Source organism: Streptomyces sp. NPDC021356 (genome assembly GCF_040641015.1).
Taxonomy (GTDB): domain Bacteria; phylum Actinomycetota; class Actinomycetes; order Streptomycetales; family Streptomycetaceae; genus Streptomyces.
Map to the genome: position 1 here is coordinate 1 of NZ_JBFACU010000013.1, position 230,686 is coordinate 230,686.

General features: G+C 72.1%; 186 protein-coding genes and 6 pseudogenes (1 of these 192 cut by a window edge). 81 read left to right on the forward strand and 111 right to left on the reverse strand.

Going from position 1 to position 230,686, the window contains the following annotated elements:
- Window positions 1-130: 130 nt before the first annotated feature.
- The gene (locus tag AB0G56_RS18985; RefSeq protein WP_360970539.1) at window positions 131-1,717 is read right to left on the reverse strand and encodes an acyl-CoA mutase large subunit family protein; all 1,587 of its coding nucleotides are present in this window, start codon (window positions 1,715-1,717) and stop codon (window positions 131-133) included.
- A gap of 102 nt (window positions 1,718-1,819) precedes the next feature.
- Between AB0G56_RS18985 and AB0G56_RS18990 the strand changes: the two genes are divergently transcribed.
- Window positions 1,820-2,515 carry a TetR/AcrR family transcriptional regulator gene (locus AB0G56_RS18990; RefSeq protein ID WP_360970540.1) on the forward strand — a complete coding sequence of 232 codons (696 nt, stop codon included), beginning with the start codon at window positions 1,820-1,822 and terminating at the stop codon, window positions 2,513-2,515.
- A 28-nt stretch (window positions 2,516-2,543) separates the two neighbouring features.
- Here the strand turns inward: AB0G56_RS18990 and AB0G56_RS18995 are convergent, their stop codons facing one another.
- Window positions 2,544-3,458, reverse strand: a complete 915-nt coding sequence (locus AB0G56_RS18995) for an AraC family transcriptional regulator (protein WP_360970542.1) — start codon at window positions 3,456-3,458, stop codon at window positions 2,544-2,546.
- Between the two features lie 160 nt (window positions 3,459-3,618).
- On the opposite strand from AB0G56_RS18995, the gene AB0G56_RS19000 reads away from it, so the two are divergent.
- Together AB0G56_RS19000 and AB0G56_RS19005 are read left to right on the forward strand one after the other, a co-directional pair.
- Window positions 3,619-4,224, forward strand: a complete 606-nt coding sequence (locus AB0G56_RS19000) for a non-oxidative hydroxyarylic acid decarboxylases subunit B (RefSeq protein ID WP_360970544.1) — start codon at window positions 3,619-3,621, stop codon at window positions 4,222-4,224.
- 146 nt (window positions 4,225-4,370) lie between these two features.
- Window positions 4,371-5,945 carry a UbiD family decarboxylase gene (locus AB0G56_RS19005; protein WP_360970546.1) on the forward strand — a complete coding sequence of 525 codons (1,575 nt, stop codon included), beginning with the start codon at window positions 4,371-4,373 and terminating at the stop codon, window positions 5,943-5,945.
- Between the two features lie 96 nt (window positions 5,946-6,041).
- Here the strand turns inward: AB0G56_RS19005 and AB0G56_RS19010 are convergent, their stop codons facing one another.
- Entirely contained in the window at window positions 6,042-7,091 is a 1,050-nt protein-coding gene (locus AB0G56_RS19010) for an aldo/keto reductase (RefSeq protein WP_360970548.1), read from the reverse strand.
- 227 nt (window positions 7,092-7,318) lie between these two features.
- On the opposite strand from AB0G56_RS19010, the gene AB0G56_RS19015 reads away from it, so the two are divergent.
- Together AB0G56_RS19015 and AB0G56_RS19020 are read left to right on the forward strand one after the other, a co-directional pair.
- A complete protein-coding gene (locus tag AB0G56_RS19015; protein WP_360970550.1) occupies window positions 7,319-7,909 on the forward strand; it encodes a helix-turn-helix domain-containing protein in 591 nt (196 codons plus the stop codon).
- 245 nt (window positions 7,910-8,154) lie between these two features.
- The gene (locus AB0G56_RS19020; RefSeq protein WP_360970552.1) at window positions 8,155-9,408 is read left to right on the forward strand and encodes a carboxylesterase family protein; all 1,254 of its coding nucleotides are present in this window, start codon (window positions 8,155-8,157) and stop codon (window positions 9,406-9,408) included.
- A gap of 4 nt (window positions 9,409-9,412) precedes the next feature.
- Here the strand turns inward: AB0G56_RS19020 and AB0G56_RS19025 are convergent, their stop codons facing one another.
- The 3 genes from AB0G56_RS19025 to AB0G56_RS19035 form a co-directional block, all read right to left on the reverse strand.
- Window positions 9,413-10,303: a CAP domain-containing protein gene (locus tag AB0G56_RS19025; RefSeq protein ID WP_360970553.1), complete on the reverse strand. Its 891-nt coding sequence runs from the start codon at window positions 10,301-10,303 to the stop codon at window positions 9,413-9,415.
- 395 nt (window positions 10,304-10,698) lie between these two features.
- Window positions 10,699-11,877 carry a cytochrome P450 gene (locus AB0G56_RS19030; protein WP_360970878.1) on the reverse strand — a complete coding sequence of 393 codons (1,179 nt, stop codon included), beginning with the start codon at window positions 11,875-11,877 and terminating at the stop codon, window positions 10,699-10,701.
- Window positions 11,878-12,200: 323 nt separating this feature from the next.
- Window positions 12,201-12,872 carry a helix-turn-helix domain-containing protein gene (locus AB0G56_RS19035; protein ID WP_360970555.1) on the reverse strand — a complete coding sequence of 224 codons (672 nt, stop codon included), beginning with the start codon at window positions 12,870-12,872 and terminating at the stop codon, window positions 12,201-12,203.
- Window positions 12,873-13,072: 200 nt separating this feature from the next.
- Between AB0G56_RS19035 and AB0G56_RS19040 the strand changes: the two genes are divergently transcribed.
- Window positions 13,073-14,035, forward strand: coding sequence for a zinc-binding dehydrogenase (locus tag AB0G56_RS19040; protein ID WP_360970557.1), 963 nt, complete (start codon window positions 13,073-13,075; stop codon window positions 14,033-14,035).
- Window positions 14,036-14,143: 108 nt separating this feature from the next.
- Here AB0G56_RS19040 and AB0G56_RS19045 read toward each other — a convergent pair whose 3' ends face one another.
- A complete protein-coding gene (locus AB0G56_RS19045) occupies window positions 14,144-14,776 on the reverse strand; it encodes a class I SAM-dependent methyltransferase (RefSeq protein ID WP_360970559.1) in 633 nt (210 codons plus the stop codon).
- Between the two features lie 55 nt (window positions 14,777-14,831).
- Between AB0G56_RS19045 and AB0G56_RS19050 the strand changes: the two genes are divergently transcribed.
- A complete protein-coding gene (locus AB0G56_RS19050) occupies window positions 14,832-15,215 on the forward strand; it encodes a VOC family protein (protein WP_360970561.1) in 384 nt (127 codons plus the stop codon).
- On the opposite strand, the gene AB0G56_RS19055 is transcribed toward AB0G56_RS19050, so the two are convergent.
- From AB0G56_RS19055 to AB0G56_RS19075, 5 genes are all read right to left on the reverse strand, one after another.
- Window positions 15,216-17,294 (reverse strand): beta-galactosidase, encoded by a 2,079-nt coding sequence (locus tag AB0G56_RS19055; protein ID WP_360970563.1) that lies wholly within the window; start codon window positions 17,292-17,294, stop codon window positions 15,216-15,218.
- A 58-nt stretch (window positions 17,295-17,352) separates the two neighbouring features.
- On the reverse strand, window positions 17,353-18,690 hold the full coding sequence (locus tag AB0G56_RS19060) for a sugar ABC transporter substrate-binding protein (protein WP_360970565.1): 1,338 nt from the start codon (window positions 18,688-18,690) through the stop codon (window positions 17,353-17,355).
- 100 nt (window positions 18,691-18,790) lie between these two features.
- On the reverse strand, window positions 18,791-19,735 hold the full coding sequence (locus tag AB0G56_RS19065) for a carbohydrate ABC transporter permease (RefSeq protein WP_360970567.1): 945 nt from the start codon (window positions 19,733-19,735) through the stop codon (window positions 18,791-18,793).
- 5 nt (window positions 19,736-19,740) lie between these two features.
- A complete protein-coding gene (locus AB0G56_RS19070) occupies window positions 19,741-20,667 on the reverse strand; it encodes a sugar ABC transporter permease (RefSeq protein ID WP_360970568.1) in 927 nt (308 codons plus the stop codon).
- A 540-nt stretch (window positions 20,668-21,207) separates the two neighbouring features.
- Entirely contained in the window at window positions 21,208-22,695 is a 1,488-nt protein-coding gene (locus tag AB0G56_RS19075) for a SulP family inorganic anion transporter (RefSeq protein ID WP_360970879.1), read from the reverse strand.
- A 346-nt stretch (window positions 22,696-23,041) separates the two neighbouring features.
- Here AB0G56_RS19075 and AB0G56_RS19080 point away from each other — a divergent pair, with 346 nt between their 5' ends.
- The 5 genes from AB0G56_RS19080 to AB0G56_RS19100 all read left to right on the forward strand — a co-directional run bounded on the left by AB0G56_RS19080 (window position 23,042) and on the right by AB0G56_RS19100 (window position 28,160).
- Window positions 23,042-23,500 carry a MerR family transcriptional regulator gene (locus AB0G56_RS19080; protein WP_360970570.1) on the forward strand — a complete coding sequence of 153 codons (459 nt, stop codon included), beginning with the start codon at window positions 23,042-23,044 and terminating at the stop codon, window positions 23,498-23,500.
- Window positions 23,501-23,908: 408 nt separating this feature from the next.
- The gene (locus AB0G56_RS19085) at window positions 23,909-24,664 is read left to right on the forward strand and encodes a (5-formylfuran-3-yl)methyl phosphate synthase (protein ID WP_360970572.1); all 756 of its coding nucleotides are present in this window, start codon (window positions 23,909-23,911) and stop codon (window positions 24,662-24,664) included.
- Between the two features lie 8 nt (window positions 24,665-24,672).
- A complete protein-coding gene (locus AB0G56_RS19090) occupies window positions 24,673-26,082 on the forward strand; it encodes an aldehyde dehydrogenase family protein (RefSeq protein ID WP_360970574.1) in 1,410 nt (469 codons plus the stop codon).
- Window positions 26,079-27,182 carry an NAD(P)-dependent alcohol dehydrogenase gene (locus AB0G56_RS19095; protein ID WP_360970576.1) on the forward strand — a complete coding sequence of 368 codons (1,104 nt, stop codon included), beginning with the start codon at window positions 26,079-26,081 and terminating at the stop codon, window positions 27,180-27,182. Before AB0G56_RS19090 ends, AB0G56_RS19095 begins: the two co-directional genes overlap by 4 nt.
- A 72-nt stretch (window positions 27,183-27,254) precedes the next feature.
- The gene (locus AB0G56_RS19100; RefSeq protein ID WP_360970578.1) at window positions 27,255-28,160 is read left to right on the forward strand and encodes a class I SAM-dependent methyltransferase; all 906 of its coding nucleotides are present in this window, start codon (window positions 27,255-27,257) and stop codon (window positions 28,158-28,160) included.
- A 108-nt stretch (window positions 28,161-28,268) separates the two neighbouring features.
- Here the strand turns inward: AB0G56_RS19100 and AB0G56_RS19105 are convergent, their stop codons facing one another.
- The gene (locus tag AB0G56_RS19105; protein ID WP_360970580.1) at window positions 28,269-30,032 is read right to left on the reverse strand and encodes an Ig-like domain repeat protein; all 1,764 of its coding nucleotides are present in this window, start codon (window positions 30,030-30,032) and stop codon (window positions 28,269-28,271) included.
- Between the two features lie 102 nt (window positions 30,033-30,134).
- Window positions 30,135-30,713 (reverse strand): methyltransferase domain-containing protein, encoded by a 579-nt coding sequence (locus AB0G56_RS19110; protein ID WP_360970582.1) that lies wholly within the window; start codon window positions 30,711-30,713, stop codon window positions 30,135-30,137.
- Between the two features lie 279 nt (window positions 30,714-30,992).
- On the opposite strand from AB0G56_RS19110, the pseudogene AB0G56_RS19115 reads away from it, so the two are divergent.
- Window positions 30,993-31,154 (forward strand): annotated as a pseudogene (locus AB0G56_RS19115) (LuxR C-terminal-related transcriptional regulator); the annotation flags it as partial.
- 110 nt (window positions 31,155-31,264) lie between these two features.
- On the opposite strand, the gene AB0G56_RS19120 reads toward AB0G56_RS19115, so the two are convergent.
- Window positions 31,265-31,891 carry a TetR/AcrR family transcriptional regulator gene (locus AB0G56_RS19120; protein ID WP_360970584.1) on the reverse strand — a complete coding sequence of 209 codons (627 nt, stop codon included), beginning with the start codon at window positions 31,889-31,891 and terminating at the stop codon, window positions 31,265-31,267.
- Between the two features lie 103 nt (window positions 31,892-31,994).
- Here AB0G56_RS19120 and AB0G56_RS19125 point away from each other — a divergent pair, with 103 nt between their 5' ends.
- Window positions 31,995-33,041, forward strand: a complete 1,047-nt coding sequence (locus tag AB0G56_RS19125; RefSeq protein ID WP_360970586.1) for an aldo/keto reductase — start codon at window positions 31,995-31,997, stop codon at window positions 33,039-33,041.
- Here AB0G56_RS19125 and AB0G56_RS19130 read toward each other — a convergent pair.
- Together AB0G56_RS19130 and AB0G56_RS19135 are read right to left on the reverse strand one after the other, a co-directional pair.
- A complete protein-coding gene (locus AB0G56_RS19130; RefSeq protein WP_360970587.1) occupies window positions 32,990-34,126 on the reverse strand; it encodes a winged helix DNA-binding domain-containing protein in 1,137 nt (378 codons plus the stop codon). The genes AB0G56_RS19125 and AB0G56_RS19130 overlap by 52 nt on opposite strands.
- Window positions 34,127-34,295: 169 nt before the next feature.
- The gene (locus AB0G56_RS19135) at window positions 34,296-34,718 is read right to left on the reverse strand and encodes a VOC family protein (protein ID WP_360970589.1); all 423 of its coding nucleotides are present in this window, start codon (window positions 34,716-34,718) and stop codon (window positions 34,296-34,298) included.
- A 141-nt stretch (window positions 34,719-34,859) separates the two neighbouring features.
- On the opposite strand from AB0G56_RS19135, the gene AB0G56_RS19140 reads away from it, so the two are divergent.
- Entirely contained in the window at window positions 34,860-35,870 is a 1,011-nt protein-coding gene (locus tag AB0G56_RS19140) for a WYL domain-containing protein (protein ID WP_360970591.1), read from the forward strand.
- Window positions 35,871-36,190: 320 nt separating this feature from the next.
- Here the strand turns inward: AB0G56_RS19140 and AB0G56_RS19145 are convergent, their stop codons facing one another.
- Window positions 36,191-36,916, reverse strand: coding sequence for an SDR family oxidoreductase (locus AB0G56_RS19145; protein ID WP_360970881.1), 726 nt, complete (start codon window positions 36,914-36,916; stop codon window positions 36,191-36,193).
- 182 nt (window positions 36,917-37,098) lie between these two features.
- Between AB0G56_RS19145 and AB0G56_RS19150 the strand changes: the two genes are divergently transcribed.
- Window positions 37,099-37,947 (forward strand): LysR family transcriptional regulator, encoded by an 849-nt coding sequence (locus AB0G56_RS19150; RefSeq protein ID WP_360970593.1) that lies wholly within the window; start codon window positions 37,099-37,101, stop codon window positions 37,945-37,947.
- Between the two features lie 314 nt (window positions 37,948-38,261).
- Complete coding sequence (locus AB0G56_RS19155; RefSeq protein WP_360970595.1) at window positions 38,262-38,657, forward strand: DUF4440 domain-containing protein; 396 nt, start codon at window positions 38,262-38,264, stop codon at window positions 38,655-38,657.
- Window positions 38,658-39,356: 699 nt separating this feature from the next.
- On the opposite strand, the gene AB0G56_RS19160 is transcribed toward AB0G56_RS19155, so the two are convergent.
- Window positions 39,357-40,259 carry an HD domain-containing protein gene (locus AB0G56_RS19160; RefSeq protein ID WP_360970597.1) on the reverse strand — a complete coding sequence of 301 codons (903 nt, stop codon included), beginning with the start codon at window positions 40,257-40,259 and terminating at the stop codon, window positions 39,357-39,359.
- A gap of 121 nt (window positions 40,260-40,380) precedes the next feature.
- Window positions 40,381-41,100 carry a ScbR family autoregulator-binding transcription factor gene (locus AB0G56_RS19165; RefSeq protein ID WP_360970598.1) on the reverse strand — a complete coding sequence of 240 codons (720 nt, stop codon included), beginning with the start codon at window positions 41,098-41,100 and terminating at the stop codon, window positions 40,381-40,383.
- 30 nt (window positions 41,101-41,130) lie between these two features.
- On the opposite strand from AB0G56_RS19165, the gene AB0G56_RS19170 reads away from it, so the two are divergent.
- Both AB0G56_RS19170 and AB0G56_RS19175 read left to right on the forward strand, forming a co-directional pair.
- Complete coding sequence (locus tag AB0G56_RS19170) at window positions 41,131-42,096, forward strand: ScbA/BarX family gamma-butyrolactone biosynthesis protein (RefSeq protein WP_360970600.1); 966 nt, start codon at window positions 41,131-41,133, stop codon at window positions 42,094-42,096.
- 257 nt (window positions 42,097-42,353) lie between these two features.
- A complete protein-coding gene (locus AB0G56_RS19175) occupies window positions 42,354-43,127 on the forward strand; it encodes an HAD family phosphatase (protein ID WP_360970602.1) in 774 nt (257 codons plus the stop codon).
- 231 nt (window positions 43,128-43,358) lie between these two features.
- On the opposite strand, the gene AB0G56_RS19180 is transcribed toward AB0G56_RS19175, so the two are convergent.
- From AB0G56_RS19180 to AB0G56_RS19190, 3 genes are all read right to left on the reverse strand, one after another.
- Window positions 43,359-43,553: a ferredoxin gene (locus tag AB0G56_RS19180; protein WP_360970604.1), complete on the reverse strand. Its 195-nt coding sequence runs from the start codon at window positions 43,551-43,553 to the stop codon at window positions 43,359-43,361.
- 29 nt (window positions 43,554-43,582) lie between these two features.
- Window positions 43,583-44,812, reverse strand: a complete 1,230-nt coding sequence (locus tag AB0G56_RS19185) for a cytochrome P450 (protein WP_360970606.1) — start codon at window positions 44,810-44,812, stop codon at window positions 43,583-43,585.
- A gap of 111 nt (window positions 44,813-44,923) precedes the next feature.
- Window positions 44,924-45,109: a hypothetical protein gene (locus AB0G56_RS19190; RefSeq protein WP_360970608.1), complete on the reverse strand. Its 186-nt coding sequence runs from the start codon at window positions 45,107-45,109 to the stop codon at window positions 44,924-44,926.
- Between the two features lie 170 nt (window positions 45,110-45,279).
- Between AB0G56_RS19190 and AB0G56_RS19195 the strand changes: the two genes are divergently transcribed.
- Window positions 45,280-46,965, forward strand: coding sequence for a helix-turn-helix domain-containing protein (locus AB0G56_RS19195; protein ID WP_360970609.1), 1,686 nt, complete (start codon window positions 45,280-45,282; stop codon window positions 46,963-46,965).
- A 236-nt stretch (window positions 46,966-47,201) separates the two neighbouring features.
- Window positions 47,202-48,578: a diaminopimelate decarboxylase gene (locus AB0G56_RS19200; protein WP_360970611.1), complete on the forward strand. Its 1,377-nt coding sequence runs from the start codon at window positions 47,202-47,204 to the stop codon at window positions 48,576-48,578.
- Between the two features lie 64 nt (window positions 48,579-48,642).
- On the opposite strand, the gene AB0G56_RS19205 is transcribed toward AB0G56_RS19200, so the two are convergent.
- From AB0G56_RS19205 to AB0G56_RS19215, 3 genes are all read right to left on the reverse strand, one after another.
- Window positions 48,643-49,428 carry a restriction endonuclease gene (locus AB0G56_RS19205; protein ID WP_360970613.1) on the reverse strand — a complete coding sequence of 262 codons (786 nt, stop codon included), beginning with the start codon at window positions 49,426-49,428 and terminating at the stop codon, window positions 48,643-48,645.
- 85 nt (window positions 49,429-49,513) lie between these two features.
- Entirely contained in the window at window positions 49,514-50,296 is a 783-nt protein-coding gene (locus tag AB0G56_RS19210) for a DUF899 domain-containing protein (RefSeq protein WP_360970614.1), read from the reverse strand.
- Between the two features lie 289 nt (window positions 50,297-50,585).
- The gene (locus AB0G56_RS19215; RefSeq protein WP_360970616.1) at window positions 50,586-51,299 is read right to left on the reverse strand and encodes a TetR/AcrR family transcriptional regulator; all 714 of its coding nucleotides are present in this window, start codon (window positions 51,297-51,299) and stop codon (window positions 50,586-50,588) included.
- A gap of 98 nt (window positions 51,300-51,397) precedes the next feature.
- Here AB0G56_RS19215 and AB0G56_RS19220 point away from each other — a divergent pair, with 98 nt between their 5' ends.
- Together AB0G56_RS19220 and AB0G56_RS19225 are read left to right on the forward strand one after the other, a co-directional pair.
- Entirely contained in the window at window positions 51,398-52,837 is a 1,440-nt protein-coding gene (locus tag AB0G56_RS19220; protein WP_360970883.1) for an MFS transporter, read from the forward strand.
- Between the two features lie 304 nt (window positions 52,838-53,141).
- Window positions 53,142-54,365, forward strand: a complete 1,224-nt coding sequence (locus tag AB0G56_RS19225; protein ID WP_360970618.1) for a hypothetical protein — start codon at window positions 53,142-53,144, stop codon at window positions 54,363-54,365.
- A 331-nt stretch (window positions 54,366-54,696) separates the two neighbouring features.
- Here AB0G56_RS19225 and AB0G56_RS19230 read toward each other — a convergent pair.
- From AB0G56_RS19230 to AB0G56_RS19275, 10 genes and pseudogenes are all read right to left on the reverse strand, one after another.
- Window positions 54,697-55,940: pseudogene (locus AB0G56_RS19230) on the reverse strand (IS110 family transposase).
- Between the two features lie 527 nt (window positions 55,941-56,467).
- Complete coding sequence (locus AB0G56_RS19235; protein ID WP_360970619.1) at window positions 56,468-56,743, reverse strand: hypothetical protein; 276 nt, start codon at window positions 56,741-56,743, stop codon at window positions 56,468-56,470.
- A gap of 122 nt (window positions 56,744-56,865) precedes the next feature.
- The gene (locus AB0G56_RS19240) at window positions 56,866-58,842 is read right to left on the reverse strand and encodes a TOMM precursor leader peptide-binding protein (protein WP_360970621.1); all 1,977 of its coding nucleotides are present in this window, start codon (window positions 58,840-58,842) and stop codon (window positions 56,866-56,868) included.
- On the reverse strand, window positions 58,835-60,259 hold the full coding sequence (locus tag AB0G56_RS19245; protein ID WP_360970623.1) for a hypothetical protein: 1,425 nt from the start codon (window positions 60,257-60,259) through the stop codon (window positions 58,835-58,837). The genes AB0G56_RS19240 and AB0G56_RS19245 overlap by 8 nt, the downstream gene beginning before the upstream one ends.
- 49 nt (window positions 60,260-60,308) lie before the next feature.
- The gene (locus AB0G56_RS19250) at window positions 60,309-61,622 is read right to left on the reverse strand and encodes a nitroreductase family protein (protein ID WP_360970624.1); all 1,314 of its coding nucleotides are present in this window, start codon (window positions 61,620-61,622) and stop codon (window positions 60,309-60,311) included.
- Window positions 61,619-62,842, reverse strand: a complete 1,224-nt coding sequence (locus tag AB0G56_RS19255; RefSeq protein ID WP_360970626.1) for a thiopeptide maturation pyridine synthase — start codon at window positions 62,840-62,842, stop codon at window positions 61,619-61,621. Before AB0G56_RS19255 ends, AB0G56_RS19250 begins: the two co-directional genes overlap by 4 nt.
- Before the next feature lie 89 nt (window positions 62,843-62,931).
- The gene (locus AB0G56_RS19260; protein ID WP_360970628.1) at window positions 62,932-63,936 is read right to left on the reverse strand and encodes a lantibiotic dehydratase C-terminal domain-containing protein; all 1,005 of its coding nucleotides are present in this window, start codon (window positions 63,934-63,936) and stop codon (window positions 62,932-62,934) included.
- On the reverse strand, window positions 63,930-66,842 hold the full coding sequence (locus AB0G56_RS19265; RefSeq protein WP_360970630.1) for a lantibiotic dehydratase: 2,913 nt from the start codon (window positions 66,840-66,842) through the stop codon (window positions 63,930-63,932). Before AB0G56_RS19265 ends, AB0G56_RS19260 begins: the two co-directional genes overlap by 7 nt.
- On the reverse strand, window positions 66,842-68,290 hold the full coding sequence (locus AB0G56_RS19270; protein WP_360970632.1) for a hypothetical protein: 1,449 nt from the start codon (window positions 68,288-68,290) through the stop codon (window positions 66,842-66,844). The genes AB0G56_RS19265 and AB0G56_RS19270 overlap by 1 nt, the downstream gene beginning before the upstream one ends.
- 167 nt (window positions 68,291-68,457) lie before the next feature.
- Window positions 68,458-69,510: a hypothetical protein gene (locus AB0G56_RS19275; protein ID WP_360970633.1), complete on the reverse strand. Its 1,053-nt coding sequence runs from the start codon at window positions 69,508-69,510 to the stop codon at window positions 68,458-68,460.
- Between the two features lie 217 nt (window positions 69,511-69,727).
- On the opposite strand from AB0G56_RS19275, the gene AB0G56_RS19280 reads away from it, so the two are divergent.
- Together AB0G56_RS19280 and AB0G56_RS19285 are read left to right on the forward strand one after the other, a co-directional pair.
- Entirely contained in the window at window positions 69,728-69,919 is a 192-nt protein-coding gene (locus AB0G56_RS19280) for a thiomuracin/GE37468 family thiazolyl RiPP peptide (protein ID WP_360970635.1), read from the forward strand.
- Between the two features lie 115 nt (window positions 69,920-70,034).
- Complete coding sequence (locus AB0G56_RS19285; protein WP_360970637.1) at window positions 70,035-70,532, forward strand: nuclear transport factor 2 family protein; 498 nt, start codon at window positions 70,035-70,037, stop codon at window positions 70,530-70,532.
- Between the two features lie 93 nt (window positions 70,533-70,625).
- Here the strand turns inward: AB0G56_RS19285 and AB0G56_RS19290 are convergent, their stop codons facing one another.
- Entirely contained in the window at window positions 70,626-72,167 is a 1,542-nt protein-coding gene (locus AB0G56_RS19290) for an FG-GAP-like repeat-containing protein (RefSeq protein WP_360970639.1), read from the reverse strand.
- 197 nt (window positions 72,168-72,364) lie between these two features.
- Between AB0G56_RS19290 and AB0G56_RS19295 the strand changes: the two genes are divergently transcribed.
- Both AB0G56_RS19295 and AB0G56_RS19300 read left to right on the forward strand, forming a co-directional pair.
- Window positions 72,365-72,853 (forward strand): MarR family transcriptional regulator, encoded by a 489-nt coding sequence (locus tag AB0G56_RS19295; protein WP_360970640.1) that lies wholly within the window; start codon window positions 72,365-72,367, stop codon window positions 72,851-72,853.
- 733 nt (window positions 72,854-73,586) lie between these two features.
- Window positions 73,587-75,812, forward strand: coding sequence for a PQQ-binding-like beta-propeller repeat protein (locus AB0G56_RS19300; protein ID WP_360970642.1), 2,226 nt, complete (start codon window positions 73,587-73,589; stop codon window positions 75,810-75,812).
- A 219-nt stretch (window positions 75,813-76,031) separates the two neighbouring features.
- On the opposite strand, the gene AB0G56_RS19305 is transcribed toward AB0G56_RS19300, so the two are convergent.
- A complete protein-coding gene (locus tag AB0G56_RS19305) occupies window positions 76,032-76,442 on the reverse strand; it encodes a DUF4345 domain-containing protein (protein ID WP_360970644.1) in 411 nt (136 codons plus the stop codon).
- Window positions 76,443-76,532: 90 nt separating this feature from the next.
- Here AB0G56_RS19305 and AB0G56_RS19310 point away from each other — a divergent pair, with 90 nt between their 5' ends.
- Window positions 76,533-77,168: a helix-turn-helix domain-containing protein gene (locus tag AB0G56_RS19310; protein ID WP_360970646.1), complete on the forward strand. Its 636-nt coding sequence runs from the start codon at window positions 76,533-76,535 to the stop codon at window positions 77,166-77,168.
- 56 nt (window positions 77,169-77,224) lie between these two features.
- Here AB0G56_RS19310 and AB0G56_RS19315 read toward each other — a convergent pair whose 3' ends face one another.
- The 7 genes from AB0G56_RS19315 to AB0G56_RS19345 all read right to left on the reverse strand — a co-directional run bounded on the left by AB0G56_RS19315 (window position 77,225) and on the right by AB0G56_RS19345 (window position 84,885).
- Complete coding sequence (locus tag AB0G56_RS19315) at window positions 77,225-78,358, reverse strand: NAD(P)/FAD-dependent oxidoreductase (protein WP_360970648.1); 1,134 nt, start codon at window positions 78,356-78,358, stop codon at window positions 77,225-77,227.
- Between the two features lie 241 nt (window positions 78,359-78,599).
- Entirely contained in the window at window positions 78,600-78,866 is a 267-nt protein-coding gene (locus tag AB0G56_RS19320) for a hypothetical protein (protein ID WP_360970649.1), read from the reverse strand.
- Window positions 78,842-79,024: a hypothetical protein gene (locus tag AB0G56_RS19325; protein WP_360970651.1), complete on the reverse strand. Its 183-nt coding sequence runs from the start codon at window positions 79,022-79,024 to the stop codon at window positions 78,842-78,844. The genes AB0G56_RS19320 and AB0G56_RS19325 overlap by 25 nt, the downstream gene beginning before the upstream one ends.
- Window positions 79,025-79,063: 39 nt before the next feature.
- Window positions 79,064-80,386 carry an MFS transporter gene (locus AB0G56_RS19330; protein ID WP_360970653.1) on the reverse strand — a complete coding sequence of 441 codons (1,323 nt, stop codon included), beginning with the start codon at window positions 80,384-80,386 and terminating at the stop codon, window positions 79,064-79,066.
- A gap of 387 nt (window positions 80,387-80,773) precedes the next feature.
- Window positions 80,774-81,646: a copper homeostasis protein CutC gene (locus AB0G56_RS19335; protein WP_360970655.1), complete on the reverse strand. Its 873-nt coding sequence runs from the start codon at window positions 81,644-81,646 to the stop codon at window positions 80,774-80,776.
- Window positions 81,643-83,166 carry a M81 family metallopeptidase gene (locus AB0G56_RS19340; protein ID WP_360970657.1) on the reverse strand — a complete coding sequence of 508 codons (1,524 nt, stop codon included), beginning with the start codon at window positions 83,164-83,166 and terminating at the stop codon, window positions 81,643-81,645. Before AB0G56_RS19340 ends, AB0G56_RS19335 begins: the two co-directional genes overlap by 4 nt.
- 441 nt (window positions 83,167-83,607) lie before the next feature.
- Complete coding sequence (locus tag AB0G56_RS19345; protein WP_360970659.1) at window positions 83,608-84,885, reverse strand: ROK family protein; 1,278 nt, start codon at window positions 84,883-84,885, stop codon at window positions 83,608-83,610.
- A 320-nt stretch (window positions 84,886-85,205) separates the two neighbouring features.
- Here AB0G56_RS19345 and AB0G56_RS19350 point away from each other — a divergent pair, with 320 nt between their 5' ends.
- The 5 genes from AB0G56_RS19350 (at window position 85,206) to AB0G56_RS19370 (ending at window position 91,940) form a co-directional block, all read left to right on the forward strand.
- On the forward strand, window positions 85,206-87,020 hold the full coding sequence (locus AB0G56_RS19350) for a peptide ABC transporter substrate-binding protein (RefSeq protein WP_360970661.1): 1,815 nt from the start codon (window positions 85,206-85,208) through the stop codon (window positions 87,018-87,020).
- A gap of 237 nt (window positions 87,021-87,257) precedes the next feature.
- On the forward strand, window positions 87,258-88,217 hold the full coding sequence (locus AB0G56_RS19355; RefSeq protein ID WP_360970663.1) for an ABC transporter permease: 960 nt from the start codon (window positions 87,258-87,260) through the stop codon (window positions 88,215-88,217).
- On the forward strand, window positions 88,214-89,113 hold the full coding sequence (locus tag AB0G56_RS19360; RefSeq protein ID WP_360970665.1) for an ABC transporter permease: 900 nt from the start codon (window positions 88,214-88,216) through the stop codon (window positions 89,111-89,113). Before AB0G56_RS19355 ends, AB0G56_RS19360 begins: the two co-directional genes overlap by 4 nt.
- The gene (locus AB0G56_RS19365; RefSeq protein WP_360970667.1) at window positions 89,110-90,951 is read left to right on the forward strand and encodes an ABC transporter ATP-binding protein; all 1,842 of its coding nucleotides are present in this window, start codon (window positions 89,110-89,112) and stop codon (window positions 90,949-90,951) included. The genes AB0G56_RS19360 and AB0G56_RS19365 overlap by 4 nt, the downstream gene beginning before the upstream one ends.
- A 41-nt stretch (window positions 90,952-90,992) precedes the next feature.
- Window positions 90,993-91,940: an ROK family protein gene (locus tag AB0G56_RS19370; protein ID WP_360970885.1), complete on the forward strand. Its 948-nt coding sequence runs from the start codon at window positions 90,993-90,995 to the stop codon at window positions 91,938-91,940.
- A gap of 96 nt (window positions 91,941-92,036) precedes the next feature.
- Here the strand turns inward: AB0G56_RS19370 and AB0G56_RS19375 are convergent, their stop codons facing one another.
- From AB0G56_RS19375 to AB0G56_RS19410, 8 genes are all read right to left on the reverse strand, one after another.
- Window positions 92,037-92,240, reverse strand: a complete 204-nt coding sequence (locus AB0G56_RS19375; RefSeq protein ID WP_360970669.1) for a cold-shock protein — start codon at window positions 92,238-92,240, stop codon at window positions 92,037-92,039.
- Between the two features lie 355 nt (window positions 92,241-92,595).
- Entirely contained in the window at window positions 92,596-93,558 is a 963-nt protein-coding gene (locus AB0G56_RS19380) for an amidohydrolase family protein (protein ID WP_360970671.1), read from the reverse strand.
- Entirely contained in the window at window positions 93,555-95,567 is a 2,013-nt protein-coding gene (locus tag AB0G56_RS19385; RefSeq protein ID WP_360970673.1) for an acetoacetate--CoA ligase, read from the reverse strand. Before AB0G56_RS19385 ends, AB0G56_RS19380 begins: the two co-directional genes overlap by 4 nt.
- Window positions 95,564-96,406: an SMP-30/gluconolactonase/LRE family protein gene (locus AB0G56_RS19390; RefSeq protein ID WP_360970675.1), complete on the reverse strand. Its 843-nt coding sequence runs from the start codon at window positions 96,404-96,406 to the stop codon at window positions 95,564-95,566. Before AB0G56_RS19390 ends, AB0G56_RS19385 begins: the two co-directional genes overlap by 4 nt.
- Entirely contained in the window at window positions 96,403-97,911 is a 1,509-nt protein-coding gene (locus tag AB0G56_RS19395; RefSeq protein WP_360970677.1) for a bifunctional 3-(3-hydroxy-phenyl)propionate/3-hydroxycinnamic acid hydroxylase, read from the reverse strand. The genes AB0G56_RS19390 and AB0G56_RS19395 overlap by 4 nt, the downstream gene beginning before the upstream one ends.
- Window positions 97,912-97,922: 11 nt before the next feature.
- Window positions 97,923-99,272, reverse strand: a complete 1,350-nt coding sequence (locus tag AB0G56_RS19400) for an MFS transporter (protein ID WP_360970678.1) — start codon at window positions 99,270-99,272, stop codon at window positions 97,923-97,925.
- Window positions 99,273-99,510: 238 nt separating this feature from the next.
- Window positions 99,511-100,437: a VOC family protein gene (locus AB0G56_RS19405; RefSeq protein WP_360970680.1), complete on the reverse strand. Its 927-nt coding sequence runs from the start codon at window positions 100,435-100,437 to the stop codon at window positions 99,511-99,513.
- 23 nt (window positions 100,438-100,460) lie between these two features.
- The gene (locus AB0G56_RS19410; protein WP_360970682.1) at window positions 100,461-101,297 is read right to left on the reverse strand and encodes a fumarylacetoacetate hydrolase family protein; all 837 of its coding nucleotides are present in this window, start codon (window positions 101,295-101,297) and stop codon (window positions 100,461-100,463) included.
- A gap of 125 nt (window positions 101,298-101,422) precedes the next feature.
- Between AB0G56_RS19410 and AB0G56_RS19415 the strand changes: the two genes are divergently transcribed.
- Window positions 101,423-102,127 carry a GntR family transcriptional regulator gene (locus AB0G56_RS19415; RefSeq protein ID WP_360970684.1) on the forward strand — a complete coding sequence of 235 codons (705 nt, stop codon included), beginning with the start codon at window positions 101,423-101,425 and terminating at the stop codon, window positions 102,125-102,127.
- Window positions 102,128-102,158: 31 nt separating this feature from the next.
- On the opposite strand, the gene AB0G56_RS19420 is transcribed toward AB0G56_RS19415, so the two are convergent.
- Window positions 102,159-102,776 carry an NAD(P)H-binding protein gene (locus AB0G56_RS19420; protein WP_360970686.1) on the reverse strand — a complete coding sequence of 206 codons (618 nt, stop codon included), beginning with the start codon at window positions 102,774-102,776 and terminating at the stop codon, window positions 102,159-102,161.
- A gap of 133 nt (window positions 102,777-102,909) precedes the next feature.
- Here AB0G56_RS19420 and AB0G56_RS19425 point away from each other — a divergent pair, with 133 nt between their 5' ends.
- Together AB0G56_RS19425 and AB0G56_RS19430 are read left to right on the forward strand one after the other, a co-directional pair.
- Window positions 102,910-103,578 (forward strand): TetR/AcrR family transcriptional regulator, encoded by a 669-nt coding sequence (locus tag AB0G56_RS19425; protein ID WP_360970688.1) that lies wholly within the window; start codon window positions 102,910-102,912, stop codon window positions 103,576-103,578.
- A 234-nt stretch (window positions 103,579-103,812) separates the two neighbouring features.
- Window positions 103,813-104,535 carry a phosphatase PAP2 family protein gene (locus AB0G56_RS19430; RefSeq protein ID WP_360970690.1) on the forward strand — a complete coding sequence of 241 codons (723 nt, stop codon included), beginning with the start codon at window positions 103,813-103,815 and terminating at the stop codon, window positions 104,533-104,535.
- A gap of 183 nt (window positions 104,536-104,718) precedes the next feature.
- Here the strand turns inward: AB0G56_RS19430 and AB0G56_RS19435 are convergent, their stop codons facing one another.
- The 21 genes from AB0G56_RS19435 to AB0G56_RS19535 form a co-directional block, all read right to left on the reverse strand.
- Window positions 104,719-106,062, reverse strand: coding sequence for a glutamate-1-semialdehyde 2,1-aminomutase (locus tag AB0G56_RS19435; protein WP_360970692.1), 1,344 nt, complete (start codon window positions 106,060-106,062; stop codon window positions 104,719-104,721).
- A gap of 7 nt (window positions 106,063-106,069) precedes the next feature.
- Complete coding sequence (gene rfbC, locus AB0G56_RS19440) at window positions 106,070-106,621, reverse strand: dTDP-4-dehydrorhamnose 3,5-epimerase (protein WP_360970694.1); 552 nt, start codon at window positions 106,619-106,621, stop codon at window positions 106,070-106,072.
- Window positions 106,618-107,868: a polysaccharide pyruvyl transferase family protein gene (locus tag AB0G56_RS19445; protein WP_360970696.1), complete on the reverse strand. Its 1,251-nt coding sequence runs from the start codon at window positions 107,866-107,868 to the stop codon at window positions 106,618-106,620. The genes rfbC and AB0G56_RS19445 overlap by 4 nt, the downstream gene beginning before the upstream one ends.
- On the reverse strand, window positions 107,865-108,812 hold the full coding sequence (locus AB0G56_RS19450; RefSeq protein WP_360970698.1) for a glycosyltransferase: 948 nt from the start codon (window positions 108,810-108,812) through the stop codon (window positions 107,865-107,867). The genes AB0G56_RS19445 and AB0G56_RS19450 overlap by 4 nt, the downstream gene beginning before the upstream one ends.
- Entirely contained in the window at window positions 108,809-110,098 is a 1,290-nt protein-coding gene (locus AB0G56_RS19455; protein ID WP_360970700.1) for a hypothetical protein, read from the reverse strand. Before AB0G56_RS19455 ends, AB0G56_RS19450 begins: the two co-directional genes overlap by 4 nt.
- A gap of 5 nt (window positions 110,099-110,103) precedes the next feature.
- Window positions 110,104-111,387: a DUF4910 domain-containing protein gene (locus AB0G56_RS19460; RefSeq protein WP_360970702.1), complete on the reverse strand. Its 1,284-nt coding sequence runs from the start codon at window positions 111,385-111,387 to the stop codon at window positions 110,104-110,106.
- Window positions 111,375-112,400, reverse strand: a complete 1,026-nt coding sequence (locus AB0G56_RS19465) for an SDR family oxidoreductase (RefSeq protein WP_360970704.1) — start codon at window positions 112,398-112,400, stop codon at window positions 111,375-111,377. The genes AB0G56_RS19460 and AB0G56_RS19465 overlap by 13 nt, the downstream gene beginning before the upstream one ends.
- Before the next feature lie 3 nt (window positions 112,401-112,403).
- The gene (locus tag AB0G56_RS19470) at window positions 112,404-113,051 is read right to left on the reverse strand and encodes a PIG-L deacetylase family protein (protein ID WP_360970706.1); all 648 of its coding nucleotides are present in this window, start codon (window positions 113,049-113,051) and stop codon (window positions 112,404-112,406) included.
- Window positions 113,048-113,857 (reverse strand): glucose-1-phosphate cytidylyltransferase, encoded by an 810-nt coding sequence (locus tag AB0G56_RS19475; RefSeq protein WP_360970708.1) that lies wholly within the window; start codon window positions 113,855-113,857, stop codon window positions 113,048-113,050. The genes AB0G56_RS19470 and AB0G56_RS19475 overlap by 4 nt, the downstream gene beginning before the upstream one ends.
- On the reverse strand, window positions 113,854-115,089 hold the full coding sequence (locus AB0G56_RS19480) for a class I SAM-dependent methyltransferase (RefSeq protein ID WP_360970710.1): 1,236 nt from the start codon (window positions 115,087-115,089) through the stop codon (window positions 113,854-113,856). The genes AB0G56_RS19475 and AB0G56_RS19480 overlap by 4 nt, the downstream gene beginning before the upstream one ends.
- A complete protein-coding gene (locus tag AB0G56_RS19485) occupies window positions 115,086-116,360 on the reverse strand; it encodes a glycosyltransferase (RefSeq protein ID WP_360970712.1) in 1,275 nt (424 codons plus the stop codon). Before AB0G56_RS19485 ends, AB0G56_RS19480 begins: the two co-directional genes overlap by 4 nt.
- 2 nt (window positions 116,361-116,362) lie before the next feature.
- Window positions 116,363-117,598: an O-antigen ligase domain-containing protein gene (locus AB0G56_RS19490; protein WP_360970714.1), complete on the reverse strand. Its 1,236-nt coding sequence runs from the start codon at window positions 117,596-117,598 to the stop codon at window positions 116,363-116,365.
- Window position 117,599: 1 nt separating this feature from the next.
- Window positions 117,600-119,120, reverse strand: coding sequence for a right-handed parallel beta-helix repeat-containing protein (locus AB0G56_RS19495; protein WP_360970716.1), 1,521 nt, complete (start codon window positions 119,118-119,120; stop codon window positions 117,600-117,602).
- A gap of 8 nt (window positions 119,121-119,128) precedes the next feature.
- Window positions 119,129-121,087, reverse strand: coding sequence for an alginate lyase family protein (locus AB0G56_RS19500; RefSeq protein ID WP_360970718.1), 1,959 nt, complete (start codon window positions 121,085-121,087; stop codon window positions 119,129-119,131).
- Window positions 121,084-123,276, reverse strand: coding sequence for a bi-domain-containing oxidoreductase (locus AB0G56_RS19505; protein WP_360970720.1), 2,193 nt, complete (start codon window positions 123,274-123,276; stop codon window positions 121,084-121,086). The genes AB0G56_RS19500 and AB0G56_RS19505 overlap by 4 nt, the downstream gene beginning before the upstream one ends.
- A 16-nt stretch (window positions 123,277-123,292) precedes the next feature.
- A complete protein-coding gene (asnB, locus tag AB0G56_RS19510) occupies window positions 123,293-125,227 on the reverse strand; it encodes an asparagine synthase (glutamine-hydrolyzing) (protein WP_360970722.1) in 1,935 nt (644 codons plus the stop codon).
- A 3-nt stretch (window positions 125,228-125,230) separates the two neighbouring features.
- Entirely contained in the window at window positions 125,231-126,784 is a 1,554-nt protein-coding gene (locus AB0G56_RS19515) for a Wzz/FepE/Etk N-terminal domain-containing protein (RefSeq protein ID WP_360970723.1), read from the reverse strand.
- Entirely contained in the window at window positions 126,781-128,175 is a 1,395-nt protein-coding gene (locus tag AB0G56_RS19520; protein WP_360970725.1) for a Wzz/FepE/Etk N-terminal domain-containing protein, read from the reverse strand. The genes AB0G56_RS19515 and AB0G56_RS19520 overlap by 4 nt, the downstream gene beginning before the upstream one ends.
- Window positions 128,172-129,437, reverse strand: coding sequence for a glycosyltransferase family 4 protein (locus tag AB0G56_RS19525; protein WP_360970727.1), 1,266 nt, complete (start codon window positions 129,435-129,437; stop codon window positions 128,172-128,174). The genes AB0G56_RS19520 and AB0G56_RS19525 overlap by 4 nt, the downstream gene beginning before the upstream one ends.
- Window positions 129,427-130,752, reverse strand: coding sequence for a nucleotide sugar dehydrogenase (locus AB0G56_RS19530; RefSeq protein ID WP_360970729.1), 1,326 nt, complete (start codon window positions 130,750-130,752; stop codon window positions 129,427-129,429). The genes AB0G56_RS19525 and AB0G56_RS19530 overlap by 11 nt, the downstream gene beginning before the upstream one ends.
- Window positions 130,753-130,822: 70 nt before the next feature.
- A complete protein-coding gene (locus AB0G56_RS19535) occupies window positions 130,823-132,301 on the reverse strand; it encodes a sugar transferase (protein WP_360970731.1) in 1,479 nt (492 codons plus the stop codon).
- Between the two features lie 1,101 nt (window positions 132,302-133,402).
- On the opposite strand from AB0G56_RS19535, the gene AB0G56_RS19540 reads away from it, so the two are divergent.
- Window positions 133,403-133,762 carry a hypothetical protein gene (locus tag AB0G56_RS19540; RefSeq protein ID WP_360970733.1) on the forward strand — a complete coding sequence of 120 codons (360 nt, stop codon included), beginning with the start codon at window positions 133,403-133,405 and terminating at the stop codon, window positions 133,760-133,762.
- A 321-nt stretch (window positions 133,763-134,083) separates the two neighbouring features.
- Here the strand turns inward: AB0G56_RS19540 and AB0G56_RS19545 are convergent, their stop codons facing one another.
- The gene (locus tag AB0G56_RS19545) at window positions 134,084-134,917 is read right to left on the reverse strand and encodes an alpha/beta fold hydrolase (protein WP_360970735.1); all 834 of its coding nucleotides are present in this window, start codon (window positions 134,915-134,917) and stop codon (window positions 134,084-134,086) included.
- 60 nt (window positions 134,918-134,977) lie between these two features.
- On the opposite strand from AB0G56_RS19545, the gene AB0G56_RS19550 reads away from it, so the two are divergent.
- The 4 genes from AB0G56_RS19550 (at window position 134,978) to AB0G56_RS19565 (ending at window position 138,262) form a co-directional block, all read left to right on the forward strand.
- Entirely contained in the window at window positions 134,978-135,433 is a 456-nt protein-coding gene (locus AB0G56_RS19550) for a MarR family transcriptional regulator (protein WP_360970737.1), read from the forward strand.
- Between the two features lie 506 nt (window positions 135,434-135,939).
- Entirely contained in the window at window positions 135,940-136,866 is a 927-nt protein-coding gene (locus AB0G56_RS19555) for a sugar kinase (RefSeq protein WP_360970739.1), read from the forward strand.
- Window positions 136,863-137,606: an IclR family transcriptional regulator gene (locus tag AB0G56_RS19560; protein WP_360970741.1), complete on the forward strand. Its 744-nt coding sequence runs from the start codon at window positions 136,863-136,865 to the stop codon at window positions 137,604-137,606. Before AB0G56_RS19555 ends, AB0G56_RS19560 begins: the two co-directional genes overlap by 4 nt.
- Window positions 137,603-138,262, forward strand: coding sequence for a bifunctional 4-hydroxy-2-oxoglutarate aldolase/2-dehydro-3-deoxy-phosphogluconate aldolase (locus AB0G56_RS19565; RefSeq protein ID WP_360970743.1), 660 nt, complete (start codon window positions 137,603-137,605; stop codon window positions 138,260-138,262). The genes AB0G56_RS19560 and AB0G56_RS19565 overlap by 4 nt, the downstream gene beginning before the upstream one ends.
- Before the next feature lie 15 nt (window positions 138,263-138,277).
- On the opposite strand, the gene AB0G56_RS19570 is transcribed toward AB0G56_RS19565, so the two are convergent.
- The 3 genes and pseudogenes from AB0G56_RS19570 to AB0G56_RS19580 all read right to left on the reverse strand — a co-directional run.
- Window positions 138,278-138,871, reverse strand: a complete 594-nt coding sequence (locus tag AB0G56_RS19570) for a VOC family protein (RefSeq protein ID WP_360970744.1) — start codon at window positions 138,869-138,871, stop codon at window positions 138,278-138,280.
- A gap of 241 nt (window positions 138,872-139,112) precedes the next feature.
- Window positions 139,113-139,532, reverse strand: coding sequence for an ATP-binding protein (locus AB0G56_RS19575; RefSeq protein ID WP_360970746.1), 420 nt, complete (start codon window positions 139,530-139,532; stop codon window positions 139,113-139,115).
- A gap of 58 nt (window positions 139,533-139,590) precedes the next feature.
- Window positions 139,591-139,774: pseudogene (locus tag AB0G56_RS19580) on the reverse strand (transcriptional regulator); the annotation flags it as partial.
- Between the two features lie 174 nt (window positions 139,775-139,948).
- On the opposite strand from AB0G56_RS19580, the gene AB0G56_RS19585 reads away from it, so the two are divergent.
- A complete protein-coding gene (locus AB0G56_RS19585) occupies window positions 139,949-140,707 on the forward strand; it encodes a glucose 1-dehydrogenase (RefSeq protein WP_360970748.1) in 759 nt (252 codons plus the stop codon).
- A 67-nt stretch (window positions 140,708-140,774) separates the two neighbouring features.
- The gene (locus tag AB0G56_RS19590; RefSeq protein ID WP_360970750.1) at window positions 140,775-141,593 is read left to right on the forward strand and encodes an SDR family oxidoreductase; all 819 of its coding nucleotides are present in this window, start codon (window positions 140,775-140,777) and stop codon (window positions 141,591-141,593) included.
- 271 nt (window positions 141,594-141,864) lie between these two features.
- Here the strand turns inward: AB0G56_RS19590 and AB0G56_RS19595 are convergent, their stop codons facing one another.
- The 5 genes from AB0G56_RS19595 to AB0G56_RS19615 all read right to left on the reverse strand — a co-directional run bounded on the left by AB0G56_RS19595 (window position 141,865) and on the right by AB0G56_RS19615 (window position 146,315).
- Window positions 141,865-142,533, reverse strand: coding sequence for a response regulator transcription factor (locus AB0G56_RS19595; RefSeq protein WP_360970752.1), 669 nt, complete (start codon window positions 142,531-142,533; stop codon window positions 141,865-141,867).
- A complete protein-coding gene (locus AB0G56_RS19600) occupies window positions 142,530-143,837 on the reverse strand; it encodes a histidine kinase (protein WP_360970886.1) in 1,308 nt (435 codons plus the stop codon). The genes AB0G56_RS19595 and AB0G56_RS19600 overlap by 4 nt, the downstream gene beginning before the upstream one ends.
- A gap of 35 nt (window positions 143,838-143,872) precedes the next feature.
- Window positions 143,873-144,724 carry an ABC transporter permease gene (locus AB0G56_RS19605; RefSeq protein WP_360970754.1) on the reverse strand — a complete coding sequence of 284 codons (852 nt, stop codon included), beginning with the start codon at window positions 144,722-144,724 and terminating at the stop codon, window positions 143,873-143,875.
- Window positions 144,721-145,659: an ATP-binding cassette domain-containing protein gene (locus AB0G56_RS19610; RefSeq protein ID WP_360970756.1), complete on the reverse strand. Its 939-nt coding sequence runs from the start codon at window positions 145,657-145,659 to the stop codon at window positions 144,721-144,723. Before AB0G56_RS19610 ends, AB0G56_RS19605 begins: the two co-directional genes overlap by 4 nt.
- Window positions 145,660-145,868: 209 nt before the next feature.
- Window positions 145,869-146,315, reverse strand: coding sequence for a pyridoxine 5'-phosphate oxidase C-terminal domain-containing protein (locus tag AB0G56_RS19615; protein WP_360970888.1), 447 nt, complete (start codon window positions 146,313-146,315; stop codon window positions 145,869-145,871).
- A gap of 602 nt (window positions 146,316-146,917) precedes the next feature.
- On the opposite strand from AB0G56_RS19615, the gene AB0G56_RS19620 reads away from it, so the two are divergent.
- Window positions 146,918-148,060: an SPFH domain-containing protein gene (locus tag AB0G56_RS19620; protein ID WP_360970758.1), complete on the forward strand. Its 1,143-nt coding sequence runs from the start codon at window positions 146,918-146,920 to the stop codon at window positions 148,058-148,060.
- 48 nt (window positions 148,061-148,108) lie between these two features.
- Entirely contained in the window at window positions 148,109-149,191 is a 1,083-nt protein-coding gene (locus AB0G56_RS19625) for a hypothetical protein (protein WP_360970759.1), read from the forward strand.
- Window positions 149,192-149,247: 56 nt separating this feature from the next.
- Here the strand turns inward: AB0G56_RS19625 and AB0G56_RS19630 are convergent, their stop codons facing one another.
- From AB0G56_RS19630 to AB0G56_RS19660, 7 genes are all read right to left on the reverse strand, one after another.
- Window positions 149,248-150,564: an FAD-dependent oxidoreductase gene (locus AB0G56_RS19630; protein WP_360970761.1), complete on the reverse strand. Its 1,317-nt coding sequence runs from the start codon at window positions 150,562-150,564 to the stop codon at window positions 149,248-149,250.
- Window positions 150,449-152,044 (reverse strand): FAD-dependent oxidoreductase, encoded by a 1,596-nt coding sequence (locus tag AB0G56_RS19635; protein ID WP_360970763.1) that lies wholly within the window; start codon window positions 152,042-152,044, stop codon window positions 150,449-150,451. The genes AB0G56_RS19630 and AB0G56_RS19635 overlap by 116 nt, the downstream gene beginning before the upstream one ends.
- Window positions 152,041-154,206 carry a molybdopterin-dependent oxidoreductase gene (locus AB0G56_RS19640; protein WP_360970765.1) on the reverse strand — a complete coding sequence of 722 codons (2,166 nt, stop codon included), beginning with the start codon at window positions 154,204-154,206 and terminating at the stop codon, window positions 152,041-152,043. The genes AB0G56_RS19635 and AB0G56_RS19640 overlap by 4 nt, the downstream gene beginning before the upstream one ends.
- Window positions 154,199-155,593 carry an MFS transporter gene (locus AB0G56_RS19645; RefSeq protein ID WP_360970767.1) on the reverse strand — a complete coding sequence of 465 codons (1,395 nt, stop codon included), beginning with the start codon at window positions 155,591-155,593 and terminating at the stop codon, window positions 154,199-154,201. The genes AB0G56_RS19640 and AB0G56_RS19645 overlap by 8 nt, the downstream gene beginning before the upstream one ends.
- A 558-nt stretch (window positions 155,594-156,151) precedes the next feature.
- On the reverse strand, window positions 156,152-157,651 hold the full coding sequence (locus tag AB0G56_RS19650) for an endonuclease/exonuclease/phosphatase family protein (RefSeq protein ID WP_360970769.1): 1,500 nt from the start codon (window positions 157,649-157,651) through the stop codon (window positions 156,152-156,154).
- 914 nt (window positions 157,652-158,565) lie between these two features.
- Complete coding sequence (locus AB0G56_RS19655) at window positions 158,566-159,057, reverse strand: MaoC family dehydratase (RefSeq protein ID WP_360970771.1); 492 nt, start codon at window positions 159,055-159,057, stop codon at window positions 158,566-158,568.
- Window positions 159,058-159,288: 231 nt separating this feature from the next.
- A complete protein-coding gene (locus tag AB0G56_RS19660) occupies window positions 159,289-159,900 on the reverse strand; it encodes a TetR/AcrR family transcriptional regulator (RefSeq protein WP_360970772.1) in 612 nt (203 codons plus the stop codon).
- Window positions 159,901-160,316: 416 nt separating this feature from the next.
- Between AB0G56_RS19660 and AB0G56_RS19665 the strand changes: the two genes are divergently transcribed.
- On the forward strand, window positions 160,317-161,732 hold the full coding sequence (locus AB0G56_RS19665; RefSeq protein ID WP_360970774.1) for an MFS transporter: 1,416 nt from the start codon (window positions 160,317-160,319) through the stop codon (window positions 161,730-161,732).
- Between the two features lie 150 nt (window positions 161,733-161,882).
- Here AB0G56_RS19665 and AB0G56_RS19670 read toward each other — a convergent pair.
- Window positions 161,883-162,346 (reverse strand): annotated as a pseudogene (locus AB0G56_RS19670) (TIGR03618 family F420-dependent PPOX class oxidoreductase).
- Between the two features lie 349 nt (window positions 162,347-162,695).
- Between AB0G56_RS19670 and AB0G56_RS19675 the strand changes: the two are divergent.
- A complete protein-coding gene (locus tag AB0G56_RS19675; RefSeq protein ID WP_360970776.1) occupies window positions 162,696-163,886 on the forward strand; it encodes a YbdK family carboxylate-amine ligase in 1,191 nt (396 codons plus the stop codon).
- Here AB0G56_RS19675 and AB0G56_RS19680 read toward each other — a convergent pair.
- Together AB0G56_RS19680 and AB0G56_RS19685 are read right to left on the reverse strand one after the other, a co-directional pair.
- Window positions 163,864-164,484 carry a 2OG-Fe dioxygenase family protein gene (locus AB0G56_RS19680; protein WP_360970778.1) on the reverse strand — a complete coding sequence of 207 codons (621 nt, stop codon included), beginning with the start codon at window positions 164,482-164,484 and terminating at the stop codon, window positions 163,864-163,866. The two genes, AB0G56_RS19675 and AB0G56_RS19680, sit on opposite strands and share 23 nt — an antisense overlap.
- Before the next feature lie 446 nt (window positions 164,485-164,930).
- Window positions 164,931-165,923 (reverse strand): CPBP family intramembrane glutamic endopeptidase, encoded by a 993-nt coding sequence (locus tag AB0G56_RS19685; protein ID WP_360970780.1) that lies wholly within the window; start codon window positions 165,921-165,923, stop codon window positions 164,931-164,933.
- 280 nt (window positions 165,924-166,203) lie between these two features.
- Between AB0G56_RS19685 and AB0G56_RS19690 the strand changes: the two genes are divergently transcribed.
- From AB0G56_RS19690 to AB0G56_RS19700, 3 genes are all read left to right on the forward strand, one after another.
- Window positions 166,204-168,570 carry an ATP-binding protein gene (locus AB0G56_RS19690; RefSeq protein WP_360970782.1) on the forward strand — a complete coding sequence of 789 codons (2,367 nt, stop codon included), beginning with the start codon at window positions 166,204-166,206 and terminating at the stop codon, window positions 168,568-168,570.
- Window positions 168,570-169,226: a response regulator transcription factor gene (locus AB0G56_RS19695; RefSeq protein ID WP_360970784.1), complete on the forward strand. Its 657-nt coding sequence runs from the start codon at window positions 168,570-168,572 to the stop codon at window positions 169,224-169,226. Before AB0G56_RS19690 ends, AB0G56_RS19695 begins: the two co-directional genes overlap by 1 nt.
- Window positions 169,227-169,507: 281 nt before the next feature.
- Window positions 169,508-170,458, forward strand: a complete 951-nt coding sequence (locus tag AB0G56_RS19700) for an EamA family transporter (protein ID WP_360970786.1) — start codon at window positions 169,508-169,510, stop codon at window positions 170,456-170,458.
- Between the two features lie 199 nt (window positions 170,459-170,657).
- On the opposite strand, the gene AB0G56_RS19705 is transcribed toward AB0G56_RS19700, so the two are convergent.
- Window positions 170,658-172,040 carry an STM4012 family radical SAM protein gene (locus AB0G56_RS19705; protein WP_360970788.1) on the reverse strand — a complete coding sequence of 461 codons (1,383 nt, stop codon included), beginning with the start codon at window positions 172,038-172,040 and terminating at the stop codon, window positions 170,658-170,660.
- Between the two features lie 244 nt (window positions 172,041-172,284).
- On the opposite strand from AB0G56_RS19705, the gene AB0G56_RS19710 reads away from it, so the two are divergent.
- A complete protein-coding gene (locus AB0G56_RS19710) occupies window positions 172,285-173,409 on the forward strand; it encodes a DUF1152 domain-containing protein (RefSeq protein ID WP_360970789.1) in 1,125 nt (374 codons plus the stop codon).
- Between the two features lie 177 nt (window positions 173,410-173,586).
- Here AB0G56_RS19710 and AB0G56_RS19715 read toward each other — a convergent pair whose 3' ends face one another.
- Window positions 173,587-176,388, reverse strand: coding sequence for an AAA family ATPase (locus AB0G56_RS19715; protein WP_360970791.1), 2,802 nt, complete (start codon window positions 176,386-176,388; stop codon window positions 173,587-173,589).
- Between the two features lie 181 nt (window positions 176,389-176,569).
- On the opposite strand from AB0G56_RS19715, the gene AB0G56_RS19720 reads away from it, so the two are divergent.
- Genes AB0G56_RS19720 through AB0G56_RS19730 form a run of 3 tightly spaced genes read left to right on the forward strand, consistent with a single transcriptional unit; the run spans window position 176,570 to window position 179,428 of the window.
- Window positions 176,570-177,484, forward strand: coding sequence for an MBL fold metallo-hydrolase (locus tag AB0G56_RS19720; RefSeq protein ID WP_360970792.1), 915 nt, complete (start codon window positions 176,570-176,572; stop codon window positions 177,482-177,484).
- 22 nt (window positions 177,485-177,506) lie between these two features.
- Window positions 177,507-179,000: a carboxylesterase family protein gene (locus tag AB0G56_RS19725; RefSeq protein WP_360970794.1), complete on the forward strand. Its 1,494-nt coding sequence runs from the start codon at window positions 177,507-177,509 to the stop codon at window positions 178,998-179,000.
- A gap of 44 nt (window positions 179,001-179,044) precedes the next feature.
- Window positions 179,045-179,428 carry a Rid family detoxifying hydrolase gene (locus AB0G56_RS19730; protein WP_360970796.1) on the forward strand — a complete coding sequence of 128 codons (384 nt, stop codon included), beginning with the start codon at window positions 179,045-179,047 and terminating at the stop codon, window positions 179,426-179,428.
- A gap of 221 nt (window positions 179,429-179,649) precedes the next feature.
- Here AB0G56_RS19730 and AB0G56_RS19735 read toward each other — a convergent pair whose 3' ends face one another.
- Window positions 179,650-182,838, reverse strand: a complete 3,189-nt coding sequence (locus AB0G56_RS19735) for a DNRLRE domain-containing protein (protein ID WP_360970797.1) — start codon at window positions 182,836-182,838, stop codon at window positions 179,650-179,652.
- A 539-nt stretch (window positions 182,839-183,377) separates the two neighbouring features.
- Between AB0G56_RS19735 and AB0G56_RS19740 the strand changes: the two genes are divergently transcribed.
- Together AB0G56_RS19740 and AB0G56_RS19745 are read left to right on the forward strand one after the other, a co-directional pair.
- Entirely contained in the window at window positions 183,378-191,135 is a 7,758-nt protein-coding gene (locus AB0G56_RS19740; protein ID WP_360970890.1) for a ricin-type beta-trefoil lectin domain protein, read from the forward strand.
- Window positions 191,136-191,753 carry a hypothetical protein gene (locus AB0G56_RS19745; protein WP_360970799.1) on the forward strand — a complete coding sequence of 206 codons (618 nt, stop codon included), beginning with the start codon at window positions 191,136-191,138 and terminating at the stop codon, window positions 191,751-191,753. It begins immediately after the preceding gene.
- 189 nt (window positions 191,754-191,942) lie between these two features.
- Here AB0G56_RS19745 and AB0G56_RS19750 read toward each other — a convergent pair whose 3' ends face one another.
- Window positions 191,943-192,743 (reverse strand): hypothetical protein, encoded by an 801-nt coding sequence (locus tag AB0G56_RS19750; protein ID WP_360970800.1) that lies wholly within the window; start codon window positions 192,741-192,743, stop codon window positions 191,943-191,945.
- Between the two features lie 694 nt (window positions 192,744-193,437).
- On the opposite strand from AB0G56_RS19750, the gene AB0G56_RS19755 reads away from it, so the two are divergent.
- A complete protein-coding gene (locus AB0G56_RS19755; RefSeq protein WP_360970802.1) occupies window positions 193,438-194,271 on the forward strand; it encodes a PIG-L family deacetylase in 834 nt (277 codons plus the stop codon).
- A 69-nt stretch (window positions 194,272-194,340) separates the two neighbouring features.
- Here AB0G56_RS19755 and AB0G56_RS19760 read toward each other — a convergent pair.
- Window positions 194,341-194,479 (reverse strand): annotated as a pseudogene (locus AB0G56_RS19760) (IS5/IS1182 family transposase); the annotation flags it as partial.
- A gap of 184 nt (window positions 194,480-194,663) precedes the next feature.
- On the opposite strand from AB0G56_RS19760, the gene AB0G56_RS19765 reads away from it, so the two are divergent.
- The 3 genes from AB0G56_RS19765 to AB0G56_RS19775 are packed head-to-tail and all read left to right on the forward strand — an operon-like array spanning window position 194,664 to window position 196,832.
- Window positions 194,664-195,131, forward strand: a complete 468-nt coding sequence (locus tag AB0G56_RS19765; RefSeq protein WP_360970803.1) for a GNAT family N-acetyltransferase — start codon at window positions 194,664-194,666, stop codon at window positions 195,129-195,131.
- Window positions 195,103-195,513, forward strand: coding sequence for a hypothetical protein (locus AB0G56_RS19770; protein ID WP_360970805.1), 411 nt, complete (start codon window positions 195,103-195,105; stop codon window positions 195,511-195,513). The genes AB0G56_RS19765 and AB0G56_RS19770 overlap by 29 nt, the downstream gene beginning before the upstream one ends.
- On the forward strand, window positions 195,510-196,832 hold the full coding sequence (locus AB0G56_RS19775; protein ID WP_360970807.1) for a caspase family protein: 1,323 nt from the start codon (window positions 195,510-195,512) through the stop codon (window positions 196,830-196,832). Before AB0G56_RS19770 ends, AB0G56_RS19775 begins: the two co-directional genes overlap by 4 nt.
- A gap of 164 nt (window positions 196,833-196,996) precedes the next feature.
- Here the strand turns inward: AB0G56_RS19775 and AB0G56_RS19780 are convergent, their stop codons facing one another.
- Entirely contained in the window at window positions 196,997-197,137 is a 141-nt protein-coding gene (locus tag AB0G56_RS19780; RefSeq protein ID WP_360970892.1) for a zinc-binding dehydrogenase, read from the reverse strand.
- 44 nt (window positions 197,138-197,181) lie between these two features.
- On the opposite strand from AB0G56_RS19780, the pseudogene AB0G56_RS19785 reads away from it, so the two are divergent.
- Window positions 197,182-197,445 (forward strand): annotated as a pseudogene (locus tag AB0G56_RS19785) (LysR family transcriptional regulator); the annotation flags it as partial.
- Window positions 197,446-197,519: 74 nt separating this feature from the next.
- Here the strand turns inward: AB0G56_RS19785 and AB0G56_RS19790 are convergent.
- Window positions 197,520-198,695 carry a PP2C family protein-serine/threonine phosphatase gene (locus tag AB0G56_RS19790; RefSeq protein ID WP_360970808.1) on the reverse strand — a complete coding sequence of 392 codons (1,176 nt, stop codon included), beginning with the start codon at window positions 198,693-198,695 and terminating at the stop codon, window positions 197,520-197,522.
- Between the two features lie 617 nt (window positions 198,696-199,312).
- Between AB0G56_RS19790 and AB0G56_RS19795 the strand changes: the two genes are divergently transcribed.
- The 4 genes from AB0G56_RS19795 (at window position 199,313) to AB0G56_RS19810 (ending at window position 204,985) form a co-directional block, all read left to right on the forward strand.
- Window positions 199,313-199,507, forward strand: coding sequence for a hypothetical protein (locus AB0G56_RS19795; RefSeq protein WP_360970810.1), 195 nt, complete (start codon window positions 199,313-199,315; stop codon window positions 199,505-199,507).
- The gene (locus AB0G56_RS19800) at window positions 199,504-200,697 is read left to right on the forward strand and encodes an MFS transporter (protein WP_360970812.1); all 1,194 of its coding nucleotides are present in this window, start codon (window positions 199,504-199,506) and stop codon (window positions 200,695-200,697) included. The genes AB0G56_RS19795 and AB0G56_RS19800 overlap by 4 nt, the downstream gene beginning before the upstream one ends.
- A 774-nt stretch (window positions 200,698-201,471) precedes the next feature.
- A complete protein-coding gene (locus AB0G56_RS19805; RefSeq protein WP_360970814.1) occupies window positions 201,472-203,994 on the forward strand; it encodes an SdrD B-like domain-containing protein in 2,523 nt (840 codons plus the stop codon).
- Window positions 203,995-204,295: 301 nt separating this feature from the next.
- A complete protein-coding gene (locus AB0G56_RS19810; RefSeq protein WP_360970816.1) occupies window positions 204,296-204,985 on the forward strand; it encodes a hypothetical protein in 690 nt (229 codons plus the stop codon).
- A gap of 7 nt (window positions 204,986-204,992) precedes the next feature.
- Here AB0G56_RS19810 and AB0G56_RS19815 read toward each other — a convergent pair whose 3' ends face one another.
- Window positions 204,993-206,333, reverse strand: a complete 1,341-nt coding sequence (locus tag AB0G56_RS19815) for a right-handed parallel beta-helix repeat-containing protein (protein ID WP_360970818.1) — start codon at window positions 206,331-206,333, stop codon at window positions 204,993-204,995.
- An 86-nt stretch (window positions 206,334-206,419) separates the two neighbouring features.
- Here AB0G56_RS19815 and AB0G56_RS19820 point away from each other — a divergent pair, with 86 nt between their 5' ends.
- Window positions 206,420-207,577 (forward strand): Dyp-type peroxidase, encoded by a 1,158-nt coding sequence (locus tag AB0G56_RS19820; protein ID WP_360970820.1) that lies wholly within the window; start codon window positions 206,420-206,422, stop codon window positions 207,575-207,577.
- Between the two features lie 110 nt (window positions 207,578-207,687).
- Here the strand turns inward: AB0G56_RS19820 and AB0G56_RS19825 are convergent, their stop codons facing one another.
- Window positions 207,688-208,581 carry a helix-turn-helix transcriptional regulator gene (locus AB0G56_RS19825; protein WP_360970822.1) on the reverse strand — a complete coding sequence of 298 codons (894 nt, stop codon included), beginning with the start codon at window positions 208,579-208,581 and terminating at the stop codon, window positions 207,688-207,690.
- Between the two features lie 96 nt (window positions 208,582-208,677).
- Between AB0G56_RS19825 and AB0G56_RS19830 the strand changes: the two genes are divergently transcribed.
- The 3 genes from AB0G56_RS19830 (at window position 208,678) to AB0G56_RS19840 (ending at window position 211,095) form a co-directional block, all read left to right on the forward strand.
- Window positions 208,678-209,268 (forward strand): non-oxidative hydroxyarylic acid decarboxylases subunit B, encoded by a 591-nt coding sequence (locus AB0G56_RS19830; protein WP_360970824.1) that lies wholly within the window; start codon window positions 208,678-208,680, stop codon window positions 209,266-209,268.
- A 56-nt stretch (window positions 209,269-209,324) separates the two neighbouring features.
- Window positions 209,325-210,752, forward strand: a complete 1,428-nt coding sequence (locus AB0G56_RS19835) for a non-oxidative hydroxyarylic acid decarboxylases subunit C (protein ID WP_360970825.1) — start codon at window positions 209,325-209,327, stop codon at window positions 210,750-210,752.
- 109 nt (window positions 210,753-210,861) lie between these two features.
- Window positions 210,862-211,095: a non-oxidative hydroxyarylic acid decarboxylases subunit D gene (locus AB0G56_RS19840; protein ID WP_360970827.1), complete on the forward strand. Its 234-nt coding sequence runs from the start codon at window positions 210,862-210,864 to the stop codon at window positions 211,093-211,095.
- Between the two features lie 388 nt (window positions 211,096-211,483).
- On the opposite strand, the gene AB0G56_RS19845 is transcribed toward AB0G56_RS19840, so the two are convergent.
- From AB0G56_RS19845 to AB0G56_RS19855, 3 genes are all read right to left on the reverse strand, one after another.
- Window positions 211,484-211,888 (reverse strand): tautomerase family protein, encoded by a 405-nt coding sequence (locus AB0G56_RS19845; protein WP_360970829.1) that lies wholly within the window; start codon window positions 211,886-211,888, stop codon window positions 211,484-211,486.
- Window positions 211,889-211,960: 72 nt separating this feature from the next.
- Window positions 211,961-212,776 carry an MBL fold metallo-hydrolase gene (locus AB0G56_RS19850; RefSeq protein WP_360970830.1) on the reverse strand — a complete coding sequence of 272 codons (816 nt, stop codon included), beginning with the start codon at window positions 212,774-212,776 and terminating at the stop codon, window positions 211,961-211,963.
- Between the two features lie 209 nt (window positions 212,777-212,985).
- Window positions 212,986-213,720: a CDP-diacylglycerol diphosphatase gene (locus AB0G56_RS19855; protein WP_360970832.1), complete on the reverse strand. Its 735-nt coding sequence runs from the start codon at window positions 213,718-213,720 to the stop codon at window positions 212,986-212,988.
- Window positions 213,721-214,579: 859 nt separating this feature from the next.
- Here AB0G56_RS19855 and AB0G56_RS19860 point away from each other — a divergent pair.
- Window positions 214,580-216,397 carry a glycoside hydrolase family 15 protein gene (locus AB0G56_RS19860; protein WP_360970834.1) on the forward strand — a complete coding sequence of 606 codons (1,818 nt, stop codon included), beginning with the start codon at window positions 214,580-214,582 and terminating at the stop codon, window positions 216,395-216,397.
- A 40-nt stretch (window positions 216,398-216,437) separates the two neighbouring features.
- Here the strand turns inward: AB0G56_RS19860 and AB0G56_RS19865 are convergent, their stop codons facing one another.
- Window positions 216,438-217,277: an SDR family oxidoreductase gene (locus AB0G56_RS19865; RefSeq protein WP_360970836.1), complete on the reverse strand. Its 840-nt coding sequence runs from the start codon at window positions 217,275-217,277 to the stop codon at window positions 216,438-216,440.
- Between the two features lie 492 nt (window positions 217,278-217,769).
- Between AB0G56_RS19865 and AB0G56_RS19870 the strand changes: the two genes are divergently transcribed.
- The 4 genes from AB0G56_RS19870 to AB0G56_RS19885 all read left to right on the forward strand — a co-directional run bounded on the left by AB0G56_RS19870 (window position 217,770) and on the right by AB0G56_RS19885 (window position 221,377).
- Complete coding sequence (locus AB0G56_RS19870; RefSeq protein ID WP_360970894.1) at window positions 217,770-218,000, forward strand: ferredoxin; 231 nt, start codon at window positions 217,770-217,772, stop codon at window positions 217,998-218,000.
- On the forward strand, window positions 217,997-219,388 hold the full coding sequence (locus tag AB0G56_RS19875; protein WP_360970838.1) for an FAD/NAD(P)-binding oxidoreductase: 1,392 nt from the start codon (window positions 217,997-217,999) through the stop codon (window positions 219,386-219,388). Before AB0G56_RS19870 ends, AB0G56_RS19875 begins: the two co-directional genes overlap by 4 nt.
- 13 nt (window positions 219,389-219,401) lie before the next feature.
- A complete protein-coding gene (locus AB0G56_RS19880) occupies window positions 219,402-220,637 on the forward strand; it encodes a cytochrome P450 (RefSeq protein WP_360970840.1) in 1,236 nt (411 codons plus the stop codon).
- A gap of 62 nt (window positions 220,638-220,699) precedes the next feature.
- Window positions 220,700-221,377 (forward strand): GAP family protein, encoded by a 678-nt coding sequence (locus tag AB0G56_RS19885; RefSeq protein WP_360970842.1) that lies wholly within the window; start codon window positions 220,700-220,702, stop codon window positions 221,375-221,377.
- Between the two features lie 57 nt (window positions 221,378-221,434).
- On the opposite strand, the gene AB0G56_RS19890 is transcribed toward AB0G56_RS19885, so the two are convergent.
- Together AB0G56_RS19890 and AB0G56_RS19895 are read right to left on the reverse strand one after the other, a co-directional pair.
- Window positions 221,435-221,827, reverse strand: coding sequence for a VOC family protein (locus tag AB0G56_RS19890; protein ID WP_360970844.1), 393 nt, complete (start codon window positions 221,825-221,827; stop codon window positions 221,435-221,437).
- Window positions 221,828-222,069: 242 nt separating this feature from the next.
- Complete coding sequence (locus AB0G56_RS19895) at window positions 222,070-222,363, reverse strand: hypothetical protein (RefSeq protein WP_360970846.1); 294 nt, start codon at window positions 222,361-222,363, stop codon at window positions 222,070-222,072.
- Between the two features lie 207 nt (window positions 222,364-222,570).
- Here AB0G56_RS19895 and AB0G56_RS19900 point away from each other — a divergent pair, with 207 nt between their 5' ends.
- Both AB0G56_RS19900 and AB0G56_RS19905 read left to right on the forward strand, forming a co-directional pair.
- Complete coding sequence (locus AB0G56_RS19900) at window positions 222,571-223,080, forward strand: SigE family RNA polymerase sigma factor (protein WP_360970848.1); 510 nt, start codon at window positions 222,571-222,573, stop codon at window positions 223,078-223,080.
- Window positions 223,081-223,088: 8 nt separating this feature from the next.
- Window positions 223,089-223,514 carry a hypothetical protein gene (locus AB0G56_RS19905; protein WP_360970850.1) on the forward strand — a complete coding sequence of 142 codons (426 nt, stop codon included), beginning with the start codon at window positions 223,089-223,091 and terminating at the stop codon, window positions 223,512-223,514.
- Window positions 223,515-223,886: 372 nt separating this feature from the next.
- Here AB0G56_RS19905 and AB0G56_RS19910 read toward each other — a convergent pair whose 3' ends face one another.
- On the reverse strand, window positions 223,887-224,387 hold the full coding sequence (locus tag AB0G56_RS19910) for an NAD(P)-dependent oxidoreductase (RefSeq protein ID WP_360970851.1): 501 nt from the start codon (window positions 224,385-224,387) through the stop codon (window positions 223,887-223,889).
- 147 nt (window positions 224,388-224,534) lie between these two features.
- On the opposite strand from AB0G56_RS19910, the gene AB0G56_RS19915 reads away from it, so the two are divergent.
- Window positions 224,535-225,209, forward strand: a complete 675-nt coding sequence (locus AB0G56_RS19915) for a TetR/AcrR family transcriptional regulator (RefSeq protein ID WP_360970896.1) — start codon at window positions 224,535-224,537, stop codon at window positions 225,207-225,209.
- 774 nt (window positions 225,210-225,983) lie between these two features.
- A complete protein-coding gene (locus tag AB0G56_RS19920) occupies window positions 225,984-226,418 on the forward strand; it encodes a VOC family protein (RefSeq protein ID WP_360970853.1) in 435 nt (144 codons plus the stop codon).
- Window positions 226,419-226,544: 126 nt separating this feature from the next.
- On the opposite strand, the gene AB0G56_RS19925 is transcribed toward AB0G56_RS19920, so the two are convergent.
- Window positions 226,545-227,357, reverse strand: a complete 813-nt coding sequence (locus AB0G56_RS19925) for a class I SAM-dependent methyltransferase (protein WP_360970898.1) — start codon at window positions 227,355-227,357, stop codon at window positions 226,545-226,547.
- Window positions 227,358-227,842: 485 nt separating this feature from the next.
- On the opposite strand from AB0G56_RS19925, the gene AB0G56_RS19930 reads away from it, so the two are divergent.
- The 3 genes from AB0G56_RS19930 to AB0G56_RS19940 all read left to right on the forward strand — a co-directional run.
- A complete protein-coding gene (locus AB0G56_RS19930; RefSeq protein ID WP_360970855.1) occupies window positions 227,843-227,983 on the forward strand; it encodes a hypothetical protein in 141 nt (46 codons plus the stop codon).
- A gap of 1,092 nt (window positions 227,984-229,075) precedes the next feature.
- On the forward strand, window positions 229,076-230,188 hold the full coding sequence (locus AB0G56_RS19935) for a hypothetical protein (protein WP_360970856.1): 1,113 nt from the start codon (window positions 229,076-229,078) through the stop codon (window positions 230,186-230,188).
- Window positions 230,189-230,628: 440 nt separating this feature from the next.
- Window positions 230,629-230,686, forward strand: the 5' portion of a protein-coding gene (locus AB0G56_RS19940; protein ID WP_360970857.1) for a M4 family metallopeptidase. It continues 2,543 nt past the right edge of the window; 58 of the gene's 2,601 nt are visible here — the first part of the coding sequence; its start codon is at window positions 230,629-230,631; its stop codon lies off the right edge, out of view.

Here is a 230,686-nt window from a genome sequence, read left to right on the forward strand (position 1 = left end):
TGCTTGGCGACCGCGCGGTCCGAGCCGGCGTGCGTGGCTTCCTCGATACGCCGTCGCAGATCCGCGAGCTTGCCCGCGGTCGTGTGGATGTCGATGTCGGTCACTGCTTGCTCCACCCGGTGTCTCGTCGTCAGAAGGTGTCATGGGGGACGTACACGCCCCATACGTCGCGCAGGGCGTGGGAGACCTCGCCGACCGTGGCGCGCAGGCGCAGGGCCTCGCGCATCGGGTGCAGGACGTTGTCGGTGCCCTGCGCGGCGGCGCGCAGGGCGTCCAGGGCGCGCCCGACGGCTCGGGCGTCCCGTTCCGCGCGCAGGACGGCCAGCCGTTCGCGCTGGTCGGTCTCGATCTGCGGGTCGACCCGCAGCGGCTCGTAGGGTTCCTCCTCGTCGAGCACGTACTTGTTGACCCCGACGACGGTCCGCTCCCGGTGGTCGATCTCCAGCGCGGTGCGGTAGGCGGACTTCTCGATCTCGCCCTTCTGGAAGCCCTGCTCGATCGCCGCCACCGCGCCGCCGCGGTCCTCGACGGCCCGGATCAGTTCCAGGACGGCCGCTTCCAGCTCGTCGGTCATGGACTCCATGACGTAGGACCCGGCGAACGGGTCGACGGTCTTGGTCACGTCGGTCTCGTAGGCGATGACCTGCTGGGTGCGCAGGGCGAGCCGGGCCGCCTTCTGCGTGGGCAGGGCGATCGCCTCGTCGTAGGAGTTGGTGTGCAGGGACTGCGTGCCGCCGAGGACCGCGCCCAGGCCCTGGAGGGCGACCCGGACGAGGTTGACCTCGGGCTGCTGCGCGGTGAGCTGGACACCCGCGGTCTGGGTGTGGAAGCGCAGCATCTGCGACTTGGGGTTCTCGGCCTTGAACTCGTCGCGCATGATGCGCGCCCAGATGCGGCGGGCGGCGCGGAACTTGGCGATCTCCTCCAGCAGCGTGGTGCGGGCGACGAAGAAGAACGACAGGCGCGGTGCGAAGTCGTCGACGTCCAGGCCCGCGGCGAGCGCCGTGCGGACGTACTCCTTGGCGTTGGCGAGCGTGAACGCGATCTCCTGCGCGGGCGTCGCACCGGCCTCGGCCATGTGGTACCCGGAGATGGAGATGGTGTTCCAGCGCGGCAGCTCCCGCCGGCAGTAGGCGAAGATGTCGCTGATCAGGCGCAGGGACTGCTGCGGCGGGAAGATGTAGGTGCCGCGGGCGATGTACTCCTTGAGCACGTCGTTCTGGATCGTGCCGGTCAACCGGTCGCCCGCCACGCCCTGTTCGGCCGCGACCAGCTGGTAGAGAAGGAGCAGCGTCGAGGCGGGGGCGTTGATCGTCATCGACGTCGACACCTTGTCCAGCGGCAGCCCCTGGAACAGCGTCCGCATGTCCTCGATCGAGTCGATCGCCACGCCGACCTTGCCCACCTCGCCGCGGGCGATGGCCTCGTCGGAGTCGTAGCCCATCTGCGTCGGCAGGTCGAAGGCGACACTCAGGCCGCCCGTCCCGGCGCGGACCAGCTCGTGGTAGCGCTCGTTGGACTCCTTGGCGGTGCCGAACCCGGCGTACTGCCGCATCGTCCACGGCCGACCGGTGTACATCGACGGGTACACGCCCCGCGTGAACGGGAACCGCCCCGGTGCGCCCAGTGCGGCGTCCGGGCCGGAGTCCGCCGGTGCCCAGCCGTCGTAGACCGGCTGGATCGGCAGTCCGGACTCGCTCCGTGCAACGGATTCCACGCCTGACCTCTCTCTGGTACTCGATCTCAGTACAACGGTACTCAGTACCGTTGTACGGGGCAAGTGGTCTCCGGGTGCCGGAACAGGGAAGGATGGGCGGTCATGAGCAAGACACCCACGCGGATCCGGCTGGCCGACGCCGCCTTCGCCCTCTTCGACGAGCGCGGATACGAGCAGACGACCGTCGACGACATCGCGGAACGGGCCGGAGTGGGACGCACGACGTTCTTCCGCCACTACCGGTCGAAGGAAGCGGTGATCTTCCCCGACCACGACCGGCTGCTGGAGCTCATCAGGGACCGGCTGGCGACCTCCAGCAACAGCACCGCCCTGGTCGCCGTGTCGGACGCGGTGCGCCTGGTCCTGCTCCACTACATCGAGGAGGGGGACCTCGCGCGGCGGCGCTACGCGCTCACCAGCAAGGTCGCGGTCCTGCGCGACCGGGAGATCGCCAGTGTGGCCCGCTACCAGCGGCTGTTTCGCGAATTCATCGCGGACTGGATGGGTGACCCGACGGCGACGGCGTCACTGCGGGCAGAACTGATGGCCGCGGCCGTCGTCGCGGCACACAACCACGTGCTGCGGCGGTGGCTGCGTGGCGAGTCCCGCGACGCCGTCGAAGAAGTCGACGAGGCGATGCGCGAGGTGCTCGCCCTCTTCCCGGCGCCCGCGGGGTCCTCGGGCCGCGCGGCGGGCCAGGACGGCGGCACCACCGTCGTCGCCTTCCGCACCGGGCAGGACCTGGACGCGCTGCTCCCGTCGCTGCGGCGGTTCATCGAAGGCACCCCGGGCGGCTGAGTACCGCGCCCGGAACGGTCCCCGCCCGTCAGGGCGCTCCGTGGGACGTGTCCGTGCGCGCCCGGCGGCGGAAACCGAGGGGTGTCTCCGTGGTGCGGTGGCGGAAGAAGCGGGTGAAGACCGTCGTGCTGGAGAAACCGAGCCGGTCCGCGATCGCGGACGCCGGCAGGTGTGTGTGCAGCAGCAGCCGCTTGGCCTCCAGGACCAGCCGGTCGTCGATGAACGCCTTGGCCCCGCGCCCGACCGCCGCGTTCGTGGCCCGGGTCAGCGAGCGCACGCTGTAGCCGAGCCGGGCCGCGTACGCCTCGACCTGGTGGTCACGGGTGAAGTCCTGCTCGACCGCGTCGCGGAAGCGGCGGAAGGACGCGTCGCCCGCATGCCTGCGCTGCCCGCCCGGCAGGTTCGCCAGGCGCAGCACGAGGACGGCCAGGAGATGCCGGACGAGTGCGACATGCACCTCCAGCGGCAGGTCGCGCAACTGGTGGTACTCGCTCTCCAACTGCTCCAGCGTCCGCTCCAGGGGCCGTGCGGCCTCGGGCGCGGGGGACATCGGCAGCCGCCAGGCCCTGCGGTCCAGATGCGCCCCGGCGACGGTGGCCGCATCGAGGAAGCTCGCCTGGAACAGGACCACCGAGGTGTCCGCGTCGGCCGCCCCGCCGCCGCTCTGGCCGGGGAACCGGACGAACTGGCCGGGCCGGACCCACAGCCAACTCCCGGCCGGCACCGCGCAGTCGGTGGTGTCCACCACGCAACGCAGCAGCCCCGAGCGCACGGCCAGCAGCAGGTGGAACTCCAGCCGTACGGGCGCGTCGGCCGCCACCCCCAGACGCCCGATCCGAGTGAGCAGCCCGGGCAGGCCGGTCACCTCCACGCCGGGCGGACCGCCAGGAGTGGTGGGGAAGGGGAAGGCGACGGGGCCGCGATCCTGTCCGTTTCTGCTCATCGCGTGCCCGAGTCTATCGCCGACGCCCGCCAAGGCATCCCTAGCGTGAACTGTGCAAGGGCCGGGGAACGGGCACGGTGGTGACCGCTTGCCCCAGCCCGGGTGACTGATTCTGCGCACGTGCAACCGGGCCGTGCGCCGAGCGGAGGAGGAACGGCGGATGCGGCTGATCGTGGGAATGACCGGGGCGACCGGGGCCGTGCTCGGAGTGCGGCTGCTGGAGCGGCTCGCCGCCGACCCGCAGATCGAGACCCACCTGGTGATCAGCCGCTGGGCGCGCGCGACGATCGAGCTGGAGACGGACCGCACCGTCGGCGAGGTGAGCGCGCTGGCCGACGTCGTCCACCGTCCGGGGGACCAGGGAGCGCCCTTGTCCTCCGGGTCCTTCCGCACCGACGGCATGGTGATCGTGCCGTGCAGCATGAAGACGCTGGCGGGGATCCGCGCGGGCCACGCCGACGGGCTCGTGGGGCGCGCGGCGGACGTCGTGCTCAAGGAGGGCCGGCCTCTCGTCCTGGTCCCGCGCGAGACACCGCTCAACGAGATCCACCTGGAGAACATGCTCGCCCTCGCCCGGACGGGCGTACGCATCGTTCCTCCGATGCCCGCCTTCTACAACCGTCCGCGCACCATCGACGACCTCGTCGACCACCTGGTGGTACGCGTCCTCGACCAGCTCGGCGTCGAGACAGCGCATCAGGGGCGATGGACCGGGATGCGGCCCGCGCGGGCCGAGCGGACCGCCGGCCCCACGCGCACCGCCTGACCGGCCAAGACGCACCGAACGGCAGACGCGAGCCGGAGCCGGCCGGCAGACACGAGCCGGCCGGCAAAGACGCACCGACCGAACAAGACGCACCGACCGAACAAGACGCACCGACCGGACAAGACGAACAGGAGCACGACCGAACCATGACCCCGTCCACCCCCGACCGGCATCCGGTCACCCGCCTCCCCGCCCCCCACGGCAGCCATGACCTCGGACCGACCGCCCTGGACACCGACCCCGCCCCCGCCCCCGCGCTCGACTTCCGGGCCTTCGTCGAGCGGCTGCTGGCCGACGGCGATGCGGTGGAGGTCGTACGGAGCGTCGATCCGCACCTCGAAGTGGGTGCCGTGACCCGCCGTGCGTACGAGACGGGCGCCCCCGCCCCCTTGTTCACCTCGCTCACCGGCACCGCCCCCGGCCACCGCGTCCTGGGTGCTCCGGCCGGACTCGGTGACCCGCGTTCGGGCGCCGCCCACGCACGGCTCGCCGCACATGTCGGGCTGCCCCGTACCGCCGGGCCGCGCCGGATCGTGGAGCACCTCGTCGCCGCCAAGCAGGCGGACCCCGTCCCGCCCGTCGAGGTCACCACCGGCCCGTGCAAGCAGAACGTCCGCACCGGCGACGCCGTCGACCTGGAGGCCTTCCCCGTTCCCCTGCTCCACCAGGAGGACGGCGGGCGGTACTTCGGCACGTACGGCTTCCACGTGGTCCGTACCCCGGACGGGTCGTGGACGAGCTGGTCGGTGGCCCGCACCATGCTGCACGACCGCAGGACCCTGGTCGGTCCCGCCATGCCGCAGCAACACGTCGGAATGATCCGGGAGACGTGGCGCGAGAGGGGGCAGCACACACCCTGGGCGATGGTCCTCGGTGCGCCGCCCGCGGCGCTCGCCGCCGCGGGGATGCCGCTGCCGGCACACGTCGACGAGGACGGCTATGTCGGCGCGCTCACCGGGCGGCCCGTCGAGGTGGTCCGCGCCGAGACGAACGGGCTGCACGTGCCCGCGAACGCCGAGATCGTCCTGGAGGGCTACCTCAGCAGCGACGAGACCGCCGACGAGGGGCCGATGGGGGAGTACCACGGGTACTCCTTCCCGGACGGCAGGAAGCAGCCCGTCTTCCACGTCGAGGCCGTCACCTACCGCGACGATCCGATCCTGCCGGTCTGCGCGGCCGGGGTGCCGCCGGAGGAGAACCACACGATCTGGGGCACCATGATCGCGGCAGCCGCCCTCGACGCGCTGCGCGCCGCGGGGCTGCCGGTCACCCTGGCCTGGTGCCCGTACGAGGCCGCCACCTGCTGGCTCGCTGTGTCCCTCGACCGCGCCCGGCGCGTCCGACTTGGCTTGGAACGCGCGGAGTTGATCCGGGCGATCGCCGACGTGCTGTTCGCCTCGCACGCCGGCTGGCTCGTGCCCAAGGTGATCGTCGTCGACGACGACATCGACGTCACCGACATCCGGCAGGTCGTCTGGGCCCTGGCGACGCGCGGCCACCCCGACACCGGCCACCACACCTTCCCCGAGGCCCCGGGCATTCCGATGGTCCCCTACCTCACCCCCGAGGAGGCCGGCGCCGCCCGGGGCGGCAAGTCGGTGACGGACTGCCTGCTGCCGGACACCTTCCGGGGCACCACCGCCTCCTTCCGCACGTCCTACCCCCGCGACCTGCGGGAGCACGTCCTGGCGAACTGGACCGGCTACGGCTACAGCGCCTGACGGGCCGGACCGGGCCGGGCGAGGACGGGACGAGGCAGGGGGGACAGGGGGGAGGGGCGGGGCGCAGGCGGGGCGGAGCAGGCAGCCCCGCCCGGCTCACCCGACGGCGGCGCGGCGGCGGCGTCCCGGGTCGGCCAGTACGTCCGCGTGGTAGCCCGTGTCCTCGGGGTTGAGGTCGGTGCCCGGCGCCACGATGCGGTCGATGCGGTCCAGCACGGCGGGCTCCAGGACGATGTCCGCGGCGCTCAGATGGTCGCGCAGGTGCGCGGCCGTACGGGGGCCGATGATCGCCGCGGTGACGGCGGGGTGCGTGGTGACGAACGCCAGCGCCAGCTGGATCAGCGTCAGGCCCGCCTCGTCGGCCGTGCGGGCGAGTTCGGTGGCGGCGTCGAGCTTGGCCTGGTTGCCCGGAACGTCGAGGTCGTAGTGGGAGAGCGTGGTACGGAAGGGCATCGTCCGGGTGCGGTGGCTGGACGGGCCGGCCGCGTCGCGGCGCCAGCGGCCGGAGAGCCACCCCCCGGCCAGCGGGCTCCAGGCCAGCACGCCCATCCGGTACGTCTCACAGGTGGGCAGCACATCACCCTCCACGCCCCGGGCCAGGAGCGAGTACGGCGGCTGTTCGCACACGAAGCGCTCGCTGCTGCGCCGTTCGGCGGTCCACTGTGCCCGCACGATCGCCGAGGGCGCGAACGTCGAGGACCCCGCGTAGCGGATCTTGCCCGCGCGGACGAGGTCGGAGAGCGCGCCCAGGGTCTCGTCGAGGTCGGTGGCGGGGTCGGGCCGGTGCACCTGGTACAGGTCGATGTGATCGGTGCCCAGGCGGCGCAGGCTCTCCTCGCAGGCCCGCACGATCCAGCGCCGCGAGGCACCGCGCTGGTTGGGGCCGGGGCCCATCGGGCTCGACACCTTGGTCGCCAGGACGACCTCGTCGCGCCGTCCGGCGATCGCCTTCCCGACGATGGTCTCGGACTCGCCGTCCGCGTACACGTCGGCCGTGTCGATGATGTTGACGCCGGCGTCGAGCGCCGTGCGGATGATGCCGACCGAGTCGTCGTGATCGGGGTTTCCCCACTTCCCGAACATCATCGCGCCCAGACAGAGCGTGCTGACCTGGACTCCTGTACTACCCAGCGTGCGGTACCGCATGGCGTGGGCGCCCCTTCCGTGGTCGCGGCGGTGCGACGGACGGACGGCGGCGAGCTGCTACCGTCCGGGTCAAGCGGAGCCGGGTCCGCTTGGCCGCCACCGTAAGCGGAGTCGGCTCCGCATAGCAAGCCGACCGCATAGCAAGCCGACCGCACAGCAAGCCGACCGCTCAGCGAAACCGATCGCACAGCAAACCGGCCGCACAGCAAGCCGAGAGGAAGAACCGCATGCCTGATCCGTCCGGCCGCCCCGTCCGGGCCGACGCGCGGGCCAACGAGGACAAGCTGCTCGCCGCCGCCGCCCTGGTGTTCGCGCGGGACGGCGCCGCCGCGACCCTGAAGCAGATCGCCAAGGACGCGGGCGTCGGCATCGCCACCTTGTACCGGCGCTTCCCCACCCGCGAGCAACTAGTCGACGCCACCTACCGCTACGAGACGGCCCGGCTCGGCGCCCGGACCTCCCCCCTCCTGCGCGAACTGCCCGCCGACCGGGCCCTTCGGGTGTGGATGTCCGAGGTGCTGGACTACCTGGCCGCCAAGCACGGCATGGCGGACACGCTCAAGACACTCCTGCGGGACGACGAGCGGCTGGGATCGCAGACGCGCGAGCAACTGACCGGCGCGGTCGAGGAGTTCCGCCTCGCCGCCGTCGCCCAGGGGGTCATCCGAGCGGACGTGTCCGCGCCCGACATCCTCATGTCCCTGGCGGGTGTCACCCTCGTGGCCGGGGCCGTCCCCCAGCGAGCCCAGGCCGAGCGACTGCTTGACCTGCTCATGGACGGCATCACCCGCCCGGACAGATGGGGTGGGAGGGACTGATCCCTGACGCTTCGGCAGCACCCTCCCGCCGCCTCCGCGGCGACCTCGGCCTGACCCGTCCTCGCCCGGCACCTCCTCACGTTCCAGGGCGTCGACCGCTGCCGACGGGTCGACGGTGCCCGCGCCCGAGAACGGGCGACCAGCCGTCACCATGGGGTAGGCCGTCGTGACCAGCCGCGCCCGCACCTGCGCGGGCGCCGGCGGTCGGCCGGGCGCCCCCGCACCCCCGAACTCGAAGGAGAAACATGAACGACGCGACCGTCTTCCGCACCGGCCCCCTCCGCTTCGCCACCGCCGAACGCTTCGCCCCGCCCCGACCCGTGCCCGGCGGCGGGGCGGCCGTGCCGGACGGCGCCATCTGCCCGCAGCCGCCGTCCCGGCTCGACGCCGTGATGGGCCCGCCCCACGACCGCCGCCCGCAGGGCGAGGACTGCCTCCACCTGACGGTCACCTCCCCGGCCGCCCCCGCGTCGGAGACCGGGAACGCCGGTGCGGCCGGGAACGCCCGCGAGGCCGGTCGCCCGGTGCTGCTGTGGTTCCACGGCGGCGGCTTCAGCAGCGGGGCCGGCATCCTCGACTGGTACGACGGCGGTTCGCTCGCCGCGGAGCAGGACGTGGTCGTCGTCAGCGCCGGCTACCGGCTCGGTGCGCTCGGGTACCTCGTCCTCGACGGCGTCAGCGAGGGCAACCTCGGCCTGCGCGACCAACTGGAGGCGCTGCGCTGGACGCGTGACAACATCGCACGGTACGGCGGCGACCCCCGCAACATCACGCTCGTCGGCCAGTCGGCCGGCGCCGTGTCCATCCTGCTGCTCATGCGGATGCCCGAGGCGCGCGGCCTGTTCCGCCGGGCGGTGCTGCAGAGCGCGCCGCTGTCCCTCGCGACCCGTCCGCGCGCCGAGGCACGTGAGATCGGCCGGATCTTCGCCGCCCGCCTCGGCGGTGATCCCCGCACCGCCCCGCCCGCCGACCTGCTGGCCGCCCAGGCCCGTACCGCCGCCGAGCAGCAGCGTCGTACCGGCAGCTTCCTGGTGCCGCCGTTCGGCCCGGTCGAAGGCACCGACCCGCTCCCCGGCGAGGGCACACCACTCACCTTCGACGACGGCGCCCCGGACGTGCTGTACGGCTGGAACGCCGACGACATGTCAGCGTTCCCCGAAGGCCCCCGGGACACGGGAGGCACCGCGGAACGCACCCGGCGCACCTACGAGGAACCGCTGAGCGCCCTGCGCGCGGAACTGGAACGGGCCGGCGCCCGCGTCCACGGTTACCGCCTCGACTGGCGCCCGCCGGGCTCCCCCTACGGCGCCACCCACTGCGTGGAGATCCCCCTGCTGCTCGGGGCGGCGGACGCCTGGCGGGACGCGCCGATGCTGGGCCGGCTCGACTGGACGGAGGTGGACGCCCTGGGCCGGGGCGTGCGCGAGGCCTGGGCCTCCTTCGCCCGCACGGGCGACCCGGGCCCCCTGCCGGCGCCCCTCACGGCGCTCGCTCGCTGACGCCTCAGCGGCTGGTGGCGAAGTCCTGCGTCCAGTAGGCGCCGGGCTGGGCCAGCCCGACACCGATCTCCTTGAAGGAGCAGTTGAGGATGTTGGCCTTGTGGCCGGGGCTCGCCATCCAGGCCGCCATGACCTGCTCCGGGGTGGAGTAACCGTAGGCGACGTTCTCGCCGTAGGTGCTCCAGACGTAGCCCGCACGGGTGATGCGGTCGCCCGGGGCGGACCCGTCGGAGCCGGTGTGCGACATGTTCTGGTGGGCCGCCATGTCCTCGCTGTGCGCCTGGGCCGCCTCGGCCAGCGTCGGGTTGGCGGTCAGGGCTGAGCAACCGGCCTGCGCGCGCTGGGCGTTGACCAGTTCCAGAACGCGGGCGACGACAGCCGTGGACGCGGTCGCACCCGTCTGCGGGCTGCTGGAGGCCACCGGGGCAGGGGCGGTGGAGGCGGCGGTGGCCGGGGTGGTGTGCGGGCGCACGGGGGCACTCGCGGCGGCGGTCGAGGGGGTCGCGGGGGCGGTGGCCTTCCGCACGGCGCTGGAGGAGAGCGGCTTGACGGCGTGCCGGGCCGGGGTGCTCCGCGGGCGCGGCGGAGCAGTGGTCCTCGCACTCCTGGTGCCGGGCGCGGTCACGGTGGGCCGGGGAGTACTCGTGCGGGCGGACGCGGTCGGTGACGCGGCCGGGGTCGGCTCGCCGCTTCCGGCGCGGGCGCCGGAGTCGTCCCACGCCGCGGGGTTCCACTGGACCGGGGTCGTCCGCCTGGCCACGCCGTGCGACGGGTGTGACCCGCTGCCCGGCCAGCCACCGCAGGCCAGAGCGGCGGACGGGATGCCGACGGCGCCGACGGCTACGGCGGCTATGGCTATCCGCCGGTGATGCTGATGCTTGCGGTGCTTGCCCATGCGTGACCTCACTCGGTAGTCGCCGAGCGCCCTTCAACCGGGCGGCTCTTCGGGAGTCCGTCCTGTGAACTGCGGCGATGCCTGCGGTTCGTCATCTTGGGACGGCGGCGAGCGGGACCGCAAAGGGCCTCACTACTACCGAGCCTCGTAGGCCGGAGCGGTCTTGCGGCGCCGAGGGGAACGTGCTTGATCACGTGTGTCCGGCCTGCGCGATGGGCTGGCCGTGCGTCAGAAGCTCGGCGGCGGCGGGCGAGAGGGCGCGAGGGTGCCCGGCTGCGGAGCGTCACCCCGCCTGCCGCCCGGCGTGCCCTCACCAAGCCGGACAAGTCCCCCATGTCGGCAGAGCGGCACCTACTATCGGCGGGGCCTAATACCGTAATGCGCTGTGACTGATGTCACGGCGTGGCGGTCGGCCGCAGACGTACGGGGATCGTCTGGTGCCCGTTGCTGATGAGTGAGGGAAGCGGTGGCAACTGGTCGACCGGAGCGGCGAGTCGGATGTCGGGGAACCGGTCGAAGAGCAGCCGCAGCGCGGTGGTGACCTCCAGCCGCGCCAGCGGGGCACCGAGGCAGAAGTGCACGCCGTATCCGAAGGCCATGTGGTCCTTGGCCGGCCGGGTGACGTCGAAGCGGTCGGCGCTGGCGCCGTGCCAGCCGGGGTGGCGGTTGGCGGCGGCGTAGGAGGTGAGGATGGCGTCGCCCCGCGGGATGACCTGTCCGTCGGGCAGGGGAATGTCCCGCACGGCGTAGCGCAGCGGGAGGTGCTTGACGGCGGGTTCGTGCCGCAGCGTCTCCTCGACGACGTCGGACCAGTCCGCGTGGCCGGCCCGGACCAGGGCGAGTTGGGCGGGGTCGGAGAGCAGGGCGGTGACCGCCTGGTCGATGACATTGACGGTGGTCTCGTACCCGGCGGAGATCATCAGCAGCAGGGTGTCGCGCAGTTCGGTGCCGGACAGGCCGTCGCCGTCGCCCTCCTCGTCGCGGGCGGCGACCAGGAGAGAGGTCATGTCGTCGCCGGGCTCGGCCCGCTTGACGGCGATCAGCCGGTCCAGAGCCTGGAAGACGGCGGCCGTGTTCGCGAGGGCCTGCTCGGTGGTGAGGGTGGTGTCGAAGATGCCGTCGACCATGGTGCGAAACCCGTCGCGCTGGCCCTCGGGCACGCCCATGAGGCGGCTGATCACGGTGATCGGCAGCGGGTGGGCGAGGCGTGCGCGCAGGTCGACGCCGTCCGCGGCGGGCAGAGCGGAGAGCGCGTCGAGGAGGGCGCTGACCGTCGCCTCGACGGTGGGGCGCAGGGCTTCGACGCGGCGGGCACTGAAGGCGGGCGCGATCATACGGCGCAGCCGGCGGTGTTCGTCGCCGTAGGCGGTGAACATGTTGTCCGCCGTGATCCAGAGGGCGAGCGGCCAGGTGGAGACGGTCGCCGCGTAGGCGGGCCAGTGCTTGACGGCGTCCTTGGAGACGTCGGGGCTGGTCAACAGGCGTTTGAGGACGGCGGGGTCGGTCACGGCCCACGCGGTCACCCCGAGGATGTCCACGCGCGCGGCGGCCCCGCGGGCGCGTAACGCCCGCATCTCGGCGTGGTGGTCGGCGCCGGTGGGGTCGAGGACGATCAGGGGCTGCTGCTCGTTCACGGAGTGTCTCCTTCTGCGGGTGGGGGCGGCTCGCTTCCACAGACGGGTGTGCGAGGGTGCAGCGGACTTCGTTCTCCGGGCCGCCTTGTAGGTTAGGGCGATCGGCCCGTCAGTGACAGGGTGCCGCCGGTGCCGCGCGGGGCGGCGGGGCTCCCGAGAGCGGGAGGGGCTCGGCACGATGCCGCGCCCCCGCTGTACGAACCGGGCCCGCCTCAGGGGCTCAGGAGCTCGGTGGCTCGGGGACCGAGGGGGGGCTCGGGTGTTCAAGAGGTGGTGCCGGCGTGCCCGCCTCTCCGCCCGCATCCCGCGTGCGCGAACCGCAGGGGGGCGGCCGGTGGGAGCGGGCTCGGCGTTCCCGCCCCCGGTACGGCGCTGAACGCCTCGATCACGTAGGCGGCGAAGCGGCGGGAGGCCGTGAGCCGGGTGGCGAGCGGCGCGTCCTGGACGCCCCGGTGGGCCATGAGCATCAGGACCAGGTCGTCGACGACGAAGCCGGGACGCAGCCGGCCGGCCTCCTGGGCGCGGCGGGCCAGGACGGTGACCGCGCGCAGGGACCGCTCCTGGTCGGCGGTGAAGTCCAGGATCTCGGGGAAGGCCGTCATGAAGGCGTCCGCGAACCCCCGGCTGTGCGCGTGCAGTTCGCAGATCCGCTCGACCATGCCCCGGAAGCCGTGCCACGGGTCCGTGTCCGCGAGGGCGTCGTCGACGGCGGCACGACAGGCCTGCCGCTGCTCGGCGAAGGTCTGCACGAGCAGGGCCTGCTTGGTCGGGAAGTGCCGGTACAGCGTGGCGGGGCCGACGCCTGCCCGGCGGGCGACCTCGCGCACGGGCGCGCCCAGCCCGTCCTCGCCGAACACCGCGCGGGCGGCGTCGAGGATGCGGGCCCGGTTGTCGCGGACGTCGGAGCGCACGGACTGAGGCAAACGGCTGGTCATCGCTCTCACTTTAGCCAAACGAGCCGGGGCGTCCCATACGGTCCGATGGCGGCGGTCGGTGACGGCCGGGCGGTGGCGCCGCCCCGTCCCGGCAGCCTTCCGGTGATGCCCCGGACCGCGTGTCCCGGCTCGCCGCACCCGGCCGCGCCGAACGTGTGCCGCGGCTGTGATCCGTCCGTTCACCGAAGTGAGGAGCAGCGATGAAAGCCGTCGTGATCAGGGAGTTCGGAGATCCTGATGGTCTGGAGGTCGTCGACGTGCCCGCGCCCGGCGCCGGCCCGGGGCAGGTGCTGATCGCCACGGAGGCGATGGGGGTGGGCGGCGTGGACGCCGTGATCCGCCGGGGCGTGCTCGCCGCGTACGGCTTCCGGGAGGGCCATCTCCTCGGCAGCGAGGTGGCGGGACGCGTCGTCGCGGTGGGGGAGGGCGTGGACGCCTCGTGGACCGGGCGGCGAGTGTGGGCTTTCACCGGCCTGTCCGGGGGGTACGCCGAGCAGGCCGTCGCCGCGGTCGAGGACGTCCTTCCGCTGCCCGAAGGACTGACCTGCGCCGACGCGGTGACGCTCGGCGGTTCCGGCGTGGTCGCCCACTTCGCCCTCGACCGAGCGCGTCTCGCGCCCGGCGAGACGGTGCTCGTGCGCGGCGCGGCGGGCAGCATCGGAGTCGCGGCGGTCCAGCTCGCGGCCGGGAGTGGTGCGGGCGCGGTGGCGGTCACCACCTCATCGGTGGAGCGTGGTGCCCGCCTGCGGGACCTGGGCGCGACCCACGTCCTCGACCGCTCGGGGGAGGGCGGTCCGCAGACACCCTCGGGCTTCGACGTGGTCATCGACGTCGTGGGGGGTCCCCAGCTCCCCCGGTTCCTGACGAGGCTCAACTCCAACGGGCGGTACGTGGCCCTCGGCGTGGTCGGCGGTCCGCCGCCGGCGGACTTCGGCATCCGCTTGATGGACGCCTTCCGCAAGTCCCTGTCGTTCGCCGCCTTCAGCCTCGACACCGTGCCCGGCCCCGACCGGCAGGCCGTGCGGTCCTCCCAGTTCGCCGCTGCCGCGCGCGGGGACCTGCGCACGGCCGTGCACGAGGTGCTGCCGTTGGACCAGGCGGCGTCGGCCCACCGGGCGATGGACGCGGGCGAGGTGTTCGGCAGGATCGTGCTGGTCCCCTGAACGCGGCAGCGTTTCCGGTAGGTGAGCCCGGAGCAGCCGCAGGGGTGACCGGCGCCGTGCGCCGCGTGCCGCGCCCCGCCGGACCGCCTACGGGTCCGGAGCGCCGGGTCAGGGCCGCCCGGCCGGTCTCACGGCCGAGGTGACGACCACACGGCGGCCACCGAGGACGTGGACGCGGGAGACGGCGTCGGTGAAACCGTTCGCGGCGGCCCAGGCACAGGCCTCCTCGGCGCTGCGTGGCAGCGGGACGTCCGCCGCCAGCAGCGCGCGGAAGCGTGCCGACGGCCGGAAGTGCGTGGCCGACGGCAGGGTGAACCCCACCCGGCCCCCCGGGCGCAGTGCGCGCCGCCAGTCGGCCACCGCCCGGCCGCCCAGGAAGTGCAGCGAGGAGGCGCACAGGACGACGTCGAGACAGTGGTCGGCGACCGGCAGCGGCACGGCGTCCGCGAGACGCCAGTCGATCGCCGACCTCCGCACCCCCGACGACGCGGCACGTGCCCGGCCCGTCTCGATCATGCGGGGCGACACGTCGACGGCGAGGACGGGTGGTGCGTCCGCAGGGCGGTGACGCGCGAGGAGCAGGGACACGGCGCCCGCGCCGCAGGCCACGTCGGCCACGGCGGCCGTCGGGCCCGGACCGGTCAGGGCCAGCAGGGCCCGCGCGACCTCCTCGTGGTGCTCGTGGTCGTAAGCGGGGGCGAGTTCGTCGAAGACCCCGGCCAGGGCGGCGCTCTGCGTCACCGGGCGATCCTACGCACCCGCCGCGCGCCCAGGGCGTCGACGTACACTCACCGGCATGGCATGCCGCATCAGTGAGCTGGTCATCGACTGCGCCGACCCAGAACGGCTCGCCGCCTTCTGGAGCGACGTCCTCGGTTATGTCGAACTCGGCCGGGAGGACGACGGCAGCATCGAGATCGGGCCGCCGGGCACCGGTTTCGGGGGCCCGCTGCCCGTCCTGGTCCTGAGCCCCAGCAGCGACCCGCGGCCCGAGAAGCTTCGGCTGCACCTGGACGTCAACGCCACCGACCGCGACCAGGAGGCCGAGCTGGAGCGGCTGCTCGCTCTCGGCGCCAGACCCGCCGACGTCGGCCAGACCGGCACCGAGAACTGGCACGTCCTGTGCGACCCGGAAGGCAACGAGTTCTGCCTTCTGCACACCCGGCTCAAGCCCCTCTGATCACATGTGTGCCGGCACCGGGCCGCCCGGCCGCGCCGCCTGGCGCAGCACCGCCACCCCGTACGGGGGCAGGGCGAGCACGCCGCCGTCGGTGCGACCGGTGAGTACTTCGCCGCTCACGCCGGGCAGCGCGACGGCCTCGTCACCGCGGTTGACCAGGAACACGTAGCGGTTGTCCGCGTCACGGCGTACGGCCTGCTCGACCACGCCCCGCGCGTGCTCGGGCAGTTCGCTGCTCACCCCGGCCGGGGCGAGGAGCGCGGGCAGCAGCCCGGCGAGGCCCTGGGCGCCGAGTCGCGTCGACACGTAGGCGGCCGAGCCGTGGCCCGCCGTGCGGCGGGTGACCGCGGGACGGGTGGCGTAGGCGCCGGTGCGATAGCGCGCCAGCACCTCCGTGTCGCCGTCGGTGAGGGAGATCCGGTCGGTCCACAACGTGCCGGCCGGGGCGCCGTCGAGATCGAGTTCGACGCTGTCACCCTCGGGCAGCGGGCCGAACTCCTCGATGCGGATCCCCAGCAACTCCCGCAGCACGCCGGGGTAGCCGCCCAGCCAGACGTGGTCGTTCTCGTCGACCACGCCCGAGAAGTACGTGGTGACGAGGTGGCCACCGCCCTCGACGTACCGGGTGAGTTCCTTGGCGAGGGTCTGCGGCACCATGTGCAGGACGGGCGCGATCACGACGTCGTAGGCGGAGAAGTCGCTCTGCGGGACGGGGACGACGTCGGCCCGGACACCGAGGCGCAGCAGTGCCGAGTACCAGTCGAGGGCCTCACGGTGGTAGTCGAGCAGGGCGGTCGGGTGGGAGTCCTGCTCGGCCGCCCACCGCGAGTCCCAGTCGAACAGGATCGCCACGCGCGCCTTCTCCCGCTCGGTGCCGCCGACCGCGGCCAGGGACCGCAGGGTGCCGCCCAGGCCGACGACGTCGCGGAAGACGTCGCTGTCGGCGCCGGCGTGCGGCACCATCGCGGAGTGGTACTTCTCCGCGCCGGCCGCGGACTGACGCCACTGGAAGAAGCAGACCGCGTCCGCGCCGTGGGCGACGTGCAGCAGCGAGTCGCGGGCCAGCTCCCCGGGCCGCTTGGGCACGTTGACGGGTTGCCAGTTGACGGCGCCGGTGGAGTGTTCCATCAGGAACCAGGGCCGGTGGCCCGCGATGCCGCTGGTGAGGTTGGCGCAGAAGGACAGCTCGTCGCGGTCCTGCGGCCCGGGGACGACGTAGTGGTCGTTGGAGACGAAGTCCACCGCCTGCGCCCAGTCGGCGTAGTTCATGCCCTTGATGCCGCTCATCACCATGAAGTTGGTGGTGACGGGCGTGTGCGGGGTGAGTTCGCGCAGGACCTCGCGCTCGGCGAGCAGGTGGTCCTTCAACGCGTCGGAGGAGAAGCGCTTGAAGTCCAGCTGCTGGGTGGGGTTGGGGTGGGAGGCGGCCAGGCGTGGGGGCAGGATCTGGTCCCAGGCGCTGTAGTGCTGCGACCAGAACGCCGTTCCCCAGGCTTGGTTGAGGGCGTCGAGCGAGGTGTAGCGGCGGCGCAGCCAGTCGCGGAAGGCGCGGGCCGCGTCGTCGGAGTGGTCGTAGACGTTGTGGCAGCCCAGCTCGTTGTTGATGTGCCAGGCGACCAGCGCCGGGTGGTCCGCGTAGCGCGTCGCCAGTGCGCGCACCAGCCGCAGCGCGTGGGTGCGGAAGACGGGCGAAGTGGGCCGCCAGTGCTGCCGCGCGCCCGGCCACAGCGTCTCGCCGGTGGCGGTCACCGGAAGGATCTCCGGGTGCGCGGTGGTGAGCCACGGCGGCGGGGACGCGGTGGCGGTGGCCAGGTCGACGCCGACACCGGCGGCGTGCAGCAGGTCCATCACCTCGTCGAGCCAGGTGAAGTCCCAGCTGTCGGCGGTGGGTTGCAGACGGGCCCAGGAGAAGATCGCCAGCGAGACGACGTTGACGCCGGCTTCGCGCATCAGCCGGACGTCCTCCTCCCACACCTCCCGCGGCCACTGCTCGGGGTTGTAGTCCGCGCCGTAGACGAGCCGCCGGGAGCCGTCGGGGCCCACCGGGTAGGGGAAACGAGGGGGGCGGGGGGAGGTCATACAGGTCCTTTCCAGGGCCGGTGTCGCAGGGGAGGAGAAGAGTTCGGTACGCGAGGTGTCACTGCTCGACGGTGAACCCCTGCTCCTTGCCGTACGCGAGGGACTTGTCCTGCCAGGACTTCAGGCCCTCGGAGAGCTTCGTGCCGGAGACGTACGCCTTGCCGACGGTGTCGTTGAAGATCGAGTTGGCGTACACCTGGTAGGGCAGGTACTTCCAGCCGGCCGGTACGGACTTCGCGGAGTCGGCGAAGATCTTGTTGGCCTGCTGCCCGCCGAAGTACGGGAAGGGAGTGTTCTGGAACTCCTGGGAGTTCAGGTCCTTCACGGTGGCCGGGAACGCGCCGTTCTTGATGCGGGTCGCCACGCCGTCCCCGGAGTCGGCGTACTCGACGAAGGCGTAGGCGAGTTCCTTGTTCCTGCCGAGTTCGGGAAGGGCGAGCGAGCTGCCGCCGTTCTCGGCGGAGGTGTGCGCGCCCGCCGTCCACTGCGGCAGCGGCGCCACGCGCCAGTCACCGGCGGCGTTCTTCACGCCCGAGGCGAAGTTGGCGGGCATCCACGCACCGATCGGCAGGGTGGCGATGGTGCCGTCGCCCAGGCCCTTGTACCAGTCGTCGCTCCAGCCCGCGATGGGCGAGACGAGCTTTTCGTCGAGGAGCTTCTGCCAGGTGGCGGTGTACTTCTTCGCCCCGGCGTCGGTGAAGTCGATGCCGACCTTCGTGCCGTCGACCTTGTACGGGTGGGAGCCGGCCTGCCACAGCAGGCTGGTGGTCAGTCCGGCGTCGCCGATGTCACTGGTGATGTAGGCCTTCGGGTCCGCCTTGTGCAGCTTGCGGGCCGCTTCCACGTACTCGTCCCATGTCGCCGGCACGGCGATCTTGTACTTGTCGAAGACCTTCTTGTTGTAGAACAGAGCCATCGGCCCGGAGTCCATCGGCAGACCGTAGATGCCGTCACCGGACTTCACCGCGTTCCACGGGCCCGGCGAGTAGGACCCCTCCAGCTTGCCGGCGCCGTAGGGCCCGAGGTCGGCGACCGACTTCGTCAGCGCGTACTGGCCGAGCGCGTAGTACTCGATCTGCGCGACGTCCGGGACGCCCTTCTTCGCCGAGATGGCGTTCTGCAGGGCCTTGTACTCGTCGTTGTTGGTACCGGCGTTGACGAGCTTGACGTGGACCTTCGGGTACTTCTTCTCGAAGTCGGCGGCCACCTGCTTCAAGGTGGGCTCCCAGGCCCAGACGGTGACGGTGCCGCCCTTCTTCAGGGCGGCCTGGATGTCGGCGGCGCCCACCTGCTTCTGGCCGGAGTCCTCGCCGCCGGAACCGCAGGCGGTCGTCCCGAGGGCGAGAACGGTGACGAGACCGAGGCCGCGCAGCAGGCGGCGGGAGTGCTTGGGCATGACGGTACTTCCACTTCGACGTGGTTCGACAGGACGGGCGGGGGAGAGGCCGACGAGGGCGGGCGGCGACGGGGGCGGGGAGGACGCTCGCGCCCGGCTGCTACTCCTTGACGCTTCCGGCGGCGAGACCGGACTGCCAGTACTTCTGGAGCAGCAGGAAGGCGGCGATCAGCGGCACGATGGTGAGCAGCGAGCCGGTGACGACCAGGTTGAACACCGCCTCGCCGCCGGCCGTGGCCGCCTGCTTGTTCCAGGCGTCGAGGCCGAGGGTGAGCGGGTACCAGTCGGGGTCCTTCAGCATGATCAGCGGCAGGAAGTAGTTGTTCCAGGTGGCGACCGTGGTGAACAGCAGCACCGTCACCGTGCCGGGGGCGAGCAGCGGCAGGGCGACCCGGAAGAAGGTGCGCAGCTCGCCCGCGCCGTCGATGCGGGCGGCCTCCATCAGCTCCGTGGGGATCGCCTCGGCCGCGAACACCCACATCAGGTAGAGGCCGAACGGCGAGATCAGTGAGGGGAGGACGACGGCCCACGGGGTGTCGGTCAGGCCCATCTTGCTGAACATCAGGAAGGTCGGGACGGCGAGGGCCGTGGTGGGCACGGCGACCGCGCCGATGACGACGGCGAACACACCGCGCCTGCCGGGGAAGTCGAACTTGGCGAGGGCGTAGCCGCCGAGGACGGCGAGGAACGTGGCGCCCCCCGCGCCCAGCACCACGTACAGCAGGGTGTTCAGCAGCCAGCGGCCGAAGACGCCGTCCTGGTACGTGAACGTCTCGCGGACGTTGTCCCACAGGGCGAAGTCGTGGTCGAACCAGAGCCCGAAGGAACGGGCCAGCCCTGCCTGGGACTTCGTGGCGCTGATCACCAGCCACAGCAGCGGCAGCAGGCTGTAGACCAGGACGACGCCGGTGAGCAGGGTCAGCGGGACGCTGCGCTTCGGGCGGCCCGGGGTGTGCGGGCGCCGGGCCGGTGTCCGCAGGCGCGGTGCGGTCGCGGGCCGGGGCGCGGCGGCGGTGCGCGGGGCGCCGGTGGTGCTGCTCGTCATCGGGCTCACGCTCCCTTGCGCATGCCGCGCAGCTGGACGACGTAGGCGACGATCATGGTGAGCACGCCCATGACGATGGCGACCGTCGCCGAGTAGTTGTGCTGCTGGCCCGAGAAGGACAGCGAGTACGTGTAGTAGTTGGGGGTGTAGTCGGTGGTGATCGCGTTGGGTGCGAGCTTCTGGAGGATGGCGGGCTCGTTGAAGAGCTGGAAGCTGCCGATGATCGAGAAGATCGTGGCGATGACCAGGGCGCCGCGGATCGCCGGGAGCTTGATCGCCGTGATGACCCGCCACTGACCGGCGCCGTCGATCTGAGCTGCTTCGTACAGCGAGTGCGGGATCACGCGCAGCGCGGAGTAGAAGATGAGCATGTTGTAGCCCACGAACTCCCAGGTGACGATGTTGCCGATCGACGCCAGGACCAGGCCGGAGGAGAGCGGGTCGGGCAGGTGCGTGCCGAGCGCGTCGCCGATGTCACCGACCAGGCCGAAACGCGGCCCGTACATGAAGCCCCACATCAGGGTCGCGACGACGGCGGGCACCGCGTACGGCAGGAACACCGATATCCGGAAGAAGTCCTTGCCGTAGAGGCGGCCGCTGTCGATGGCGAGCGCGACGAACAGGGCGATACCCAGCATGATCGGCACCTGGACGAGCAGGAACAGGCCGACGCGGGCGACGCCCTCCCAGAACTGGCCGTCCTGGAGGGCCTGCTGGTAGTTGTCGAGCCCCACGAACCGGGTGCCGCCGATGAGTTGGGTCCGGAAGAGGCTCAGGTAGAGGGAGTAACCCAGGGGCGCCAGGAAGACCAGTGCGAAGACCAGCACGAAGGGGCCGATGAACCCCCATCCCGTCCAGGCGCGGCGCGCCCGCCGTAGGGGTGGTCCGGCCGGGCGGACCCCTGCGGTCGCCGGCGCCTGCAGCGTGGTCATCTCGCGTCCCTCGCTCGTGCTTCGCCCAAGTGGAGCCAGAGTTCACGCACGCGTCCCGGGCCGGGGGAGTGGTCGACCATGCCGCCGGACAGGCGACATGTTTACGTAAACATCCGGTGGCGGCATGTTTACACCGCCGCCGGACGGACGGTCAAGGGTCGTCGGCGAAAGGAGGGCGGCGGACGGCGGAGCGGGAAGACGGAGCAGGTGGGGGGCCGGGAGGGCGGAGAGCACCCGGGGGCCGAGGCGGGTGCGGAGGCGAGGAGCCGGGGGGCGCACACCGGGCCGATCTCGACGCGCGCGAGGGCGGGACGCGGCACCGTCCGAACCCGCACCCGGGCCCACTCCGGGCTGTCCCGTGCCTGCACGCCACTGCGGCCGCACTCCGCGCACGCCGGGCTGTCCCGTGCCCGCACGCCACTGCGGCCGCTTCCCGCCCACTCCGGGCTGCCCCGAGTTCCGCACGGCGCCACGGCGGGTACCGGCCGCGCCGCCCGCGCCCGCCCGGCACCGAGCGACGCCGTGCCGCCGCCCCGCCCGTCAATGCTTGCCGGCGAGTTCCCCGCTGAGCCTGCCGTGCAGGTGTGCGCTGGAGTCGTTCAGGCCGATGATCTCGACGCTCTTGCCGCGCTGGGCGTACTTCGTCTCGATGGCGTCGAGGGCGGCGACGGAGGAGGCGTCCCAGACGTGGGTGCCGGTGAGGTCGATGACGACCTTCCCGGGGTCACCGGTGTAGTCGAACTGTGTGACCAGGTCGTTGGAGGAGGCGAAGAAGAGCTGGCCGGTCACCGTGTGGACGACCTGGGTGCCGTCCGGGTCGGTGACCGAGGTGACCTGGGTGAAGCGGGCGACCCGCCGGGCGAAGACGACCATGGCGGTGAGGGAGCCGACGACGACGCCGATGGACAGGTTGCCGGTGGCGACGACGACGATGACGGTGACGACCATGACGGCGGTCTCGCCGACCGGCATCCGCCTGAGGGTGGCCGGCTTGATCGAGTGCCAGTCGAAGGTTCCGACGGAGACCAGGACCATCACGGCGACGAGGGCGGCCATGGGGATCGTGGAGACGATCGGGCCGAGGGCGATGCACAGGACGAGCAGGAAGAACCCGGCGAGGAAGGTGGAGAGCCGGGTGCGGGCGCCGCTCTTGACGTTGATCATGGTCTGGCCGATCATGCCGCAGCCGCCCATGCCGCCGAAGATGCCGGTGACGATGTTGGCGATGCCCTGACCGACCGCTTCGCGGGTCTTGCCGGAGGGGGTGTCCGTGAGGTCGTCGACCAGCTTCGCGGTCATCATCGACTCCATGAGCCCCACCAGCGCCATGGCGAAGGCGTACGGGGCGATCACGGCCAGCGTGTGCAGGGTGAACGGGACGTCCGGGAGACCGGGGACCGGCAGTGCGGAGGGGAGGGTGCCCTGGTCGCCGACGGTCGGCACGGCGATCCCGGCGGCGACGGTGATCGCGGTGAGGATCGCGATGGCCACCAGCGGCGCCGGAACCGCCTTGGTCAGCCTCGGGAACAGCACCATCAGGGCGAGCCCGGCGGCGACCAGCGGATAGACCGCCCAGGGCACGTCCCTCAGATTGGGGATCTGGGCGGTGAACAGCAGGATGCCCAGCGCGTTCACGAAGCCCACCATCACGCTGCGCGGCACGAACCGCATCAGCTTGGCCACGCCCAGCGCGCCGAGGATCGCCTGGAAGACTCCGGCGAGGATGACGGTGGCGATCAGATACCCGAGTCCGTGCGCCCGGACGACGGGGGCGACGACGAGGGCGACCGCGCCGGTCGCGGCGGAGATCATGGCGGGCCTGCCGCCGGCGAAGGCGATCACCATGGCCATGGTGCAGGCCGCGTAGAGGCCGACCTTCGGGTCGACGCCGGCGATGACCGAGAAGGAGATCGCCTCCGGGATCAGGGCGAGACCGACGACCAGCCCCGCCAGCGCTTCGGTGCGCAGCACCTTCGGAGCCGGCCAGGACGGGCGACCGGGCCCCCGCAGGAGAGATCCGCGCAGGATGCCCGCGGGGGCGGGGCGGGAGGAGGGCACGGGGGAAGGCAAGGGCGTTCCACCTGTCGTGTTCGGGCGCACTCGTACGAGGGGGCGCGGACGTACGGACACGGAGTGCCGGTCGGCAAGCCGTGGTCGGCCCGCTCGGAAGCGGACCGTGAGTCTTCGGGGAGCCGGGGAAGAGGACCGGGGGCCGGCGACCCGGTGCGGCGCGGCTCACGCGCCGTGCGTCAAGATGGGCATGCACCTGCCGGAGGCATCCCGTCCGCCCCATGACTCTACCCTAACGTTAGAGTAGAGACGGGTGGAGAGGAGAGGCAGGGCACCTGCCCGAAGAGAAGGACTGGAGACGGACGTGGACGGCAGCTACATGCAGATCGGCGAGGTCGCCGCGCGCACTGAACTGTCCCTGCGCACGATCCGCCACTACGAGGAGACCGGACTCGTCATCCCCTCGGCCCGCTCCCAGGGCGGCTTCCGCCTCTACACCGAGACCGACGTCGCCCGCCTCATGGTGATCCGCCGCATGAAGCCGCTCGGCTTCAGCCTGGACCAGATGCGCGACCTGCTGGACGCCACCGACCGCCTCGACGCCGACCCCGCCCCCCAGGGCGAGGAGCGGCAGGCCCTGCTGGCCAGGGTCCGCCACTACGAGCAGGCCGCCGCCGAGCAGATCGACACCCTGCGCACCCAGCTCGCCCGCGCCGAGGACTTCGCCCACACCCTCCGCTCCCGCCTCGCCCGCGACACCCCCGGCGTACGAACCCCCGGCGCCCCTCTCGACCAAGCCCGCACGGCCCCTGACGAGGAGTAGACGAGCGGCAGCGCTGTCCGACGGACCAGTCGGCCGGCGTCCACGGCAGCCGGCCCGGCCGGGGCGCCCGAGCCGTACGCGATCCCGGCCTGCTCGACGAGGTCGCCTCTGTCCACAGGGGACCCTCACCCGGATCAAGTGGCTCAAGACCCGCGTCAAGGTCACCGCCCCGCAGGCCCTGGCCGGGCGCAACTCACATCTCTCGGTACGTGGTCGGTCCGACCCGCATGGCTGGTTCCGGCCGGTGCGCGCGGCGCACCGCGGGCGGGTCGGAGCGCCCCGCGAGGACTCCGCACGCCCTACCGGTGCCCACGGGCGCCGGAAATGATGAGCACACCGCACGAGAACCCGGCGTACCCGCACCCCCTGCCCCGAGGGCAGGCGGGCCTGCGGCGGAAGGAGCCCACGGTGTTGCTTCTCATCTCCCCGGACGGCGTCGAGGAAGCCCTCGACTGCGCGAAGGCGGCGGAACACCTAGACATCGTCGACGTCAAGAAGCCCGACGAGGGCTCGCTCGGCGCCAACTTCCCGTGGGTCATCAGAGAGATCCGCGACGCCGTCCCGGCGGACAAACCGGTCTCCGCCACCGTCGGCGACGTACCGTACAAGCCCGGCACGGTGGCCCAGGCGGCGCTCGGCGCGGTCGTCTCGGGCGCCACGTACATCAAGGTCGGCCTCTACGGATGCACCACGCCCGAGCAGGGCGTGGAGGTCATGCGCGCGGTGGTGCGGGCGGTGAAGGACCACCGGCCCGACGCACTCGTCGTCGCCTCGGGCTACGCCGACGCCCACCGGATCGGCTGCGTCAACCCCCTCGCCCTGCCCGACATCGCACGGCGCTCCGGCGCCGACGCGGCCATGCTGGACACCGCGATCAAGGACGGGACCCGGCTGTTCGACCACGTCCCGCCGGACGTCTGCGCCGAGTTCGTCCGGCTGGCCCACGACGCCGGTCTGCTCGCCGCCCTCGCGGGCAGTGTCAAGCAGGCGGACCTCGGCCCGCTGACCCGCATCGGCACGGACATCGTGGGGGTGCGCGGAGCGGTCTGCGAGGGCGGCGACCGCAACGCCGGAAGGATCCAGCCGCACCTGGTGGCCGCCTTCCGGGCGGAGATGGACCGGCAGGCCCGGGAGCACGCGGCGGCCGTCGCCGCCGCGAGCTGACCGCCGGCATGGCGACCTCACGACCCGACCACCTTCCCGGACCCCGCGGCGAGCGCTTCACCGTCGTCGACCCGGCCACCGGCGAGGCCTTCGACGACGTCCCCGACCAGCGACCGGACGAGTTGGACGCCGTCGTCGGCCGGGCTCACCGGGCCTGGCAGGACTGGCGTGCCGACCCCGTGGCCCGTACCACCGCGCTGCACGCCGCGGCCGACGCCGTGGAAGCGGCCGGCGACGCCCTCGCCCCCCTGCTCACCCGGGAACAGGGAAAGCCCCTGGCCGAGTCGTTCGCGGAGATCGACCGCACGGCGGCCCGGCTGCGCTACTTCGCCGAACTGACCCCCGTACCGCAGTCGATCGCCGACGGCCGGCCCGTGCACAGCGAGATCCGCTGGCGCCCGCTCGGGCCCGTCGCCGCGATCGTGCCGTGGAACTTTCCGCTCCAGCTCGCCGCGGCGAAGTTCGCCCCCGCGCTCGCCGCGGGCAACACGATGGTGCTCAAACCCTCCCCGTTCACACCCCTGGCCACCCGGCTGCTGGGCTCCGTCCTCGCCGCCGCCCTGCCCGAGAACGTACTGACCGTCATCACCGGTCGTGAACCGCTGGGCGCCCGCCTCGCGTCCCACCCGGGCGTGCGCCACGTCACCTTCACCGGTTCGGTCGCCACCGGGCGGGCCGTCGCCGAGGGCGCGGCGGCCTCGCTCGCCCGGGTCACTCTGGAACTGGGCGGCAACGACGCGGCGATCCTGCTGGAGGACGTGGAGGTGGAGCGGATCGCGGACCGGCTGTTCTGGGCCGCCTTCCGCAACTGCGGACAGGTCTGCATGGCGGTCAAACGCGTCTACGCCCCGGCCCGGCTCTGCGCGGAGGTGGCCGAAGCCCTCGCCCAGCGCGCCAGGACCGTCGTCGTCGGCCCCGGCCTCGACCCGGACTCGCGGCTGGGACCAGTCAACAACGCACCCCAGCTGGCCCGCGTCGAACGCTGCACCGCACAGGCCCTGGCGGACGGCGCCCGCGCCGTGGCGGGCGGCCACCGGCTGGACCGGCCGGGCTACTTCTTCGCCCCGACGATCCTCGCCGGCGCCCCGCCCACCAGTGCGGTGGTGACCGGGGAGCAGTTCGGCCCCGTCCTGCCGGTGCTGGCGTACCGGAGCCTGGACGAGGCCGTCGAGGCGGCCAACGGCACCGGCTTCGGGCTCGGCGGATCGGTCTGGGGGACCGACCTCGACCGTGCCGAGGCGGTGGCCGACCGGCTGGAGTGCGGGACCGCCTGGATCAACCACCACGCCGAACTCTCCCTCGCCCAGCCCTTCGCGGGCGCCAAGGACAGCGGTGTCGGTGTCGCGGGCGGACCATGGGGCCTGTACGGGAACCTCCGGCCGTTCGTCGTGCACCGCCCGCGAAAGGACCGGGGATGAGGTTCGACGCGGCCGTACTGCGCACGTACGAGGGCCGGTTCGCGGTCGAGGAGGTGATCCTGCACGAGGAGCCGGGCGACGGCGAGATCCTGGTCAGGATCGCGGGCTGCGGGATGTGCCGGACCGATCTGGCGGTCCGGCGTTCGGCGGGCCGCAGCCCGCTGCCGGCGGTACTGGGCCACGAAGGCGCCGGTGTCGTGGTGCGCACCGGCGGCGCGGTCACCGCACTGAGCGCCGGCGACCATGTCGTCCTCGGCTTCGACTCCTGCGGCCACTGCCGCAACTGCCGGGGCGCGGCCCCCGCCTACTGCGACTCCTTCGCCTCCCTCAACCTCTTCGGCGGGCGCGAGGAGAAGACGACCCGGTTCACCGACGCGGCCGGGGGAGCACTGGCACCCCGGTGGTTCGGCCAGTCGTCGTTCGCCGGGTACGCGCTCGTCCCGGCCCGCAACGCCGTCCGGGTCGACCCCGCCCTGCCCGTCGAACTGCTCGGGCCGCTCGGCTGCGGCTTCCTGACCGGCGCCGGAGCGGTCCTGAACTCCTTCGGCACCGGCCCGGGCGACACCCTCGCGGTCTACGGGGCGGGAGCGGTGGGCCTGGCCGCGGTGATGGCGGCCACCGCCGCCGGGGCGGTGACCGTGGCCGTCGACCGCCACCCCGAACGCCTCGCCCTCGCCGAGCGGTTCGGCGCGATCCCGCTGCACGCCGCATCGGCCGGCCTGCCCGAGCGCGTACAGCGGCTGACCGGCGGCGGCGCACAGTACGCGCTGGACACCACGGCCTCCCCCCAGCTGATCAACGACGCGCTCCGCGCGCTGCGTCCCACCGGCCGCCTCGGCCTCGTGGCACGGCTGCACACCGCGCTGGCCCTCGAACCGGGCACGCTGGACAGGGGCCGCGGCATCTTGCACATCTGCGAGGGCGACGCGGTCCCCGGGCTGCTGATCCCCCGGCTGATCGGACTGTGGCAGGCCGGACGGTTCCCCTTCGACCAGCTGATCCGCACCTACCCGCTGGCCGGCATCAACGAGGCCGAACGCGACTGCGAGGCGGGCCGCGTGGTCAAACCCGTCCTGATCCCGCAGGGCACGAGCCGCTGAGCCGGGCGCGGAGCCCCGCGGAGCGGCCGATGCGGCCCGAAGGATCCCTACTCTCGCCAACACGGAGGAAACATGGTCGGCACGGCGTCGCGAAACACCGGCGTGGAAGGCGTGGACGGGGGCGTGGGCGTGACCGCCCTGCTGGTCGCCGCCGCACGGGCCATCGAGACCCACCGCGACGACAGCCTCGCCCAGGACGTCTACGCGGAGCACTTCGTGCGCGCCGCCCCGGCGTCCGCGAACTGGCCGGTGCGCATAGGCCAGGTCCCGGACGGGGACGCGGACCCGCTGTGGGGGCGCTTCGCTCGCTACTTCGGTCTGCGGACGAGGGTCCTCGACGACTTCCTCCTCCGGTCGGCCCACGAGGGTGCCCGCCAAGTGGTGTTGTTCGGGGCGGGGTTGGATACGCGCGCCTTCCGGTTGGACTGGCCGTCCGACTGCGTGATCTACGAGATCGACAGGGAAGGCGTGCTGGAGTTCAAGCACAAGGTGCTCGCGGACCTGCCGGCCACCCCGAGGGCGACGCGCGTGACGGTAGCGGTCGATCTGCGCGCCGACTGGGTCACAGCGCTGACCGGCGCCGGCTTCGACCCGGCCGCGCCGAGCGCCTGGCTGGCCGAAGGGCTGCTGTTCTACCTGCCGAGCGCCGCCGAGACGTACCTCATGGACTCGGTGGACCTGCTGAGCACCCGGGGAAGCTCCCTGGCCTTTGAGGTCAAGCTGGAGAAGGACCTCCTGGAGTACCGCGACAGCCCGCTCTACACGGCGACGCGGCAGAAGATCGGCATCGACCTGCTCCGTCTCTTCGACCCGGGACCACGGCCCGATTCCGCCGGCCGGCTGGAGGGCAGGGGCTGGTCCACGGAGGTGCACACCCCCTTCGACTTCACCCGCCACCACGGGCGCGGCCCGCTCCCCGAACCGAACGACGCGCTGGAGGGCAACCGGTGGTTCTTCGCGCGCAAGACACGGTGCTGAGGTCCGCCCCGCCCGGTTCGCGTCGAGCCGGGCGGTCCGGCCCGCGTGGCGGCGGCCACCGGGACAGGTCCGGCCCGGTGTCCGCCGTACGTGCCCGTGGCTGCCCGCTCAGTCGGTGACCTGGACCGTCACCCAGTCGGCCGAGGCTTCGTGCAGGGCGTCACCGGCATAGGAAACCGTGTAGAGGGTGCTGCCCGCGGCGGGCGGCACGTCGTTCACGGTGAAGCCGCCGTCGGGCCCGACGGCGGCGGCCGGCAGGTCGACGGCGCCCTTCTTCGTCAGCCGCTGGACGTCGACGACGGTCCCGGCCGGCAGGGGCGCCCCGGCCGTGCTCAGGGTGCCGTGCAGAACGACGCCCGAGGTGCTCGTCCCGGAGGGCGCCCCGATCGCCAGGTCGGTGGGCGCCTTGACCACGTCCACGGTCACCGTGGCGTCCGGGGCGGGATCGTGCGCGGCGTCACCGGCGAACGAGACGGTGTACGTGGCCTTCCCGGTGGTGGCCGGAGCGTCCTCCAGAGTGAAGCCGCCGTCCGGGCCGACGGCCGCCGCCGGCACCGTGTGGTCGCCGTCCGCGTCATGGCGTACCGCGGTCACCCGCACAGCGTCGGCGGGCGCCGGACCGTTGCGGCGCAGGGTGCCGGAGATCCGTACCGCCTGGCCCGCGAAGGGGGTGCCGGGCTGCACGGTCAGCGGGCCGTCGAAGGCGGAGTGGTAGCGCGCGTCGGGGTGGGAGATGATGTGCAGCCAGTACGCGTCCCCGGCGGCGTCGGTGGTCATCGCGAACAGCCGCGAACCGTCCGCGCTGAAGGCGAGACCGCGTTCGGCCACCCGGTCACCGCCCGCCGCCGCGTCCGTGAAGGCGTACTCCCGCGGCACCTCGCCCCGCGTGGGATCGGCCTGCTGCACCAGCAGGTCGGCCGAGGTGCCGTCGACCGCTCCCCCGCGGGCGACGAGCGAGCCGTCCGGGCTGAAGGCGACCGCGGTCGAGTCGGTGCCCGCGGGCAGCGGCCCGTAACCGGACGCGGCGTCGGTGAGGTCGTCGGTGGACAGTGTCCTGACGCCCGACGCGCCGGCCGCCACCGCCGTCAGGGCACCGTCGGGACTGACCGCGATGTCCTTGGGCCAAGCCGCCGGATCGGTGGAGGCGGTGTACGTCCGCAGGGCCAGCTGCTTGGCGGCGGCCGTCGAGGCGTCGTAGACACCGACGACCAGCTTGGGCGTGCCGTAGGTCGCGTAGGCCTCGACGATCTTGTCGGGGAGCCCCGGGGAGGTGGTGAATTTCGCGTCCACCAGCGAGTCGCCCGCCTGATCGTGGGCCCCGCCCAGGAGGCCGCCGCTGTGCAGCGCCTGCGGCTCGGTGGCGCAGTCCTTGGGGAGGTGCTGGTTGCTCATCCTGGTGAACCACAGCCGGCCGCCCGCGGTCCCGATGTCACCGGGGCACAGTCCCCGGAAGAAGTCGTTGCTCACCCAGCCGCCGCCCACGTAGGCGAAGGTGTCGGCGTTGAAGACCAGCACGTAACTGGACGTGGTCACGTAGAGGATGCCGCCGTCCGCGGAGAGCATCATGGCACTCGCGCCGTCCGTGGAGCCGGTGCGGACCGTCTGGAGCAGCTGCCCGTCGAAGTCGTACACCAGCACTTCGCCGACGGACGCCGTGAGCCCGCCCGTGGTCACGTACACCCGCCGGCGGGCCTGGTCCACCAGCATGCGCGAGTAGGAGCCGGTCGGCAGCTTGACCGTGAGGTCGGACGGTTCACCCGGTTCGGCCGCCTGTGCGGCCGGTACGCCGGTGACCAGCGTGACGGCGCACACCGCGAGCGCGGCGAGCAGCCCTCTCGTGCGTCTGGAACGGGTACGGCTGTTTCGTCTCATGTGGCTTCCCCCCACTGTCGTCGGAAACGCTCGCCGCCTCGCGGCGACGCCCGGAACGTAACAGGCCGTCAGGGCTTGTGCGAGGGCTTTGCGGGCGGTTGATCAACGCCTGGGCGACACCGCCCGGTACACGAAGGCGGGTGGCACGTTGGGCCACACCACGGAAGTGCGCTCCACCGTGCGGAAACACGCCCGGAGGCCGGCGGCGAGCCTGCGGCCGGGCGGGGTCCAGGCCGCGTGCGGATAGGCGAAGGTGGTGAACCGGCCGCCCGGGGCGAGGGCACGCACGACGGCGTCCAGGGTGCGCCGCCGCTCGGCCGGTGGCATCACCGTCCACGGCGGCCCCGAGACCACCGCGTCGACCGGACCGCCCGCCGCCGCCGCGAGTTCGGCGGCGGCACCGTGCACCACGGTGAGCCGGGGGTCCCGGCGGGTGGCCGCGAGCCGCTCGGCCAGGACGGGGTTGAGTTCGATGGCGACGAGCCGGGCCCGCGGCGCCAGCAGTTCGAGGACGGCGTCGGTGAACGCCCCGCTACCGGGGCGGAGTTCGACGACGAGCCTGGCTTCGTCCAGGCCGATGTGCCGGGTCATGGCCCGGGCCGGCCGACGTGAGCTGGGGGCCACCGCGCCGGTCATGAGAGGGCGCCTGAGGAACTGGAAGGTGGGGGACACGGCGGCCATGTTCGGCAACCGCCTCGTGGCCCCGCGTCATGTCCGGAACCCGGCAGGACGGTCCTTCGGGTCGGCTCGCGTAGTCCTGTGGTCGGACCCGGGTGACGCCCGGGGAACGACGCCGGGCGGCCCTCCGCCGCCGTGGCGTGAACCGGTGCTTCGTCTGATCGAGTCCCTGTCGCGCCGGCGGCTGCGCCCCCTGGCTGACCGACGCCGTCCTCGTCCTCGTCGCCGTACCGCCGGTGATCGGCGAACGGCCCGGCTGGCGGCCGGTGCGGGTGCAGGTCGTCGCGCGGTCTGAGCAACCAGGAGATCGCCGGGCGGCTCCACCTGGGCGAGACGACGGTCAAGACCCACCTGGGCCGGACCCTGGCCAAGCTGGACCTGCGGGACCGGGTGCAGGCCGTGATCTTCGCCCACGAGAGCGGGCTGGTCCGCGTGGGGGCGTGACACGGCCGGCTGCCGTACCCCGTACGTGTCAGAGCGACGTGGGGGCCGGCAGCGCCGTTGCCGTACGGTTCGCGGCACCGCGCCGCGCATCGCAGACCAGGCCGGGTCGGTCACCCGGACTGCCGTCCGTCCCGGGTGTACGCGCCTGCGCGTGCCGCGGTCGCGGCGGCCTCGGCGGCCCGGTCGGCGGCGGTCTCGTCGAGGGGGCCGCCGCTGATCAGCAGCCGGTAGTAGAGGGGGGCGGAGACGGCGCGGATCACCTCCTGGGCATCGGTGTCCTCGGGTACCTCGCCCCGGGCGGCGGCCTGCTGGACGCAGGGGGCCCATTCCCTGACGCGGACGTCGTAGAAGCGGTGCAGGGCGGCGGCCGTCCTGGCGTCGCAGGTGGCGGCGGCGACCAGTGCCTGGAACAGCGCCCCTTGCCGCGGGTCCGTCAGGGTGCGCTGCACCAGGAGGGCGTTGGCCTTCAGGTCGCCGAGCAGGGAGCCGGTCTCGGTGCGCGGCACGGACTGCTCGGCCATGTCCTGCAGCAGGTCGGCCAGCAGCCCCGTGACCGTCGACCAGCGGCGGTAGACGGTCGTCTTGCCCACCCCGGCGCGGCGCGCGATGTCGGCGAGGTCCAGGCCGGCGAAGCCCTGTTCGGTCAGGGCGTCCTCGGCAGCCCGCAGCACCGCCTCGCGCACCCGGGCCGTGCGCCCTCCGGGCCGTACGGTTCCCGGCTCGACCTCATCCGTCATAACGGCACTCCAGTTCCATTAATCAGCCGACCCTGCTACCTTGGTCGACAGCTAACGAAACTATAGACCCGTTAGTGAGGGCTGTCCGTGGAAGGGGTCAGACATGGAATACAGACGACTGGGCGCATCCGGACTCATGGTCCCCGCGCTGAGCTTCGGCGCCGGTACCTTCGGCGGGCAGGGCCCGCTCTTCGGCGCGTGGGGCACGACCGACGCACAGGAGGCACGCCGCCTCGTGGACATCTGCCTGGACGCCGGGATCACGATGTTCGACACCGCCGACGTCTACTCCGCCGGCGCCTCCGAGGAGGTGCTGGGCAAAGCGATCAAGGGCCGCCGCGACCAGGTGATCATCTCCACCAAGACCAGCCTGCCGTTGGGGGACCGGCCGGGCGACGCGGGCTCCTCCCGCTCCCGGCTGATCACCGCGTGCGAAGACGCCCTGCGCAGGCTGGGCACCGACCGTCTCGACCTGTTCCAGCTCCACGCCTTCGACGCCGGAACACCGCTCGAAGAGGTGCTGTCCACACTCGACACCCTCGTACAGGCGGGAAAGGTGCGCTACGTCGGCGTCTCCAACTTCTCCGGCTGGCAGGTGATGAAGTCCCTCGCGACCGCCGAGAAACACGGATACCCGCGCTATGTCGCCCACCAGGTGTACTACTCCCTCCTCGGCCGTGACTACGAGTGGGAACTCATGCCGCTCGCCCTCGACCAGGGCCTCGGCGCGATCGTCTGGAGCCCGCTCGGCTGGGGCCGCCTCACCGGCAGGATCCGCCGCGGCGCGCCGCTGCCGCCCGGCAGCCGACTGCACCGCACCGCCGACTACGGCCCGCCGGTCGCCGACGACCACCTCTACCGGGTGACCGACGCACTGGAGGAGATCGCCGAGGACACGGGCAAGGCGGTCCCGCAGATCGCCCTCAACTGGCTGCTCCAGCGGCCGACGGTGTCCTCGGTCATCATCGGCGCCCGGAACGAGGAGCAGTTGCGCCAGAACCTCGGCGCCGTCGGCTGGAACCTCACCTCCGAGCAGACGGCGAGGCTCGACGCGGCCGGCCACCGCCCGGCGCCCTACCCCTACTTCCCCTACGAACGTCAGGAAGGGTTCGCCCGCCTGAACCCGCCGCTGTTCCCCGCGCCCTGCTGAGGACCGCCCCCTGGAGGGCGTCCGAGGAATTCCGTCAGCAGGTCGGCCTCCTGCCGGACGAGCCTCTTCTCCTGGGCCGACAGGGTTCTCAGCGGTGTGACCCCTACGCGTCCGCACTCCGTGACCCACCTCGCCGCGACCCGTCCGTCGACGAGTACGACGCGCCGGCCCGCCACGGAGAGACCGAGGTGTGCGTCGTCGATGATGCGGCTGCGGTCGTGGTAGCCGAGGATCGCGTTGTCGAAGGCCGGCAGGAAGCGTACGGGGGCGGGGGTGTCGGCGTCCGGCCGCGGGGCGTCGGGCAGGTCGAGCAGTTCGCGTCCGCGTTCGTCCCGGAAGCCGACGAGTTCCCCGCGCAGCGCCTTGACCGCCCCGGGCAGTCCGGCCAGCCCGCTCCAGGCGCGGATGTCGGCGGTGGCGGCGGGACCGTAGGCGGCGAGGTAGCGGCGTACCAGGTCCCGGCCGACGGCGTCGGCGTCGTCCCCGGCAGGGGGCGCGAGGCTCGTGCCGCTCCTGCCGAGCCACGTGGCCAGCGGCAGGTTGCGGACCCCCGCGGTTCTCCTCCACAGGCCGCGCGGCGGCAGTTGAGCCACGGGGATCAGCGCGGCGACGAGCAGTTCGCCCAGTACGCGGCGGGGCGGCTGGGGCCCGCGGCCCTCCAGGGCGGACACGAGTTCGGCCATCGTGCGGGGCCGGCCGTCGGACATGACGGCCAGCCCCGCGGCGGTGAGTTCGTCCAGGTCGACGCCCGCCAGCTCGCGGCGGTAGGTGCCCAGCACCCGCCGGCGCAGCATCGTGTCGTGGCGCGGGCGCCAGTGGAGCGCGTCCGCGGCGGTGACCAGGTGGAGGGTGCGCCGCATCAGGTGGGTGCGCACGACCTGCCGTCGCGTCAGCGCGTCGTCGAGCCGGTCGGGGGTGAACTCCCGCATCCGCGACCACAGTCCGACGAACGGCTCCTGCGGTTCCTGCGCCTGGAGGCCGCACAGGTGCGCCACCGTGTCGGTGACTGTCGCGGCGCTGCGTTCGAGCAGGTACTGGCGGGCGAGGGTGGCCCGGTTGAGTCCGCGTGAGGTGAGAACGGTCATGGCGACCGCCTGCGCCGCGGCACGCCGATCCCGGCTCCGGCTGCGGCGTGCGGGCCGTCGAGCTGTCGCGTGAGCATGCTGTGATCGTCGCTTTCGCGTGAGGGGCCCACCCCCGGGCCGTGGGCGGTGCGTGTGCGGCCCGGGACGGGCAATGCCGGCGGGGGAGTGGTCAGCCGTTGTAGGGCGCGGTGACGTCCAGAACCCACGTCACGCCGAAGGGGTCGGTGAGCATCCCGTACAGCGGGGCCCACTGGGCCTGCGCCAGCGGGCGCACGACGGCGGAACCCTGGGCGAGCCTGTCCCACAGGGAGCGGATCTCCTCGGCGTCGTCCCCGCGCACCGAGACGAAGAACGGGTTCTGCCCCTGGTCCCAGGGCAGCTGGGAGGGCACGTCGTAGGCCATGACGTGGAACCCGCCGTCCCCGGCCACCTCGCCCCACATCACCCAGTCCGCCTCGGCCTCGTTCTGTACGGCACCCGCGTCCTTGTAGGTCACGGCGACGGACCGGCCGCCGAACACGGACCGGTAGAACGCCAGGGCCTCGCGAGCCTGGCCCCGGAAGTTCAGGTGGGTGGTGGTCGTGACGGACATGGCGCTTCTCCTCGCGATCGATGACGGGCCGCGGCCGGGTGGCCGCGGCCCTGGTCCGGAGCTGTCGCTCCGGACCCGACGCGAGAACCATTCCACCGGTAGCGGACAGGATGTGTCCTCTACCGGCTCCACAATGCTGTCATGCAGAAAACGTCCTCCCGGCTGCTGGCCCTGCTCTCGCTGCTGCAGACGCACCGCGACTGGTCGGGCGACGACCTGGCCGAACGCCTCAGTGTCACCGCGCGCACCGTGCGCCGCGACATCGACCGTCTGCGCGAGCTGGGCTACCCCATTCACACCGCCAAGGGCCCCGCGGGCGGCTACCGGCTGAGCGCCGGCACGCGACTGCCGCCGCTGCTCTTCGACGACGGGCAGGCCGTCGCCCTGGCCCTCGCTCTGCACACGGCGGCCGCCGACCCGGCCATCGGCGAGGACGCCACCCGCGCCCTGGCGACGCTGCGCCAGGTCATGCCCCCGCGCCTGCGCCACCGTATCGACGCACTCCAGGTCACCGCGGTGCGGCCCGCCGGCACGCACACCCGCGCGACGGCCGAGCCGCACCTCCTGCTCGCCCTGAGCGAGATCATCCGGGCCCGGGAGGAACTGCGCTTCGACTACCGCAGCCCGGCCGGTGCGGGCACCCACGGCACGGACGGTGACGGCACCCAGCGGCGCCGGGCCCAGCCGCATCACCTCCTCACCTGGCGCGGCCACTGGTATCTCCTCGCCTGGGACCCGGACCGGGGTGACTGGCGTACCTTCCGCGCCGACCGCATCAGCGCCATCCGCACACCCAACGGGCCGCGCTTCACCCCCAGACCACTGCCCGGCGACGACGCGTCCGCCTTCCTCACCGGCCGTTTCCGCGGTACGGACGGCACCACGACCGACTGGCCGTGCCTCGGCGAGGCCGTCCTCCACCTGCCGGCCCACGCCGTCGCCCCGTTCGCCCCCGACGCCGTCGTGGAGGCACTCGGCCCCCACCGCTGCCGCCTCGTCCTCGGCTCCTGGTCATGGACCGGGCTCGCCGCCGCCCTCGGCCGCTTCGACACCGAGATCGACCACGTCGGCCCACCCCAGCTCACCGCCGCGTTCGCCCGCCTAGCGGATCGCTGTGGGCGCGCGGCACGCGCGGCCACGGGCAGCGCGTGACCGACCGGTCCGGTTCGGCGAGCGGGCCGGCGAGCCGCTCGCGCATGCCCGCCTGCGACTTGGCCTGCCGGGCGGTCGCCAACCGGGGAACAGGAACGGGCAGTCCCGCACGAGGAGGTGAGTTCGCAGGCGGGTCCGCCGCCGACCACGAGCAACCTGCGCCCCGGCCGCCGGGCACACCGAGCCCGCGTGGCCCGCCCGCATCGATCATCACGGACTGACCGTGGGCGACGCCGAGGACGGCCACCACCGGCTTCCGGGCGTGGTCATATGGGCCGGGGTGTGGCGGCCCCGGTCATGAACTGCCGGGAGCCGCCCCCTCACCAGGGCAGCTCGCCCTCGTCGTCGAAGAACCGGCCCGTCGGGCCGTCGTCCGGCACGGTCGCCAGCCGGATCGCGGAGGCCGCCCCCTGCTGCGGGGTGCGCACTCCGCGGAAGCCGTTGAGGTCGGTCGCCGTGAAGCCGGGGCAGACGGCGTTCACCAGGACGTTCGTGTCGGCCAGTTCCTTGGCGTACTGCACGGTGACGGCGTTGAGGAACGTCTTCGACGGCGCGTAGGCGACGGAGATCGGCCCCGTCTCGGCGCCGGGCGTGGTCTGGCGCGTGAGGGAACCGACCGTGCTGGAGACGTTCACGATCCGCGGCGACGACGAGCGGCGCAGCAGCGGCAGCAGCGCGTTGGTGACGCGGATGACACCGATCACGTTGGTCTCGACGGCCGCCCGCACCCGGTCCACGTCGACCGTGGTGGGCTCCTGCGGGCCCCCGCCCGTGATCCCCGCGTTGTTGACGAGTGCGTCGAGCCGTCCGGCCCGCTCCTCGACCAGCCGGGCCGCCGCGGTCACGCTCGCGTCGTCGGTCACATCCAGCGGTACGCCGAACGCGTCGACCCCGGCGGCCCGCAGTTTCTCCACGGCACCCTCGCGCCGCTCCTCGCTGCGCGCACCCACCCCGACGGACCAGCCGAGGGCACCGAGCCCTGCGGCGATCTCGTATCCGATGCCCTTGTTGGCCCCGGTCACCAACGCGACCTTCTGCCGGTCCACGACGTCGGGCCCGCCGTCGGTCCGGCTGTCCGTCTCGCTGTGTGTCTCACGGTATGTCTCGCTGCGTGTTTCGCTCATGGCCTCCATGTTTCTGCCGCGCCCGGCGGGGCGTCCAAGACCGATCGGGTGGGCGGCGATACCGCCCGGGTATCGCTCGTGGCCTGCCCGGTTACGCTGGCGGGGTGGAGACACGTGAGCTGCGGTACTTCGTCGCGGTCGCCGAGGAACTGCACTTCGGCCGGGCCGCGCAGCGACTCGGGATCGCGCAGCCCCCGCTGTCGCGCGCGATCGGCGGGCTCGAACGGCGCTTGGGCGCCGCCCTCTTGGAGCGCGGCAGCCGGGGCGTCGCCCTGACCGAGGCCGGGGCGGTGCTGCTACGGGAGGCGCGGGCGGCGCTGGACGCCGTCGAGGCCGCCGAGCGGCGCACCCGCAGGGCGGCCCTGGCCGCGACCGGCCGTCCCGCCGTGGTCCTCGCCGCGAAGGCGGGCGCCTCCGGCGAACTGCTGGCGAAACTACTGGACGCCTACGCCGCCGAGCCCGGCGCCGTCGCCGTGGACGTCCTGCTGTGCGGGCCGGGCGAGCAGTCCCGGGTTCTGAGCGACGGCCGGGCCGACGTGGCCCTGCTGCACCGGCCGTTCGACGACACGACCGGCTTCGACACCGAGGACCTGCACACCGAGGCCCAGGTCGCGATCCTCCCGGCGGGCCACCCCCTCGGCGTCCGCTCCCACCTCCGGCTCGCCGAGGTCACCGGCCTTCCCGACCTGCCCCTGCCGCGCTGGCCGCGCCCGGACGGCACCTGCCCGGACGGGCCCGGCCCGCTGGTGCGCGACCATACTCAGCTCACCCAGTTGATCGCCCTCGGCCGCGCGTGCGCGGTCGTACCGGAGTCGGGAAGCACCGGCCTCGGCGACGGCCTCACCGCAGTGCCGGTCCCCGACGCCCCCCACGTCACCACGGTCATCGCCTGGCCCCCGCACAGCCGCTCGCCGGCGGTGGCGGGGCTGGTCCGCGCCGCCACGGCACTGTGACCGGCGGCGGTGAAGGGCACGACCGACCGCAACCCCCGGCCGGCGGGGGCGGCCGACGACGGCCTGATCCGGCCTGGCCGGTCAAGCGTGTCTCCGCCCTGCCCGGCGATTGGATGCCGCCCGATGCGCGCGCAAGCGTCGGGGCCGGGTACGGCAGACGGGCGCCCGCCGGATCGCTGGTCGCCCGTCGCGACGCGGCCCGCACTCAGGACCCCCGCCACTTCGGCCACGCCCCCGAGTCGGCGCCGCCCCGCGTGGCACTCACCCGCCCGGCTCCCCGTGTGCCGACCACCGAGTCGTCGTAGGTTTTCCCCATGACGGATGAGCACGAGCGGGCCGTACAGGCAGCCATCGACGGAGAAATGCGGCTCCTCGATCCCGAGGTGCGTGCTTCCCCGCCCCGGGTACGGGAGCTGCTCGACCCGGAGTTCACCGAATTCGGGGCCTCCGGCCGCCGCTGGGACGCGGAGTCGATCCTCACGGTGACGAGCGGCGGCTCGGTGTGCCCCGAGTCGCCGGTCGCGGTCAGCGAAATGTCCGCTGCCGTCCTCGCACCGGGCGTGGTCCACCTGACATACCGCGCCACCGACCAGGGCCGTCGCACATGGCGAAGCTCTCTGTGGCGCCTGACGGACACGGGCTGGCGCATGTACTTCCACCAGGGCACGCCGATCAGCGGAACGCCGGAGCCACCCCGGGGGGAGCGCTGAACCCGGAAGCGGCTTTCGGGCCGGCAACCGGGGCAAAGCCACTGGCATGATGGTGCTCATGCACCCGTACCGAAAGGCCGATGCCGCGTAAGCGGCCCCGCGCTCTGCGCGCCGGACAGTCTCTCCGTGTCGCGTGGAGCTTGCCTCCCGACCGGATCCACGGACTCTCCGCCCGAACCAGCGTAGCGATAGCCCGAGTAGAAAGGCTTTCGGGCGACTACTACGTCTACCCCGGCGCCACGGACCGCGCGCTGCGCCGGTATCGGGCGTTTCTGCAACCGCCGGGACGACGGCCCCTTTATCCGCGGCAGGCGGAGTGCGGCTGTCGCGGCTGCTCCTTCGACGACGTACGGCATGCGCGCGACGTGCTGGGCGAGGTCGTGCGGCAGTTGCCTGCGCGGCCCCGCGCCGAGCTTGAACGCAGAGTGCGTGTGCTGGACGACCGGTACGTGCGGCGCACGCTGCCGGATCCGTTCGCCACTGATCGGCAGTGGCGTTCCGACCGGTGGTGGCGCCGCCGTCTGCCGGTCGGGTCCGAGGGCGGCTGAGCCGTCGTCGGGGCCGGCACCCTGGCGCCGCACAGCGCTGGTGTTCGCCCCGTGAGGGATCACCGCCTCGCCGCCGGACCGGGGAGCCCCGTGTGTCACGGGCCCGAGCCGATTCGGCCGGACGCGCGGCGCCCGTGCCCAGGCGCCCCCGTCACTCCGCGAACGGTGCCGCCAGCACGAGGTCCTCCACGGTGGGCACCGGGAAGCCGGGGATGTGGCGGCGGCCGACCTCGGCGAAGGGGTGCATCAGGACCGACATGGGCTTGGTGCGGCACAGCGACAGCATCGTGTCGATCGCCTCTTGCTTGAAACCCTTCCTGGGGAAGGCGGCAAGTATCTCCTCAAGGGTGTCGGAAGGGATCTTCGGCAGGTCGTTCCCGGCGAAGTCCAGCCCGGAGCCGATGGAGACCATGGCGATCTCCGGCCGCTTCCGCGTCGCGATGCCGGTGTTGGTGTGCAGGGCGATCGCGTCCCAGACGACCGCCACACGGTCGGCCGGCATGCGCTGCCCCTGGAGGAACCGCTGCGCGGCGTCGGCGCCGTCGACCTCGAAGCGCTCGGCCGGGCTCTGATACGCCTCGACCAGTCCGAGGTCGTGGAGGACGGCGGCGATGAACGCGAGTTCACGGTCGTACTGCACACCGCGTCGGTCGAACAGGAGACAGCCGTAGAGATATGTCCGCATGACATGGTTGAAGAGGGTCTCGGAGGAGGCACGCCGTGCGAACGTCGCGGCCTTCTGGGCCACTTCACCCCGGGGAATGCAGATCCCCGCCACCGTGCGCGGCAGGAGTTCGGCGGTCCACGGCGTGCCGTCGCCGCCCGCGCTCGCCCGCGAAGCCGCGGCGGCGGGCGGAGCGGACACCGCCGTGGCGAGCGCGGAGGTCACCCCGATCGCGGCGAGCCCGAATCCGACGCCGACGCCGCGCCCCAGTGCCGCGCGCCGGGTGACGTTCTTCTCGCTGTTCTCGGCGTCGTTCATCTCGTGGTTCTTCCCGGCGTGCTCCTCGGTGTTCTTCTCGGCGTTCTTCCCGGCGTTCTTCGTGTCGGACACGTGCGTCACCTTCTGATCGGCGGTTGAGCGACTGTTGCGAAGAGCCTATGAAGGGCGCCGCACGGCCGACAGAGGCGAAAATGCCGACGATCCCCCGATTCTCGCCAGGCGGGGCCGTTTCTCACCGTGGCAGGGACGGGGATTCCTCCCTGGCCCGAGCGAGCAAGGCGTCGGGCGCGGGGTCGCGTTGGAGGCCCGGGAGCACCAGGTGCCAGAACGCGGTCAGCCGCTCCTCGATCAGGCGCCGCTCGTCGAGCGCGTCGGAGAGCGTGTGCAGTCCGAAGAAGCCGGACACCAGGGTCGCGGCGTCCCGTCCCGGTTCGGCCCCGGGACCGAGCGCCCCTTCCGTACGGGCCTCGGCGAGCAGCCGTTGCACCGTGGCGATCCAGTCCAGGAAAGGCGGCGGCATCTTCACGTCGATCGACCGGCGTTCGGCCCACAGGCGCGCGCCCGCCCGCACGAAGACGTCGTCACGGAACGCCCGCGCGACCGCGAAACTGAGGCGCACGAGGTTCTCGAGCGCCGGCGCGCCCGCGTCCTCGTGGCGGGCGATCAGGGCCGGCCAGGCGGCGAAGTGCGCTTCGACCACCGCGCGGGCCAACTGCTCCTTGCCGGAGTAATGAAAATAGATGGCGCCGCTGGTCCGGGCGGACCGTTCACTGATGTCGGAGATACTGGTTGCCGCGTAACCCCGTTCGAAGAACAGATGCGCGGCTGCCTGCAATACCGCCCTGCGGGTGTCTTCCGCCCGTTCGTGCACGTGGTGTTCCTTGCCCTGTGGGGAGATCGGGAAAGGGAATATAGCCCGTTTGCCGTAACGCCGGGAAGGCTCGACATGCACCGTCGAGAATAGGCTTATTAGCATCCTTCCATGGGCTCTGGGCGCAATGCGCGCGCGCCGCGCATCTCGGACGGGCTGCAGGGCACCGGCGCCGGTGAGACGTGCCTGACCCCCTCCAGCTGGTCCCGCACCGTCCCCCGCGAACTCGTCCACCGCGTCTCGGTGGCCGAAGTGCTGCTGACCGACGTACGGCACTGCGGCCGCTGGACCTTCTGCGCCGCCGCGGTGTGGCCGCGTTCGCATCCGACGTTCCCCCGCCGGCACGACGGCCGGCACAGCCCGTGGATGGTCGTCGAGACCGTGCGGCAGCTCGGCATCTACCTCCCGCGGCGCCACTTCGGCGCCCCCGCCACCGACAGGTTCCTGATCGACGACGTCTCGTACCGGATCGACCCCGCCCGTGAACCGCGAGCGCCCCACGGCGGCACCGAGATCGCCTGCCGGGTCTCGGTCACCCACCTGGTCGAGGCGCCCGAGTCCGGGCGGACGGCACGGATGCGGCTGCGAGCCGATTTCCTCACCGGGCGAGAGGTGTTCGCACGTGCGGACGGCGGGGCACGCTTCCTGACGGCCGAACGCTACGCGGCGATCCGTCACGCGCCGCGCCCCGGTCCGCCGCCGCCGCCGCACGCCGCCGCCGGCCGCCCGCGGCCCCAGCCCGCCCTGCTCGGCACGTGGTCGCAGGAGGACGCGCTGGTCGCGCTGCACGACGGCGCCCTGGTGGTGGACCCCGCCGACCCCCGCCACCCGTTCCTGTTCGATCACGAGACGGACCACGTACCCGGCATGGCGCTGCTGGAGGCCGCGCGGCAGGCCATCGCCCTGCGCAGCGGCGGACGCCTCGTCCGTCCGGTCGCCGGGCGGATGACCGCGTCGCGGTTCACGGAACACGCGCCGCCGGCCGTCGTGGAGGGCACACCGTACGGCCGTACCGCGGTCTTCCGCTTCCGGCAGGACGGCGCGGTGACGGCCAGGGGCGTACTCCGTTACCAGTGAGACGTCACCCACATGTGCGTATTGCGCAGGCAAACGACTACGGATGAGTCAGTCGAGCGTAACGTTCGTTATGTTCCGGTTGCGGATACCGGACGGCGCTTGTCCACCGCGCCGACTGCCCGTCTGCGCCCGCCGGCCGGCCGTGTTCGCCCGTGCTTCGCACTTCTTGCCCAGCGAAGCGCCGCAGCGGCCGAGTCCGTGCCGCTGACGGGCGCCCACCACCCCGATGGCACCTCACGCCAGGAACGGCGAAGCACATGACGAGACAGCACACCCTCGACCCCGACTGGGCACCCGAAGCCGTCGTCTTCGACTGCGACGGCACGCTCGTGGACTCCGAACGGCACTGGGAGCGCGCCCGCGGCGTGGTCCTGCGGGGCTTCGGCCACGCCCCCGGCCCGGAGTTCGCCGAGCGGACCAAGGGCCTGCACTACACCGACTGCGGGGCCCTGATGGCCGATCTGATCGGCAGGCCCGACTGCGCGCAGGAGCTGGCGGAACAACTCCTGGCGGCCTATCGCTCCCTGGTCGCACGCGACCCGGCGCCCATGTCGGGTGCGCGGGAGCTGGTCGCCGCGCTGAGCCGTACCGCACCGCTCGCCGTGGCCAGCAACTGCCCTGCCGACCTCGTGGAGTTCAGCCTCGAATCGGTCGGCCTGCGCCACCACTTCCAGCACGTGGTGGTCCCCGAGGGCCCGATCCGGCCCAAGCCGTACCCGGACACCTACGCGGAAGCCGTACGGCGCCTCGGCTCGAACGGCGAGAACGCGCTGGCCGTCGAGGACTCGGTCAACGGGCTCCGGGCGGCCAAGCGAGCCGGGCTGCGTGTGGTCGGCGTCGGTTCCCGCCCCAGTCCGGACGCCCTCGACCTGTCCTCGCTGTGGGTGCGCGACCTGGAGGACCCGGCCCTCCTGGCCTGGGCGAGCGGCCTGCCCCCCTCCGCGCCCAGGCGGCCCGGCGGCACGTGCGCGCCGAACGTGCCACCGCCGGGCGGCCCGCCCCACACGGGCTCGGCTGCCGCCCCGAGCTGAAGCGGCCGGCGCCGCCCCGGGCACCCGCCCAGGTTCCGGCCGGCCGACGACGAGGTCACCGTCCTGCCGCCACCGGGGGCCCGGGGCCGCCCGGGCGCCCTGCGGATCCGACCGCCCGCGGGGCGCCCGGCGCCCGCGACCGCGCGACGGACTCGCGCACCGCACGGGCGCCCCGGTCTGCCCACCGGTCTCCTGCTCCGGACGCGGACGGAGTCCCGGTGCGCCGGACCCTCACTCCTCCAGGAGCCGGATCGCGGCTGCCGGGCAGACCGCCGCGGACTCCCGTACTTCCTCCTCGTGCACGGGCTCCGGTGTGCTGCTCAGAAGCCGTACGATGCCGTCGTCGTCCTGGTCGAAGACCTCAGGGGCCATCAGGACGCACTGTCCGGAGGCGACACACTTGGGCTGGTCCACTTCCACACGCATGTGTTTCTCGTTCCGTTCGGAGGTTGCTGCTACCAGGTGACGGGGAGTTCGTAGACGCCGTAGACGAGGCCGTCGTGTTTGAACTCCAACCGGTCCATGTCGGTGGCCGGCGCGAGGGTGGGGACACGGGAGTACAGGGTGCTGTAGACGACCTGGAGCTCGACGCGGGCCAGCGGCTGGCCGAGGCACTGGTGCACGCCGTACCCGAAGGCCACGTGGCGGCGGGCGTCACGGGTGAGGTCGAGGCGGTCGGGGTCGGGGAAGGCCTCCGGGTCCCGGTTGGCGATGTCGGTGGCGAAGACGACGCCGTCGCCGGCCCGGATCACCTGCCCGCCGAACTCGATGTCCTCCAGCGCGACGCGACGGCGTCCGGAATGAGTGATGGTGAGGTAGCGCAGCAGTTCCTCCACGGCTCCGGCGACGATGCCCGGATCGTCCGCGTCGCGGAGCAGGGCCAGTTGGTCCGGACGGCGCAGCAGCGCCAGGGTGCCCAGCGCGATCATGTTCGCGGTGGTCTCGTGGCCTGCGCCGAGCAACAGGACGCCTGTCTCAGCGGCTTGACGCTGTGTCATCTCGCCCGTGGCGACCCGCTCCACCGCGAGCCGGGAGAGCAGGTCGTCCTCGGGATCGGCAAGCTTGGCGGTCAGGAGGTCGTCCAGGTAGTCGGTGAGCGCCTCGGACGCCGCCAGCAACTCCTGCGGTGTGGAGGTGCGATTCACGATGACCCTGGTGTTGCGCTGGAAGAAGTCGTGCTTCTCGTAGGGCACGCCGAGCAGTTCGCAGATCACGAGGCTGGGGAGCGGCAGCGCGAAGGACTCGACCAGGTCCGTCGGCCGGGGCCCGGCGAGCATGGCGTCGATCAGGTCGTCGACGATCTTCTGGATCGAGGGCCGCAGGGCCTCGACCTTGCGGATCGCGAAGGGCGCCGTCACCATGCGGCGCAGCCGGGCGTGCTCGGGGTCGTCCATGGTGAGGAACGTGCGCCGAGCCTGGTCGCGCACCTTCATCCCCGCCGTGCGGTGCGGATAGCCGGGCAGGGTGGGGTCGGCGCTGATGCGCGGGTCACCGAGCAGGGCGCGCACGTCCTCGTGGCGGGTGATCAACCACGGACTGCTGCCGTCCCAGATGCGTACCCGGGAGACCGGCTCACCGGCCTGCAGGTCCCGGAGCCCGGGCGGTGGGTCGAAAGGGCAGCCGGACGCCCGGAGCATCGGGTGCTCGGGCAACTCGGCCGGCGTGTCCGTCAGCGTGTCGGTCATACCTGCCTCCTCGGCAGAGGGAGCCGTCCAGCACTCCTTGCGGTGTTAGGTGCTCAGGGCAACTATATGGAGGGGTTTCTCGACGTCAACGCCGCGAACGGTTCGCCGTAGCTATCCGGCCACCATGCGATCGACCAGCACGCCCGCCCGTTGCGCGATCCCGTCCGTGTCGACCTCGAACGGCCACGCCATGGCCATGGCCACGATCCCGTGCGGAGCGGACCACGGCAGCCAGGCGTCCTCCTTGGCCCCCGGCGTGGCGCCCACCTGCGCCGAACGCTCCGCGTGACACGCCACGAGCACCGCCTCCCACGCCCCGAGCACCAGCCACTGCCGGATCCCGCCCCGGCTCCGCCGGACGCCGACCGCACACGCACGGTGAGCGCGGCGCCCGGGACCGGCGGCGCTCCCGGGCAGGGTCGCTCGCGCAACGCAAGTCGCGCCCCCGCGCGCAACATAATGGAGGGATGGAGTCCGAGCCGCCCCCGCACCCCGGCGGTCCCACGCTGGCCCACCTCCTCGCGCTGGCCGGGCCCGGGCTGCTCGACGTGGTGGCCGCGCCGCTCGGCACCGACGTCCCCGTGGCCGACGTGGCGGTCCACGACGTCGGCGAGGACCGCGACGACGACTGGGCGGCGCCCGGTCACGTACTGCTCACCCTCGGGACATCCGCCGACTCCCCAAAGGCGGTGGACGTCCTGCGTGCCGCCGACCGGGCCGGGGCCAGCGCCGTGGTCCTGCGCTCCGGCCCCCGCAGGCAGCGCGCGGCCCTGGTCGAGGCCGCCGCCCGGGGCCGTACCGCCCTGCTGCTGCGCGCCCCGGACACCGACTGGACCGAAGTGCTCGGCCGGCTGCGCACGGCACTGGCGCACAGCGTCGCACCCGCCGCGGCCGGAGTGGAGGGACTGCGCCTCGGCGACCTGGCGGGACTGGCCAACACCGTGGCCGGCCTGGTCGGCGGTGCCATCACCATCGAGGACCCCCGCTCCCGGGTGCTGGCCTACTCCCGGCTGGAGCACGCGGCCGACCCGCTGCGCATGCTGACCATCCTCGGCCAGGAAGTGCCCCGTTGGAGGGTCGCCGAACTCCGCGAACGCGGCTTCTTCCAGGCGCTGTGGAGCAGCGACGACGTGGTGCGCCTGGCCGCCGACGACCGCTACGCCGAGCGGCTGGCCATCGCGGTACGGCACGGTGGCGAGGTACTCGGATCGATCTGGGCCGCCGCCGACGGGCGGCCGCTCGCCGAGGACGCCGCCACGGCCCTGCGCTCCGCCGCCCGGGCAGCCGTACCGCACCTCGTGCACCACGAGGCACGGGGGAGGGAGGAGGCCGGGCGCCGCGAACGGGCGGTGCGGGTCCTGCTCGAAGGCCGCCCCGGCGCACAAGAGGCGGCACGCGGACTCGGAGTGGCAGCGGACCGGCCGTACACCGTCCTCGTCGCCGAGGCCCACGACACCCGCCGCCCCGGCGACACCGGGCCGCCCGGCCTCGCCGCGCCCTCCGCCGCACCGGGGACGGACACCACCGAACACCGTGTCCTGGACATGCTCGACCTCCAGGCCGCCGCCTGCCTGCCGGGCTGCGTGACCGCCCGCTCGGGCAGCCGGCTGTACGTCCTGATCCCCGCCGGTGGCGCCGAGGCCGACCCGGTCCGCCGCATGGTCGCCGCCGTCCGCTCGGTGCCGTACAGCGTGGTCCTCGCCGGGGTGGGGCAGCAGGCGGCGGACCTGTCGGAGCTGGCCGCCTCCCGCGAATCCGCCGAACTGGTGGTACGGGTCCTGCGCGAGCGGGCGACCACGGCGCCCACCAGGCCCCTGGCCTCCGCCTCGGCGGTGTACCGGGACGTCGTCTCCGAGGCCGCCCTGCTCAGGTTGCTCGACAGTGTGGAACCCACCTGGCAGGCCATGTCCGGGCCGGTGCACGCGATGGTCGCGCACGACCGGGAGCACGGCTCCGCGTACGGCGAGTCCGTCGCCGCGTACCTGGACGCCTTCGGCGACACCCGGGCCGCGGCGCTCAGGCTGAACGTGCACCCCAACACCCTGCGCTACCGGCTGCGCCGCGCCCGCGACCTGTTCGGCGTCGACATGGGCGACCCCGTGAGCCGCCTGCTGGCGGGCCTCGGCCTCCGCCTCGCCCGGCGAGGCGGCTGACAGCGGTGCGGTGCGGTGCGGTGCGTGCGCGAGGAGCGGGTGGCGTTCATGTCGTGATCGTTTTCCTGTGCGAGCGGACAGCAGCCGGGGTGAGTCCTGGTCTCTGCGGACGAAGACGCGCCCCGCACCGGCACCCGAAGCTGTCCTTGCGGCCCCGCACCGCCCGGCGCACTTGAGCGAGGTGTGGCCCACGGCCGGGGCCTTTCTTCCCACGGACGTGTGAGGTGTGATCCGACGTGACTTCCGCTTCGGCCCAGCGACGGCGTACGGCGCGCGAGGCGGCGCTGGCCGCGGCTGTCGAGGAAGGGCTGCTCGACGCCCGGTCGCCCCTGATCGGCCTGCTGGACGTGGACGGCGTCCTCGCCGCCGTCGACGACCTGCACCACGCCTTCTCCGGTCCGGCCACCGTGCGGCACACCTTCGCGGCAAAGGCGTGCTCACTCGTGCCGGTGCTGCGCCTGCTCGCCCGGGCCGGCATGGGCTGCGAGGTGGCCTCGCCCGGCGAACTGGAGCTGGCGCTGGAGGCCGGCTTCCCTCCCGGCCGACTGGTGTTCGACAGCCCGGCGAAGACGGTCGCGGAACTGCGGTTCGCGCTCGACCACGGCATCGCCGTCAACCTCGACAACTTCCAGGAACTCGCCCGCGTCGACGCCCTGCTGGCGGGCCGCTCGCCGGCAGGCCCGATCGGTCTGCGGGTGAACCCGCAGGTGGGAGCCGGTGCCATCGGCGCGATGAGCACCGCGACCAGCACCTCCAAGTTCGGCATCGCCCTGCGCGACGAGGGAGCCGTGCAGGCCGTGGCCGACGCCTTCGCGGCCCGCCCCTGGCTGTCCCGGCTCCACGCCCACGTGGGCTCCCAGGGCTGCCCGCTGCCGCTCATCGCCCAGGGCGTCCGTGCGGTCCACGAACTGGCGGACCACATCAACGCGGCGCTCGGCCGCCGCCAGGTCACCGGACTGGACATCGGAGGCGGGCTGCCGGTGGACTTCGACAGCGACGAGGACCGGCCCGGCTACGCCGACTACGTCACCGAACTGCGTGCCGCCGTACCCGAGTTGCTCGACGGCCGCTACACCCTGGTCACCGAGTTCGGCCGCTCGCTGCTCGCCAAGAGCGGCACGATCGCCTCCCTCGTCGAGTACACCAAGTCCGCCGGCGGACGCCGCATCGCCGTCACCCACGCGGGCGCCCAGGTCGCCACCCGTACCGTGTTCATGCCGGACTCCTGGCCCCTGCGGGCCGGGGTGTACGACGCCGCGGGCCGCCCCAAGCAGGGTGCGACGGAGGTCGTCGACATCGCGGGTCCCTGCTGCTTCGCGGGTGACCTCACCGCCGTGGGACGCGAACTCCCGGCCGTCGAACCCGGCGACATCGTGGCCCTCTACGACACCGGCGCCTACTACTTCTCGACCCACTTCGCCTACAACTCACTGCCCCGGCCCGCAGTCCACGGTTACCGCACGGACGCCGAGGGGCAGATCCGCTTCGCCCTGGTACGGGAGGCGCAGAGCGTGCGCCAAGTGGTCGAGGAGAGCGGCGCCGCGCACGCCGACGCCCTCGTCGGCCTGCTCGCCGCGGGCGGCCCGGGACACGCGGAGGGGACCGCGGTATGAACCCTGCGCATGCGGCGGCCCATGGAACGGCTGTCTGGCCGGTGTCCGGCCGTCCGGCCGGGTTTCAAGGCGCTGTCGGCGTCTGGTGACCGAGGCTCCAGGGCGTCGGGCCGGTGCCCTCGCTCCACGCCCGCAGCGCCTGCCCGTCCACGCAGACGATCCCGCACTGCGCGGCGTACTCGACGGCCGGTGCGGTGAATTCGCTCGTGGTGACGACGGCCGCGACATCGGCCTCGTGGACGGTGAAGCAGGTGCCGCCGAAGCGTTGCAGTTCCTGGGAGCCGACGCGGTTGCCGTCGCCGTAGCGCTTGCACTGGACGATCACGCGCCGACCCTGCGGGTCCACGGCAACGACGTCGGCGCCGAGATCCCCGGCTCCGCCGACCACCTCCACCGACGAGCAGCCGTCCCGCTCGCACAGAGCCGCCACGGCCTGCTCGAACCCGTCGGGATCCAGGGCCTCGTAGTCGACAGGCGCTCGGTCGTCGGCGGGCATGCCGTCCACCGTGGGGACACGGGAGCGAGGGCACTCCTCGGCCGGGGCCTCCAGCGCGTCGAGCGCCGTCCGCGTGGCCTCCTGGAGCGCGGCGGCGGCCTGCTGCGCGGCACGTTCGGCCAGGTGCCGACGGCGCCGGCCCCGTAGCGCGAGCACGGCGGCCGAGGCGGCGACCAGACACAGGACGGCGGTCCAGACCGGGCGCCGCTCGGCGACGGCACCGGCCGCGCGCACAACGAACCCCAGCACCACCAGGAGGAGCGCGAGCAGGGCGAAGTACACGGCGGTCGCGCGGAGATCGAAGGAGCGCCGGCGTCTGCTGCCGCGTATGCGGCGGGTGGTGGACGTGCTCACGGCGGGCGGGTCCCCCTCCTCCACGGGTATGAAGATCACTCTCGCCGTCTGCCCCCGATCCCCACGTTCACCACCGCGAGGCGCGTCAGCGGTCAGGGCCGCGCCTGCCGAGGGTCTGCACGGGGGGCGCGCCGGGGCGGCTCCACTGCGGCACGGGGCGGCTGGTCGGACCCCAGGTGGGGTTCCCGTCGGCGTCCGAGCGCCAGGTCCAGCACGCGCGGCGCCCCTCGGGCCGGCCCTCGGGGTTGTCCTCCCACGCCTCGCCGCGGCCGTAGGGCGTCATGTCCAGCAGACCGAGTGACGCGTTGACGCGCTCGTTGCCACGCCCCGTGGTGGAGTAGGTGAGGAACACCCGGTCGCCGTCGCGCAGGAAGCAGGTGAGGTACCCCATGTCCCCACCGACCGGCGGGGCGACATCACGCACCGAGTACCAGGGCTGGGTGTAGCCCATGAACTCGACGTAGGCGGCCACCTCTTCCCACCGGCCCGGCGTCAGGACGGCGAACGAGACGCCGCGGGCGTTGAGGTAGACGGCGTCCTTCAGGTGCCAGGCCGTGGTGGTGCAGCCCTCGCACTGCCCCTGGTGCGGCGCGCCGTCGTGCCACATGTGTTTGTAGACCACGAGCTCGTCGCGGCCCTGGAACAGGTCGAGGAAGGGGACGGGGCCGTCGGGCCCGACGACCTCGACCTTCCCGTCGAACTCCACCATCGGCAGCCGGCGGCGGGCCGCGGCGAGGGCGTCGCCCTCGCGGGTGTGGGCCTTCTCCCGGACCAGCAACTCGGCGCGCGCGGCCCGCCAGGTGGCCAGGTCGACGACGGGCGGGCGGCCGGGCGGCAGGGTGGCCGGATCGTCCGGCGTACTTGTCATGGTGTCCTCCGGTCTCTCTCGTACGGGCGGCGTCGTACGCCGCACCGCGACGGTCACCGGAACAGACTCCCGTCCAGGCGGGAACTCATCGCTGCCGGGCGCACGCGGTACGCGAGGAGAGGAACGCAGACCCGCTTGACCGGAGAACATCGCGCGTGCGGCGGAGCGGGCAGCAGAACACGAGAGCGGGCAGCGGAACGCGCATCAGCCGGCCGCCCGGGAACCGGTGCTCCCGGTTCCCGCGGCCGCCTCCCGGCGATGCGCCCGACCCCTTTGAGGAGGGAGAAGCTCAGCGGCGCGCGAGACCGTCCAGCAGCAGCTCGATGGTGAAGTCGAAGCGCTCGTGGCCGTGGCCGGTGGTGAGTTCGGCGGCGTAACGCCTGGTCTGCGGGAAGGTGTCGGGCAGCCCGGAGAACCGGTCCAGCAGTTCCTCCCGGCTGACGACCCATTCGTTGCCGGAGCGGCTGACCAGGGAGATCTCAAGGGTGTAGGCGTTGACGTAGAGCGCCAGGGAGTCGATGCCCCAGGCGGCGGTCTGCGGGGCGATGCCGCCGGCCAGCAGGATGGCGAGCATGCTCTCGCTCAGGCGCAGCGTGTCCTCGTTGGTCGGAGCGGCGGCGAGCGCGGCGCGGGAGAGGCCGGGGTAGCGAAGGTAGAGGTCGCGCATCTGGGTGCAGATGCCGGTGATCTGCTCCCGCCAGGCGGCGGGGTCCGGCTCGGGCAGGTCGATCGCGGTGCACAGGCGGCCGATGAGCAGTTCGTCCAGGTCGTCCTTGTTGACCACGTGGGCGTACAGCGAGGCCGGTCCGGTCTCCAGGGCGGCTGCCACGCGACGCATGGTCAGGGCCTCGTAGCCCTCGCGCGCCACGATGTCGAGTGCCGCGTCGACGATGGCGTCCACCGTGATCGGTTTCGCCCGCCGACCTCGCGTCGAGGGCGCGCCGGCACCGGGAACGGGCTGATGATGCCGCGCTGCGCGCCGTTGCTGAGGAGTCGGTGGCATGTCCCGAGCATAGCAGAGCGGCGAACGTCGTTCCGGATCTGGCGAACGTTGTTCTATTGACACGATCAGCGTTCCTGTGTCGAATACCGTTCGTGACTATGGACCAACTCTCCTCGCACCGCGAGGCTCCCGCCGTGCTGCCTGTGCGCACCGCGTGGCTCGTGCTGGTGGTCGTCCTGCTCGGCGAGATCATGGATCTCGTCGACTCCAGCGTCGCCAACCTCGCCGGGCCGTCCATCCGGGCCGGCCTCGGAGGCGGGCCGACGACCTTGCAGTGGGTGCTCTCCGCCTACACCGCCGCCTTCGCGATCGGCCTGATCACCTCGGGACGGCTCGGCGACCTGATCGGCCGCCGCAAGCTGTTCCTGATCGGCATGGCCGGGTTCACGCTGACCTCGCTGGCCTGCGGCCTCGCCCCCGGTCCCGCCTTCCTGATCCTCGCCCGGCTCCTTCAGGGCCTGTTCGGATCCGTGCTGATCCCGCAGGGCATGGCACTCGTGAAGACCGTCTTCCCGCCCGAACTCCTGCGCAAGGCGCTGATGCCGTTCGGCCCGATCATGGGCCTGGCCACGGTCGGCGGCCCGATCCTCGCCGGCTGGCTGCTGCATCTCGACCTCTTCGGCAGCCGGTGGCGCTCCATCTTCCTGATCAACGTGCCCTTCGGGATACTCGCCCTCGCGCTCGGGCGGCGCGCACTGCCCCGACACGGCGGGGAGGATCCCGGAGCCCGCCTCGACCTGACCGGCGTGGGCCTGCTCACGGCAGGCTCCGCCCTGCTGATCGTCCCACTCATCCAGGGACGCGAACTCGGCTGGCCGGCCTGGAGCTACGCCATGATGGCGGCCTCCGTCGCGGTGATCGCGCTGTTCGTCGTCTCCGAGCGCCGCAGCAGCCACCCGGTCATCGCGCCGTCCCTGTTCCGCAAACGCACCTTCGTGGCCGGCCTGACGGTCGTCGCCGGTTTCTACGGCGCGTTGAGCGCGTTCGTCCTCGTCATCAACCTGCTGCTGCAACTCGGCATGGGCTGGACGCCGCTGCGCACCGGTCTGACGCTCATCCCGTGGGCCCTCGGCACCACCGTCGCCGTCCTGTTCGGCGGTGGCGCGCTCGCCCAGAGGCTGGGGCGTGCCGCCCTGCGCATCGGGCTGTCCATCGCCGTGACCGGCCTGCTGGCCCTGTGGTGGTCCACCGGCCACTGGGGTTCCGGCATCACCGTGTGGAGGCTGGCCCCGTCGCTGTTCCTGACCGGCTTCGGCGCGGGCCTGGTGTTCATCCCGCTGTTCGACTTCATCCTCGGCGACGCCACCGCCGAGGAGGTCGGCACCGGTGCGGGCATGCTCAACGCCGTCCAGCAGTTCGCCAACGCCGTCGGCGTCGCCGCCCTCGGCACCGCGTTCTTCGCCCGGCTGGGGCACCCGTCCCCGGAGTCCTGCTTCACCGCCGCACACCTGGTCTTCGCCGTCTGTGCCGCCCTGTACGTCCTGACCCTGCTGCTCGTCGGGTTTCTGCCCAGGCGCTCACAGCAGGCCCACGGGTGAGGCGCTGCCCGGCGCAGGTCAGCCGGGGCCCTGGCGTGTGAGGGGCACCACCCTGAGACATCTCAGGGGGATAAGAAGTCAAGAGGGACTGCGAATTTTGATCGTTACCGAGGCCGCTGACCCTCGGCGCGACGCCGCAGCGGCGATGACCCGGATTCCGCCGATGGGATGAAAGCCCCGGTATGTCGCGGCCGTCCGACAATCGTCCTGCCGAGGATGGTGCTGTCTTTGCGCCGCTCGCAGTTTCCCAGCACGCCTCCGAGGCGGGCTGCTGTGCCATGCGCGCGCACGGAAGGAGACGGTCTTGGCCGAGAAATGGCAAGAAGAGCAGGCAGGGGACTTCACCCTCGCCACCCCCGTGAGCGCCGAGCCGCCGACCGCGTCGGCGTACACGGTCCCGGAACCGGACGAGCAGTGGGGTCTGCCGAACGGTTTCGCACACGTCTTCTACGGCGAGGGCAACAAACACCTCACCCGGCCGGTGATCATGGCCGATGGCTTCAACCTCGGGAAGAGCGACCTGAAGTGGCTCTACTCCGGCCTCGACCGCGACTACCCCTTCCTGACGCAGCTGCGCCGCCAGGGCCGCGACGTCATCCTCGTCGGCTACGAGGAGCGGTCCGCCTCCATCCTCGACAACGCCCAAGCCGTCACGGCCGCCATCATGCAGGCCGGCCACCAGCCGTTGGTCAACACACCGCTGACGGTGGGCGGCTTCAGCATGGGCGGCCTGGTCGCCCGCTATGCCCTGGCCAAGCTGGAACAGATGGGGGAGCACCGCACCGGCCTGTACTTCTCCTACGACACCCCGCACCGCGGCGCCGTCGTGCCCATCGCCCTCCAGGCGTTCGCGCACTTCATCCCCTTGGCGAACAACCGCTTCGCCCGGCAGATGAACAGCCCGGCCGCCCGGCAGATGCTCTGGCGGCACTACGACCCGAAGACCAGGAAACCCGTCATCGCCCCCGAGCGCATCCAGTTCCTCAAGGACCTGGCCGAGGTCGGCGGCTGGCCGAGCCGTGTGAGGAAGATCGCGGTCGCCAACGGCCGCGGCGACGGCGTGGGCCTTGAGATCCCTCCCGGCGAGAGGGCGCTGAAGCTCGGGCGGGTCTACCCGGACACGGCCTTCTACACCCAGGCCCAGGGCAAGGACGTCACCGTCGCCGAGCTGAAGCGGTGGTTCCCCCCGGCGCAGTTCACGGTCAAGACGAGTGACCTGCCCGAACTGGACGGCGCCCCCGGCGGCACCCTCCACTCGTACGGCATCCTCGCCGGCGCGCTGAAGAAGGTCGGCGCCACGACCGACCTGCGGCACGCAAGCGTCTGCTTCGTCCCCTCCGTCAGCGCGGCCGCGATCCGCGACATCGACCAGCACAAGGACCTCTACACGAACATCGCCGACCTGGACCCGGACGAGAGCGAGGTCGACGAGTTCGCCTGCTCCTCGGACACAACGACGCACACCGCCGTCACCGAGGAACTCGGCCAGTGGCTGCTGGAGCGGCTGCTGAACCAGCTACCCGACTGATCCGCCACAGTGCACGGGTCAGGCCGCCCGCGAAACGAACAGCCTGGCCCGTGCACCAGCAGCACAAGACCGCAGACCCCGCCGACTGGCACGACCCGGCAGGCCTGGGCACCCCTCGGCAGCAGCAGGACGATCAGATGGGTGCCCACCGCAACCTGAGCATGAACAGGCCCATGTCCCGGGTAGTGGTCCGCCGCGGTTGCGGGCCTGGGACGCCGATCAGTGGCTCGGCTTACGGGCTCCGGTCACGCCCCCCAGTTGAGTCCGCGCTTCAGCAGGGTGGAGCTATCCCCACACCGTTGTTCTCGTTGCCGAGGTGCGGTTTTGCGGCTCATGCAGGTGCTGGAAGGAGTGGCGCGAAGGCACGCTGTTCGTCAAACGGCTGCCGGGTCCTGAGACAGTGGTGGAGCTGTCCGAGGAAGCGGTTGAGCAGGTGGCGCTGGGCGGCGTTGTGCCAGTCTCCGTGTTGCGTCGGCGCCGGTAGTGGGCGTTGGCTCCTGGTGAGGCGGTGAGGGATGAGAAGGCCCAGAGGAAGCCGGCGTGCATGAGCCGGTTGTTCTTGACGAAGCGGCGGCCGACGAAGTGCTTCTTGCCGGAGGCCCGGGTGATCGGGGCCGAGCCGGCGTACGACTTCAGAGCTCTGGCGTCGGCGAACCGTGTCCGGTCGTCGCCGATCTCGGCGAGCAGCCGGGCTCCGAGCAAGGGGCCGAGGCCGGGGAAGCTGAGCAGGATCTCGCTGTCGGGGTGCTCCTTGAACGCGCCTTCGGCGGCCGTGGTGAGTTCGTCCGCGGCCTGGCAGGCGGCGTCCAGTTGCGTGAGCAGTGCCAGCAGCTGCTGGCCAAACGCGTCCTCGACGGCCGGGCGATGCCGGGCGCACTCGGAGCGGAAGATCTCCCGCAGGCGCGCGCTCTCAGTGTCGAAGCCGCGGGTGCGGCCGCTGCGCTTGAGGGCGGCGCGCAGCTGGGCAAGGGTGAGTTTCGCGGCCTTCGCCGGGGTCGGGGCGAGGGCAAGGACCACCCGGGCGTCTGACCTGGTCAGGCCGCCCTCCTTGCCCTGGAAGGCGTGCAGGGCAGCGGGGTAGTACTCGCGCAGCAGCGAGCGGACCTGGTTGGCGACCTGCTGGCGGCTCCAGACGGCGTCCTGCTGGGCCCGGGCCAGCACGGTGATGGCCTGGGCGAGTTCGCTGTCGGCGGGCAGCGGCCGGTGGGCGTGCATGTCGGTGCGCAGGATGTTCGCCAGGACCAGGGCGTCGCCGGGGTCGGACTTCTTGCGGCTGACGCCGTGCCGGTCGCGGTAGCGGGAGGCTGCGAGCGGGTTGATCGCGAAAACCTTGCGATCACCAGTGCGCAGGGAAGCCACGAGCAGGCCGCGGCTGGTCTCGATGGCCACGGGTACGGGGGTCTCCGGACTGTCGCCGTGTTCGGCCAACAGGTCCAGAAGCTTGCTGTAGCCGGCCGCGTCATCGCTGATGCGAGCCTTGGCGAGCAGGGTGCCGGTGTCGTCGACGACGGCGACGTCGTGGTGGCGCTCCGCCCAGTCGATGCCGCAGAACACGGTCAAGCCATCCTCCCAGATCCGTTCATTCATTCAGGTCACGAGCACATGCGGGTCGCGCAGCGTCCTAATCCCAGGACTCACAGGTCCGCCATCTCAGTAGCCGTTCGCGACACCAGCGCACCCCAGGGGCTCGGTCTGTCTGCAGAGCTCGCGGGCTCGCGGATGAAACAAGAGATCGACCCTGGGGCGGGCTCGTGCCGTGACGGTCAACGTCCGGCCGGCCGCCAGGAGTTTCACGGTGATCACGGAGGCGCCGGGCTGTGCCGCTCTTGACAGAGGTCTCGAAGACCAGGGGAAACGAAGGCATCAGCCCGGCGCCCGCTTCATCACCGCGAGGCGCGGGCGGCGGTGGGGGTTCGTGACCGTGGCGAAGGCGCCGGGTCTCGCCGCTCTAGGTGAAGGCCTCTCGGGCCAGGCTGACATCAGGCGTTGCCCGACGCCCACGACACCGCCACGAATCCCACCGGTGGACAGCGGCGCCGGTCTCAGAGCGGGTCTCCAGGACCATGAGGGCCGAAGGCGTTCCGCTGCCCGTCGTCGACCGCTCACCCAGCCCCTTGCGAAGACCGGACCGAGCCGCCTACACCCCGGATTAGGAGGGCCGCGGTCCTGGTGCAGACCGTGCGGGCGAGGGCCTCGTCCTGGGCCAGGCGCGAAGGGGTGTCCGGCCTCGACTCGGTGAAGAAGCCGCCACTGGGCTGCGGTGCGGGCGAGGCGGTGGCGAGCCAGACGGGGGTCCGCACGCCTTCGTCCGGGGCGATGGCGAACGGGCGGAACAGCGGGGCGCTCCACCGCATCAGCCCGCCGGCGTTTCTGTTCATCGCGGTGCCCTCCAATCCTCCAATTTACGTGGGTATCCAATCATTGGAAATTCCATGTACTGCGCGGGTGCGTGCGCCGGCGAACCGCGCAGGCGCGGTCGGGGGAACGGGAACGGCTGCCTTCACGGGAAGGGGTGCGGATACGGGTTGACCTCCTCGGGACGGAGCGGTGCGGCGGTGCGGCCGAGCGTGTGAGGGACGGTCAGGACGCGGTCCAGGCCGGTGATTCTGCGCAGGTGGTGGCCGAAGGTCATCGGCAGCAGGCCCGGGACGAGGGTCTTGACGCAGGCCAGGCCGGCGGCGGCGTGGACCGGGGTCGTCTGGTCGACGACGATCGCTTCCAGGCCCGACGCGGCGAAACGTCCCACCAGCTCGTCGAGGTCCACGCGCAGATCGGTGTGGCGCGGCCAGGCGTGGCGGTCGGCGAGGTCCCGCACATCGTGGCGGTCCGGCGGTCGGCCGCCGGGTGCGAGCAGGAAGTCGAGGCGGCGGGCGGCGACGGGGTCGCAGTAGAGCAGCGCGTGGTCGTCCATCAGGCGGACCCGCTCGGGGTCCTCGCGCATCCGGGCGGCGTCTTCCGCGCGCTGCGGGTAGATCAGCCGGTACGCCTCGACGGCGGTGACCAGTTCGTGCAGCGCGCCGAAGATCCCTCGCTCGGGATCGAGCCCGGAGCCGCCGGCGCACAGCACTCCGGGGCGGGGTTGCGCCGCCCCGGTGCCGGAGGTGGCGTCCGGACGGGTGTCGACGGCGGTGGCCCAGAAGCTGGGGATGCCCTCGGCGCCGGTCACGTCGAACACCTCGACGCGGTAGCCGGTGCTGTCGCGGATCCGGTCGGCGAGCAGGCCGATCCGCCGGTCGTGCGCGGTGCGCAGGTCGAGCGCGGGGGCGGGCAGCCGGGCGTACCAGGTGAGCAGGAAGGCGTCGCGTTCGGCGAGTTCCAGGAGGCCGTACAGGGCGGCTTCCTCGACGCAGCCGCCGAGCGCGCAGCCGTTGGAGATCTCGGAGACGAACGGCCGGGCGGCCTGCGGGCGGTGCCGGCCGAGGCGGTAGTAGGCCAAATGTTCGGGGACAAGGACCGGCTGTTCGCGGGTGAGCGAGTAGCCCCACACCCAGGGCAGCTCCAGGTCGGGGTGGTAGGGCTGGAAGGGGAAGCCGGGTTCCCGGTAGCGGTGCGGTTCGTGGCTTCCGGTGGTCGCCGGGTCCAGTACGCCGCCGGGGTGCAGGGCGGACAGTTCGCGGTGGCTGCCGTGCACCACCGTGCGCCGTCCTCCCGGGCGGCCTCCGCCGAGTCGCTCGAGCGCTTCGGCGACGGCGGTGACCCTGGCGGTCCGGAAGTCGAGCGCGCGGCCGTAACCGCCGTCGACCGACTCGGGCGGGCCGACCTTGGCCTCGGCGAACGGCAGCGTGTGCAGCCCGCGCGAGCGCAGCCCCTTGAGGACGCCGGTCTCGTCGTCGGCGTAACGCGCCTCCAGCTCCCCCCACTCCGCCCGCAGGTCCCGCACCCGTAGGACCGCCGGGTGCGGCTTGGGCCGGGCGACCCGGAGGATCGCCGCGCCCGCGGGGGAGTCGTCGGGCAGAGCACCGCAGTGGGGGCAGTGCGGGTCGGGCAGGAAGGTGTGGCGGGTGATCTCCAGGTCGGTGAGGCGGAGCAGGGTGACGGCCCGATCGGTGCGGTCCGCGGCGGTCGGCCCGCGTAGGGCGAGGGACGCGGCGAGGTCGGCGGACAGCGGGGTGAGCAGGGGAGAGACCATGCCCGTGAGACGGCGGCCGTAGGTGGTGTGCAGAGCCGCTTGTTCGGCCGCGTCGGCCCTGGCCCCGGCGCGGCGGGCGGCGAGACAGCGGTGGCAGCCGGGGGTGCCGGGGCGGACCAGTGGGCCGATGACCACGCGGTCCAGCTCGGCCACGACGGGCAGGAACGGCCCTTCGCCGAGGTCCGGATCCCGCAGGAGAACCGCCGCGGCGTCAGGTGTGTCGGCCGCGAGGAGCCGGATGCCGGCCCGCGGCGGCGGTACGGCGTCGAGGCGCCGGGCGACGGCCCGGCCGACGAGGCCGCCGTCGTCGTGCAGCCGTGCCGCGGCCGGCCGGAGGGTCTCAGTCATCGCAGCGCACCGCTTTCAGCAGGTGGGGCAGGACCTCGGTGGCGGCCGGGTCGTGGTCGAGCGGGACGATCAGCGCGCGGCGTACGGGACCGCGCAGGTCGCCCAGCGCCGCCGCGACCGCCTCGTCGAAGGTGCCGCCCGAGCCGAGGCCGCGCGGCGCCCGTCCGTCCCGCGCCCGGACGGCTGCCGCCGCGACCAGGTGGGCCGTGCCACGCTCCGGGCACCAGCCCCACAGCGCGGGGCCGTCGGGAGTGGCGACGAACCGCCGTTCGTCGAGGGCGAGTTGGGCGTATCGCTGGAGCGCGCGCCGCGCCGTGCGCAGGCGCGCGGCGGTGAAGTCGCTCCCGGTGGCGTGGACACGGTGCGCGGCCCGGCCGGTGCGCGGGTCGCGGACCAGGGCGCTGGACGCGTGCCGGGGGAACTGCGGCAGCGCGCCCTCGTCCAGATCCACGAGCAACCCGGCACGCGGGTCGACGCAGTCGGCCGCGCGCCGGGAGAACTCCTCGGCGTCCACCGCCGGACCGTCGCGCAGGGCCGCGATCCCGGCGAGGAACCGCTCGGCGGACTGAGGTGCGGCAGGCAGCGCGGCCGGATGGGGACGGTAGCGGTGGCGGGTGGTGGTCAGGGTCGCCGTGTCCAGGCGGACGAGCGGTTCGTGCGCGCCCGGGTCGAGGAAGGCCTGCTGGAAGCGGTACGCCAGCAGCGTGGCGGCCAACTCCGCGCCGTCGGCGGCGCTTTGCGGGGAGTGAGGGGTCTCCGCGGCACGGTCGGCGGCCTCGGAGCCGTGGACGCGCAGCCAGGCGCCCAGCCAGCCGCCGGCGGCGCGGTCGGCGCCCGGGGCGAGGGACGGGCCCAACCACCAGGCGCCGGTGCCGTGGACGGCGGCGGCGAACCACAGACCGTGCGCGCGGCAGTCCTCGTCGAGCCGGGCGACGGACCGCGGATCGCCGCCCGCCGAGACCAGCAGCAGTGCGTCATGCCCGCCGGCCGCCACGGCGGCGCGGGCCGCCGCGTGGTCGGCGACCGCGGTGGTGCCGGGCAGGCCGGTCAGCCGCAGCGCGTGCGCCAGCGCGCGGGCGCCGGCCGGGGCGCCGAGGAGCAGGACCCGCAGCCCCGGGTAGGCGGCGGCGCGCGGGCCCGGGTCGGGGGCCGACAGGTCCGCGAGCAGTCCGTGCGCCTCGACGATCCGCAGGACGCGCAGGACCACCGCGCGGCGGGCCTCGTCGAGGCCGCCCAGCAACTGCTCCACCGTGCGGGTGCCGTCCAGGAACGGTGTGAGCCGGTCCAGCCATCCGGCGATGCCGGGGGCGGCGATCAGACCGGTGCCGCGACTGGAGCGCACGTGGACGGTGCCGCTGCCGCTCGGGGTGAGGAAGACGTCGGGGCGCAGGAGGGGAACGGAGTCGGAGGTGATCACTGTGTCCTCGGCCGGGGAAGGGGCGCTGCGGTCGACGGGCTCGGGGAGGTCACCGAGGACCTCCCGGTCCGAGAAGCTGGTGGGCCGGTGTCCCGGCGCCGCGCTCCGGGCCGATCAGGGCCGCCAGCAGCGTCGTACGGTCGCGGGGTGCGCGCAGCGCGGCGTCGGCGGCCCTGGTGTCGACGTCGCAGCGGAGTCCGGCGCCGAGCCCGGCGCGGGCCGCGGCCAGGCCGATCCGCTGGCCGAGGACGCCCGCCCGCAGGTTGAGCATCCGGTACCAGCGGTCCCCGTACACCGGGTAGCCCGATTCGTAGTCGCCGGTGACCACCACCGCGCAGGCGGCCTCGAAACCGGCCAGCTCACCCGGTCCGCCGGGTGGGAACAGCCGCCGGGCGCCGACGTCCCCGGCGACCGGGACCAGGTGTCCGGAGCGCGGGTCGCGCCGGTGGCAGCCGGCTGCCAGCCCAGTGACGCGGTTGGCGACCACGTACAGGTCGAGGTCGGCGGGCACGGTGTGGTCCAGGGGCACCGGCCGGGCCGCCTGGTCCAGGACGGCGAGCACGGCGGCCAGCGGGACGGGGGCGGGCTCGAAACCGGACCGGGCCGTACGGCGGCGCAGCAGCGGGGCGTCGGGCGCGATCGCGCCGACCGGCCCGGCGGTGACGACCGCGTGGACGCGTTCCGCCTCCGGGTCGAGGCCGAGCAGGCGGCCCGACTCCTCGTCCGCGAAGAGCGCGTGCGCGCACGGGGCGGCGCCGGCCGGCTCCAGCAGGGTGAGCGCCTGCCCGGTCAGTACGCCGGTGTCGAGCGCCTGCAGACGGTGGCCGAACGGGCCGTAGCGGGCCAGGTTCGCCTCCAGCCGGGTACTGATCAGCAGCAGCAGCTCCGGTTGCTCCCGCGGCGGCAGGGCCAGCGAGCGCGCGAGATCGGCGCGCAGGTCGGTGCCGGTGAGCAGTTCCAGGGCGTGGGCCGTCGGCAGGTAGTGGCACAGCCCGGAGGCGGTGGCCGCGTACACCTCGCCCGGGTAGGCGCCGCCGCCGGACGGCACCGCCCGGCCCGCGGACAGGCCGGTGCCGGTCCAGTCGACCCGGGTGACGCCGTTCAGCGCCGCGAGAAGCGCGCCCAGGCACTCGACGCCGCCGGACGGCCCGTGCCCTGCCGGGGCCGACGGGTACGCCGGCGGGAACGGCAGCGGGAGGACGGGCGTGCCGGGGCGGTGTTCGGGCGGGGCGCTGCCCGCCGCCGGGTCGATGGCGGGCAGCACACTGCCGTACCGGGCGTGGTACCGGCGTGCCGCCACCCCGCCGGTCTCGGCGGGCGGGGGATAGGCGTCGGGTTGCGCAGCCGGTGCGGTGGCCCTCATCCGTGGGCCCGCGCCGGTGCGCCGGCGGCCGGTGGCGTGCCGTCGGCGTCCTCGGCGGTGGCCAGGACGAGGTCGAGCGCGCTGACCCCGTAGACCTCCTCCACCGCGTCGGCGGCGAGGTGGCAGAGCAGGTACCGGGTCAGACCGGGCAGTCCGAGCCGGGAGAGGTGGAGATAGGTGTAGTTGAGCATCAGGCGGTAGCGCAGGAAGCGCGGATCGCGGTACATCATCCGCTTGTACGTGGCGCTGCCGCTGATCGCCCGGTGCAGCGGGCTGGCCGAGAGCAGGTCGCCGAGCCCGTTCTCCTCGTCGTCCGGGATGTCCGCCTCGGGGATCTCACCGGCCTCGTACAGTGCGGTCCAGCGCTCGCCGAGCGGGTCGATCGCGGCCACCCAGCGACGCAAGGCCGCTGTGCCGCCCGGCTCGATCGCGGTGCCGGTCTCGACGTTGTCCGTCTCGGCCGTGGCGGAGTCGAAGACCGCGACCACGGCCCGCACCTGCGCGGTGAGCACCGCCCGGTTGGCCGCGTAGCGGCGCTCGAAGCCCTCCCGCGCCTGCGGACCGGCCGTGCTCAGGTAGCCCTCGGCGTGCGAACGGAAGGAGACGAACCCGCGCCGGATCGAGGGGTCTTGCGGGTGCCGGCAGAGCATGTGCGCGGTGGCGAGCATCAGCCGCAGGGCCAGCGTCTCGCGCGGCAGACCCGCCGCGACGGACTCCAGGTGTGCGAAGAGCAGGTCGTTGGTGGACTCGTAGAACAGGGCCAGTTCGTCGGCGCCGACCGGGCAGCCGAGCACGTCGATCCGCCGGTCGTGCTCCTCCCAGGTGATCGAGTCGTCCGGGTAGAAGGGGGTCAGTGGGCCGGTTTCCCGTTCGGCGTCGGCGAGACGGCGGTGCAGCGGCAGCAGGGCGTCCTCGTCGACGGCTGGCCCCGTGGAGGGACACGCCCGCAGGTAGCCGCCGATCAGTTCGCGGACGGCGGGCTCCACCACCTCGGCGAAGACGGCGGGCGTGGCCCGGAACACCAGGCGCAGATGCGGCCCGCGGCGCCAGTGTCGCAGCACGTAGGCCGATTCGACGTGTTGGGCACAGCGCTCGATGACCGGCCGCACGGCCCGCAGGATCAGCTGGTCGGTGCCCTCGCCGTAGTACGCGATGTGGGCCGCGCGCCACTGCGGCTCGGCGCGCTCTTGCGACTCGGCCACAGGCGGGGTGTCTGCCATGCGGAATACCTCCTTCGTGGTTGCCGGTCGCCCGGTTCCGGGTGGGTGCGGTCGGCTCGTGCGGCGCCCTGCCGTCGGGCCGGTCGCGGTCAGCCGTACTCGGTTCGGGGCCGGATCGCAGGGCCGCCGCCGCTCAGTTCCGCCACGGCGAGCAGGGCCAGGCCGCGCAAGGTCGCCTCCTGGTCGAGCCGTACGCCGAGGCGGTTGCACGCCAGATGGGTCAGGTGGCCGGCCAGCCGGGCCGGGTCGGCGGCCTGCCGCTGGGCGTGCCGACAGGAGTCGAGCCACCGGGACACCGGGTCGGCATCGGCCGGTCCGGTACCAGCCGGATCCGAACCAGCCGGGTTCATAGAGGCCGGATCGGCACCGGGCGGTACGGCCCCCGTGGCAGTGGCAGTGGCAGTGGCAGTGGCAGTAGCCGTAGCCGTCCGGCGCGCCGCGCGGGCCACGCCGAGCAGCGCGGCGCGCCGGTGCCGGTACCGCGCCACCACGTCCGGGGCCGGCGGCCCGGGCGAAGAAGCGGTCGTGTCCATGCTGCCGGTCAGCAGGGCGAAGCAGTGCGCCATCCGCCGCGCCGTGCCCCACCCGTCGACCACGGCGGTGGTGGCCAGCTCGCTGCACGTGGCGAAGGACTCCTCGACCACCCGTAACGCGGCGCCGTGACCGTACTTGGTGTGTTCGGGCCGGTAGGGGCAGAAGGCCAGGCTGTCGTTGGGGGCCAGTGTCCCGGGCTCGCTCTCCGGTTCCTGTGCGACCAACTGCTCGGCGAGCAGCAGGTATTGACGTTCCGACATGGGCCGTGAGGGCGGCAGGGTGCGGAAGAACGCGGCGGCGTGCGCGGCCAGGGCGTCGCGCGTGGCGGGCTCGGCCGCGGGCGCGGTGAGGCGCACCCGCAGGCGCAGGTGGGGACCGCCCTGCCAGTGGCGGAGGAAGAAGAGGCGGTCGATCAGGCCACGCCCGCGCAGTCCTTCGCCGACCCGGGGGACCAGTTCGCGGACCACCAGGTCCAGCGGGTGCGCGGTGAACACGTGTGCGCTGACCCACCGGCCCTCGGGCTCCTGGTCCGGCACGCCCGAGGGCTCACGGTTCAGCATGTCCGCGCCCCCCGTTCCGCCGCTCCCACCCCGGCCGGGGGCAGCTCGATCAGGAATTCGGCGGCGTACCGGCGGCCGTCCCGGTCGGCCGGCGCGTCGTGGAGGTCGGGCAGGGCCTCGGTGAGCAGCAGCGGCCGGCCCGTGGCCGCCGCCCGCTCGAAGAGGCGCAGCAGGTGCGGATGGGAGAAGTCGAGGTACACCGGCTTGCGGTCCTTGTCGTGCAGCGCCGGGCCGGTGAAGCCACCGGCGGGGCGCGGCGTGAGGACGCGCAGGAAGCAACACGTGGGCAGACCGAGCGCCACGCGCCAGGCGTGCACCCGGACCAGGTACGCGGCGTTCTGTTCTCCGGCTGCACGGGCGGGCGCCCGGCCGGGGCCGACGAACCACGCCGCGCGGCGCAGCACCACGGCCCCGAGGGCGAGCCGGGGCACCTTCGTCCAGCCCGCACCGACTGCCGGCTCCGGGTCCCGGTGCGAGGAGTCGGTCAGGACCGGTCCGAGGAGCTGCCAGAACTGCGGCCAGTCCGACCAGAAGGTGTACGGGGTCTGGCCGAAGGCCTCCACCATCAGCCGGGCCGGCAGCGGGAGCAGCGGTGTGGCGAGCAGGCCCAGGTGCAGCGGCCGCACGACACGGCCGGTGGGCCGGTGGACGAGGTGCAGGCGCCGGGTGTGCCGATCGTGTACGACGTCCAGATCGGCGGGGCGGATCAGCTGGTCGGCGGGCCGGTGCGAGGTGGCGCCGTCCAGGTCGACGGCGTACCGGGTGGCGGGCGCACGCTGGTTGAGGGCACTGCCGAAGGTGGCGTCGAACTCCGCGTAGAGCGTGGCGCTTTCGGAGTCGTCGCGGACGGGTTCCTCGGTGGCCGGGGGGCACGGGTGCGGTGTGCCGAGCCGGCGGGCGATCCGGGTCAGGCCGGTGCCGTGACCGCAGGTGACCGTGTTCAGCACCAGGGCCGGCCCGGCTCCACCGTCGGGCAGCGTCTGGACGTAGCAGGCGTGGCGGTCGCCCGCGGTGTGCGGATCGGGCCAGGCGCCGCAGAGCTGCCGGACGGCACGCGGAGCGAGGCGGACCGTGCCGTCGGGGGCGGGTGGGGCGTCGGCGATCAGACGGCGCAGCTCGTCGCGGCGCCGCACGTCGCGCTCGGTGGGTGGCTCGTGCCCGGCTTCGGCCCACCGGGCGCCGAAGTCCTGGAGGAAGCCGGTGAGCGGCCGTACGAAACCCGGGCCGTAGGCGGTCGAGGCGCTGTGCCGGAGCGCTTCGCGCCGGGGGGTGAGCGTGTCGAAGGGGGCGAGCAGCGCGGGCACCAGGGCGAGATCGTCCAGGGCCGTCCGCCAGGCGGCCGGATCGAGGACGGCGGTGGTGCCGGCGGCGAGGGTGTTGTGGAAGTACGGCGTCCCGCGCTCCAGTCGTTCGGCCCCACCGAGCAGTCCGAGCCGGCGGGCCGCGTCCGTGGTGCGGGCGTGCACGGTGGCGGCGATCTCCCGGTGGGACCCCGGCGTGGCTGCTCGGGCGGCGTCCGTGCGGTCACGGACGGCGCGCAGGTCGGCGAGCAGCGGCCAGACGCGGTCGTCGCGCCCGGGGGCGGGCAGGTGCCGGGAGAGCCAGTCGCAGAGCGAGGCCGCGTCGAGTTCCTGGTCCGGCAGGCCGAGCCGGATCTCCAGCAGGCCGAGCCGGACGAGGCGGGCGAGGACGGCGTCGGCGGTGGCAATCCCGGTCGAGCCGTCGGCGCCGCCGGCTGAGGTGCGGGCAGAGCCGGTCGTGATGTCGGCGCCACCCGCTGAGGCGTGGGCACCGGAGGTCGTTGCGTCCGCGCCGCCGTTCGAAGCGGCGGTGCTCCCGGTCGAAGTGGCGGTGTCCACGGAGGAATTGACGGCGCCACCGGTGGCGGTGACCCCGGTGGCGGTGGTGGCCCCCGGCTCGGGCGCGCCGAGCAGGGCACGCAACCGCTGCGGACTCCCGGCCTCGCGGGCCGCCGCCAGTATCGCGTCCAGGGCCGGCGTGGCGGGCAGGGCGCGCACCTCGCCGGAGGGCCCCGGTGCGGTGAACAGCCACTGCTCGTCTCCGCCGGTGGAGCGCACGCGGGTGGCCCACGGGTTGACCCGCAGGCGTACCGCCGCGTCCAGCTCGGGCAGGAGGGCGACAGCGGCGGCGATCCGGGACAGCGGCAGCAGACTCGCCTCGGCCACCTCGGTCCGGACGGTGCTCTCCAGGCGTACCGCGGTGTCCGCGTCCGCCGCCCAACGGCCGAAGCCGGCGGCGGCGAAGGTGGTCAGCGGGCTGGGCTTGGCCATGGCGCGGGCCGCGTACTTGGCCAGCCGGACCGCCGCCCCGTCCAGTGGCCGTCGGCCGGCCCCGTCGCGCTCGCTCCAGCGCAGCACGTCGTCGTACAGGTCCGCGCTGGCGTAACCGAGACCGGCGGCGAACGCATGGTCCCGTACGAGTCCGGCGAGGGCCGCCGCCGCGGACCGGGTCTCGGCCGCGAGGGTGTGCTCCAGCTCGGCGAAGAGCACGGCCCGGGTGCGGTGTCGGGCGCAGTGCCGGTGGAGCCGCTCGGTGAGGGCGGTCCCGAGCACGTGCGGCGGGGCTGTCCGGTCCAGCAGCGCGGTGATGCGGGCGCCTTGGTGGACGGCGCGGCGCAGGCCCACCAGCCGTGCCTTGAACGGGCGGGCGGGCTCCGTGCCGATCAGGGCGTACAGCGCCGCGCCGAGACACTCCGCGTCGGCGGCGAGCCGCTGGTCCAAGGACACGATACGCGTGGCGAGTTCGGTACTGCGCGGGATCCGGGAAGCGTCCAGGGCGGTGCCGGGGAGCCCGGCGATCCGCACACCGACGGGGGCGGAGAGCGGGCCCGCGCCGGGAGCGGTGGCCGAAGGGGCCGCGGGGGTGGTCGGGGCGCCGGGGGCCATCAGAAGACCACCGGGAGGCGGAAGGCGGCGCCCGGCCGCGCCGTGCCGAGTGCCACCTGGAAGAGCACCGTCTCCTCGTCCGGCGCCAGGTCGAGCAGGCGTTCCGCGCAGGCGGCGTCGTAGCCGTTGTGCACGCGGGCGGACAGACCGTGGCCGGCCGCGACGACGCAGAGCCGGTGTGCCACCGCACCGGCGGTCAGGTGGAGCCTGCGGAAGGCGTCCGCGCCGTACCGGGCCACCGCACTGCCGCGCCGGACGGCGACGTAGGCGGTGCAGGCGGTGGCGCGGAAGTTCAGTGATACCCGGCCCTCCGTCTGCCCGATCTGCTCCAGCAGGGCGAGCGGGTCGCCGTCGCGCACCGGGCGCAGTCGGCCGCCGTCGTGGACGTAGTGGCCCGGCGTGACGCCTTCGACACGCCGTACCAGAAGGTGGCAGGAGAAGTCGCCGAACGGCGCGTCGGTGAGGGCCGCATCGAGGTCGGCGAGCAGCGCCCGCGGGGCGGCCACCGGGGCCGGGTCGAAGAGCGCGGCACCGGAGTGGCGGGCGCGGAGCACCGGGGCCAGGTCGGGCGGAAGCCAGGCCCGATCGGTCGGGTGCCGCGCGGACGGCCCGATCTCCAGGAACCCCATCGGGTGTTCCCCTGCGGCCTGCAGCCCGTTCGCGCAGAGCCCGAGCAGGCGCTCGCGGTCGGCGACGGGCCGGGCTCGCAGGCCGAGGGCGGCGGCGACCAGGTGCACGGCGCCCAGCAGCATCCCGGCCTCCTGGGCGCACAGCCGCGGGGCGTAGTCGCCGTAGAGCCGCGCCGTCCGCGCGAACCGGCTGGTGATCACGAGGTATCGGGGCGGGCCCGGATCACCCGGCCGCTGGATCGTCTCCCCGTCGCCCGGTCGGCGCCGTCGAACGAGCTGGTGGTGGAGCGGATCGAAGCGGTACGCCCCCTCGGGGGTGACCAGGGTGAGTTCGCTCGGATAGCGGCAGCGTGCGGAGGCCACCGCACGGTGGAGCGGGCGGCCGCCCGGCGTCAGATCGTGCTGGAGCAGCCCGTAGGAGTAGTGCAGCAGCGCGGCGAGGACGGCGGGGTCGGCGAGGCCGGCCGGGGAAGCGGGGGAGGGGGTGAGGTGGAGCGGCGGCGGGGCCAACGGCAGGCGTGGTCCGTCGGGAAGCACCTCGGGGCCCGCGTCGGCCGTGCCCGGGGCCGGGAACCCGGCGGCGAGGGTGTCCGGGATGGCCCGGCGGGAGTAGACCGCCTCCGACCACAGCGTCATCGGAAACGGGCCGCCGCTCACGGGACTCTTGGCGACCGCGTCGACCGCGTCGACCGCGTCGACCGCGTCGACCGCGTCGACCGCATCGACCGCATCGACCGCATCGACCGCGTCGGCCACGTCGGGTGGATCGGGCTGGTCGGCCGTGTCGGCCGGCTGCGCCGCGTCGGTCCCGTCCCTCACGTCTGTCTTGTCCAGCACGCCTGCCCCGCTGAGCACGCCTGCCCCGTTGAACACGCCTGTCCCGCTGAACACGTCTGTCCCGTTCAACACGCTTGTCCCGCGAGGCCCGCCGACCCCACTGGTCACACCGGACACGCCAGTCACCGGGGCTCTCCCCGTTCCTTCCCTCACGCCGCGTCCGCGACGTCGAAGCGCCCGGTGCGCAGGTCCAGCACCGCCGGCCCGCTCGCCGGTGACGGACGGCCGCCGTCGGAGCCGTCCAGGCCCGCCATCCGGTACAGCAGGTGCAGGCAGAGCCGGTCGGCGGCGAGCGCCGCGACGGGACCGCCCAGATAGGGGCTCGGCGTCCGCCCGCCACTGTCGCCGGTGCTGTCGGCGGTGCCCGCCGCCTCCTGGCCGCTCCCGGACCCGCTGTCCGGTGGCCCGCCGGGGGCCGGTGACCGCGACGCGCCGTGCGCAGCACCCGGGTCCTTCGGTGCGCCCGGATCGTCCACCGCGCTGATCGCGATGTGCTCCCCCCGGCCCGTGGCCTGCCCGTACGGGACCCCGGCACGCACCGCCAGCGCGCGGGCCCGCGCTGCCGGTTCCGGGGCGAGCACGTCAGAGCCGAGCAGCAGCGCGCCCGTGTCGGCGGGCAGTTCGCGAAGAGGTCCGTTCAGCTGCTCGAAGCGGAAGCAACCGCCCTCCGCTTCGAGCGACGCGACGCATTCGCGCAGCCGGGCCGTGTCCGTCGTGGGCTCGGCGCTCCGGGCCGCCTCGTCGGCGAGGTGAAGGCGGACGTGCGCCACACCGGAGGCGAGCAGGGCGAGCACCAGTGCGCCCGCCACGCGTCCGGATCCGACCACCACGGGGGCGCAGCCGCGGTAGCGCTCGAAGCGGTGCTCTGGCGAGTCCGCACGCGCGGCGACGAAGTCGATCAGCGCGGCGTGCCGTTCCCGCACCTGCGGACTGAGCCCGTGCGGCAGGTCATCCGTGGCATCGCGTACGAAGCCTTCGCGGGCCAGCATGTCCACCAGCGCGCGGACCTGCCGCGCGGCCTGCGGCGGGAGGTCGGCGGCGAGCCGGTCCAGGCTGCTGCCGCCGTCCAGGAACGGCCGCAGCCGCTCCAGCCAGGGGTACATGCCCGGCACGGCGAAGGCCGCGGTGTGCCGGGGCCCGCTGATCACCACACCTCGGTCGGAGGGCAGCAGATGTGTGTCGGGAAGCAGTCTCGGCCTCATCGCCACCTCCATCGGATGCCTCAACGGGAATGTGTGCTTCCGCAGACGCGCGAGCGCCCGCCGAAGCCGCGACTCGTGGCCTCTCGGTGGCCGACCCTAGCCGAGTCCAATGGTCTAGTCCATCCCCTTCACAAGCGCCGATTGCCACGCTAGGGTCCGAACTCGTTGTCGACACGGTCTTGTTGACACATCGTCAGTTATGGGAAGGAGGGTTCTGATGAACGAGTTCAGCAACGGTTCGCCCTCGCTCGCCGCGGCGGTCGCCGACCTCGCGCTGGACCTCGACCTCGGCTCGCTGGCCGAGGACGAGCACAGCCAGTCGCTCACGGCGGGACACGGCATGACCGAAGTGAGTGCGTCCTTCTGCTGCGCCCCGCCGCCGAACTGCTGCAACTGCAGCTGTTCCTGAGTCGGCAACGTGTGCCGGGCGGGCCGGCCCGCCCGGCACACACCGGCGTACACCCTCTGAGGAGCTGCGGCCCTCGCCTTGACCTCAAGCGTGCTTGAGGAAGGAGGCTCCAGGCATGGACACCGAAGAGATGCGGCGGCAGGTGCAGAGCCTGACCGACCGTGCCGAGATCACCGACCTGCTGGACCGCTACCTGCGCTCCCTGGACGACGGGGTCTTCGACGAGGAGTGGGCGCGCGCGTTCCACACCGAGGACGTCACCGCGGACATGCCCGTCGGCGTCGTCCACGGCCGCGACGCCCTGCTGGCCCAGGTCGGGCGGGCCATGGCGCTGTTCGACCGAACCGTGCACCTGGGGACCAACGCCGTCATCGAGGTCGACGGCGCCCGGGCCACCGCCCGTGGCGCCCAGTTGAGCACCCACGTCCTGGCGGACGGCTCGGGCGGCGTCTTCGTCTCCGCCGGTCATGCCGACACCGAACTGGTCAGGACGGACGAGGGCTGGCGGATCTCCGCATCGGCGCTGCGGGTGGTGTGGACCCAGGGTCCTCCACCACGGCTGCCGGACGACTTCGCCCACGCACCCGTGGGCGGGACCGCTCCAGCCTCCTGACGGACGCGTGCCGGAGCGCTCCGCTCTCGCCGTACGCGAAGGAGGGGGCCGGCGCCATCGCGCCGGCCCCCTCCGCTGTGCCTCGCGCCGGACTCAGGTCAGAAGCAGGAAGGAGGTCCAGGTGGTGCCGCCGTACATGGGCTTCTCCGCGGCGAGCTGCCCGTTGGCCTGACCGCCGTAGAGGTGCATGGTGCCGTCGCTCCAGATGGCGAAGACGTCGGAGATGCCGTCTCCGTTCACGTCGGCCGCGGCCATCTGCTTGGTCGTGAGCCAGGTGGTGCCGCCGGTGGTGACGCGCTTGCCGTCGGCGACCTGGCCGTTGCCGAGGCCCTTGTAGTAGTTGAGCGTGCCGTCGTTCCAGACGGCCATGACGTCGGCGACGCCGTCACCGTCGAAGTCGCCGTCGAAGAGCTGCTTGACGGTCCCCCAGGTGCTGCCGCCCACGGTGACCTTGACGCCGTTGCCGAGCTGGCCGTTGCCGAGGCCGGGGTAGACGTGCAGGGTGCCGTCGGTCCAGACCGTCATGATGTCGGCGTTGCCGTCGCCGGTGAAGTCACCGGCCGTCATCTGCTTGATCGTCTTCCATGTGGTGCCGCCCATGGTGACCGCGCGCCCGTCACCTATGTGCCCCTGGCCGTCGCCGGGGTAGACGTGCATGGTGCCGTCGGTCCAGACGGCCATGACGTCGGCCTGGCCGTCGTTGGTGAAGTCACCCTTGGCGATCTGCGGCGCGGTCCGCCACGTCGTCCCGCCCAGCATCTGGATGTGGGTGCCCGCCAGCCCGTTGGCCTTGTCGCCGGGGTAGAGGTTCATCGTCCCGTCACCCCACACGCCGGCCAGGTCACCGACACCGTCACCGGTGAAGTCGTCCTGTACCCGGAACGCGGTCTTGGCCACCCAGGTCGCGATGTCGTCGACACGGGTGTCGACGGCGTCGCGGCGGGTCTCGGCCGGGTCGACGCCCAGGCATCCGCCCTGCCAGGAACGCGAGGCGACGGCGACGAGTTCGGGACTGCCCTCGACGGTGCGGAAGGCGGGAGCGCCGGCGTCACCCTGGCAGACGGTGGCGTTCTGCGCGCCGTTCACAGTGAGCGCGGCACCGTCGGTGGCCGCCACCGTGAACTGTCCGCTGTGCGCCTTGTTCGGCACCCACTCGGTGGCCGTACGCCCGAACCCGACGTGGGTCAGCTGCTCACCGTCGGCGGCCGGGGTGGTGGCGACGCGGACGGGGCTGATGGCGGGGTCGAGGATGCGCTTGGCCAGTTTGACCATGACCAGGTCGCGGTCGGGGTGGGGCACGAGTTCGACGGCGTCCTGGACGCTGCCCCCGGTCTGGGAGAGGTCGCCGCGGCCCACGGTCACGGTCGTCTTGAGGGCCGGTTTGCCGGCGGCGGGCTTGCCGTCGGCGGAGAAACAGGACGCCGCGGTGAGGACCCACTGGGGGTCGACGAGCGTGCCGGTGCAGGCGCGTTGCGTGTCCCCGCTGCCGATGTCGACCTTCGCGACGAACGACGGGGGAGTGGTGCTCTCAGGGCCGTTCAGGGCCCCGGCGGGAGTGGCGCCGAGACCGGTGACCAGAGCGGCTGCCACGGCAGAGCCGATGGCCCATCTGCTCCGGGAACTCTGTGCGGGCATGGTCATCCTCGCTGTGCCGTCACGGATTGCGCGCACACTGCGCACAAGTCTGAAGATCGCCAGGAAGCTTTCCATGAAAAGGAAAAGAAGCGCCAACGTATGAAATTAGTAAAACGAGCAAAGGGGACATCAGTTCTGTGACCTATCCCACAGGGGGCCGACGGGCGAGATGACATCTGAGATGGCGGGATGACACTGTGAGTGTCACAAAGGAATCCGATCTCTACGAGATCGTCCGCCGTCTCTGGCCGCTGCATCGCACCATCGTCCGGGCCGTCGAGCGTGAGGTCACGCCTTTCGGCCTGAGCGCTGCCCTGCATGCCCTGCTCGACCGGCTGCGCACCCACGGACCCCAGACGGTCCCCCAACTCTCCCGCGCCCTGGGCCTGGACCGGCAACCTGTCCCGCGCTGGGTGAACGACACCGCCGCACTCGGCCTCACGGACTCCGCGCCCGACCCCGCCCACCGCCGCTCCCGGTTGGTCCGCCTCACCGCCCACGGCGCCGACACCATCGACCGTGTCCGGGCCGCCGAGGCCGCCGAACTGCGCACGGCGCCGGCCGACGTGACGGCCCAGGAGGTCGCCGCCTGTCTGCGCGTCCTCACCCGTCTCGACGAGGAGTTCCACCGTCTCGCGACCGACGACACCCGAAGCGAGACCCCCACGAGAGGAACCACCCCATGACCGGGCACGACACCCGACGGGCCGTCCCGGTCACCGGCACGGCATCCGGAACCGCACCCGCCCCCGGCGGTGGCGCCCTCTACTACGAGGCCCTCGGTGAGCCCGACGGCACGCCTCTCGTCCTCGCCCACGGCGGCATGCTCGACCTCACGATGCGGGACGAACTCGCCCCCGTCCTGGCCCCGGCGGGCCACCGCGTGGCCAGGTACGACCAGCTGCGGCCACGGCCGCTCCTCCTCGGTCACGGGCGACTGGTCCGACCACGCGGACCCGCGTGCCCTTCTCGCACACCTGCGTCTGGAGAACCCGGTTCTCATCGGCCTGTCCGGCGGCGCCCGACTGATCACCGACCACGCCCGTCGACGTACCGGACGACGATCCCACCGCCCCTTCCGCCCTCGTCCTCGCGGCCCCGGGACTCAGTGGACGGGAGTTCACCGACCCCTGCATCCACGCCAACGCCCGAGCCCTCGGTGGCCGCCTGGTGACCGTTCCCGGAGCCGGGCGCACCGTCAACCTGGAGGCCCCCGACCGCTTCGAACGGGAGGTCCTCTCCTTCCTCGGCGGGCGGCGATGAGTGCTCGCCGTCCGCCGTCCGCCGGCCGGCAGCCGGCGCCCCGTGGCCGTGTGACCCTTCTGTGAAGGGCTGCCTCGTCCTTCCGGGGCCCCGCCGCGGGTGCGTGCGTGTTCCGTATTGTGGTCTCGGGAACTGCTGGTCGACCGAGGGGGGCGTGTGCCGCTGTACAAGGGCGACCCCAGATCCGTCGGCGGCTACAAGCTGGTCGACCGCCTCGGGGCAGGCGGCATGGGGATGGTCTACCGGGGCAGATCGCGTTCCGGGCGCGAGGTCGCCGTCAAGATCGTGCACGCCGACTATGCCCAGGACCCGGTCTTCCGGGCCCGGTTCCGGCAGGAGATCGAGGCCGCCCGCCGGGTGAGCGGCGCCTTCACGGCCGCCGTGGTGGACGCGGACCCGGAGGCCGAGCTGCCGTGGATGGCCACGCAGTACGTGCCCGGCCAGTCGCTCGCCGCCCGTATCCGTGACCAAGGACCGCTGCGCGTCCCGGAGCTGCGGCCGCTCGCCCTGGGCCTGGTGGAGGCGTTGCGGGACATACACCGGGCCGGGGTGGTGCACCGCGACCTGAAGCCGGCCAACGTCCTCATGGCCGAGGACGGCCCGCGGGTCATCGACTTCGGTATCTCCCGGGCCGCTGAGAGCCACCACACCCTCACCGAGACCGGGCAGGTCATCGGCACCCCGACCTTCATGTCCCCGGAGCAGTTCACGGACGCCCGGACGGCCGGGCCGGCGTCGGACATCTTCTCGCTCGGCGCGCTGCTGGTGTACTGCATCACCGGACGCGGCCCCTTCGACGCCGACAGCCCCTACCTGACCGGCTACCGGGTCGTCCACAACCAGCCCGCCCTCGACGGGGTGACCGGGTCCGTGCGCGCGGTCCTGGAGCGCTGCCTGGCCAAGGAACCCGGCGACCGGCCCGGACCCGACGAACTGGCACGGGAGTTCGCCAGGGTCCTCCCGGAACCGTCGCCGGGCGAACCCGAGACGATGACGCTGCGGCTGCCCTCCGCGCGCCCCGGTCCCGCGCCCCCGGCCGGCGATCCGGCCGCGACCCGCCATCCCCGGTGGCGTGGAACGCGGGTGCTGATGGCCGCGGCCGGCGTGCCGGCCGTGGTCCTGACCGGCTGTCTGCTGCTGGTGCCGTCACGCGGTGACGGCGCGACAGGCGCGACAGGCGCGGCACAGGCACGGACCACGGCTCCCAGCCGCTGGGCCCCTCTGCCGCCCGGCTGGAAGCCGTGGCAGACGACCGCGTCCGCGATCGCGGAGCAGGGCGTGAGGAAGGCGCCGGGGTACGAGGGGAACCGGGAGCCGGCCTGCGTACCGGACGACGGCGCCCTCTACTGCGCCGGAAGCGCCCTTCTGCCCGAACGGATCGACGCCACCACGGGACGCACCCTCTGGCGCTCCGGCATCGCACCCCCCGGCATCCCGGCCGACCGGTACGTCACGGCACTCCTCGGCGTGTACCAAGGCGTAGTGCTGGTGGAACTGACGGTCACCGGCGCGGACGGCAAGGGACAGGCGCAGTCCGTCCTCGCGCTCGACAGCACGAGCGGCACTAGGCTCTGGTCCCACCCCGTACGCACCGACAGCCTGGGCTCCGTCTACGCGGCTGGCGTGACACTGACGCAGAAGGGCGACGGCACCGCGGTGAGCGTCCGCTCGGCGCGCGAGGGCACCGTACGCCGGAGAATCCCCGTGCCCGCCGGGTACGACTGCCTGTTGCTCGCCGCCGAGAACCGCCCCTACGTGGAGTGCATGACCCGGCAGGAGGGCTCGCACAGCACGAAGTTCCTCGTCGTCGATCCCGCCGACGGCACCGCGCGCACCCTGGCGTCACCCGCCCAGTCGAGGAGCTTCGTCGGCGTCCAGGACGGGCGACTGGTCTTCGTGGAGGCGGACGACCGTCCCGTGGCCAACAGCCCCGACCTGATCTACACCCGGATCGTGCGCGTGGACCCGGACACCGGCAGGCGCACACTGACCCCGCTGCCTCAGCGGTACCGGGGAGGGGTCCCGACCCTGGCGCACGGCACGCTCTACTTCGCCACCTCCAGCGGGCTGGTCACGGCCGTCTCACCCACGACGGGAGCCCGGCTGTGGCAGAGCCACACCCCCCTGGAGACACCGGGCCAGGCCTCGGTGGACCAGAAGGGGCGCACGGTGTACCTGGCCGGAGGCAGCGGCCGGGTGGCGGCCCTCGACACGGCGACCGGCACCCTGCTGTGGGAGTCGTCGGCGCGCGCGGAAGTGCTGGACACCGGGCTTCTGCCCACCGTGTGGTTCAACAAGGGCGCCCTGGTCCTGGCAACCTCCGACGGCACCCTGTTCACGCTCGACCCGGCCCACCCCGACCGCAAACCCGTCCCGGGCTGACACGGACGGACGCGATCGGCTGCGCCGCACCCGTGGAGCTTCCTCCGGGTCCGGTCGAGAAATCCAGGGCGACCCGGAGCGGGCGGGCTGCCTTCCAGCTGTGTGGGTCGCGGGAACCGCGCTCGACGACTGGCAGGCGGTCCTCGACCTGATCGCGGCGAGTGGCCGGCGGAGTGAGTACTCCGAGGGCGGAGTGGTCGTGCCGCTGCCGCGACTACGTCAACCAGCGGCCACGGCCGCCACGTCGCCGCGCACGGTCCGTTCCTCCGCGTCGGCCAGCCAGAAGCAGACCGGGGGCAGGCCCAGTTCGATCACGGTCAGCGCGATCTGGAACCAGTGCGGCCAACCGTGTACGGCGAGCGAGAGCAGCCGTCCGGCGCCGCCCAGCAGGAATACGCCGGCCAGCCACCGCACTGCCTGGGCCGGGATCGGGCGCTGCCGTGCGGCCCAGAGCCACGCCAGCCCGTAGCCGACGAAGCTGGCTCCCATGAAACGGCCCCAGCTGTCGACCGTCGTACCGGCCGAACCGGCGCCGAAGATCGCCGCGTTGCCGAGTGCCACGTGGAACAGGCCGATCGCTGCACAGGACCAGCCCATCAGCTGAGTGAGCAAGCGCAGAGCCCTGGCCATGGTTCCTCCGAGTCGTCGTGACGGAGCTTGGTCGGCATGCGTCTCCTACAGTGCGTGCACTAGTGGACGCGTGTCAACTAAGCTGCGGGCGTGCCTCCTCGCCAGCGACTCACCCCCGCCGCCCGTCGTGCGCAACTCCTCACCGTCGGCGCACGGCTCTTCGCCGCGTACCCGTACGCCGACGTGCTGATGGAGGAGGTCGCCGCACAGGCCGGGGTCTCCCGGGCCCTGCTCTACCGTCACTTCCCGAGCAAACAAGCCCTTTTCGCAGCCGTGTACCGGGAGGCGGCGGACCGGCTGCTCGCCGAGACCCGGTTCGACCCGGCCGACTCCCTGGTGGAACAGCTCGTCCAGGGGATGGACGTCCATCTCGACTATTTCGTGGCCAACCGCCATGCCGTCCTCGCCGCGAACCGGGTGCTCGCGGGTGACCCGGTGGTCCAGACGATCATGACCGACGAGCTGGACGCGCTCCGCGCGCGGCTGCTGGCCGTTCTCCCGCTCGCGGACGGCAACGCCCGCGAGGCGGTGTCCGGTGTCCTGAAGAGCTGGCTCGTCTTCGTCCGGGTCCTCTGCGTCGACTGGCTCACCCACGAGACCTGCACCCGCACCCAGTTGCGCGACGTCTGCATCGGCGCGGTGCTCGGCGCCCTCCGCCCGCTGCTCGCGGAGGACCCCGCTCCCGACTGGCCCCGCCGGTCCCGTACACCGGGACAGGAAGCCTGACGCTGCCCCGCCCGGTGGGCCGTCGCCCCTGGCGGACGCCGTGGGCGGCTGCCTGGTCAGGACTGCTCGTGCCGGGTGAACGCGGCGATGAGGTCGTGCGGTGTGGTGTCCTCGGACTCGGCGCCGTGGGCCGGGAGGCCCTCGAAGGTGGGGGCCTCTTCGCTACGAGGGAACATGGCCCGCTCGTACTCGGTGAGCGCGGCCTCGACGTCGCCGGGGTGCGCGGCCAGGGCCTTGCCGAGTTCGGCGCCGTCGAGCATGGCCAGGTTGGCGCCCTCGCCGTTCGGGGCCGCCAGGTGGGCGGCGTCGCCGAGCAGCGTCACCCCCGGCACCCTCTCCCACTGGTGCCCGGTCGGCAGAGCGTGCAGCGGGCGCAGGATCGGCGGGATGTCGCTGTCGGTGATCAGCGCGGTCAGCTCCGGAGCCCAGCCGTCGAACTCCCGCGCGATCCGTGCGGTTGCCGCGGCGGCATCGGTGAAATCGACGGCGGCGAACCAGTCCTGCGGCTCGTCCAGGCCCACGTAGGCGTGCAGGGTGTCGTCCCTCTCCCGGTGAGCGAAGATCTCCCGGCCGGGCCTGACCGCGATCATCGATCCGCCGCCGACGGCCTTCGCCACGGCCGGGTGCCGGGTGTCGGCGTCGAACAGGTAGGTCTCGACGACCGACTTGCCCACGTACTCGGGCACGGCGGTGGAGAGCAGCGGGCGCACCCGTGACCACGCGCCGTCCGCGCCGACCAGCAGGCCGGTGACGACGGTGCTGCCGTCGGCGAACGTCACCTCGTGACGGCCGTCGCCGAGGGAACGGGTGCCGCCGGCCTTGCGGCCCCACCGGACGGTGCCGGCCGGGAGCGAGTCGAGCAGGATCTGCCGCAGCTCGCCGCGCAGCACCTCGGGGCGCCCGCCCGTGCCGTCGTCGGCTTTGTCGAACAGGACGGTCCCGTCCGGGTCGAGGAACCGCATGGCCTGGCGGCCCTCCAGGACGAGGCCGCGGAACTCGTCCATCAGATCGGCGGCTTCCAGGGCGAGTTGGCCGTTGTAGTCGTGGATGTCGAGCATCCCGCCCTGCGACCGCTCGCTCGGGGAGGACTCCGCCTCGTAGACCGCGGCCGGTATTCCGTGGAGGTGCAGGACGCGGGCGAGCGTGAGCCCGCCGAGCCCGGCGCCGATGATCGTGACGTCAGTGGTCATGGGAAATCCCTTACTGAGAACTGAGAACTGAGAACTGGGAACTGGGAACTGGGACGATGCGATGCCGGCGGCCGGTGCCGTCGATGGCAGGCGCCGACGAGTTCCAATGTCCCGGCAGCCGCCTACAGCTCACCGACAGATCGGCAGCCACCCCTACAACGGCCCGACAAGCCGTCCGACAAACCGTCCGACAAACACGTACGGCACACACGTTCGGCACCCGCCTCGTCCGCGGAGCCGGTCACGCGCCATGCCGTGCCGAGACCATACGTGTGGCGACCGCCGCGGCGACGCACGCGACGGCGGCGGCGAGGAACAGGCTGACGCGCAGGCCGTGCTCGGACCCGGCCGAGCCCGACAGCAGGGCGCCGAAGACCGCGACGGCCAGGGCCCCGCCGGCCTGACGGCTGGTGTTGGACACGCCGCCGGCCGTGCCCGTCCGGAGGGCGGGGACGTGCTCCAGCAGCACCGTGGTCGACGGCATCACCAGCGGGGCCGCCAGGCCCACGGGGCCGAGGCCGGCCCCAGGGCCGGGGTGAGGGATCCGGCCGCGATCAGGACCAGGCCCGCGACGACCGGCGCACGCGGCCCGGTCCGCCCGGCGATCCGCGCGGAGAACGGGGTCAGGCAGGCGCTGAGCGGCGTCTCCGACGAGGTCCTCGACACCCTGGCCGTGGCCCTCCGTCTGGACGACGCCGAACGCGCTCACCTCCTCGCCCTCGTCCGCCCGGTCGGCAGGTGCTCCGGAGCCGGGAGCGTCCGCCCCAGGCGGGCGAGCGGGGACAGAGCCATGAGCGAGGGAGACAGCAGCATGCCCGCGGCTGCCGCCAGGAGGCTGGTGCGCGATCCCCATCGCGCTGCGAGGAAACCGCCGAGCAGGGACCCGAGCGGAGCCAGCCCCATCCCGACGAACGTGACCGTCGCGGCGACCCGGCCCTGCATCCCGTCCGGGGTGACACTCTGCCGGACGGCCATGACCGTGACATTCACCAACTGGCCGCCGGCCCCGAACACGACATTGACCGCGAGGAGCGCGGGAACCGTCACCGCGGAGGAACTGTGCAGAGCGGGCACACACAGAAACACACCGTCGCCAAGTGCCGCCGCACACACGAGCACGGTGCCATGACCGAACCGGCTCGGCAGGTGGGCGGCCAGCAGCGACCCCAGCAGCGCACCCGGCCCCGCCGCCGCGAGCGCCAGACCGACGAAGACGCCCGGCAGGTGCAGTTCCCGGGGGAGGAAGAGCAGGTACACGGTCATCACGGCCGCGAAGAAGAACTGGAAGGCGGCCGAAGCCAGGCACACGGTCCGCAGCAAGGTGTCGCCGGTGACGAAACGAAGACCCTCATGGACGTGCCGCCAGACTCGGGGCGGCCGCTGCGGGCGTTCCGGGGCCGGGAACGATTCGGGCCGACGGATGCGTCGGATCAGCAGGAACGACAGCGCGAAGAACAGTGCGCCGCATGCCGCGGCGATCGGAGCCGACAGCACAGACACCAACGTGCCGCCGAGAGCGGGCCCGCCGATCTGGGCAGCGGACCGGCTGCCTTCCAGCGCGCTGTTGCCCCGGACCAGCTGATCTCGTCTCACCAGCCTTACGAGGGAGGTCTGGTATGCCACGTCGAAGAAGACGGACAGGACTCCGACGGCGAGTGCGAGCGCGAACAATGCGGGCAGTCCGAGCCGGCCGAAGAGGCCGGCCAGCGCGGCGGCGCCCAGGACCAGTGCCCGACCTGCGTCGGCGAGGACCATCATCGTGCGGGTCCGCCACCTGTCCACCCATGCGCCGACGAAGAGCGACAGGAACAGGACGGGTGCCTGCCCCACCGCGCGCAGGACGCCCAGCTGACCGGCGCCGGCGTCGATCGTCAAGACGGCGAAGAGCGGCAGAACGACCGCGGTCGTGTGTTCACCGAGTTGGGAGGCGGTCTGCCCCGACCAGAGCCGGCGGAAGTCGGAGTCCCGCCACAGGCTTGCCGGAGCAGGGCGGCCGGAGCCGGGGGCAGAGGAGGAAGCGGGCGGCACGGAGGGTCCCTCGGGTGGTCGGCAACGAGGCCCGCCGTCGGGCACACGGCGGGTGCACCGGACGGTTCAGGCGTGGGAAGGCTCGCTGTGCCGCGACATCAAGGGCAGCACGCGATGACAGGCCGGTCACGGCCTACGACGTCAACGCGCGCTCGGGCTGCCGACCATGTCCTCAACTCCTCGTGGACCACTGGCTGTACTGGAACTCTAGCCCTTGCCCGCGGGGGTGGCCGCCCAACTGGCGAGCAATTCGAGCCGCACACCGCGGCCCGGGTACGCACCCCGCGCACCCGGGCCGCGGACTTCGACGGGCCGTGCCCGGTGGCATGCGTCCGGCCACCCGCCCCCGGCCAGGGGCGTCCTCCGCGAGGCCGCGCCCCGGGCCGGTCAGCCGGTCGTCCGCGCCTCCAGCATTCTCCTGGCCTCGGCGACCACGGCCGGGTCGGTGACGAAGTGCGTGTCCTGCTCGGCGGACGCGCCGGAGGCGCCGAGGGGGATCCACGCGCCCCCGCGCCGGGGCTCGGCGCGGCGCTTCGCGGAGAGGTGGACGGCGGCCACGCCGGCGGCGGTCAACGACGGGATGTCCGCCGGGTGCACCCCGCCGCCCGCCATCACCTGCACGCCGGGTGCGGCCTCGACCATGGCGGCGAGGCGGGCCAGCCCCTGTGCGGCGGCCGGGGCGCCGCCGGAGGTCAGTACCCGGGTGAGCCCCAGGGCGGGCAGCAGCGCGGCGGTGGCGACCGGGTCCGCGGACAGGTCGATCGCGCGGTGCAGGGTCACCTCGACCGGGCGGTCCGCGTCGTGAGCCGCCGCGGCGAGGCGGGCGACGGTGTCGGTGTCGAGGCCGCCGTCGGCGGTGAGCGCGCCGACGACGACGCCCGAGGCTCCCGAGGCGATCACGGACCGTACCTCGGCGACCATCAGGGCGGTCTCCTCGGCGTCGTGGACGAAGTCGCCCGGTCGGCAGCGGACCAGCACCTGCACCGGCAGACCCACGGCGGCGACCGCCTCCACCAGGGCGGCCGAGGGGGTCAGACCGCCCAGTTCCAGGCCGGTGCAGAGTTCGACGCGATCGGCTCCCTGATCGAGGGCGACACGCGCGCCGGCCGGCGAGGTGACGGCGATCTCCAGCGCCGGCCGCGGGACCGGTTCCGCCGGCCCGGGCCGCCCACGCCTCGGAAGGGTGGCCTCCGGTGCGGGCGCCGGGCCCGTACCGGCGGTCCGGTGCGCGTCGAGCGGCCGGGTGGCGCGGCCGGTCATTCGTCGTCCCCGGTGAGCGGCTGGTCGGAGGCCGGGATGACGCGGGCCGTCAGGTCCGGGTCGGCCATGTCGCGGTCGAAGGGGAACATCGGGCGGCGGATGCGGCGGTGGCCGAGGCGTACCAGGTCCTGGTCGACACCGCCCGGGGTGAGGGCCATCTTCCAGCCGACCGACATGTCGACCAGCTCGGGCTCCAGGTAGCCGATCTTCACGATCACGATGTCCGCGGAGCGCGGGTCGAGGTCGAGGTCGGTGAAGTCGTGCTCGTGGTGGTACGGCTTGCGCAGCCGGGTGAGGATCGCGTGCACGCTGCCGACCCGCACGACGACCTCGGTCTCGGCGTCCCGGTCGCCGTGCCGGATCGCGTGGACCACGCCGGTCAGGGTCACGGGGCCGGCGTGCCGGTCGTCGACCTGCGCACCGGCGGTGACGGTGACGGTGGCGCCGACCCCGGCGGCGACGGCGGTCTCGATCGCGGCGGGGCCGGGCACCGAGGCGTAGATGACGGTCGGTCCGTCCTCCTTCTGGAACTCGGGGCGCTCCAGCAGCCGGGTCAGGCCCCAGGTGACGTCGCCGGCGCCGCCCGCGGTGGGGTTGTCGCCGGTGTCGCTGATGAAGTACGGACGCTGGTCGGAGGCGAGGGCCTCGTCGAGGAGTTCGTCGTAGGTGCCGGTCGGGGCGACGAAGTCGAAGTCGTGGCGGGCGTCCCAGAAGCCCCGGGCGAGGCGCTCGGCCCCGGCCGAGACCGCCGCCGTGTCATCGCCGGTGACGACCACGACGGCACGGTTGCGGGGTTCGTCCGCCCAGGCGTAGCCGACCCAGATCGCGGCGTCCGTCACGCCGTCGACGGCCTCGACCTCGTCGACCGCCGCGTACACGCTCTTGGCGGGTTCGATCCGGGTGGAGGTCTGCTCGCCGGCCAGCAGCACCGGGACCGGCACCCACGCCTTGACCGGGCGGGGGGCGCCGGAGGCCAGCAACTCGACCAGGTTGCGCACGGCACGCTCCTTGGTCTCCATGTGGTCCTCGTGCGGGGCCATGCGGTAGCAGGTGATCAGGTCGCTGCGGTGGGCGAGTTCGCGGGAGACGTTGCCGTGCAGGTCCATCGAGGTGGAGACGATCACGTCCGGGCCGACGGTGGCGCGGATGCGCTCCAGCAGCACGGCCTCGGCGTCGTCGATCCCCTCCACCGTCATGGCGCCGTGGATGTCGTACCACAGGCCGTCCGGCCGGGGCAGCGCGGCGAGGCGTTCGATGAGCTCGTCGGTGAGCGCGGTCCAGGCGGCGGCGGTGACGGTGCCCCCGGGCAGCGACTTGCCGACCAGGGCGCCGTGCCATTCGGCGGCCTCGCGCAGTTCCTGGCCGGGGGAGAGGAAGGGGTACCGGTCGAGCACCTCGGCACCGCGCGAGGGGTGGAAGGCGGGTGCCTCGGTGCGGGCCGGGGAGAAGGTGGAGGACTCGATGCCGAGGCCGGCGACGGCGATGACCGGGCGGGCGACGGCGGTACGGGTGTGCGTCATGGCTCCTCGTGCGGGGTGATGGTGCGCAGTGGGTGTGGCCGGGTGGGTACGGCGGATCGGGTCGGGCGGGCCGGGTGGGCCGGGGGGTCGGGTATGGGGGAGTGGGCGGGGCGGTCGGCGCTTTCCGCGGGCCTCGGGCTGCCGTCCGGGGCCCGGGGCGCGGGCACGGAACCTGGGTGAGTGCCCCGGTACGGGGCCGGTCCGCGGGCGGGTGGCTGGATGTGGGGTCGGTTCGCGGGCGGATGGCCGGGTCCGAGCCGAGGGGACACGGACGAAAGCCGGGGTCCGGGCGCTCGCCCGGTGCGGTTCCCGGGCCCCGGCTTTCTTCGCTTCCTTCGGGACTTCTTTCTCGGGCGGGAGTACGACTGCCGTACGGCTCAGGAGCCGTAGACCGTGGAAAGAAGCCGAAGTCCTGCCCGCACGAGGCGCTTTGAGTGGGTGTCAGTCCCTCCTGGAAGGCGTGGCGGCAGGGATCCGGTCCGTGCCGGTGACGGTGCCGCCGGCATCGCCCAGGGCGCGGGCCAGGGCGCGCTGCAGGGCGGACAGCCCGGCGCCGACCAGCCCCGCGTCGGCGCCGAGGACGACCCGCTCGATGGTGAGGTGTTCGGTCACCAGCGGGTGGCAGCTCTCGTAGAGCTGGCTGCGCACCGCGGCCACGAACGGTTCCAGGGTGGAGAGGATGCCGCCGAGGTAGACGGCGTCCGGGTTGAAGAAGTTGACGTTGGCGGCGAGCACCTGGCCGAGGTGGTCGCCGGCCCTGCGGACGGCGCGGGTGGCCTCCGGGTCGGCGTCGGTGGCGAGCCGGACCACGTCCTCGGGGCTGGCGACGTCCAGACCGCGTTCGCGCAGGATGCGCACGAGGGCGGCGCCGGACGCCACGGTCTCCAGGCAGCCGGTGTTGCCGCAGGAGCAGGGGATGTCGGCGCCGCCGTCGATGCGGATGTGGGTGATGTCGCCGGCGGCCCCCGTCGCGCCCCGGTAGAGGCGGCCGTCCGCGATGACGCCGGCGCCGATCGCCGAGCCGATCTTCACGGTGATCGACTGCCGGTGCTCGGCGGGCCTGACGCTCTGCTCCCCGACCGCCATGCAGTTGGCGTCGTTGTCGACGACGGCCGGGACCCCGAAGCGCTCCTCCAGCCAGGCGGCGACCGGGAAGCGGTTCCAGCCGGGCATCCGGGACGGCAGCACGACGGCGCCGGCGTTCACGTCCACCGGCCCGGGCAGGGACAGCCCGACGCCCCGGAGCCGGTCGCGCCCCCGCTGCTCGGCGAGCAACTCCAGGTGTTCGGCCAGCAGCGGCAGGGCGGTCTCGGGCCCGTCGGCGATCTCGAAGGGGACGTTGGTGACGTCACCGACGCCGCCGCCCGGGAGCACCACACCGATGCGGGCATGGCGGCCGCCGACGTCGGCGGCGACGGCGTACTCGTCGGTGCTGCCCGCCCTGAGCACCCTGCGGGGGCGGCCTCCGGTGGAGGACTGGGTGCCCTCCTCGGCGATGAGCCCGCGCTCGACCAGCTCGGCCACGGTGAGGGAGATGGTCGAGGCGGCCGCGCCCAGGAGCTGCGCGAGTTCGGCGCGGGACGACGCCTGCCCCGAGGCGACGAGTTCGAGGACCCGGGTCGCGAGGGCCGCGCCCTTGGGCGCGCTCCCCCTCGCCGTGGTGCCCCTCGGGGACACGCCCTTGGTGGTCTTGCGGTCCCGTGCACTTATTTCAGACATGTACGAAGTAACTTCCGCAGTGTTGGGTGTGACGGAGACAGTACGCCCGTCCGGGCAGGCGGGGAACAGCTCCTTGAAGAAAGTGGAGAGCGTTGATGCAAAGTGAATTCGCCTCAAACTGGTGCATACACGCCGCTTGGGGCATCCAGAGGGGGCGGAGGAGACTTTCTTCGGAATCGGAGTAACTTACTTGTTACTAATTCTTGTTTGTTTGTTCGGCGCGTCCGTCGTTGACTGTCGCCATACACAGCGCCGATCCCGCGGCGCCGGTCCGGGGGCGTCCCGGGACGTTTGCGGGTCCTTTCACTCTGAGGAGAGTCATGTTCCTTGCTCACACGGCGGCCGGCCGCCGCTGGGCCCTCGTCGCGGGTGCCGCCGTCCTCACCGGCGCGCTGGTCACCGGCTGTTCCGGGGGTGGCACCTCGTCCTCCGGTTCGGCGTCGTCGGACACGATCAACTATGCCCTCCCGGCCAACTTCACGCCGAACTGGATCCTGCCGGTCGGCACCGCCGCACACCTGAACACGAACAACTCCTCCATATCCCAGGCCGTCTGGGAGCCGCTGATCGCGTACGACGGCTCCACCGGCAAGGTCGGCTGGAACAAGGACAACTCGCTGGCCACCGACGCCAAGTTCGCCCCGGACAGCAAGAGCGTGACGATCACGCTCGGCAACCGTCACTGGAGCGACGGCAAGCCGGTCACCTCGCGTGACGTGGAGTTCTGGTTCAACCTGGTCAAGGCGAACAAGGCGGACTGGGCCAGCTACAGCCCGGGCAAGGCGCCGGACAACTGGACATCGTTCAAGACGACCGACGCCACACACTTCACCCTCACCTTCGACAAGGCCTACAACCAGGAGTGGATGCTCGCCAACGAGTTGAGCATGATCCGCGTGATGCCGCAGCACGTCTGGGACAAGACCAGCGACGCGGGCGCCGTCTCCGACCTGGACCGCACCTCCGCCGGCGCCAAGCAGGTCTGGACGTACCTCAACAACGCGGCCAAGAAGATCTCCGGTTACGCGACCGACCCGCTGTGGAAGACGGTCAGCGGCCCGTACACCATCAAGTCGTTCTCCACCGCGGGCAAGGTCGAACTGACCGCCAACGCGAAGTACGACGGCGGCGGCAAGGCCAACATCAAGAACGTCAACCTGCTGCCGTTCACCACCACCGACGCCGAGGAGAACGCCCTCCGCGCCGGCACCGTCGACTACGGCTACATCAACGCCACGGACCTGGGCCAGGAGGCGTCCTTCAAGGCCAGGGGCTACTCGGTGAAGCCGTGGAGCGGCTGGGCGATCACCTACATGCCGTACAACTTCAACAACCCCACCATGGGACCGGTGTTCAAGCAGCTGTACGCCCGCCAGGCGATCCAGATGTCGGTGGACCAGACCACCCTGTCCAAGGTGGTCTTCAACGGCAGCGCCGTCTCCACCTACGGCCCGATCCCGCAGGGCCAGGAGTCGTCCTTCGTCTCCGCCGAGCAGAAGCGCAACCCGTACCCGTTCGACACCGCCGGGGCGAAGAAGCTGCTCACCGACCACGGTTGGACGGAGCAGGGCGGCACCATGGTGTGCACCAGCCCCGGCACCGGCGGCAACCAGTGCGGCGCGGGCGTCGACAAGGGCACCAAGTTCCAGATGCAGGTGCTGTCCCAGTCCGGCTCGACCGTGACCGACAACATGATGAGCGCGCTCCAGTCGTCGTTCGCGAAGACCGGCATCAAGTTCGACATCAAGACCGCCCCGGTCAACTCCGTGCTGTCGCAGGCCGGCCAGTGCACCGCCGGCGAGTCGGGCTGCAAGTGGCAGCTGTCCTTCTTCGGCACCGCGGGCAGCTGGTACTTCCCCGCCTACCCGAGTGGCGACTCGCTCTTCGCCACCGGCGGCGGCTCCAACTTCGGCAGCTACTCCAACGCCGAGGTCGACAAGCTGATCACCGAGACCACCACGTCCTCCTCGAACGAGGCGGTGCAGAAGTACAGCGCCGCGCTCGCCAAGGACCTCCCCGTGGTCTGGCTGCCGGAGCCCGACTACCAGATCTCCGTGGTCAAGAACGGCCTCGACGGTTTCGCCCAGGACTCCCTCGCCAACTTCCACCCCGCCATGTGGAAGTGGACCAAGTAGGACCGGTCGGTGCCCGCGCGGGCCGACGGCACCCGGCCCACCGGCCGGCCGGCGGCCCGCGCACACCCCACGCACACCCGCGCCACACCGGCACCCGGCACACGGCATGCGCCACACCGGCATCCGCCACACGGCCGCCTGCCGCTCCGGCACCCGCCACGCCGACACCCACGTCGCAGTGACGCCCCTGTCCAGGTGACGCCCGCGCGCCACAGAGACGAAGCGACCGGAAAACACATGAGCACTCCCTCGTACCTGATCAGACGCGTCCTCCAGGCCGTCGCGGTGATCGTCATCGTGACGATCGTCGTCTTCGGCCTGCTGCACGCCCTTCCCGGAGGCCCCGCGCGCGGGATCCTCGGCCCGCAGGCCACCGCCCAGCAGATCGCCGCCTTCAACCACGAACAGGGCCTCGACAAGTCCCTGCCCGTGCAGTACTTCTACTACCTCGGCCAACTGCTGCACGGGGACCTCGGGACCTCGTACACCCTCAACGAGCCGGTCTCCCAGCTCATCACCGAGCGGCTGCCGAAGACCCTGGTCCTCACCGTGCTGTCGGCCCTCGTGGGCCTCGTCCTCGCGGTCCCGCTGGGCATGTGGCAGGCCGTGCGCCGCAACAAGGCGACGGACTACGTCATCACCACGCTGAGCTTCATCGCCTACTCCACGCCCGTGTACTTCCTCGGGCTGATCCTGGTGCTGGTCTTCAGCCAGGGCCTGGCGTGGTTCCCCTCGCAGGCCCCGCAGGGCGAGACGCTGGCCCAGGTGTTCTCCGACCCGCAGGCCCTGGTGCTGCCGGTGGTCGCTGGCGCGGCCTCCATGGTCGCGGTGTTCAGCCGGTACATGCGCTCGGCCACCCTGGAGAACCTCTCCGAGGACTACGTCCGCACGGCCAGGGCGGGCGGCACCCGCCCTGGCGCCATCCTGCGGCGGCACGTGTTCCGCAACTCGCTGACGCCCGTGGTGGCCATGCTCGGCTACTACGTCCCGGTGCTCTTCGGCGGCGCCCTGGTCGTCGAGCAGCTCTTCAACTACCCCGGCATGGGGCTGCTGTTCTGGACGGCGGCACAGTCCTCGGACTACCCGGTCCTGCTGGGCTGCGTCCTGGTGATCGCCGTCGCCACCGTCACCGGCACCCTGCTCGCCGACATCGTCCAGCGGATCATCGACCCCCGAGTGAAGGCAGGCCGGGCATGAGCGCCGTCATCCAGCCGGACACGGCCCCGGCGAAGGCCGCACCGCCGCGTGAGGCATCCGGCGCACGGCTCGCCGTCCGCCGCTTCCTGCGCAACAGGCTGGCCGTCGTCGGACTCGCCGTCGTGGTCCTCTTCTTCCTCTTCTGCTTCGCCGGTCCGCTGGTCTACTCCACCGACCAGACCCACACCATGCTCCAGCAGGTCAACCTCGCCCCGAGCGGTGCGCACTGGCTCGGCACCGACGCCGTCGGCCACGACGAACTGGGGCGGCTGATGTACGGCGGCAAGGTCTCGCTGATCGTCGGCCTCGCCGCGGGCGTCCTCGCCACCGTCATCGGCACGCTGTGGGGCGCCGCCGCCGGATACGCGGGCGGCTGGATCGACGCCGTGATGATGCGGATCGTCGACGCCGGCATCGCGATCCCGGCGCTGTTCATCCTGCTGGTGGTCTCCGCCATCACCACCCCGGGCCTGACCGGGCTCGTCCTCATCCTGGGCCTGGTCTCCTGGCTCGTGCCCTCCCGGCTGGTGCGCGCGGAGACCCTGACCCTGAAGAACCGGGACTACGTCCTGACCCTGCGCGCCATCGGCGGAACGCACGCCCGGGCGATCCTGCGGCACATCCTGCCCAACTCGGTCTCGACCGTCATCGTCGCCGCGACCTTCCAGGTCGCCGACGCCATCCTGCTGGTCGCCTACGTCTCCTACCTGGGCATGGGGGTCCGGCCGCCGCAGACCGACTGGGGCGGCATGCTCTCCGCCGGTCTCACCGCCGCCTACTCCGGCTACTGGTGGCTCATCCTGCCGCCCGGCCTGGCCATCATCCTGGTGGTGTGGGCGTTCAACGCGATCGGGGACGGCCTCCGCGACGCATTCGATGTGAGGGGACGCGGATGACCGCCACCACCAAGGGCCCCGCCGCCCGCACCACGGAGCCCGGCCCGATCCTCGAACTCGACGACCTCGGCGTCGTCTTCACCACCGAGACCGGCGAGGTGCCCGCGGTCAAGTGTGTGTCCCTGACGGTCCGGCCGGGCGAGACGCTGGCCCTGGTCGGCGAGTCCGGCTCCGGCAAGTCCACCATCGCGCTCGCCGCGATGGGCCTGCTCGCCGGGAACGCCCGCGCCACCGGCAGCGCCGTCATCGACGGCACCCAGATCGTCGGCGCCGGCGAGAACGGCCTCGCGGCACTGCGCGGCAAGACCGTCTCCATGGTGTTCCAGGAGCCGGCCACCGCGCTCGACCCGCTCACCCGGATCGGGAAGCAGATCGCGGAAGTGATCCGCAACCACCGCGAGGTGTCCGCCAAGGACGCCGCCGCCGAGGCCGTCGACCTGCTGCGCCGGGTCGGCATCCCCGACCCGGACAAGCGCGCCCGCGCCTACCCCTTCCAGCTCTCCGGCGGACAGCGCCAGCGGGTCGTCATCGCCATGGCCATCGCCAACGAGCCCAGCCTGCTCATCGCCGACGAGCCGACCACCGCCCTCGACGTGACCGTGCAGGCCGAGATCCTCGACCTGCTGCGCCGGCTCGCCGTCGAGACCGGTACCGGCGTGCTGCTCGTCACCCACAACATGGGCGTCGTCGCCGACTTCGCCGACCGGGTCGCCGTCATGTACCACGGGGAGATCGTGGAGACCGGGCCGGTCGAGGACGTCCTGCTGCGCCCCGCCCACGACTACACCCGGCGCCTGCTGGCCGCCGTGCCACGGCTGTCCGTCGCCGGGGCCGCGGACGGCGGCCCCGACCGGACCGCCGCGGCGTCGCCCGCCCGGGCGTACCGTCCGGCGGCCGACTCGGCGGCCGACTCGGCGGCCGACTCGGCGGCCGACTCGGCGGCCGACCCGGCGGCCGACCCGGCGGCGCCGCCCGCCGGACCGGGCGGCCCCGAGGACGGACCCGTGGTCGAACTGCGGGACATCAGCGTGGTGTTCGGCCGCGGCAAGGCCGCCGTGCGCGCCCTGGACGGAGTGTCGTTCCGCGTCGGGGCGGCGCAGACCCTGGGCCTGGTCGGTGAGTCCGGCTCCGGCAAGTCCACCGCAGCCCGGGTCGCGCTCGGCCTGATCCCGCCCACCTCGGGCACCGTCACCCTCTTCGGCGCCGACCTCGGCCGCACCCGCGCCCGGGCCCGCCGTGCGCTGCGGGCCGGCATCGGTGTCGTCCTCCAGGACCCGGTGGCCTCCCTCGACGCCCGGATGACCGTCGGCGAGTGCATCGCCGAACCCCTGCGGATACACCGTCGGGAACTGTCCGCCAAGGACCGGCAGGCCAAGGTCGCCGCCGTCCTCGACCGGGTACGGCTGCCCCGCGAAGCCGCCCGGCGCGCGCCCCGGGAACTCTCCGGCGGACAGCGCCAGCGGGTCAGCCTGGCCCGCGCCCTGGTGCTGGAACCCCGGCTGCTGGTCGCGGACGAACCCACCAGCGCGCTCGACGTGAGCGTGCAGGAAGCGGTCCTGGAGGTGATCACCGAACTCCAGGGCGAACTGGGCTTCGCCTGCCTGTTCGTCTCCCACGACCTCGCCGTCGTACAGCACTTCGCGCAACGCGTCGTCGTGATGCGCGCCGGCCGGATCGAGGAGCAGGGCTCCACCGGGACTACCCTGCTGCACCCGGAGACCGACTACACCCGCCGTCTGCTGGCCGCCGTGCCGGTGCCCGACCCGGTGGTGCAGCGGGGCCGCAGGGCCGAGCGCCTGGCCACCCTCGCGGCCGGCCGTACGGAGGCCCAGGCGTGACCCGACCCCTCACCACCCCGCACACCCCGCAGGACCCGGCCATGCCTCCCACCCTCCGGCCGCTCCTCGCCGGCATCGACATCGGCGGCACCACCACCCAGGTGGTGGTCTGCTCCGACGACCTGACCGTCCTCGACCGGGCCGAGGCCGCCACCCCGGCACAGGAGGGCGGCCGGGCCATGGTCGGCGTCGCCCTCGACGCGCTCGCCCCGCTGCTGGCCCGCACACCGGGCCGCCTGGTGGGCGCCGGAATCGGCGCGGCCGGGGTGGTGGACTCCGCGAACGGCCGCATCCTCGTCGCCAGCGACTCCTTCCGCGGCTGGGCCGGCTTCGCCGTCACCGCCGCCGTCGAGGAAGCCCTCGGCGTCCCGGCCTACCTCGACAACGACGTCAACGCCTTCCTCTACGGAGAGGTCTGCGGCGGAGCGGTGCGCGGCGAGGCCGACGTCCTCGGCATGACCCTCGGCACCGGCGTCGGGGGCGCCCTGTGGACCAACGGCGCCCTGTACGCCGGTCCGCACGGCGCGGCCGGCGAGATCGGGCACATCCCCGGCTTCGGTGACCTGCCTTGCTCCTGCGGTGGCCGCGGTCACCTGGAGACGCTGGCCTCCGGCCGCTCCATCGGCGCCCGTTACGCCGACCGTACCGGCCGGCGCCGCACCGCCCGTGAGGTCGCGGAGGCCGCCGTCCGCGGCGACGAGGACGCTCTCGCGGTGTACCACGCCGCAGGGGAGGGCATCGCCCGCGCCATCGTCATCACGGCGGGCGTCGCCGACATCACCACGGTGGTCGTCGGCGGTGGCGTCAGCCGCGCCTGGCCCGTGCTGGAACCCGCCATCCTCTCCGCCCTCGCCGCCGACCCCCCGGTCAGCGGCCACCCCGTCCGCCTGGTCCGGGCCGCCCTGGCCTCCGACGCGGTCCCGGTCGGCGCAGCCGCCCGCGCCCGACGCGAACTGGGCACGGGGCTGAGGGCGACGGCGTCAAAGTGAAGCGGGTGCCGCGGATCCCCGCTCGGGACGGTCCGCGGCACCCGCCTGGTTCGTCCGCTGCTCCCGCTCGTGAAGGAAGCCGCCGGCGGGTGTCGCCTACAGGGGTTTGACGTTCGCGGCCTGCGGGCCCTTGGGCCCCGTCTTCACCTCGAACTCGACCTTCTGGTTCTCCTGCAGGGTCTTGAAGCCGTCCACCCTGATCTCGGAGAAGTGGACGACGAGGTCTTCGCCGCCCTCTTCCGGGGCGATGAGTCCGTAACCCTTGGCATCGTTGAACCACTTGACAAAGCCGGTCGCCATCGTTCGCTGCCCTTCCTCCCGTGAGAAGCCAGACCAGGGAGCAGACGTTCAACCCTCGCCATGGCCATGCCCGGATCTCAGACTAGCGCCGCTCTCCGTCGAAACGAGGCCGTCCGCAAGGAACGGCTCCGGCCCGGTCGAAGGGCGAGGGGCCGGCGTCCGGGGCACTGGCGCGGCAGGAATTCCCGGTGGCCCCGTCCAACCCGAAGGCGTTCATCCGGTTCGCTGTATTCCTGCCGCAGTTCGTGCCCGGGGCGCCCGGCACGTCGCCGTGCCGTCGGGTCGAGGGGAGAACCCACGGATGTCCGGTCCCTCCGGTGATCGCGAGATGAGACCCCCCCGGCTCCCCGGCCCGTCAAATGCGCAGCACTCGCCGGGCGTTGAGGTGCGCGATCTTTTCCTTGACCTCGGGCGCGAGGTCGGCCTTCTCTATCGCGGCCACCGCTTCGGCGGTCTCCTCGTAGGGGTAGTCGATCGCGAACATGACCGCGTCGGCGCCGATGGTCAGTACGGCGGCCTGCACGGCCTGCGGGGCCGGCACTCCGCTCGTGGTGATCAGGATGTTGCTTCCGAAGTACTGCGACGGCATCCGTTCGAGCGGTGTCCCGACCCGCAGAGTGCGGTAGCGCGAGTCGAGGCGGGAGCGCTGGAACGGCAGGAACTCGCCCAGGTGTCCGAGGATCAGGGTCGCGGTGGGGTGCCGGTCGAAGACCCCGGCGTAGATCAGCCGCATGGCATGGCCGCCGGTCTCGGCCTGCCAGCTCCAGCTGGCCCCGTACATCTCGGGCCGTCCGCGCATGACGTGCCAGTCGTCGTACGGGAGCGAGCCGGGGTGCAGGTACAGCGGCACACGGAGTTCTTCGAGCGCGCTCCAGAGCTGGTCGTAGGCGGGGTCGTCCAGGTAGCGGCCGTGGGTGTGGTCGTTGACCAGGGCACCCCTGAAACCGAGTTGCCGCACGCAGCGTTCGAGTTCGGTCACGGCGGCCTCGGGGTCCTGCAGGGGCAGGGCGGCGAAGCCGCGGAAGCGGGTCGGGTGCCGGGCGACGGTCTCGGCGAGGTGGTCGTTGGCGAACCGCGCGTCGGCGACCGCGGTGGCGGCGTCGGTGTCGGCCTGGACGCCGGGCACGCTCAGCGACAGGACCTGGATGTCGATGCCGTGGGCGTCCATGTCGGGCAGCCGGAGTTCCTCGAAGTCGGCCAGGCGACGCCCGCAGTGCGCGGCGTACCGGTCGGTGGCCCGGATCCTCATGGGTGTCGAGGACTGGCGCGCGGCCAGTTCCGGGACGATGAAGGCTTCTTCCAGCGCGATGTAGGTCATGACGGGGCTCCTTCGTCGTGTGGCCTGGAGGGTGTGCCGGCGGCGGGGGAGGCGCCGTGGCGTGCGCGGCGGGCGGCCCCGAACCGGGCGTACCAGTCGATGAGTTCGGGCCTGTCGACGCTGCCGGGATCGATCACGGTGTCCGGGGCGTCCCCGCGCAGCAGGCGCTTGACGGGGACTTCGAGTTTCTTGCCGGTACGGGTGTGGGGGATGCCGGGCGCTTCGACGATCTCGTCGGGGACGTGGCGGGCGGAGGCGCCACGGCGGACGGCGCCCCGGATCCGGTCCCGCAGCACGTCGTCGAGGACGGTGCGGCCGGTGGTGGTGACGAAGAGCGGCATCCAGTAGCCGCCATCGTCCTGCTCGACTCCGACGACGAGGGCCTCGCCGATCTCCGCCAGCTCCTCCACCGGGCCGTAGATGTCGCTGCTTCCCATGCGCACGCCGTGACGGTTCAGTGTCGCGTCGGACCGGCCGTGCAGGAGCACCGAACCGCGGCCGGTGACGGTGATCCAGTCGCCGTGCCGCCACACTCCGGGGAACATGTCGAAGTAGGCGGCGCGGTAACGCGAGCCGTCCGCATCGTCCCAGAAGGCGACCGGCATCGACGGCAGCGGCCGGAGCACCACCAGCTCTCCCACCTCGCCGCGCACCGGCTGCCCGTCCGGACCGAAGGCGTCCACGGCCACACCCAGGCAGGGGGCGGACAGCTCACCGGCCCGGACCGCGGTGGTGGGCGCGGCACCGAGGAACGCCGTGACGACGTCGGTGCCGCCGCTGGTGCAGACCACCTGTGTCCGGGGCCCCAGCTCGCCGGCGACCCAGTGCTGCAGGTCGGCGGGGAACGCCGAGCCCGTCACGCCCAGGCGCTCCAGCGCGGCCAGGCCATGGTCCGCGAGCCGCACGCCGGCCTTGCGGCACACCGCCAGGTGGCCTGGGCTGGTGCCCAGGACGTTCACGTCCAGCCGGGCCGCGAGCTGCCAGAGCGCGTCGGCGGTGGGGTACGTCGGGCTGCCCTCGTAGCACACGGCGGTCGCGCCCAGCAGCAGGCCGGCCACCAGGACGTTCCACATCATCCAGCTCGGCGTCGTGTACCAGAGCAGGCGGTCCCCGGCCCGCAGGTCGAGGTGCAGGCCCAGGTTCTTCACCTGCTCCAGGACGACCCCGCCGTGCCCGTGCACGATGCCCTTGGGCCGTCCCGTCGTACCCGAGGAGAACACGACCCACAGCGGATGGTCGAACGGAACGGGCAGCGGGGCCAGTTCGGCGTCGTGGTCGGTGAGCGCGGTCCAGGGCAGGGCGCCGGGCAGCCGTGTCGTGTCGCCCACGACGACGGTCGCGGCCAGGGTCGGCAGCGCGTCCCGCAACGCCCGCACGTCGTCGTGGCGGTCTATGTGCCTGCCGCCGTGCCGGGAGCCGGTCGCGGCGATCAGCACGGTCGGCTCCAGTTGCGCGAACCGTGACTCGGCCGCGGCGGCCGTGTAGTCCTGCCCGCACACCGCCCAGATTCCGCCCAGGGCGGCGGTGGCGAGGAACGCCACGACGGCCTGCGCGCCGTTGGGCAGGTATCCCACCACCCGGTCACCGGGCCGCACCCCGAGTTCGGTGAGCGCCTGCGCGAAGGAGGCGACCTGGCGGCGCAGTTCGTCCCAGCTGACGGTCACCGGTTCGGCGTCCTCGGCCACCGTGACGAGGGCGGTGTCGGTCCCGGTGCGGTCGCGGAACACCTCCGCCGCGAAGTTGAGCCTGCTGCCGGGGAACCACACGCTTCCCGGCATCGCCTCGTTCGCCAGGGCGGGCCCGGCGGGGCGCTCGGGCAGCCCGAAGTAGTCCCACACCGTGTCCCAGAAGCCGTTCACGTCGTCGACCGACCACCTCCACAGCTCCTGATAGCTCCCGCTCACATCGCGTCCGGCGCGCCGGGCCGCGAACCGCGCGAAGTCGGTGATCCGGGCACGTTCGACGTCCCGGCGGGTCGGCGTCCAGTCCGGCCGCCCCGTGTCGCTCATGCGAGGTCTCCCGTAGCCGGCGCATCGAGCAGCCCCACCGTCGTACGGACGGCCTTCGTGGCCAGCGCCTCGCCCAGGGGGAGCCCCTGGAGGTCGGCCAGGGTGACGAAGAGGCGGCCGTCGCCGTCGGCGCAGCAGGCGATCGGCAGCAGCGTTCCGGTGTCGACCGAGGTGACCAGCTCGTCCTCCCGCACCAGGGCGACGGCGTGTCCGGTGGTGGTGGCCACCCAGACGCCGTCGCGCGTCGCCCAGATTCCGTCCGGCCGGGCATCGTCACCGGCCAGACGGCCGAGGTCGGCGTAGGTACGCCGGTTCGCGAGCACCCCGTCGTCCGCGACCGTGAACGCGGTCAGCCGCTGCCGTGCGGTCTCGGCCACTACCAGGGTGCGGCCGTCGTCCACGAAAGCCAGACCGTTGGGGAACTCGAGTCCCGCGGCGGCCACGTCCACCGAGCCGCCCACGCCGACCCGCAGCAGCCGGCCCGGCCGCGGCGGCTTCCCGGTGTGTGCGGCGAAGCCGACGTCGTCCACGTAGAGGTTGCCGTGCGCGTCGCCCACCAGATCACCGAGCGGGCCGGTGGCCACGGCACCCAGGTCCGCGTAGGTGGCGAACCGCCGGCCGGTCCACACCCCGATGCGCCGCTCGTGCATCATGGCGCCGACCAGCCGTCCGTCCGGCAGGAACCACAGCCCGTTGGGGACCGAATCCAGCGGCACGCCCCGCCAGGGGCCGTCGTGGTCCGTCCACAGCTTCCCGCCCTGCGTGTCGGACAGCCACAGCGCGCCGTGCTGCCGGCGGGGGCCCTCCCCCCACTTCATCCCGGCCGCGTACTCCTTCACGCGCTCCCCTCCCGTGTCAGTACCGTGCGCGCCAGGTCTCCGGTGGCTCGTTCGAGTTCCGCCGTGTCGGCGGCTGTCGCGAAGGCGTACCGGTCCGGGCGGACGATCGCCGCGGCAGCCGAGTGAGCGGCCAGCCAGCGGTCGAGGGCCGGCCCGGTCCCGGGCAGGACCACCACACCGAGCCGGTGCCACAGCCGCGCCACCTCCGCGGACACGGCCGAGGTCACGGAGGGGTCCCCGACGACCGTGAACTCGTACCCGCTCGCGTCGTCCAGCCGCTCCCCGTGCGCGCCGCGCGGCTGCGGACTCAACTGTCCGACGGCACCGCCGGGCCGGGCCGCCAACCCCGGGCCCAGCAACGGCCGGTGCCGCTCGATCGTCCGCGCACCGACCGGTTCCGGAAGGCCACCGCCCGCTCCCAGCGCCTCGATCAGGTTCGACTGCCGCGCGGACTCCTCGATGTAGGGACGCACATGTGCGGCGCGCTCACTCTCGTAGGTGTCGAGCAGGCTCGGCGTGCCCGTGCCCCGCACGACGGCGGCGAGCTTCCACGCCAGGTTCGCGGCGTCGCGCAGCCCCGAGCACATGCCTTGGCCGAGCATGGGAGGCATCTCGTGCGCGGCGTCGCCGGCGAGCAGCAGGCGCCCCGACCGCCAGCCGTGCACGAGCCGGGCGTGCCACTCGTAGGTGTCGGTCCGCATGATCCGGTAACTGCCCGGTTCGAGCCAGCGGCTCAGCAGGTCGTACACCGACCGGGGCCGTTCGAGTTCCGCCGCGTCGTCCTCGTCGAGCAGCATGAACTCGAAACGGAGCATCGGCGGGAAGATCGGCACGTAGGTCACGGGCCGCTTCCCCCCGCACAGGACGAACCCGCTGTCCGACGGCAGCTGTCCGGGGTGCTCGAAGGGGTGGACGTCGACGATGAGGGAGCGCTGAGTGCCGTCGAGGTCCTCGGTCCCGGCTCCCATCACCCGCCGTACGAACGAGTTGGCGCCGTCCGAGCCGACCGCGTAGCCGGCCGTGACCTTGCTCGTGGCTCCGGTCGACCCGTCGACGAGTGTGAGCCGGACCGCCTCGTCGTCCTGGTCGATGGCGGTGACCGTCCAGCCGAACCAGAGATCCACGTCAGGCTCGGTCGCGAGCAGGCCCCGCAGCCGGGACTCGAAGTCGGGCTGGTGGAACTGGTAGTCGGTGCGCCAGCCCTGGTCCGATTCCGCCTCCGGTGTCATCTGCCGGAGGAAGGGCTGACCGTCGGGCCCGTGGAGTGTCCAGCCGCCGTGGCGCAGGAACCGGTGCTCCATGTCCTGCGCGCCGATGGTCTGCAGGAGGCGCATGGTCTCGTCGTCGAGGTGGGTGGCGCGCGGGTGGTGGCACACGAGCCGGTTCGGATCGATGGCGGCGACCCGCAGCCCCTTCATGGCCAGCAGCCGCGCGACGGTCAGCCCCACCGGGCCGCAGCCGACGACGGCGACGTCGTACGTGTCCGGCTCTGCGTTCATGTCCATGGAAAGCTCTCTCATCGAGTCCGCCCGGCCGTAGGCTCTCCGGCGAGCGGTGCGGGGACGGAACGGTCCTGGTCCTGGGCCTTGTCCAGGTCTTCCTGTTCCTGTTCCTGTTCCTGTTGCTGGTCCTGGTCCTGGTCCTGTTCCTGTTCCTGGTTCCGGTTCTGGTGGTCGGCCCGGGACGTCCGTCCGCCGACCGCCAGGGCGAGGGCCGCGCCGAGGACGGCGGGTACGGCGAAGAGGAAGAAGTTCCAGCGGGGTTCCAGGCCGGCCGCGAGGAGACGGCCGCCGAGCGCGGGGCCGGCGATCGCGCCGACGCGGCCCACCCCGAGCACGACGCCCACCGCGCTGGCCCGCGCTGCCACCGGGTAGCTGCGGGAGACGTACACGTTGATCAGTCCCTGTACTCCGACCGCGCCGCAGCCGCCGAGGACCACGATCGCGTAGAGGACGGGCAGGGGCAGCCCGGCGCTCATGGCGACGATCGCGGCGGCACCGAGGGCGAAACTGGCCGCTACCGGCCCCTTCGACCCGGCACGGTCCGCCAGCAGTGCCATGCCCATCCCGCCCACGGTGGCGCCGAGGTTCAGCAGCACGAGGAAGGTCTGCGAGGACCGCAGCGGATAGTCCGCCTCCTGCATCAGCTGCGGCAGCCAGGTGTTCATGCCGAAGACGAGCAGGAAGGAAAGGGCGGCCAGGGCGCAGAACATGAGGGTGGTGGAGAGGTACGGCGGCCTCAGCACGAGACGTACGCCCCGGCTCGCGGGGGCCGGGACCGAGGTACTCACCGCCTCGCGGTACGCCGTCGATTCCGGGACCCAGACGTAGGCCGCGGGGAGCAGGAGCAGCCCGGCGATGCCGCCGGTCAGGTACTCCAGATGGAAACTGTGCCCGGCCAGCAGGGTGTTGGCCGCGAGGGCCGCGAACGCACCGCCGAGGGCCGTGCCGCACTGCACGATGCCCGAGTACAGGTTCTTGCGTCCGTCAGGGGCGAGTTCGTAGATCAGCGGGGCCATCGCCGGGTAGACCGCGCCGACGCCGAGCCCGACGACGAACCGGCCGGCGCCGAAGAGGGCCGGGAGGGGCGCCACGGCGCACGCGAACATCCCGGCACTGACCACCGCGATACTGATCAGGGTCGTCCGGCGCCGGCCGAACCGGTCGGTGAACTGGCCGACCAGCAGGGAGCCGACCAGCATGCCGATGGGGGTGAGGCTGCCGAGCAGGCCGACGAAGGCGACGGTGAGGTGCCAGGGACGGTAGTCGAGCAGCAGGGGTGTGGTCGCGCCGAAGGCGACGAGGTCGAAACCCTCCAGGGTCATCGCCGCGAGGCCGACGGCGAGCGCCCGGCCGGTCGGTGACAAGGGGCCCGGGGAAGGCCGGCCGCCCGTGCGGGGGAACGCTGGGGTACTCAATGGTCCGGCTCCGTTCTCACCGCCCTCACCGTCGCGAACGCCGAGCGTGCGCCCTACGGCGGGGCGGGGGTACGTCTGTGGGGCCCGGCACCGCCCGTGAGGTGCGGGCCGGGCGGTGGGCCGGCGCGGCGCGGCGGAGCCGCATGCTCCGGTACGCCTCCCGGTGCGAGCCGCGTGCGGACGCCGTTCAGCCGTCGGCGGTGTGGGCGCCGGTCATCAGCGCGGCCAGGTCCTCGGGGCGCAGGAACGACGGTGGGGGCGGCGGCCCCCAGGTGTAGAGCGCGTGCATGCCCTCGAAGGAGCGTGGCGTCCACAACTGGTCGTCGACGATGCAGTCCATGTCGGCGTAGTACTCGCTGAAGTTGCCGGCCGGGTCCTTGAGGTACCAGAAGAAGTTCGACCCGATGTGATGGCGGCCGAGGCCCCACACATGGCGTTCCGGATGCCCCGTCAGCATCCGCGTGGCGCCCCGGCCGACCTCGTCCACATCCGTCACCTGCCACGAGGTGTGGTGCAGGAAGCCGACCGGCGACTGCTGCACCAGGACGTTGTGGTGGTCGGTGGAGCAGCGCAGGAACGCGGCCGTGCCCGGGACGACGTCGCTGACCTTGAAGCCGAGCCCGTCGGTGAAGAACCGCTGTGTCGACTCCTGCTCCACCGAGCCGATGACGACATGGCCCAGGGCCAGGGGCCTGACCGGTCCGGTGCGGGAGAGGACGGGTGCCCGGGTGCCGGAGCGGTCGGGACGTCCGGGGCCGTTGTACGGGGTCGGCGGGACCACGGACCGGGCCGGCCGGGGCGCGACGCAGACCTCCACCGACACACCGGCGACGGGTTCTCTCGTGCGCAGGGTGCCGGCGTCGCGTTCGCAGGGCAGATCGAGCCGGGCCAGGTTCGCGGCGATCCGGTCCAGGTCGTCGCCGTCGTCGGCGGCGACGGCCATCCCCAGCAGGCGCCGGGTGGGGGAGTACCGGAGGAAGAACTGCTCGCCGCCCTCGGCGGTGGCGAACCGTCCGGGTGCCACCTGTTCGAGTCCGAAGTCGACGTAGTAGTCGGCCGCCCCGGTCACGTCCGGTACGCCGACGGTGAGTGACTTCAGCCTGTGCAATGCCATGCGGGTGCCCTTCTACCAGGTGTTCAGGAGGCGACGCAGATCTGCCGGAGCTGCCCGATGCCCTCGATGCGGGTGACGACCTCGTCCCCCGGACTCAGGTAGCGCCTGGGGGTGCGGGCGTGTCCGACGCCTGCCGGGGTGCCGGTGAAGATCAGGTCACCCGGCAGCAGGGGGCACACGGCGGACAGCCGGGCGATCAGCTCGGGGACCGGGAAGATCATCGACGAGGTGCGTGACTTCTGGACGCTCTCCCCGTTGACGAGGCACTCGATCGCCAGATCGTCCGGGTCGGCGAACTCGTCCGGCGTGACCAGTACCGGACCGGTCGGTGCGAATCCGGGGAAGGACTTGCCGAGGGAGAACTGCGGCGCCGGGCCGGCGGCCTGCACGGCGCGCTCGGAGTAGTCCTGGCCCACGGACAGCCCGGCCACGTGGGACCAGGCGTCGTCGGCGGCGACGTGCTCCGCCCGGCGCCCCATCACCACCACCAGTTCGGCCTCCCAGTCCACACAGTCACCGGGCAGCGTCAGGCGCGTGTCCGGGCCGGTGAGGGAGGTGGCGAACTTGGTGAAGACCGCCAGGGAATCGGGCGCCGCCAGACCGGCCTCCTCGGCGTGGTCGCGGTAGTTGAGCCCGATCGCGAACACCTGCCGCGGCGTCGGGGACGGGCCGCCGTCCGGCCCCGCCGGCGCCTCGCGGCCGGACTCCTCCCGTCCGGCGGCCCAGGACCGGAACGCGTCCCAGTCCTCGAAAACCTTCAGTGGATCGGCCGGGAACCGTCCGGCACTGGCCCGTTCCACGTCGATCACCGACTCTCCGGCCACCAGGCACATCCGTCCTGATCGGGTCGTCGTCCTCATGGCGTGCCGCCTTCCGTCCGGGCTTGCCGCTGCTGGATGACTGCCGAGTCAACGCCCGATCAATCGATTCGTCAACAGAATCTCGACATTTTCTGAGAATCTCCTGGTGCACTAGAATCCGCGACATGACCACTGCCAGCCCCATGACACGTGCCGAGGAGATCTACCGGCGGCTGCGCGCCGACATCCTCAACGGACGGCACGAGCCCGGCTCGCGGCTGCGGGTGGAAGCACTGAAGGAGAGGTACGGGGCCAGCAGCGGGGTGCTGCGGGAGGCGCTGCCCCGGCTGGTCGGCCAGGGGCTGGCGACCTTCGCGCCGCAGCAGGGGTTCCGGGTGGTCACCGTCTCTCCCGAACTGCTGCGGGAGCTGACCGAGGCCCGCGTGGTCATCGAGACACATGTGGTGCGGGAGTCCGTCACCCACGGCACGGTCGAGTGGGAGTCCGACCTGCTCGCGGCGCACCACCAGTTGGCCCGCACCGCCTTCGCCGGCGAGGACGGGGAGATCGACGAACGCTGGCTGAGTGCCCACGCCCGCTTCCACCGCGTCCTCCTGGAGGGCTGCTCCAACCGGAAGCTGCGGGACATCGCCGCACAGCTCCGGGATTCCGCGGAGGTCTACCGGTGTTGGGCACGCACGCCCACCGAACGCGGCGCCCGTGATGTCGCCGCGGAGCACAAGGACATCTGCGATCGCGCCATCGCCCGGGACGCGACGGGCGTCGTCGAGGCGCTGGGCCGGCACATCAACAGCACCACCCGGCTCCTGCTCGACGGCTACGGGCGGCACGAGGGGGACGGCCCGCGCGGCCACGGCGCGTCCCGCTGAGCGGCTGTGCTCGAGCGCGCCGAGGCCGTGATCAGCCGAGCGGTACGACCGTTTCGCCACCGTGGGCGGGCGACTCCGCCTCGTCCAGCATGAGCGCGGCCACGGAGGCGCGGGACATCCTCGGCGGCAGCAGGGGGCGGCGCAGCTCCGCGAGCGGTACGAGGCGGCGTGCGGGGCTGACGGGCCCGTCGGTCAGGTCCGGTGCGTGGAAGACGGTGGCGCCCGCGTCCAGGGCGATCCGGTCGGCCGCGGCCTTCTCGGCCAGTTCCTTGCCGACGGCCATCCGCATCACCGCCTGGTAGATCCGCCCGCCCGCACCCGTCGACACGCCGGACCCCAGTGCGCCGAGCCACACGGTGCGCACGTGTGCCGCGGCGAGCAGTCCCGCCCCGGCGACCAGGGCGCCCGGACCGTCCTTCTTGCCGATGCCTATGGCCGAGACGGCCACGTCGACGTCGTCCAGGCCGGGGAAGGTCCGCGGGGAGGAGACATCCGCCTGCCGTACGTCGACCTGCCGCTGCCGCCCCGGGGGAACGCTGACCCGGTCCGGGGTGCGGGCGAGGGCCACGACGTCGTGACCGCGCTCGAGGGCCTGGGCGCAGAGCAGGCCGCCGACCCTGCCGGACGCGCCGAGTATCGCGATACGCATGCTGATCCGTCCTTTGACTGAACAACTGTTGGTGACGTAAGTAAACGACTGTTGGTTACCGGTGTCAAGGCGGCCGGGGGCTGTAGCATGAACAGGTGTTGCTTAACGGTTCACACTGGTCGGAAGGGGCAACGTGTCGTCTGACGAGGGAGTCGCCGCCACCCGTCGCCGCCGCAATCCGCGCGGGCAGGGGCAGGTGCTCAAAGCCCAACTGGTGGATGCCGCCGCGAGATTGCTGGCCACCCTCGATCAGCCGGAGACCCTGACACTGCGGCAGGTCGCGCGGGAGGTCGGCGTCGCGCCGGCCAGCATCTACGGCCACTTCCCGGACCTGGGCGCGCTGATCGAGCACGTACTGCGCCTGCGCTACGACGAACTGGCCGGCCTGATGAACGAGGCCGCGCGGTCCGCGCCGGACCCGCTGTCCGACCTCGTCGCCCGGTGCGCCGCGTACGTGCACTGGGGAGTCGAGCAGCCCGGCCACTACCGCACCCTCTTCGGCGGCCGGATGCCGGCCGACCTCGTCCCCGGATCCGCCCACGGCGCCGGCGCCGAACTGCTGGAGTCCCTCGTCGCCTCCCTGGCGGCGGTCGGCGATGCGGACCGGGCCTCCACGCCGGAGCGGCAGTGGCAGGCCGGGCTCATGCTCTGGACCGCGATGCACGGTCTGATCAGTCTCTACAACGACCACGGCGACATCCCCTGGCCGCCCCTGGACGACCTGCTCGCCGACCTGCTCGGCCTCCACACCGCCCGGCCGGTGGCCGAGGTCGCCGCCCTGCTGGCGCAGGACGGCACGTGAGGCGCTTCCGGGTGGCGGTTTGCCCGGCCGCCTTGTTGGTTAGGGTTGCGGGGAAAGACTGATTTCGACGGCACCGGTGGGGAGTTGGCGTCTCGGTCATGAACGGGGTGGACGAGATGTGCGCGGCCCGAGCCATGAACGACTGCCGCGCATGAAGGGCCGCACCCTCGCCCCGCCTCAAGAAGTGAGCTTCCGGAACACCGTCCGCCCGTCACGGCGAGGTACCGCGGGTCGATGCGGCGCGGTGGGCGTGTGAGCGGCCGGCCGGGGGCCCCGGTGCTGCCCCCGCCGCTGCGCGCGGGGCTCGGGCTGATCGCGGCCCTCGCCGCGCTGGTGGTCGTCGTGCTCGGGCTCCTGTACGCCGGCCACGACCGGCCAGGCAGGGTGGACGCGTGGATCCAGCCGGCGGTGGACGGTGTGCGGCCGCCGTGGCGGTACGTCGCGCTGGCCGCGGACTTCCTGGGGGAGCCCGCAGGAGCGGTGATGCTGGTCGGGGCCGCTGTGATGGGCTGCCTGCTGCTACGGCGCCCCCGCTCGGCGGTGCTCCTCGTGGCCGGCGCCGGCCTGGCCGTCGGGACGGCGACGCTGCTCAAGTCCGTGGTGGGACGCACCATCCACGGCGGATACCTGTCCTACCCCAGCGGGCACACCGCCTTCGCCACGGCGATCGCAGTCGTGGTCGCGCTGCTCGCGACCGGCCGGCGCGGGCTCGGCAGGACGGGCGGAACGTTGCTCGTGCTCGCCGCGGCGCTGGTCGCCGGCGCCGTCATGGGGTGGGCGGAGGTCGCCCTGGGCGCGCACTACCCGACCGACGCCCTCGGCGGCTGGTGCACCGCGCTGGCGGTGACACCGGCGACCGCGTGGCTGGTCGACCGGACGGCTGACCGGCTGGGGGGCCGGACGGCCGTCCGGACGGGCGATCGGTCGGGCGACGCGGGGCGGCGGGAGCACCGCTGACCCTCCGTCACGCCCATACAGCGACGTCGCCCTGCCGTGCCACTACCTCACGCCGCGCCGGCCCCGCCGTGCCGTCTCACGCCGCGCCGGCCCCGCCGTGCCGTCTCACGCCGCGCCGGCCCCGCCGTGCCGTCTCACGCCGCGCCAGCCCCGCCATGTCACCGCACGTCACCACACCCCACCTCACGCGAAGCGGCGGAACACCGGCTTCACCGGTCGTCCGCCCAGCCAGGGAGTGGGGTCGCCGGCGTCCAGCGCCTTGCGGTACACCGCACATGCCCGGGCCACCACCTCGACGGTGTGGTCGATGTCGGCCTCGCCGAGCGCGTCGCTCACCACGAACGACGGGGCCAGTACTCCACCCGCCAGTAGCCGCCGCAGGAACAGGGTGCGGTACGGCTGCGACGGCTGCCGGTTCTCGTCGAGGGTGGCGAAGACCAGGTTGCTGGCCCGGCCCCGGACGACGACGTGGTCGCCGACGCCCATGCCGGCCGCCGCCTCGCGGACACCGGCGGCCAACCGCTCGCCGAGGGCGTGCAGCCGCGCGGTGACGCCCTCTTCGACGTAGGTGTCGAGCACGGCCATCGCGGCTGCCAGTGAGTGCGTCTCCGCACCGTGCGTGGTGGACAACAGGAACACCCGCTCGCCCGGGTGGCGCAGCCCGCCCAGCTCCATCAGGTCGCGGCGCCCGGCCAGCGCCGAGACGGCGCATCCGTTGCCCAGCGCCTTGCCGAACGTGGAGAGGTCGGGGACGACGCCGTACAGGCCCTGGGCGCCCGCCTCGGACCAGCGGAAGCCGGTGATCATCTCGTCGAACACCAGCACGCAGCCGTGCCGGTCGGCCAGCTCGCGCAGGCCGGCGAGATACCCCGGCGGAGGCTCCGTGTGGGTGGCGGGTTCGAGGATCAGGCAGGCGACCTCGTCCTGGTACCGGGTGAGCAGCTCCTCCGTGGCAGCCAGGTCCCCGTAAGGGAACGCCACGGTCAGCTCGTCGGTCGCCGCCGGAACACCGGCGGACATCGGCGTGGTGCCGATGAACCAGTCGTCGACGGAGAAGAACGGATGGTCCGCACAGATCGCCACCCGGGGCCGCCCGGTGGCGGCGCGGGCCAGGCGCACCGCGGCGGTGGTGGCGTCGGAGCCGTTCTTCGCGAACTTCACCATCTCGGCGGTCGGCACCGTGGCCAGGAAGCGTTCCGCGGCTTCCACCTCCACGACGGACGGCCGGACGAAGTTGCTGCCGCGGTCGAGTTCCCGCCGCACCGCCTCGACCACGCGGGGGTGGGCGTGGCCGAGACTGACCGACCGCAGGCCGGAGCCGTACTCGACGTAGCGGTTGCCGTCGACGTCCCACACGTGGGCACCGCGGCCGTGGCTGATGACCGGGGCCAGGCCCTCGGGGTACTGGTCGTCGCCCTTGGCGTAGGTGTGCGCGCCCCCCGGGATCAAGGCGTGCAGCCGCTCGTTCGCCCTGAGTGACCGGGGCAGGGAGAACTCCTCGGTGGCTTCGGTGTGTTCGGTGACCACGCCGGCCTCACTTCTCCGTGTGCTTCAGGACCTCGGCGAGGTTCGGCGCCTCCCGGTCCCGCTGGGACATCGATGTGACCGGCAGCGGCCAGTCGATGGCCAGCTCCGGGTCGTCGAAGGCGATCGTCACGTCCTCGGCCGGGTCGTGCGGGCGGTCGATCCGGTAGGAGACGTCGGCGGTCCCGGTCAGCGCCTGGAAGCCGTGCGCGCACCCCGCCGGGACGTACAGGGTCGCCTGCGTCCGGTCGGACAGCTCGAAGAAGGCCCGGCCGCGGTAGGTAGGGGAGTCCGGCCGCAGGTCCACGACGACGTCGAAGATCCGCCCGTACGAGCAGCGCACCAGCTTGGCCTCGCCGGCGCCGGAGCGCAGGTGCAGGCCGCGCAGCACGCCCCGGACCGAGCGGGAGAGGCTGTCCTGGACGAAGGCGTCCGGGTCGAGGCCCACCGAACGGAGCACGTCGGCGTCGAAGGTGCGGGAGAAGAAGCCGCGTTCGTCGGCGTACGGCGTCGGCTCGAACAGGTACGCCCCGGCGATCGCCGGGACTTCGGTCGCTTTCATGGAGTCTCCTGCCGGGCGTCGGCGTGGGCGTCGGCGTGGCTCTGGCCGGGCGCCGGGAACAGGGCCGCCGTCAAGGCGGTGAACTGGTGCCGCAGGCGCCGGGCGGCGGCCAGGTTCCGTTCGGCGAGGGTCCGCCGCACCTGTGCCGAGTGCTTCTCCAGCGCCCGGAACTGCTCCAGCAGCCGGTCGGCGTCGACCTCGCGGGCCGGGTGGCAGTACGCCTCCAGCCCCATCCGGGCCATGAGCGCGTCGCTCTTGGCCGCATAGCTGAGTGCGAGCGTCGGCGTGCCGGTCTTCAGTGCGCAGATCAGGTTGTGGTAGCGGACCGCCACCACGGTGCCGGCAGCCGCCATCTCCGTCATCAGGTCGGCCAGTGAGGCCGGTTCGGCGGCGGTGACCAGCGGTGAGTCCACCGCGTCGAGGATCGCGGCGACCACCGACGCATCGCATCGGTCGCCGGTGAGCAGCCGGACCGGCCTGCCCTCCTCGGCCAGCACGCGGACGAACCGGATCGTCCCGTCGAGGTAGCGCCGGTAGATCTCCTCGGCCCGGGCGCGGTCGTCGTTGCCGCCGTGGAAGTCCATGACACCGACGCAGACCGGGCCCGGCGAGCCCGTGGGCACGCTCCCCGGCGGTGTCGGCAGGGCGAACGCCAGGTCCGGGTAGACCTCGTCGAGCGCGGTGTCCACGCCCATCGCCCGCATCGCGTCACGGGACGGGGCGTCCCGGTACGACCGGTACGCGGCCAGTCGCGCCGACCAGCGCACCAGGGCCCGGGTGGGCCGGTTGCCGATCTCGGCGGCGCCGACGCTGACCAGCGCGACCCGGGTGCGCAGCAGCCGGCCGCTCGCGCAGAGCAGGAACAGCGCGTACGGGAAGCCCCAGGGCCGCAGCGGCAGCGTGGCCTCCAGGACACCCATCCCCGGCACGATCACCACGTCGTGCCGGCGCACCCAGGACGCGGTGCGGACGACGTCGACGAGTTTGCCGAGCCCCTTCGCCGCGATCGCGCCCGCACGTGAGGCGGTCCGGTATTCCGCGCGGTTCCAGTGCATGCGCGTGGCAGGGATCCCGAACCGGGACGTCACGGCCTCGGGCCCGCCGCACAGCGCGTCCACGACTGCCTCCGGGTGTTCGGCGCGGAGGTAGCCGAGCACGGCCTCGAGCGACCCGTCGTTGCCGAGGTTGCCGGAACCGAGCAGGCCGAACACCCCGACGCGCACCGGGGCCCGGTCCGCCCCGGTCACGCCCGCCTCCCCTCACGGCCGGCGACGAGGGCGTCGACGGAGACCGTGATCAGGCCGGGATCGACCGGGGCGCGGTCCTCGACCCGCTCGCCGGCGCCCGGCCGGACCCGGCTGGTCATCCACGTGGCCAGGTGGCGGTGGCAGGCGCGCCGGTCGGCCGGGGAGAGCGGCGCCCGCCGGATCGCCGAGGCGAAGCCCCACACGTACTCGGCGAGCAGCCGGGGTGTCGGGTGCAGCGGGCCCGCCCGGCGCGGGTCCAGGTTGACGCACCGGGCGCGCTTGGACGGGTTCGCCCGCTCGGCGCGCGTGGGGTGGTCGCGGCGGAAGTACAGGAGCTCCGGCACCTGGTGGAACGGCCCGTGGAGGGTGATCTCGGCGACGAACGTGCGGTCCGCGTGGTGGTAGCTGTCGAGCGGCTTCACCCGGCGCAGCATGTCGGCCCGCATCACCCCGTAGAAGTCATCGCCGCCCGGCTCGAACAGCAGGCTGCGGAAGCGCTCCGGCGCGTTCGGGGAGCCGGTGGCGAGCCCGTACGCGTAGGGGACCTTCACCTGGCCGTCGCCGTCGACGACCGCCTGGTCGGTGTGCGCGAGGATCGTCTCCGGCCGCTCGTCCAGCGCCTCCACACAGCGCCGCAGCAGGTCCCGGCCGTACAGGTCGTCGTGCGAGGCCCACTTGAACAGCTCGCCGCGGGACTCGGCGAACACATGGTTGTGGTTCGGCGTGGCGCCGATGTTCCGGGGCAGCCGGAGGTACCGGATGCGCGAGTCCCGCGCGACGTACTTGCGGCAGATCTCCCGGGTCCCGTCGGTCGAGGCGTTGTCGGAGATGATCAGCTCGAAGTCCTCGTAGGTCTGACCGAGCAGGGCGTCGAGCGACTCGGCCAGGTACTCCTCGCCGTTGTACACGGGCAGGCCGATGCTCAGCCTGGGATGGGCGGTCATGAGGTCCTCACTTCGGGGATGGGATGGCGGTGGTGCTCGCGCAGGGCGGACCGCAGTTGCAGCCACCACACGGCCGAGCCGCCGACGGTCGCCGCGGCGACGCCCCAGGCGGAGCCGGCCGTGCCTGCGGCGGCCGCTCCGCCGAGCCCGCCGCCGACGTAGCAGGCGGAGGCGAACAGCTGGCAGCGCAGGCTGCGCCGGGCCGCGCCGAGCGCGCGCAGCCCGGCCGCCGCGCCGGTGCCGAGGCCCGCGCCCGCGACGCCGAGGGTGATCTGCACGATGAGTTGTGAGGAGGAGTGCCAGACGCCGCCGAGTACGAGCTCGCCGAACCGGCCGGGCATCAGCAGCAGCGCCGCGCCCCACAGCAGCGCGCCGACGGCCTGCCCCCCGCCCAGCAGGAGGCAGAACCTGCCGGTCCGGTGAGGGGCCTGCCGTAGCACCCGTGCCGCCTCCGGGACCGTGACCAGCGAAAGCCCCATGAGCACTGCCAGGAACGGGCCGAGCAGAAGCTCGGCGCCCCGCACCGCACCCACCGCGCCGACCCCGACGATCGCGCCCAGCCCGTACGCCCGCAGCTGACTCGCGCCACTGAGGCTGACGTTCTCGACCAGGTAGCGGTAGCCGAGATCGCGCTGCTCGCGAAGCCACCCGCGAGCCTCCCTCGTCCGGGGCCGGATGCCGGACTGGAGGTAGCCGTATCCCGCCGCCACCGTGGCGGACGCGCTCCAGGCGAGCACGAAGGCGGCCACGCTGCCCACACGGGCCGCCACCAGCATGGCCGGGACGAGCGCGACGCCCCACACGACGTCGTTGACGAACGCCTTCCGCCCGGCGCCGGCGGCGAAGAACGAGAACCGCCAGGCGTCCTGGAGCAGCAGCCCTGGCAACAGGACACCAAGGGCGGCGAACGCGGGCCCCACGCGGCCGCCGAGGACCATCCCGCCCGCCAGGCATACCGCGCCGGTGGCCGCACCGACGCCCAGTGCGGTCCCCGTCGACCGGGCCACTGCCGCGCGCCAGGCCGGGTCCGGCACGCCGCTGAAGCGCACCACGAGCGGATCGGTGGCCAGCCCGCGGGAGACGTTGAGCACCACGCCGTACGTCACCCAGGCGAGGCTGAACACGCCGAACGCGCTCACTCCCAGCGAGCGGGCCACGTAGCCGCCCACCACGAAGTTGCTCACGCTGGAGGCCGCCTGGTCGGCCAAGCCCCAGGACAGCCGGCCGACGAGAGCCCGCCTGGCGGAACCGGCCGGTGCCGTGGTCTTCTCCCGCTCGGTGGCCATCGGCGTCACACCTTGATCAATTCGGCACCGCACAGGGCGTCGGCCGCGACGGCCACGGTGTCGAACGGCAGCCCGGCCCGCTCGGCGACGTCCAGCAGACTGTGCTCGCCGTCGGAGAGGCTGAGCACCCACAGCATCGCCATCTGGGCCTGCTTGGCGTCGCTGCGTCCGCCGAGCGAGTCGTACAGCCCGCGCCGGCCCAGCTGCGGCTCACCGTAGGGGCTGAGGTTGACGTACCGCCGGTTGCGGTCGAGGACGTCGAACGCCTCACGGCAGACGGCGAGCGTGTCCGCCATCGCCTGGGGGGAGACGAAGTCCAGGTTGTCCGCCGACGTGTGGTATTCGGGGTAACCGGCGTACGGGGTCCGGCTGAGCGAGCCCACTGCGAGGTCGAACCCGGGCGAGCAGAACTGCCGCTCGTCGTAGCCGTACGGAGTGAACTCGGCGATCCGGTGCGGGCGTTCGGAGGCGTCCAGCACGTGCCGCATCACCCGGTCGATCTCCGCGTCGCCGCGCCTGCTCTGCTTGTACGTGAGCCGGCCCTCGTCGCCGGCGCAGGCAAGCACCAGACCGTGCTTCACTCGATCCGTTCGTTGCGCGTTGCGGGCCAGCCAGGTGATCGCCCCGATGGTGCCGGGCGCGAACAGGAACCGGTAGGTGTAGTACGGCGTCCGCTGTGCCAGCGCCAGGGCCAGGTACGTGGCGACCGCGATGCCGGCCAGGTTGTCGTTGGCCAGCGACGGGTGGCACACGTGGCAGGAGACGAGCACCTCGTCGGGGACCTGTCCGGGGACCACGTGCTCGGCGTAGGTGAGGTGGCCGTCGGCGAGCGTGGAGTCGATGCGCACCTCGTACTCGCCCTCCGGCAGGCCATCCAGGGTCTCCTGGGCCAGGCAGAAGCCCCATTCCGGCTCGTAGTAACTGGTGCGGTACGGCACCCAGGACGGGTGGTCGGGCAGGGTGTGCAGGTGTCCGCGCAGCTCGGCCAGCGGCATGGTCGCCGACACCGGCACGCTGTAGCCGAGCACGTGCAGGCTGGAGGCGGCGAAGTCGACGACCCGGTGGCCGGTGGCGTCGGCGATGTACGCGTCCCGGATGTTCCACTCCTGCGGCACGCTCCAGTCGAGCACCTGCGTCCCGGTCGGCACCTCGTGCACCCGCAGCGGAACGTACTCGTCGACGATCTCGAGGGTGGCGCGCACGCCGTCGCCGGTGATGCTCCGGCACAGCGGATACAGCCGCTCCACCAGCGCGTACATCTGCTCGCCCGCCGTGGTCATCGGCGCCACCGCAGGGTGTCGTCGACGGCGCCGCTCTCGGAGGCGGCGCGCAGCACGGCGAGACGGGTGAAGCGCCGCTCGAAGTCCTCCCGGGTCAGCCCGAACTTCCGGTAGGCGTCGGCGAGTTCGAGCGCGCCCTGCTTGACCGTCCACTCGCAGTCGAAGCCGGGCACCGCGGCGCGCAGCCGGGAGAAGTCCACCCGGTAGGACCGCGGATCGGCACCGGTCTCCCCGGTGATCACCACCTTGGAGCCGGCCACCGCCTCGGCGACCTGCTCGGCGATCTGGGCGACGGTGACGTTGTTGACCTCGCTGCCGATGTTGAACGCCCGGTCGTGCACCGCTTCCCGCGGGGCGACCAGCGCGGCGGCGAAGGCCCGTGCGATGTCGGCGGCGTGCACCAGCGGGCGCCAGGGAGTGCCGTCGGAGAGCACGAGCACCTCGCCGGACAACAGGGCGTGCCCCACCAGGTTGTTCAGCACGATGTCGGCGCGCAGCCGGGGGGAGTGACCGAAAGCGGTGGCGTTGCGCATGTACACCGGACTGAAGTCGCCGTCCGCCAGGGCGTGCAGGTCGTCCTCCACCCGCACCTTGGACTCCGCGTACGGCGTCACCGGGCGCAGCGGGGCGTCCTCGGTCACCAGGTCGTCACCGCCGGCGGCCCCGTAGACCGAGCAGGTCGACGCGTACAGGAAGCGCCGCACTCCGGCGTCGCGGGCGAGGCGGGCCAGCCGTACGGACGCGTGGTGGTTGATGTCGTAGGTCAGCTCGGGCGCCAGGGATCCCAGCGGGTCGTTGGAGAGCGCGGCCAGGTGGATCACGGCGTCCACCCCGGCCACGTGTTCGGCGGTGACGTCGCGCAGGTCCACCTGCCGACCCGGCGGGTCGGCGGGCGCGGGGCCCAGCACACAGTCGGCGAACAGGCCGGCGTCCAGGCCGACGACGTCGTGCCCGGCGGCCGCGAGCACGGGGGCCATGACGGTGCCGAGGTAGCCCTGGTGTCCGGTGAGCAGTACGCGCAAGGTTCAATCCCCCAGGTCGAGAGTGAGTTTGGTGACGGCGAACGCCTCGGCGTAGCGCGCGTGGCTTTCGATGCCGCGGATCCGGGCCAGCCCGAGGAAGGCCTCCCGGTCGTACCAGGGCCGGTGCCGCTGCGAGGGGTAGTGCTCCTGCAGCAGCCGTACTTTGCGTTCGGCGATCCGCGGGGTCAGCGGCTGGTACGCCGCCGGTCGGCCCAGATCGCCGTCCCACTTGACGATCTCGTAGCCGAGCACGAGATGGTCGCGGAACGCGGTGGTCATCAGCTTCGCCAGACCGCGGTGGTCCTGGTGCGCGTCGTCGGTGCGCGGGGCCAGCACGAGGTCCGGCTCGGTCCGCTCGCGCAGCTCCTCGACCGCGGCCTTGGCCTCCTCCCAGTGCGCCGGGAACCGGCCGTCCGGCAGCTTGTCCACGCTCAGCCGCAGGTCGGCGCCCGGGCAGAAGGCGGCGAGCGCGGCCTGCTCCTCCTGCTCGCGTTCGCTGCCGCCGCCGGAGAGCACCAGCGCGTCGACGCGGACGCCCGGCCGCGTCAGACACATGGTCAGCAGGGTGCCGCCGGCGCCGATGGCGATGTCGTCGCAGTGCGCGCCCACCGCGACGATCCGGTCCAGGCGCCCGGAGCCGAGCCGGATCACGCGGTCCTCACCCCGGCGTCCGCCCCCGCGCCGTCGCGTTCCCACACGGCCCACGGGCGGTCGCCCCGGGTGTAGGCGTCGTCGAGCGCGGCCCGCTCCTTCACCGTGTCGGTCGGCTTCCAGAAGCCCCGGTGCTGGTGCGCCACCAGCCGCCCGCGTTCGGCCAGTCGGGCGCATCCGTCGGCGACCAGGTCCCCGTCCTCGGGGATGTGGTCGAAGACCTCCTGGCGGAGCACGAAGTAGCCGCCGTTCTCCCACAGCGGCAGGTCGCTCACCGGGGTGATGCCGCCCACCAGGCCGTCGTCGCCCAGGTCCACGCAGTGGAACGAGGACTGCGGCGGCACCACCATCATCGAGGCACCGGCGTCGCGCCGGGCGAACCGGTCGATCATCTCCGGCAGCGGTGCGTCGGTGAGCACGTCGGCGTAGTTGGCGAGGAACATCTCGTCGCCGTCCAGGTGGTGCCTCACCCGGCGCAGCCGCTCACCGATCGGTGACTCGATGCCGGTCTGCACGAAGGTGATCGTCCAGGAGGCGATGTCGGTGGACAGCAGCTCGGTACGCCCGCCGCGCAGCACGAAGTCGTTGGAGGTCGTCTCCTCGTAGTTGAGGAAGAAGTTCTTGATGTGGTGGGCCCCGTACCCGAGGCACAGGATGAACTCGGTGTGCCCGAAGTACGCGTAGTAGCGCATGACGTGCCAGATCAGCGGCCGCGGGCCGACCATCGCCATCGGTTTGGGCGTGTCGTCAAAGGCTCCGTTGCGCATGCGCAGCCCGTAGCCGCCGCAGAACAGTACGACCTTCATGGCTTGACCTCGACAATGCTCAGTTCCGGGATGGGGAAGACCAGCCGGCCGCCCCAGGCGTGCACGAAGGACAACTGCTCGACCAGCTCGGCCCGCAGGTTCCACGGCAGGACGAGGACGTAGTCCGGCCGGTCGGCGCTGATCTGCTCGGGCGGCAGGATCGGGATGCGGGCGCCCGGGGTGAACCGGCCGTGCTTGTAGGGGTTGCGGTCGACCGTGTACGGGAGCAGGTCGGGCCGGATGCCGCAGTGGTTGAGCAGGGTGTTGCCCTTGCCGGGGGCGCCGTAGCCGACGACCGTCTCGCCGCGCTCGGCCGCCTCGATCAGGAACCGCAGCAGGTCCCGGCGCACCTTGGCCACCCGGCCGGAGAACTCGGTGTACCCGGACAGCTCCTGCAGACCCGCGGCCTTCTCCCGGGCCAGTACGTCCGCCACCTGCCGCGTCGGCTCGCCCGCCACCTTCGCGGGCCGGGCCCACAGCCGGATGGAGCCGCCGTGCGTCGGCAGCAACTCGACGTCCACGAGGGCGAGTCCGCCGGCGGCCAGTGCCCGGGTCGCGGACGCGACCGTGTAGTACTGGAAGTGCTCGTGGTAGATCGTGTCGTACTGGTTCTCCTCGATCAGGGTCAGCAGGTGCTGCACCTCGATGGAGACCCAGCCGTCGTCGGCGACCAGGGCGCGCAGGCCCCGGGTGAACCCGACCACGTCCGGGATGTGCGCGTACACGTTGTTGGCCACGACGAGGTCCGCCGGACCGTGCTCGTCGCGGACGCCCGAGCCGGTGGCCGGGTCCAGGAACTCCGTGAGCGTGGGCACCCCCGCGTCCCGGGCCGCGGCGCCGACGTTCACCGACGGCTCGATGCCCAGGCAGCGGATCCCGCGGTCCACCACGTGCTTCAGCAGGTACCCGTCGTTGCTCGCGACCTCGACCACGAAGGCGTCGGGGCCAAGACCCAGCCGCTGCACGGCGCCGGCGACGAACGTGCGCGCGTGCTCCACCCAGGAGGCCGAGTAGGAGGAGAAGTACGCGTACTCCTTGAACGTCTCCTCGGGCGTGATCAGCGGCGGGAGCTGCGCGAGCCAGCAGTCGGTGCAGACCCGCAGGTGCAGCGGGAACGCCGGCTCCGGCAGGTCCAGTCGGTCCGCGGCGAGAAAACTCTCGCACGGCGGGGTCGCCCCGAGGTCGACGACGCTCGCCAGCGCCGCCGAGCCGCACAGTCGGCATCGTGTCATCTACTGCCCCCATCCCGCTCGCGCGGGCGCCCCCGCCGCGAGCCAGTGCTTGTGTCCCCTGTCGGCGACGGGCTGCCCCCGCCGCCGGACCGGCCCGCGATCGCGGAGCGGTACCCCTCCACCAGGCGCTCCAGGCCGACGGCCGGGCTGAAGCCCCGCTCGTAACGGCGCCGGGCCGCCCGGCCCATCTCCTGGTTGCGCACCGCCTCGGCCGTGATCCGGCGCAGGCAGGACGCGAGCGAGGCGGGCTCGCCGGGCCGGTGCAGCAGGCCGCTCACCCCGTCCTCGACGAGTTCGACGAAGGCGCCGTGACCGGCGGCGACGGCCGGGACCCCGGCCGCCATCGCCTCCACGACCACCAGGCCGAACGCCTCCAGCCACGTCGAGGGAGCCACCACGGCGACCGACCGCGCGACGGCCTGACGGCACTGAGCCGCGTCGTACAGGCCGACGTGGCGCACGTCGTCACGGCCCGCCGCCCAGGCGGTCACCTCCGGCTCCAGCGGCCCCGCGCCGGCGATCACGAGCGGCACTCCCGCTCCGCCGTCCGCGGCGATCTCGTCCCACGCGGCCATCAGCAGCCGCACACCCTTGGCCTCCGCGAGCCGGCCGAGATAGAGCAGGTGCTCGCCGGCGCCCGACCGGCGAACGGCCGGCTCAGGCACGAAGTTGTGCTTCACCGCCAGCCGCTCGGACGGCATGCCGGCCCGCACCAGGACCTCGCGCTGCGCCGCGGAGATGCAGAAGAACCGCTCCACCCCCGACCACCATCGCCGCCGGTTGACCGACAGGCTGACCGCCAGCGGGACCGTCGCCAGCCGGGAGCCCCGGTAGCAGCCGTGCCGGACGGCGGGCAGCGGCGCGGCCCCGACGCACTCGGTGCACGGCCGGCCGTCCCGCTGCAGCGTGCCGGGCGGGCAGACCTGGGTGTAGTTGTGCAGCGTGGCGACGGCGGGCACGCCGGCGTCGGCGCAGGCGGCCAGCACCGCGGGCGACAGGAGCGGGAAGACGTTGTGGACGTGCACCACGTCCGGCCGCTCGGTGCGCAGCCGGGCGGCCAGCTCCGCGCGGACCGCCGGGTTCCACGGCACCAGCAGCGGCACCGCGGCCTTGCCCGGCAGGGACCGGGCGGCGATGTCGTCGCTGCGTCGCTCGAACACCTCGACCCGGTGGCCGGCCCCGCGCAGCAGTGCCACCTCCTGGTCGACGACCTTGTTCTCCCCGCTCGGCTGCGCCGAGGCGTAGCGGTTGTGCACCACGAGGACGTGCATGGTCAGGTGACCTCCGATCGCCGGGCCCAGCGCGGGACGTTTCGTCGAGGGACTTCGGGCACCGCCGGCAGGGGAGGGGCCGGGGCCGGAGCCGCCAGCAGCGAGGCGGCCACGGCCAGATGCAGCAGATACGGCGAGGCGTCGCCCAGCCCGGCCTCGGTGTACGACGCGATCGCGCAGTAGCTGATCAGGAAGATCGCACAGGCCCTCGACAGCGACGGCGGCCGCAGCAGCGCGACGCCGCCCAGCACGAGGACCATCGCCGCCACCAGGGCGATGCCGGTCATACCCTGCTCGTTGTAGACGGCCAGCCAGCTGTCGTCGATGGGCAGCCCGCCGAACGACTTGTCGCCCAGACCCGTGCCGAACAGGTACTCCGAGGTCGTCCGGGGTGCTGCCAGCAGGGCGTCCCAGACCTTGGCCCGGCCGGTGAGGCTGCTGAAGTTCTCCTTGCTCTGACCGCGCAGGAACCACGCCTGCAGCGCGGAACCGAGCACCACCGCGGCCACCGCGGCGCACAGCACCGCCCAGGCGAAGAACCGGCGGGCGGCGGCGCTGGTCAGGACGAGCGAGCCGATGGCCAGCGTCAGCCCGATGAGCAGACCGAGCGTGGCCGTGCGGGTATGGGTCAGGGCGAGCAGGACGAGCGAGGGCACGATGACCACCGCCGCGCTGGTCCGGTCGGTCCGGCGGCCCAGGAGGAGCAGCACGGCGAGCCCGATGATCACCGCGGCGTACTGCCCGATCTGCGGCGGGGTGAGCGGCCACAGCGCGCCGACCAGCCGCCCGCCGTAGAGGTCGGGCAGGGCGGCGCCCGGAGAGACGACAGCGCCCGCGGCCACCGACCCGAGCACCACGAAGTACAGCCGGATGTGGTGCCGGACGAACGTCAGGCTGCCGTCCCACCAGCGGCTGAGCAGCCACAGCGTGCCGATGAAGAGAGCCAGCCTGGCGCAGCGGAACAGCGCGCCGAACCCGGACTCCAGGTGCACGCTGGAGATCACGCTCGGCACCAGCAGCAGGGTGAGCAGGAGCAGGAAGGCGCTGGCCCGGATGCGCAGCCGAAGATTGAGCGCGAGCGCCAGCGCGAACGCGGCGACCAGCGCGCCCATGGTGACCATCTGGATGAGGGAGCGCGGCAGCGGGACGATGGTCTTCGCCCCGGCCGAGCCGAGCGTGTTGAGGACCAGCAGCCCCCAGACCGCGCCGACGGTCTTCGACGAGTGGTCCGTGCCCATCTCAACCACCGTCCTGCGCGCCGAAGGTGCTGCCCGCGTCCTGCTGGTACGGCGCGCCCTGCCACTGCGCGGAGTCGAGCACCCGGCTCGGGTCGTGGGCGACGAACACCCACGGTCCGACGTACACGTTGTCGTGCCAGCGGTTGTGCTGCTCACGGGTGATCGCCTCGGCCACCCGCTCGCCCTGGTACGGCGACCAGTCCGGATACGTGCCGTAGTTGGCCAGCACCGCCATCCGGTCGCACTTCACCGTGCAGCCGACGACGGACTTGTCCAGCACGAAGCGGTTGCCGTGGATGTCCACCCGCTGGGTCTTCCACCGGCAGTCGGCGTACAGCGGCGCGGTGGCGATCGCCGGCCGGACGCAGCGGCGCGCGTTCTTCACCAGCAACGTGCAGGCACCGGAGGAGGTGTTGGCCGGGCTGTTGCAGAACCGGTCGGAGTTCTCCCACAGGGTGATCCCGGACCAGTTGTTCTCCAGGACGTTCCCGTAGATCTCCACCTTGTCCGTGCGGGCCCGGATCCGTGGTTCGCCGCCGGACTCGGACACGTAGAGCGCCGCGAAGGGGAAGGTGTCGCCGCGGTCGGCGTACCTGCGGCCCTCCACCCAGTTGTTCCGCCGGATCGTGTTCCTGCGGATGACCGCGTTGTAGCTGGTCTCGTAGATCAGCGCGGCGCCGTCGTTGGCCTCCAGCACGTTGTTCTCGATCCGGAAGTCGTTGTTGTCGGTGTCCGCCCACAGCCCGGCTCCGCGGTTGTCGTGCACCCAGTTGCCGCGTATGTCGGCGCCGTCGACGGCCCAGAACTTGACGCCGCCGGTGCAGCCGCAGCCCGGCCGCCGCCGCTCCCAGTCGTCCTTGTTGTTGCCCACGATCTCGTTGCCCTCGACCACCAGAGCGCTGATGCGGCCGGAGGCCTTGTACGCGTTCATGCCGTACTGGCCGTTGCCGCGCAGGCAACTGGCGGTGACCCGCTGGCGGGCGCCGGCCATCAGACCGGCGCCGGAGTTGTTCTGGACCGTCGCGTGCTCGATCACCCACCCGTCGGCCGAGTCGTGGTTGACCACACCCTCGTCCTGCGGCGCGACGAAACCCTGCACGGTCAGGTAGCGGATGGTGACATCGCGGGCGGTGCCGCCGAACGCGTACTGGTTGGTCCGGCGGCCGTCGAGCACCGCGCCCGGCGCGCCGAGGTAGCTGTCCCCCTCCTTGGGGACGACCTGGGCGTAGCGGTCCGCTTCGAGCCTGTGCCTGCCCGGGCGGAGCCAGAACGTGGTGTGCGGGGGGCTGCTCCTGGTCTTCGCGGCCAGGTCACCGGCGACCGCCGGGTCGACCGCCACCGCGCCCGGCGGCGCCTTCGCCGGCCCGGCCGCGGGCTCGGCGCACACCCGGGCCACGGACGCGGGCGGCGCAGCGGTCGGCTTCGGCGGCGCGTCCGGCGTGCTCTCGCAACCGGTCACCGCCAGCAGGGCCAGCGCCGGCACAGCCGCCGGCACCCCCCAGCGCCGCCACTTGATCCCCACTCGCCCCCCTAGCCCCGGAACCTGAGTACGGTCGTGAACCCCTGCGCGCCGTCGGCGAAACCGGTGCCGACCAGCGTGGTGCTGGTCTCCTTGCGGCCGAAGCCAGCGGAGTACCAGCCCAGCGGCGGGTCGCTCTCGCCGCGGTGCGCCCGCCAGGACAGCTGTCCGGGCAGGTCGAGCGCCGCGGAACGGTCCTCGCCGTCCCGGGTCCAGGTGAGCACCGCCCGGTTCCCCGTCAGGTCCGCGGCGATCGCCGGGCCTAGGTGGAACGCCAGGCGCACGGCCCGGCGCGGGCCGCGCACCTCGTCGACCACCCTCAACTCCTGGCTCGCCTCGGTCAGTTCCACCAGGCGGCGGTGCACGGAGGGCCGGTAGCCGTCGTGCTCGGCGCACCAGCGGGCCACCGCCTGGCCGGACGTGTCCGCGACCAGGACGCGGGTTCGGGGGTGCCGGGTCCACAGGAACGGCCCGCCGGAGACCGACTGGTCACCGCCGTCCAGTTGCAGGGTGTTGTGGCCGAGGGTCGAGCGGAAGTACTGCCGCCACTCGGGCTGCCCGTGATAGCAGAACGTCCCCGGGTCGGCGAGCACGTCGACCCCGTCGTGCCGGACCTCCACGGACAGCGCGTCCGCGTGCGCGTGCGCGGCGATGGACAGGAAACCGTGCGGACCACCGTCGCAGCGGCACCAGATCCCCGCCGGCCCCCGCAGGATGGTCATGCCCGCGTCGGCGAAACGGGCCGGTCGGCTCGCCGGCCGGCACACGGCCGGGGCGGTGCCGTCCTTCGAGTACGGCCGGATGAGCGCGGCCAGCAGCGGGGTGCGCACATCGGTGCCGGTCACCGCCGGCCACCAGGGCAGAGACCCGAACACGGCGTCCCCGGTGGCCAGCAACGAGACCCAGCGGTCGGTTCCCTCGCCGTCCACGACCAGACCGTGCCCGTCGTCCGCGTCCCCCTGGCGCGGCGGCCGCAGCCTGTTGTCCACGACGGCCGCGAGCGCGTCGGTCATCCGCAGCAGCACCAGCCGGATCGTCGCGGGGACCGGCACACCGGCGGCATCCGCCTCGGCCACCGCGGCCAGGCCCAGCTCCAGCACCAGGCCGTGGTACTCGGTGGCCAGCTCGCGGTTGAGGCCGGAACCGAAGGTGTTGCTCCGCAGGTGTCGCTCCAGCGACCGCAGCGCGTCGGCTCGCCAGCGCGCCGATGAGGGGAACCAGCCGAACGCGCAGGCCGCGGCGAACTGCCCGGCGGCCTCGGCGATGACGTGGTTGTTCGCCGAAGAGCCCCGGCTGGGGAAGGCGGCCAGCCAGCGCTGGTGGTGCCAGATCTGCCGCAGCGCCACCGGGTTGCCCTCGAACAGGGCGGCCGCGCCGGGCCAGCCGTCGAGCAGCCGGCGGATCCACACCCACGACAGCAGCCGGATGCCCAGTTCGATGCCGCTGGTCCAGTGCACCCCGCGCAGCGGCGCGTTGGCCGCCCACCACGACCGCAGGTGCTCGGCCACCCGCTCGGCGTACCGCTCGTTCCCGGTGAGCGCGTAGGCGGCGGCGAGCACGGTGAGGTACTGGTGCCGGGACAGCTCCCAGATCTGCTTGACGTCCCCGACCGCGTCCTCGTCGCGGTACGGCACGTCGAAGGCGTAGCCCCACGGGGCCCGGCGCCCGGTCTTCGGGTCGTAGCACCAGTCCGGATCGACCAGGTCGTCGCGTTCCACCCCGAAGAACACGGCGTGCCCGGCCATCAGCCGGTCCGCCTCGGCGACGAGCCGTTTCGCGGCGTCCGGCGGCACCGCGGCGATCGCCCCCGCGGGCAGCGCCGCGGTGAACCGGGCGCCGACCACGTCCGGGCAGCCGGGCCGCCCCGTCCGCCAGCGCCGCCTGCGCACCGCGTCGCCCACCCGGCCGCCGGCCTCCCGCGGCCCCATCCGGGACAGCCGCCGCAGGTACCAGCCCGCGCTCATGGTCATCGTGCCCCCGCCAACGTCACCGGCGCGCCGCCGGCCAGGCTGGCCTGCACGGCGAGGGTGGCCGCCGTGGTGGCGACCAGCGACTTAAGCGGTACCGGCATCGGCCCGCCGCTGCGCACGGCCCTGACGAACGCGGCCAGCTCGGCGTGCTGGCCCTTGTCCCGCGCCTTGGGCAGCCGGGAACTGACCCACCGCTCGCGGCCGTGGACCGAGGCACGGACGAAGTCGTCGAGCCGCAGCGCGCGGCCGTCCGCGACCAGGTCCAGCGTCTCCTTGGGGAAACCGGCCGGGCCGGTGGTGACGTAGCTGAGGGTGGCGGTGGACCCGCCCGGGTACCCCAGTAGGACCTGCAGGTCCTCGTTGCCGGGCGTGGTCAGCGCGTACACCGACACCGGGTCGGCGCCCAGCAGCCAGCTCGCCGTGTCGATGAAGTGACCGCCCTCGCCGGCGAACCGCGAGCCCTCGGTGCCCTGCTGGAGGTACCAGCTACCGTGGTCGAGGCGGCCCGCGTTGACCAGGTAGCGCAGGCTCGCCGGCCCGGTCCGGGTGCCGAACCGCTTCCTGGCCTCCCGCAGCAGCGGCGCGAAGCGGCGGTTGAAGCCCACCTGCAACCGGTCGTTGCCGGACTCCTCCACCGCCGCGAGCACGCCGGCCAGCTCGTCCCCGGTCAGCGCCAACGGCTTCTCCACGAACACCGCCTTGCCGGCCAGCAGCGCCCTGCGGGTCAGTTCGGCGTGCGAGCTGTGCCGGGTGACCACGAACACCGCGTCGATGGACGGGTCGCCGAGCACGGCGTCGAGATCGGTGGTCGCCTCCGCGAAGCCGAACTTCCGCTGCGCGTTGGCCGCGGACAGCGCCGTCGTGGTGACGACCGTGGACAGCTCGACGCCGTCGCGCCGGGTCAGGTGCGGCAGCAGCATCGACGTGGCGTAGTTCCCCGCGCCGACGAACGCCAGCCGCACCGCACCCCTGGGCGAGCGGGCCGGGGCAGACACCGTGCCACTGCGGCGCACCGCGGGCACGGCGACCGCCGCCGGAGCCTCGGCTTCCCCGGCTTCCGCGGCGGGTTCCGGGTACCGGAACAGCACGGCCACGGCCTTCAGGTCGCCGTCCTTCAGGCGCCGGTAGGTCTCGACGGCGTCGTCGAACTCGGCGATGTGGGAGATCAAGGGCTCCACGTCGACGCGACCGCGGGCGAGGAGATCGAGGAAGCAGGCCAGGTTGCGGCGCTCGGTCCAGCGCACGTGGCCGATCGGGTAGTCCCGTCCCTCCAGCTCGTACTCCGGGTCGTAGCGCCCGGGGCCGTAGGAGCGGGAGAACCGGACGTCCAGCTCCTTCTCGTAGTACGCGTTCCACGGCAGGTCCAGGCGGCACTTGCCGATGTCGACGACCCGGCCGCGGTCCCGGCTGAGCCGGGCGGCCAGCTCGACGGGCTGGTTGCTGCCGCCGCCGGCGGCCAGGTACACCTGGTCCACGCCGTGCCCGCCGGTGAGTTCGGCGACCGCGGTCTCCACCGCCGCGGAGCCGGGGTCGCCGCACGCCGCCGCGCCCAGGCGCTCGGCCAGCTCTGAGCGCGCCGGGTCGGGGTCGGCGCCGATGACGCGTACTCCCGAGGCGGTCAGCAACTGCACCACCAGCTGCCCGATCAGCCCGAGGCCGATGACCAGGGCCACTTCGCCGAGGCGTGACTCGCCCTGGCGGACGCCCTGCAGCGCGATCGACCCGACGGTGCCGAAGGCCGCGTGCCGCGGCGCGAGGCCGTCGGGCACCGGCGTGTAGAGGTTCTTCGGGACCCAGTTCAGCTCGGCGTGCAGCGCGTGCTCGTTGCCGGCGCAGGCCACGAGGTCGCCGGCCTTCACGTCGTCGATCCCGGCGCCGACCTGCTCGACCACCCCGCACAGCGAATAGCCGAGCGGCGTGTAGGAGTCCAGCTTGCCCATCACCTTGCGGTAGGTGGCGGGCACCCCGTTGGTGGCCACGCTCTGCACGACCTTGGCCACCTGGTCCGGCCGGGAACGGGCCTTGCCCAGCATCGACATGCCGGCCTCGGACACCTTCATCAGCTCGGTGCCGGTGGATATCAGCGAATAGGCGCTGCGGACCAGCACTCCGCCCGGCTTGCACCCGGGCACCGGCACGTCGAGCAGTGCCAGCTCGCCGCTCTTGTAGTTCTGAACAACCTGTTTCACCGAAGTCCTCTTGTCCCTACGCCGTCAACGAAGAGTTCTGGCCGGCCCCCGAGGTCGCGCCGCGGTACCAGTACTCGAGGGTCAGCACATGCCACAGATGCTTGGAGAAGTCCCGTTGCCCGGCGGCGTCCTCGGCGACCATCCGCGCCAGCGCCTCCCGGCGCAGGAACCCGGAACGGACCAGCACACCGTCGTGCACCACCTCGCGCACCAGCGGCGCCAGATCCCGGCTCATCCAGGCGCGCAGCGGGGCACTGAACAGGCCCTTGGGCCGGTACACGATCTCCCGGGGCAGGACCGGGACGGCCGCCTCCTTCAGGACCGCCTTGCCCTGCCGTCCGGCGATCTTGCGATCACCGGGCACGGCGAACGCCGCCTTGACCACCTCGACGTCCACGTACGGCACCCGCACCTCGGTCGACGCGGCCATGCTCGACCGGTCCGTGTAGGCGAGGTTCAGGCCCGGCAGGAACATCCGGGTGTCGCCCAGGCACATCCGGTTCACGAAGTCGTCCAGGTCGTTGTCCTGGTAGACGTCCGCGTGCTCGGTCAGCACGTCCTCGACCGTCCCCGCCAGGTCCGGGTCGATCAGGGCGAGCAGTTCGTCCTGGTCGTACAGGGTGTAGCTGCGCCGGAAGGCGGTCTCCTCCGGCAGGTCGGCGAAGGACAGGAACCGCTTCGCGAAGCGCACCGACCGGTACCCCCGGCGGGCCGAGGCGACGGGCAGCCGGTCCACGGCCGCGGACAGGCCGCGCCGCAGGGGCCGGGGGATGCGCTGGTAGCGCAGCGCGACCAGGTTGGCCAGGTGCTTGCGGTAACCGGCGAACAGCTCGTCGGCGCCCATCCCCGAGAGCATCACCTTGACCCCGGCCTCCCGGGCGGCCGAGCAGATCAGGAACGTGTTGATCGCGGCGGGATCGCCGATCGGCTCGTCCAGGTGGTACGTCATCCGCGGCAGCAGGTCGAGCACGTCCGGAGCGATCTCGATCTCGTGCAGGTCGACACCGAACCGCTCGGCCACCCGCCGGGCATGGCGCAGGTCGTCCGGCATCGCCTCGAACCTGGCGTCCTCGGCGCGGAACCCGATCGTGTACGCGGAGATCCCGGGCTGTTCGCGGGCCGCGAGCGCGGTCAGGTAACTGGAGTCGAGACCGCCGGAGAGGAAGGTCGCCACGGGTACGTCGGAGAGCAGGTGGCGCCGGGTCGACTCCTCGACGACGGCGGCGACATCCGGTGCTTCACCGCCCAGGGCCCGCTCCCGGGCCTCGGCGGCGACGTCCCGCAGCTGCCAGAACCGGCCGCGCTCCACCCGGCCGTCGGGACGGCACCGCAGCCAGCTGCCCGGCGGCAGCTTCTCCGCCTCGCGGAACGCGCACCGTGAGTCCGGCACCCAGTAGTACAGCAGCGAGGCCACAAGGGCCGCGTGGTCCACCTGGAGCGACCCGCCGGTCACGGCGGCGAGCGCCTTCAGCTCGGAGGCGAACACCAGACCCTCGCCGCGCCGGAGCAGGAACAGCGGTTTGACGCCGAGCTGGTCGCGGGCGAGCACCAGGTCACCGGTCCGCTCGTCGTAGACCGCGAACGCGAACATGCCGCGCAGCCGGGGCAGGCAGTCCGTGCCCCAGCGCCGCCAGGCCTCCAGCAGCACCTCGGTGTCGGAGGTACCGCGAAAGCGCACCCCGGCCGCTGCCAGCTCGGCACGCAGCTCGGGCGCGTTGTACAGCTCGCCGTTGTACGTCAGGGCCAGGCCGCCCGAGACCATCGGCTGGGCGCCGGTACCGGACAGGTCGATGACGGCCAGCCGACGGTGCCCGAGGTGCACTTCGCCGTCACCGGCCCGGTGGCTGTAGCGGCCCGCCCCGTCCGGACCGCGGTGGGCGAGGGTGTCGGTGAGCCGGTCGGTCACGGCCTTCCCGTCCGGCCACCGGTAAGTACCTGCGATGCCACACATGTCCTACCGTGCCTCCTGGTTGCTGTCCGGGACCCGTGCCGCCCCCAGCGGCAGCCGCTCCGCCCGCCGCCGGCCCTCCCCCGCTGCCTGGACGGCGTGGGAGGTACCCCCACCGTTCTGCCGGGCCAGGCGCTCGTCGTGGGCGCGCAGCGCCGTGTGCAGCCCGTCCCACAGCGTGCCGTCGGTCCGGTCCCGCGGGTCGGGGTCGATCAGCACCACACCGATCACCGCGATCCGCTGGTCCGCGAGCTGCCGCGCCACGGTGTGCAGCCATGCGGCGCTGCCGTGCCCGGCACGCACGACGAGCACGGTCTGCGTCCCGAGGTACTGCAGGTCGGTCCACGCCGCGCCGGGCGCCACGGAGCCGACGCCGAGCCGGCGCTCCTGATGCGAAACGGTCGCGGCACGCTCGCCGCCGACCACGGTCGGGTCCCCCGGCTCGGGGCGGCGGCCGGCGAGGTGCGGGCCGGGCAGACCGTCGATGACGACCACCGGCTCCTCGGCCGCCAGTGCCCGGGCGACGTCCAGGGCGAGCACGCTCGTGGCGCGCGCACAGCCCAGTTCCAGCAGCGACACCGGTTCGGCGGCGCCGCGCACGGTGCGGGCCAGGGACGTGACGAGCCGTTCGCGTGCCCTGCGCACCCGCCGGCGCCGCCATGGGCCGAAGGAGCGGCGGGGCAGCTCCGCGGTGACCGAGGCGCCGAGGTTCGCCGCGATCTCCCGGCGCAGCACGGGGCGGTCCGCCACCACCGTGCCGACCGCGGCCACCGCGAGCCCGAGGACGAGCCCGAGGACGAGCCCGATCGCGGCGTCGGTGGCGGCGGTCTTGGGCAGGGAGTGCCGCACCACGCGCGGGGCGTCCACGATCTGTGTGCCGGCGACGAGCTGGGGCGTGCCGACCCGCGCGTCCGCGGCGCGCTGGCTGAAATCGGTGATCCGCGAGGTGAGTTCGGCCCGGCGGGCGAAGAGCGACTCCATGTCCGCCGACGCCTTCGGCCCGCTCTGCGCCGATCCGTCCCCGATCGCCTTGTTGACCTGGGCGAGTTCGCCCTGCATACGGTCACGCTGGTCGAGCAGGGCCTTGGCCTCGGCGTTCGCGGCGTCCCGGATCCGCCTCACATGGTCCGCGACGAACGCGTCGGCCAGCGCCTTGGCGCGCGCCAGGGCTTCCGCTTCGCTGCCGCCCGTCACCGTGATCCGCAGCATGTTGTTGGTCAGGCCGGCACCCTCGTAGTCCGGCAGGAAGTCCTCCGGCTTCTCCGAGGACCTGAGCGACCGCAGGGCCTCACCGGCGATCCGCGTGGTGTGCAGCACCGCGACATCGGTACGGATCAGTGTCCCGGGATCGTTCGGCTGGTCCTCCTGGTGCGCGACCAGCACCTCGGTCACCGCGGTCGGGGGCGGCGGCAGCAGGACGGCCACCGCCACGCCGACGAGCAGGCCCAGCAGCGCCACGGAGCACCACAGACGGCGCCGCCTGCGCACCGCCACCACCAGAGCGTGCAGGTCCAGCAGGGGCGCGGCGGCCGGCGGCTCCGTAGTCGTACTCGTCGTCACCGTGAACCTCCCGTCGCGTACTCGCCGACCGCGAGCGCCGGCGTCGCGCCGTCGCGAGGACGGCCGGCCGAGCGCGTCGGACGCCGGACCGGGCCGGCGAGGACGATCCCGACGACCTCGTGCTCGGCGTCCGCACAGGCCTCGGCGATGCCGGCGAGTTCCCCCGCGGTCCGGCTGCCCGGGCTGAGCACGACCACGACACCGGACTCGTCACCGCTGTCCGGCACCAGCGGCCGGGACACCGAGACCCCCACCACCCGCAGCGTGGGACATCTCCTGCTCGACGGGCTCGCGGAAGGAGCGCTCCCGGCCTCGGCGACGAGCTGCTCGGCGGCCCGGCGGGCGATCGCGTCACCGTCCGGTACGACGACCAGCAGCCGCCGGGGCGCGGGCAGCCGGTCCCGGAGGCGGGCGCACACCCGCCGGTAGCGGACCTGCCGGCCCGCCTCGTCGCCCGACGTCCGCGGGGTCGGTACGTCCCACCGCACGTCGACGCCCAGCAGCCGGCCGAGCCTGGCCCGCGTGCTGCGGGCCTCCGGCCGGTGCGCACGCCCTTCACCGGGCACGTCGACACTGCCCAGCAGCACCGAGCCCAGCGCCGCGGCGATCTCCGGTTCGGTGCGCAGCAGACGGCTCATCCGTGCGGCGGTCAGGTGGCCGACGACCGCCAGCAGGAAGAACAGCAGCGCCCCCGCGGCGACGAGTTGCGTCCTCGTCGGCGGCGCCTCGCCGGTCGGCCGGGCCGCCGGACCCATGACGACCATGTTGGCCTTGTTGGCAGCGGGGTCCGCCTGCTTCAGCTTGGTGATGGCCTCCTGCAGCGTGGTGCGCAGCTTCGCCAGCTCGGTGCGGGTCTGCACGCTCTCCACGCTCTGCCCCTGGCCGGCCGCATCGGCCAGCTCGGTGATGCGGCGGCTGGTCTGTGCCACCGTCTGCTGCAACGTCTCGGTCTCCGCCGCCGCGTCGGGGTCGGCGGTTCCGCCCGCGATCCGCCCGGCGAAGGCGACGAACTGCTGGGCCACCTGGTCGGCGAGCCGCTGCGCGCGCTGCGGGGTCTCGGCTGTGCCCGAGATCTTGATGATGTTCCCGTCGGCGGCCGTGGCGCTCACCCGACCCCGCAGCTCGCTGCCGCTGACCCCGGACCAGCCGAGCGTGGCGGCCGCACGGCCGACCACCACCGAACTGGTCGCGATCTCCGACTGGGTCAGCAGCTCGCGCTCCTCCCACGCCCCCGGCAGCAGCACCGAGGCCGACGTGGTGTACCGCGGCGGAAACAGCACCGAGGCGCCGTAGCCGAGGAGCGCGCCCACCAGGGCGAGGATGATGAGAAACCGCCGCCTTCGGCGGATGATCCGTCCGATCATGGCCAGGCGTATCGTGTCATCGCTCAACGGCGGGGCCTCCTTGCCGCCCGGCCCCGGTCTCCCGCCGCCGTCCGAGCGCGGTCACGGCAGGCGGCGGCGTAGGCGGCGAGCAGCGACGCCTGCGAGTTCCGCCAGGACAGCGGCCCGCCGATCCGCTCCTGGCCGATCTTGCCCATCCGGGCCCGCTGCTCCGGATCGTCCAGCAGCAGCGCGACGAGCCGGGCGAACTCGGCCTCGTCGTCGGCGGGCGCGTAGACGGCGGAGTCGCCGGCGGAGACGCGCGCCTCCCGGAGGTCGAACGAGACGATCGGCCGGCCCATCACCATGTACTCCAGGACCTTGTTCATGGTCGACACGTCGTTGAGCGGATTGCGCGGGTCGGGGGAGAGGCACACGTCCGCGGTGGACAGGTAGCGCACCAGGTCGTCGTCCGGGATACGCCCGGTGAACTCCACCTGTTCCGAGAGCCCGAGCCGCCGCGACAGCTCCACCATCTCCTCGTAGGTGTCGCCGGCGCCGACGAACACCGCGTGCCAGTCGGTCCGCCCGAGCCGGTCGCGCAGCTGCGCAAGGGCCCGCAAGGCGTAGTCGACGCCGTCCTGCGGACCCATGACGCCGAGATAGCACAGCAGATGAGGCTTGCCGCGCTTCAACTCCGGCTCGGGCGGGACGGGACGGAAGCGGTCGGTGTCGGGCGCGCTGCGCACCACGAAGACGTCCCCCGGCCGCCGGCCGCCACGGCGCACCGCGACGTCCCGGTAGCTCTCGTTCGTGGCGAGCACGACGTCCGCGGCCCGATAGGTCAGCCGTTCCAGCGCGCACACCCCGCGGTAGAGCAGGTCCTCGCCGCGGCCGAACCGGGAGAGGTACAGCTCGGGCACCAGGTCGTGCTGGTCGAAGACGAACCGCGCTCCGCGCCGCTTCAGCCACAGCGCCGGCAGGAACAACAGGTCGGGCGGGTTGCAGGCGTGGACCACGTCGACCGGGCCGACCTTCCGGGCCAGCCGGAGCGTGTGCCACAACGCCGATCCGTACTCCCGCAGGTAGCCGGCCGGCCCTCCGGTGGCCGCGCGCAACGGGTAGCGGTGGATCCGCACCCCGTCGATCACCGCCTCCGGCTCCGTGTCCCGCTTGCTGCCTCGGGGACAGATGACGTGCACCGTCCAGCCCGCGTCGCGCAGGGTCGTGCACTCCTGCCACACCCGCCGGTCGAACGGCACGGACAGGTTCTCCACCAGGATCAGCGCGCGCCGGCCGTGCCGGTCGCCGCCGGCCGCGTCACCAGGCAAGGCCCACGTACCCCGGTTCGGCCCGGCGCGTCTCGGCGTCGGGGAGGCGGACGAGGTCGACGATCACGGGCCCTTCGCCATGGGGAAGCGCCGACAGCACGGCCGGGTCCTTGGTCCCGACCAGGCACACCTCGGCGTGGTCGAGCACCGCCTCGACGGAGTCCGCGAGCAGGTGCGCGAGGTGCGGCAGCCGCGTCTCGATGTACTCGCGGTTCGCGCCGAGCAGCCGGGACAGGCTCACGTTGGCGTCGTAGATCCGCAGGTCGTACCCCTTGCCGAAGAGCCTCTCCGCCAGCTCGACGAGCGGGCTCTCACGGAGGTCGTCGGTGCCGGGCTTGAAGGACAGCCCGAACAGGCCCACCCGACGCTTGCCTGTGCGCTCCACCAGCTCCACCGCGCGCTGCAGGTGGTCCGAGTTGGAGGGCAGCACGTGGGCGAGGATGGGCACCGAGACGTCGGCCCGCTGCGCCGCGTGGACCAGACTGCGCAGGTCCTTCGGCAGGCAGGAGCCACCGAAGGCGAAGCCGGGCCGCAGGTAGGCCGGGCTGATGTTCAGCTTGCGGTCGGCCAGGAACACGTCCATCACCTGGTGCGAGTCCACCCCGAGCGCCTGGCACACCGCGCCCAGCTCGTTCGCGAAGCCGATCTTGAGGCCGTGGAACGCGTTGTCCGCGTACTTGATGGCCTCGGCCGTGGGGACCGGCACCCGGAACACCTCGCCGGGCAGGCCCTCGTACAGCGCCCTCACCGCGTCGCCGCTCGCCGGGTCGAGCTCGCCGATGACGGTCTTGGGCGGGTCGAAGAAGTCCCGCACGCTCGTGCCCTCGCGCAGGAACTCCGGGTTGACCGCGACCCCCACGTCCACCCCGGCCGTCCCGCCGACGTACTTCTCCAGGATCGGCACCAGCAGGTTCAGGCAGGTGCCCGGGAGCATGGTGCTGCGGAACACGACGGTGTGCCGCCCGCCGTGCCCACGACGAGCCGCCAGCGCGGCGCCGATCTGCTCGGTGACCCGCTCCAGGTACGTCGTGCACAGGCTGCCGTTGGGCTCCGACGGCGTGCCCACGCAGACCAGCGACACCTCGCTGCCCATGATCGCCTCGCGGACGTCACCGGTGGCGCGCAGGGCCCCGCTCCGCACGACCTCGGCCGTCAGCTCGCCGATCCGCTCCTCGACCACCGGGGCCTTGCCGTCGTTGACCAGGTCGACCTTCACCGGGTTCACATCCACCCCGATGACTTCGTGACCCATGTCGGCCAGGCACGCGGCCGACACGCAGCCCACGTAACCGAGCCCGAAAACGCTGACTCTCACGACCTGTTCCTCCCCCCAGGCAGGCCCTCCCGGCCTGCGTTTCGCGCGCCGGCCGGACGACCTCCGCGCATCAATAGGCCCCCTGCCCGTAGAGCACCGCACGCAGCGTCTTCCACAAGATCACGGTGTCCAGGGCGAGCGACCAGTCCTCCACGTACCGCAGGTCCAGCCGGACCGCCTCCTCCCACGGCAGGTCGCTGCGTCCGCTGATCTGCCACAGGCCGGTGAGCCCGGGCTTGACCAGCAGCCGACGCCGGATGTCCGGGCCGTACGCGGCGGACTCCTCCGGCAGGGGAGGCCGCGGACCGACGAGCGACATCGACCCGGTGAGCACGTTGAAGAGCTGCGGGAGCTCGTCGATCGAGTACCGGCGCAGCACCGCTCCCACCCGGGTCAACCGCGGGTCCCGGCGGAGCTTGAACAGCAGCCCGGCGCCCTCGTTGCGGTCGGCCAGCGCGGCCCGTGCCCGGTCGGCCCCGGCGACCATGGTGCGGAACTTGAGGATGGTGAACTCGCGGCCGTCCTTGCCGACCCTGCGCTGGCGGTAGAACGCCCCGCCCCGGCTCTCGGCCAGCACGAGCAGCCCGACGCACACCATCAGCGGCGCGAACAGCATCAGCAGGAGCGCCGCGCCCATCCGGTCGACGGCCTCCTTGACCGCCCGGCGCCCCCCGGTGAAGGTCGGCATGCTGACCCGCAGCAGCGGGATCCCGAGCACCGCGTCCACGTGCAGCCGCGGGCCGGCCACCTCCATCAGCACGGGGGCCACGACCATCTCCGCGTCGCTGCCCTCGAGGTTCCACGCCAGCCGCTGGAGCCGGTCCGGCGACCAGTGCGGATCCGGGGTGACCGCGACGACACGGTAGCCGTCGCGCCGGATGTGGCTGGCGACGTCCGCCAGCGGCCCTACGACCGGCACTCCGTCCAGTTGGTCTGCGCCGAGCCCGAAGCCGTCCGTCGTGCACACGGCGTCCACCCGCCAGCCCAGGTGCGGGAACTTGCGGGTCCGGGTGATCAGGTCCCGCACGGTGGCCGGACTGCCGGCGGCGAGCACCGGTCTCAGACACCTGCCTTCCTTCCGCTGTTTGTGCAGCCAAAGGCGCAGCAGATACCGCGCGGTCATGATGACGAGCGCGATCGCGGGGATAGCGACGAAGATCCAGAGTTTGATGTTGCGCGAGGTGAGCGCTATCCCGCCGAGCGCCAGGACGACGGTCGCCGTGAACAGTGAGCGTCCCAGCCGGCGGAATTCCTCGGCACCCTGACCGAGTACGGCCGGAGCCCACGCCCGGTTCACCGCGAGCGCCCCCAGCACCAACAGCTCGGTGCCGAATGCGAGAATGCCCCATTTCTCGTGCCAGTTGGCCGCGTCCCGCGCCCCGAAGAATTTGCCGATCGCCCCCACCACGACGGCTGTCGCCAGGGTATCGCTGGTGATCACGGTACGGCGGTACCGCTGCTCCCACTCGATCGCGGGCCGGCTGACCGCCCCCTCCGCCAGACGCCCGCGCGCCGACGGAAACGGGCTGACTAATCCCCCTTGCCGCACAGAACCCCCCAGGTCCGCAGTGGTTCGACGTGTTCGCCTAGCACTGTCCCTCACCCCCCGGGAGGCCCCCGCCCCCCGCACTGTCCTCCCCCCGGGAGGCGCCCCCGCCCCCCGCGTCGCGCTGTTCCTCCCCGCGAGAGGCCCCCGCCTCCCGCGCACGACATCCCAGCTGTTTCGGAGCTACTCGGACAACCCGCCCTGACGGCAGCGGACTCGTATGCGCTGCCGCCCTCTGCAAGTGCGCGGAACCCGCCGAAACCCCCGGGTGCTCCCCGCACCCGAGGCCCCCCCGCCGGGCCCGATGAATTGATCATTCCCCGGCACACGGCCGACGTCGAAGACGATCAATGCTGGCTTTCCGTAGCGCTGGACCTAAAGATCATTTTTGGTGATCACTGTTGACGGCCGTCTCGTGTCCGAAGAGCTGAAGCAACGTCAATCTAGACCATCAGGACCGCTGTGGAGAGGGGATGTGTGGAATTTGTGCTGAAGCTTTTTGAGACAGGTTCCACCGATCCGTGGCCTCCCCGGACGCCTCACCGCCCCTGCCCCTTTTGGCGGCTCACCCGACCTCCGTCCCTCGGGTGCGGCTCCTCCGCGATGGTGTTCGACGAGGCGCAACGTGCCTGCCAGGGCCCGCAGTTCGGCAACGACGCCTTGCGGCCGGGAAGCACGCAGTGCCGCATTGCTTCCGTGCCGGGTGCGCGCGGCCCGACACGGAGTCAGGCGACTCGACCGGACGGCGAAAGGTGCGTGAGCCGGGTGCGTCCGGTCGCCGGATCTGGCCGGCATGAGCCCTTCCTGCATGAGCTTTTACGGCGGGAGGTGGCCGAGCGGGAGCCGGACGGGCCGAGCGGAAAGGTCCCCTCCGCCGGGATGACCGGCCCGCGATCACTGGGCCGGCTCCTGCCGCAACTCGTCGTGGTGCTCGTCGTGGTGCTTCGCCGAGCGCGCGGCCGAGTCCGTTCGCTCTCATGGCCGGGGGACCGGCCGCGGCAGGCTGCTCGCGGTGGCCCGGCGAGCAGGCGGACGAAGTGTGCGCCCGCCGGTGACCAGTAATGTGTTTGACGCGACGCGATCCTCACCGCGAAGAATCGGCTCATGACACTCCTCGTGCACACCTTCGTCTACGACTCCGACGGCGGCCACCACTTCCTGGAAGACCCCGAGCACGGCGACACCCTGGCCGGTTTCGAGAGCACGCGGACCCGGTTGTGGGGATCCGAGGCGTTCCGGGACCTGGGCTCCCGCTTCTTCCCTCAGCTCGACGGCGGTGACCTCTGTGTGGAGCGGGAGGAGATCGACGACTTCTTGGCGGAGTGCGAGGCAATCCGTCCGCACCTCGGGCGCCTCGCCGGACAGACTGGTTACGACACCGAATATGTCACGAAGCGATTCGACAACATCGTCGCCGCCGCATTGCGAGCCAAGGCAGAAAGCGGCGGGATCGTCGTCTGGTAGCGCCGCCTCACCCATCTCGGCACGCGCCAGCACCAGGTGGCGTCGACCTCCCCTTCCATGACTGCCGTTCGCGAGGGGGACCGTGCCGTACTCATCGAGGTGCGAAGACACGGTAGAGGGTGGGTGGATGAAGTACCCGTTGCCGACGTCGGGCAAGGACACCCTGTCGTCCACAGCGAAGAGCGAGAGCAGGGCTGCGCATTCCGGCCGGCTCCGCGACACCCCCTCGGACCGGAGCCCCCGCCCCCGGCCGCCGACGCTCGGCCGAGCCGGTCGCACTGAGCCGGTTCCGTGTCGTGAGCAGGTGACGGTGCGGCGCCGTCAGTCCAGGAAGGCCATCACCCTGTCGTTCAGCTGCTTCGGGTCGGTGAGGGGCAGGGAGTGATGGGTGGCTTGGGGGAGCAGCGTCACCTGTGCCTGCGGGAGCGTTCGACGGGCCCGGTCGGCGACCTTGGCGGCGTGGTGGGCGCGGCTGTGCTCCGCGAGCAGCACCAGCACCGGCATGCTGAGGTCGGCGGTCCGGGGGCGTCCGCCGGTGATGAGCTGCCGGCCGGGGACGGTGGTGGCCAGCGCGTAGAGGCGCTGCCACGTCTCGTCCGGGTGGGTGCCTGCCGTCTCCCAGGCCAGGAAGGCACGGCCGTGGGCCTCGCTCGGGCGCACCAGCATGGGCAGCGCGCGCAGTAGGTAGCCCGGGCGGAACCCGGCGAAGAGCTGGGTGGGGTCGAGGAGGGCGAGGCGGTCGACCCGCTGCGGCGCGTGCAGTGCGTACCTGACGGCCGCCCAGGCGCCGTAGGAGTGAGCGCACACATGCGTGCGGGCGAGGCCCAGTCCGTCCAAAAGCGCGTCCAGCCAGGCCGTCTGATCGGCGGCGCTCTTCCACGGTGCGCCCCGGCGTTCGGTGCGGCCGGCGTCGCCCATCAGATCGACCGCATGCACGCGGTAACGCTCGCCGAAGACCGCTGCGTTGGCGAACCAGACCAGACCGGTGGCGGCACCGCCGGGCAGCAGGAGCAGGGGGCTGCCGTCCTTTGGGCCGTACGTATGGACCCGGGTGCGCCCGTACGGTGTGGCGACGTCGTGCTCCTCGGTGGTCTCGGGCCAGCGGGCGCGAAGCTCGTCATAGACGAGGTCGAAAGCGGAGGGGGGCACCGGCATTCCTCTCGCTGAGCGATAATCTCGGTCAGCGAGATATTATCAACCCCCGAGGACGTGTGCATGGAAGAGCAGAGTCCGGAGATGCGGCTGGTTCACCTGCTGCGCGCGGTCACCGTGGAATTCGACCTGCTCGGCGCCGAGTTCGCGGCGCGCCACGGGCTGCATCCCACCGATGTACGCGCGCTGATCCACCTGCTGGACGCCGCTCGGGCCGGTACCCGGGCCACCCCCGGATGGCTCGGCGGGCAACTGCGCCTGAACTCCGCCGGGACCACCGCTCTGGTGGACCGGTTGGAACGGCTCGGGCTGGTGCGGCGCGGCCGGGACACGGCGGATCGGCGGCGTGTGCTGCTGGAGGTGGAGGAGAAGGCCACGGAACTGGGGTGGTCCTTCTTCGGGCCGGTGATCGGCGAAGTGGTCGGGGCAGCGGAAGGCTTCGAGGCGGGTGAACTCGAGACGGTGCGTCGTTTCCTCACCGCGGTGCTGGAGTCCACCGGGCGGGCGCGTCCCCGATGACGGGGCTGTGACGCGGCTGCTTCCCGGTCCCGGTGAGGAGGGGCGCGACGGCGAAGCCCCGGCCGCCCCTCGCCCACGCCGTCCGGCACGTCCGGCTGTCCGGCACCGGCCGTCGTGCCGGTGGCCGCCCCAGCGCAGTTCCGCGGGGCAGGGTGAACCGCGTGACAGTCGGGAGAAGGGGGCGAGCCGGTAGTCGCCGGGGCCGGCGGTGACGAGGTCCGTCCACTGGTCGCCGTCGAGTTCCTCGCGGTCCGTGCCGGGCAGCCGTGGACGTCGTCGTAGAGGCGCGGGCGGTTGTCGTCGTGCCGGCGGGCGCGTGCGAAGGCCCGGGTCCGGCGCGGGGCGTAGAGGCGGTGGCCGGACGTGCCGACGAGAATCGGCCAGGGCGGGCAGGGGACGCCACGAGCGTCCGCTGTGCAGCCTGTGCACAGCTGCTGTGCCCTGTGCACAGGCCCCGGTTAGCCTGCGCGGAAATGAACGGATCACGCGGCCGCGGAGGTGCTGACATGCCGGACGTGGAGGCGCTGTGCCTGGGGGAGACGATGGTGCTCGTGTCGCCCGGGGCCGGGCAGCCCCTTGCCACCGCGCGTGAGGCGGTCCTCTCCGTCGCCGGCGCCGAGTCCACCGTCGCCCGGTACCTGGCGGACCTGGGACACCGGGTCGCCTGGGCCGGCCGGGTCGGCCTCGACCCGCACGGCGAACGGATCCTGTCGGCCGTGGGCGGCGGCGGAGTCGACGTACGGCTGGTGGAGCGGGACCCGACCGCGCCGACCGGCGTGTTCTTCAAGGACCCGGCCGCCGACGGAACGCGGGTGCACTACTACCGGGCGGGCTCCGCGGCCTCGCGCATGACCCCCGCCTACCTGGACCGGCTGCCGCTCTCCTCGGCACGGGTGGTGCACCAGTCGGGCATCACACCGGCCCTCTCCCCCCAGTGCGCGGAGACCGCCACGGCCCTGTTCACCCGGGCGCGGGAGGCCGGCGTACTGTGCTCCTTCGACGTCAACCACCGGCCCGGGCTGTGGGACGCCCGCCGGGCCGCCGGACCGCTGCTGTCCCTCGCGCGCCAGGCGGACCTGGTCTTCGTCGGCCTCGACGAGGCCGACCGGGTCTGGAGGACCGGTACGCCGGAAGAGGTCCGCGACCTCATCGGGCCGGGCGTGAGCGTCGTCGTCAAGGACGGGGCCGCCGGCGCCACGCTGTTCGCCCCGCACGCCGCCCCCGTGTTCGTGCCGGCCCAACCGGTCGACGTGGTGGAGCCCGTGGGCGCGGGCGACGCCTTCGCCGCGGGCTACCTCTCGGCGTGGCTGCACGACGCCGCCCCCGCCGCGCGGCTCGCCCTCGGCCACCGCACCGCGGCGCTCGCCCTCGGCTCGGTGGAGGACCACGCCGACGCCTGCGCCCTGCGGCCCGCGCCGGAGTCGGTGCGATGAGCCAGGCCGTGGAACGAGCGGTCGGGCTGCTGGAGATGCTCAGCGAAGGACCTCAGCACCCCGCGGCCGTGGCCGAGCGGTTCGGCGTCCACCGCACCACCGTGCTGCGCCTGCTGCGCGACCTGTGCGAGGGCGGTCTCGCGCGGCGCCGGCCGGACGGTACGTACGCCGTCGGCTACCGTCTGGCCGGCCTGGCACAGGCTGCCGTCGAGCAGTTCGACCTGCGCTCCGTGGCCCACCCCTTCCTCCTCGAACTGTGCCGCAGGGTCCGGCTCACCGTGCACCTCGCCGCGCTCGACGACGGCCGGGTGATCTACGCCGACAAGGTCGAGCCGCCCGGCACCGTACGCCTGTACGCGCAGATCGGCAGACCGGTCGTGCTGCACACCTCCGGCGTCGGCAAGGCGATCCTCGCCTTCCTGCCGGACCCGGAACGCGCCTCGACGCTGGAGGGGCACACCTTCGAGAGGTTCACCGACACCACGATCACCGACGCCGAGACCCTCGCCGCGCGCCTCGACACCATCAGATCCGCCGGCTGGGCGGAGGACGACGGCGAGTACGAGCCGTTCGTCAACTGCGTGGCCGTACCCGTACGGGACGGCACCGGCGCCGTACGCGCCGCCGTGTCCCTCGCCGCGCTGCGCGCCCGGATGGATCTGCCCGCCCTGCGCGCGCACCTGCCTGCCCTGCGGCAGGCCGCGCGCGGTGTCTCACGAGAACTGGGATGGACCCGATGACCCCGCAGAACCCGCCGTCTTCGCCGATGACCGCGCCCGGCCGGCTCTTCGAGCAGGCGTTCACGGCTCTCCCGCTCATGGTCATCCTGCGCGGCCTCGGCATCGAAGCCACGGTGGCGATGAGCCGTCGCGCCTGGGACCACGGCATCCCGCTCGTCGAGGTCCCCGTCCAGGACGAGAGCGCCGTCGCGGCGCTCGCCGCGGCAGCCGCCGCCGGGCGGGAGCGGGGCGCCGTGGTGGGCGCGGGTACGGTGACGTCGACCGAGCGCCTGACCCGGGCCGTGCGCGCCGGGGCCGCGTTCACCGTCGCGCCGGGCTTCAGCGCGGAGGTCGCCGAGGCCTCGGTCCGAGCGGGGCTGCCGCACCTTCCCGGCGTCTCCACCCCCTCCGAGATCCAGCAGGCGCTGGCCTGTGGCTTCACCTGGCTGAAGGCGTTCCCGGCCGCCGAACTGGGAGCGGGCTGGCTGCGCGCGATGCGCGGCCCGTTCCCCGAGGCCCGACTCGTCGCCACCGGCGGGATGACCGTGGCCGACGCCCAGGAGTTCCTGAGCGCGGGCGCGGACGCGGTGTCGCTGGGTTCCGCACTGTCCGACCCGGCGCAGGTGCGGCGGCTGCCCCGCCTCGTCGTGGAGCTTACGGAAGGCGCCGCCCGGTGAGGCCCACGGCGTCGGTCAGTTCGTCACGTGGAACTCGTTGCCGCCCGCGTCGAGGAACTCGCCGGGCTCCCGCTCGCGATGGGTGACTTCCAGCCGCAGCCTGTTCCGCTCCGCCTTGGGAGCGGCCGGCGGTCCCATGACCAGTGAGACCGTGCTGGTGGCCTGCCTGCGCAGCCGGACGCCCCCGCCGTGGGTCTCGACCACGTGCCAGTCGGCCTGGGACTGCCAGAAGGTCTCCTGAGCGCGAAGGTCATCCGCGGTGACGTCGAGGCAGAGCGCGACGAGGCCGGAGTCAGCGAGCACGCCGGGGTGTCCAGGACGCAGTACGCAGAACTCGTTGCCCTCCGGGTCGGCCAGCACGTCCCAAGGGACGTCGCCCTGGCCTATGTCGATGCGCGTCGCACCGAGCGAGAGCAGGCGTTCCACTTCGGCCTTCCAGTGCGGACCTGCGGCCAGGTCGAGGTGGAGCCGGTTCTTCGGGGCCGCCTTGGCCTTCGCGGTGGGCTCGAACCGCAACCGCAGGCCACCGGTCAGCCCTCGCGTCGCGTCCAGCCAGAATCGCTCCATGAGGGCGACGTCCCGCACATCGATCACAATGCCGCTCAGCATCCCGTTTCCCCAACTCGTCCACTGTGTTTGCTTGTTCATTGTCGCTGCCGCCGTGGGTGTCAGTGCCGCGTGGGCGGTCTGATCGCGGGTGCCCTTGCGGGAAGCGGAAGCGGGAAGCGGGAAGCAGTGGCGCCCACACCGGGGCCCAGGTACGGCACTGACGGGCCGCACGCACCTCCGACGGCCTCGCCGACCAGGTCTCATCGAACGCTCACCGCCTGACACACCCGGAGGGCGAGGATCAGCCGTCGCGGTCCACGGCATCGAGGTGCGCCCAGACGGTATGGCCCTGTCCGGTCACACCTTCTCCCCACCGGCTGGCCAAGGCGTCGACGAGGAGGAGGCCCCGGCCGCCTTCCGACCACAGTCCCTCGTACGTCCAGCCGGCTCGTATCGCGTCGGTGTCGAGGCGGTGGCCGGCGTCGGCCACCTCCATGTGCAGTGTGCGCCCACCCTCCTCCGCCCGAAGCAGCGCCACCCGTACGTGCACCGGGGGCCGGCCATGCCTGAGCGCGTTGGAGAGCAACTCGCTGACGATCAGGTTTGCGTCGTCCGCAAGGATCTCGAGGTCCCAGCCGGCCAGCCGCGTGCGCAGGCACCTGCGCACGCTCGCCGTGGAGTCCGGAGTGCGAGGAGTGATCTCGCAGCATGTCACGTGCATGATCCGCCGCCCTTTCCGACCTCTATGAGTAATTACGGTGGCGGGCGGCCCTCGGATGGCGCAGCGCACGGCCGGGGGCGTGCAGCACCTGCGGTGACGGGTGACGCTCGCGTCCCGCTCCAGCGCTCCAGGTGGATGCAGTGGTCGGCGTTCGTCCCGACCAGGGCGGTGACCCCCTCGCGGCGTAGCCCGGCGTCCTTGCGTACGCCGTGCCTCGCCGTGCCTGCCTGGGTGTCCCGCACCCAGGCTCCGCCCGTCCTGGTTGCCCTTCGCTGACCTGCGCAGACTCGGTGGAGCACCGCATCACCGCACAGGGAGGAAGGAAGTCCCCCTGGCCGGGCCCGTTCGCCCGGCCGCAGCCGGGACAAGAAGATCCGGCTCGACAGTCAGCGCAACGAAAGGCAAGGACCATTTCCATGACGGGACGACGGCTTGACGGCAAGGTCGCGTTGATCACCGGGGCGACCGGTGGCATCGGCACCGCGACCGCCGAACTCTTCGCCCGCGAGGGCGCCCGCTTGGTGATCACCGATGTCGCCGAGGGCCCCCTGCGGGACCTGGCCCGCCGGATCGAGAAGGACGGTGCCCAGGTCGTCCACGCCCGGCTCGACGTCTCCTCGGCCCGGGAGTGGGACGAGGTGATCGACATCGTGCGCGACCGGTTCGGAACTCTGGACGTCCTGGTGAACCTCGCGGGAATCGTGGACTGGCCGGGCATCGAGGACACACGGGAGGAGGCGTGGGACCGTGTCATCGACGTGAACCAGAAAGGCACGTGGCTCGGCATGAAGGCGGCGATGCCGCTGCTGCGCGCGAACGGCAACGCGACGGTGATCAATACGTCGTCGGTGCTCGGCCTCGTGGGAAGCGGCGCGGCCGCGGCCTACCAGGCGTCCAAGGGCGCGGTGCGCCTGTTGAGCAAGACGGCCGCAGTGGAGTACGCGCGACGCGGGGTGCGCGTCAACTCGGTGCACCCCGGGGTGATCGCCACACCGATGATCCAGGAACTCCTGGACGAGCAGGGCGACCAGCAGCCGGACGTCCGGCGCACCCCGATGCGCCGGGCCGGCCGGGCCGACGAGATCGCGCCCGCGATCCTCTTCCTCGCCAGTGACGAGTCCTCCTTCGTCACCGGTACGGAACTCGTGGTCGACGGCGGGCTCACCGCGCACTGAGCGTCCGTACCCGTGTGGCGCCCCCGGCACACCGCCGTCTCCGCTCACCCCTTCCAAGGAACACACCATGCCCTCCGCACCACCGCCCACCGAAGCGGCCAAAGCCACCGACGCCGCCACCGCCGCCACCGACGCCGCCGCCGAAGCCGCCGAATTCGCCGGGAAGATCGCCATCGTCACCGGAGCCGCACGCGGCGTGGGCAAGGAGACAGTGGCACTCCTCCATGCCCGCGGCGCGCGTGTCCTCGCCGTCGACGTACGGCCCGAACTCCGTCTGCTCTCGGAGGAGTTCCCGGGTGTCATGACGATGACCGGCGACGTCACCGTCGAAGGGACCGCCACCCGGGCGGTGCGATCAGCCGTGCAAGCCTTGGGCGGACTGGACATCCTGGTCAACAACGCCGGCCGCACCCTGAACAAGCCCGTCACGGAGACCACCGCCGAAGACTGGGACAGCGTGATGGCGGTCAATGCCCGCGGGGCCTTCTTCTTCGCCCGCGAAGCCTTCCGGGCCATGAAGGAGCGCGGCGGCGGGGCCATCGTCGGCACCGGCTCCTACGCGTCCACCGTGGGCCTGCCCGAGGGTGCCGTCTACAGCGCCTCGAAGGGGGCTCTGGCCCAGCTGACCAGAGTGCTCGCCCTCGAAGGCGGTCGTCTGGGCATCCGCGCGAACCTCGTCGCCGCGGGCGTCGTCGAGACCGACTTCCTCGACGCCTTCCGTTCCGACAGCCGCGCCTACCTCGCGTCCTTCGCCGACGCCCATCCCCTGGGCCGGGTGGCGCGGCCCCGGGACATCGCCGAGGTCCTCTGCTTCCTCGTCTCACCGCGGTCCGGTTTCGTCACGGGCGCCGTGGTCGCCGCCGACGGGGGCTTCACCGCGGCCTGAGGAAGCGACCTCGTCCTGTGCTACGCGGCCACACCCCTTCATTGCCGCGGCGGCGGGATGCCGAAGGAAGGCGGCCGCGTCCCCGGGCAGGGGGTGGGGGAGCCGGCCGGGTGGGACCGCCCCGACTCGGCTGGATCAGGCTCCTCGGGCGGCCCGGTTGAAGAGCCGGCCGGCGAGGTCGACGCCCGTGACCGCGCCGTCGGCGTCGCGGGAGAAGCAGCCGCGCTGCCCTTCGGGGCCGCCTTCGGTGAGGATGTACCGACGTGTCGGCTCACCCCGCGTGCGGCCGGGCCAGGCCGTGGTCGTAGGCGAAGATCACCGCCTGGACGCGGTCGCGGGCGCCGATCTTGGCCAGGACGCGGCCGACATGCGTCTTCACCGTGGACTCCGACAGGACGAAACGCGCGGCGATCTCACCGTTGGTCCAGCCCTTGCCGATGGCGACGAGGATCTCGCGTTCGCGGTCGGTGAGGGCGCTCAGGCGCGGGTCCTGGGCGGTGCCGTCACCGGCGGGCGGGACGAGGCGGGCGAACTCGTGCAGCAGGCGGCGGGTGAGCGCGGGAGCGATCACCGCGTCACCGGTGGCCACGGCACGGATGCCCGCGAGGAGTTCCTCGGGGCGGGCGTCCTTGAGCAGGAAGCCGCTGGCCCCGGCGCGCAAGGCCGCGTAGACGTACTCGTCGAGGTCGAAGGTGGTCAGGACGAGGACGCGGGAACGCTCTCCCGCGGCGACGATGCGGCGGGTGGCCTCGATGCCGTCCATCCCCGGCATGCGTACGTCCATCAGGACGACGTCGGGGCGGAGCTCGGCGGTCTTGCGCACGGCCTCGGCCCCGTGTCCGGCCTCGCCGACCACATCCGTCTCGGGGACGGAGTCCAGGAGCATGCGGAAGCCGTACCGCTGCAGCGGCTGGTCGTCCACGACGAGCACGGTGGTCATCGGGCACCGTCCTGAGGAGTCAGGTCGAGGGTGGCGCGCACCGTCCAACCCGCACCGGCGGGACCCGCTTGGACGTGTCCGCCGTAGAGCGCCGCTCGTTCTCGCATGCCCACCAGGCCGTGCCCTTCCTCGTTCGTCGTGCCGGGACCGTCGGCCGGGGTGGGCGGGCCGGAGTCCTGGACGGCGATGGTCAGCAGTGTGTCCTCGACCACGACCGCCAGGTTCGCACGCGCTCCGGCGCCGGCGTGTTTGAGGGTGTTCGTCAGCGCCTCCTGCACGATGCGGTAGACGGTCAGCTGCACCCCGCTGTCGAGGGCGTCGACATCCCCGGCCGTACGATAGACGACCTCCAGGCCGGCGGCGCGCACGCCCTCGCACAGCGCGTCGATGTCCGCGAGTCTGGGCTGCGGGCTCAGTTCGGGCTCGCCGCGCGAGTCGTCGGCCTCACGGAGCACGCCGAGCACCCGCCGCAGTTCACTCAGGGCCTGCCGCCCGGTGTCGCCGATGAGGTGCAGGGCCTCCTTGCCGCGCTCCGGCGCGCCGGCCGTGGCGTAGGCGCCCGCGTCGGCGAGCGTGATGATGACGGACAGGTTGTGGCCGACGATGTCGTGCATCTCGCGCGCCACTCGGGTCCGCTCCGCCGCGACGGCGAGTCTGTCGCGCTGGTCGCGTTCGATCTCCAGCCGGGTCGCACGGTCCCGCAGCCCGGCCAGCTGGGCCCGCCGGATGCGGACCGTCAGGCCGAGGGCGAGAGCCGCGGTCGCCGTGCTGAGCAGGAAGAACAGCGCGTCCCAGACCGACATCGCCGCCGAGACGCGCACCGCGACCAGGCTCAACGCACCCGCCATCGCCACGCAGGCCCACGGCAGCTGCCGTAGTCGCCCGTGCAGGGTGAGGCTGTACAGGGCGACGAAGAGCGCGATGTCCGCACGGAGCGCGGCGCCGATGGCCCACTGGAGGACGAACACGGCCGTGACGGTGCCGAAGGCCACGGCGGGCGCCCGGCGCCGCCACAGCAGCGGCAGCACCAGCCCGGCCTGCAGGGCCAGCATGCCCGCCACGGGCAGCCGGGTGAACAGCAGGCGGAGGCGGCGCGGGCCGTCGCTGTCGCCGTCCCCGCTGATCACGCCGAGGGCGTGCAGCAGGTCCGGCAGACAGAACAGCAGGAAGACCAGCACCACCACCGCGGTGTCCAGCACCCAGGGACGGGCCCGGTCGGCGTGCCGGAGCCGCTGGCCGGCCCGGCCGAGCCGGGCGACCAGCGGCCCGATCCCGCCGAGGTCATCGGTGGTCACGGTAGTCACGGATGTCACCAGCCCATGATGCGGGCTGCCGCCGCTCACACGTCGCTGCGCACCAGCCGGTACGCCGCACCGGCCAGCGCCAGTGCCGTCCAGCCGAGGAAGACGAGCAGCCCGGCGGAGGGGGACAGGGCGGTCGAGTCATGGGTGAGGGCGAAGATCGACTCGCCCGCGTGGCTGGGCAGGTAGGGGTTGATGTCGCCCTGCCACGAGGTGGGCAGGAGGGAGACCAGTCCGGGTACCAGCATCAGTGCGCCGACCAGGACGGAGATGCCACCGGCGACCGACCGCAGCAGCGCCCCGAGGGCGGTGCCGATCACACCGACCAGGCCGAGGTAGAGCCCGGCGCCCAGCAGACTGCGGACGACACCGGCGTGGCCCAGGCCCATGGCAGCGGGCGTGCCGGACACGATCTGGCTGCCGACGAGGAAGGCGACGAACGCGCCTGCGGTGGCGACCACCAGGGCGACCAGCCCGTACACCGCCGCCTTCGACCACAGCACGGGAAGCCGTCGCGGCACCGCGGCCAGGGTGGAGCGGATCATGCCGGTGGAGTACTCGCCGGCGGTGACCAGCACACCGAGTACGCCGAGTGCGAGCTGGGCGAAGTTCGTGCCGAAGAGGGACAGGCTCGCCGCCGTCGCGGTGGCGAAGTCGCGGTCCAGATGGCGGCCGGAGCCGACATTGGACTTGTAGTGGCTCGCGGCGATGACGCCGAAGGCGATGAGGAACAGCAGCCCCAGCCCGAGGGTGATCCAGGTGGAGCGCAGGGACCAGAGCTTGGCCCACTCGGCGGCCAGCACACGCCGGCCGGTCACCCGGTAGGCGGGCCGGGCCGGGGTGGCCGGGGCGGACTCGGGGGTTCGAGGTGTGGCCGTGAGGGTGCTCATGCCGCGCTCCCGGAGGTCTCGATGCGGGTCGTGGAGCCGTGGTACTCCACGGCGTCCCGGGTCAGTTCCATGAATGCCTCCTCCAGCGACACCGCCTTCGTGGTCAGCTCGAACAGGGGGATGCCGTGCTCGGCCGCCTTCAGCCCGATCTCGCGCGCGGACACCCCGGTGACCTGCAGTTCCTCGGAGCCGATGCGGCCGGTGATGTCGACGCCGGGCCCGGCCAGCACGTCCCGCAGCCGCGCCGGGTCGTCCGTCGCCACCTTCACGGTGTCGCCGCCCGCCTCGCGCACCAGGTCCTGCACGGTCGTGTCGGCCAGCAGCCGGCCGCGACCGACGACGATCAGGTGGTCCGCGACCAGCGCGACCTCGCTCATCAGGTGCGAGGAGACGAACACCGTGCGCCCCTCGCCCGCGAGGGAGGTGAGCAGGTTCCGGATCCACAGGACGCCCTCGGGGTCCAGCCCGTTGACGGGCTCGTCCAGCATCACGGTCTGCGGGTCGCCGAGCAGGGCGGCCGCGATGCCGAGCCGCTGGCCCATGCCGAGGGAGAAGGCACCGGCCCGCTTCTTCGCGACGCTCCCGAGACCGGCGAGTTCGACGACCTCGTCGACCCGGCGGCGCGGGATGCCGTGGGTGAGCGCGAGGGCGCGGAGGTGGTTGTAGGCCGAGCGGCCCGGGTGGATCGACTTCGCCTCCAGCAGCGCCCCGACTTCCTGCAGCGGCGCCTGGTGGCGTGCGTAGTGCGCTCCGTTCACCGTGACGGAGCCGTTCGTCGGCGCGTCGAGTCCGACGATCATGCGCATCGTCGTGGACTTGCCCGCGCCGTTGGGCCCCAGGAAACCGGTGACGGTGCCCGGCTTCACGGTGAAGTCCAGGCCGTCGACGGCGGTCTTCTCCCCGTACCTCTTGGTGAGCTGCTGTGCTTCGATCATCAGCGTTCCTTCTTCCGGACTCCGGCGCCCGAAACGCCTGACGCCTCTTCCGTCACGCTAAGCCCGCGATCAGCCCGATCCGGTGGTACCGGGGACCGAAGCCTGTGGGGCGGGTGGTACCGGGGTACTACGGCCGGGCGGGCAGTGGCCCGGTGCTCGTGCGCGGGGAACGCGCGCGGTCCGCGTCAGCGGATGCGCGCGCTGCCGGTTCAGGGCCACAGCAGCTCGTGACGCCAGACGGTGCCCTCTGCGCGGTACGCGACCCGATGGTGGACCCGGTCGGCGCTCGCCTCCCAGAACTCCACCTCGGTCGGGGTGACGGCGTACAGCGTCCAACTCGGCGGGCACGGCACTCCACCCGCGTGGACGGTGCCGGGGCGTTCGGACTCGGCGAGCGCACCGGCCCGGTCGGCGGGTGAACCCGGCCGGTGCAGATGAGCGGCGAGGCGGGGACCCCGGCCGCGTTCGGCGAAGTCGGCCTCAGAAGCGGCGTGCCCCAGCCCGGTCGCCGTGCCCACGATCCGCACCTGCCGTCCGACGGCCGGCCAGTGGAAGTGGGCGGACACGTTCGGGTTCGCCGTGCTCTCCCGGCCCTTGCGGCTGTCGGACGGGGTGGCGAAGTACAGGCGCTCGTCGTCGATGTCCTTGACGATCAGCCCGGCTCGACGGCACCCCCGACGGGCCCACCGCGCACAGGCTCATGGCGGGCGGCTCGGCCTGTCCCGCCTCGTGTGCCCCGAGGATCCAGGCCGCGATCACCGGCAGGGGATTGTCCGGAAGGTTCTCCTCGAAGGAGCCCGCCGCCCGTACGTCCGCGAAGACCGGAAGCGATCTGAGTCTGCTGCGCATCGTGTCGTCCACGGATCAGGACCCCACTGGTGCCGCGGGCCCTGTCCCGGCTGAGGGACCGCCTCGATCTGTGGGCGGCCCTGCTGTGCCGCACGGGCCAGGGCATGCCGGGCGGCCGGCAGCCGACCGGCAGCGCTCGACGCGCACGTTCGTCGACTTCACCGGCGCGGCGACCCTGACCCCGATCTCGGCGGCACGACGAAGGCGCCGGGCGGAGGCGCCCAGGGTGGCCGGTCGCGGGCGACCGGCGGCGGCAGGGGCCGGGGGCACGCCCCCGCCCGTAGTCGCGCGGACCGCGATGGGCATACTGTCGGCGGATCGCTTGATCGCCGCGCGGTCACCGTCCCGGTACCGGCCGGGGAGCGGCGGTCTCCGGAAAAGCGGGGAGTGGGGGACAGTCGTGGGCCTGATGGATCGCATCCGCGGTGAGTTCATCGACATCGTCGAGTGGACCGACGACGGCCGGGACACCATCGTGTGGCGCTTTCCGCGCCACGGCAACGAGATCAAGATGGGCGCCCGGCTCGTGGTGCGCGAGTCGCAGGTGGCCGTCTTCGTCAACGAGGGCCGGCTGGCCGACGTCTACCAGCCCGGCACGTACACCCTCACCACCCAGAACATGCCGGTCCTGTCCACACTGAAGGGCTGGAAGCACGGCTTCGAGTCGCCGTTCAAGGCCGAGGTCTACTTCGTCACCACCCGGCAGTTCACCGACTTCAAGTGGGGCACCCAGAACCCGGTGATCCTGCGGGACGCCGACTTCGGCATGGTCCGGGTGCGGGCCTTCGGCACCTTCGCCGCCAAGGTCGTGGAGGCCGCCGCGCTCCTGCGCGAACTGGTCGGCACCGACCCGCAGTTCCGCACGGAGGAGGTCGGCGAGCACCTGCGGCAGCTGATCGTGTCCAAGCTGGGCTCCGCGCTGGGCTCGTCCGGCGTGCCGCTGCTGGACCTCGCCGCCCGGCAGGACGGCATCGGGCAGCAGCTGGCCGAGGCGCTGACCCTGGAGCTTTCCTCCACCGGCATCGCCATCCCCCGGTTCTACATCGAGAACATCAGCGTCCCGCCGGAGATCGAGGCGGCGATCGACACCCGCTCGCGCATGACGATCACCGGCAACCTGGACGACTACGCCAAGCTCCAGGCCGCCGACGCCCTCCCGATCGCCGCCGCCAACCCCGGCACCGGCGGCGACGCCGTCGGGCTGGGCGTGGGCATGGCGCTGGGCGGGCGGATCGTGCAGAGCACGTCCGGCGCGGCGGCTCCCGGGGCCCCGGTGACGCAGGCCGCCCCGGCACAGCCCGCTCCGGCTCCCGCCCCCGCCGACGTCCCGCCGCCGCTGCCCACCGCGTCCCGCTGGTTCCTCGCGGTCGACGGCCGGCAGCAGGGCCCGTACGACGAGAGTGCGCTGGCCGGGCAGGTGGCGGCCGGCAGCCTGACCCGTACCACCCTGGTCTGGCGCAGCGGGCAGTCCGCCTGGCAGCCCGCGGACCAGGTCCCGGAGCTGGCGCCGCTGCTCGCCGACGTCCCGCCGCCGCTGCCCCCGCAGGGCTGAGGTCCGCCACCCGGAACCCTCCGGCGACAGGTCACAAGGAGAAGTGAGTTGACGGATCAGGACGTCGCGCCGGCGCCCGACCGGGCGTTCCAGTGCGAGGCGTGCGGCGGGGTCAGCGAGTACGCGCCCGGGACGTACGCGCTGCGCTGCTCGTACTGCAAGCACGAGCAGGACATCACGCCGGTACCGCGGCAGGTGACCGAGCACCCGATCGAGGAGCTGGCCGTACTGCCCCGCCGGGCGTCCGCGCCGGGCCGGGTCAAGGTGTACACCTGCCCCGGCTGCCATGCGGTGACCGAGAGTGACACGCTCAGCGACAAGTGCCCGTTCTGCGCCACCCCGCTGGTCGCGGACGCCTCCGGGACCGAGCGCGTGGTGCCCGAGGCGGTCCTGCCCTTCGGGGTGGGCCGTGAGCAGGCCCGTGACGCGCTGGCGGCGTGGACCAGGTCCCGCTGGTTCGCGCCGAACGAGCTGAAGAGGGTCACCGAGGCGGAGACCTTCCGGGGCAGCTACCTGCCGCACTGGACGTACGACGCGCAGACCACCACCCAGTACACCGGGCAACGCGGCGAACACTACTGGGTGGAGGAAGAGGACTCCGAGGGCCGCACCCGTCGGGTGCGGCACACCCGCTGGCACCACACGTCCGGCACGGTCGGCCGGTTCTTCGACGACGTGCTGGTGCCCGGCAGCGACCAGGTGCCGGTGAGGGAACTGGACAAGCTGGCCCCCTGGCCGCTGGAGGAGACGGTTCCCTACCAGGAGGAGTACCTGGCGGGTTTTCGAACCGTCCGCTACGACGTCGAGCCGGAAACCGGCCTGGAGTCGGCAAAGGCACGAATGGCGCCGGTGATCCGCGCCGACTGCAAGCGGGACATCGGCGGCGACGAGCAGCGGGTGCACTCGATGTCCACCTTCTACAGCGGCGTCACCTACAAGCTGGTGCTGCTGCCCGTCTGGTTCCTGACCTACCTCCACGCCGGCAGGGCGTGGCCGGTGATGGTCAACGCCCGTACCGGCGAGGTCATCGGCGAGCGGCCGTACAGCGCGGTGAAGATCACCCTGGCTTCGGTGGGTGGCGCACTGCTCATCGCCCTGGTGGTGCTGCTCGTGGTGCTGCTGCGCAACTGAGGACGCGGTGGGCCGGGCCGGCGAGCGGCACGTCGGTCACGGGGTGCGGTCCGGCGTCAGCGCGGTGAGGTGCGACAGGAGGGGCCGACCGGGGCCGTCGCCGGGTCCGGTTCGGCCCCCTGCGCGGGCAGGCCCACCTCGCCGAGCAAGTCCTCAGCCGCACACGCGAGTTCGCGCCCGACGGCCGACCGCAGCGACGGATACGCGTGGCCGTACCCCACGAGCACGGCACCGAGCAGCACCCGCGCCTCGGAGTCCAGGACCAGTTTCGCGTAGCGGTCCCCGAGGCCGCCGTCCCCGGCCCCACGGGTACGGCTGAACGTCACCGCTCCCGGGGCCTGGGCGTGGACGTCGCCGAGACTCGCCACCTCCACACCGGGCACCTTCAGGACGGTCGCGGCCCCGTCCGCGGCGGGCCCGGGACCGTTCTGTGCCGGGGCGCCCAGGAGCTGCCCGGCGACCGCCTCGGCCATGCGGTATCCGGGGGCCACCGTGCCGTGGCACCGCCCGTGCACCGCCGCGCAGTCCCCGATGGCCCACACGTCCGCGATGCCGGTCCGGCCCAGGTCGTCCACCAGGAAACCGCCCCGCTCGCCCCGGGCCGGCCCACCGGTCCGGGCCAGCTCGTCGCGCGGGCGGGTCCCCGCGGAGAAGACGACCAGCCCCGCCGGGATCCGGGACCCGTCCTCCAGCGTCACCCCGCACACCCGGCCGTCCGCCCCCGCGTCGACGGACCGCAGCGGGACCCCGCAGGACAGCCGCAGCCCGGCGCGCCGCAGCCACCCGGCGAGCAGCCGCGCCGCGGTGCTGTCGAGCTGGGCGGGCATCAGACGGGGAGCCGCCTCCACGACGTGCGGCCGCATACGCAGATGGCGGCGCAGCGCCTCGGCGGTCTCCAGGCCCAGCAGGCCGCCGCCGACCACCACGACCGGCGCCCCGGGTGCGGCGGCGCCGCGGATCGCGTCCACGTCCGCGAGCGTCCGGTACGGGAAGCAGCCGGGCAGGTCGGCGCCGGGAACCGGCGGACGGAAGGCCGCCGCCCCCGTGGCCAGCACCAGCGCGTCGTAGGGGACCCGGGTACCGTCCGCGGTCAGGACGGTCCGCGAGGCCCGTTCGATGCCCACCACCGGGGCGGCCGTCCGCGCTTGCACGAGGGGATCGCGGCGTGTGCGCGGCCCGGCCAGTTCGAGGTCCGCCTCCGTGGCACCGGCGAGCCGGTCCGCCAGCGCGACGCGGTCGTACGCCGGCCGGGGCTCGTCACCGAGGACGAGGATCCGCCAGGCGCCCTCCCGGTCCCGGGACCGCAGCTCCTCGGTCAGCCGGTGCGCGGTCATGCCGTAGCCGACGATCACCAGGGTGCGGGGTGGCGTCATGGGCGTCATCGGCTCCTTCGTCTTCGTCGGTGGACGGCCCGCGACCGGGCGCCGGCTCCTCGGCGGCGAGCTGGGCGCAGAGCCGGCGGATCTCGTCCGCGCAGCCACCGCACCCGGTGGTGGCCCGGGTGGCGCCGGCGAGGGCGCGCGGGCTGCGGGCGCCGTCGTGCCAGGCGCGCGCGAGCGCTCCCCGGGACACGTTGTTGCAGCGGCAGACCACATCCGAGGGCTCGGCGGACGCGGCCGGCGCCCGCCGGACGGCGGGCGCCCGGCCCAGCAGCAGGGACAGCCGGTCGGCGGGCAGCGGGCGGTGCGCGTCGTGGAGCTGGGTGAGCGCCGCCAGGGCCTCGGGCAGACCGACCACGACCGCCGACGTCAGCCGCCCCGCCGCGTCGACCGTCACGGTCGCGTACCGGCCCCGTGCGGGGTCGCGGAAGGTCACGGTCTCGCCCTCGGCGGTGTTGTCGGCCGAGCCGGGCGCCGCCCCCAGCACACCGAGCGGCAGCCCGGCCAGGCGGGGGCGGAGCACGGTCCCCGGTCGCCGGCCCCCGGGCTGCCGTCCGGTCAGCGAACGGGCCAGCACCTCCGCCTGGTCCCACCCCGGCGCCGGCAGGCCCGGGGCCCAGCCGGGGTGTTCGGCGCAGTCGCCGATCGCCCGGATCCGCGGATCGCCGGTCCGCAGTCCGTCGTCGACCAGCACCCCGTTCCGCACCGCCAGACCCGCCGCGCCGGCCAGTGCCGCGCGCGGCCGCACGCCGGTGCAGCACACGAGCGTGTCCCAGGCCAGCGGGCGGCCGTCGTCGAGGACGAGCTTGCCCGGCTCGACCCGTACGGCCGAACGACCGCACTCCAGCCGCACGCCCAAGCCGGACAGATGGCGCACGAGGAGGTCCCCGGCGGTGGCGTCGAGCCGGCGGTGCAGCGGGTACGGCCCGCGGTGCACCACGGTGACGTCGCGGCCGGAGCGCCGCAGCGCCGCCGCGGTCTCCAGCCCGAGAGGCCCGCCGCCCAGGACGACGGCCTGCTCCCCGCCGACGCGGGCGCAGTCCGCGAGGGACCGCAGCGTGGTGACGCCGTCGAGCAACCGCCCGGCGGCCGTACGGATCCCGGGCACCGGCGGGACGAACGGCTCCGCCCCGGTGGCCAGGACCAGCGTGTCGTAGCGGTGCTGCTCGCCCCTCGCCGTGCGCACCCGCCGGCGGGCGCGGTCGACGGCCGTCACGGTGATGCCCGGCAGGACGCGGACGCCCGGCACCGGCGGCAGCCGCAGGGCCGCCGGACGGAGGCCGCCGTCCAGCACCGAGGCCAGCAGCGTCCGCTGGTAGGGGGCGAGGGGTTCCGCGTGCAGCAGCGTGACGGTTCCCCGGTGGCCGTGACGGTGCAGCCGCTCCGCCAGCCGGTGCCCGACGGGGCCGCCGCCGACGATCACGACGTCGCCCGTCGCGGCCCCCTTGCCCAGGTGCTGCCTGCCTCCGCTCATAGACCCGTGGCCCCCCTCGCCGTACCGCGGCCGGCGGGCTCGACCCGGACCGCGCTCACCTTGAATTCGGGCATCTTGCTGCGCGGGTCGAGAGCGGTGCCGGTGAGCAGGTTCGCCCGCCCGTCGTCCGGGAAGTGGAACGGCAGGAACACGGTGTCGGCCCGCAGCGTCGGCACCATCCTGACCCGGGCCGTCACCCGCCCCCGCGCCGACCGCACCCACGCCAGGTCGCCCTCGGCGACACCGGCGCGGGCCGCCGTGTCCGGGTGGATCTCCACGGTCGGCCCGGGCGCCGCGCGCATCAGGTCCGGCACCCGGCGGGTCTGGCTGCCCGACTGGTACTGGGCGAGCAGCCGCCCGGTCGTGGCCCACAGCGGGAAACGGTCGTCCGGCGTCTCGGCGGGCTCCCGGTGGTCCACCTCCTGGAAGCGGGCCCGACCGTCCGGATGGGCGAAGCCGTCCAGGAACATGCGCGGTGTGCCCGGGTGCGTCGGGCCGTCGGGGTTCTGCGGGCAGGGCCAGTACAGGGCTTCCCCGGCGTCCAGCCGTTCGTAGGTGATACCCGAGTAGTCCGCCCGGCCGCCGCGGGAGGCGCGCCGCAACTCCTCGAAGACCAGCCGCGGTTCCTCCGGGTAGCGGTCGGCCGGCTCGCCGAGCCGCACCGCCAGCTCCCGCAGCACACGCAGATCGCCGCGCGCCCCCGGCGGCGGGCTCACCGCCCGGCGCCGGCGCAGCACCCTGCCCTCCAGGTTGGTCAGGGTGCCCTCCTCCTCCGCCCATTGCAGGACCGGCAGCACCACATGCGCCAGCCGGGCCGTCTCGGACGGCACGAAGTCGGCCACCACCAGCAGGTCCAGCGCGGACAGCCGCCGGGTGACACGGGCGGCGTCCGGCGCGGAGACGACCGGGTTGGAACCGAACACCAGCAGGGCCCGGGGCCCGCCGTCCGTACCGAGGGCGTCCAGCAGCTCGAAGGCGCTGCGGCCCGGGCCGGGCAGGCGCTCGGGCGCCACCCCCCACACCCGTGCCACGTGCTCCCGGGCCCGCGGGTCGGTGATGGACCGGTAGCCGGGCAACTGGTCGGCCTTCTGGCCGTGCTCCCGGCCGCCCTGCCCGTTGCCCTGGCCGGTGAGGCAGCCGTATCCGGACCCGGCCCGGCCCGGCAGCCCGAGGGCGAGGGCGAGGTTGACGAAGGCCGCGACCGTGTCGGTGCCGTTGCTGTGCTGCTCCGCTCCCCGGCCCGTCAGCACGTACGCCCGCCGGGCGCCGGCGAGGATCCGCACCGCCTCGGCCTGCCGCGACGCCGGGACGCCGGTCACCCGCTCCACGCGCTCGGGCCACCAGGCCGCGGCGTGCCCCCAGGCTCCCTCGAACCCCACCGTGCGCCGCTCCACGGCGTCCCGGTCGTACAGCCCCTCGGTGACCGCGATGTGCAGCAGGCCCAGGGCGAGGGCCAGGTCGGTGCCGGGGGCGGGGGACAGGTGCAGGGTGGCCCGCTCCGCGGTGGGGGTGCGCCGCGGGTCGATGACGATCGTCGCCTTCGCCCTGCCGAGGTGACGCATCAGCGGAGGCATGGTCTCGGCCGGATTGGCCCCCGCCAGCAGCACCGCGTCCGCCTCGGCGAGATCGGTCACCGGGAACGGCAGCCCCCGGTCCAGCCCGAAGGCCGCGGTGCCCGCCGTGGCGGCGGACGACATGCAGAACCGGCCGTTGTAGTCGATCTGACTCGTGCCCAGGGCCAGCCGGGCGAACTTGCCGAGCAGGTACGCCTTCTCGTTGGTGAGGCCGCCGCCACCGAGCACCGCGACGGCGTCCGGGCCGTGCGCGGCCCGGATCTCCCGCAGCCGGGAGGCGACGCTGTCCAGCGCGTCGGGCCACGACGCCGGCACGAGCCGTCCGGCACCGTTGCGCAGCAGCGGGGTGCGCAGCCGGTCCGGTGCGCGCAGCAGGGTGGGCGCCGTCCACCCCTTCTGGCAGAGTCCGCCCTGGTTCACCGGGAAGGCGTCGGGTTCCACGGTCACCGGCGCGCCGGCCGGCCCGTCGCCGGGTCCGGCGGGGCTCAGCCGGGTGCCGCACTGGAGCGCGCAGTAGGGGCAGTGGGTGGCGACCGGGGCCTGCGGTGCCGCGAGCGGCGCGGACCGTCCGGACGGCTGTTCAGACATGGGTCGGCTCCGGTTCTCGGACGGGCTCCGGATCGCCGCCGGCCGGCCCCGCGTCGGGGCGCAGGTACCGGACCCGGACGACGACGGCGCACAGGACGTAGCACAGGAGGAAGGCCCAGAAGGCCGGTTCACCCGAGCCGTGGCGGTCGTAGGCGGCCCGGAAGACCAGGTTGACCGCCGCGCCGCCGAGGGCCCCGGCCGCCCCGGTGACGCCGATCACCGCCGCGGTCAGCCGCTGGGCCCGCAGCGCGTCCGCCTCCGCTCCACCGGGCTCCGGCGCCCCGGCTCCCGGTGCGTGGGACCGGCGCGCCAGGACCCACGGGATCATCCGGTAGACCGCGCCGTTGCCGGCGCCGGTGAGGACGAAGAGCACGGTGAAGGCCGTGACGAACAGCGCTGCGGAGGACCGGGCGGAGGCCACCAGCAGGACGGCCGTGCCCGCGCTCAGCAGCACGAAGACGGCCGCCGTCACCCGGGCCCCGCCCCAGCGGTCCGCCAGCCGTCCGCCCAGCGGCCGGGCCAGCGAGCCCAGCAGCGGGCCCACGACGGCGCAGGACGCCGCCTGCAGGGCACTGGAGCCGAACTGGGCCTGGAGGACCAGACCGAAGGCGAAGCCGTACCCGATGAAGGACCCGAAGGTGCCGACGTAGAGCAGGCAGATCCACCAGGTGTCCGGCTGCCGCAGTCCCTCCCGGATCACACCGCGGGGCACGGGGCCCGGGTCGAGGTCGTCCATCCCGGCGGCGGCGAGCAGCGTGGCGAGCACCAGCAGCGGGAGGTAGACGGCGGCGACGAGGGACGGGCTGGTGTCCCCGGCCGTCGCGATGACCACGACCCCGACGGCCTGGACCACGGCGACGCCGAGATTGCCGCCGCCGGCGTTGACGCCGAGCGCCCAGCCCTGGTGCCGGCGCGGGTAGAAGCGCGCGATGTTGGTCATCGAGGAACCGAAGCTGCCGCCGCCCGACCCGGTCAGCGCGGCGATGACCAGGAACACCCACAGCGAAGTGCCGGGCCGCTGCACGAAGTACCAGGTCAGCGCCGTGGGGATCAACAGCAGGCCGGTGGTGAGCACCGTCCAGGTCCGGCCGCCGAAGCGCAGCACGGCGTGGCTGTACGGGATCCGCAGCAGGGCGCCCACCACGGTCGGGGTGACGACGAGCAGGAGTTTCTCGCCCGGGGTGAAGTCCAGCCCGTTGCGGGGGGACATGAACAGGACCAGCACCGACCAGATGCTCCACACCGAGAAGCCGATGTGCTCGGTCAGAACCGACAGGAGCAGGTTGCGCCGCGCGACGCGCCTGCCCGGGCCGTTCCAGAAGGCGGCCCGTTCGGGGTCGTAGCCGGTGGCCTGCCCGCGTGGTGCGCGCCGGGGGCCGCTGGTCATGCCGTCACCCCACTTCGCAAGCCGGCGGGCCGGCGGGGCGGCCCAGGCCGTCGGCCGGCGTACCCTCGGCCGCGCGCCCGCCAGGCCGGCGCAGGGCGTTCCCCCAGCCACCGAGCGGACTCGATGCGCCGCACCTGCACGGTGCCCCTGCGCGGCGGCTCGGCCGGCAGCACCACCGGCTCGGCGAGCCGCGGGAAGTGACTCACCGCATGGCACCACCGGGTCGGGCCCAGCGGTCGAGGTGACCGACGTCGCCCGTGCGCCGTCGGCGGCCGTCGCACTCCATCCCGAACGCTCCTCCCGCCCTCCTGTGGGACGTGCCGGTCGGCGGAAGCGGGTTCTGAGATGAGCGCGGTGTCGTCCATGGCCATGGGACGGATCCTGCGGAGGCGACCCAGGGCGGGGCAATCCGGCCGGAGTCAGTCCGTCATGTCTCCGGCCGGGACGCCCTGCGATGGGTACGGGTCAGCCGACGAGCGCGGCGGACGGCGTCCGCGGGGCTTCGTCCGCCGCTGCCTCTCGAAGCAGCCCGCCGCCCAGGCTCTGCTTCACGCAGGCTCACCTCGCCGGCAGGGACACCAGACCGTGCAGGGACCAGTGGTCGGACTTCCCGGACGTCGCCGAGACCTGGCAGTCGACGAAGTTCGCGTTCAGCGGGGCGAAGAGGTAGTCCAGCTTCCTCGTGGGCCTGCCTCCCGAGCCGTTGGCGGTGAACTCACCCGCACGGGGCTTCGTGGGGTCGTCGCCCTGGGAGCATTCGAGGTAGTGGTCGTAGACGGGGACGAGCGCGGAACTCGGCCCGCCTTCGGGCACGCCCGCGCCGAGGGCGGGCGGTACGACGTTCATGTCACCGCCGAACACCGGGCGGTAGCCCCAGTCCTCCCACTGGTCCGCCAGCTTCCGCAGCTCCTGCCCCTGCTTGATGCGCCATGAGCCGTCCTCCGTGAGGTCGTCGTAGGGCGGCCCCGCACTGAGGTGCCCGGTGCACACGACGACGGTCCGCGAGGGGATGGTCGCGCACAGCGCGCTGCGCTGCTCCTTGTCGGACGGGGAGGAGAAGTCGTAACGCTGGTAGAAGGTGTTCTCGTCGGGTACGGCGATCGCCACGCCGTACGCGCCCCGGTCGAGCCGGTCCGGGGCCGGGCCCATGGCGCACTGCTTCTGGACGTCGACCCCGTCCACCCGGTTGTGGATGGGCGCGAACCGCACGTCCCACGACCGGCCGGTCTCGCTCTCCAGCATCCGCTCCACGGGCTTGGCGTGCTTCTCGCAGAACTCCTGGAAGAAGATGGCATCGGGGTACTCCCCGTTCACCTTGAGCCGTGCCTTGATGGCGTCGGTGAGTTCCACGGCCCCGGCGCGGTCGTCCGACCAGCCGCAACGATCGTTGTTGTTACCGCAGACGTTCCAGGTCATCACGTCGAGCCGGGTCCCGGCGACGGGTCCCTGAGGCACCTGGGGAGGTGCCCCCTGCCCAGGGTCGCGGGAACTGTACACGGGCTCCAGCAGGAACTTGACGGGCGTGTCGGACGTCGCCCGCAGCGTGCCGTCGGCGTCGATGTCGACGTACCGCTGGGCATACCCGTCCGCCACGGTCTTGAAGGTCACCCAGTGGGAACCGGCCTTCTCGTCCGGTCCGGCCGGTGAGAAGGCCGTCTCGAACTGCTGCCACGAGCCGAGATTTCCACCCCGGGCCCGCAGCATGCCCTGCCGGTCACCCGCGTCGCCGAGTTCCGGCGTGGTGAAGAAGCCCGTGACCTCGGAGCGCAGGCTGGTGATGTTCTGCCCCGGATGGTTGGTGTGGATCGTGAACCGCTCCCACGACTTCACCTCGGTGCTCACCGCCCGCAACCGCCACTCGTACTGCCCGGTGTCGTTCATCTCCACCCGGACGTACTTGCCGTTGGGTGCCCGCAACGCCCATTTCTGACCGGCCGACTTCTCCACCCACACGGCGTCCGCCGACACGTCGGTGGCCGCGGCGATTCCGGCCCCGGCCAGAACCAGCGCGGTCACCAGAGCGATGACGGATGTGAGTACGCCTGCCAAACGACGCATGTTCCCCCCTTGGTACCTGGTACTGACACCTGATGGCCGACTCGGCCCAGGTGGTGCACATGAGCACACCACAGGCGTGAGCCTGGAGGCGTGGCCTGGTTGATCATCCCCCCGACCCAGCCTATCCGCGGGGCCGCCCCAGGCGAGGGGAGCGGAGGGACCGGGACCACGCCCGAGGCAGGTGCTGTCCGGCTCCGTCCCCTTGCTCCACCGGGTTGCGTGATCGTGCGGAGAGCGTGGTCGCGTAGGACTGTTCCGACCACCACTTCCCAAAGCCGCGTTGGCGGCGGCCGTCGCGAAGCCCGGCACGGACGCGCCCCGCTGCGCGGCATCGAACGCGGGCGCCGGCGGGGCCGGCGACGCACGGAGTTGGTCGGGCAGCGGGCCGGAGGGCACGCGGGGGACTCCGAGGCCGGCCAGGACGATGCGCAGGGCTCGTTCAACGGCCGCGTCCGCCCCAGGGGTCGTGACCGCGGGATTTCCGTCCGCGGGCCTCATGCAGGTTGCGGACTCCCTGGCTCACTCGGCGAACGGGTTCATGTGCGAGGCATGGCGCGGCAGGCGGGGTCATACGGCAGTGGCGGTGGCCTGCGTGGCGGGCGAGGGCCCGGTCCAAGTCAGTGGGCAGCACGTGTGCCCCGTAAGTCAGTCGAACACCAGCGGTCCGTGCGCGGTTTCCGTCGCGGATATAAGGAGCGCACCGGGCGGAAGCACTCCTGGGTGAGGTCAACGCGGTGGCGTCGACAGACCACACTGGCGCTCGGCGAGCAGCTCGCCGACGACCGCACCCACCGCCACAGCGGCCAGGGCTGTCGCTCATCAGCGACGAGCGCGAATCCATTGCCGGGGGAGCCACTGCGGGCAGGCGCCCGCCAGGACGACGCCTCCCGGGAGCAGTTGGGCCGTGCTACCGGTCATGCGCCGTCGCGGGTGCGCAGCAGGTTGACGACCGTCACCCGCAGCACCGGCTCACCGTCCTGGCCGACGAGCTCGGCGTGTGTGCGCACGATGCCGCGCCGCGGGTCGGAGCGCGACAGCCGGGTGTCGAGGGTACGCACGCGCAGGCCGAGCTCGTCGCCGGGGCGCACGGGCTTGAGCCAGCGCAACTCGTCCACCCCGGGGCTGCCGAGACTGGCTACCGTGGACAGATAGTGCCTGGCGAACAGCTGCATCATCAGAGCCACGGTGTGCCACCCGCTGGCGACCAGCCCGCCGAACGGCCCCTGCTTCGCCGCGACGGGATCGATGTGGAAGGACTGGGGGTCGTAGCGGGAGGCGAAGTCGATGATCTCCTCCTGAGTGACCACGACGCTGCCGTACTCATAGGTCGCACCCGCCGTGTAGTCCTCGAAGTAGCGGTCGTCGATGGGGGCGGCGAAACCGTCGGTTCCCTGGTGGTCGTACATGTCTTCCTGTCTCTGTGGTTCCGGCGCAGCGACGCTGCGGGGAGAGGGCCGAGGACGGCGACTGCGGCCAGGACCGGCAAGGCGGTTTCCGCGTCGGCGGTGCCCGCGCCGGTGGCGAAGGCGATGCCGAGGGCGCAGGCGCCATCACGCGGGAGGCGTAGGGGCGCCCTGCTCCAGCCGGCGGGGCTCGCGGTGCTGTCGGCCCCGGGACGGAGCCTCGCAGCTGCCCGTTCACCAGGCCGTCGGTCCGAGGTGAGCGTCCAGCGCGGCTTCGATGAGCCGGTCGGGGCCGCCATCGCCGGGGCCGCCGAGAGCGAGTTGCAGACTGCCCCAGGACCACAGTTGGGCGATGCCGTGCAGATTCGTCCACAGGGCGGCCGCGGTGACGGCCGCAGCAGGCTCCACCGCCTCTGCCCGGCACCGGGCGACGAGGTCCACGACGCGCTCGAACATCGGGAGCGTCGCCTCCCGCAGCCGGGGTCCGTCCGCAGCTTCGTGCTGCCGGCCGCTGTCGAGCAGGTCGTGGCGGAACATCAACTCGAACATGCCGCGCCGTTCCAGCGCATAGGTGACATACACCCGCGCCAGCGCCGTCAACTTCTCTCTCGGCGCGGCAGTTTCGGCCGTGGCTGCGGCGGAGCGCGCGCCCAGTTCCTCGAAGCCCCGGCGGGCGATGGCCGACAGCAGCGCCCGGTGGGTCGGAAAGTAGCGCCGCGGCGCACCGTGCGACACACCCGCCCGGCGGGCGATCTCCCGCAGGCCGACGAAAGCGGTGCCCTCGGAGAGCACCAGCTCCACTCCCGCGTCGACGAGCCGTTCCCGCAGCGCCCCATCAAGGTCCACAGACAGTGTCTACCAGGCTCCGTGTGCACCGTCCAGTGCCCGGCTCGGCTCACCTGTGGGTCCAGCCGTGGGGAGCGCGAGTTCAGTTCGCGGCCGGGCGTGAAGCGCGGCTCCTCCGCAACTGCGGCGAAGGCCCTCAGGTCCGGTGCGTGGGCGTCATAACCATCGGCTATCACGACGGGTCTTGGACCGGCAACGGGTCGGGCTTGCAAGGTGATTCACGCAGGGAGCGCCGAGAACAGCGGATCACCCGGCGCAAGGAGCGGAACATGCGCAGGGTACGGCCGGTCGCCGGGGCGAGAAGCGGGCTCGGCCGGGCGTGCCCCCGAAGCGGCGGTGCCCGCGGACGACATCGTGGTCGCCCCCGGGCTCCCGTCTCGCTCACCCACCTTCGAGAACGTCACAGGAGCGCCCTGATGAAATTCCTGCTCAGGCCCTCCCGGGTCACCCGCCCCGCCGGCTCGGCTCCGGAGGCGGCCCGAGGCGGATCCCCGGCGGTGCTCGGTGCCGCTCTGCTGGGCTTCTTCCTCATCTGCCTGGATGCGTTGATCGTCACCGTCGCGCTGCCCGGCATCGGCCGCAGCCTCGGCGGCGGCGTGTCCGGCCTGCAATGGGTGGTGGACGGATACACGCTGGTCTTCGCCGCCCTGATGCTCTCCGCGGGCACCCTCTCCGACCGCATCGGGGCCCGGCGGGCGTACGGCGGCGGCCTTGTGGCCTTCGCGCTGGCCTCAGCCACGTGCGGACTGGCGCCGAGCCTCGGCGTGCTGGTGGCGGCACGACTGGTCCAGGGAGGTGCGGCGGCGGTGATGATGCCCACGTCGCTGGCGCTGGTCCGGCAGGGCTTTCCCGACCAGGCGAAACGGGCTCGGGCGATCGCCGTCTGGACCGTGGGCGGCGCGGTCGCGGTGGCGGCCGGGCCGGTGCTCGGCGGGGCGCTCACCGCCTCCCTGGGCTGGCGGTGGATCTTCTTCGTCAATCTCCCGGCAGACCTGCTCGCGCTCGCGCTGCTCGCCCGCGTACCGGCCTCTGGGCGGCTGTCCTCGCGGCTGGACGCGGCCGGGCAGGTGACGGCGATGGTCACGATGGGCGCGCTGACGTACGGCGTGATCGAGGGCGGCGCGGGGGGTTTCGGCCGGCCGTCGGTGGTGGCGTCGCTGCTGGTGGCCGCGGCCGCGGCAGCTGCCTTCCTCGCCGCGCAGGCCAAGGGCGCGCACCCGATGCTCCCACTGCCGCTGTTCCGCTCGCGGGTGGTGGCGGTGTCCTTGGTGGTCGGTTTCATGCTCAACGCCGCCTACTACGGCGGGGTGTTCGTCTTCAGTCTCTACCTGCAGCAGGAGCGCGGGCAGACCGCGTTGCACGCGGGCCTGCTGTTCATTCCGATGACGGCACTGGTCGCAGTGGTGAACCTGGCCTCGGCGAAGCTGGCCGAGCTGTTCGGCCCGCGCGTGCCGATGGTGGCGGGTCAACTGGTCGGGACCGCCGGGCTACTGGCACTGCTCACCGTCGGCGCGCACACCGGCGTCTGGTCGGTGGCGGCGTTGATGGTGCCGGTCGGCCTCGGCGGGGCACTGGCGGTTCCGGCCCTGACCGCTTTGCTGCTCGACGCCGTGCCCGGCGACCGGGCGGGCACCGCGTCAGCCGTGCTCAACACCGGCCGCCAGGCCGGCGGGGCGATCGCGGTGGCAGCCTTCGGGGCGCTGCTGTCGGGAGCGGACACGTTCCTGACCGGTATGCGGTGGAGCATGTCGCTCGCGGCGGCCGGGCTCCTGCTGACGGCGGGCGCGACGCTGACGCTGCCCCGGGGAGGGCGCCGGGCCGCGAAGACGTGAGCCGTGCGGTGGAGTTCGGCGCGGCGGAGTTCGGCCGCAGATCGCACCGGCCCTCCCGTTCCGCGAACAGGATCGTCTCCCTTCAAGCAGGACGGCACCTGCGCAGAGATGATCCAGCAAGAGCTGTGACCAGCAGGGACACCAGACGCCCTAGCCGTCGATGTCGAGCGCCGTGCCGTACAGGCGGTCCACCTTCAACCGGATGACGCCCCGGCGCTCGGCGACCAACTGCTTCAGGAAAGCGCCCTCGTCCTCCGGCTTCGGGGCTCGCGGGATCATCCCGAGCAGGTCCCGGCCCACGGCGTCGCCGGGAACGGCCGTGGCCTCGGAGACCTCGGCCTCGCCTTCGGCAACGGCGAACGACCACACGTCGCCGCCCTGCACATGAAGCGCCGCACGCGGGTCGCGTCGCAGATGCCCGACTTTGACCCGGTCGGCCGTCGTCGAGAACCGCACCACGCGGGCTTCAGGGTCCCAGCTGTACAACATGGTGGTCAGATGGGGATGGCCACTGCGCTTGACGCTGGCAAGCGTGCCGAACTGCTGTTTGCCGAGCAAGCTGGAGAGGGCTTCGTCGGACAGGGGGCGAGGCGAGGTGCTGGTCCTTGAGTCATGACGTGACCAACACCCATGAGCGTGCGGCAATTTCACAAACGTACCTCCATCCGGATTCCCAGGAGGAACCGGATCAGCGGAAGCCGGGGGCGCATGCGGGTACTGCTGGGAGCCGAGTGTGCTCCTGGCCGCCCCTGGCGATCGCTCGGACGGCGCCTGCGGATCGGTCCGCAGCGGTAGCTTTTCAGCTGATGCTTGCACAACGCGCTCAGATGATCACGGCTTGCAGCCCGGGATGGGTCGACGCCGAACGCCAGGCCCGTCCTGGGGGTGCGGCCCCGCATTTCGCGGGCGTTCTCAGCGCGTGGGGCGGATGCCGTGACGGGTGGTCCAGGTGATGCTGGAGCAGTGACCGACGATGCGGATGACGGTTTCGCCGTCGAAGACGATGGCGATGCCGATGTCGATGTACCGACGGTCGGTGTGGAGGAGGAGCACTTCCTCATCGACCCTGTGACGCGTCTGACGGTCCCTGGTGGCCCGGGGGTCGCCGCGCGTGCCGCTGAGGCGGTCGGAGACCTTGCCGCCGAAGAGTTCGCCGAGTGCCAGGTCGAAGGGCGTACCCCGCCGTGCCGGACAGCCGGCGAGTTGCGCCGTCACCTGACGCGGGTACGCGGGGCGCTGGTGAGCGCGGCAGCCGCGGAGGGGCTGGCTCTGTGCGCATCCGGTACACCGGTGCTGTGCGACGACGGTCCGGCTCATGTGGGGGACCATCCGCGCTACCGGGCCGGCCGGGAGCAGTACCGCAGCATGATGGACGACTTCGCCATCAGCGCGCTCCATGTCCACGTGCATCTCCCTGACCGCGAACTGGCCGTTCTGACCATCAACCACCTGCGGCCCTGGGTACCGCTGCTCATCGCGATGAGCGCCAACTCGCCGATCCACCGGGGCCGTGACACCGGGTACGCCAGCTGGCGCTCGGTCATCAGGAGCCGCTTCCCGTGCCTGGGGCCGCCGCCGTACGCGGTGTCGCTCGAGGAACACGAACGGCTTGCCGTCGCGGTCGCCGATACGGAGGCGATGCTCGAACCCGGCATGCCGTTCTGGGACCTGCGCCCCAACCCCAGGCTGCCCACTGTGGAGATCCGCTCCATGGACGTTCTCCAAGACGTCGATGATGCCGTCGCCGTCACCGTGCTGCTGCGGAGCCTGGTCGTCACCGCAGCCGTGAGAGCCCAACTGGGTGACCCGGGGCCGCCCTGGAACGGCGAAGTGCTCCGGGCTGCTTGCTGGCGGGCCGCCCGGGACGGGTTCAGCGGCAGCGGCTTCGATGCCCTGTCGGGGCGTGTGAGGCCGGTAGCACAGCTTGCTGACGAGATGGTGCGGCATGTCCGTCCGGTGCTGGAGCGGTACGGGGACCTTCAGGAGGTCACAGCATTCCTGCGACGGCTGACGACGTACGGGGACGGAGCCCGTCGGCAACGCGCGTGGGCCGCGGGCGTTGCCGGGCCGGCAGGGGCGGTGGACCGACTGGTGCGGGCAACGGCCTGCCCGCCCGGCTCGGACGGCACGCTCAGCGGGGCGCGAGGGTGGTGACCAGTACGTCTCGGTAGGCGGGCCGGGCGGCGTCCAACGGGCGGATCGGTGACACGCCGTGCAGTGTCGCTCGGTCGTCGCCCAGGAGAAGCGTGCCGGGCCGACTGAGTGTCGTGGTCATCATTTCCGTACCGTCCAGGCCGTACACCCTACTCTCGCCTCCGGTGGCGTTCACCCGGTCGATGAGCAAGGAGGTCACCAGAGTGACGCCGTCGCGGTGCCGGCCCTCAGGGGTGGGCTGCCCTTCCCCGTCGGCTTCGGCCATGACCCTGAAAGGGTGCACCTTGACGTTCCACTCGGCCGCGTCCTCCAGGCATGCGGCGACCTGCCCGAGCATACGGATCAACGACGCCAGGGCAGGTTCGGCCTCGAAGGCGGCGGTCAGCGGTTCGAAATGGCGGTCCACCTCCACGTACAGGGGGTTGCTCTCCTTTGGCTGGACGAAGACGCCGTTCGGCCTCGCCACGATGTCTCCCGCTCGGGACAAGGAGAAGTGCCCGTAACGCCGCAGCCGCCGCGTCCCTGTCTCGGCCGCGTACGGATCCGGTGCCAGCTCCTCCCAGTGCTTGGCGAACCGCGCCCATCCCGCCTCGTCCATGCCCAGACACTGGGATACGGCGGCCGACGTCATCAGACACGAGCCCGACGAAACAAGAGCCTCGCGGACGTCCTCGAGCGGCTGCTGTGCGCGGCCGGACCCGCGACCACCCTGGCCTGCCCTGATGGTGTTTCCCTCGTCCATGAGCCCATGCTCCGGGGTCTCACCGCGCTTTGCATCCGCTGCGCCGGCCCGCCAGTGCCGGCACTCGCCCGCCGCGGCTTGCGAAGGGAAGGAACGCCTCACCGATGGCCGGTGCTCTGGCCCTGCTGGTTGTCGGCGAGACCATGGCGGGGGCGGCCCCGGGCGTCGGTGAGGACGTAACAGGGCAGAATGCCGCCCTGGAAGGCGCACCTCCACGGCGCCGGCAGGCCTTGATGCCGTTGAGCGGTGTTCCCGGCATGTCTGGGCGAACGGGAGGACCGAGCCGGCCGGCGTCGAGGTGCTCACGGATGGCCGGGGTGTTCGAAGTGCTCCTGGTGAGGTTCGTGCGCGGACGGCCGCCCGGCGCTCTCACGGGAGCCTGGCGCCGCATACGGGGCGGGGGCGTGGGTGGGTGCCGCGTGCGGCGCGGCGGCCGGCGGGCGAGGCCAAGCGGTGTGCCCGGCCGGGGCGTACGCGGGGGAGGCGGAGCACTCGAAGGACGGCGGTGCCGGCAGGGCTTCGGGTGCCGGGGCCGTACGCAGCGGCGGCCTGCGTCGGGCGAACCACAGCACGGCCGCCGTGTACAGCGCGACGCCCGCGAGGTCGAGCATGACGGTGGGCAAGGCCGCGTCGGCAGCCGTCTCATCGCTGCTCAAACCGTCGACGACCGCCGCTGACAGGCCGAATGCCAGGAGGTTGTTGACCGCGTGCAGACCGATGGTCGCCTCCAGGCCACCGGTGCGGACGGTCAGCCAGCCGGCGAGCATGCCGAAGACGACGAGCTCGGCGAAGCCCCACAGCGTGCCCCAGCCGTGAGCGGCGGCGAAGAGAACGGCCTGCGGTGCCACCGCACACCACGGTGAGCGGAAGAAGGCACCCACGGACTGGAGCAGCCAGCCGCGGAAGAGGTACTCCTCGGCGGCCGACTGCAGAGGAACGAGGACGACGAGCATCGCCAGCGCGGGCAGGAACACCTCCCAGGGCGCCCACCCGGACGGCGCCACGTCCTGCCCCGGCAGCAGCAGCACGGCTGCGCAGGACAGGGCGAGAACCGGCAGCGCCACCAGCACGCAGACCCCCAGCCACCGCCACCGCAGCCCGCCGGTGACCGACGACGCCGTACCTGCGGGCCGGCGGCCGATCCAGCCGACGGCGATCAGGACGAACGGTACGAGGGAGGCGAGCAGCAGCAGATCGATGGCCGTGTTCGTCACCGGCCCGAAGTCGACCAGGCCGTCCTGGTCCTCCGGACGGTCCCAGAGGTCGCCCAGTACGGTGGAGGAAAAGGTGATCAACCCCAGAGCCGTTGTCCATGCACCGACGATGAACAGCGTTCCCGTCACCGGCCGCCACCAGCGGTGGAGACGCGAGATGTGGGCAAGCCGGTGAAACGGGAGCGGCGGTGCGGAGGGCGGAGGCGCAGACATCATGATCACAGCTTGTCCGGCCGGCCGGCCCCCGTCATCGGCCGCCCGCACGATCTGCGCCTCTATCGCAAGGTAGAGATGGCCTTGTTCAGCGAGACGGAGGGCCGCGCGTCGTGCCGTCCGACGGCGCCGTAGGCTCGAGCGGGACATGGAGAACGTACGCAACTGGCTGCTTCCGGCACTGCTGGCGGTGGGTGAGGTCCTCTGGCTGGGGACCGGGGCGGCTTGGGCCGCAGAAGCCGTGCCGGGGCCTGCGGGCACCGTCGGCGTGCTGTGCGGCCTGACCGTCCAGACGGTCGCCCTGGGCCATCGCCGCCGGACACCGGTAGGGGCACTGACCTGGACGGCGGCCGCTTCCGTCCTGGGACAGATGTCCTGGCCGGACGGTTACCTCGGCATCGGCACGCTGGTCGCGCTGTACTCCCTCGCGGTCCACTGTCAGGCGTCCGTGACCCTGCGGGCGGTCGCGGCGGTGATCGGCGTGGAATGGCTGCTGTCCCTCGCCCGTGTCGGCCCACGGCCCGAGCTCGTGCTGGAGATGGCACTCGAAACGATCGTCTACGCGCTCTGCGCGGGCCTCGGTGAGGGGCGGCGGCAATGGCTGGCCGGACGACTCACCGCGGCCCGGCGGTTGGCCGCCGCCGAGGACGGCAGACGGCGGGCGGCCGAGACCGAGCGCGAGCGTCTCGCGCGGGAACTGCACGACGTGAGCGCCCATCACCTGACGTCTGTCGTCGTCACCGTGGACGCCGCCCGCCGGCTCGGTGACAGCAGACGCGGCCTGCGGGCGGACGCCCTCGCGTTCGCAGAACGCACCGGCACCGAAACACTCACCGCCCTGCGGTGGTTGGTCGGCTTGCTCCAGGACGCGGACCGGACCGAGCCGTCGCAGCCGATGACCGCGCGTATCGAGGCACTTGTCGCCGACTTCGGCAGGCTGGGCCGCCCCATCAGCACGGAGATCCCCCCGGACCTGGCGGGCCGGGCGGCTGAGGCCGCTTGGGGCATCGTTCGCGAAGCCCTCACCAACGCGCTGCGCCACGCGCCCGGGACGGCGGTGCGGGTGCGCCTCCGGCGCACCGGCGGGCAGCTCGTACTGACGGTCGCCAACACCGCGCCACGTGCCACCACCGCACCGCATCCGGCGACCGCTCTGGGATCGGGCCGGGGGCTCGACGGCATGCGGAGGCGGGCGGCCGCGGTCGGCGGACAACTGACCGCGAGCCCTGATCCGGACGGCGGCTGGCAGGTGCGGGCGACACTGCCCGACGACACCGGCCCCCGGCCCGCGACCGTCCCACGCCCACGCCGACGCCGCGACGCACTGCGCGGACAGCGCCTGTCCGAGGCAGCGCTCACCGCCACCGCCGCGGCCCTGCCACTGTTCGTCGCGCTCGCCGACATGGAGAACTGGACGGGCGCCGGCCACCGAGCGGGCATCAGTGGCTTGGCCGTCCTCGCCATGCTGACCACCGCGCACGCACTGCCACTGCTGTGGCGGCGGCGCGCACCCCGGGCCGGCCTCGTCGGCGTACTGGCAGCCGCCTGGCTGTGGCCGCCGGCCGTCGCCTGCTCACTCCTGCCCGCCCCGATGGCGCAGTTCCTCGCCGCAGGCCTCATCACCGAAGCACTCGCGGCCCACGCTGTCGCCGTGTACGGACCCGCACCCGTCAGCACCTGGCCACTTCCCCTCGTGGCCTCGACTGCCTCGGCGGTGGTGCTGCCGGTCACGGCCGGTGCCGACGGGACACTCGGCGGCCTGCCCGCCTCGTGGACATCGACCCTCGTCATGGCCGCGGTGACATGGGCCCTGCTGACACCGACGTTCGTACTGCTGTGGACTGCCGGACTCGCCGTCCGGCGCCGTCGGCTGCGCGTGCTGGCGCGCGAGCACCACGCGCTCGCCAGTTCGGCGTGGCAGGCGGGCGTGGCGGCGGACGCCGAACGACGGCGACTGGCGGCGAAACTACGCGAGGCGGTCCTGGACCGCACCGCCCTCGTGGCCGAACTCGCCCGCCTGGGGCGGCTGGACGACATCGCCGACGCGGCACGTTCAGCCCTCGCCGCGATGCGTGAGCTGCTCCACAGCCTCGACGGAGCCGACAATCCCAGTCAGCGGTTCGCACCGTCCCCGACCACCGCCGACCTCGGATCACTCTGCCACGGGCTGCGGGCGGCAGGACGAGACGTACGGCTGCGCGGCCTGGCCGACACGGCTTCGGAACTTCCGCCACCGCTGGCCTTGTTGGCGTACCGGATCGTGGCGTCCGCCCTCGACGCCGGTGACCCGGGACCGGCTCGGGTCACGCTCCGGCGGCGCCGCGGCACCCTGCACATCACGGTCTCGGGAGTACCTCTCGCGGTCACCGGTCCGGTCGCGGAACGCCTGCGGGTGCAGGCCGACGCGGGGGAGGGGCGCATCACCTTCGCTGCGACCGGTACCGTACGAATATCACTGCCTGCCTCACCACATCGACCCCCGGCCCAGGAGGTGCCGCCGTCACCACACACGTAATGGTCGTCGACGACCAGTCGGTGGTCCGCGCCGGTTTTGCCGCCATGGTGGATGCCGAACCCGACCTGGCGGTCGTGGCGGAGGCGGGTGACGGTGCGTCAGCAGTGGAACTCGCGGCGGCCCACGCACCCGATCTCGTCCTGATGGACATCCGCATGCCCGGCATGGACGGGCTCACCGCCACCCGTTTCATCACCGCGCTGGAGACTCGGCCCAAGGTGCTGGTGCTCACGACCTTCGATCTGGACGAGTACGTGTACGAGGCGCTGCGCGCCGGTGCGTCCGGCTTCCTGCTCAAGGACGCTCAGCCGGAGGAACTGATGAGCGCCGTCCGGGTGGTCGCCGCCGGTGACGGCATCCTCGCCCCCGGTGTCACTCGTCGGCTCATCGACACCTTCGCCCAGGTCGCACCGCTGCCGTCCCGGACCCCCGAGCCCCTGACCCGGCTCACCCCACGCGAGCGCCAGGTGCTCCTGCACATCGCCTCGGGCATGACCAACGCCGAGATCGGCGCCGAACTCGGCGTGGCCACGGGCACGGTCAAGACCCATGTGAACGCGCTGCTGGCCAAACTCGGGCTGCGAGACCGGGTCCAGGCGACGATCCTGGCGTACGAGAGCGGTCTGATCCGTCCCGGCGGCATGCCCGTGGTGTGACCCGGGCGGGCCGGCACGGCTGGGCGGGGCACCCGGCGCCGGCCAGTCCCTTGGCTGCGTCCGGTACCGGCGCCGGTGCGCATCCAACCCGCGCTCATGTGCACGTCGGAATGGAGGGCCTGCGTGAGGAACTCCAAGCGGCAGGCGTCGAGTTGGTGGTTTCTCCCAATGGGGGCGACCGCCGGTCGCTGACTAGCGTCGGGTCCTGGAATCGCCGGGTGTGCCGCCTGGGTGTGCTGTGCCACGGGTCTCTGCCCGGCCTGTCGGAAGTGAGAGCGAGCGTGACGAGCGCAGCGGGCAAGCTGGGGCACGCGTTGCGGGCGGGCGGAGTGACGCCGGTCCTGGCGGCCGCTTTCCTCTGGGGCACGGTCGGACCGGCCCAGATCCTGGCCCACAGCAGTGCGACGCCGGCGGCGATCGGCGCGTGCCGGATGCTCCTGGGGGGCCTGGTTCTGGGGTTGATCACGGCGCGGCCGGCCGGCGTCCGTTCCCTGTGGCAGCCGGGCCGCCGTGGATGGATGGCGGTGAGTGTCCTGGTCACCGCGGCCTTCCAGGTGTGTTTCCTGGAAGCGGTGGACCGTGAGGGCGCCGCCCTGGCCACCGCCGTCACCTTCGGCACCGTCCCGGTCGTCTCCGGGCTGTGCGGGCGGGCGCTGGCCGGCGAACGGCTCGGCGGGGCGTGGGCCTGCGGCACCGTGTGCGCCGTCGCCGGTATCGCCCTGCTCCTGCTACCCGCCGACGGGCAATCGGCTGACAGTACGGGTGTGCTGCTCGGGGCAGTGGCCGGGGCCAGTTTCGGTGTGTACATAGCGGCGACCAAACAGCTCGGACAACGGGGAGCGGACACCGCTGCGGCCGCCCCGGTGAGTGTCTTCGGCGCCGGAGTCCTCGCGCTGCCGTGGGCGCTGGCCGACCCGGACGGGCTCGCCGGGCCACGGGCGCTGCTCCTGATCGGCTGGCTGGCCCTCGGTACGACGACGCTGGGGTACCTGCTGTTCACCTGGGGCGTGACCCGGATCAGCGGGGCGAGGGCCGGAACGCTCAGCCTGGCCGAGCCACTGGTCGCCACCGTGCTCGGGGTACTGCTGCTGGGAGAACGGCCGGGTGCGCCGGCGGTGGCAGGCTCGGCGCTGCTGCTCGGTGGGCTGGTCCTGGTCTCGCTGCCCGCCCGACGGCCCGGCCGCCCGGCGCCCGCTCCCTCCGCGGTGACAGGCGCCGACCGCCGGCGGTGACCGCGGCCGGCCCGGGCGGCAGTGCCGGTCCCGGGCGACAGGACCGGCCCCGAACGGTGCGGGCGACCCGCTGCCGGGCGGCCCGGCGTACGGCCTCCCCCTTGCGTCCCCCGGACGAGGCCGACGCGGCCGACGAAGCCGACGCGGCCGACGAAGCCGACGAGGCGGAGGCGGGGACCGTGGGACTGTGGAGCGTCGCTCAGCGGTCCTGGTAGGAGGACATCGCCTCGTTCACCCGGCTGGAGAAGAACAGCGGCCCGATGGCGTCCGCCCAGGCCATCCCCTCCGGTGTCAGGCGCAGCAGGCCGCCGTCCCGGTCCAGCCAGCCGCGCTCGCCGAGGAGGGCGAACTGGGCGGGGAAGTCGTCCTGCGGCAGGGAGCCGAACCGGCCGCGGTAGAGCTCCGTGTGCAGCCCCTCCGCCTCCAGCAGCATGCTGAGGACGGACATGCGGCGGCGTTCGTCGTCGTCCATGCGGAAGGACCACTGCGTGCGCCGGAACTCGTCCGTGGGTGTCGCGATGTAGTCGTCGATGATGCGCCTGACCTCCGGCACCGCGACGGCGTAGTCGGTCGTGTAGTGCAGGTCCGTCGTGAAGGACCGGGCGCCGACCCCAAGGCCCACCATCCCGGCCTGCTGGTTGTACTCGCTGATGCTGCTGTCACCGGCCGCTTCGACGGCGGCGGTGCCGATTCGGCTGAAGACGCGCATGGACGTCTGCCGGTAGCCGGCGGCGAGCAGGTGGTCGCGGCCGAAGCGGTACAGCCCGAGCCGCTGCTCGTCCCAGTCGGCGGTGCTCTTGTCGTGGCGGTCCATGAGTCCGGTCAGCGGCCTGACGTAGAGGGGGTAGAGGTATATCTCCTCGGGCTCCCAGCTGAGCGCCGCGTCCAGCGACACCTTGAAGCTCTGCTCCGTCTGACCGTCGATGCCGTAGATGAGGTCGATGTTGAGGATCGGGAAGGCGGCCTCCTTCAGCCGGGTGAGGGCTGCTTCCACCTCCTTCCGCTTCTGCGGCCGGACAGCGGCCCGTGCCTCCTCCTCGACGAAGCTTTGCACGCCGATGCTGAGCCGAGTGGCGCCGCGCTCGGCCAGGACGGCGAGGCGGTCGGGGGTGGCGGTGGCCGGAGAGGTCTCCACCGACCAGGGGATCGCGCCGAGGTCCGCGCCCATCACGTTCTCGCAGATGTCGCAGAGCCTGGCCAGTTCGTCCGCCGTGAGATATGTGGGAGTGCCGCCGCCGAACGCCGCCAGGGTGAAGCGCGGATCGCCGTTGGCCTCCAGCGCCTGCCGTGTCGCGCCTGCCTGCCGCTCCAGCGTGCTCAGGAACGCACGGGTCACGTCCTCGGGCGCGCCGGTGCGGGTGAAGAGGTTGCAGAAGCCGCAGCGCATCTCGCAGAACGGGATGTGCACGTAGAGGGAGAGCGAGTCGAGCCGTTCACCTGCCCACACGTCGGTCAGCAGGGGGCGGTCCGCTTCCAGCCGGTACGCCTTCTGGTGCGGGTAGGCGTACACGTACTGGTGGTACGGCGTCGTCGGCTCGTCGGGAACGGAGCGGGAGATGTGAAGGGGTAACGAGGTCGCCACTGAGCGATGCTTCCTTCCGGAGTTCGATCACGTTCGCGGGTCGCGCCGTGTAGCAGCTTGGTGGACGCAGGGTGACTCGCGACATGGGGTGAAGCGCCAAAGTAATTGGCCTGCCCTTTACTCAAGTTGGCGTCTTCAGCGACTTGCGGCGGCCCCGCGGACATGACACAGGCGCCACCGAGACCAGGCCGGCAGCCCGTGACCCCCTGGAATCGGCGCCCCGCATGGGATACCTATGTCGCCCATGAAGCGACTTCTCTTAGCCGCCGGCGGCGGTGGTGACGCCATCACGACCGCCATGGTGCACGGCGCCCTCCACGGGGCCCACGAGCCCGCGCTGATCCTCACCTACGCCTGGGAACGGCTGGTCGTCGACCCGGTTCCCGGCCCGCGCCGGCCGTCCGACTTCACCGGTACCGTTCCCGCGGGCCCCACACTGCGGTTGGTCACCCCCGACTCCGCGCCCCGACCGCCCGCCGGGTCGCTTCTGCCCCGCCTCGCGGCCGACCTGCGGCCCGAACTGGGACTGCTGGACCCCTACGGAGGGGCGGTGGGGCTCGCGCGGCAGATCGGGGAGGCCGCCGCTCACTGCGACGTCGATCACGTCGACGTGGTCGACGTCGGGGGTGACGTCCTGGCGCGGGGCACCGAGCCCACCCTCCGCAGTCCGCTGGGCGACGCCCTCGCGCTCGCCGCCTGCGCCCACGCCGGGATCTCCGCCTCGGTGCACGTGGCCGGTCCCGGGCTCGACTCGGAGGTCCCGGAAGCCGCGCTGTTGCCTCTGCTCGGCAACCCCTGGCACACCCTGACCGCTGCCGACACCGAGCCGGTGCAGCGCGTCTTCGACTGGCACCCCTCGGAGGCGAGCGCCCTGCTGGTCGCGGCGGCCCGCGGCATCCGAGGCGTCTGCGGGACACGTGATGCGCCGCGGCCGGTCACCCTGACCGAGGCCAGCCCCAACGTCTACCGGCTCACCCTGGACCGATCCCTGGAGATCAACGCGCTGGCGGGAGCCCTGGCCGCAAGCGCCGACCTGCACGAGGCAGAGCAGGCGAGCCTGCGGGTGTGCGGGTTCTCCGAGATAGCCCGAGAGCGGGCCCGCGCAGCCCGGCTCGGCGCACCCGCCGCCACACAGGCCGCGGCGCGGGTCGCACCCGCCCCGGCCGAACGCCTCGCCGTGGCCGAGCGCTTCGCTCAGTGGGAGCGGCGAACGGCGCGCAGCGGCATCGCCTACGTCACCACCCGCCGCATCGCCGAGGAACTGACCCTGGACCAGGCCCAACTGGCGGAGCTGCGACGACATCTCGGCACGGCTGCACCGGCCCGGCACGTCCCGCCGCTGTGGCGCCTGGCCCCGACCGGGCGGTGAGGGCGGCGAAACGGCGCCCGGAGCCCGAGTTCCGTCCGTCGGCCGCGGGTGTCACGACCGGGCGGCGGGCGTGCTCGCGCAACTCAGCCGGAAGGGCGGCCGGTCGGCCGTCCCGCTCCGGCCGCTGGCCTCCCGGGGCACGGGATGACTCCTTTCACAGCTGGGCAGGGTGTGCCTTCATTCCCGGTGACCGGCGGTCGTGAGGGTGCCCTCCATGAGGTCGCGCAACTGGGAGCGGGCGGTGATGCCCAGCTTGGGGAAGCTGCGGTAGAGGTGTGAGCCGACCGTGCGCGGGGAGAGGAAGAGCTTCTCGCCGATCTCGCGGTTGGTCAGCCCGCGGGCGGCGAGCCTGATGATCTGCTGCTGTTGCGGCGAGAGCTCCGCGAGCGCGTCGGGGGCCGTGTCCGTGACGCCGAGGCCGGCGGCCCGCGATTCGGCCCGCGCGCGCTCGACCCACGGGCGGGCGCCCAGACGCCGGAAGGTCTCCAGGGCCTCGGTGAGCGGCGCCCGCGCCTCTGCGATGCGCCGACGGCGCCGCAGCCACTCGGCGAGGTCGAGCAGGCTCTGGGCGCGTTCGAAGGGCCAGTGCTCGAGCACCGGGTCGGCCAGGGCAGTCCGGAAGTGCGGTTCGGCGCTCTCGGGGTCGGCCAGCAGGCCACGGGCGCGGCTGATCAGTGCGTGCAGCCGGGGTGAGATGCCCTCGCCGAGCGATCGTGCGCAACGCTCGACGATCCCTGCGGCTTCCTCCCGGTGGCCGCAGCGCACGGCCGCTGCGGCCAGATCCGCGACGGCAGGGTAGGAGGCGTGGTAGTGCACGGGCGCGCCCTTTGCCGTGAAGACCGTGCGGAGCTGCTCGTAGGCGGTCTCGTACGCGCCCTCCGCGGCGGCCGCGGCACCGAGCGCACGACGGGCATAGACGAAGACCGAGCGGCTTTCCAGCGGATCGACCAGGGCCAGCGCCTCCTCGGTCCGGGCGCGGGCCGCCGCCGCGTCCCCCTGGTAGGCCAGCACGGTGGCATCCACGGTGGTCACGCAGGCCACGGCGTGGTCGAGGCCGGCCGCACGGCCCACCGCGGCGGTGCGGGCGCAGGCCTCGCGGGCCTCGTCCCACCGTCCTCGTTCCACATACGCCCACGCGACCGCGCCGCCCAGCCCGTGCGGCAGCACACCCTGTTCCTGCCAGCGGTCGAAGGCCCCGTCGAAGGCCCGGACGGCCTGCGGCGTCTCGTCCAGCAGCCACGCCATGATCCCGACGGCGGTGAGCTGCTCCGGGCGGGTATCAGCCTCGCCGGCCAACCACGGGAGCAGGGAGACGAGTTCGGCCCGGTCGGCGAAGGGATCCGTCACCGCCCGCGCCCAGCTGCGCAAGCCCGTGGATGCCGCACCCTCGGGAATACGCGCCAGGATGTCCTGGACACGGTGGCGCTGGGTGTCCTCTCCGGAGTAGAAGCGGACCACGGCCGCGCCGGCCAGGAGTTCGAGTGCGGCGGCGGGCTGATGGTCCGCCAACTGTTCAGCGGCTCTGGCCAGTCGGGAGAAGACCGCGGTGTGGCGCGCGGTCAGGACCGCCAGCCGTCCGCTCTGCACGGCCGCGGACGCCAGCAGAGCCGGGTCGCCGGTGCGGTCGCGTGCCGCGGCGGCCAGTTCCTCGACCCAGGGGAGGTCCCCTGTGAACACGGCCGCTGACGCGGCTTTGACCAGCAGCCGGGCGCTTTCCTCGCGCCGCGGTGCGAGTTCCGCCGCGCGCTGCAGGGCCTTGGCCGCCGCCGCATTGCCCCCGCGTCGGCGGGCCCGGCCGGCGGTCCGCTCGAGCTCCGCCGACACGGCCGCGTCCGGCCTCGCGCAGGCGGCGGCCAGGTGCCAGGCACGCCGGTCCGGCTCGTGCCGCAGCAGCTCGGCGAGCGCGAGGTGCGCCTCGCGCCGGGCCTCCGAGGACGCGGCGTGATACACGGCGGAGCGCACCAGCGGGTGGCGGAACCGGAGGGCCTGGCCGGCCCGCCGGACCAACCCGGCCCGCGAGGCGGGCAGCCAGACGTCGTCCGCGGCCTGCGGCAGCCCGGCAGAGACGGCGACCGCGGAGTCCACACTGTCCATCGCGGCCAGGAGGAGCAGGGCGTGTGCCGTGGCAGCGGGGAGGCCGTGCACACGGTCGGCGAAGATCCGTTCGAGGCGATCGGTGACCGGGAGCGGCCCCGCGGCCGGCGGAACCCAAACCGAGTCCTGGGCGGTGACCGCCCTCGTCAGTTCCACCAGTGCCAGCGGGTTGCCGCCCGCCTGGTCGAGGATCCGCGCCCGGATGCGGCCGGTGGGGCTCGTCGGCTGCAGGTCCAGCAGCCGCTCGGCCGCGGCGTTGCCGAGCGGCCCCAGGGTGAGCGTCGGCGCATGACCGTCGAACCCGGGGAGGGGATCGCCGCCGCGGGCCGCGATCAGCATCGTGACCGGTTCGCCTTCCAGCCTCCTGGCGGCGAAGGCCAGTGCGTCCAGGGAAGCACGGTCGAACCACTGCGCGTCGTCGAGCACCACGAGCACGGGCCGTCCGTCGCCCAGGGCCGACAGCAGGCTCAGCACGCCGACTCCGATCAGCATGAGATCGGGCGGGCTCGACTGCTGGGGTGCGGCCGGCCCTGTACCGAAGGCGTCCCGGACCGCCGTGCGCTGCCGCTCCGGCAGTCGGTCCACCTCGGCCGACACCGGCCGCAGCAACTGGTGCAGGGCGGAGAACGCGAGGCTCGACTCCGACTCGCTGCCCTCGGCGCGCAGTACGTGAGCGCCACTGGCCGCGGCCCGGCGCACCGCGCGGTCCAGCAGCGCGCTCTTCCCCGTCCCCATGCCGCCGACCAGCATCAGCACCGGGTCGGCCGACGCCGAGTCCACCGCACGAAAGAGGCGTGCCAGTTCGGTCTCCCGGCCGACGAACGGTTCCCCCGAATCCGGCTCCGGTCTCGTGACCGCGCCGAGGTCGCCTGTGTGCTCGTCCACGGGGTCTGTCTCCAGGGATTGTGGCTCTTCGAACGGGAGCCGTCTTGCCATGCCCCATCCAGGCTACAAGCGGCCGCCCCTGCCCGAGCTGTGCGCACGGGTGCAGTCACGTGACGGATACCTCGCCCGCCGAGCCCGCTCGTACGGTTCAGGAAATCCCCCGAATTCCCCAGGACACCTCATGAACCACATCACGCTCGGTAACGTCGAAATCACCCGGGTATGGGAATACTTCGGCTCTGTCGAGATGACGCCCGACACCTTTTTCCCGGAAAGCCCCAAAGACGTGTGGGACGACGGCGCCTCCTGGCTGGCCCCGCATTTCCTGGATCCCGGAACCAACATCGTCAATTCCGCGATCCAGACCTGGCTGCTGCGCAGCTCGGGCAGGACCATCCTCGTCGACACCGGCGTCGGCAATCACAAGGAGCGCCCGTACGCTCCGGTCTGGAGCCACCTCAAGACGGATTTCCTGGCCGATCTCGCCCGGGCCGGAGTCGAGCCCGAGGACGTGGACATCGTGATCAACACGCATCTCCATGTCGATCACGTCGGCTGGAACACATACCTGGACGGCCGGCAATGGGTGCCCACTTTCCCCAACGCCACCTATCTGATGCCGAAGGACGACTTCGATTTCTGGAATCCGGAGAACGGCCACGAACCGCTGCTCGGCCGGGGCAACCAGAACGTCTTCGAGGACAGCGTGGCCCCGGTGCACCAGGCCGGGCAGACGCTGCTGTGGGAGAACAGCCACCAGATCGACGCCGACCTGCGCCTGGACGCGGCCCCCGGACACACCCCGGGCTCCTCCGTCCTGACCCTCACCTCCGGGACGGACCGCGCGGTGTTCGTCGGCGACCTGCTGCACAGCCCCGTGCAGATCCTCGAACCGGACGCCAACAGCTGCTTCTGCGAGGACCCCGCGGGCGCCCGCGCCACGCGCCGCAAGGTGCTCGGCTGGGCGGCCGACAACAACGCCCTCGTGATCCCCGCGCACCTGGGCGGCCACGGCGCCGCCGAAGTGAGGCGTGAGGGCGGCAAGTTCGCCATCAAGGGCTGGGCCCCTTTCGCGCCGTACACCGAGCAGGCCTGAGACCCTACGGAAAGACACCACCGTGAACCACCACCCCGACCCCGTCGTGAACACGGCGCAGGGAGCAGTCCGCGGCCTGCGCCGACACGACACCACCGCCTTCGTGAACATCCCCTACGCCGCCCCGCCCCGCGGCGCCGGCCGGTTCGCGCCGCCGCGGCCGCACGAGCCGTGGCACGGCGTACGGGACGCCACCGCGCCGGGGCCCAACGCACCGCAGTCCGAGCGCAGTCTCGGCAGGGTGGACATGTCCCCCTACTTCGGGACCGGTTGGGTCCGGGGCGAGGACTACCTCACCGTCAACGTCTTCACACCCGAAGCCGCCGCCGGCGCCGACCTCCCGGTCATGGTGTTCGTCCACGGCGGCGGATTCGTCGCCGGGTCGACACGGTCCGCGCTCTACGACGGCTCCTCCTTCGCACGTGACGGCGTCGTCCTCGTCACCCTCAACTACCGGCTGGGCATCGCCGGGTTCCTCGACCTCCCCGGCGCGCCCGCCAACCGCGGCATGCTCGACGTCGTCGCCGCGCTGCGCTGGGTGCGGGAGAACATCGCCGCCTTCGGCGGTGACCCGCACAACGTCACCCTCTTCGGCCAGTCCGCCGGAGCGACCGTCGTCGGTGGCGTCCTCGCCACCCCGCAAGCCGCGGGCCTCTTCCGACGGGCGATCGTCCAGAGCGGCAGCGGCCTCGGGGCGTTCACCGCCGAGCAGGCCGCCCGCGTCACCCGGGCGGCGGCCGAGGCCCTCGGCATCGCCCCCCATGCCGACGCCTTCGCGGAGATCTCCGACGAGCGCCTGGTCGAGGCCGCCTCCCGGCTCGCCGGCATCGACCTGCGGACCGAGACCCGTCACGACCCGCTGATCGGACTGAGCCCCTTCAGTCTCGTCCTCGACACCCAGCCCGCCGCATCGGTCGCCGCCGGCCTCGGCTGCGAGGTCGACCTGCTCATCGGGACCAACACCGAGGAGGGAAACCTCTACCTGGTCCCGGTGGACAAGTACGCCACCTCGACCGCCGCCGATGTCGACGACGCGGCGGCGCGCTCCCACCCCGATCCGGCACAACTCGTCGACACCTACCGCAAGGCACGCCCCGAGGCGTCTCCCGGCGAACTGCTCTCCGCCATCATGGGCGACGCACTGTTCGGTGCGGGAAGCCGGGCCCTGGCCGACGCCCACGCCGCCCGTCCCCGGTCCGCCACCTACGCCTATGAGTTCGCCTGGCGCTCCCAGGCCCTGGACGGACAGCTCGGCGCCACCCACGCGGTCGAGCTGCCCTTCGTCTTCGACCTCACGCACCTTTCCCGACTGCACGGCCCCGCCGCCCTGCTCGGCCCCGACAAGCCCCCCGCGGATCTCGCCGCCCGCATGCACGAGACCTGGATCCGGTTCGCCACGACCGGCAACCCCGGCTGGGACCCGTACGACACCCGGCGCAGGGCCACCATGCGCGTCGACGCCGAGTGGACCCAGGTCGACGACCCCCGCAGCCAGGAACGACAGGCCTGGAGCTGACTGCTCGTGTCTGCCGTGTCTGCCCACCCCCTTCGAGGAACACCATGACCAGAGCCGTCATCACCACCGACCACGCCCCCGCCCTGCCGGCCCCGCTGTCCCAAGGCATCCGCAAGGGACCCGTTCTGCAGGTCTCCGGGCAGCTCCCGCTCGACCCGGACACGGGCGAGGTCGTCGGCACCACGGTCGCCGAGCAGACCGCACAGACCCTGGGCAACGTCACCGCCGTGCTCCAGGCGGGCGGCGCGGACCTGGAGGACGTCGTGATGCTGCGCGTGTATCTCACCGATCCCGCCCACCTGGCCGAGATGAACGAGGCCTACGCCGCTGCGGTCCAAGAGCCCTTCCCGGCCCGGACCACCGTCTACATGCGGCTTCCTCCGGGACTGCTCGTCGAGATGGACGCCCTGGCAGTGCTGGACGACTGACCAGGCCCGCCGGTCGTACGGGCCGCGCCGGACCGGAGCCTGCCCGTCCTCCTGGATCCCCGTGCGGAGGCGTGCGAGTCGACTCCGGCTCCCCGGAACCGGACCGGACCGTCCGCGACGACGGCGGGAGGTGTGCCGCCGCAGGCCGCTTGGTCCGCCCTCGCAGGGCCGGGCCCCGGCCACCCCTCAGGGGCGGCCGGGGCCCGGCCCTGCGAGGAGCGTCAGCCGAAGGCCTTGACCGTGTTCCAGTTCACCGTGAGGACGATCCGCACGGGGGCGTTGGTGTTGGTCCGGGACGGATGGTAGATCCGTGTGGCGCCGTCGGAGGCGAGGCGGGCCCAGATGTCGGGGATGCCGTCGTCGTTGACGTCCGGGATACCGATGGCCGTGGGCACGTTGGTCTCCGTCCAGCTGGTGCCGTACGGCTCGTCCTTGCCGGTGAGGGAGTCGGCGGCCAGCTTGAGCGAGTCCAGGGCGACGCTGCCGGCGACGGGGCCGGGCTTGCCCTGGCGGTCGTACATGTTGCCGTTGTCCAGGTTGCGCCACAGCAGGTCGGGCGTCTTGTCGCCGTTGATGTCGGCGACGTTGACGACCTCGCGGCGGCCCCACGCGTCGTCGTTCATCAGCGTGGCCGTCTGGAAGGCCGCGCCGGTGTAGCCGGACAGCGTCCACAGTTGCGCGCCGGCCCGCAGGACCAGGTCGGGCAGCTTGTCGCCGGTGATGTCGCCGACGGCCTTGATCTGGGTCCACGTCGAGGGTGCCGGGGTGCCGGAGGGCAGGCGGACCTCCAGGCGCTCGGTGACGTCGAAGCTGCCGTAGCCGTCGCCCGGGTAGAGCCAGAACCGGCCGTCCGGGGAGACCGCGAACAGGTCGGTGGCACCGTCACCGGGGTAGGCGTCCTGGTAGTGCGCGATCAGGGCGGCCTTTCCGGTGGCCGGGTCGTACCAGTAGCCCTCCGGGTCGCGCTGCTCGTCGGCCTTCCTGGTGCTGTCGTAGGAGGCGGTGAGGCAGTTGTACAGGTCGCCGTCGTCGCCGCCGACGCAGTTGCGCAGGTTGCCGCCGGCGTCGACGATCACCAGGTCCGGCTTGGCGTCGCCGGTGGCGTCCATGGGACCGTCGGCCTGGTCGCGCGGCGGTACGAAGAAGGTGTAGTCGGTGCGCTTGCTGACGTTGCCGACGGCATCGTAGGCGTACACCTGAAGGGTGTTGGGGCCGGCGTGCGCGGGAGCCAGGGCGCTGAGCGTGGCCGAGCCGTTCGTGGCCGTGACGTCGACGGGGTTGTTGCCCTCGATGGACCAGCGGAACTTGGTCGCGCCCGTGGAGGTGAAGGTCACCGCGCCCTTGCCGCCGAACCTGACGCCCGACCAGTTGTCCTGGTCGCTCGTGGCCTCGGGGAAGTCCGTGCTGTCGACGGCGGGCTGGTTGGGTGCGCTGGCGTCGACGGTGATCCGGCACGGATCGGTGCCCGGCGGGAAGAACGTGGACACCAGGCCGTCGGAGTCCTTCGAGCGCACGTCCCACGAGTAGGTGGTCTTGTCCTCCAGCGGGAACGTGGCCGGGACGGTCATGGTGGCGGTGCCGCCGGCGTTCGGGGTGACCTCGGTGACGGCCGGGACCGTGCCGCCGGTCTTCCAGAAGCGGAACTGCAGCTTTTGCAGGTTGCCGTCGGGGTCCTTGGCCGTGGCCGACAGGACGATGTTGGTCTTGCCGACGGTCACGCCCGACCCGCCGACGGAGCATGCGCCACCGGGGGTGGTCCTGCCGCCGGTGGGCTCGGAGGGAGCCCGGTTGTAGACGACCTCCAGGGTGGCGCTGGTCGCCTTGAACTTGCGCCAGGTCTGGTTGTCGGACTCGGCGGTGGAGGGGGTGGCTCTCATCCCGAACGTGAGGTTCGACCAGCCGCCGGTGGCGCCCTTCTGGGCGGCGTCCTTGACGTCGAAGCTCTCGTAGTCGTCGGGGCAGGAGCTGGAGGACCAGCCGTGCGCGAAGGACTTCTTGTCCTGCACGGTGGACCAGCTGGGCTGCTTGTTCCACGTGGTGCCCGAGGAGATCGGGCCGGTCAGGGAGAACTCGAAGTCACGCTTGGTGCAGGACCAGGAGTGGTTGTTCAGGACCTTGAAGTGCGCCGAGGAGATCGTCGCGTCCTTGATGCTGCTGCTGAAGTTCATCCGCCAGAACGACCGGGCGGTGCCGCCGGTGTCGCTCTCGTGGCCGACGCGGGCGTCGGACGTACCGGAGGAGAAGTTGGTGCCGTCCCAGAAGCTGGTGTTCGGGTAGGGCTTGTAGGCCACGGTCCAGGCGAGCCAGCCGGTGTTGAGGGGCGGGTCGACGAAGACCGGGTACTTCGTGCCGGCGGCCGTGAACAGGCCGGTCCTGGCCGCGTGCAGACCGAGGCGTGCGCTGGAGGTGCCGTCACCCTCGATCTCGACGGGTACGGGAGCGCTGTGCGCCCCGGGCTCGATGCCCGTCAGGCCGGACAGCTTCAGCACGTCGGCGGAGGTGGCGACGGAGGTGCGCGGGCCGCCCTCGCCCTCGTCCAGCTCGGGATCGCGGCCGGCGGAGTCCCATGCGAACGGGGTCGGGATGGAGCCGATCTCCTTGCCGGACCTGTCCTGGACGAGTACTCGGCCGGCGCTCTCGTCGTGGCGGAAGCGGGCCGTGGCCGAGCGCAGGCCGTAGGTCACCGTCGTGAGGGCCTTGGACTGCGCGGCCTCCTTGTTCTTGACGATCAGCAGCTGCGCGAAGCCGCCCTCCTCACGGGCGACCAGCAGCAGGTCGACGCCCGGCAGCACCTCGGGGTACAGGGCGCGCGGGCCGTCGAGGACGGGCTCGGGCAGGGCGCCGGGCCAGGTGTAGGCGACGGTGTGCCCGTCGATGTCGACCTCGGCCAGCACCGTTTCGCGGGCCTGCGGGCCGTCGGCGAGCGGCCGGCGCGCGAAGGAGCGGTCGGCGTGGGCGCCCTTGATGCCGCTGGAGAAGCGGATCGGCCGGGCGGCGTTGACGGGCTGGACGCCCAGGTCGCGCGGGGCGTTCTGCACCCGGCGCAGCCGGTTGTCGATCGGAGCCCAGGCACCCGTCGCGGTCTTCGCCCGGGTCGGCGTGGCCGTGATGACGGTGCGCAGCTTGCCGTCCGGCTGCGCCCAGGTCTGGGAGGTGGCGGTCGTGGCTGTCTCGACGAGGACCTGCTTGCGGGTGCGCCTGGCCTCGGCCTGTGCGGCCGTTTCGTCGCGGGGGCCGGTCGACGCCGGGCGCGCGGCGGTGGCCTTGCCGGCTTGCGGGGGCTGCCCCCCGCCGGGTTGCCACCACGGCGACAGGGCTGCGGTCAGGGCGGCCAGAACGAGGCCGAGGGTGAGAGCCAGCCTGGTGCGCGTGCGCACGAAGGGGCTGAGAAAACGATGCGGCGCGGACACGGCGGCGGTCTACTCCCGTGTGGACCTGGGCGGATGGGCATGGGCGCGCAAACGATCACATGATCTGCACAGCCAGTCCACGTGTGAAGAATTTATGAAGTCGTGACGATCGCATGGGGAGGAGTTGATCGCTCCTTGACGGTGTGCCATGTGCGGCTTTTGATCACCCGGTGCGCGACCTAGGGGTGGATATGGATGATCTTGTCGACGTGTTTCCCGTAGATGGTGATCGATGGACTCCTGTCCGGTGACGCGGATCACATCACTTGCTGGAACCATCTTGAGACGATCTTGAATTGTGTGGGGGGCATGACAGAGGGTGCGGACTCCATCTGTCGTTTTTCTCGTATGCCTTGGTGGGGTCGACGCGTATGCGCGCTCAAAGTCCACCGTCATGGCTGAGGCGCTCGCGCCCGGCGATGACGGAGTCACAACGACGGCGCCGCCGGCAAAGCCGCGCGGCGACCGTCCTTTTGCTGTCCACGGCCTTGCTGGTGAGCAGTCTCGGCACGGAGGCCTGGGCGATACCCCGCCCCGGCATGAGCCGGGAGGAGGTCAAGCTCCCCGACCTGCCCGACCCCACCGCGCTCAAGGCGGACGAGGAGGCGGAGAAGAACCTCACCACCGCGCCCGAGGTTCCCGTCGATCCCTACACCCCGACCGCGGTCACTCCGTGGACGCAGGACAGTGGTGTCGCCACCCTGACGGCCGACACCACGCCGGGCACCACGGTCCCGGTCGACGACCTGCCGATCGCGGTGGGCGTGCCCGAGGGCACGGACCCGGCCGCGATCGACGGTGACTGGAAGGTCGACCTGGCCGCGCCGGGCACCTCGCAGGACGCGGGCGTCTCCGGCATGATCATGAAGGTCACGCCGCCGGCCGACGCCGATCCGGCCGCGCAGGTCGCGATCGACGTCGACACCAGCGGCTTCGCCGACCTGTACGGCACCCAGGCCGCCGAGCGCTTCGGCCTGGTCCTGCTGCCCAACTGCGTCATGGACTCCCCCGACAGCGGCGACTGCGCCGCCGACGGCGGTACGACCACCATGTCGGGCAAGACCGACAAGCGGCCCGAGCGGCTGCGCAGTTCGGTCAAGCTCGTCGCCGCCGCCAAGGCACCGACGAGGAACAAGGCCGCGGCGAAGGCCGGCCGGCGCACGATCCTCACCGGCTCCGTGCCGGTCGGGAACCTGCTCGCGGGCAACGCGGGCACGCCCCCCTCCGGCGCTTCGGCCCGCACCGCCTCGTACCGCGGCGGCGATGTGCTGCCCGTGGTGGACGCCTCGGGTCCGCAGGTCGTCGGCGCGATGGACACGGGGGCTTCCGCGACCGGTGACTTCACCGCCTCCCCGCTGCTGTCCTCGGGCGGGTGGGCGGCGGGCTCGTCCTCGGGCGCGTTCACGTACTCCTACGACGTGCAGGTGCCGCAGACCGCCGGCGGCCCGATGCCGAAGATCTCCCTGGGCTACTCCTCCCAGTCGGTGGACGGCCGTACATCGGCGACGAACAACCAGGCTTCCTGGATCGGTGACGGCTGGGACTACAACCCCGGCTCCATCACCCGGACGTACGCCAACTGCCGCGAGGACTCCAAGAAGGCCGGCTCCAACAACAAGACGCACCGCACCGCCGACCTGTGCTGGGGTTCGGACAACGCGACCCTGTCGCTGGGCGGGATGACCACCGAGCTGGTCTGGGACAAGGACAAGCAGCAGTGGTTCACCGCCAACGGCGACGGCTCGAAGATCGAGCGCCTCACCGACGCGGGCAACGGCAACGGCGCCTACAAGGGCGAGTACTGGGTCGTCACGACCCGCGACGGCACCAAGTACCACTTCGGCCTGAACAAGCTGCCGAACTGGACCGCGGGCCAGCCGACCACCGACTCGGTGCTCACCGTGCCGGTCTACGGCAACCACGAGGGCGAGGACTGCTACAAGGCCGGTGACTGGGCCCACTCCGCCTGCACCCAGGGCTGGCGGTGGAACCTCGACTACGTCGAGGACATCCACGGCAACGCGATGTCCCTGTGGTGGAAGAAGGACCAGAACCACTACGCCCGCAACTTCGACTTCAAGGCCCCGGTCTCCTACGACCGCGACGGCTGGCTCGACCACATCGACTACGGCCAGCGCAGGGACACCCTCTTCTCCGCGACCGCTGCCGCCCGGGTGAACTTCACGGTCACCGAACGCTGCCTGCCCGAGGGCGACCTGACCTGTTCGGACGCGAACTTCGAGGACAAGGACCCGGGCAAGTACCGCATCTGGTACGACACCCCGGCCGACCTGAACTGCAAGAAGGTCACCTCGACCTACAAGACCAAGTGCTGGAACGCCGGCCCCTCCTTCTGGAGCCGCAAGCGCCTGGTGCAGATCCAGACCTCCGCGCAGCGCCGCACCGACACCGGCGCCCGCCAGGTCGTGGACCGCTACACGCTCACCCAGAGCTTCCCCGTCCTCAAGTCGGGCCCGAACACGGCACTGTGGCTGGAGTCCGTACAGCGCACCGGCTACGCCCGCAACGGCAGCACCGACAGAAGCGTCGACATGAACGCGGTGCGCTTCGAGCCCAACGCCGACGACATGCCGAACCGGGTGCAGCGGGGAGCGGACGATCCGCGTCCCGGCTTCTCCCGCCAGCGCATCGGGCGCGTCATCAACGAGTACGGCGGCGAGACCGTCGTCACCTACAAGCAGCCCACCGGCGACTGCGCCACCGGCACCGACCTGCCGGGCAAGAAGGACACCGCCGCCCTGAAGGCGAACACGCGGCTGTGCTACCCCGCCTTCTGGTCCCCGGACCCCGAGGTCGAGGACATCGACTGGTTCCACAAGTACGTCGTCGACTCCATCGAGGAACTCCCCAACGTCGACGGGGCCTTCGCGACCAAGACGGCCTACGCGTACAAGAACCCGACCTGGAAGCTCGCCGACACCGAGTTCACCAAGAAGTCGACCCGCACGTACTCGCAGTTCGCGGGCGTAGAGCAGACCACGGTCATCACCGGCACCGACGACGCGTCGATCGGCTCGAAGCGGTCCAAGGCGGTGACACGCTTCTTCCGCGGCATGGGCGACAGCGCGTCGGTGAAGGACATCACCGGCACCGAGATCGCCAAGGACCGCGAACCGTTCGCCGGCCGCATCGCGGAAGAGCTCGACTACGACAACGCCACCGACGCGGACACGGACTGGGTCTCCCGCTCCGTCACCGTCCCTCAGGCCACCGAACTGGCCCACCGCGACCGCGACGACGGCCTCGACCCGCTGCGTGCCTGGCGCGTCACCGAGCCGGACGAGATCGCCTACACGAAATCCTCCGGCACCGACAGCGACGACACCCGCACCGAGCGGGTCGTCAAGACCCACACGACGTACGAGTCGGCCTACGGCCTGCCCGTCCAGGTGGAATCCCTCGGCGACACCGGCAGGACCGGCGACGAGTCCTGCACCAAGTCGGAGTACGTCCACAACACGGCCAAGCACCTGATCGGTCTGACCAAGCAGGTCCTGGTCTCCCCGACGACCTGCGCGGCGGCCGACTTCTCGGACCTGTCGACGCTCAGCGGCGGCAACAGAGCCGCCTACGACGGCCAGGCCTACGGCGCCGCGCTCGCCGACACCACCAAGGGCGAGGCGTCCGAGACCTGGTCGGTCAACGGTGAGGGGACGGGCTGGCAGTCCGACGGCACGACCGAGTTCGACGCCGTCGGCCGGGTGACCCGCACCACCGACCAGGACCACAAGACCGCCGGCACCATCACCTACGAGCCGGCCACCGGCCAGGTCTTCAAGGTCACCGAGACCAACGCCCTCGGCCAGTCCGAGGTCCGTGAGGTCGAGCCCGGTCGTGGCACCACGACGAAGACGATCGACGCGAACAACCACGTCACCCAGGCCGAGTTCGACCCGCTGGGCCGTCTGGAGAACGCCTGGGCCGCGGACCGCACCCCCACAGCCGACGCCGTGCCGGACTTCCACGCCGTCTACACCGTCCCGAAGTACAAGGAGGGCGAGGACCGCAAGCCGTCCTACGTCACCACCTCCTCGCGCGGGTACAACGGCCGCATCGAGACATCCGTCACCCTCTACGACGGCCTCGGCCGCGAGCGGCAGACGCAGGAGGAGGCCGACGGCGGCGGCCGGCTGATCACCGACACGCTGTACAACAGTTCCGGTGAGGTCTGGCAGACCAACAACGCCTACCTGACCTACGACTCCGAGCCCGGCGAGCTGTTCACCCCCCTCGCCGACACGGCCGTCCCCAACATCACGCGCTACACCTACGACGGTTCCGGCCGCGTCCTCCAGGAGACCCCGGTCCTCAAGGTCGCCGACCCGCTGACCGGCGAGACCCAGTCCAAGGAGGTCCCCGAGCGGGCCACCCGCTACGAGTACGGCCTGGACTGGTCGAAGGTCGACAACCCGCAGGGCACCTCCGACTACCGGGTCTTCACCGACGCGCTGGGTCGCACCTCCCGCGTCGACACCTTCAACGCTGACGCGCCCGGCGGCTTCACGTCGATGAAGTACCAGTACGACCCGCGCGGCCGGCTCGTGAAGGCGACCGACTCAGCCGACACCGCGCACCCGTGGACGTGGACGTACGACCACCGCGGCCGCACGGACACGGTCACCGACCCGAACACCGGGGCCAGGAAGACCACCTACGACAACCACGACCGCGTACTCACCACGAAGGACGCGCGCGGCACCGTCGTGTGGAACGGCTACGACCAGCTGTCGCGGCCGACCGAACAGCGCCTGAACGACGCTTCCGGCACCCTGCTCTCCACCCTCACCTACGACCTGGCCCCGGGCGGCAAGGGCATGCCCTACGCGGCCACCCGCTACACCGACGGACAGGCGTACACCCAGCAGGTCGACGGCTACACCAAGGACTACCAGCCGACCTCGACCACGCTGACCCTGCCGAGCGCCCTGGCCTCCACCTGGGGCCTGGACCAGTCGTACACGTACTCCTACAAGTACGCCGACAACGGCATGCTGGAGGAGTCCACCCTGCCGAAGATCGGCAAGCTCGCCCAGGAGAAGCTCGTCGTCCGCTACAACAAGGACGGCAAGCCCCTCTCCATCTCCGGCAAGGACTGGTACGGCTCCGAGACGGTCTACGACCCCTACGGCCAGGTGCTGCGCTCCACGCTCGGCGCCCAGCCCTACCGGGTCTGGACGCAGAACACCTTCGACGAGTCCAGCGGTGAGCTGAAGGACCAGCAGGTCTACCGCGAGAAGAGCGACGACAAGACCCTCGTCTCCGGCAACCTCGTCTCCAAGCGGTCGTACACCTACGACCCGTCGGGCAACGTCACCTCCATCCAGGAGTCGGCCACCGGCGTCGACGAGCGCCAGTGCTTCGTGTACAACCCGCTGGGCGAGCTGAAGACCGCCTGGACCTCCAAGGACCAGAGTTCCTGCACCGGTCCGGAGAACGGCGACGGCACGTTCAACGTGGCGGCGGGCAAGGACAACTCCGGCTACTGGCAGGAGTACGAGTACGACCTCCTCGGCAACCGCACCGAGCTGACCGAGAAGGACCTCACCGGCGCCACCGCCAAGGACGCCACCACCACCTACGCCTACGGCAAGGCGGACGGCACCCAGCCGCGCACGCTGACCAAGGTGTCCAAGACCTACACCACGCCCCAGGGCGCGCAGGTCAAGGCCGAGGCGGAGCGCCTGTACGAGCTGACCGGCGAGACCAAGTCCGTCACGTCCGTCCAGAACGGCGACAAGCAGGAGCTGACCTGGACGTACGACGGCCAGGTCGAGCGGATCAAGGGTGCGGGCAGCGGCGGCAGGACCCCGTACGTGGGTCTCGCCGACAAGTGCCTGGACCTGACCGGTGGCGTCACGGCCGCCGGCCAGCCGGTCGCCCTGTACTCCTGCAACACGTCACCCGCCCAGAGCTGGCGCTTCGTCCCCGCTCCGGGTGCGACGCGGACCGATGCCGACCGGGGCACGCTGACCATCTACGACAAGTGGTGCCTGCAGCCGGCCGGCAACACCACCGGGTCGGCCGTCCAGTTGCACAAGTGCGACGGCTCGGCCGGGCAGGAGCTGAAGCGGAACGCCTCCGGGCAGCTCACGCACGTCGCCTCGGGCCTGTGCCTGTCCGTCAAGGACGCCAACGCGGCGGACTCCACCCCGATCGTGCTGACCGCCTGCGACAGCACGAAGGCGGCCCAGCTGTGGTTCCCGCAGAACGACACCCGCTACATCTACGGCCCCGACGGGGCACGCCTGCTGACCATCCAGGGCAAGCAGGCCACCCTGTCCCTCGGTGAGTCCGAGGTCACCGTCCAGCAGGGCGGCGTCCTGGTCCACACCCAGCGCACCTACGACGCACCCGGCGGCGCGGTCATGCGCTACGCCAACGGCAACGCCGGCGAGCGCCTGGTCGCCCTCACCAGCGACCACCAGGGCAGTACGTACGCGGAGGTCTACCTCGGCGGCGAGATGTCGGTGCGGTTGCGCAAGCAGGATCCGTTCGGCAACCAGCGCGGCGCGGACACGGCCGGCGTGAACTTCCAGAGCCACACCGGTTTCCTGGGCGCCACCCGGGACGACGCCTCCGGCTACCAGCCGCTGGGCGCCCGCCTGTACGACCCGGTCGTCGGACGCTTCCTGTCCGCCGACCCGGTGGTGGACCTCAACGACGTCCAGCAGTCCAACGGCTACTCCTACGCGCACAACAACCCGGTCACCTTCTCCGACCCGACGGGCCTGGCCATCTCGCTGACCGCTTCGGAGCGGGCCGCCGCCCTCGCGGGCGCGGGTCTGTCCGCGGCACAGGTCGCCCAGGCCCAGGCCATGCAGGGCAAGTCCCTCACCTCGGTGATCCTGTCCGTGGCGTGGGAGACGCTGAAGGACTTCATCGGCATCAACGATGCGATGGCCTGCTTCGGCGGCAGCATGTGGTCCTGCGTCAGCATCGCGGTCGACGCCATTCCGTGGACCAAGCTCGGCAAGATCCCGTCCGTCATCAAGGCCGTCAAGCGCACCATCAAGGCGGTCGAGTCCTTCAAGGCGGCCAAGAAGGCGGCCGAGATCGTCCTGAAGGCGGCGAAGGCCGCCGAGGCCGCGGCGCTGAAGGCGAAGAAGCTCGCCATCGAGCGCGCCAAGAAGCTGGCAGCGCAACGAGCCAAGAAGAGAGCGGCCGAGGCAGCCAAGAGGACCGCCGACAAGGCACTGGAAGCCGCCAAGAAGACGGGCAACTCCCGCCACAAGGCGGCCCAGGCCAAGGCGGCCCCGAAGGTGTCGTCCCACACCCGCGGTGGCGGAGGTGGCGGCAAGTCCGGCTCAGGCGGCGGCTCCAAGCCCGGCGGCAAGTCCGGCGGCTCCTACAAGAGCAACGGCGGAACCAGCGGCAGCGGCGGCTCGGGCAAGGCCGGCGGCGAGGGCGGGACGTGCAACAGCTTCGTCCCCGGCACCAAGGTCCTGATGGCCGACGGTTCCACCAAGCCGATCGAGAAGGTCAAGGCCGGCGACAAGGTCGTCGCGACCGACCCGAAGACGGGGGAGACCCGGATCGAGACGGTCACGGCCGAGATCAGGGGCCAGGGCCTGAAGCACCTGGTCAGGGTCACGATCGACACCGACGGCAAGAAGGGCACGAAGACGGCCCAGGTCACCGCGACCGACGGCCACCCCTTCTGGGTCCCCGGACTCCACGCCTGGATCAAGGCCACCGACCTGAAGGCCGGCGAGTGGCTGAGGACGAGCTCGGGCACGTACGTCCAGATCACGGCGATCGACCGCTGGACGGTCCAGCGGACCACCGTCCACAACATGACGGTGTCCGACCTCCACACGTACTATGTGCTGGCAGGCGTCACACCCGTACTCGTTCACAACTGCGGCGTCGGGACCGAAGACGATGCGATGCTGGCCCTGGACCGCGCGGAGGAACTCAATTCAACCCGCGGCTACAATTCGGCCACCACGGCGGTGATCGGAGTATTCAATTCGAAGACAAAGGAATACTCGATCCGCATCGGCATCAATGGTGATGCCCCCATGCCGGCGTCATGGACGCTGCGGGAAGGTGAAGAATTCGTGCGCGGGGCCGGACACGCCGAGGAGGCGATCCTCAACAGTCTGGCCGCGCACGAACACCCTGTATTCGGTGCTGCCTCACGCAACTTCTGTGTGGACACCTGCAGCCCGATGCTCAACGATCACGTATTCGGCATCACACTGGGCGGAAAGGGATTTCGAGGGCATCAGCCACAAAATTCGGAGTACACCATCTTCTGGGGTAGCGGAGACTGAATGATGACTCAGAAAGATCCCGGGGCGGTGCCCCTCTCGAATCCTTCCGCGGCATTCCTGCGAGTCGCAGCAGCTGCGATTGCGGAGCGTGGTTCCGCATTTTATCGCGCGCTCGGACCCGAGGAGGAGCTTGAGTGGCTCGAATCTTCCCTCGCGTTGATCTGGGCTGCTGCATCCGGTGAGGATGTCGCCGAGGAATGCGCCGAAACATTGGACGAGCTAGGGGAAGAATCGCAAGCGGATCAATTTGATTCCTCCTACCCGGAATTCTTCGCCGCCCGGTCCCTGGAGTTGGTCGGCAATGCGATGGCAACTGCGCTGCGCCCCGCGCCGGAGCGAGTGCATGCCTCCTCTGTGATTCTGAGGGAAATGCTGTCCATCCTCGATTTCAGACTGGGGGGGAGCAAGACTGTCATCACCCGGTACGGCGACCCTGCTCCTCCGTTGGGCCCGCTTGAGAGTCGGGAAGTCCAGGAAGAGCAAGGCGTACTGGACGCCCAGTCGGCCACAGGAGAATTCGACTCAGAAAGCGTCGTCCGCATAAAAGAGCACGCGGTCCGTTTTGCTGCGGAAGTACTCCCGCGCATCCGAGACTGCTTCGACATTGAAGTTACGTAGGCCGCAGTCGGACTTTCGTCTTCTGCGGTAGCTGTCGAGGCGATGTAATTCCTCCGAAGTGCACAGCCGGCATTCTTGCGCACGGGCAGGAGCCCCGCCGAGGGACAACCTCGGCGGGGCTCCTGCTGCGTTCGACGGCATTGTGCTCGACCGCATCAGGGCTTCGGGTCGTCATGTACCGGCAGCACGTCATGGTGTGACGTTCTGCCCGAGGTTCTGGATGTCCTTGCGGGAGACGGCTACATAGCCGACGAAGCCGAGAATGGCCGCCAGCCACGACAGCGTGACTGGCCCCAGTCCCCAGTCGAGTCCGCCCCGGTCGTGGCCGACCGCCATCCAGTCGGCGATGGAGGCACCGAGGGGGCGGGTCAGGACGTACGCCGCCCAGAACGCGGCCACCGCGTTCAGGCCGCCCCATCGGTGAGTGAGGGCCGGGACCGCGATCGCGGCGCCGTACAGGACGGCGGAGCCCAGGTAACCGAGGCCGATCGTGGCTGTGAGGTCTCCGGAAGCCGTGCCCAGCGCGAACGTTGCCAGCACCGCCGCCCAGTAGAAGGTCTCGCGTCGCCGGGTGTGGATGCTGTGGATGGACAAGGTGCCCTCACTGCGATACCAGAGGACGAAGACGGCTCCCAGTGCGGCCATGAACAAGGGGGTCGAGAGCGTGTAGGAGACACCGAGGCCGACGTGCAGGACGTCGGCGGCCATCGTGCCGAAGACGCTGACCATGACGATCGCCGTCCAGTAGATCCAGGCCACGTATCGCCGGACGGCGAACTGCACCGCCAGGGCGGCCACCAGGGCGATGCCCCCGAGTCCCACAGCCGCGATCGGACCCAGCGCGCGAGCCAGGAAGTCGGAGGCCGTCTCGCCCATGCCGGTCGTCAGCACCTTGATGATCCAGAAGTAGGCGGTCACTTCCGGGACCTTGCTCGGCGCATGCCGCGTGCGGTCCAGGAGACGGTCGTGCATGAGGTGATCAGTCGTCATGACGGGCACGATGACACGACGCCCCGCAGTTGCCCCAGACCTCTTTGCCAGACCTTTGGCGCAACTGGTGCTCAGGTTGCCCGAGCCTTCTCCGAACCTGAACGCAACCTGAACACGGTGGTCAACGAGCTGATCAACGACGTATGACAGGTGGTATCGACGTCGTCCCCGACGGATGCGTACGGCGCACACCGCGTTGCCGCGGCCGCGGAACCTTATCGCGCACCGGTTGGCTGACCGTGGCATGCGACGTCCGCTCCTGCACCCCGGGCATGAAAACGACTGCCCGACCGGATCCCGAACACATCGTCACCGGCCGGCCGAAGCCAAAGTCCACAGCCGCCTCGTCGAGGGTGCCCTCGGCCCAGTCCGTCGCGGTGATGCGGACGAAGACGGGCGGGAACGCTCAGGTCGCCTCTCGTCGACGCCAAGAACCAGGCGCTGAACCACAGGATGTCCAACGCCGACGGCAAGCTCCGGAAGACCGCCTCGCGATCCGGTGCCGAGATGTTCGGGGCATGCCGGGAACAGTTGGGTCGGGCGGCACTGTTGGACGGACCGAGGGACCGGGGCCGCACGGGCGGGGAACACCGAAAACATGACATCGTGGGCCCGGCGGGACCCGGGCCCTCGGGATCGCGGTACGCCCGCCGCGCACCCGGACCGACATGTATGCCTACAGGAGGACTGTCCCATGACTGACCGGCCCTTGACGCTCATGGCAGTGCACGCCCACCCCGACGACGAGGCCACCGGAACCGGAGGAGTCCTCGCGCGCTACGCGGCGGAGGGCATCCGCACGGTTCTCGTCACGTGTACCGACGGCGGTTGCGGGGACGGGCCGGGAGGTGTCAAGCCCGGCGATCCGGGGCACGATCCGGCGGCCGTCGCCTTGATGCGGCGTCAAGAACTCGAAGCCAGCTGTGAAGTCCTGAAGGTCAGCGATCTGGAGATGCTCGACTACGCCGACTCCGGGATGATGGGCTGGCCGAGCAATGACGCCCCTGGATCCTTCTGGCAGACCCCCGTGGAAGAAGGCGCTGCCCGACTCGCTGAACTCATGCGGCACTACCGACCCGATGTGGTCGTCACCTACGACGAGAACGGCTTCTACGGACACCCCGACCACATTCAGGCCCACCGCATCACAATGGCGGCACTGAAGATGACCGCGCTCACCCCGAAGGTGTACTGGACGACTATGCCCCGCTCGGGGATGCAGCGGTTCGGTGAGATCATGCGCGAGTTCCATGAGGACATGCCGGAGCCGGATCCCGCCGAGGCCGCCGCGATGGCCGAGATAGGCCTTCCCGACGACGAGATCACCACGTGGGTGGACGCCACCGCGTTCAGCGGTCAGAAGTTCGACGCGCTGGCCGCCCACGCCAGTCAGGGCGAGAACATCTTCTTCCTCAAAATGGGCCAGGAGCGGTTCGGCGAGTTGATGGGCATGGAGACCTTCGTACGTGTCCAGGACGCCACCGGAGCGGCCCTGCCCGAGGACGATCTCTTCGCCGGACTGCGTTGATCCGACCCTCGATGAGTGTTCGACCCGATGAGGTTGTTCGGTTCGAAGTTCAGGCGGCGACCGCCGACGCCCCCTTTTGCGGGCTTCGGCGGCGTGCTGATGAGCGCGACTGATGGTGGAGTCGACCGGCCCGGTCCATCCGACGGCTTCGGCAGCATCGTCGCGGACCTGCACGTATTCCAGCAGCAGCCTTGCCAGGGTCCTCTGATCGCATCTCAGCGAGCGAACCGGTCACGGTCTTCCAGGGCCATGGCGTTCCGTCGAGTCCCGCCCAAACGCACCGGCCAAGCCGGCGCACCGTGGAATGGCAAGGACGGGCCACTTCCGGGGGCCGCTGCGCTTCCCCGGCCGGTTATGCCGGCGGGCGGCCACGGGGGAGGAGACAGGGACCCGTGACGACGATCCAGCTACCGGTGGCCACCGAGCGACTGGTCCTGCGCGGGTTCACGCCGGACGACCTCGACGGCCTGTACGCCTACCAGCGTCTTCCGGAAGTCGCCCGCTACCTCTACCGGCCGCCGTTCACCCGCGAGCAGTGCGAGCGGAGCTTGGCCCGGCGGGCGGCCGGTACAGCGTGGGCCGAGGACGGCGACAACCTGGTGGTCGCCGTCTGCCGGGCCGAGGACGCCGTCCTGGTCGGCGAGGTCGTCCTGAAACTGGCGAACGTCGGGGCCCACGGCATTACCACGAGACCGGTCTGCTGGAACCGTCCGACGTCGATCCGCGGACCGGGTACCGGGGCCACTCGGCCGAACAGATCCCCACAGCGGCCGGCAAGCCCTGCTCACAACTTGCCTGCGCGGCCGGCGACGTTGAGGGCAGGATGTTCCCATGGTGAAGTACGGGGACAGCGGGAGTGAAAGTTCGTCCGGGCAGGACACGTTGGTGATTCGGGTGTCCGCCGGGCCGGGCGTGGGCGCCGAGAGCAGTCTGGTCTCGCTGCGGGATTGGCTGGCTGCGGAGGAAACGCTGCGTGGCCGGGTGGAACTGCGTGTCCAGGCGCCGAAGCCGGGGCAGATGGGATCCGCGTTCGACGTGCTGGCAGTGGCGCTCGGCTCCGGCGGGGCAGGAGCCGTGCTGGCCCGCTCCTTGTCGACCTGGCTGGTGCAGCGCCGAGCGGACGTCACCGTGCGACTGAGCCGGCAGGACGGGAGGGAGGTCACCGTGGAGGTCCAGCGGGCGCGCGATCCGCAGGCGGTGATCCAGGCGGTCAGCCGCTTGTTGGACGGCGGTGAGGCGTGAACCACAGCAGGCCCCGCTTCCCCGACCCTGCTGCATCCCGCGCGGTCCTCATCGGGTGCGGCGTCTTCGACGACACCGACCTGCCGGCGATCCCCGCCGTGAACTCCAACCTCGCCGACCTCCGGGCGGCGCTCACGGAAGACACGTACGGCATCCTGCCGCCCGCGCACTGCCGGGTGCTGGCCGATCCAGCCGATCACCGCAGTGTCGGCATGGCACTCGCCTCCGCGGCGCGCGACGCGGAGGACCTGCTGCTGGTCTACTACACCGGACACGGACTGCTGGACGAGGACGGGCTGCTCCACCTCGCTCTGTCCTCCACCGACCCTGCCCACGCCGCCTTCACCGGCATCCCCGTCGACCTGGTCAAACGCTGCCTCGGCCGGGCCCGGGCCCGCCTGCGCGTCCTGGTGCTGGACTGCTGCTTCTCCGGCCGCGCGGTAGCCGCCATGACCGAATCCGGCAGCCTGTTCTCAGCCCAACTCGAGGTGAGCGGCACCTACACCCTCACCTCCACCACGGCCAACGCCCCCTCACACGCGCCACCCGGCCAACGGCACACCGCCTTCACCGCTGCCCTGCTCGACGCACTGAACCAGCCCACGCCGCTCACCCTGGACGGTATTCACCAGCACATCGACACCCTGTTGCAAGGTGCGGGGCTGCCCCGGCCGCAAAGACGCTCCGTCAACGCCGCGGGAGACTTCGCCCTGGCCCGCGGGCCCGTTCCGTTGTGCGCGACGGCCCCGAACGCCGACGCGGAAGAGATCCGCTTCCGTGAGCAGCCTCACCGCCCGCCCGTCCGGAGCCACCGCGAGACCGTGGAAGCCGTCCTGTGGGGCGTGGGTGTGATTGCGCTGATGCTGCTGATGGCGCTGTTCGGGGGGTGGCGACCGGTCTTGATCACAGGTGCCGCAAGCACCGTGCTCGCGGGGCTGGCCCTCCTCCCGCACCTGCTCCGGCGAGGCGTCCACTACGACCTCGTCGTCAACAGGGACGGTCTCGGCACCGACCATGGCGGGCATTCAGCTCACGTGCCCTGGAAAGACATCGAGTGCGTGGGCGTCGTGCGTCGGGCGCCCGGAACGGTGATCGTCGCCAACGCGCTCATTGCTCGGCTGAAGGCCGGCGCACCGCGCCCGCAAGGCTTCCGAAAGGGGCTGAACAAACGTCTCCCGGACCAGCGCTACGTGGTCATCGGAACACTGGGCGTCTACGGGGCCGACCCGGTGCGCCTGCGCTCGGCTGTCGAACACTTCGCCGGTGGCATCTACCGCACCGACAAGCAACTCCTGGACATGGACCCACGGCTACGCTGACGCCCCCCTGCGGGCACGGGCGGCTGACCAGGCCGCACGTGCTGCGGGGCGGCCCCGCGCTGCTGACCGCGTCGGTCAAGATGATCCTTGACCGACAAGGGTCGGTCCGGAACCCGCTGCGAAGCCGTCGAGGGTGTCGCGCCGGTAGTGCAGGGACCCTGGGCTCACGGGAGGAGGACGACCTTGCCCAACGGATGGTCGTGTTCCAGGTGAGTGAAGGCCGCCCGGACCTCGGACAGCGGATGGGTCCGGCTGACCCGCGCCTCGATCCGGCCGGTCGCCGCCAGCTCGTCCAGCTCGGTCAGTACCGCCCGATCGGTGCCCTCGGCACTTCCCCGTGGGTATTCGGATGGTGCATATTGAACGGGTCGACCTCAACCTGCTGGCTCCACTGGCCGCGCTGCTGGAGGAACGGCACGTCTCGCGCGCCGCCGAACTCGCCGGGATGAGTCAGCCGGCGATGAGCAGGGCCCTGCAGCGGCTGCGGGACACCCTCGGCGACGAGCTGCTGGTGGGGACGCCGGGCGGATACCGGCTCACCCCGCGGGCCGAGCGAGTCCAGCGCGAACTGCGGGCGGTCGTGCCGCGGCTGGAGAGCCTGTTCGCCCCAGATGTTCACCGGGACGTCGAGCCGGCCCTCGGCCGAGTCGATCGTCGCGAGTGCGCTGCTCACCGATGCGTCCTCGGTCACGTCGAGTCGCACGAACCGTGCACGACTTCCCTCTCGTCAGGGTGTGTCTTCTGTGAGGTGTGCCGGTGGAGGCGGTGAGTGGCGCAGTGCTCGATGACGAGGAGGGCGGCGTCGTCTTCGGGTTCGTGGCCGACATGATCGACCAGGTCACGATGGATCTCGCGAACCAGGGTCTCGGGTGTGGAGGCGCGGCACACTGCGGCGCACTGGCTGAGCGGGTAGAAGGCTCCGGTCGGCGAGCGGGCTTCGACGACACCGTCCGTGTAGAGCAGCAGCATGTCACCGGCCTCGAAAGCGAACGTGTCGGTGCGGAACCTGGACTCGAGAGGCTGGCACATGCCCAAGGGGGGTGCGGGATGCCGTGCGTGCAGGGCCGTGAGGTGGTGATCGTGCCGCAGCAGGGGTGGAGGGTGGCCGCAGCTGACCATCTCGGCCAGCGAGCCCTGGTCGGGGATGTCGAGCAGCAGGGCGGTGATGAAGTGCTCACCCGGATCGTCCTCGGTGTCGGCCACCTCCTCCAGATTCCGGGCCACGCTCTCCTCCAAGGCCGCCGCGAGGTCGGACAAGGTGGTGTAGCGGTGAGCGCCCTCACGGAACGCACCCAGCACGATGGAGGCCTCGCCGATGGCAGCCAGGCCCTTGCCCCGGACGTCGCCGATGATCACACGGGTGCCGGGCCGGTCGGTGCGGGCCAGCGCGAACAGGTCGCCACCGATACGGGTCTCGTCCTCCGCGGCCAGATACAGCCAAGCCACCCGCAGCGGCCCCATCCGGCGCGGCGGCGGCCGCAGCAACGCGAGCTGCGCCGTCTCGGCCACCGACCGTGCCCGGCTCAGTTCCCGGCCACGCCGCTCGCGCACATGACAGACGAAGACCACCAAGGCCGAGAGCACAGTCAGCGCGGTGATCTGCGCCAGATGGTTGGGCGTGGTCAACCCGCCGTGGAACACGGCGATGCTCACCTGGGCGGCCACAGCCAGTGCACCGAGCAGCGCAGTGAGCCACGGGCCGGCCAAGGACGCGGTGAGGGCCGGCGCAATCACCAGGAAGGGGCCCAGATGGACGTCCTGCGGGGAAGTCAGGTCCGCCACGGTGATCGCGACGACCAGAACGAAGGCAACCACCACTACCCCGCGGCCCGACGGTTGCTCCAGGAAGCGGTCCACCGACACACGCCGCACACTCATACAACCGGTGTACCCCTGTTCCCGGACACGCGCCCGGTGCCGAAGCCCCGTCTGCCCACACCGTGGGCAGAGGACGAAACCGAGCACAAATGCCGGTCAGGCGTGGTGACCACGCTCCGGTGCCGCCCTGTCACAGGCGGCGGCGACAATGTACTCCTGCCGGGTGCCGGCCACATGGGGGCGCGGGTACCGCCGGGTCCACAACGGCCACCACGCGCTCGCCGACCTTCGATCCTTCGTCGTTCGGCCCGGGGCATCAACACAGCCCACACACTCCATGGGCCCGCGATTCCAGCCGCAGGACATCGGCAGGCCCCCCGGCCGTTGCGGCCACGAGCGCGCGCATGGGCCGAGCAGGAGTGATACGCCCGGCCCCGGAAGCTTTCCCGGCGGCGGCACCGGGCATGGCCCACGGCCTGGAGACAAGACCTCAAGGCCTTTCGTCCGGAGCAAGGCCGCCGAAAGGGTCCACGCCTCCCTGGTGCGCTCATGCCGACGGATTTGCGACGCAGGACCCTGGTTATCCGGGCGCCCGCCCAGTCCGGTCCGGGAGCAGACGCGGTCGAAAGGCCGCGGCGCACCGGCCGTCTGACCGGAGCTTCATGACAGCGGCGAAGAACGCCGTGGCCGAGAGCGCCGAGGTTCAGCTGGGCGAAATCCTCCAGGCCGCCCGGTTCCGGAACCCGATGGGTGCGGCAACATCCGCCGACATTCTGGCCGCCGCGACCGGGTTGGCGCTCGCCGGCATCACGATCACAGCCATTCCAGGTCGATTTCCAGCAATACTGCTCCCGTGACCGAGCCCGCCGCCGTTCCCCCGCCGACCGCCGGGCGTGCTCCGGTGTGGCTGACCCGCAACGTCAAAGTGCTGTGCGGGGTGTCCTTCCTCCAGGACGCGGCCAGCGAACTTCTCTATCCGATTCTGCCGATCTTCCTGACAGTGGTTCTCGGCGCTCCGCCGGCCGCCGTCGGTGCCATCGAGGGTGTCGCGGAAGGCGCTGCCTCCCTCACCAAGGTCGCCGCGGGCCGTCTCGCGGACCGCATCGCGCGCCGACCGCTCATCGGCGCCGGTTACGGGCTGGCCGCCATCGGCAAGCTGATCATCGCGCTCGCCTCCGCCTGGCCCTTGGTACTCATCGCCCGCGTCACCGACCGCCTCGGTAAGGGCATGCGCGGCGCACCCCGCGACGCCCTCCTCGTCGAGGGCGTCCCCAGCGGACAGCGCGGCAAGGTGTTCGGGCTGCACCGAGCCGCCGACACCGCCGGCGCGGTCGTCGGCCCGCTCGCAGGCCTGGCGTTGTACGAGGCGCTCGACCACCACCTGCGCCCCCTGTTCTGGGCCGCGGTGCTCCCAGCGGCGGCCTCGGTCGCCTTGGTCGCCGCTGTCCGCGACCCCCGGCCCCATGAAGGCAGCGCGCCCACGACGACCGCGACAACCCCCTGGCGGTCCCTGCCTCGCGCGTACTGGCGCGTCCTGGCCGTGCTGCTCGCCTTCAACCTGGTCAACTTCCCCGACGCGCTGCTCCTGTTACGCGCCCACGAGCTGGGGCTGCCCACGGCCGGGGTGGTGGGCGCGTACGCGGTGTACAACCTCGCCTACGCCGCTCTTTCCTATCCCGCCGGGGCCTTGTCCGACCGCTTGCCCCGCCCGCTGGTGTTCGCAGCCGGCCTGGTCTTCTTCGCCGCGGGTTATCTGGGCCTCGGCCTCATTCACGCGCCCTGGCTGGTCTTCGTCGTCCTGCCGCTGTACGGCGGATTCGCGGCTTGCACCGACGGCGTCGGCAAAGCCTGGATCTCCACCCTCGTTCCGGACCACCAGCAAGGCACCGCGCAGGGCCTGTATCAGGGCGCCACAGGCGCCGCCGTCCTGGCCGCCGGTCTCTGGGCCGGCCTCGCCTGGGGCATCCAAGGCCGGCTCCCCCTCCTCATCTCCGGCAGCACCGCACTCCTGCTCGCGGCCACGTTGGCTCTCCTGCGGTTCCCGTGATCGGCGTCAGCATGGAGAGGGAGCGTCTCTCTGCGGAACAAGCCGGGGAAGGCAAGCAGGGCGGCACTGCGCGTCATGGCCGATGCGGTCATGCCTCACGGCGCGTGCCGACTGACCGGTGCGCCCCCACCGGCACAGCAGACCGGCTCGACTGACGTCGGGCTGGTGGGAGAGCGGGCTTTCCACGCGGAAAACAGGGCCTCGCCTCTACTCATGGGCGCGAGCCATGGGGGAGTGGCGGGAGGGGAAGCAGCCGAAGCCGGTGGTCCGGCCGGGTCGGTCGATCGGTGCCGGCACCCGTGTTCACCGTCCTGTGCGGCGCCTCGGCAACGGCCCCATCGGCCCGCCGGTAACGCAACTACCCTGAGGGCACCGGCCATTCGGCAGATTCGGTCCCGGCGGATTCCAGGGGGTTCTGGTGGTGGCGGCGAGGCTCCAGCGCATAGAATTGTCGCGCGCTGCTCGCGATGGCGGTCGGTGCGGGTCGGTGGTGGGGGTGAGGGCGCCGTGATTGAGCTGCAAAACCAGGCCATTCAGGGCGGTTCTGCCCGGTGGTTTGAACGTGCGTTCGCTTTTCCTCGCCTCCGGTGCTTACGACTTGCCCGCAATACCCCAAAGCGATCACCACAAAGCGGTCCACACAACAGCGGTGGGCGCTTTTTCTTTTCGTGGTGTTCCTCCCGCCCCGCGTCCGTGCCCGGAGCCACGCGGCGGACGGGCAGGGCGCAGCGGGTGCGTCGTTTTCGAGACAAGAGAAGTGTGGAGTGTGATGCCATGAAACGAGTCGGCAGAGACTCGCGCCGGTCGGCCTGGAGACTTGTGGATCCGCTGGCGCGAACGAGCTTATCCGTTCTCTTACTGGCAGGCGGCGCCGTAGGGGCGGCGGCCGGACCGGCCGCGGCTTCGGCCGCCGACGGCACGCTGACGGTCGAAGTACTGCGCGACTTCTTCGGTACCGGCGTGCTCAACGCGACGATGGATGTGCCCCAGCGAGGCATGAAGGTGGAGGTCTCCGACCCTGCCGGGCACAAGGCCACCGGCGTCACGGATGCCACAGGCAAGGTCGTCGTGTCGGCCTCGACCGTGCTGAGCGGCGGCCGCTACCGCGTCGACGTCAGCGTCCCGGCGCCGTACAGCGGCCATCTGCGGGCGGCGCCCGCGTCGACGGCGGAGAACCACTTCGACAGCTTCACGTCGTTCGTGGACGTGTCGGACGGGAAGGACGCCTCGGTGGTGACGGGCGTGTGGGATCCGGCCGACTACGCGCTGCCGGACTCGCGGTACTTCGTGCCCGTCCACAACGGCGCCAACGGGACCGACAACCGGGCGTTGGTGGCGTTCGGGACGAACGTCCGGGGCACGTGTCCCACCGATGTGGCGTGCCCGGCCACACTGGCGACGCAGGACCAGGTGGGCACGACCTTCGGGCTGGCGTACGACAAGAACCGGACCCGGTTGTTCCAGAGCGCGTTCGCCCGCCGGTACGCTCCGTACGGGCCGCAGGGCGGGGGTGCCGTCTACACGGTGCCGGTCAACGGCTCGGGTGCGCCGGAGCTGTTCGCGCGGGTGCCGGACGCCACGGTGACGCGACACGACAGCGCGAACATGATCAAGGACTCCGGGTTCACCGACGCGCCGGGCAAGGAGAGCATCGGCGGCCTGGCCCTGTCGGAGGACGGCTCCACGCTGTACGCGGTGAACCTGCTGTCCCGCAGCCTGGTGAGCTTCGACGCGACCGGGGCCACCGCCGCGACGCCCAAGTCGACGGTCCCGATCCCGGACCCGGGGTGCGCGAGCCCCGAGGACTGGCGGCCGTTCGGTCTCCAGTTCCACAACAACACGCTGTACGTCGGCGGCGTGTGCAGCGCGGAGAGCACGCAGCAGCGCGCGGACCTGAAAGCCTTCGTCTCCACCTACGACGGCAAGCGGTTCACCACGGTGCTGAGCCACCCGCTCACGGACGTACGCGGCAGCGTCTTCGGTTCCGGCGACAAGGCCACCCACTGGAACCCGTGGAACACCAGCCCGGACACATGGGACGACCGGAAGGCGGGCAACGTCTTCATCGACCCGCAGCCGGAGCTGTCCTCACTCGCCTTCGGCCGCGACGGCTCCATGATCCTCGGTTTCCGCGACCGGTTCATGGACGTGCTCAGCTGGGGCGGTCTGGACCCCCGGCCGGGGAACGACACGGCGGAGAACGGCATGTCCGGTGGTGACATCACCATGGTCTGCGCCACTCCCACCGGTGAATACCAGTGGGAAGGCACCGGGAACTGCCCCAACCACGCCACCCCCGCCAACAACGGCGGCGAGGGCGCCGATGTCGTCGAGTACTTCCCGGGCGACTTCTACGCCAACGCGCACCAGGAGACCGCGCTGGGAGCGGTGGCCTACATCCCGCAGCAGCAGTGGGTCGTCAGCACGGAGTTCGACCCGGTCGTCCACGTCGCGGCCTCAGGGACCGGGTACTACGACATCACGACCGGTCAGGGCCCGGGCAACAACCCGACCGCCAACGGGTTCCAGTTCGTCAGCCAGGAACAAGGCGGGTTCGGCAAGGCCGGCGGGCTCGGTGACATCGCGTACGCGGCGGCGAACGCGCCGATCCAGATCGGCAACGTCGTGTGGTTCGACGGCGACCACAACGGGATCCAGGACCCGGGGCACGTACTGCTGCCGGGGGCGACGATCAACCTGCTGGACGCGGACGGCAAACAGGTCGCAACGACCAAGACCGATGCCGCCGGCGAGTACTACTTCGGTGGCGTCGGCGCCGAGTACCAGCTCACACCGGGTGCGAAATACACGGTCCAGTTCGACGTGTGCACCGCGGACACCAGCAAGGTGCCCGAGCAGCCCCCGGCGAGTGAGCTGAGGTTCACGCTGCCGAGGGCCGGTGCCGACCGTGCGCACGACTCCAATGTGACCCCGCCGACCACCGGACCTTTGTGCAACGGCTCCGCGCCCGTCACGGCACCGGACAAGCCGGGCGGGGTCGATCACACGATCGACGCCGGGGTGTACATCCCGAAGGCGACCCCGAGCCCGTCCCCGACCCCGACACCAACTCCGTCGCCGACCCCGTCGCCGGGCCCGGCCTCGCCGCCGGCCTCCATGCCGCCGGCCCCCGCACCGCCCGCGAACAACCCGGCCCCGGCCGGTGGCGGCTCGGGATCGCTGGCCCACACCGGTATGTCCGCGCTGCCGGAGATGATCGCCGTCGTCGGTCTGCTGGTGGGCGCGGGCCTGGCCATCGCGTTCGTGAGCCGGAAGCGCCGCGTCCAGAAACACTGAGCGAACCGAACAACAGTGATCTGCCCGCCCGTCGCCCGGATGGCGCGGTCGGGCAGGTCACGTCTCGGCCGGCCCACGAGGGCCGGCCGAGACGTCGTCTGTCACCGGACCGCCGAGTGACGCCGCGACCGCACGGCGGCGGGGCACGGGGGCGAGCGAGAGGATGCATCGAAGAGTGTCAGCGTCGAGCCGCACGCGCAGTGCGAGAAGCCGGCAGGCTCCACCAGACCGTGCGGCCAAGAGCCGCCGATGGCCGCGCCCACGCCGGGCGGCAGCCGCCGTCGGCGCAGCGGCTGCCGTGGTGGCTGCGGTAGCCGTGTTCCTGGCCGTCGGCGACGGCTCCGGCCCCACCGGTCCGCGCGCACTGACTACGGACGAGGCGAACCGGCTGGCGATCACGCGGTTCCGCAACTACGAGGCGCACGGTCGCGCGGTGACCATCACCGTGCCGGGCACCGCCGGCGGGCTGACCGTCACGGGGTCCGTCGACTACCGGGGCAAGCTCGGTTACGGCGTGGTGCGCGGCACCGGGCGCGCCACGTCCAGCGACGGGCTGATCGAGTGGACGGCCACCTCGGTGTCGGTCCACCCGATGACGAACCCCCCGGCGTACGCACCCGCGGCGCCGCCCCGCTCGGGCTGGTACCGCCGTCCGCTGCTGTCGTCCGGCAGTGCGCTGGACAGTTCGCTGACCATCGCGCTCAGTCTCGGCAGCGACCGTCCGGACAACGCCGAACTCCTGCCGCAGAACGGCGCCGCCTGGTGGGGACGGGACCAGGTGGACGGCCATGGCGTGGACGTCATGACCGGGCCGGCCGCCCGCAACCGCTCCGGTACGGCGGGCAACGTGCGTTACTGGGTCGGCTCGGACGGCACCATGTACCGGGTCCGCGTCGGCGTGGGTTCCGAGCCGCAACCCGTGGTCATCGATTTCGACACCCACGAGTACGTTCCGGTCAAGTCGGTGCCGGGAGCCACCCCGGCACCGTAGCCGCGGTTCAGGACGTCTGCACCCGTGCGTTCGAGGCGAGCAGGGACGCCGGCGGCAAGGGGATGCCCGCTGTCTTCGGCAAGGCCGGCACGGCCGGCACGACGGTGGCGCCCGTGGTGGCGGCGTGGGGGAACTGCGGCTGCGGACCAGGCGCCGTGACCTCGGTGAACGGGATGCCACCGGGCGCTGTCGGCGTCGTCCACTTGCCGGCCGGCGAGGACGACCCGGCCGGACGCGGGCAGGACGCGGTGGTCGCGAGCCGGGCGGGCACGGTGGTCCGCAGATCGTTGCCCCGCAGGCAGTTGCCCCGCCCCCGGGTGGCGGTGGGGAACGTCCAGCCGACGTCGACACCGTTGCCGGTGAACGTGTTGTCCACGATCTGGTTGCCGACCGGGGGTATGTCGGCGGTTGCGGTGATCACCAGCCCGGCGTTGCCGTTGTCGGAGACGCGGTTGCGGACGAACTGGTTGTCGCTGCCGCCGTCGATGCCGATGCCGGTGCCCCACCCGCCGTCGGCCTGCTGCGGGGTGGCCCGCTGCTGGTTGGCGGCGATCAGGTTGCCCGCGATGACAGCGCCCTGCTGCGGGAGCAGTTTCTCCTGGTGGTCCGAGTCGGTGGTGAGTCCGACCCGGTTGCCGACCAGGCGGTTGCCGACCACGTACATGTCCCCGCCGGCGTTGGTGCCTTCGTAACCGACCGCGTTGAGTTCGGCGACGTTGTCCCGCACCACGATGCGACAGGGTTTGCACTGGCCGACGTAGATCCCCGAGTCGGCCCCGCCCGACGCGTACGAGTGCTCGATGACACCGTTCTGCGCGGAGAACGCGTAGATGCCGTACAGACCGTTGCGGGTCGCGGTCACGTACGAGACCAGGAACGACTTCAGGAAGGTGACGGGCTCCTCGCCGGTGTCGTAGCCCCCGCTTCGCCCCGGCAGCCCGGCGGCCGCCTTCGCCGAGCCGGTGACCAGGACTCCGTTCTGCGTGTTGTTCTCCACGGTCAGGTTCTCCACGGCCACCCCGGGCGCCGCGACGACGACACCGTTCGGCTGCTGCAACCGTCCGTCGATGACGACCTTGTCCCGGGACACACCACGGAGAGTGACGCGCGCCGTGTCGATCCTCACCGACTCGTGGTACACCCCCGCAGAGACCAGCACCAGGTCACCGGGCCGGGCCAAGGACACCGCGGCCGAGATCGTCGGAGCATCGGCAGGTACCCGGATCGTCACCTGCGCACCGGCCGGTCGCCGGCCTTTTCCTGATCCGCCGTCACCGCCGCCGCAGCCGACCACAAGTGTCAGCGTGCCCAGTACCGCCGCCAACACGCGAAGAGCTAATCGAGGCATGATCCCAGTCTCGCACGACGTCCAATTCGTCGCCAGAATCACGAGGTTGACCGGCAGGCGCTCTTCGGGTGTGGCACTCTGCCCCCATGCACCGACCCGATCACCACCCGTCGCGCCGCACGTTCCTCGATGTCACCGGCGCCATGGTGGCCACGGGCCTCACCGCCGGGTGCACAGCGGACGCCGCGCAGCCGGGCCGGCACGCTCCTTCCGCATCGTCCATCCCCGTGACGGTTCCGGCGACGGGCCGGCACCAGGCAGGCGTCACGCTTCCCCAACCGGCCCAGCGCAACCTGCTGGCCGTGGTGGCCGACCTCGATGCCGCCGTGGCTCCCGGACCGCTACTGGCCGAACTCGGCCAGGCCATCCGCACCCTCGTCGCGGGCACCGACCGGCGGCTGCTGGGCCTGCCGCCGGGCGACCTCACCGTGACCGTCGGCGTGGGCCCCCGGCTGGTGCGCGCGGCCGGGGGTTCGCTGCCCGGCGCGATTGACCTCCCGGAATTCTCCCGCGAGCGGATCGACCCGCGAGCACGCGGCGGCGACCTGCTGATGCAGATCTGCGCCGGCGACGCGCTGCTCCTGCCGGTCGTCGCCGCCGCGCTTGTGGACCAGGCCGGTGAGCGCATCCACGAACGCTGGCGGCAGTCCGCACGCCGCGGTGCGAACGTGCCCATGGGCAACGGCCTCACCGCGCCACGCAACCCGCTCGGTTTCATCGACGGCATCGTGGGCCCGCACACGGCCGCCGAACAAGAACGCGACCTGTGGCTGGCCGGCCCCCCTGCGGTCGCCGGCGGCACCCTTGCCGTACTGCGGCGCATGGAACTCGATCTGCCCCGGTTCGCCGCCCTGTCCGTGGCCGAGCAGGAAGCGGTCTTCGGGCGGCGCCGGGCCAGCGGCGTCCCCCTCTCCGGCGGCACCCCCGCCTCGGGGCCGGAACTCGGCGCCAAGACAGCGGACGGACGCTATGTCGTCCCCGCGGACGCCCATGTGCGCAGGGCTAACCCCGCCGTGGTCGGCACCGGCCTCATGCTCCGCCGCTCCTACAGCATCGACGACCCCGCCCCGGGCCTGCTCTTCATCAGCTTCCAGAACGACCTGCGGACCTTCACCGCCACCCTCACCCACATGGACACCTCCGACGCACTGCTGTCATTCACCACCACAACCGCCAGCGCGACGTTCCTGATCCTCCCCGGCTTCGACCGACAACACCCCCTCGGCTCCCAGCTGTTCCGCTGAACACGCCGCGCCTGGGGCTACGACCTGATCAGGCGGCCGACTCGCGGCGGCTCGGACCAGGAAGGAGGGGGAGGAGCAGGCCTCCCAGTGGCCATCGAGATCGACGGCCGCTACCCGCCCCGTGCCGTCCGGCGGAAGGCCGTCGGTGTCGTTCCGGTGCGCTGCCGGAAGAACTTGGTGAAGTCACCGGCCCCGGCGAACCCTAGTTGCTCGGCCACCGCGCCGACAGGGAGCCCGCCGTGGGCCAGCTCCCGCTTGGCCTCCAGAACCACCCGTTCATCGACATAACGCTTCGCCGACATCCCGGTGGCCGCCTCCGTGGCCCGGGTGAGGGTGCGCCGGCTGTAACCGAGAGCGGCGGCGTAGTCCTCCACCCGCCGGGTGACGGTGAAGTCCCGCTCGACTGCCGTGTGGAAGCGGCGGAACGCCTCGCTCGGCACCGGCCTGCCGGGTTCGGCTGTGTAGGCCGCCGTCAGCCGTTCCACCAGCACTGCCAGCAGGTGCCGCAACACCCTGAGATGCGCTTCCAGCGCCAGCTCCGACGCGGCGTCGTACTCGTACCGAAGGTGGTCCAGAGCCCTCCGCAGCCCCTCGGCCACCGGGCCGGCCGGGCTGAGCGGGCCCCACGCGAAGGGCGGGTCGGCGACGGTTGCGGCGGTGGTCGCCGCGTCCGGGAAGCCGGGCGGGAAGGCGACCACCACGCCGTCCGCCTCGGGCAGGTCCGGGCCCCAGCGCTGCACCTGTCCCGGCCGGATCCACAGCCAGTCGCCCGCCGCCGGCTCGTACGTCGTGAAGTCCACGGAGACGGTGAGCCGGCCGGTGCGTACAGCGACGAGCTGGTGGAAGGCCGGCCGCAGGGGAGCGTATGGATCGTTGCCGTGCCGCAGCGCGCGCTCGGCCAGCCCCGCCAGATCCATCAGCTCCAGACCGGGCGGCGACCCGGCCGTGTGCCGGAACACCAGCTCCCGGATCACCGGTGAGGAAGACTGTCCGTTTTTGCCCATCGTGAGTCCCGAGCTTACCGCCGTGTGCCGTGGCCGCGCTCCTAGGGTGAAGACGTCGGCGCAGGTCAGCGCCGCAGGGGCGAAAGGTGCCGTTGTATGAGACTGATCGTGGGGATCACGGGTGCCACGGGTGCCGTCCTCGGTGTCCGTTTCCTTCGGACACTGGCCGAGCTTCCGGAGGTGGAGACGCATCTCGTCCTCAGCCGGTGGGCACGCACCACGATCGAACTCGAGACCGGCCTGTCCGCGGACTCGGTCGGCGACCTGGCCGACGTCGTGCACCGCCCGGAGGACCAGGGAGCCGTCATCTCCTCCGGTTCCTTCCGCACCGACGGCATGGTGATCGTGCCGTGCTCGATGAAGACGCTCGCCGGCATCCGCGCCGGCTACGCCGACGGACTGGTGGGCCGGGCCGCGGACGTCGTCCTCAAGGAGCACCGCCCGCTCGTGCTGGTGCCCCGGGAGACACCGCTGAGCGAGATCCACCTGGAGAACATGCTCGCGCTGTCCCGGATGGGCGTCCGGATGGTGCCGCCCATGCCCGCCTTCTACAACCATCCGCGGACCGTGGACGACATCGTCGACCACCTCGTCGCGCGCCTCCTCGACCAGTTCGACCTGCCCGCCCCGGCCGCCAAGCGGTGGGAGGGCATGCGGGCCGCCCGGGCCCTGCGGCCGGCGTCCTGACGCACACCACGGTCGGCTCCCGTCCCGCTTCCACAGCAACCTGTCACGGAGTACCCATGCCCTACGACGATTTCCGCTCCTTCCTCGACACCCTCGACCAGGAGGGGCAACTGCTACGTGTCACCGAGGAAGTCCTGCCCGAACCCGATCTGGCCGCCGCCGCCAACGCCACCGGCCGGATCGGAGAAGGCGCCCCCGCCCTCTGGTTCGACAATGTCAAGGGCTTCACCGACGCCCGCATCGCCCTCAACGTGCACGGCTCCTGGGCCAACCACGCGCTCGCCCTCGGCATGCCCAAGCACACCCCGGTCAAGGAGCAGGTGGCCGAGTTCGCCCGGCGCTGGGACGCCTTCCCCGTGCCGCCCGAACGACGCGAGGACGCGCCGTGGCGCGCCAACAGCCAAGAGGGCGACGACGTCGACCTCTTCTCCGTGCTGCCCCTGTTCCGTCTCAACGACGGCGACGGAGGCTTCTACCTCGACAAGGCCGCCGTGGTCTCGCGCGACCCCGACGACCCCGAGAGCTTCGACAAGCAGAACGTCGGCACGTACCGCCTGGAGGTCGTCGGCCGCAACCGGCTGGCCATCCAGCCCGTCCCCGTCCACGACGTCGCCCTGCACCTGCGCAAGGCCGAGGAGCGGGGTGAGGACCTGCCCATCGCCATCACCCTCGGCAACGACCCGGTGATGGCGATCGTGGCCGGCATGCCGATGCGCTACGACCAGAGCGAGTACGAGATGGCGGGCGCCCTGCGCGGCGCGCCCGCGCCGATCGCCACCGCCCCGCTCACCGGCTTCGACGTGCCCTGGGGCTCGGAGGTCGTGATCGAGGGCGTCGTGGAGAGTCGCAAGCGCCAGATCGAGGGGCCCTTCGGAGAATTCACAGGACACTACTCCGGTGGCCGCCGGATGCCCGTGATCCGTGTCGACCGGGTCTCCTACCGCACCCGCCCGGTCTTCGAGTCGCTCTACCTGGGCATGCCGTGGACCGAGTGCGACTACCTGGTGGGGCCCAACACCTGTGTCCCGCTGCTGAAGCAACTGCGCGCCGAGTTCCCCGAGGTCCAGGCCGTCAACGCCATGTACACGCACGGCCTGCTGGCGATCATCTCCACCGAGAAGCGCTACGGCGGTTTCGCCAAGGCGGTCGCGATGCGCGCCATGACGACCCCGCACGGACTGGGGTACATCACCACGGTCATCGTGGTCGACGAGGACGTCGACCCCTTCGACCTGCCCCAGGTCATGTGGGCGGTGTCCGCGAAGGTCAACCCGTCCGGCGACGTGCTGATCATGCCCAACCTGCCGGTCGTCGAACTGGCACCCGCCGCGCAACCCGCCGGCATCACCAGCAAGATGATCATCGACGCCACCACCCCGGTCTCCCCGGACGTACGCGGCAACTTCTCGACGCCGGCGAAGGACCTGCCCGAGACGCGCGACTGGGTGACCAGGATCCAGGGCCTCATGGCCGCACGCGGCTGAGCCACCTGGCGCCCCAGCGCCCACCCGCGCCCACCCGCGCCCTCCGCGCACCCGACACCCCGACACCCCGACACCCCGACACCCGACCTCCGAGAAGGAGAGAGACCGCATGACCGAGTGCCCCCGCTGCGCCTTCGGGACCATCGAGACGCTGCACTCCTCGCCCGTCCCCGGCGTCTGGGACGTCTTGCAGTGCCGACGCTGCCTGTACACCTGGCGCACCACCGAACCCGCCCGCCGCACCCGACGCGAGGCCTACCCCGAGCAGTTCCGGCTGACCCCCGAGGACATCGAGGCCGCCTCCGAGGTCCCGACGGTGCCGCCGCTGCGCACTGTGGCCTGAGAGGCGTACGGCAGACGTCTGCCCGGCCCGGCAACGGGTGCGCCATGAACACCACGTGTCAGTAGGGATCTTCGTGATCGTGACCGAGGGCCTCGCCCGGGCCTGCCTCCTGGTCCAGGTCCAGGGCCCTGCCCGGTGGTACCTCGGCCGCGGACGCCCGCCGCCCGCCCGCACACCTGGGCTGGTGCGCGGGCGGGCGGTCTGCTGAAGATCTGGCACATCATCTACGACACCCGCGGACCAGGTCCAGGCGGTGGCCAAGATGGCCGAGGAGCGCGGCGCGGGGTATGTCGACATCACCGACGGCACCCTCTCCAACCCCTACGACACGCTGCCGGCCGACAGTTACTGGACGGCCGAGCAGGGCGCGGTCGAGGGCGGATGGTTTTCAGGGGCTGGGGACGCGCAAGGAGCCCTCGGTGTATTGAGCGCGCCCGAAGCCGAACGACCAGTCCTGAGGCCCGTTTTCGACGATGCCGATGAAGACGTCCTCGCCTCCGACGCCGAGGGGTTCCAGTTGCTCGGCGATGGCCTCGAAGACGCGTTGCCTGACCTCGGTGGTGCGTCCCGACTGGGTGAAGATCTGGATCATCACCAGCCGGTCGGTCCGTGCGAAACCGAGGCCGGCATCGAGGGCGATGACGTGATCCGCGTCGTGCTCGGTGACGACCTGGAACCTGTCCCGCTCGGGGATGCCCAGCACGCTCACGAGCGCCCGGTGCGTCGCGTCGGCGATCGCCCTCAGTTCGTCGGGACGGCGTCCGCGGATGAGATCGATCCGTACGAAAGGCATGTGCGTCGTTCCTTGCCTGTCTGTTGCTGACTCTGCTCGTCCGGTGCTGACCCCGTCTGCGGCGCGGGGCGCTCAGCGGGCCAGATGCACCCATGTCCCATGGGCCGCGACGCGCAGCACCGAGGACAGGCCGGCCTCCCGGAAGGCCAGATCGATCTCCGGCAGCCCTTCGGAGAAGTGGGCCCAGGCGTCGTAGTGGGCCGGGATGACGGCGTTCGCGCCGAGGACGGCAGCCGCGGCAGCGGCGGCGCGGCTGTCCAGGGACAGGGGTCGGCCGTCGAACTTCGCGGGGACGCGTGCCGCCCCGGCGTGCAGGACGGCCGCGTCGATGTCCGGCACCCGGCGGGAGATCTCCGCGACAGTGCGGATCGAAGCGTTGTCGCCGCTGACATAGACGGTGGGAAGGCCCTCCCCGGACAGCACGAATCCGGTGACTTCGCAGTTGACGTTCCCGTCGCCGTCGCGCTCGCCGTCCTCGGGGCCGTGGACCGCGGGGACCGCCAGCACGGTCAGATCGCCGCCGCCGTCCGCGCGGGGCACACGGTGGCCGGCCCACGGTGCCAGGCCGACGGCCGGTGATCCCAGCCGTCCGGCGGCCAGGGGGCCGGTGAGCACCAGCGGGGCGGCCTTCGCGAACGCGCGGCCGCGCTCGTCGAGGTTGTCCGGATGCGAGTCGTGGCTGACGAGAACGAGGTCGACCGGTCCCACGCCGTCCTCGTCGACGGCAGGACGGGCCGTCTTGGTGAGGTACCCGTGCGGGCCCGCGTCGTCGAAGGTCGGATCACTGACGATACGCAGTCCGCCGAGGTCGATCACGGCCGTGGGACCGCCCAGGACGGTGATCGCGGACTCTTGCCGGGCCAGACCCGCGCCGAGGATTTCGCTCATGCCATCGACGCTAACGACTTCCCACTCCCGGCGGAAATGCCTGTGGTGAGGTGTCTATGTGTGTCAGGCATAGACGCACGGGCGAGCGGTTCACACCGTGCCCCACGCGACATGGCAAGCCACGGGCTGCGGTCTTGGAGGGCGTCCGCAGGGTCTGCACGGTGCGGTCGGGGCGGTCGGAGTCGGCCCGAGCAGCGGGAGCACCTGAATTACTTGCAGATGAGGACGCTGTCGCAGTAACCGATTCCCTTGGGGGCAGGCGCGGTGTGGGGGAGGTCTTTCCGGCTGTTCAGAATGTAATACCCGTCGGCCGGTCCGGCTCCCGCCCCGATGACAATCATCGTTTGCTCGCCCATCTGTTCGTGTGTGGGGGTGACGACAGATTCGTACAGCGCATTGAAGAGGTTGTACTGCTGGAAGCTGTCGACGTGGACCACGCGGTAGCTCCGCGGGTCCGGCTGCGGTGGATTCTTCTCCTCGTCCACGCCGGTGACCGTGGTCAACCGGTTGGGCCAGCTCTTCAGATCCCCGGCGACCGTGCCCGCTTGACGGGCTTTGTCGAGCTCGGCTTTCACCCCTTGGCGTACGGCGGACATGTGGATGTGCAACTGGTCGTGGGAGCGGGACCCGGCCGCGTTGATCCCCAGTCCGACAGTCCCCCATCGCGGTTTTGAGAACCAGTAGTCGGATCGCTCCACGGCTGTCTGCCAGTAGTTGTTTCTGGCGAACGCGCCGGATATGAGGGCCGGGCACTCGATCCCTCTGATGCGGTCGGTGGGAACGAGGAGATATCCCTTTTTCCCTTTGGACACCAGCCAGAAGGTGCCGACCGGCCTCTCTTGGCACTCCCAAGCCATCTTCCACAGAGAGTCCGGGTCGCCGGGGTCTCCGCACAGGACGTCGGACGGTGCGGTGAGGGTGTTCTTCCCGTGCTCGCCGGTCATGGCAGCACCTTTCAGGGTGATCGAGCGGTCAGTGGCGTGCCCGGCGGGGAGCGTCCTCGGGCCGGTACTGTTCAGAGGGGTCAAGGCATCCGCTGCCGGCCCGGTCGAAGGGACTTCGCGGGTTGCCGGCGCTGCCGGGCCGCTGTGGCCGGGCGCTGGTGCAGGCGGCATCGTGCAGCCTCGGGAGCGCGACTCACTCCCTCAGGGCTTGACTTCGAGCCGTACCACCACCGTGTCACCAACTCCGAGGCAGCGCATCTGCTGTTGCGACGACCGTCCGCAGGTGGGGTCGAGCGAGGACGCCGCCGCGGCGTGAGGCCGCCGCTGGTGGAACCAGCAGGGCACCCAGGAGTGCCAGGTGACGCCGACCCCGGGCGTGCTGCCGGATCGCGTAGACGGCCTCCTGCCGGAACCGGTCAGGAAACTGAAAGAAGACCTTGTGCCATCTGACACCTCGACGCCGACGATCCACTGCCGTGTCGCGAAGTCGTCCAGCAGGCAAAGCGATTCGTCTGTTCGGCAAGTCTGGTCGGCGGCCACCGCCACCGCGGGTCTTCCGGCCTTACCCCCGTGCCGCCGGCCCCACCAAGACCGTGTGTGTGGCCCGGCGGCCCGCCGCGGCGGATGCGCCCGCGCGGAACCGGGCCGCCACTCGGCGGAACCGCGACTCCTCCTCCTCCGCGCCCCGGCGTGTAGGCGGTACTGCAAGCGTCTCCTGACGACGTCGACGACGTCGACGACATCGGCGGCGGCGGGTGGTGTCGGCGGTGGCATCCCTCGCTCCTGGTGCCGCATCCCATGGCAGCCGTGCCGCGCAGGGCGGACAGTGGAAGCAGGGGCCCAGAGAAGCGAGATGATCATGGACCGTTACCCGCCCATCGCCGACCACGGCCTCGTCGGCGACCTGCAGACCGCCGCTCTGGTCTCCTCCCGTGGGGTCGTCGACTGGTTCGCTGCTCCCCGGTTCGACTCGCCCAGTGTCTTCGCCGCCCTGCTCGACCACGACCGCGGGGGCCACTTCCTGTTCGCGCCGGAGAACGAGACCACCACCTGCAAGCAGCTGTATTACCCCGACACGGCAGTGCTGGTCACGCGTTTCATGTCGCCGGACGGTGTCGGTGAAGTCTTCGACTGCATGCCACCGGATCGCACCGGCACTCCCACCGACGAGCATGTGCTGATACGCGGTGTGCGGGCGGTGCGCGGCACGGTGCGCTTCGCTCTGGAGTGCCGTCCGCGCTTCGACTACGGCCGGGCCACGCACCGTCTCGACCTGCGTGACGGCACCGCCACGTTCCGGGCACCGGACGTCGCCGCCCACCTGCAAGGCACCTTCCCCCTCCAGCGCGACGGCACGGACGTGCGGGGTACGGTGACCTTGAGAGCGGGCGAGGTGGCCGCAGCGGTCTTCACCGTCGGCGGGGCCGATCTCGCAACCCCACCGCCGCTCACCCCGGACCGGGCGATGGAGCGCTTCTGGGAGGTCGTGGACTTCTGGCAGCGCTGGGTGCGCTCCTCCCGGTACCACGGCCGCTGGCCGGGTGTGGTGCACCGCTCGGCGATCACGCTCAAACTGCTCACCTACGCACCCACAGGCGCTCCGGTCGCCGCGGCCACCATGGGGCTGCCCGAGCAGATCGGGGGCGAACGCAACTGGGACTACCGCTACACGTGGGTCCGGGACGGCTCCCTGTCCGTGCGTGCCCTGCTCGACCTGGGGTTCGCCGAGGAGGCGGCCCAGTTCACCCGCTGGATGGGCGATCGCCTCCAGGCCCGGGAGGGCGTGGACGGCGAGCCGCTGCAGATCATGTACCGCGTCGACGGGGACCCCCAGGTGCCGGAAGAGATCCTCTCGCACTTCGAGGGCTATCAGGGTTCGTATCCGGTGCGGCTGGGGAACGCCGCGGCCGATCAGCTGCAACTGGACATCTACGGGGAGGCGCTCTACGCCTTGTCGGAGGGACACGATGTGGCACAGGGAGGCAGCTACCACGGCTGGAAGAACCTGGCGCGGACGCTGGACCGGCTGGCCGATTCCTGGGACCGCCCCGACGAAGGCATCTGGGAGACACGTGGTGGGCGCCAGGACTTCACCTTCAGCCGGGTGATGGAATGGACGGCCTTCGACCGGGGGTTGCGCCTGGCGAGAGAGCAGAGCCGTCCCGCCGACGTGCCGAGGTGGACCGCCGCTCGTGACGCGATCCTCGAACAGGTGATGGAGCGGGGCTGGAACGAGAAGCAGCAGGCCCTCGTGCAGCACTACGGGAGCGAGGTCCTGGACGCTTCGCTGCTGCTCATCCCACGGGTCGGGTTCCTGGCGCCCCGGACGGCCAGCTGGCTGTCGACCCTGGACGCGATGGAACGCACGCTGGTGTCGGACAGCCTCGTCTACCGCTACGACCCCACGGCCTCCCCGGACGGGCTCCGGGGCTCCGAGGGCACCTTCAGCCTCTGCACCTTCCTCTATGTGGACGCCCTCGCCCTCGCCGGCCGGACGCGTCCGGCGCGCTACGCCTTCGAGAAGATGCAGACCTACGCCAACCACGTCGGCCTGTTCGCCGAGGAGATCGGTCCCAGCGGCGAGCAGTTGGGCAACTTCCCGCAGGCTTTCACGCACCTGTCGCTGATCATGGCCGCCACCACCTTGGACGACGCCCTCGATCAGCAGCGGGACTGAGACCGGGCAATCCGTACGCCGCGCAGGGCCGCCGAGCGGTTCAGCCGCCGGTGGCGAACCCGGGGAAAAGGGTCATGCCGCCGTCCACGTAGAGGGTGGTGCCGACCACGTAGTCCATGAGGTCCGAGGCGAGCCCGACGACCGCGTGGGCGATGTCCTCCGGATCGCCGACGCGCCCGTAGGGAATCAGCTGCAGCAGTTCCTTCTCCGCGTCGGGGGTGGTCCAGGCGCTGCGGTTGATGGGCGTCTTGATGGCTCCAGGAGCGACCGCGTTGACCCTGACCCTGTGCGGTGCGAGTTCCTGGGCAAGCGTCTCCATCATCATCTGCACGCCGCCCTTGGAGGCCGCGTAGTTGACGTGGCCGGCCCACGGGATGAGCTGGTGCACCGAGCTCATGCAGATGATCTTCCCGGCCGAGCGCGACACCTCGGGGACCACCCCCCTCCTCAGGAACTCCTTCGTCGCTTCCCGGGCGCACAGGAACTGGCCGGTGAGATTGACGTCCAGCACCTTCTGCCACTGGGACACCGTCATCTCGGTGAACGGAGCGTCGCGCTGCAGCCCGGCGTTGGCCACGAGGATGTCGATGGTGCCGAACTCCGCCACCATCCGGTCGATCATCGCGACGACCTGGTCCTCCTGGGACACGTCCGCCTCGTACGCCATCGCGCGCACGCCCAACCCGGTGATCTCCTCGACCACCTGCTCGGCCTCGTCACTCCCGGCGACGTAGTTCACGACCACGTCGGCCCCGGCGCGCCCCAGGCCGATGGCCGTCGCCTTGCCGATGCCCGAGTTGGCGCCGGTGACGAGGGCCTTCTGGCCCTTCAGAAGGTGTGAGGGTATGACGCCCTGAGGGGCTCGCTGAGTCACGCTCACGCCGGTTCTCCTTCTCGACTGGCTGCCCCCGAACTCGTGTGAGCCCGGTCGGCTCCTGTCGACACCGAACCACCCTTGAGCCCACGGCACACGCCGGGTTCGGGCGGATTGCGCCGAACGGTCGAACGCGACCGGGCCCCAGCGGCGCCGGACTCCGACGCCGATCCGCGCACCCGCCCTTCCCGGGGTGCGGGCGAGGTACGGGAACGCTAGGCTTTCGCAGGTAGGTCAGTATTTCCCAGGCGGTCTCACCCGCCGGTCGCCTTGTACGCGATGACCATGAGCATCTGTGGCGACCTGACGATCGCGGTGCAACTCCTCGCTTCCGCGGTGCTGAGCACCTCGCTTCCGGAGCTGAGCAACGGCTGCATCCCCTCGCTCTCGCCGTCTCGCGCCTCTCGCGTCTCCCGCGCGCTCGGCGCGGTGTGCTCATCGCGCACCGAGTGGCACCGGCTTCCGGGGCCGCGGCTTCTAATCCCTGCGGAGGTCGGGATGAGAGTTGTCGTCGATCTTTCCCGATGCGAAGGATATGCGCAGTGCGCCTTCCTGGCTCCAGACGCGTTCCGGATGCACGGCGAGGAAGCGCTGATGTACGACCCGAGCGCGGACGACGCCCGGCGCGAGCAGGTGCTGCGCGCCGCGGCGGCCTGCCCGGTCCAGGCGATTCTGGTCGACCAGCTGGAGGGACGGGTCTCGTCGTCGGCGGAGGCGTCGGCGCCATGACCAGTGCCGACAATCTGCAAGCGTTCAAGCGTGACGGCCGCATCGTGGTCGTCGGGGCGTCACTGGCGGGACTGCGGGCCGCGGAGACACTGCGCGACGAGGGTTTCACCGGATCACTGACCATGATCGGTGACGAACGGTGCGAGCCCTACGACCGGCCTCCCCTGTCCAAGCAGGTACTGACCGGGTGGGTGCCGGCCGAGAACACCGCACTGCCGCGCCGTCGCGACATCGATGCGCAGTGGCTGCTGGGTGTGCCTGCCAGCGGGCTGGACCTGGCGGCCAATCAGGTGCGTCTCGCCGACGGACGCGCCGTGCCCTTCGACCGGGTGCTGATCTCCACCGGTGTCCGGGCCCGGCCCTGGTTCGTCGAGAGTGAGGCGGCTCTGGACGGGGTCTTCGTCGTGCGGACGCGCGAACACGCCGCGGGCCTGCAACGAGCCCTCGCCGCAGGGCCCTCCCGGGTGCTGGTCATCGGCGCGGGATTCACCGGGTCCGAGATCGCCTCCGTCTGCCGCGAGAGGGACATCCCGGTGACCGTCGCCGAACTCGCGCCGGCCCCGCTGGTCGGCGCACTCGGCGCCATGATCGGCCAGGTCGCGGCGGACATGCAGCGCGAGCACGGTGTCGACCTGCGCTGCGGTGTCAAGGTCACCCGGCTGGAGGGCGACGCGCAGGGACGTCTTCGCCGTGCTCACTTCGACGACGGCACCACCATCGACACCGACGTGGCGGTGGTCGCCCTCGGTGGCATCCGCAACACCGAGTGGCTGCAAGGATCGGGGCTCGCGGCGGGTGTCTGGGGGATCGCCTGCGACACCGGCTGCCGCGCCCTGGACCTCAACGGCCTGGTCACCGACGACGTCTTCGCCGCCGGGGACGTGGCACGCTGTCCGAACCCCATCTACGAGTACCGGCTCATCTCGCTGGAACACTGGGCCAACGCGGTGGAGCAGGCCGAGGTGGCGGCGCACAACATGGTCAGCGGCCAGGCGGACCGGTGGCCCCACCTGTCCATCCCGCTGTTCTGGTCGATCCAGTTCGGAGTCAACATCAAGTCCGTCGGTGTGCCGACTTTCGCCGACGAGGTGGTCGTCACCCAGGGATCAGTGCCCGAGCACCGCTTCGTCGCCGCATACGGCTACCACGGCCGCGTCACCGCGGCAGTGAGTTTCAACAACGCGAAGTGGCTGGACCACTACCGCCGGCTCATCGAGACGGCCGCGCCCTTCCCGCCTCCCTCGGCCACGCCCGACCAGCCCGCCGACATGAAACCGGTGCCCGTCGACTTCCCCGGCCCCGCCCTGCTCGCCCAGGGCGCCACCGTGGTCGTCACCGGCCACAACCCGAGTGAGCGGCGCGTCACGGCCGCGTACCAGCACCGGTAGGAGGGAGAGCGAGATGACCACGACCGAGACGAGCGGAACGCTCCGGCGGATCCTCGACTACTCCTCCCGGGCCGACCCGTACCCGCTGTACGCCGAACTGCGCGAGACGCCCGTGGCCAGGCAGGAGGACGGCACCTACGTCATCAGCACCTACCGCGAGATCGCGGACGTCCTGCACAACCCCCACCTGAGTTCGGACACCCGCAGTCTCTGCCGTCCGCCGGCCGGGATCGAGGCGCAGGCCACGCCGGCGTTCATCAACCTCGACCCGCCCGAACACGACCGCCTGCGCCGTATGGCGATGCGCCACTTCGGCCCCCCGCACACCCCGGGGCTCCTGGCCGGCATGGAACCCGCGCTGGCCGCCATCGTCAGTGGTCTGATCGACGACTTCGCGGGGAAGGAGCGGATCGACATCGTCGACGACTTCGCCTACCCGTTCCCCGTCGCCGTGATCTGCCACCTGCTCGGTGTGCCACGCGAGGACGAACCGAAGTTCCACGTCTGGGTGGACGACCTCATCAACTCCATCGACTACGACCCCCGAACCGACCCGAAGGAAAAACTGGACAAGGGTCAACAGGCCCGTAGGGACCTCCGCGAGTACCTCGGCGGACTGCTGGAGCGACGTCACGGACGGCCCGGCGACGACCTGCTGTCACGGCTGGCCAACGACGACGGGCCCGACGGCCGGATGACCGACGACGAGATCGTCGCCACCGCGAACCTGCTGCTCATCGCCGGCCACGAGACCACCGTCAACCTCATCGCCAACGGCATGCTGACGCTGCTGCGCCACCCCCAGGTGCTGCAGCGACTGCGCGACGATCCGGACCTGGTCGTTCCCCTGGTCGAGGAACTGCTCCGTTACGAACCGCCCGTGCACATCATCCCCTGGCGAGCGGCGTACAACGACATGACCGTCGCCGGCACCGTCATTCCCCAGGGTTCGCAGATCATGCTGATGCTGGCCTCGGGCAGCCGCGATCCGGACCGCTTCCCCGATCCCGACCGCTTCGACCCCGACCGGCGTGACAACCAGCACCTGGGATTCGGCAGCGGCATTCATCTGTGCTTCGGCGGCCCGCTGGCCCGGCGGGAAACCCAGATCGCGCTGACCGAGCTGGTGCGCCGCCTCGACCGGCCCGCGCTGGTGGCCGACCCCCCGCCGTACCGGCGCAGTCCCGTTCTGCGCGGGCCGATCCATCTGCACATCGAGCGGAGTGGTGGTCAGCATGCCTGCCGATGACCTGAGTGCTGCCGGCCCGGCCTGGCGGTGCACACGATCTCTCCGCCCCTGAGGAGGCCGCTGTGGGTCACGCCGTCGGGGACGTACTCGGTCTGGCAGCCGGTGTCGCGATCAGCCCACTCCCCATCGTGGCGATCATCCTCATCCTCGCCACCCCGCAGGGACGGGCGAACGGCACCCTGTTCGCACTCGGGTGGTTGCTGGGCCTGGCGGTCCTCGGCACGATCATGCTGGCCGTGGGGGGCCCTGGCGGGGCGTCCACGCACAAGCACCCCGCCACGTGGGTGGGGGCTCTCAAACTGGCACTCGGCGTACTGCTCGTCCTGTTCGCCGTCCGGCAGTGGCGAGGGCGGCCCCGGGACCCCTCACAGGCGCAGTTGCCGAAGTGGATGGCGGCGATCGATCATTTCACTCCCGCCAAAGTCCTCGGCCTCGGGCTCCTCCTCTCCGCGGCCAACGCGAAGAACGCCCCCTTGACCATCGCCGCCGGCGCCTCGATCAGCTCAGCCGGAATCTCGGTGCCGCAACAGATCGGGTCCCTCGCGATCTTCGTGGTCATCGCCTCGCTCGGAGTCCTCGCGCCGCTGGCCGTCTACCTCTGCATGGGAGAACGGGCCAAGAGCATCCTCACCGGCTGGCGGAACTGGGCCGCGCAGCACAACACCGCGGTCATGGCCGCTCTCTTCCTCGTGCTCGGACTCAAACTGTGCGGCGACGGGATCAGCGTGATCGCATCCTGAGAACTCCGCCGACGGGCAGCCGCAAGGAGGCCCCTGCAAACGCGGGGGCGCCGGCGTTCAGCCCTGCTTGGGGGCCGTGATGGGCACCAGCCGCAGCCTGAAGGAGTGACCGGCTGGGTCGGCGTACCCGCGTTCCTCGTACGGCCCCGCCGGGTCCTTCGTCTCGATCGGCCGGCCTCCGAGTCCCACCACACGCCGCTCGGCTTCGTCCATGTCCTCGACGAAGAAGACCAGATGTGCCTGTAGGGAGTTCTCCGGGCGAGGCCAGCTGGGCGAGGTGGCGTTCAGATCACGGCGGAAAGCCAGCCGTATCCCGTCGGCGCCCCGGATCTCCACGAGGTTGGCCGAGGCGTCCGTCTGCTCGCCCTCCAGCAACTGCTGGTAGAAAGCGGAGAGTTTCTCGGGCTCGGCGCAGTCAAGGACCACGACGCCTGCCTTCACCAGTGTCATGCTTCCTCCCGGGAGATGGCTTGCTTCTGCGGATAACCCCAACCGCCGGATTCAGTCCGCGGGCGGCGGCGTATCCGTGTGCTCATGACGTGTGCCGGGCCGTACGGGGGCGCGGTGGTCCCGGGAAGCGGTGCGAGGAGCCCCCTGGCCGACGTCCTCGACCAGGGGGCCTTTCAGGTGCAGATGCCTCCCGGGGCCGGGCGAACGGTCCGGCCGTGGGAGAGTGCCTGCTCCTCGGTGGGTCAGCCCACCGCGTTCGCCCTCTCGGCCGCGCTCAGCTCCGAGATGGGGCGGGCCGCGTTGGCGTAGTGCTCCGGGTTCGCGTGGGCGGCGCGGTGTGCCTGGGCCGCAGTCGGGGAGGCGGCCTGGTGGGTCGGTGTGGCGGCGGCGGCCTGGTGGACCGCATTCGCAGCGGCCTGGTGGGTCGGAGTCGCGGCGGTGGCGATGCCGCCCGTGCCCACGGCGGCCAGCAGGGTTCCGGCGGCGATGCTGTACATCCTGCGACGGTTCTGCGTGATCTTACGGTGCTTGGACATCGGTCTTCCCTTGTCTCGAATCACGGGCTGCCGCCTCTGCGCGGGAGCCCTGCGTGAGAGGGATACGGAGGAAGCCGCGGGCAGGTTGCACGGCATGGCGGGAAAATCTTCCTGCCACGTCGTGCAACCCCGAAAGCCCGTTCCCCGTATGTATGACCAGAGGAGCGGTGGGAAGGCGAGCGGCGGCAGGCGGAGGGTTCGGCAAGCGTGAGGGAAGCGATACGGGAGCGGGAGTTCCGCGAATTCGCCGAGGCCCGGCAGGCGCAGTTGAGGCGCAGCGCGTACCTGCTGTGCGGGGACTGGCACCAGGCGCAGGACCTGACCCAGACCGCATTGATGAAGCTCTACGCGGCCTGGGGGCGGGTCAGACGCGACGGCAACGTCGACGCTTACGCACGCACCATCCTCACCCGCACCTTCATCGACCAGCGACGCAAGGGAAACTGGCGGGAGGAGCCGGTGAGTGAGCCACCCGAGCTGCCCTCCACCGTGTCGGCCACACCGGAGTTGCGCCTGATGATGCAAGAGGCCCTGATGGAGCTGCCGCCCCGCTACCGAGCCGTGCTCGTCCTGCGGTTCTGGGAGGACTGGACGGTCGAGCAGACCGCGCACGCCTTGCAGGTGACGCCGGGAACGGTCAAGAGCCAAAGCGCCCGTGGGCTCGCCCGGCTGCGTGAGATCGTCGAGGCACTGGCCACGGAACGAGCCGGGAGGTGATGCCGGACATGGAAGAACACGACAGCGCGGCCCTGCACGCCGCGTTCCAGGTGGTCCTCAGTGCGCAGCCGGACCACGTGCTGCCCAGTGTCACCGACGCGGCCGTCGCCGGCGGCCGCCGCATCCGGCGCCGCCGCGCGGCGCTCTCCGCGGCCGCGGCGCTCGCTGCAACGGCCTGCGTGGCCACCGCGGCCGTCAGCCTGTCCGGGGCGGGGGCCGAACACACCCCGCTGCCTCTCGCGCCTCTGGCCCCGGCCAGTGCCACCCACCCGCCCACACCCGCACCGAAAGACTCCACAACTCCCTCCGGCTACCAGACAGCGGCGAACGCCGTACCCCACCACACCTCCCCGCCCGACCAGCACGGGAGGGCGACCGCTCCTGGCACGCGAGCGGCCAGCCGACCCCACGCAGGCAGCAGCACACCGCCGTAACACCACCGATCCATTTCGTCGCGAGGGGAGGCCCGGCTTCGTCGTCGTGGGCCGGAGGCCGCGCGGGACCGCGGCCCGAAGCAGGGTGGCGGCGTCCGGTCGGTGCCGCTCGGTGGTTCGCCGACCGGATTCCCGGTGAGCCCGCTCATGGTCGACGCCCCGCACCCGCACCGCGAGCGGCGGCCGAGTCGCGAGGATGCGGGCTCTCGTCCACACCCGGTGGTTGTCGGCCGCCTTGAAGCGTCTGCAGCCGGAGGGCGACGTCGTGGCGCGGTCCAGACCGGCACGTCCGGCGGACGTCGGGAGGACGTCGCGCGTCTCACTGGCGGGGGAGCGGAACCACGACGGCGTCCCGGGCCGCGCGGCCGGCTCTCAGGTCACTGAGGTTGTCCTGAACGTCTGGGCCACCGCCGCCGGTTCGCCGGGGAAGGCGAACGCGCAGTGCGGGGAGATCACCAGACCCGGCGTCCGCCACCGGGGGTCGTCCTCGGGGAGCGGTTCGGTGTGGTGGACGTCCAGGAACGCTCCGCGCAACGCTCCTGTCCCCAGCGCCTCGTGCAGGGCTTCGTCGTCCACGGTGACGGCTCGGCCGACGTCGACCAGTACCGCACCGGGCGGCAGTGCCGCGAGCACCGCGGCGTCGACGAGATGCCGTGTTCCCCCGGTGGCCGGAAGGCAGCACACCACGTGGTCGGCGTCGGCGGCGGCTTCGGCCAGACGATCCGCGCCCACGGTACGGTCTGCCCCCGGTACCCGCACCTGCCCCGCACGGGTGACGGCGATGGATCGCGCGCCCAGGGCGCCGAGCCTGCGGATCACGGCCCGGCCGATCCGGCCGGCGCCCACGACCAGGACGGTCGATCCGCTCAGCATGGTGGCGGAGGATGTGTCGAGCCGCCGCCGCAGCACCCGCGGACGAGCCGGCGGGCGGAACCGAGGCCGGGCACGGCGGCCTGGTGGCTGGCCCGGGAGAGTGAGCCCGCGCGGCAGCGACGTCGCAGATCGCTGACTCTGGAGGCCATCCTCGACGCCGCCATGACCCTGCTCGACACGCATGGGGCGGCCGCACTGACGACGCGCAACATCGCGGAGGCGCTCGGCTGCACGCAGGCGTCCCTCTACCGCCACGTGCGCAACCGCGAGGAACTGGTGACCCTGTTGATCGACCGGGCGATCAGCGTGGCGAGCGCGGCGCCGCCCGACGGCGCGGACTGGGCCGAGAAGGCGGCCTGGTCCTCACGCCGGTTCCGCGCGCACCTGCTGCGGCACCCTGGCGTGGCCTCACTCCTTCGCGGGACCGAGCGGCTCGGTCCCAACTCGCCGGCCGGGATGCAGTACTCCCTCGACCTGTTCATCACGGCCGGCCTCAGCCCCCGGCTCGCATCTGCCGCCGCATCGTCGCTGGCCACCTTCGTCCTCGGCTCGGTGCACCTCAACCTCGGCCTGGACACGTCCGACCCCGATGAGACCAGTCACCGACGCCTGCTGTTCCGCTCCCGGGACGCGGTGGCCTTCCCTCTCCTCGTCCAGCACGCCGACACCCTCGCGGAGGTCAGCAGCGACGAGGAGTTCGAAGTCGGCCTCAACGCATTGCTGACCGGGTTCCGCGTCCTGATCCAGACCATGGACACCACACGGGACCAGGGGCTGCCCGGTGTGAAGCGCTCCGGGCCTGATGGAGGCCCGATCCCCTGAGGGAATCGAGTCATGGCCGCAGAGCCGCCGTCGCCGAAGTGCTGGTCTCTCCGGCCGCAGGATCGAAGCCGCCGAACCTTGGACCACCTTCCACACCCACTACGCCACCGACGCACCACTACTGCCGGCCCGGCATTCGCGGCTGCGCCCACGAGAAGGGCGGCGTCGAGGGCCAGATCGGCTGATCCCGGCGCAACCACCTCGTTCCTGCCCCTGTGAGGTGGCCCCCCTGCTGGCCGCGGCTCGCCTACTGACGGGCGTGACCTGCCCCGCCGCCGACCTGCTCGGCACCTCCCGCGTTCGCGCAGTTGCCCGCCCGGCTCCACGCCGACCGCCGCGTCGGCACGCAGGGCCGGGCGTTCGAGCTGGGCCGGGCGTGCGTCCTGGAGGACGCTCAGTGCACCTGCAGCATCCTGCACGACGCCGTGCGGGCTCGCGACTACGGGCAGAGATGTGCGTCCGTCAGGCGTCCGGCAGCTCACTCGGACCGCCTGTGACAGAGCATCTGTCCCCGGTCGTGCGAATCCTTGGTGTGCGGCCTACGCTCCAGCGGCCCACGCTCCAGCGCCCCGCGCTCGCGCTCTCCGCCCCGTTCATCTCACGGAGCCACTGGTATTCGGTCGGTGGGGCTGTCGCCCGGTCGCCGGGCCCGAGGGATCCGAGGGCCTGGCTCGGAGTGCACGTCGGAAGGGGGGTTGGTCTCCGAGGCGGGCGGCCGGATCCGCCTGGGGAAATGAGCGGCAGAGCCCCAGGCCCCCTTGGTACGGTGCACCGATGTCAGAGATCAAGAAGTTTCAAGTCACCTTTGACTGCGCGGAACCTGAGCGCGTCGCTCGTTTCTGGTGCGAGGTCTTGGGGTATGTCGTGCCGGCGCCCCCGGAAGGGTTCGCCACCTGGGACGATTTCAACCGCACCCTGCCGCCTGAGGAGCGGGGTTCATGGTTCGCCTGCAGTGATCCCTCGGGTGTGGGCCCGCGCCTGTACTTCCAGCGCGTTCCCGAAGGCAAGAGCGCCAAGAACCGGGTGCATCTCGACGTCCGGGTCGGCACCGGGCTCGTGGGGGACGAGCGCCTCGCCACGCTCGAAGCCGAGTGCGCACGACTGGTCGCGCTCGGTGCCACCCACGTGCAAACGCTGTATGCCGATGACGAAAACGAGTCGTGCATCCCGATGCTGGACATCGAGGGCAACGAGTTCTGTATCGACTGAGCATTCTCCGAGCCCGGGGGGCGGGGAGCCGCCCCCCTGGGACGTCTGTGTGGGACGGTGGGGGGGGCAGGTCAGGCGTGGAGGTGCCCGGGGTAGCCCATGTCCTCGATGTCGCGGAGCAGCGCTCTACCTGCGGACTGCCGAGATCAGTCCGCCGGGCCGCTCCTCGTGCTGCGGCGGGGTGCTGATCGGGCGGCCGTAGGCGGCGGCGCGCTCGCGCAGGGTGTGGCTGTCGGCCTCCCAGCCGTGCCCCGCCAGCCAGCCCACCGGGTCGTCGGGCATCTCCGACACCCACATGGACGCCGCCGATCCCGGCACGGCGTCCGCCCCGAAGCGCTCGATCACACCACGCGAGCCCAACGTCAGCCCCATCCGGCTGCCTGCCGCCGACCGCGCGCCGATCCGGGCCAGCAGCAGCTCCACCGCGTCCTCGGGCAGATAGATCAGCAGTCCTTCGGCGATCCACACGGTCGGCAGCGCCGGGTCGTGCCCCGCGGCGGCCAGCGCGCCTGGCCAGTCCTCACGCAGATCCACCGCGACGGTGATCCGCTCGCAGCGTGCGACGGCCCGCTCCTGGCGCAGCACCGAAGCCTTGAAGTCCAGGGGCGCGGCGGTGTCGACCTCGAACAGCCGGGTGCTCTCCGGCCAGTCCATCCGGAAGGCCCGGCTGTCCATGCCGGCGCCGAGCAGCACGACCTGCCGGACCCCGGCCGCGGAGGCCTCCTGCAACAGGTCGTCGAGGAACTTCGTCCTGATGACGATGGACAACGCCACGCCCAGCCGACGGCGTCGCGCGGCCTCGTCACCGGGCGGCGGCGAGGAGGGCCACAGGCCGCCCGCGGTGGCGAAGGCCTGCGCCAGTGGGTCGCGGAACAGTGCGTCCTCCCGCTCGGTCTCCAGCGCCCGCACCCTGGCCACCCCCACCGCCGTGGCCCACACTCCCGACGGCTGCACCCGCTCCTGCTCATCAGTCACCGCGCCAGCCTAGATGATCGATTCCAAGGGCCTGATGAGTGGAGCCAGGTTCGTGCGCGGCCGGCGGTCATGCGCGCACTGACCGCCTACGACCGCTGAACCCCTTGGATGCGGCGTGACGGCCGTCGGTGGTCAGGCAGCGCGACCGCGTCCGCCTCGAACTGCGGCGGACGGTTCTTCATGACCGCGGATGTCACGGATGTCTGCTCTCTCAGGTGTTCAGGATCCAGTGTCTCGTGCGTCCAAGTTCAGAGGTCGAGGTCAAGCCCCTTCAACGACTCGTCCAGACTTGCGCACGCCCACTACAGGGTGCGGTGTGAGACGGTGCAGACCCCCGTACGGATGGGGGCCGGCCATACCGTCGGTCAGCCCGTTGCCCGGATGGTGCGGCAGGTTTCGGTCAACGAGCCTGAATGCATACGGATCCACCGAGTCAGAGGGAACCCTTTGTGTTCAGCTTCAGGCCGCCGCGCCGCCGGACCGCCCGCACCGCTGCCGTCGGCGCTCTCGCCGCCGCGGCCTGCGTCACTGTCATGGCCGGCAGCGCCGGAGCCATCGTCAACGGGTCCGACTCCACCTGGAGTTACTGACTTCGGCTCGTCAGAGTGGATCTTGGCGAAGTCCCTGATGCAGGCGTGTGCGGCGATCTCGTGACCCGCCTCGTGCACGGCCATGACGGTCTCGGGGTGCCGCTCGGCCACCAGTCCGTTGACGCCGACGGTGGCGGGCAGGTCACCGAGGACGTCGAGCAGTCGCCAGATGCCAGTGGTGACGCCGTAGTCCGCCCAGGAGGTGCTGTGCGTCGATGCCGGACAGCGGCCACGCCGCCGCCATGGGTGCGTACGCGGGCCAGTGCCCTGGTGGCCACACCTCCAACGCGACGGTGACCAGCGCTACGACCTTCCGCCCGCCCGGCCATTCGGTCTCTGCCCTCATTCGGTCCCCCTGCTCGGTGGCTTTGTCCGGGGACGCTAGTGAGGCCGTAGGTACCTCCAGGTTTCTGGCAGCGCAGCCGATCGCCGTGCTGACCGAATGGGCTCACGAGCACGGCGCGACCGCGGTGGAATTCCAGGAGTCCGAAACGGACTGAGGACTTGCCGGGAGCCAACACGATGGTCTGATCTCGGACTGGTCCGGGCCGAGGAGGCTGGCGATGCCTTCCGGCGTGCGGAAGCGGGCTGTGGAGGTGGGGACAGCGACACCGTGGGCTTCCAGGAGCGGCACCACTTTCCACGCCGGCTCAGCGGGGCTGTGGCCGCTACAGGGTGGCTGGTGGGCCGCATTTCCCTGCCCGTGTGCTTCGCGCTTGCCGCAGCCGCGGCGGCGCTGTGCGCTGCAACTGTCCTGCACCGGCCTCATCGTCCCCGCGAAAGGGCGTCCGAGCCTGGAAGCGATACGGGTGTGCCGCCGACGCGCTGAAGCCGACGCGCTGAAGCGAGACCCGAACCGCAGGGCCGGCACTCCAAGGGAACGACTCGCGCAGGAAGTCTTCGGCAGCTGTGCGACCACACCGGCAGCGGCTCGCAGGCAGCCGTAACTCACCAGCAGCGCGGCAGGAGTTGCCCTTGAGAAGTCGGACTAGCGGCTGGCCTGCGGCGGGAGGGAGAATGCCGGAGCCGGGGGAGGGGCGAGTTCCGGCGGTGAGGGTGGAGCCGTCCAACGCCAAGACGAGGAGGCCGCGGGTGCTGACTGCGCTGGGACTGGCAGACGAGGAGGACGTGGTCTACCGCGTCCTCGTCGCACATCCGGGAGTGCGGGCCGCCGAACTCACACGGACACTGGCTGCCCTGCCCGCCGGCGCGACCCGGGTCGTCACCTGGTCGGAGCACGGGGTGACCGCGGTGCTGCACCGGCTGGTCAGCACCGGCCTGGCCCTCGCTGACACCGACTTCGGCGAGGAGCCCCGCTACCGGGCCACTCCACCGGCCCTCGCCCTGGAGCCGCTGCTCTCCGCCCGGCGTGACGGCCTGCGGCAGGCGGAGAGACTCATAGCCTGGCTCACCGAGCAGTACCAGGAGGCCCAGAGCAGCCAACCGGGGGCGCCCGTGGAGGTGGTCTCCGGACGGGAAGCGGTGCGCCACCGGTTCCTGCAATTGCAGCTCGCGGCGCACCGGGAGGTTCTTGGCCTGATGATGCCGGTCAGCCGGCGACAGAACGCCGTGGTACCGGTGGAGGAGAACGACGCCGAAGCCGAGGCCATGCGGCGCGGCGTGCGTTATCGGGTGGTCCTGGAACGGGGCTGGCTCGACGAGCCCGGGATCGGGGGCCTTGTGGAGGAGTCACTGCGCGCCGGGCAGGAACTCACCGTGGTGGACTCCGTGCCCGTGCAACTGGCCATCGCGGACGGCAAGATCGCCATGGTCCGGCTCTCGCCCATGCCGGGCAGCCGCGATCCCGGCGCGTTGATCATTCATGAAACCGGACTACTGGAAGCCCTGGTGGCGCTCTTTCACGCCTACCGGGAGCGCGGCTGGCGGCTTGTCGGCCCCGAGCAGACAGGGCCTGCCCCGGGTCCGGAGGCCGGCCCGGACGAGGTGGACCTGTCGATCCTGGGGCTGCTGCACGTGGGTCTGACGGACGTCAGCATCGCCCGGCAGCTCGGCCTCGGTCATCGCACGGTGCAGCGCAGGCTCAGTCGGCTGATGCAGCTGGCTGACGCGCGGACGCGCTTCCAGCTGGGCTGCCAGGCGGTGCGGGCGGGCTGGCTGCGCGGCAATGACGGAATGTCCGCACCGGCGCCGAACCAGGTGGTGGAGAACGCCGGCCCACCGGAGCCGGCTGAGCCGCGTACCTGACGGCCCCGGAGTGGGGTCAGCGGGCCCTCTCAACCCCGTACCGAGACGCAGACGTTCCTTGCGGACGAGCCCCCGCATCCACGAACACCTCGTCGAGCGGCCCTGAAGTGAATCCGCCGTCACTCTCCCCATGAAATGTGACGGAAACGCCCCAACCAGTTCGAGTCCGGCGTGACATGGGGCGTATCTACGCCAAGGCGCATTCACGCCTGTGGTGATCCCTTGTCCGCGGAACGCTTGATACCGAACCATCGAGCCACCGAACGCGCAGGACCACGGACTCTGCGTATCGGTGCCAATCCACGTACCCGTGTGAGATGGGGAGAGTTCCCGTGTTCCCGACAAGAACAAGACGGCTCCACCGATCCGTTGCCGCTGCGGTGGTGGTTGCGGCCGCGGTATCAGTGCTGCCCAGCGCGTCGGCCTGGGCCGAGGACGAGGTGTCTCTGCCCGCGAACGTCACCGCCGGCCAGGTCCCGGTCGCACCGGTCATGACCG

Excerpts from the sequence above, each read along its gene's own strand:
- AB0G56_RS18990 (WP_360970540.1), top strand. The coding sequence starts at position 1,820 with ATGAGCAAGACACCCACGCGGATCCGGCTGGCCGACGCCGCCTTCGCC.
- AB0G56_RS18995 (WP_360970542.1), bottom strand. The coding sequence starts at position 3,458 with ATGAGCAGAAACGGACAGGATCGCGGCCCCGTCGCCTTCCCCTTCCCC.
- AB0G56_RS19000 (WP_360970544.1), top strand. The coding sequence starts at position 3,619 with ATGCGGCTGATCGTGGGAATGACCGGGGCGACCGGGGCCGTGCTCGGA.
- AB0G56_RS19005 (WP_360970546.1), top strand. The coding sequence starts at position 4,371 with ATGACCCCGTCCACCCCCGACCGGCATCCGGTCACCCGCCTCCCCGCC.
- AB0G56_RS19010 (WP_360970548.1), bottom strand. The coding sequence starts at position 7,091 with ATGCGGTACCGCACGCTGGGTAGTACAGGAGTCCAGGTCAGCACGCTC.
- AB0G56_RS19015 (WP_360970550.1), top strand. The coding sequence starts at position 7,319 with ATGCCTGATCCGTCCGGCCGCCCCGTCCGGGCCGACGCGCGGGCCAAC.
- AB0G56_RS19020 (WP_360970552.1), top strand. The coding sequence starts at position 8,155 with ATGAACGACGCGACCGTCTTCCGCACCGGCCCCCTCCGCTTCGCCACC.
- AB0G56_RS19025 (WP_360970553.1), bottom strand. The coding sequence starts at position 10,303 with ATGGGCAAGCACCGCAAGCATCAGCATCACCGGCGGATAGCCATAGCC.
- AB0G56_RS19030 (WP_360970878.1), bottom strand. The coding sequence starts at position 11,877 with ATGCGGGCGTTACGCGCCCGCGGGGCCGCCGCGCGCGTGGACATCCTC.
- AB0G56_RS19035 (WP_360970555.1), bottom strand. The coding sequence starts at position 12,872 with ATGACCAGCCGTTTGCCTCAGTCCGTGCGCTCCGACGTCCGCGACAAC.
- AB0G56_RS19040 (WP_360970557.1), top strand. The coding sequence starts at position 13,073 with ATGAAAGCCGTCGTGATCAGGGAGTTCGGAGATCCTGATGGTCTGGAG.
- AB0G56_RS19050 (WP_360970561.1), top strand. The coding sequence starts at position 14,832 with ATGGCATGCCGCATCAGTGAGCTGGTCATCGACTGCGCCGACCCAGAA.
- AB0G56_RS19055 (WP_360970563.1), bottom strand. The coding sequence starts at position 17,294 with ATGACCTCCCCCCGCCCCCCTCGTTTCCCCTACCCGGTGGGCCCCGAC.
- AB0G56_RS19060 (WP_360970565.1), bottom strand. The coding sequence starts at position 18,690 with ATGCCCAAGCACTCCCGCCGCCTGCTGCGCGGCCTCGGTCTCGTCACC.
- AB0G56_RS19065 (WP_360970567.1), bottom strand. The coding sequence starts at position 19,735 with ATGACGAGCAGCACCACCGGCGCCCCGCGCACCGCCGCCGCGCCCCGG.
- AB0G56_RS19070 (WP_360970568.1), bottom strand. The coding sequence starts at position 20,667 with ATGACCACGCTGCAGGCGCCGGCGACCGCAGGGGTCCGCCCGGCCGGA.
- AB0G56_RS19090 (WP_360970574.1), top strand. The coding sequence starts at position 24,673 with ATGGCGACCTCACGACCCGACCACCTTCCCGGACCCCGCGGCGAGCGC.
- AB0G56_RS19095 (WP_360970576.1), top strand. The coding sequence starts at position 26,079 with ATGAGGTTCGACGCGGCCGTACTGCGCACGTACGAGGGCCGGTTCGCG.
- AB0G56_RS19100 (WP_360970578.1), top strand. The coding sequence starts at position 27,255 with ATGGTCGGCACGGCGTCGCGAAACACCGGCGTGGAAGGCGTGGACGGG.
- AB0G56_RS19105 (WP_360970580.1), bottom strand. The coding sequence starts at position 30,032 with ATGAGACGAAACAGCCGTACCCGTTCCAGACGCACGAGAGGGCTGCTC.
- AB0G56_RS19110 (WP_360970582.1), bottom strand. The coding sequence starts at position 30,713 with ATGGCCGCCGTGTCCCCCACCTTCCAGTTCCTCAGGCGCCCTCTCATG.
- AB0G56_RS19120 (WP_360970584.1), bottom strand. The coding sequence starts at position 31,891 with ATGACGGATGAGGTCGAGCCGGGAACCGTACGGCCCGGAGGGCGCACG.
- AB0G56_RS19125 (WP_360970586.1), top strand. The coding sequence starts at position 31,995 with ATGGAATACAGACGACTGGGCGCATCCGGACTCATGGTCCCCGCGCTG.
- AB0G56_RS19130 (WP_360970587.1), bottom strand. The coding sequence starts at position 34,126 with ATGACCGTTCTCACCTCACGCGGACTCAACCGGGCCACCCTCGCCCGC.
- AB0G56_RS19135 (WP_360970589.1), bottom strand. The coding sequence starts at position 34,718 with ATGTCCGTCACGACCACCACCCACCTGAACTTCCGGGGCCAGGCTCGC.
- AB0G56_RS19140 (WP_360970591.1), top strand. The coding sequence starts at position 34,860 with ATGCAGAAAACGTCCTCCCGGCTGCTGGCCCTGCTCTCGCTGCTGCAG.
- AB0G56_RS19155 (WP_360970595.1), top strand. The coding sequence starts at position 38,262 with ATGACGGATGAGCACGAGCGGGCCGTACAGGCAGCCATCGACGGAGAA.
- AB0G56_RS19170 (WP_360970600.1), top strand. The coding sequence starts at position 41,131 with ATGGGCTCTGGGCGCAATGCGCGCGCGCCGCGCATCTCGGACGGGCTG.
- AB0G56_RS19175 (WP_360970602.1), top strand. The coding sequence starts at position 42,354 with ATGACGAGACAGCACACCCTCGACCCCGACTGGGCACCCGAAGCCGTC.
- AB0G56_RS19180 (WP_360970604.1), bottom strand. The coding sequence starts at position 43,553 with ATGCGTGTGGAAGTGGACCAGCCCAAGTGTGTCGCCTCCGGACAGTGC.
- AB0G56_RS19185 (WP_360970606.1), bottom strand. The coding sequence starts at position 44,812 with ATGACCGACACGCTGACGGACACGCCGGCCGAGTTGCCCGAGCACCCG.
- AB0G56_RS19195 (WP_360970609.1), top strand. The coding sequence starts at position 45,280 with ATGGAGTCCGAGCCGCCCCCGCACCCCGGCGGTCCCACGCTGGCCCAC.
- AB0G56_RS19210 (WP_360970614.1), bottom strand. The coding sequence starts at position 50,296 with ATGACAAGTACGCCGGACGATCCGGCCACCCTGCCGCCCGGCCGCCCG.
- AB0G56_RS19215 (WP_360970616.1), bottom strand. The coding sequence starts at position 51,299 with ATGCCACCGACTCCTCAGCAACGGCGCGCAGCGCGGCATCATCAGCCC.
- AB0G56_RS19220 (WP_360970883.1), top strand. The coding sequence starts at position 51,398 with ATGGACCAACTCTCCTCGCACCGCGAGGCTCCCGCCGTGCTGCCTGTG.
- AB0G56_RS19235 (WP_360970619.1), bottom strand. The coding sequence starts at position 56,743 with ATGAACAGAAACGCCGGCGGGCTGATGCGGTGGAGCGCCCCGCTGTTC.
- AB0G56_RS19240 (WP_360970621.1), bottom strand. The coding sequence starts at position 58,842 with ATGACTGAGACCCTCCGGCCGGCCGCGGCACGGCTGCACGACGACGGC.
- AB0G56_RS19250 (WP_360970624.1), bottom strand. The coding sequence starts at position 61,622 with ATGAGGGCCACCGCACCGGCTGCGCAACCCGACGCCTATCCCCCGCCC.
- AB0G56_RS19255 (WP_360970626.1), bottom strand. The coding sequence starts at position 62,842 with ATGGCAGACACCCCGCCTGTGGCCGAGTCGCAAGAGCGCGCCGAGCCG.
- AB0G56_RS19260 (WP_360970628.1), bottom strand. The coding sequence starts at position 63,936 with ATGCTGAACCGTGAGCCCTCGGGCGTGCCGGACCAGGAGCCCGAGGGC.
- AB0G56_RS19265 (WP_360970630.1), bottom strand. The coding sequence starts at position 66,842 with ATGGCCCCCGGCGCCCCGACCACCCCCGCGGCCCCTTCGGCCACCGCT.
- AB0G56_RS19275 (WP_360970633.1), bottom strand. The coding sequence starts at position 69,510 with ATGAGGCCGAGACTGCTTCCCGACACACATCTGCTGCCCTCCGACCGA.
- AB0G56_RS19280 (WP_360970635.1), top strand. The coding sequence starts at position 69,728 with ATGAACGAGTTCAGCAACGGTTCGCCCTCGCTCGCCGCGGCGGTCGCC.
- AB0G56_RS19285 (WP_360970637.1), top strand. The coding sequence starts at position 70,035 with ATGGACACCGAAGAGATGCGGCGGCAGGTGCAGAGCCTGACCGACCGT.
- AB0G56_RS19290 (WP_360970639.1), bottom strand. The coding sequence starts at position 72,167 with ATGCCCGCACAGAGTTCCCGGAGCAGATGGGCCATCGGCTCTGCCGTG.
- AB0G56_RS19305 (WP_360970644.1), bottom strand. The coding sequence starts at position 76,442 with ATGGCCAGGGCTCTGCGCTTGCTCACTCAGCTGATGGGCTGGTCCTGT.
- AB0G56_RS19315 (WP_360970648.1), bottom strand. The coding sequence starts at position 78,358 with ATGACCACTGACGTCACGATCATCGGCGCCGGGCTCGGCGGGCTCACG.
- AB0G56_RS19335 (WP_360970655.1), bottom strand. The coding sequence starts at position 81,646 with ATGACCGGCCGCGCCACCCGGCCGCTCGACGCGCACCGGACCGCCGGT.
- AB0G56_RS19340 (WP_360970657.1), bottom strand. The coding sequence starts at position 83,166 with ATGACGCACACCCGTACCGCCGTCGCCCGCCCGGTCATCGCCGTCGCC.
- AB0G56_RS19345 (WP_360970659.1), bottom strand. The coding sequence starts at position 84,885 with ATGTCTGAAATAAGTGCACGGGACCGCAAGACCACCAAGGGCGTGTCC.
- AB0G56_RS19350 (WP_360970661.1), top strand. The coding sequence starts at position 85,206 with ATGTTCCTTGCTCACACGGCGGCCGGCCGCCGCTGGGCCCTCGTCGCG.
- AB0G56_RS19355 (WP_360970663.1), top strand. The coding sequence starts at position 87,258 with ATGAGCACTCCCTCGTACCTGATCAGACGCGTCCTCCAGGCCGTCGCG.
- AB0G56_RS19360 (WP_360970665.1), top strand. The coding sequence starts at position 88,214 with ATGAGCGCCGTCATCCAGCCGGACACGGCCCCGGCGAAGGCCGCACCG.
- AB0G56_RS19365 (WP_360970667.1), top strand. The coding sequence starts at position 89,110 with ATGACCGCCACCACCAAGGGCCCCGCCGCCCGCACCACGGAGCCCGGC.
- AB0G56_RS19370 (WP_360970885.1), top strand. The coding sequence starts at position 90,993 with ATGCCTCCCACCCTCCGGCCGCTCCTCGCCGGCATCGACATCGGCGGC.
- AB0G56_RS19375 (WP_360970669.1), bottom strand. The coding sequence starts at position 92,240 with ATGGCGACCGGCTTTGTCAAGTGGTTCAACGATGCCAAGGGTTACGGA.
- AB0G56_RS19380 (WP_360970671.1), bottom strand. The coding sequence starts at position 93,558 with ATGACCTACATCGCGCTGGAAGAAGCCTTCATCGTCCCGGAACTGGCC.
- AB0G56_RS19385 (WP_360970673.1), bottom strand. The coding sequence starts at position 95,567 with ATGAGCGACACGGGGCGGCCGGACTGGACGCCGACCCGCCGGGACGTC.
- AB0G56_RS19395 (WP_360970677.1), bottom strand. The coding sequence starts at position 97,911 with ATGGACATGAACGCAGAGCCGGACACGTACGACGTCGCCGTCGTCGGC.
- AB0G56_RS19405 (WP_360970680.1), bottom strand. The coding sequence starts at position 100,437 with ATGGCATTGCACAGGCTGAAGTCACTCACCGTCGGCGTACCGGACGTG.
- AB0G56_RS19410 (WP_360970682.1), bottom strand. The coding sequence starts at position 101,297 with ATGAGGACGACGACCCGATCAGGACGGATGTGCCTGGTGGCCGGAGAG.
- AB0G56_RS19415 (WP_360970684.1), top strand. The coding sequence starts at position 101,423 with ATGACCACTGCCAGCCCCATGACACGTGCCGAGGAGATCTACCGGCGG.
- AB0G56_RS19420 (WP_360970686.1), bottom strand. The coding sequence starts at position 102,776 with ATGCGTATCGCGATACTCGGCGCGTCCGGCAGGGTCGGCGGCCTGCTC.
- AB0G56_RS19430 (WP_360970690.1), top strand. The coding sequence starts at position 103,813 with ATGCGGCGCGGTGGGCGTGTGAGCGGCCGGCCGGGGGCCCCGGTGCTG.
- rfbC (WP_360970694.1), bottom strand. The coding sequence starts at position 106,621 with ATGAAAGCGACCGAAGTCCCGGCGATCGCCGGGGCGTACCTGTTCGAG.
- AB0G56_RS19450 (WP_360970698.1), bottom strand. The coding sequence starts at position 108,812 with ATGACCGCCCATCCCAGGCTGAGCATCGGCCTGCCCGTGTACAACGGC.
- AB0G56_RS19455 (WP_360970700.1), bottom strand. The coding sequence starts at position 110,098 with ATGGCCACCGAGCGGGAGAAGACCACGGCACCGGCCGGTTCCGCCAGG.
- AB0G56_RS19475 (WP_360970708.1), bottom strand. The coding sequence starts at position 113,857 with ATGAAGGTCGTACTGTTCTGCGGCGGCTACGGGCTGCGCATGCGCAAC.
- AB0G56_RS19480 (WP_360970710.1), bottom strand. The coding sequence starts at position 115,089 with ATGACACGATGCCGACTGTGCGGCTCGGCGGCGCTGGCGAGCGTCGTC.
- AB0G56_RS19485 (WP_360970712.1), bottom strand. The coding sequence starts at position 116,360 with ATGCACGTCCTCGTGGTGCACAACCGCTACGCCTCGGCGCAGCCGAGC.
- AB0G56_RS19490 (WP_360970714.1), bottom strand. The coding sequence starts at position 117,598 with ATGGGCACGGACCACTCGTCGAAGACCGTCGGCGCGGTCTGGGGGCTG.
- AB0G56_RS19500 (WP_360970718.1), bottom strand. The coding sequence starts at position 121,087 with ATGACCATGAGCGCGGGCTGGTACCTGCGGCGGCTGTCCCGGATGGGG.
- asnB (WP_360970722.1), bottom strand. The coding sequence starts at position 125,227 with ATGTGTGGCATCGCAGGTACTTACCGGTGGCCGGACGGGAAGGCCGTG.
- AB0G56_RS19540 (WP_360970733.1), top strand. The coding sequence starts at position 133,403 with ATGACACTCCTCGTGCACACCTTCGTCTACGACTCCGACGGCGGCCAC.
- AB0G56_RS19545 (WP_360970735.1), bottom strand. The coding sequence starts at position 134,917 with ATGCCGGTGCCCCCCTCCGCTTTCGACCTCGTCTATGACGAGCTTCGC.
- AB0G56_RS19550 (WP_360970737.1), top strand. The coding sequence starts at position 134,978 with ATGGAAGAGCAGAGTCCGGAGATGCGGCTGGTTCACCTGCTGCGCGCG.
- AB0G56_RS19555 (WP_360970739.1), top strand. The coding sequence starts at position 135,940 with ATGCCGGACGTGGAGGCGCTGTGCCTGGGGGAGACGATGGTGCTCGTG.
- AB0G56_RS19560 (WP_360970741.1), top strand. The coding sequence starts at position 136,863 with ATGAGCCAGGCCGTGGAACGAGCGGTCGGGCTGCTGGAGATGCTCAGC.
- AB0G56_RS19565 (WP_360970743.1), top strand. The coding sequence starts at position 137,603 with ATGACCCCGCAGAACCCGCCGTCTTCGCCGATGACCGCGCCCGGCCGG.
- AB0G56_RS19570 (WP_360970744.1), bottom strand. The coding sequence starts at position 138,871 with ATGCTGAGCGGCATTGTGATCGATGTGCGGGACGTCGCCCTCATGGAG.
- AB0G56_RS19575 (WP_360970746.1), bottom strand. The coding sequence starts at position 139,532 with ATGCACGTGACATGCTGCGAGATCACTCCTCGCACTCCGGACTCCACG.
- AB0G56_RS19585 (WP_360970748.1), top strand. The coding sequence starts at position 139,949 with ATGACGGGACGACGGCTTGACGGCAAGGTCGCGTTGATCACCGGGGCG.
- AB0G56_RS19590 (WP_360970750.1), top strand. The coding sequence starts at position 140,775 with ATGCCCTCCGCACCACCGCCCACCGAAGCGGCCAAAGCCACCGACGCC.
- AB0G56_RS19595 (WP_360970752.1), bottom strand. The coding sequence starts at position 142,533 with ATGACCACCGTGCTCGTCGTGGACGACCAGCCGCTGCAGCGGTACGGC.
- AB0G56_RS19605 (WP_360970754.1), bottom strand. The coding sequence starts at position 144,724 with ATGAGCACCCTCACGGCCACACCTCGAACCCCCGAGTCCGCCCCGGCC.
- AB0G56_RS19610 (WP_360970756.1), bottom strand. The coding sequence starts at position 145,659 with ATGATCGAAGCACAGCAGCTCACCAAGAGGTACGGGGAGAAGACCGCC.
- AB0G56_RS19620 (WP_360970758.1), top strand. The coding sequence starts at position 146,918 with ATGGATCGCATCCGCGGTGAGTTCATCGACATCGTCGAGTGGACCGAC.
- AB0G56_RS19630 (WP_360970761.1), bottom strand. The coding sequence starts at position 150,564 with ATGACGCCACCCCGCACCCTGGTGATCGTCGGCTACGGCATGACCGCG.
- AB0G56_RS19635 (WP_360970763.1), bottom strand. The coding sequence starts at position 152,044 with ATGAGCGGAGGCAGGCAGCACCTGGGCAAGGGGGCCGCGACGGGCGAC.
- AB0G56_RS19640 (WP_360970765.1), bottom strand. The coding sequence starts at position 154,206 with ATGTCTGAACAGCCGTCCGGACGGTCCGCGCCGCTCGCGGCACCGCAG.
- AB0G56_RS19645 (WP_360970767.1), bottom strand. The coding sequence starts at position 155,593 with ATGACCAGCGGCCCCCGGCGCGCACCACGCGGGCAGGCCACCGGCTAC.
- AB0G56_RS19650 (WP_360970769.1), bottom strand. The coding sequence starts at position 157,651 with ATGCGTCGTTTGGCAGGCGTACTCACATCCGTCATCGCTCTGGTGACC.
- AB0G56_RS19655 (WP_360970771.1), bottom strand. The coding sequence starts at position 159,057 with ATGTACGACCACCAGGGAACCGACGGTTTCGCCGCCCCCATCGACGAC.
- AB0G56_RS19665 (WP_360970774.1), top strand. The coding sequence starts at position 160,317 with ATGAAATTCCTGCTCAGGCCCTCCCGGGTCACCCGCCCCGCCGGCTCG.
- AB0G56_RS19680 (WP_360970778.1), bottom strand. The coding sequence starts at position 164,484 with ATGGACGAGGCGGGATGGGCGCGGTTCGCCAAGCACTGGGAGGAGCTG.
- AB0G56_RS19690 (WP_360970782.1), top strand. The coding sequence starts at position 166,204 with ATGGAGAACGTACGCAACTGGCTGCTTCCGGCACTGCTGGCGGTGGGT.
- AB0G56_RS19695 (WP_360970784.1), top strand. The coding sequence starts at position 168,570 with ATGGTCGTCGACGACCAGTCGGTGGTCCGCGCCGGTTTTGCCGCCATG.
- AB0G56_RS19710 (WP_360970789.1), top strand. The coding sequence starts at position 172,285 with ATGAAGCGACTTCTCTTAGCCGCCGGCGGCGGTGGTGACGCCATCACG.
- AB0G56_RS19720 (WP_360970792.1), top strand. The coding sequence starts at position 176,570 with ATGAACCACATCACGCTCGGTAACGTCGAAATCACCCGGGTATGGGAA.
- AB0G56_RS19730 (WP_360970796.1), top strand. The coding sequence starts at position 179,045 with ATGACCAGAGCCGTCATCACCACCGACCACGCCCCCGCCCTGCCGGCC.
- AB0G56_RS19740 (WP_360970890.1), top strand. The coding sequence starts at position 183,378 with ATGAGCCGGGAGGAGGTCAAGCTCCCCGACCTGCCCGACCCCACCGCG.
- AB0G56_RS19745 (WP_360970799.1), top strand. The coding sequence starts at position 191,136 with ATGATGACTCAGAAAGATCCCGGGGCGGTGCCCCTCTCGAATCCTTCC.
- AB0G56_RS19750 (WP_360970800.1), bottom strand. The coding sequence starts at position 192,743 with ATGACGACTGATCACCTCATGCACGACCGTCTCCTGGACCGCACGCGG.
- AB0G56_RS19755 (WP_360970802.1), top strand. The coding sequence starts at position 193,438 with ATGACTGACCGGCCCTTGACGCTCATGGCAGTGCACGCCCACCCCGAC.
- AB0G56_RS19770 (WP_360970805.1), top strand. The coding sequence starts at position 195,103 with ATGGTGAAGTACGGGGACAGCGGGAGTGAAAGTTCGTCCGGGCAGGAC.
- AB0G56_RS19795 (WP_360970810.1), top strand. The coding sequence starts at position 199,313 with ATGACAGCGGCGAAGAACGCCGTGGCCGAGAGCGCCGAGGTTCAGCTG.
- AB0G56_RS19805 (WP_360970814.1), top strand. The coding sequence starts at position 201,472 with ATGAAACGAGTCGGCAGAGACTCGCGCCGGTCGGCCTGGAGACTTGTG.
- AB0G56_RS19815 (WP_360970818.1), bottom strand. The coding sequence starts at position 206,333 with ATGCCTCGATTAGCTCTTCGCGTGTTGGCGGCGGTACTGGGCACGCTG.
- AB0G56_RS19820 (WP_360970820.1), top strand. The coding sequence starts at position 206,420 with ATGCACCGACCCGATCACCACCCGTCGCGCCGCACGTTCCTCGATGTC.
- AB0G56_RS19825 (WP_360970822.1), bottom strand. The coding sequence starts at position 208,581 with ATGGGCAAAAACGGACAGTCTTCCTCACCGGTGATCCGGGAGCTGGTG.
- AB0G56_RS19830 (WP_360970824.1), top strand. The coding sequence starts at position 208,678 with ATGAGACTGATCGTGGGGATCACGGGTGCCACGGGTGCCGTCCTCGGT.
- AB0G56_RS19835 (WP_360970825.1), top strand. The coding sequence starts at position 209,325 with ATGCCCTACGACGATTTCCGCTCCTTCCTCGACACCCTCGACCAGGAG.
- AB0G56_RS19840 (WP_360970827.1), top strand. The coding sequence starts at position 210,862 with ATGACCGAGTGCCCCCGCTGCGCCTTCGGGACCATCGAGACGCTGCAC.
- AB0G56_RS19845 (WP_360970829.1), bottom strand. The coding sequence starts at position 211,888 with ATGCCTTTCGTACGGATCGATCTCATCCGCGGACGCCGTCCCGACGAA.
- AB0G56_RS19850 (WP_360970830.1), bottom strand. The coding sequence starts at position 212,776 with ATGAGCGAAATCCTCGGCGCGGGTCTGGCCCGGCAAGAGTCCGCGATC.
- AB0G56_RS19855 (WP_360970832.1), bottom strand. The coding sequence starts at position 213,720 with ATGACCGGCGAGCACGGGAAGAACACCCTCACCGCACCGTCCGACGTC.
- AB0G56_RS19860 (WP_360970834.1), top strand. The coding sequence starts at position 214,580 with ATGGACCGTTACCCGCCCATCGCCGACCACGGCCTCGTCGGCGACCTG.
- AB0G56_RS19870 (WP_360970894.1), top strand. The coding sequence starts at position 217,770 with ATGAGAGTTGTCGTCGATCTTTCCCGATGCGAAGGATATGCGCAGTGC.
- AB0G56_RS19875 (WP_360970838.1), top strand. The coding sequence starts at position 217,997 with ATGACCAGTGCCGACAATCTGCAAGCGTTCAAGCGTGACGGCCGCATC.
- AB0G56_RS19880 (WP_360970840.1), top strand. The coding sequence starts at position 219,402 with ATGACCACGACCGAGACGAGCGGAACGCTCCGGCGGATCCTCGACTAC.
- AB0G56_RS19890 (WP_360970844.1), bottom strand. The coding sequence starts at position 221,827 with ATGACACTGGTGAAGGCAGGCGTCGTGGTCCTTGACTGCGCCGAGCCC.
- AB0G56_RS19895 (WP_360970846.1), bottom strand. The coding sequence starts at position 222,363 with ATGTCCAAGCACCGTAAGATCACGCAGAACCGTCGCAGGATGTACAGC.
- AB0G56_RS19905 (WP_360970850.1), top strand. The coding sequence starts at position 223,089 with ATGGAAGAACACGACAGCGCGGCCCTGCACGCCGCGTTCCAGGTGGTC.
- AB0G56_RS19910 (WP_360970851.1), bottom strand. The coding sequence starts at position 224,387 with ATGCTGAGCGGATCGACCGTCCTGGTCGTGGGCGCCGGCCGGATCGGC.
- AB0G56_RS19920 (WP_360970853.1), top strand. The coding sequence starts at position 225,984 with ATGTCAGAGATCAAGAAGTTTCAAGTCACCTTTGACTGCGCGGAACCT.